General features: G+C 32.1%; 226 protein-coding genes, 8 pseudogenes, 1 riboswitch and 3 other annotated features. Of the genes and pseudogenes, 196 read left to right on the forward strand and 38 right to left on the reverse strand.

Features of this window, described 5'->3' with window-relative positions:
• Positions 1-45 precede the first annotated feature (45 nt).
• The 5 genes from V5E38_RS07265 (at position 46) to V5E38_RS07285 (ending at position 5,143) form a co-directional block, all read left to right on the forward strand.
• Positions 46-1,227 carry a branched-chain amino acid ABC transporter substrate-binding protein gene (locus V5E38_RS07265; protein ID WP_097977807.1) on the forward strand — a complete coding sequence of 394 codons (1,182 nt, stop codon included), beginning with the start codon at positions 46-48 and terminating at the stop codon, positions 1,225-1,227.
• A gap of 141 nt (positions 1,228-1,368) precedes the next feature.
• Positions 1,369-2,352 carry a branched-chain amino acid ABC transporter permease gene (locus V5E38_RS07270; RefSeq protein WP_248266096.1) on the forward strand — a complete coding sequence of 328 codons (984 nt, stop codon included), beginning with the start codon at positions 1,369-1,371 and terminating at the stop codon, positions 2,350-2,352.
• A gap of 9 nt (positions 2,353-2,361) precedes the next feature.
• Positions 2,362-3,630: a branched-chain amino acid ABC transporter permease gene (locus V5E38_RS07275; RefSeq protein ID WP_499212723.1), complete on the forward strand. Its 1,269-nt coding sequence runs from the start codon at positions 2,362-2,364 to the stop codon at positions 3,628-3,630.
• A gap of 16 nt (positions 3,631-3,646) precedes the next feature.
• Entirely contained in the window at positions 3,647-4,417 is a 771-nt protein-coding gene (locus V5E38_RS07280; protein ID WP_499212724.1) for an ABC transporter ATP-binding protein, read from the forward strand.
• Between the two features lie 18 nt (positions 4,418-4,435).
• Positions 4,436-5,143: an ABC transporter ATP-binding protein gene (locus tag V5E38_RS07285; RefSeq protein ID WP_069032386.1), complete on the forward strand. Its 708-nt coding sequence runs from the start codon at positions 4,436-4,438 to the stop codon at positions 5,141-5,143.
• 509 nt (positions 5,144-5,652) lie between these two features.
• On the opposite strand, the gene V5E38_RS07290 is transcribed toward V5E38_RS07285, so the two are convergent.
• Positions 5,653-6,081, reverse strand: coding sequence for a hypothetical protein (locus V5E38_RS07290; RefSeq protein ID WP_499212725.1), 429 nt, complete (start codon positions 6,079-6,081; stop codon positions 5,653-5,655).
• Positions 6,082-6,292: 211 nt separating this feature from the next.
• Positions 6,293-6,472, forward strand: a binding site (T-box leader).
• Positions 6,473-6,552: 80 nt separating this feature from the next.
• Here V5E38_RS07290 and V5E38_RS07295 point away from each other — a divergent pair.
• From V5E38_RS07295 to V5E38_RS07310, 4 genes are all read left to right on the forward strand, one after another.
• Positions 6,553-7,938, forward strand: a complete 1,386-nt coding sequence (locus V5E38_RS07295) for a glycine--tRNA ligase (RefSeq protein WP_097977799.1) — start codon at positions 6,553-6,555, stop codon at positions 7,936-7,938.
• Between the two features lie 127 nt (positions 7,939-8,065).
• Positions 8,066-8,788 carry a Bax inhibitor-1/YccA family protein gene (locus V5E38_RS07300; RefSeq protein WP_499212726.1) on the forward strand — a complete coding sequence of 241 codons (723 nt, stop codon included), beginning with the start codon at positions 8,066-8,068 and terminating at the stop codon, positions 8,786-8,788.
• 115 nt (positions 8,789-8,903) lie between these two features.
• Positions 8,904-9,098, forward strand: a complete 195-nt coding sequence (locus V5E38_RS07305) for an NETI motif-containing protein (protein WP_097977798.1) — start codon at positions 8,904-8,906, stop codon at positions 9,096-9,098.
• 62 nt (positions 9,099-9,160) lie between these two features.
• Positions 9,161-9,406: a DNA alkylation repair protein gene (locus V5E38_RS07310; protein WP_387333039.1), complete on the forward strand. Its 246-nt coding sequence runs from the start codon at positions 9,161-9,163 to the stop codon at positions 9,404-9,406.
• A 114-nt stretch (positions 9,407-9,520) separates the two neighbouring features.
• On the opposite strand, the gene corA is transcribed toward V5E38_RS07310, so the two are convergent.
• Entirely contained in the window at positions 9,521-10,462 is a 942-nt protein-coding gene (gene corA, locus V5E38_RS07315) for a magnesium transporter CorA family protein (protein ID WP_499212727.1), read from the reverse strand.
• Positions 10,463-10,827: 365 nt separating this feature from the next.
• Positions 10,828-11,072 (forward strand) — a binding site (T-box leader).
• Positions 11,073-11,138: 66 nt separating this feature from the next.
• Between corA and ileS the strand changes: the two genes are divergently transcribed.
• Complete coding sequence (ileS, locus tag V5E38_RS07320; protein WP_499213534.1) at positions 11,139-14,219, forward strand: isoleucine--tRNA ligase; 3,081 nt, start codon at positions 11,139-11,141, stop codon at positions 14,217-14,219.
• Positions 14,220-14,967: 748 nt separating this feature from the next.
• On the opposite strand, the pseudogene V5E38_RS07325 reads toward ileS, so the two are convergent.
• Both V5E38_RS07325 and V5E38_RS07330 read right to left on the reverse strand, forming a co-directional pair.
• Positions 14,968-16,319: pseudogene (locus V5E38_RS07325) on the reverse strand (IS3 family transposase).
• Between the two features lie 73 nt (positions 16,320-16,392).
• Positions 16,393-17,772 carry a type 1 glutamine amidotransferase family protein gene (locus V5E38_RS07330; RefSeq protein WP_499212728.1) on the reverse strand — a complete coding sequence of 460 codons (1,380 nt, stop codon included), beginning with the start codon at positions 17,770-17,772 and terminating at the stop codon, positions 16,393-16,395.
• Between the two features lie 436 nt (positions 17,773-18,208).
• Between V5E38_RS07330 and V5E38_RS07335 the strand changes: the two genes are divergently transcribed.
• The 3 genes and pseudogenes from V5E38_RS07335 (at position 18,209) to V5E38_RS07345 (ending at position 19,468) form a co-directional block, all read left to right on the forward strand.
• On the forward strand, positions 18,209-18,442 hold the full coding sequence (locus tag V5E38_RS07335; RefSeq protein WP_499212729.1) for a 3-isopropylmalate dehydrogenase: 234 nt from the start codon (positions 18,209-18,211) through the stop codon (positions 18,440-18,442).
• Positions 18,443-18,871: 429 nt separating this feature from the next.
• A pseudogene (locus tag V5E38_RS07340) lies at positions 18,872-19,138 on the forward strand (FAD-dependent oxidoreductase); the annotation flags it as partial.
• Positions 19,139-19,312: 174 nt separating this feature from the next.
• Positions 19,313-19,468, forward strand: coding sequence for a hypothetical protein (locus tag V5E38_RS07345; protein ID WP_499212730.1), 156 nt, complete (start codon positions 19,313-19,315; stop codon positions 19,466-19,468).
• An 89-nt stretch (positions 19,469-19,557) separates the two neighbouring features.
• On the opposite strand, the gene V5E38_RS07350 is transcribed toward V5E38_RS07345, so the two are convergent.
• Complete coding sequence (locus V5E38_RS07350; RefSeq protein WP_499212731.1) at positions 19,558-20,160, reverse strand: LysE/ArgO family amino acid transporter; 603 nt, start codon at positions 20,158-20,160, stop codon at positions 19,558-19,560.
• Between the two features lie 98 nt (positions 20,161-20,258).
• On the opposite strand from V5E38_RS07350, the gene V5E38_RS07355 reads away from it, so the two are divergent.
• Positions 20,259-21,680 (forward strand): aminotransferase-like domain-containing protein, encoded by a 1,422-nt coding sequence (locus V5E38_RS07355; protein WP_499212732.1) that lies wholly within the window; start codon positions 20,259-20,261, stop codon positions 21,678-21,680.
• Positions 21,681-21,839: 159 nt separating this feature from the next.
• Here the strand turns inward: V5E38_RS07355 and V5E38_RS07360 are convergent, their stop codons facing one another.
• Positions 21,840-23,045, reverse strand: coding sequence for a cytochrome P450 (locus V5E38_RS07360; RefSeq protein ID WP_499212733.1), 1,206 nt, complete (start codon positions 23,043-23,045; stop codon positions 21,840-21,842).
• Positions 23,046-23,305: 260 nt separating this feature from the next.
• Here V5E38_RS07360 and V5E38_RS07365 point away from each other — a divergent pair, with 260 nt between their 5' ends.
• Positions 23,306-23,848: a GNAT family N-acetyltransferase gene (locus V5E38_RS07365; RefSeq protein ID WP_499212734.1), complete on the forward strand. Its 543-nt coding sequence runs from the start codon at positions 23,306-23,308 to the stop codon at positions 23,846-23,848.
• 69 nt (positions 23,849-23,917) lie between these two features.
• Positions 23,918-24,574 carry an HAD family hydrolase gene (locus V5E38_RS07370; RefSeq protein ID WP_499212735.1) on the forward strand — a complete coding sequence of 219 codons (657 nt, stop codon included), beginning with the start codon at positions 23,918-23,920 and terminating at the stop codon, positions 24,572-24,574.
• A 42-nt stretch (positions 24,575-24,616) separates the two neighbouring features.
• Here V5E38_RS07370 and V5E38_RS07375 read toward each other — a convergent pair whose 3' ends face one another.
• Positions 24,617-26,131: an MDR family MFS transporter gene (locus V5E38_RS07375; protein WP_499212736.1), complete on the reverse strand. Its 1,515-nt coding sequence runs from the start codon at positions 26,129-26,131 to the stop codon at positions 24,617-24,619.
• A 416-nt stretch (positions 26,132-26,547) separates the two neighbouring features.
• On the opposite strand from V5E38_RS07375, the gene V5E38_RS07380 reads away from it, so the two are divergent.
• From V5E38_RS07380 to V5E38_RS07390, 3 genes are all read left to right on the forward strand, one after another.
• The gene (locus V5E38_RS07380) at positions 26,548-27,102 is read left to right on the forward strand and encodes a hypothetical protein (RefSeq protein WP_499212737.1); all 555 of its coding nucleotides are present in this window, start codon (positions 26,548-26,550) and stop codon (positions 27,100-27,102) included.
• A 299-nt stretch (positions 27,103-27,401) separates the two neighbouring features.
• Positions 27,402-27,578, forward strand: coding sequence for a hypothetical protein (locus V5E38_RS07385; protein ID WP_499212738.1), 177 nt, complete (start codon positions 27,402-27,404; stop codon positions 27,576-27,578).
• Between the two features lie 171 nt (positions 27,579-27,749).
• A complete protein-coding gene (locus V5E38_RS07390; protein ID WP_069032402.1) occupies positions 27,750-27,950 on the forward strand; it encodes a cold-shock protein in 201 nt (66 codons plus the stop codon).
• 166 nt (positions 27,951-28,116) lie between these two features.
• Here the strand turns inward: V5E38_RS07390 and V5E38_RS07395 are convergent, their stop codons facing one another.
• Positions 28,117-28,284, reverse strand: coding sequence for a DUF3934 domain-containing protein (locus V5E38_RS07395; protein ID WP_097977780.1), 168 nt, complete (start codon positions 28,282-28,284; stop codon positions 28,117-28,119).
• 913 nt (positions 28,285-29,197) lie between these two features.
• On the opposite strand from V5E38_RS07395, the gene V5E38_RS07400 reads away from it, so the two are divergent.
• From V5E38_RS07400 to V5E38_RS07410, 3 genes are all read left to right on the forward strand, one after another.
• Positions 29,198-29,644: an HIT family protein gene (locus V5E38_RS07400; protein WP_499212739.1), complete on the forward strand. Its 447-nt coding sequence runs from the start codon at positions 29,198-29,200 to the stop codon at positions 29,642-29,644.
• A gap of 76 nt (positions 29,645-29,720) precedes the next feature.
• Positions 29,721-30,314: a DUF2441 domain-containing protein gene (locus V5E38_RS07405; RefSeq protein ID WP_499212740.1), complete on the forward strand. Its 594-nt coding sequence runs from the start codon at positions 29,721-29,723 to the stop codon at positions 30,312-30,314.
• Between the two features lie 415 nt (positions 30,315-30,729).
• A complete protein-coding gene (locus V5E38_RS07410) occupies positions 30,730-31,239 on the forward strand; it encodes a DoxX family protein (RefSeq protein ID WP_499212741.1) in 510 nt (169 codons plus the stop codon).
• A gap of 263 nt (positions 31,240-31,502) precedes the next feature.
• Here the strand turns inward: V5E38_RS07410 and V5E38_RS07415 are convergent, their stop codons facing one another.
• Positions 31,503-32,171 carry a DUF421 domain-containing protein gene (locus V5E38_RS07415; protein WP_499212742.1) on the reverse strand — a complete coding sequence of 223 codons (669 nt, stop codon included), beginning with the start codon at positions 32,169-32,171 and terminating at the stop codon, positions 31,503-31,505.
• A gap of 443 nt (positions 32,172-32,614) precedes the next feature.
• On the opposite strand from V5E38_RS07415, the gene V5E38_RS07420 reads away from it, so the two are divergent.
• Positions 32,615-33,199 (forward strand): LysE family translocator, encoded by a 585-nt coding sequence (locus V5E38_RS07420; RefSeq protein ID WP_499212743.1) that lies wholly within the window; start codon positions 32,615-32,617, stop codon positions 33,197-33,199.
• A 25-nt stretch (positions 33,200-33,224) separates the two neighbouring features.
• Positions 33,225-34,001: an AraC family transcriptional regulator gene (locus V5E38_RS07425; protein WP_499213535.1), complete on the forward strand. Its 777-nt coding sequence runs from the start codon at positions 33,225-33,227 to the stop codon at positions 33,999-34,001.
• A 207-nt stretch (positions 34,002-34,208) separates the two neighbouring features.
• On the opposite strand, the gene V5E38_RS07430 is transcribed toward V5E38_RS07425, so the two are convergent.
• The gene (locus tag V5E38_RS07430) at positions 34,209-35,132 is read right to left on the reverse strand and encodes a DMT family transporter (protein ID WP_499212744.1); all 924 of its coding nucleotides are present in this window, start codon (positions 35,130-35,132) and stop codon (positions 34,209-34,211) included.
• A gap of 230 nt (positions 35,133-35,362) precedes the next feature.
• On the opposite strand from V5E38_RS07430, the gene V5E38_RS07435 reads away from it, so the two are divergent.
• The 21 genes from V5E38_RS07435 to V5E38_RS07535 all read left to right on the forward strand — a co-directional run bounded on the left by V5E38_RS07435 (position 35,363) and on the right by V5E38_RS07535 (position 54,662).
• Positions 35,363-35,848, forward strand: coding sequence for an Lrp/AsnC family transcriptional regulator (locus V5E38_RS07435; protein ID WP_499212745.1), 486 nt, complete (start codon positions 35,363-35,365; stop codon positions 35,846-35,848).
• A 179-nt stretch (positions 35,849-36,027) separates the two neighbouring features.
• Positions 36,028-36,264: a helix-turn-helix domain-containing protein gene (locus V5E38_RS07440; protein ID WP_499212746.1), complete on the forward strand. Its 237-nt coding sequence runs from the start codon at positions 36,028-36,030 to the stop codon at positions 36,262-36,264.
• A gap of 327 nt (positions 36,265-36,591) precedes the next feature.
• Positions 36,592-37,857 carry a S1C family serine protease gene (locus V5E38_RS07445; protein WP_499212747.1) on the forward strand — a complete coding sequence of 422 codons (1,266 nt, stop codon included), beginning with the start codon at positions 36,592-36,594 and terminating at the stop codon, positions 37,855-37,857.
• Between the two features lie 514 nt (positions 37,858-38,371).
• The gene (locus V5E38_RS07450) at positions 38,372-39,145 is read left to right on the forward strand and encodes an SDR family oxidoreductase (RefSeq protein WP_499212748.1); all 774 of its coding nucleotides are present in this window, start codon (positions 38,372-38,374) and stop codon (positions 39,143-39,145) included.
• Positions 39,146-39,181: 36 nt separating this feature from the next.
• A complete protein-coding gene (locus V5E38_RS07455) occupies positions 39,182-39,931 on the forward strand; it encodes a 2-phosphosulfolactate phosphatase (RefSeq protein ID WP_499212749.1) in 750 nt (249 codons plus the stop codon).
• A gap of 62 nt (positions 39,932-39,993) precedes the next feature.
• Entirely contained in the window at positions 39,994-41,232 is a 1,239-nt protein-coding gene (locus V5E38_RS07460; protein WP_499212750.1) for an acyl-CoA dehydrogenase family protein, read from the forward strand.
• Positions 41,233-41,267: 35 nt separating this feature from the next.
• On the forward strand, positions 41,268-42,020 hold the full coding sequence (locus tag V5E38_RS07465; RefSeq protein ID WP_499212751.1) for an SDR family NAD(P)-dependent oxidoreductase: 753 nt from the start codon (positions 41,268-41,270) through the stop codon (positions 42,018-42,020).
• Between the two features lie 60 nt (positions 42,021-42,080).
• Positions 42,081-43,700 carry a long-chain-fatty-acid--CoA ligase gene (locus V5E38_RS07470; RefSeq protein ID WP_499212752.1) on the forward strand — a complete coding sequence of 540 codons (1,620 nt, stop codon included), beginning with the start codon at positions 42,081-42,083 and terminating at the stop codon, positions 43,698-43,700.
• 186 nt (positions 43,701-43,886) lie between these two features.
• Complete coding sequence (locus V5E38_RS07475) at positions 43,887-44,456, forward strand: TetR-type transcription factor C-terminal domain-containing protein (RefSeq protein WP_499212753.1); 570 nt, start codon at positions 43,887-43,889, stop codon at positions 44,454-44,456.
• Positions 44,457-44,535: 79 nt separating this feature from the next.
• On the forward strand, positions 44,536-44,937 hold the full coding sequence (locus V5E38_RS07480; protein WP_499212754.1) for an acyl-CoA thioesterase: 402 nt from the start codon (positions 44,536-44,538) through the stop codon (positions 44,935-44,937).
• A gap of 31 nt (positions 44,938-44,968) precedes the next feature.
• Positions 44,969-46,036, forward strand: a complete 1,068-nt coding sequence (locus V5E38_RS07485; RefSeq protein ID WP_097977758.1) for a phosphotransferase family protein — start codon at positions 44,969-44,971, stop codon at positions 46,034-46,036.
• 24 nt (positions 46,037-46,060) lie between these two features.
• Positions 46,061-46,840, forward strand: coding sequence for an enoyl-CoA hydratase/isomerase family protein (locus V5E38_RS07490; protein WP_499212755.1), 780 nt, complete (start codon positions 46,061-46,063; stop codon positions 46,838-46,840).
• Between the two features lie 21 nt (positions 46,841-46,861).
• Positions 46,862-47,842, forward strand: a complete 981-nt coding sequence (locus tag V5E38_RS07495) for a quinone oxidoreductase family protein (RefSeq protein WP_499212756.1) — start codon at positions 46,862-46,864, stop codon at positions 47,840-47,842.
• Positions 47,843-47,891: 49 nt separating this feature from the next.
• Complete coding sequence (locus V5E38_RS07500) at positions 47,892-49,070, forward strand: acyl-CoA dehydrogenase family protein (RefSeq protein WP_499212757.1); 1,179 nt, start codon at positions 47,892-47,894, stop codon at positions 49,068-49,070.
• Positions 49,071-49,088: 18 nt separating this feature from the next.
• Positions 49,089-49,847, forward strand: coding sequence for a Rossmann-fold NAD(P)-binding domain-containing protein (gene fabG / locus V5E38_RS07505; RefSeq protein ID WP_499212758.1), 759 nt, complete (start codon positions 49,089-49,091; stop codon positions 49,845-49,847).
• Between the two features lie 18 nt (positions 49,848-49,865).
• Entirely contained in the window at positions 49,866-50,315 is a 450-nt protein-coding gene (locus V5E38_RS07510; protein ID WP_387332496.1) for a MaoC family dehydratase N-terminal domain-containing protein, read from the forward strand.
• Positions 50,312-50,716 carry a hotdog family protein gene (locus tag V5E38_RS07515; RefSeq protein ID WP_499212759.1) on the forward strand — a complete coding sequence of 135 codons (405 nt, stop codon included), beginning with the start codon at positions 50,312-50,314 and terminating at the stop codon, positions 50,714-50,716. Before V5E38_RS07510 ends, V5E38_RS07515 begins: the two co-directional genes overlap by 4 nt.
• 142 nt (positions 50,717-50,858) lie before the next feature.
• Positions 50,859-51,731 carry a hypothetical protein gene (locus V5E38_RS07520; protein WP_499212760.1) on the forward strand — a complete coding sequence of 291 codons (873 nt, stop codon included), beginning with the start codon at positions 50,859-50,861 and terminating at the stop codon, positions 51,729-51,731.
• A gap of 375 nt (positions 51,732-52,106) precedes the next feature.
• Positions 52,107-53,171, forward strand: coding sequence for an undecaprenyldiphospho-muramoylpentapeptide beta-N-acetylglucosaminyltransferase (gene murG, locus V5E38_RS07525; protein ID WP_499212761.1), 1,065 nt, complete (start codon positions 52,107-52,109; stop codon positions 53,169-53,171).
• 98 nt (positions 53,172-53,269) lie between these two features.
• Positions 53,270-54,094, forward strand: coding sequence for a GNAT family N-acetyltransferase (locus V5E38_RS07530; protein WP_499212762.1), 825 nt, complete (start codon positions 53,270-53,272; stop codon positions 54,092-54,094).
• A 118-nt stretch (positions 54,095-54,212) separates the two neighbouring features.
• Positions 54,213-54,662, forward strand: a complete 450-nt coding sequence (locus tag V5E38_RS07535) for a dCTP deaminase domain-containing protein (RefSeq protein ID WP_069032426.1) — start codon at positions 54,213-54,215, stop codon at positions 54,660-54,662.
• A gap of 55 nt (positions 54,663-54,717) precedes the next feature.
• On the opposite strand, the gene V5E38_RS07540 is transcribed toward V5E38_RS07535, so the two are convergent.
• Positions 54,718-56,112, reverse strand: a complete 1,395-nt coding sequence (locus V5E38_RS07540) for a peptide MFS transporter (RefSeq protein WP_499212763.1) — start codon at positions 56,110-56,112, stop codon at positions 54,718-54,720.
• A gap of 687 nt (positions 56,113-56,799) precedes the next feature.
• Between V5E38_RS07540 and rsgA the strand changes: the two genes are divergently transcribed.
• From rsgA to V5E38_RS07615, 15 genes are all read left to right on the forward strand, one after another.
• Positions 56,800-57,846, forward strand: a complete 1,047-nt coding sequence (rsgA, locus tag V5E38_RS07545; protein ID WP_499212764.1) for a ribosome small subunit-dependent GTPase A — start codon at positions 56,800-56,802, stop codon at positions 57,844-57,846.
• 858 nt (positions 57,847-58,704) lie between these two features.
• Complete coding sequence (gene liaF, locus V5E38_RS07550) at positions 58,705-59,442, forward strand: cell wall-active antibiotics response protein LiaF (RefSeq protein WP_499212765.1); 738 nt, start codon at positions 58,705-58,707, stop codon at positions 59,440-59,442.
• The gene (locus V5E38_RS07555; protein ID WP_499212766.1) at positions 59,439-60,455 is read left to right on the forward strand and encodes a sensor histidine kinase; all 1,017 of its coding nucleotides are present in this window, start codon (positions 59,439-59,441) and stop codon (positions 60,453-60,455) included. The genes liaF and V5E38_RS07555 overlap by 4 nt, the downstream gene beginning before the upstream one ends.
• Before the next feature lie 11 nt (positions 60,456-60,466).
• Complete coding sequence (locus V5E38_RS07560; protein ID WP_056476946.1) at positions 60,467-61,105, forward strand: response regulator transcription factor; 639 nt, start codon at positions 60,467-60,469, stop codon at positions 61,103-61,105.
• Positions 61,106-61,245: 140 nt separating this feature from the next.
• Positions 61,246-64,437 (forward strand): DEAD/DEAH box helicase, encoded by a 3,192-nt coding sequence (locus V5E38_RS07565; protein ID WP_499212767.1) that lies wholly within the window; start codon positions 61,246-61,248, stop codon positions 64,435-64,437.
• Between the two features lie 175 nt (positions 64,438-64,612).
• Positions 64,613-65,977: a PLP-dependent aminotransferase family protein gene (gabT, locus tag V5E38_RS07570; protein ID WP_499212768.1), complete on the forward strand. Its 1,365-nt coding sequence runs from the start codon at positions 64,613-64,615 to the stop codon at positions 65,975-65,977.
• A gap of 1 nt (position 65,978) precedes the next feature.
• Positions 65,979-67,412 carry an aldehyde dehydrogenase family protein gene (locus V5E38_RS07575; RefSeq protein ID WP_499212769.1) on the forward strand — a complete coding sequence of 478 codons (1,434 nt, stop codon included), beginning with the start codon at positions 65,979-65,981 and terminating at the stop codon, positions 67,410-67,412.
• Between the two features lie 191 nt (positions 67,413-67,603).
• A complete protein-coding gene (locus V5E38_RS07580; protein WP_499212770.1) occupies positions 67,604-68,107 on the forward strand; it encodes a GNAT family N-acetyltransferase in 504 nt (167 codons plus the stop codon).
• Positions 68,108-68,354: 247 nt separating this feature from the next.
• Positions 68,355-68,576: an AbrB/MazE/SpoVT family DNA-binding domain-containing protein gene (locus V5E38_RS07585; RefSeq protein WP_335480665.1), complete on the forward strand. Its 222-nt coding sequence runs from the start codon at positions 68,355-68,357 to the stop codon at positions 68,574-68,576.
• A gap of 174 nt (positions 68,577-68,750) precedes the next feature.
• Positions 68,751-68,981 (forward strand): hypothetical protein, encoded by a 231-nt coding sequence (locus tag V5E38_RS07590; protein ID WP_335488536.1) that lies wholly within the window; start codon positions 68,751-68,753, stop codon positions 68,979-68,981.
• Between the two features lie 51 nt (positions 68,982-69,032).
• Positions 69,033-69,272, forward strand: coding sequence for a phosphatase (locus tag V5E38_RS07595; RefSeq protein WP_499212771.1), 240 nt, complete (start codon positions 69,033-69,035; stop codon positions 69,270-69,272).
• A 173-nt stretch (positions 69,273-69,445) separates the two neighbouring features.
• Positions 69,446-69,604: a DUF6199 family natural product biosynthesis protein gene (locus V5E38_RS07600; protein WP_499212772.1), complete on the forward strand. Its 159-nt coding sequence runs from the start codon at positions 69,446-69,448 to the stop codon at positions 69,602-69,604.
• Positions 69,605-70,160: 556 nt separating this feature from the next.
• On the forward strand, positions 70,161-70,511 hold the full coding sequence (locus V5E38_RS07605; protein ID WP_499212773.1) for an Imm32 family immunity protein: 351 nt from the start codon (positions 70,161-70,163) through the stop codon (positions 70,509-70,511).
• Between the two features lie 133 nt (positions 70,512-70,644).
• The gene (locus tag V5E38_RS07610; protein ID WP_499212774.1) at positions 70,645-71,187 is read left to right on the forward strand and encodes a hypothetical protein; all 543 of its coding nucleotides are present in this window, start codon (positions 70,645-70,647) and stop codon (positions 71,185-71,187) included.
• 119 nt (positions 71,188-71,306) lie between these two features.
• Complete coding sequence (locus tag V5E38_RS07615; protein WP_499212775.1) at positions 71,307-71,495, forward strand: hypothetical protein; 189 nt, start codon at positions 71,307-71,309, stop codon at positions 71,493-71,495.
• Positions 71,496-71,974: 479 nt separating this feature from the next.
• On the opposite strand, the gene V5E38_RS07620 is transcribed toward V5E38_RS07615, so the two are convergent.
• Complete coding sequence (locus V5E38_RS07620; protein ID WP_499212776.1) at positions 71,975-72,148, reverse strand: hypothetical protein; 174 nt, start codon at positions 72,146-72,148, stop codon at positions 71,975-71,977.
• A gap of 738 nt (positions 72,149-72,886) precedes the next feature.
• On the opposite strand from V5E38_RS07620, the gene V5E38_RS07625 reads away from it, so the two are divergent.
• Together V5E38_RS07625 and V5E38_RS07630 are read left to right on the forward strand one after the other, a co-directional pair.
• Positions 72,887-73,162, forward strand: coding sequence for a hypothetical protein (locus V5E38_RS07625; RefSeq protein ID WP_499212777.1), 276 nt, complete (start codon positions 72,887-72,889; stop codon positions 73,160-73,162).
• 443 nt (positions 73,163-73,605) lie between these two features.
• The gene (locus V5E38_RS07630; RefSeq protein ID WP_499212778.1) at positions 73,606-75,228 is read left to right on the forward strand and encodes an SH3 domain-containing protein; all 1,623 of its coding nucleotides are present in this window, start codon (positions 73,606-73,608) and stop codon (positions 75,226-75,228) included.
• A gap of 273 nt (positions 75,229-75,501) precedes the next feature.
• On the opposite strand, the gene V5E38_RS07635 is transcribed toward V5E38_RS07630, so the two are convergent.
• Positions 75,502-76,329: an oxidoreductase gene (locus tag V5E38_RS07635; RefSeq protein WP_499212779.1), complete on the reverse strand. Its 828-nt coding sequence runs from the start codon at positions 76,327-76,329 to the stop codon at positions 75,502-75,504.
• A 195-nt stretch (positions 76,330-76,524) separates the two neighbouring features.
• Between V5E38_RS07635 and V5E38_RS07640 the strand changes: the two genes are divergently transcribed.
• From V5E38_RS07640 to V5E38_RS07655, 4 genes are all read left to right on the forward strand, one after another.
• Positions 76,525-77,091, forward strand: a complete 567-nt coding sequence (locus tag V5E38_RS07640) for a TetR/AcrR family transcriptional regulator (protein ID WP_499212780.1) — start codon at positions 76,525-76,527, stop codon at positions 77,089-77,091.
• A gap of 44 nt (positions 77,092-77,135) precedes the next feature.
• Positions 77,136-77,510, forward strand: a complete 375-nt coding sequence (locus V5E38_RS07645; RefSeq protein ID WP_499212781.1) for a Rossmann-fold NAD(P)-binding domain-containing protein — start codon at positions 77,136-77,138, stop codon at positions 77,508-77,510.
• 44 nt (positions 77,511-77,554) lie between these two features.
• Positions 77,555-77,791 (forward strand): hypothetical protein, encoded by a 237-nt coding sequence (locus V5E38_RS07650; protein WP_499212782.1) that lies wholly within the window; start codon positions 77,555-77,557, stop codon positions 77,789-77,791.
• Between the two features lie 275 nt (positions 77,792-78,066).
• Entirely contained in the window at positions 78,067-78,765 is a 699-nt protein-coding gene (locus tag V5E38_RS07655; RefSeq protein ID WP_499212783.1) for a YoaK family protein, read from the forward strand.
• A gap of 40 nt (positions 78,766-78,805) precedes the next feature.
• Here V5E38_RS07655 and V5E38_RS07660 read toward each other — a convergent pair whose 3' ends face one another.
• Entirely contained in the window at positions 78,806-79,510 is a 705-nt protein-coding gene (locus tag V5E38_RS07660) for a DUF554 domain-containing protein (protein WP_097977723.1), read from the reverse strand.
• 26 nt (positions 79,511-79,536) lie between these two features.
• A complete protein-coding gene (locus V5E38_RS07665; RefSeq protein WP_499212784.1) occupies positions 79,537-80,511 on the reverse strand; it encodes an NAD(P)H-quinone oxidoreductase in 975 nt (324 codons plus the stop codon).
• 219 nt (positions 80,512-80,730) lie between these two features.
• Here V5E38_RS07665 and V5E38_RS07670 point away from each other — a divergent pair, with 219 nt between their 5' ends.
• The 3 genes from V5E38_RS07670 (at position 80,731) to V5E38_RS07680 (ending at position 82,307) form a co-directional block, all read left to right on the forward strand.
• Positions 80,731-81,297, forward strand: a complete 567-nt coding sequence (locus V5E38_RS07670; RefSeq protein WP_499212785.1) for an RNA polymerase sigma factor — start codon at positions 80,731-80,733, stop codon at positions 81,295-81,297.
• Positions 81,275-81,775: a hypothetical protein gene (locus V5E38_RS07675; RefSeq protein WP_499212786.1), complete on the forward strand. Its 501-nt coding sequence runs from the start codon at positions 81,275-81,277 to the stop codon at positions 81,773-81,775. The genes V5E38_RS07670 and V5E38_RS07675 overlap by 23 nt, the downstream gene beginning before the upstream one ends.
• 64 nt (positions 81,776-81,839) lie before the next feature.
• On the forward strand, positions 81,840-82,307 hold the full coding sequence (locus V5E38_RS07680; protein ID WP_499212787.1) for a hypothetical protein: 468 nt from the start codon (positions 81,840-81,842) through the stop codon (positions 82,305-82,307).
• Between the two features lie 76 nt (positions 82,308-82,383).
• Here the strand turns inward: V5E38_RS07680 and V5E38_RS07685 are convergent, their stop codons facing one another.
• Positions 82,384-82,896, reverse strand: coding sequence for a GNAT family N-acetyltransferase (locus V5E38_RS07685; protein ID WP_499212788.1), 513 nt, complete (start codon positions 82,894-82,896; stop codon positions 82,384-82,386).
• 512 nt (positions 82,897-83,408) lie between these two features.
• On the opposite strand from V5E38_RS07685, the gene V5E38_RS07690 reads away from it, so the two are divergent.
• The 16 genes from V5E38_RS07690 (at position 83,409) to V5E38_RS07765 (ending at position 100,865) form a co-directional block, all read left to right on the forward strand.
• On the forward strand, positions 83,409-84,239 hold the full coding sequence (locus V5E38_RS07690; protein WP_499212789.1) for an alpha/beta hydrolase: 831 nt from the start codon (positions 83,409-83,411) through the stop codon (positions 84,237-84,239).
• 65 nt (positions 84,240-84,304) lie between these two features.
• The gene (locus V5E38_RS07695; RefSeq protein ID WP_499212790.1) at positions 84,305-85,492 is read left to right on the forward strand and encodes an ATP-grasp domain-containing protein; all 1,188 of its coding nucleotides are present in this window, start codon (positions 84,305-84,307) and stop codon (positions 85,490-85,492) included.
• 17 nt (positions 85,493-85,509) lie between these two features.
• Complete coding sequence (locus V5E38_RS07700) at positions 85,510-86,250, forward strand: esterase family protein (protein ID WP_499212791.1); 741 nt, start codon at positions 85,510-85,512, stop codon at positions 86,248-86,250.
• Positions 86,251-86,547: 297 nt separating this feature from the next.
• A complete protein-coding gene (locus V5E38_RS07705; RefSeq protein ID WP_499212792.1) occupies positions 86,548-86,940 on the forward strand; it encodes a hypothetical protein in 393 nt (130 codons plus the stop codon).
• Positions 86,941-87,293: 353 nt separating this feature from the next.
• On the forward strand, positions 87,294-89,567 hold the full coding sequence (locus tag V5E38_RS07710) for an AAA domain-containing protein (RefSeq protein WP_499212793.1): 2,274 nt from the start codon (positions 87,294-87,296) through the stop codon (positions 89,565-89,567).
• Positions 89,568-89,663: 96 nt separating this feature from the next.
• Positions 89,664-90,839, forward strand: coding sequence for an amino acid deaminase/aldolase (locus tag V5E38_RS07715; protein ID WP_499212794.1), 1,176 nt, complete (start codon positions 89,664-89,666; stop codon positions 90,837-90,839).
• Positions 90,827-92,134, forward strand: a complete 1,308-nt coding sequence (locus V5E38_RS07720) for a D-arabinono-1,4-lactone oxidase (RefSeq protein ID WP_499212795.1) — start codon at positions 90,827-90,829, stop codon at positions 92,132-92,134. The genes V5E38_RS07715 and V5E38_RS07720 overlap by 13 nt, the downstream gene beginning before the upstream one ends.
• 293 nt (positions 92,135-92,427) lie before the next feature.
• Positions 92,428-93,276 (forward strand): EfeM/EfeO family lipoprotein, encoded by an 849-nt coding sequence (gene efeO, locus V5E38_RS07725; protein WP_499212796.1) that lies wholly within the window; start codon positions 92,428-92,430, stop codon positions 93,274-93,276.
• Position 93,277: 1 nt separating this feature from the next.
• Positions 93,278-94,528: a Dyp-type peroxidase gene (gene efeB, locus V5E38_RS07730; protein WP_499212797.1), complete on the forward strand. Its 1,251-nt coding sequence runs from the start codon at positions 93,278-93,280 to the stop codon at positions 94,526-94,528.
• 12 nt (positions 94,529-94,540) lie between these two features.
• Positions 94,541-96,253, forward strand: a complete 1,713-nt coding sequence (locus tag V5E38_RS07735) for an FTR1 family iron permease (protein WP_499212798.1) — start codon at positions 94,541-94,543, stop codon at positions 96,251-96,253.
• Positions 96,254-96,503: 250 nt separating this feature from the next.
• Positions 96,504-97,022 (forward strand): peptide-methionine (S)-S-oxide reductase, encoded by a 519-nt coding sequence (msrA, locus tag V5E38_RS07740; RefSeq protein ID WP_499213536.1) that lies wholly within the window; start codon positions 96,504-96,506, stop codon positions 97,020-97,022.
• Positions 97,023-97,138: 116 nt separating this feature from the next.
• On the forward strand, positions 97,139-98,578 hold the full coding sequence (locus tag V5E38_RS07745; RefSeq protein ID WP_499212799.1) for an MDR family MFS transporter: 1,440 nt from the start codon (positions 97,139-97,141) through the stop codon (positions 98,576-98,578).
• A 25-nt stretch (positions 98,579-98,603) separates the two neighbouring features.
• Positions 98,604-99,539 (forward strand): EamA family transporter, encoded by a 936-nt coding sequence (gene rarD / locus V5E38_RS07750; RefSeq protein WP_499212800.1) that lies wholly within the window; start codon positions 98,604-98,606, stop codon positions 99,537-99,539.
• Positions 99,540-99,575: 36 nt separating this feature from the next.
• The gene (gene ybaK / locus V5E38_RS07755; protein WP_499212801.1) at positions 99,576-100,052 is read left to right on the forward strand and encodes an aminoacyl-tRNA deacylase; all 477 of its coding nucleotides are present in this window, start codon (positions 99,576-99,578) and stop codon (positions 100,050-100,052) included.
• A gap of 22 nt (positions 100,053-100,074) precedes the next feature.
• Positions 100,075-100,335, forward strand: coding sequence for a DUF1294 domain-containing protein (locus tag V5E38_RS07760; protein ID WP_097977681.1), 261 nt, complete (start codon positions 100,075-100,077; stop codon positions 100,333-100,335).
• 230 nt (positions 100,336-100,565) lie between these two features.
• On the forward strand, positions 100,566-100,865 hold the full coding sequence (locus V5E38_RS07765) for an SMI1/KNR4 family protein (protein WP_499212802.1): 300 nt from the start codon (positions 100,566-100,568) through the stop codon (positions 100,863-100,865).
• A 379-nt stretch (positions 100,866-101,244) separates the two neighbouring features.
• Here the strand turns inward: V5E38_RS07765 and V5E38_RS07770 are convergent, their stop codons facing one another.
• Entirely contained in the window at positions 101,245-102,468 is a 1,224-nt protein-coding gene (locus tag V5E38_RS07770; protein ID WP_499212803.1) for an MFS transporter, read from the reverse strand.
• A 228-nt stretch (positions 102,469-102,696) separates the two neighbouring features.
• Here V5E38_RS07770 and V5E38_RS07775 point away from each other — a divergent pair, with 228 nt between their 5' ends.
• From V5E38_RS07775 to V5E38_RS07820, 10 genes are all read left to right on the forward strand, one after another.
• The gene (locus V5E38_RS07775) at positions 102,697-103,044 is read left to right on the forward strand and encodes a hypothetical protein (protein ID WP_499212804.1); all 348 of its coding nucleotides are present in this window, start codon (positions 102,697-102,699) and stop codon (positions 103,042-103,044) included.
• An 89-nt stretch (positions 103,045-103,133) separates the two neighbouring features.
• Positions 103,134-103,553, forward strand: a complete 420-nt coding sequence (locus tag V5E38_RS07780) for a hypothetical protein (protein WP_499212805.1) — start codon at positions 103,134-103,136, stop codon at positions 103,551-103,553.
• Between the two features lie 142 nt (positions 103,554-103,695).
• Positions 103,696-104,172 (forward strand): hypothetical protein, encoded by a 477-nt coding sequence (locus tag V5E38_RS07785; RefSeq protein ID WP_499212806.1) that lies wholly within the window; start codon positions 103,696-103,698, stop codon positions 104,170-104,172.
• Between the two features lie 613 nt (positions 104,173-104,785).
• Positions 104,786-105,049, forward strand: a complete 264-nt coding sequence (locus V5E38_RS07790) for a hypothetical protein (protein ID WP_499212807.1) — start codon at positions 104,786-104,788, stop codon at positions 105,047-105,049.
• Between the two features lie 106 nt (positions 105,050-105,155).
• Positions 105,156-105,407, forward strand: a complete 252-nt coding sequence (locus V5E38_RS07795) for a hypothetical protein (RefSeq protein WP_499212808.1) — start codon at positions 105,156-105,158, stop codon at positions 105,405-105,407.
• 486 nt (positions 105,408-105,893) lie between these two features.
• The gene (locus tag V5E38_RS07800; protein WP_499212809.1) at positions 105,894-106,322 is read left to right on the forward strand and encodes a hypothetical protein; all 429 of its coding nucleotides are present in this window, start codon (positions 105,894-105,896) and stop codon (positions 106,320-106,322) included.
• A gap of 318 nt (positions 106,323-106,640) precedes the next feature.
• Entirely contained in the window at positions 106,641-107,069 is a 429-nt protein-coding gene (locus V5E38_RS07805; protein WP_499212810.1) for a hypothetical protein, read from the forward strand.
• Between the two features lie 200 nt (positions 107,070-107,269).
• On the forward strand, positions 107,270-107,653 hold the full coding sequence (locus tag V5E38_RS07810) for a hypothetical protein (protein WP_499212811.1): 384 nt from the start codon (positions 107,270-107,272) through the stop codon (positions 107,651-107,653).
• Positions 107,654-107,657: 4 nt separating this feature from the next.
• A complete protein-coding gene (locus tag V5E38_RS07815; protein WP_499212812.1) occupies positions 107,658-107,942 on the forward strand; it encodes a hypothetical protein in 285 nt (94 codons plus the stop codon).
• Positions 107,943-108,063: 121 nt separating this feature from the next.
• The gene (locus tag V5E38_RS07820) at positions 108,064-108,561 is read left to right on the forward strand and encodes a hypothetical protein (RefSeq protein WP_499212813.1); all 498 of its coding nucleotides are present in this window, start codon (positions 108,064-108,066) and stop codon (positions 108,559-108,561) included.
• 252 nt (positions 108,562-108,813) lie between these two features.
• Here V5E38_RS07820 and V5E38_RS07825 read toward each other — a convergent pair.
• Positions 108,814-109,092, reverse strand: a pseudogene (locus tag V5E38_RS07825) (hypothetical protein); the annotation flags it as partial.
• A gap of 127 nt (positions 109,093-109,219) precedes the next feature.
• A complete protein-coding gene (locus V5E38_RS07830) occupies positions 109,220-109,459 on the reverse strand; it encodes a hypothetical protein (protein ID WP_499212814.1) in 240 nt (79 codons plus the stop codon).
• Between the two features lie 111 nt (positions 109,460-109,570).
• Here V5E38_RS07830 and V5E38_RS07835 point away from each other — a divergent pair.
• The 3 genes and pseudogenes from V5E38_RS07835 (at position 109,571) to V5E38_RS07845 (ending at position 111,180) form a co-directional block, all read left to right on the forward strand.
• Positions 109,571-110,083, forward strand: a pseudogene (locus V5E38_RS07835) (DoxX family protein).
• A 257-nt stretch (positions 110,084-110,340) separates the two neighbouring features.
• A complete protein-coding gene (locus V5E38_RS07840; protein ID WP_499213537.1) occupies positions 110,341-110,595 on the forward strand; it encodes a hypothetical protein in 255 nt (84 codons plus the stop codon).
• Between the two features lie 27 nt (positions 110,596-110,622).
• A complete protein-coding gene (locus tag V5E38_RS07845; RefSeq protein ID WP_499212815.1) occupies positions 110,623-111,180 on the forward strand; it encodes a hypothetical protein in 558 nt (185 codons plus the stop codon).
• A gap of 272 nt (positions 111,181-111,452) precedes the next feature.
• On the opposite strand, the gene V5E38_RS07850 is transcribed toward V5E38_RS07845, so the two are convergent.
• Positions 111,453-111,836: a hypothetical protein gene (locus V5E38_RS07850; protein ID WP_499212816.1), complete on the reverse strand. Its 384-nt coding sequence runs from the start codon at positions 111,834-111,836 to the stop codon at positions 111,453-111,455.
• Between the two features lie 348 nt (positions 111,837-112,184).
• On the opposite strand from V5E38_RS07850, the gene V5E38_RS07855 reads away from it, so the two are divergent.
• Together V5E38_RS07855 and V5E38_RS07860 are read left to right on the forward strand one after the other, a co-directional pair.
• A complete protein-coding gene (locus V5E38_RS07855) occupies positions 112,185-112,868 on the forward strand; it encodes a hypothetical protein (RefSeq protein ID WP_499213538.1) in 684 nt (227 codons plus the stop codon).
• A 92-nt stretch (positions 112,869-112,960) separates the two neighbouring features.
• A pseudogene (locus tag V5E38_RS07860) lies at positions 112,961-113,098 on the forward strand (SUMF1/EgtB/PvdO family nonheme iron enzyme); the annotation flags it as partial.
• Positions 113,099-113,338: 240 nt separating this feature from the next.
• Here the strand turns inward: V5E38_RS07860 and V5E38_RS07865 are convergent.
• Entirely contained in the window at positions 113,339-113,848 is a 510-nt protein-coding gene (locus V5E38_RS07865) for a DinB family protein (RefSeq protein ID WP_499212817.1), read from the reverse strand.
• Between the two features lie 298 nt (positions 113,849-114,146).
• On the opposite strand from V5E38_RS07865, the gene V5E38_RS07870 reads away from it, so the two are divergent.
• From V5E38_RS07870 to V5E38_RS07900, 7 genes are all read left to right on the forward strand, one after another.
• Positions 114,147-114,395 (forward strand): hypothetical protein, encoded by a 249-nt coding sequence (locus V5E38_RS07870; protein WP_499212818.1) that lies wholly within the window; start codon positions 114,147-114,149, stop codon positions 114,393-114,395.
• Positions 114,396-114,606: 211 nt separating this feature from the next.
• A complete protein-coding gene (locus V5E38_RS07875; RefSeq protein ID WP_499212819.1) occupies positions 114,607-114,894 on the forward strand; it encodes a hypothetical protein in 288 nt (95 codons plus the stop codon).
• A 54-nt stretch (positions 114,895-114,948) separates the two neighbouring features.
• Positions 114,949-115,194 (forward strand): hypothetical protein, encoded by a 246-nt coding sequence (locus V5E38_RS07880; protein ID WP_499212820.1) that lies wholly within the window; start codon positions 114,949-114,951, stop codon positions 115,192-115,194.
• Between the two features lie 60 nt (positions 115,195-115,254).
• Positions 115,255-115,683, forward strand: coding sequence for a hypothetical protein (locus tag V5E38_RS07885; protein ID WP_499212821.1), 429 nt, complete (start codon positions 115,255-115,257; stop codon positions 115,681-115,683).
• Between the two features lie 27 nt (positions 115,684-115,710).
• On the forward strand, positions 115,711-115,881 hold the full coding sequence (locus V5E38_RS07890) for a hypothetical protein (RefSeq protein ID WP_499212822.1): 171 nt from the start codon (positions 115,711-115,713) through the stop codon (positions 115,879-115,881).
• Positions 115,882-116,073: 192 nt separating this feature from the next.
• A complete protein-coding gene (locus V5E38_RS07895; RefSeq protein ID WP_499212823.1) occupies positions 116,074-116,499 on the forward strand; it encodes a hypothetical protein in 426 nt (141 codons plus the stop codon).
• Positions 116,500-116,847: 348 nt separating this feature from the next.
• A complete protein-coding gene (locus V5E38_RS07900) occupies positions 116,848-117,342 on the forward strand; it encodes a GNAT family N-acetyltransferase (protein WP_499212824.1) in 495 nt (164 codons plus the stop codon).
• Positions 117,343-117,466: 124 nt separating this feature from the next.
• Here the strand turns inward: V5E38_RS07900 and V5E38_RS07905 are convergent, their stop codons facing one another.
• Entirely contained in the window at positions 117,467-118,651 is a 1,185-nt protein-coding gene (locus V5E38_RS07905; RefSeq protein WP_499212825.1) for an alanyl-tRNA editing protein, read from the reverse strand.
• 173 nt (positions 118,652-118,824) lie between these two features.
• Between V5E38_RS07905 and V5E38_RS07910 the strand changes: the two genes are divergently transcribed.
• From V5E38_RS07910 to V5E38_RS07925, 4 genes are all read left to right on the forward strand, one after another.
• Positions 118,825-119,082 (forward strand): autorepressor SdpR family transcription factor, encoded by a 258-nt coding sequence (locus V5E38_RS07910; protein WP_499212826.1) that lies wholly within the window; start codon positions 118,825-118,827, stop codon positions 119,080-119,082.
• A 17-nt stretch (positions 119,083-119,099) separates the two neighbouring features.
• Positions 119,100-119,738, forward strand: a complete 639-nt coding sequence (locus V5E38_RS07915; RefSeq protein WP_499212827.1) for an SdpI family protein — start codon at positions 119,100-119,102, stop codon at positions 119,736-119,738.
• Positions 119,739-119,862: 124 nt separating this feature from the next.
• On the forward strand, positions 119,863-121,485 hold the full coding sequence (locus tag V5E38_RS07920) for an ABC-F family ATP-binding cassette domain-containing protein (protein WP_097977662.1): 1,623 nt from the start codon (positions 119,863-119,865) through the stop codon (positions 121,483-121,485).
• Between the two features lie 121 nt (positions 121,486-121,606).
• On the forward strand, positions 121,607-122,065 hold the full coding sequence (locus V5E38_RS07925; protein WP_499212828.1) for a YkvA family protein: 459 nt from the start codon (positions 121,607-121,609) through the stop codon (positions 122,063-122,065).
• A gap of 67 nt (positions 122,066-122,132) precedes the next feature.
• On the opposite strand, the gene V5E38_RS07930 is transcribed toward V5E38_RS07925, so the two are convergent.
• Entirely contained in the window at positions 122,133-122,609 is a 477-nt protein-coding gene (locus tag V5E38_RS07930; RefSeq protein WP_499212829.1) for a nucleoside deaminase, read from the reverse strand.
• 393 nt (positions 122,610-123,002) lie between these two features.
• Between V5E38_RS07930 and V5E38_RS07935 the strand changes: the two genes are divergently transcribed.
• Positions 123,003-124,175: a beta/alpha barrel domain-containing protein gene (locus V5E38_RS07935; RefSeq protein WP_499212830.1), complete on the forward strand. Its 1,173-nt coding sequence runs from the start codon at positions 123,003-123,005 to the stop codon at positions 124,173-124,175.
• Between the two features lie 67 nt (positions 124,176-124,242).
• On the opposite strand, the gene brnQ is transcribed toward V5E38_RS07935, so the two are convergent.
• The gene (gene brnQ / locus V5E38_RS07940) at positions 124,243-125,577 is read right to left on the reverse strand and encodes a branched-chain amino acid transport system II carrier protein (RefSeq protein WP_499212831.1); all 1,335 of its coding nucleotides are present in this window, start codon (positions 125,575-125,577) and stop codon (positions 124,243-124,245) included.
• A gap of 211 nt (positions 125,578-125,788) precedes the next feature.
• On the opposite strand from brnQ, the gene V5E38_RS07945 reads away from it, so the two are divergent.
• Together V5E38_RS07945 and V5E38_RS07950 are read left to right on the forward strand one after the other, a co-directional pair.
• The gene (locus V5E38_RS07945) at positions 125,789-126,541 is read left to right on the forward strand and encodes an ABC transporter ATP-binding protein (protein WP_499212832.1); all 753 of its coding nucleotides are present in this window, start codon (positions 125,789-125,791) and stop codon (positions 126,539-126,541) included.
• 1 nt (position 126,542) lies between these two features.
• Entirely contained in the window at positions 126,543-128,069 is a 1,527-nt protein-coding gene (locus V5E38_RS07950) for an ABC transporter permease/substrate-binding protein (protein WP_499212833.1), read from the forward strand.
• A 561-nt stretch (positions 128,070-128,630) separates the two neighbouring features.
• On the opposite strand, the gene V5E38_RS07955 is transcribed toward V5E38_RS07950, so the two are convergent.
• Entirely contained in the window at positions 128,631-128,819 is a 189-nt protein-coding gene (locus tag V5E38_RS07955; protein WP_056477121.1) for a hypothetical protein, read from the reverse strand.
• Between the two features lie 262 nt (positions 128,820-129,081).
• On the opposite strand from V5E38_RS07955, the gene ilvE reads away from it, so the two are divergent.
• The 15 genes and pseudogenes from ilvE (at position 129,082) to V5E38_RS08030 (ending at position 146,035) form a co-directional block, all read left to right on the forward strand.
• Entirely contained in the window at positions 129,082-129,972 is an 891-nt protein-coding gene (gene ilvE / locus V5E38_RS07960) for a branched-chain-amino-acid transaminase (RefSeq protein ID WP_499212834.1), read from the forward strand.
• A gap of 6 nt (positions 129,973-129,978) precedes the next feature.
• Positions 129,979-131,646, forward strand: a complete 1,668-nt coding sequence (gene ilvD / locus V5E38_RS07965) for a dihydroxy-acid dehydratase (protein WP_499212835.1) — start codon at positions 129,979-129,981, stop codon at positions 131,644-131,646.
• Positions 131,645-131,881: a binding site (T-box leader), on the forward strand. Its footprint overlaps the gene before it by 2 nt.
• 84 nt (positions 131,882-131,965) lie before the next feature.
• Positions 131,966-133,669, forward strand: a complete 1,704-nt coding sequence (gene ilvB, locus V5E38_RS07970; RefSeq protein WP_499212836.1) for an acetolactate synthase large subunit family protein — start codon at positions 131,966-131,968, stop codon at positions 133,667-133,669.
• On the forward strand, positions 133,669-134,184 hold the full coding sequence (gene ilvN / locus V5E38_RS07975; RefSeq protein WP_097977647.1) for an acetolactate synthase small subunit: 516 nt from the start codon (positions 133,669-133,671) through the stop codon (positions 134,182-134,184). The genes ilvB and ilvN overlap by 1 nt, the downstream gene beginning before the upstream one ends.
• A 40-nt stretch (positions 134,185-134,224) precedes the next feature.
• The gene (ilvC, locus tag V5E38_RS07980) at positions 134,225-135,235 is read left to right on the forward strand and encodes a ketol-acid reductoisomerase (RefSeq protein ID WP_097977646.1); all 1,011 of its coding nucleotides are present in this window, start codon (positions 134,225-134,227) and stop codon (positions 135,233-135,235) included.
• 3 nt (positions 135,236-135,238) lie between these two features.
• Positions 135,239-136,360 (forward strand): annotated as a pseudogene (locus V5E38_RS07985) (2-isopropylmalate synthase); the annotation flags it as partial.
• 41 nt (positions 136,361-136,401) lie between these two features.
• On the forward strand, positions 136,402-137,469 hold the full coding sequence (gene leuB, locus V5E38_RS07990; RefSeq protein ID WP_499212837.1) for a 3-isopropylmalate dehydrogenase: 1,068 nt from the start codon (positions 136,402-136,404) through the stop codon (positions 137,467-137,469).
• Positions 137,466-138,860 (forward strand): 3-isopropylmalate dehydratase large subunit, encoded by a 1,395-nt coding sequence (gene leuC / locus V5E38_RS07995; protein WP_499212838.1) that lies wholly within the window; start codon positions 137,466-137,468, stop codon positions 138,858-138,860. Before leuB ends, leuC begins: the two co-directional genes overlap by 4 nt.
• Complete coding sequence (gene leuD, locus V5E38_RS08000) at positions 138,838-139,413, forward strand: 3-isopropylmalate dehydratase small subunit (RefSeq protein WP_499212839.1); 576 nt, start codon at positions 138,838-138,840, stop codon at positions 139,411-139,413. Before leuC ends, leuD begins: the two co-directional genes overlap by 23 nt.
• Before the next feature lie 210 nt (positions 139,414-139,623).
• Positions 139,624-140,472 (forward strand): DegV family protein, encoded by an 849-nt coding sequence (locus V5E38_RS08005; RefSeq protein WP_499212840.1) that lies wholly within the window; start codon positions 139,624-139,626, stop codon positions 140,470-140,472.
• Between the two features lie 946 nt (positions 140,473-141,418).
• The gene (locus V5E38_RS08010) at positions 141,419-142,423 is read left to right on the forward strand and encodes a zinc-dependent alcohol dehydrogenase family protein (protein ID WP_499212841.1); all 1,005 of its coding nucleotides are present in this window, start codon (positions 141,419-141,421) and stop codon (positions 142,421-142,423) included.
• A gap of 186 nt (positions 142,424-142,609) precedes the next feature.
• On the forward strand, positions 142,610-143,758 hold the full coding sequence (locus V5E38_RS08015; protein WP_499212842.1) for an acyl-CoA dehydrogenase family protein: 1,149 nt from the start codon (positions 142,610-142,612) through the stop codon (positions 143,756-143,758).
• A gap of 29 nt (positions 143,759-143,787) precedes the next feature.
• Entirely contained in the window at positions 143,788-144,939 is a 1,152-nt protein-coding gene (locus tag V5E38_RS08020; RefSeq protein ID WP_499212843.1) for a thiolase family protein, read from the forward strand.
• Positions 144,940-144,969: 30 nt separating this feature from the next.
• A complete protein-coding gene (locus tag V5E38_RS08025; protein ID WP_025568444.1) occupies positions 144,970-145,740 on the forward strand; it encodes a 3-hydroxyacyl-CoA dehydrogenase in 771 nt (256 codons plus the stop codon).
• 103 nt (positions 145,741-145,843) lie between these two features.
• Positions 145,844-146,035, forward strand: a complete 192-nt coding sequence (locus tag V5E38_RS08030; protein ID WP_499212844.1) for a hypothetical protein — start codon at positions 145,844-145,846, stop codon at positions 146,033-146,035.
• A 99-nt stretch (positions 146,036-146,134) separates the two neighbouring features.
• Here the strand turns inward: V5E38_RS08030 and V5E38_RS08035 are convergent, their stop codons facing one another.
• Positions 146,135-146,305: a hypothetical protein gene (locus V5E38_RS08035; protein ID WP_499212845.1), complete on the reverse strand. Its 171-nt coding sequence runs from the start codon at positions 146,303-146,305 to the stop codon at positions 146,135-146,137.
• 230 nt (positions 146,306-146,535) lie between these two features.
• Here V5E38_RS08035 and V5E38_RS08040 point away from each other — a divergent pair, with 230 nt between their 5' ends.
• Both V5E38_RS08040 and V5E38_RS08045 read left to right on the forward strand, forming a co-directional pair.
• Entirely contained in the window at positions 146,536-146,961 is a 426-nt protein-coding gene (locus V5E38_RS08040; RefSeq protein WP_499212846.1) for an SRPBCC family protein, read from the forward strand.
• Between the two features lie 268 nt (positions 146,962-147,229).
• Complete coding sequence (locus V5E38_RS08045) at positions 147,230-147,841, forward strand: DUF4085 family protein (protein ID WP_499212847.1); 612 nt, start codon at positions 147,230-147,232, stop codon at positions 147,839-147,841.
• 180 nt (positions 147,842-148,021) lie between these two features.
• Here V5E38_RS08045 and V5E38_RS08050 read toward each other — a convergent pair whose 3' ends face one another.
• A complete protein-coding gene (locus tag V5E38_RS08050; protein WP_499212848.1) occupies positions 148,022-148,864 on the reverse strand; it encodes a hypothetical protein in 843 nt (280 codons plus the stop codon).
• Between the two features lie 414 nt (positions 148,865-149,278).
• Here V5E38_RS08050 and V5E38_RS08055 point away from each other — a divergent pair, with 414 nt between their 5' ends.
• The 12 genes from V5E38_RS08055 to V5E38_RS08110 all read left to right on the forward strand — a co-directional run bounded on the left by V5E38_RS08055 (position 149,279) and on the right by V5E38_RS08110 (position 161,112).
• Positions 149,279-150,310, forward strand: a complete 1,032-nt coding sequence (locus V5E38_RS08055) for an alpha/beta fold hydrolase (RefSeq protein WP_499212849.1) — start codon at positions 149,279-149,281, stop codon at positions 150,308-150,310.
• Between the two features lie 29 nt (positions 150,311-150,339).
• A complete protein-coding gene (locus V5E38_RS08060) occupies positions 150,340-150,918 on the forward strand; it encodes a TetR/AcrR family transcriptional regulator (RefSeq protein WP_499212850.1) in 579 nt (192 codons plus the stop codon).
• A gap of 194 nt (positions 150,919-151,112) precedes the next feature.
• Positions 151,113-152,333, forward strand: a complete 1,221-nt coding sequence (locus V5E38_RS08065) for a phospholipase D-like domain-containing protein (RefSeq protein ID WP_499212851.1) — start codon at positions 151,113-151,115, stop codon at positions 152,331-152,333.
• 179 nt (positions 152,334-152,512) lie between these two features.
• A complete protein-coding gene (argC, locus tag V5E38_RS08070) occupies positions 152,513-153,544 on the forward strand; it encodes an N-acetyl-gamma-glutamyl-phosphate reductase (RefSeq protein WP_499212852.1) in 1,032 nt (343 codons plus the stop codon).
• A 13-nt stretch (positions 153,545-153,557) separates the two neighbouring features.
• Positions 153,558-154,781: a bifunctional ornithine acetyltransferase/N-acetylglutamate synthase gene (gene argJ, locus V5E38_RS08075; protein WP_499212853.1), complete on the forward strand. Its 1,224-nt coding sequence runs from the start codon at positions 153,558-153,560 to the stop codon at positions 154,779-154,781.
• Between the two features lie 14 nt (positions 154,782-154,795).
• Positions 154,796-155,566, forward strand: coding sequence for an acetylglutamate kinase (argB, locus tag V5E38_RS08080; RefSeq protein ID WP_499212854.1), 771 nt, complete (start codon positions 154,796-154,798; stop codon positions 155,564-155,566).
• Entirely contained in the window at positions 155,559-156,722 is a 1,164-nt protein-coding gene (gene argD, locus V5E38_RS08085; RefSeq protein WP_499212855.1) for a PLP-dependent aminotransferase family protein, read from the forward strand. The genes argB and argD overlap by 8 nt, the downstream gene beginning before the upstream one ends.
• A 157-nt stretch (positions 156,723-156,879) precedes the next feature.
• Entirely contained in the window at positions 156,880-157,347 is a 468-nt protein-coding gene (locus V5E38_RS08090; protein WP_499212856.1) for an NUDIX hydrolase, read from the forward strand.
• A gap of 169 nt (positions 157,348-157,516) precedes the next feature.
• On the forward strand, positions 157,517-158,425 hold the full coding sequence (locus V5E38_RS08095; RefSeq protein ID WP_499212857.1) for an aminoglycoside phosphotransferase family protein: 909 nt from the start codon (positions 157,517-157,519) through the stop codon (positions 158,423-158,425).
• Between the two features lie 201 nt (positions 158,426-158,626).
• On the forward strand, positions 158,627-158,917 hold the full coding sequence (locus V5E38_RS08100) for a hypothetical protein (RefSeq protein WP_499212858.1): 291 nt from the start codon (positions 158,627-158,629) through the stop codon (positions 158,915-158,917).
• A gap of 49 nt (positions 158,918-158,966) precedes the next feature.
• Positions 158,967-159,419, forward strand: a complete 453-nt coding sequence (locus V5E38_RS08105) for a hypothetical protein (RefSeq protein WP_499212859.1) — start codon at positions 158,967-158,969, stop codon at positions 159,417-159,419.
• Between the two features lie 469 nt (positions 159,420-159,888).
• Positions 159,889-161,112, forward strand: a complete 1,224-nt coding sequence (locus tag V5E38_RS08110; RefSeq protein WP_499212860.1) for an NAD(P)/FAD-dependent oxidoreductase — start codon at positions 159,889-159,891, stop codon at positions 161,110-161,112.
• A gap of 315 nt (positions 161,113-161,427) precedes the next feature.
• On the opposite strand, the gene V5E38_RS08115 is transcribed toward V5E38_RS08110, so the two are convergent.
• The 3 genes from V5E38_RS08115 to V5E38_RS08125 form a co-directional block, all read right to left on the reverse strand.
• The gene (locus tag V5E38_RS08115; protein ID WP_499212861.1) at positions 161,428-161,913 is read right to left on the reverse strand and encodes a DinB family protein; all 486 of its coding nucleotides are present in this window, start codon (positions 161,911-161,913) and stop codon (positions 161,428-161,430) included.
• Positions 161,914-161,979: 66 nt separating this feature from the next.
• Positions 161,980-162,156, reverse strand: a complete 177-nt coding sequence (locus V5E38_RS08120) for a hypothetical protein (RefSeq protein ID WP_499212862.1) — start codon at positions 162,154-162,156, stop codon at positions 161,980-161,982.
• A 304-nt stretch (positions 162,157-162,460) separates the two neighbouring features.
• The gene (locus V5E38_RS08125; RefSeq protein ID WP_499212863.1) at positions 162,461-163,540 is read right to left on the reverse strand and encodes a site-2 protease family protein; all 1,080 of its coding nucleotides are present in this window, start codon (positions 163,538-163,540) and stop codon (positions 162,461-162,463) included.
• A gap of 266 nt (positions 163,541-163,806) precedes the next feature.
• On the opposite strand from V5E38_RS08125, the gene V5E38_RS08130 reads away from it, so the two are divergent.
• From V5E38_RS08130 to V5E38_RS08145, 4 genes are all read left to right on the forward strand, one after another.
• Positions 163,807-165,276 carry an acyl-CoA synthetase family protein gene (locus V5E38_RS08130; RefSeq protein ID WP_499212864.1) on the forward strand — a complete coding sequence of 490 codons (1,470 nt, stop codon included), beginning with the start codon at positions 163,807-163,809 and terminating at the stop codon, positions 165,274-165,276.
• 215 nt (positions 165,277-165,491) lie between these two features.
• Entirely contained in the window at positions 165,492-165,884 is a 393-nt protein-coding gene (locus V5E38_RS08135; protein ID WP_499212865.1) for a hypothetical protein, read from the forward strand.
• Between the two features lie 52 nt (positions 165,885-165,936).
• Complete coding sequence (locus tag V5E38_RS08140) at positions 165,937-166,284, forward strand: hypothetical protein (protein WP_499212866.1); 348 nt, start codon at positions 165,937-165,939, stop codon at positions 166,282-166,284.
• A 76-nt stretch (positions 166,285-166,360) separates the two neighbouring features.
• On the forward strand, positions 166,361-167,110 hold the full coding sequence (locus V5E38_RS08145) for a hypothetical protein (protein WP_499212867.1): 750 nt from the start codon (positions 166,361-166,363) through the stop codon (positions 167,108-167,110).
• 612 nt (positions 167,111-167,722) lie between these two features.
• On the opposite strand, the gene V5E38_RS08150 is transcribed toward V5E38_RS08145, so the two are convergent.
• A complete protein-coding gene (locus V5E38_RS08150) occupies positions 167,723-168,037 on the reverse strand; it encodes a nuclease-related domain-containing protein (protein ID WP_499213539.1) in 315 nt (104 codons plus the stop codon).
• A gap of 301 nt (positions 168,038-168,338) precedes the next feature.
• Here V5E38_RS08150 and V5E38_RS08155 point away from each other — a divergent pair, with 301 nt between their 5' ends.
• From V5E38_RS08155 to V5E38_RS08200, 10 genes are all read left to right on the forward strand, one after another.
• The gene (locus V5E38_RS08155) at positions 168,339-169,787 is read left to right on the forward strand and encodes a sensor histidine kinase (RefSeq protein WP_499212868.1); all 1,449 of its coding nucleotides are present in this window, start codon (positions 168,339-168,341) and stop codon (positions 169,785-169,787) included.
• A complete protein-coding gene (locus tag V5E38_RS08160; RefSeq protein ID WP_499212869.1) occupies positions 169,784-170,470 on the forward strand; it encodes a response regulator transcription factor in 687 nt (228 codons plus the stop codon). The genes V5E38_RS08155 and V5E38_RS08160 overlap by 4 nt, the downstream gene beginning before the upstream one ends.
• 220 nt (positions 170,471-170,690) lie before the next feature.
• Entirely contained in the window at positions 170,691-171,233 is a 543-nt protein-coding gene (locus V5E38_RS08165) for an RNA 2'-phosphotransferase (RefSeq protein WP_499212870.1), read from the forward strand.
• A gap of 326 nt (positions 171,234-171,559) precedes the next feature.
• Positions 171,560-172,234 carry an ankyrin repeat domain-containing protein gene (locus V5E38_RS08170; RefSeq protein ID WP_499212871.1) on the forward strand — a complete coding sequence of 225 codons (675 nt, stop codon included), beginning with the start codon at positions 171,560-171,562 and terminating at the stop codon, positions 172,232-172,234.
• 75 nt (positions 172,235-172,309) lie between these two features.
• Positions 172,310-173,281, forward strand: a complete 972-nt coding sequence (locus V5E38_RS08175; RefSeq protein ID WP_499212872.1) for a DUF4822 domain-containing protein — start codon at positions 172,310-172,312, stop codon at positions 173,279-173,281.
• A 341-nt stretch (positions 173,282-173,622) separates the two neighbouring features.
• The gene (locus V5E38_RS08180) at positions 173,623-173,787 is read left to right on the forward strand and encodes a hypothetical protein (RefSeq protein WP_499212873.1); all 165 of its coding nucleotides are present in this window, start codon (positions 173,623-173,625) and stop codon (positions 173,785-173,787) included.
• A gap of 182 nt (positions 173,788-173,969) precedes the next feature.
• Positions 173,970-174,704 (forward strand): SIMPL domain-containing protein, encoded by a 735-nt coding sequence (locus V5E38_RS08185; protein ID WP_499212874.1) that lies wholly within the window; start codon positions 173,970-173,972, stop codon positions 174,702-174,704.
• Between the two features lie 605 nt (positions 174,705-175,309).
• A complete protein-coding gene (gene abc-f, locus V5E38_RS08190; RefSeq protein ID WP_499212875.1) occupies positions 175,310-177,229 on the forward strand; it encodes an ABC transporter ATP-binding protein in 1,920 nt (639 codons plus the stop codon).
• Between the two features lie 392 nt (positions 177,230-177,621).
• Positions 177,622-177,966 carry a Na-translocating system protein MpsC family protein gene (locus V5E38_RS08195; RefSeq protein ID WP_097977583.1) on the forward strand — a complete coding sequence of 115 codons (345 nt, stop codon included), beginning with the start codon at positions 177,622-177,624 and terminating at the stop codon, positions 177,964-177,966.
• Positions 177,967-178,039: 73 nt separating this feature from the next.
• Positions 178,040-178,492: a phosphate-starvation-inducible protein PsiE gene (locus V5E38_RS08200; protein ID WP_499212876.1), complete on the forward strand. Its 453-nt coding sequence runs from the start codon at positions 178,040-178,042 to the stop codon at positions 178,490-178,492.
• Between the two features lie 62 nt (positions 178,493-178,554).
• On the opposite strand, the gene V5E38_RS08205 is transcribed toward V5E38_RS08200, so the two are convergent.
• Positions 178,555-179,502, reverse strand: coding sequence for a glycine-rich domain-containing protein (locus V5E38_RS08205; protein ID WP_499212877.1), 948 nt, complete (start codon positions 179,500-179,502; stop codon positions 178,555-178,557).
• Between the two features lie 325 nt (positions 179,503-179,827).
• Between V5E38_RS08205 and V5E38_RS08210 the strand changes: the two genes are divergently transcribed.
• From V5E38_RS08210 to V5E38_RS08255, 10 genes are all read left to right on the forward strand, one after another.
• On the forward strand, positions 179,828-180,262 hold the full coding sequence (locus V5E38_RS08210; protein ID WP_499212878.1) for a VOC family protein: 435 nt from the start codon (positions 179,828-179,830) through the stop codon (positions 180,260-180,262).
• 239 nt (positions 180,263-180,501) lie between these two features.
• On the forward strand, positions 180,502-180,933 hold the full coding sequence (gene hutP, locus V5E38_RS08215) for a histidine utilization transcription antiterminator HutP (RefSeq protein WP_098859545.1): 432 nt from the start codon (positions 180,502-180,504) through the stop codon (positions 180,931-180,933).
• A gap of 106 nt (positions 180,934-181,039) precedes the next feature.
• Positions 181,040-182,548, forward strand: coding sequence for a histidine ammonia-lyase (gene hutH, locus V5E38_RS08220; protein WP_335478338.1), 1,509 nt, complete (start codon positions 181,040-181,042; stop codon positions 182,546-182,548).
• 17 nt (positions 182,549-182,565) lie between these two features.
• Positions 182,566-184,224 (forward strand): urocanate hydratase, encoded by a 1,659-nt coding sequence (gene hutU, locus V5E38_RS08225; RefSeq protein WP_097977572.1) that lies wholly within the window; start codon positions 182,566-182,568, stop codon positions 184,222-184,224.
• A 54-nt stretch (positions 184,225-184,278) separates the two neighbouring features.
• Complete coding sequence (hutI, locus tag V5E38_RS08230) at positions 184,279-185,502, forward strand: imidazolonepropionase (RefSeq protein WP_499213540.1); 1,224 nt, start codon at positions 184,279-184,281, stop codon at positions 185,500-185,502.
• Complete coding sequence (hutG, locus tag V5E38_RS08235; RefSeq protein ID WP_499212879.1) at positions 185,483-186,442, forward strand: agmatinase family protein; 960 nt, start codon at positions 185,483-185,485, stop codon at positions 186,440-186,442. Before hutI ends, hutG begins: the two co-directional genes overlap by 20 nt.
• Positions 186,443-187,045: 603 nt before the next feature.
• Positions 187,046-187,615: a dihydrofolate reductase family protein gene (locus V5E38_RS08240; protein WP_499212880.1), complete on the forward strand. Its 570-nt coding sequence runs from the start codon at positions 187,046-187,048 to the stop codon at positions 187,613-187,615.
• A gap of 566 nt (positions 187,616-188,181) precedes the next feature.
• Complete coding sequence (locus tag V5E38_RS08245) at positions 188,182-188,886, forward strand: HAD family hydrolase (protein WP_499212881.1); 705 nt, start codon at positions 188,182-188,184, stop codon at positions 188,884-188,886.
• Between the two features lie 338 nt (positions 188,887-189,224).
• Positions 189,225-190,127, forward strand: coding sequence for a LysR family transcriptional regulator (locus V5E38_RS08250; protein ID WP_499212882.1), 903 nt, complete (start codon positions 189,225-189,227; stop codon positions 190,125-190,127).
• Positions 190,128-190,570: 443 nt separating this feature from the next.
• Positions 190,571-190,819: a DUF3892 domain-containing protein gene (locus tag V5E38_RS08255; RefSeq protein ID WP_499213541.1), complete on the forward strand. Its 249-nt coding sequence runs from the start codon at positions 190,571-190,573 to the stop codon at positions 190,817-190,819.
• 212 nt (positions 190,820-191,031) lie between these two features.
• Here the strand turns inward: V5E38_RS08255 and V5E38_RS08260 are convergent, their stop codons facing one another.
• Positions 191,032-191,481: a hypothetical protein gene (locus tag V5E38_RS08260; RefSeq protein ID WP_499212883.1), complete on the reverse strand. Its 450-nt coding sequence runs from the start codon at positions 191,479-191,481 to the stop codon at positions 191,032-191,034.
• A gap of 214 nt (positions 191,482-191,695) precedes the next feature.
• Here V5E38_RS08260 and V5E38_RS08265 point away from each other — a divergent pair, with 214 nt between their 5' ends.
• The 8 genes from V5E38_RS08265 to thrB all read left to right on the forward strand — a co-directional run bounded on the left by V5E38_RS08265 (position 191,696) and on the right by thrB (position 203,792).
• Positions 191,696-191,992, forward strand: coding sequence for a hypothetical protein (locus tag V5E38_RS08265; protein WP_499212884.1), 297 nt, complete (start codon positions 191,696-191,698; stop codon positions 191,990-191,992).
• 14 nt (positions 191,993-192,006) lie between these two features.
• A complete protein-coding gene (locus V5E38_RS08270; RefSeq protein ID WP_499212885.1) occupies positions 192,007-193,872 on the forward strand; it encodes a terpene cyclase/mutase family protein in 1,866 nt (621 codons plus the stop codon).
• A gap of 112 nt (positions 193,873-193,984) precedes the next feature.
• A riboswitch (SAM riboswitch) is annotated at positions 193,985-194,088 on the forward strand.
• Positions 194,089-194,168: 80 nt separating this feature from the next.
• Positions 194,169-195,995 carry a bifunctional homocysteine S-methyltransferase/methylenetetrahydrofolate reductase gene (locus tag V5E38_RS08275; RefSeq protein WP_499212886.1) on the forward strand — a complete coding sequence of 609 codons (1,827 nt, stop codon included), beginning with the start codon at positions 194,169-194,171 and terminating at the stop codon, positions 195,993-195,995.
• Positions 195,992-199,369, forward strand: a complete 3,378-nt coding sequence (gene metH / locus V5E38_RS08280) for a methionine synthase (protein ID WP_499212887.1) — start codon at positions 195,992-195,994, stop codon at positions 199,367-199,369. Before V5E38_RS08275 ends, metH begins: the two co-directional genes overlap by 4 nt.
• A gap of 124 nt (positions 199,370-199,493) precedes the next feature.
• The gene (metA, locus tag V5E38_RS08285; RefSeq protein WP_499212888.1) at positions 199,494-200,399 is read left to right on the forward strand and encodes a homoserine O-succinyltransferase; all 906 of its coding nucleotides are present in this window, start codon (positions 199,494-199,496) and stop codon (positions 200,397-200,399) included.
• Positions 200,400-200,531: 132 nt separating this feature from the next.
• Positions 200,532-201,836 (forward strand): homoserine dehydrogenase, encoded by a 1,305-nt coding sequence (locus V5E38_RS08290; protein WP_499212889.1) that lies wholly within the window; start codon positions 200,532-200,534, stop codon positions 201,834-201,836.
• Entirely contained in the window at positions 201,829-202,887 is a 1,059-nt protein-coding gene (thrC, locus tag V5E38_RS08295) for a threonine synthase (protein WP_499212890.1), read from the forward strand. The genes V5E38_RS08290 and thrC overlap by 8 nt, the downstream gene beginning before the upstream one ends.
• Complete coding sequence (thrB, locus tag V5E38_RS08300) at positions 202,884-203,792, forward strand: homoserine kinase (protein WP_499212891.1); 909 nt, start codon at positions 202,884-202,886, stop codon at positions 203,790-203,792. The genes thrC and thrB overlap by 4 nt, the downstream gene beginning before the upstream one ends.
• Before the next feature lie 306 nt (positions 203,793-204,098).
• On the opposite strand, the gene V5E38_RS08305 is transcribed toward thrB, so the two are convergent.
• Positions 204,099-204,233: a hypothetical protein gene (locus V5E38_RS08305; protein WP_025671362.1), complete on the reverse strand. Its 135-nt coding sequence runs from the start codon at positions 204,231-204,233 to the stop codon at positions 204,099-204,101.
• 151 nt (positions 204,234-204,384) lie between these two features.
• Here V5E38_RS08305 and V5E38_RS08310 point away from each other — a divergent pair, with 151 nt between their 5' ends.
• Positions 204,385-204,759: a hypothetical protein gene (locus V5E38_RS08310; RefSeq protein WP_499212892.1), complete on the forward strand. Its 375-nt coding sequence runs from the start codon at positions 204,385-204,387 to the stop codon at positions 204,757-204,759.
• Positions 204,760-204,771: 12 nt separating this feature from the next.
• On the opposite strand, the gene V5E38_RS08315 is transcribed toward V5E38_RS08310, so the two are convergent.
• Positions 204,772-205,332, reverse strand: coding sequence for a 3D domain-containing protein (locus V5E38_RS08315; RefSeq protein ID WP_025671360.1), 561 nt, complete (start codon positions 205,330-205,332; stop codon positions 204,772-204,774).
• 627 nt (positions 205,333-205,959) lie between these two features.
• Here V5E38_RS08315 and V5E38_RS08320 point away from each other — a divergent pair.
• From V5E38_RS08320 to V5E38_RS08340, 5 genes and pseudogenes are all read left to right on the forward strand, one after another.
• A complete protein-coding gene (locus V5E38_RS08320; RefSeq protein ID WP_499212893.1) occupies positions 205,960-207,741 on the forward strand; it encodes a M3 family oligoendopeptidase in 1,782 nt (593 codons plus the stop codon).
• A 148-nt stretch (positions 207,742-207,889) separates the two neighbouring features.
• Positions 207,890-209,629 (forward strand): annotated as a pseudogene (locus V5E38_RS08325) (ABC transporter ATP-binding protein).
• Positions 209,610-211,451, forward strand: a complete 1,842-nt coding sequence (locus tag V5E38_RS08330; protein WP_499212894.1) for an ABC transporter ATP-binding protein — start codon at positions 209,610-209,612, stop codon at positions 211,449-211,451. The pseudogene V5E38_RS08325 and the gene V5E38_RS08330 overlap by 20 nt, the downstream one beginning before the upstream one ends.
• Before the next feature lie 11 nt (positions 211,452-211,462).
• Complete coding sequence (locus tag V5E38_RS08335) at positions 211,463-212,110, forward strand: nitroreductase family protein (RefSeq protein WP_499212895.1); 648 nt, start codon at positions 211,463-211,465, stop codon at positions 212,108-212,110.
• Positions 212,111-212,363: 253 nt separating this feature from the next.
• Positions 212,364-213,752, forward strand: a complete 1,389-nt coding sequence (locus V5E38_RS08340; protein ID WP_499212896.1) for an APC family permease — start codon at positions 212,364-212,366, stop codon at positions 213,750-213,752.
• Between the two features lie 52 nt (positions 213,753-213,804).
• Here the strand turns inward: V5E38_RS08340 and pepF are convergent, their stop codons facing one another.
• The gene (gene pepF, locus V5E38_RS08345; protein WP_499212897.1) at positions 213,805-215,616 is read right to left on the reverse strand and encodes a M3 family oligoendopeptidase; all 1,812 of its coding nucleotides are present in this window, start codon (positions 215,614-215,616) and stop codon (positions 213,805-213,807) included.
• Between the two features lie 219 nt (positions 215,617-215,835).
• Here pepF and V5E38_RS08350 point away from each other — a divergent pair, with 219 nt between their 5' ends.
• The 4 genes from V5E38_RS08350 to V5E38_RS08365 all read left to right on the forward strand — a co-directional run bounded on the left by V5E38_RS08350 (position 215,836) and on the right by V5E38_RS08365 (position 219,291).
• Positions 215,836-216,357 carry a hypothetical protein gene (locus V5E38_RS08350; RefSeq protein WP_499212898.1) on the forward strand — a complete coding sequence of 174 codons (522 nt, stop codon included), beginning with the start codon at positions 215,836-215,838 and terminating at the stop codon, positions 216,355-216,357.
• Between the two features lie 151 nt (positions 216,358-216,508).
• Positions 216,509-217,270, forward strand: coding sequence for an ABC transporter permease family protein (locus V5E38_RS08355; RefSeq protein WP_499212899.1), 762 nt, complete (start codon positions 216,509-216,511; stop codon positions 217,268-217,270).
• The gene (locus V5E38_RS08360; protein ID WP_499212900.1) at positions 217,267-218,322 is read left to right on the forward strand and encodes an ABC transporter permease; all 1,056 of its coding nucleotides are present in this window, start codon (positions 217,267-217,269) and stop codon (positions 218,320-218,322) included. The genes V5E38_RS08355 and V5E38_RS08360 overlap by 4 nt, the downstream gene beginning before the upstream one ends.
• A gap of 120 nt (positions 218,323-218,442) precedes the next feature.
• Positions 218,443-219,291 carry an alpha/beta fold hydrolase gene (locus V5E38_RS08365; protein ID WP_499212901.1) on the forward strand — a complete coding sequence of 283 codons (849 nt, stop codon included), beginning with the start codon at positions 218,443-218,445 and terminating at the stop codon, positions 219,289-219,291.
• A gap of 317 nt (positions 219,292-219,608) precedes the next feature.
• Here V5E38_RS08365 and V5E38_RS08370 read toward each other — a convergent pair whose 3' ends face one another.
• Positions 219,609-219,929 carry an NUDIX hydrolase gene (locus V5E38_RS08370; RefSeq protein ID WP_499212902.1) on the reverse strand — a complete coding sequence of 107 codons (321 nt, stop codon included), beginning with the start codon at positions 219,927-219,929 and terminating at the stop codon, positions 219,609-219,611.
• A gap of 433 nt (positions 219,930-220,362) precedes the next feature.
• On the opposite strand from V5E38_RS08370, the gene V5E38_RS08375 reads away from it, so the two are divergent.
• Entirely contained in the window at positions 220,363-220,794 is a 432-nt protein-coding gene (locus tag V5E38_RS08375; protein WP_499212903.1) for an NUDIX hydrolase, read from the forward strand.
• Between the two features lie 66 nt (positions 220,795-220,860).
• Positions 220,861-221,364: a CcdC protein domain-containing protein gene (locus tag V5E38_RS08380; RefSeq protein ID WP_499212904.1), complete on the forward strand. Its 504-nt coding sequence runs from the start codon at positions 220,861-220,863 to the stop codon at positions 221,362-221,364.
• A gap of 58 nt (positions 221,365-221,422) precedes the next feature.
• On the opposite strand, the gene V5E38_RS08385 is transcribed toward V5E38_RS08380, so the two are convergent.
• Entirely contained in the window at positions 221,423-222,193 is a 771-nt protein-coding gene (locus tag V5E38_RS08385) for a HipA family kinase (protein ID WP_499212905.1), read from the reverse strand.
• A gap of 180 nt (positions 222,194-222,373) precedes the next feature.
• Here V5E38_RS08385 and V5E38_RS08390 point away from each other — a divergent pair.
• The 9 genes and pseudogenes from V5E38_RS08390 to V5E38_RS08430 all read left to right on the forward strand — a co-directional run.
• Positions 222,374-222,838, forward strand: a pseudogene (locus tag V5E38_RS08390) (AraC family transcriptional regulator); the annotation flags it as partial.
• A gap of 435 nt (positions 222,839-223,273) precedes the next feature.
• The gene (locus tag V5E38_RS08395; protein ID WP_499212906.1) at positions 223,274-223,957 is read left to right on the forward strand and encodes a hypothetical protein; all 684 of its coding nucleotides are present in this window, start codon (positions 223,274-223,276) and stop codon (positions 223,955-223,957) included.
• A gap of 228 nt (positions 223,958-224,185) precedes the next feature.
• On the forward strand, positions 224,186-224,560 hold the full coding sequence (locus tag V5E38_RS08400) for a DnaJ family domain-containing protein (RefSeq protein ID WP_499212907.1): 375 nt from the start codon (positions 224,186-224,188) through the stop codon (positions 224,558-224,560).
• A 172-nt stretch (positions 224,561-224,732) separates the two neighbouring features.
• Positions 224,733-225,596 carry an AraC family transcriptional regulator gene (locus V5E38_RS08405; protein ID WP_499212908.1) on the forward strand — a complete coding sequence of 288 codons (864 nt, stop codon included), beginning with the start codon at positions 224,733-224,735 and terminating at the stop codon, positions 225,594-225,596.
• 75 nt (positions 225,597-225,671) lie between these two features.
• A complete protein-coding gene (locus tag V5E38_RS08410) occupies positions 225,672-226,748 on the forward strand; it encodes a Gfo/Idh/MocA family protein (RefSeq protein WP_499212909.1) in 1,077 nt (358 codons plus the stop codon).
• Between the two features lie 17 nt (positions 226,749-226,765).
• Complete coding sequence (locus V5E38_RS08415; RefSeq protein ID WP_499212910.1) at positions 226,766-227,512, forward strand: sugar phosphate isomerase/epimerase family protein; 747 nt, start codon at positions 226,766-226,768, stop codon at positions 227,510-227,512.
• Between the two features lie 43 nt (positions 227,513-227,555).
• Entirely contained in the window at positions 227,556-228,272 is a 717-nt protein-coding gene (locus V5E38_RS08420) for a ThuA domain-containing protein (RefSeq protein WP_499212911.1), read from the forward strand.
• Between the two features lie 24 nt (positions 228,273-228,296).
• Positions 228,297-229,265 (forward strand): sugar phosphate isomerase/epimerase family protein, encoded by a 969-nt coding sequence (locus V5E38_RS08425; protein WP_499212912.1) that lies wholly within the window; start codon positions 228,297-228,299, stop codon positions 229,263-229,265.
• 32 nt (positions 229,266-229,297) lie between these two features.
• Positions 229,298-230,326: a Gfo/Idh/MocA family protein gene (locus tag V5E38_RS08430; protein WP_499212913.1), complete on the forward strand. Its 1,029-nt coding sequence runs from the start codon at positions 229,298-229,300 to the stop codon at positions 230,324-230,326.
• The last annotated feature ends 360 nt before the right edge of the window (positions 230,327-230,686 follow it).

The following is a 230,686-nucleotide window of genomic DNA, read 5'->3' on the forward strand; positions in this document are numbered from 1 at the left end:
GAATTTTAAATTTTCAAAAAAATAGGTTTTTAAGGGGGCGTACATATGGTTTTTAAGAAGGGGTTTGCAATTTTAGCATCAGTATCGTTAACTGCGGGTATTTTAGCAGGCTGTGGTAGTAATAGTTCAAAGGATGGGAACCAAGTCATTAAAATTGCAACAAATACACCATTATCTGGTAATAATGCAATTTTAGGTGAGTCCATTAAACTTGGAGCACAGCTTGCATTAGAAGATCAAAAAGCAGCATTCAAAAAATTAGGCTTTGATTTAAAGATAGTGCCTTATGATGACCAAGGGGATCCAAAAAAAGGTGTAGCAAATGCTGAGCAGTTAGCTGCAGACAATAAAATCCTTGGTGTTGTTGGACACTTAAACTCTGGTGTAGCAATTCCTTCTTCTGTAAAGTATGAGAAAGACCATATCGTAATGGTATCTCCTTCAAATACTGCAAATGAAGTAACTGATCGTGGATTAGGAGTAGTTAACCGAATTTGTGCTCGTGATGACTTCCAGGGTCCTGCAGGTGCAAATTTCGCTGTTAATACTTTAAAAGCTAAAAATATTTTTATCATTCAAGATAAAACACCTTACGGAACTGGTTTAGCAAATGAATTCAAAGCTGCTGCAGAGAAATTAGGCGCTAAAATTTTAGGTGAAGAAGGGATCTCAATCGGAGATAAAGACTTTAACGGAGTACTAAACAATGCAATTGCGAAAAAGCCTGATTTAGTATTCTTCGGTGGACTTTATGCTGAAGGTGGAATTTTATTAAAACAAGCTCGTGAAAAAGGATTAAACATCCCATTCATGGGTGGAGATGGAATGGACTCTTCAGGTTTAGTTGATATTGCTGGAGATGCTGTTAAAAACTTCTATTATACTTCGGTAGCTGGTGATACGTTAAAAACAGATAAAGGTAAAGCTTTTGCTGACGCTTATAAATCTAAATTTAATAAAAACATTGAATCGTTCTCATCTTACGGATATGATTCTGCTGGTGTTTTATTAGAAGGATTAAAAAATGCGATCAATGATAATAAAGGAAAAACGCCAACTCGTGAACAAGTTGAAAAAGCAGTACGTGCAATCCAAGATTATGATGGTGTAGTAACGAAGGTGGGCTTCGACGATAAAGGGGACAACAAATACGCGAAAGTATTTATTTATACGTTTAAAGAAGCTAAATACCCTGGTACTCAAGAAGGCGAAGTTACTAAACCATAATTAGAAACAAACCCTACCAGTCTTAAAGAAAAGAGTATCCTGTAAAATGTGATACTCTTTTTCTCTCAATAAGATGAGAAAATTGTAAAATCTTGGAAATTAATAGGAAATAAACTACATTATTTATAGGAGGTCTTATACATGAATGAAGTAATCCAAACACTACCTCAAGTTCTAATAGACGGTCTTGTTTTAGGAGCAGTATATGCAATCGTAGCACTCGGTTACACGATGGTTTATGGGATATTGGAACTAATCAATTTTGCACATGGTGAAATATTTATGGTGGGTGCGTTTATTGGTACTGCGGTATTAATTACATTTACTGGTTTAGGTTTATTAAGTAGTTTACCTGCAATTATCGTGTTAGCAATTGTTTTAATAGTAGCTTCATTAGCAACTGGTTTCCTAGGAATGGGGATCGAAAGAGTTGCGTATCGTCCATTGCGAAAAGCACCAAAGTTAATTACATTAATTACAGCAATCGGTATTTCATTTTTACTACAAGATATCGTACGTTTTATTGCTGAATTAAAAGAAGGAAATTACATTATTACTGGCCCATCACTATTTTCTGGACAACACCAAATTAAAACTAGCTCAATTCTTTCTTCATTTGGAAATGCACAAATTAAATCAGCATCAATCATTATTTTAGTCGTTGCAGTTGTAATGATGATTTCATTAGATTACTTCATCAATAAAACAAAATGGGGTACAGCAATGCGTGCAGTTGCACAGGATCGTGAAACGGCATCATTAATGTCTGTAAACGTTAATAAAGTCATCTCTTTAACATTCTTTTTAGGTTCTGGATTAGGTGGTGCAACTGGCGTACTATTTGCATTACAGTACAGCACTATTGATCCGTATATCGGTTTTATTTTAGGCTTAAAAGCATTTACAGCTGCAGTATTAGGTGGAATCGGAAATATCCGTGGTGCAATGTTTGGCGGTTTATTAATCGGTGTAATCGAAGTATTTGCAGCAACAAATTTATCAACTTTAACTCATGGCATTTTCCCATCAGAATATAAAGATGTTGTTGCATTTGGAATTTTAATTCTAGTTCTAATATTCAAGCCAGAAGGTTTATTAGGTAAACCTGTAGCTGAGAAAGTGTAGGTGAATTAGATGAAGAGCTTATTAAATGGGTTAAAACAATCAAATAAACTACAAGGTATGTTCTTAGGAGCTTATATCGTTGTTACATCATTAGGATTATACTTTTTGCAAGAATCGGTTACGGCATTTCTATTAATCTTGTTCTCACTTTACTTATTATATAAAACTAATTTTCCTGTCAAATTAAAATGGAGCATTGGAATCTTAGTTTTAACCGTGATCATGCCTTATGTTGCATCACAAGGTACAGCATTTGAATCATATATGGGTGTAGCGACTTTAGTTGGAATCTATGTTGCAATGGCACTTGGATTAAACGTAGTAGTAGGTTTAGCTGGTCTATTAGATTTAGGATTCGTTGCCTTCTTTGCAATTGGTTCATATACTTATGCAATTTTTTCGACTAAACAAGTTACGAATTTCTTACATTTTGATTTCCTTCCGTTTTCAGGAAACTCATTTTGGGTATTTATAATAATCGGTGGAATTATCGCTGCAATTGCAGGTGTATTATTAGGTATTCCAGTACTTCGTGTAAAAGGTGATTATTTAGCAATTGTAACACTAGGCTTTGGTGAAATTATTCGAATTGTATTTAATAACTTAGATAAACCAATAAATATTACTGGAGGAGCACAAGGTATTTCTTCGATTCCAGCTCCTACTATTTTTGGATTAGAGATTGATAATTCTGGGCAATTTTATTATGTCGTGTTAATTGTTTTAGCAATCGTCATTTTAGCTGTTACTAGATTACAAGATTCTAAGCTTGGACGTTCTTGGAAGGCGGTACGTGAGAATGAAATCGCTGCACAAGCATCAGGTATTCACTTAGTACGTACGAAATTAATAGCATTTGCAATCGGTGCATCTTTCTCAGGAATGATGGGAGTAGTTTTCTCTGCAAAGCAAATGTTTATTGACCCAACAAGCTTTACATTACTTGAATCGATTACGATCTTAGTAATGGTTATTTTAGGCGGAATGGGTAGTGTTCCAGGTGTTATCCTTGGAGCAGCACTTGTAACAATCTTAAATCTACAAGTTTTAACAGAAGTAACAAACTATTTAAACCAATTAACATTAGATGGAGTTATTAACTTACCACCAGCTCTATCGCCTTCTAAAATGCAACGTATGATTTTCGGACTTATTTTAGTACTTGCAGCAATTTTCAGGCCAAAAGGATTATTGCCTGCCAAAAATAAGGTTGTTCCAAAAGAAGACGTCGTAGATCAAACTGTCGTCGAAGAAAAAACACGCACAGTTTCATTTTAAGAGAGGAGGTTATCAAATGTTAAAAACAACGAATTTAACGAAAAGCTTTGGCGGTTTAACAGCTGTTAATAATGTAAATATTGATATTAAAGAAGGCTCAATTACAGCGGTAATTGGACCAAATGGGGCTGGAAAAACAACATTCTTTAATATGATTACAGGTGTGTACACTCCTAGTAGTGGAGAAATTATGTTAGGGAATGAGAGTTTAGTAGGGTTAAAACCACATACTGTTAATAAAAAAGGGATCGCGCGTACATTCCAAAATATTCGTCTATTTAATAGTATGACTGCTTTAGAAAATGTCATGGTAGGAATGCATCAGCATTTAAAGTATGGTGTTTTTTCAACAATTTTCCATTTACCTAAATTTAAAAAAGCAGAAAAAACGGCAATGAAAGAAGCATATAAATGGTTAGAATACGTCGGATTGGCTGAATTTTATAATGAGGAAGCATCGAGTCTATCATACGGTGCACAAAGACGGCTTGAAATCGCTCGTGCATTAGCATCTCAACCAAGAATCTTACTTTTAGATGAGCCAGCTGCGGGGATGAATCCGAAAGAAACGAAAGAATTGACTGATTTAATCTATCAAATGAGAGATGACCTTAACTTAACAATCGTCTTAATCGAGCATGATATGAAGCTTGTTATGGAAATATCCGAGTATCTATTTGTACTTGATCATGGCGAAAAAATTGCAGAAGGAAAACCACTTGAAATTCGAAATAATCAAAAAGTAATTGAAGCATATTTAGGAAAAAGTGCAGTGACTACTGCATAGTGAAAGGAGTACGAAAAGATGACGCTATTACAATTAAAAGATATTAACTCTTTTTACGGTGGTATTCAAGCACTGAAAAATATTAACATTGAAGTAAATGAAGGTGAAATTGTAACGTTAATTGGAAGTAACGGTGCTGGAAAATCTACTACTCTAAAAACGATTTGTGGCCAAGTTAAACCAAAATCTGGAACGCTGATTTATAAAGGTGAAGAAATAATAAAGCTACAATCTCATGAAATTGCCTTAAAAGGAATCGCCCATGTACCAGAAGGAAGAAGAATATTTTCTAAATTAAGTGTAAAAGAAAATTTAGAGATGGGTGCTTTCTCAGTTAAAGATAAAAAACTAATCGCTGCCCGCATGGAAATGGTATTTGATTATTTTCCAAGACTGAAAGAGCGTTTAAGCCAAAAAGGTGGTACGATGAGTGGAGGAGAACAACAAATGCTAGCGATTGGTAGAGGACTGATGATGGGACCATCCTTGCTAATGCTAGATGAGCCATCAATGGGTCTTGCTCCAATTATCGTTGAACAAATATTTGAAATCATTGAGCAATTAAATAAACAAGGAATGACAATCTTATTAGTCGAACAAAACGCTTACCAAGCATTACAAATTGCTCACCGCGGGTATGTAATTCAAACTGGTGAGATCCAAATGGTTGGTGAAGGAAAGACATTAATGAATAATGAAGAAGTGAAAAAAGCCTATTTAGCTTAATGAATCTGCAAATCAAAAATAGATAAAGGAAAAGGGATGTATCATGAGTCGGGTCAACTGACATATGAACATCTCTTTTTTGATGTGAATAAGTGTGAAAATTAATATAAAGAGTAGATATCTTGAGGCAATGATCATTTTAAGTCTATTTCCAGACTTATATAAAGATAAATGGCAGATTTGAATTAGTATTTTAGGGTTTAAGAAGAAATATGCTTGATTTACATTCGATCGTATCCACGATGAGCTAATAATTCAGTCGAGATACCTTTACGGGTATTTGTATTTTTTTACTTTATTTGCAGATTTGGTGATTTTAATTGCAGATACACTGATTTTATTTACAGTCCGCTATTCATTTGCAAGTTTCCAACGTTTATTTGCACTATTAAGTTTCTTATTTGCTGCTCTTTAAGGTTTATTTGCAGTTCAATTGGTCGGTACCTTACTAAGAATTTCCTAATAATATAAAAGAGGGAACCCCTTAAGGATTCCCTCATTAATAATGATTATTTATTAGAAATAAATTCCGAAACTTTTAATTGTTCTTCACTTGACGCATTGTTAATTGAAGATTGAAGTGATTCCTCTAGTAAACTACGATTCTTGTAAAAATCTTCATGTTTACTATTATAATAGTACTTCACTGCTTCTAAATCTGAGAAAAACTCTTTTCCAAGCTTTAGAAGAAATGTTACTGGAAGTCCTTCGATCACTACTGTATTTACATTTTTAGAAATTTCATTTACCGTACTGTTTGAAGTTGAAATCATTTCCTCGTTTAATTCTTTAACAAGTAATTGTTCGAACCCTTTTATTTTATTGTTTCTTTTGTTCACGATTCGCTTTTTGTTTGTCTTTAATAAACGAATGGAATGATGTTTATCAAGCAATACTGCTGAACGTTTCTTTTTCTTTAAAAAAATGCTGCTACTCAAAACTAGCACTCCCTTCTGATAGTATTGGTATATAAATAAAACAACTTTTCTATCATACCAATTAATGCTCATACTGTAAAGGTTTTATCTTTACATGAAGTATCCCTTGAAATATTCATAAAATTCACGGTATTTTTTTATCAAAATTGTTCATAATAATATTTGACTTAATCATTGTCACTTTGTTAAAATAACAACATATTATTTATTACATATAACGTTGACGGAAAGAAGTACCTAAAGATTATTTTGACTAGCGAATTGAGGATGGTGTGAGCTCAATCAAAACCTTTAGCGAAAGGCATTCCTGAGTTAATTCTTAAAGTGGACAATTTTTTTAATTGTCAACTAGGGTGGAACCGCGGGTGCATATACAGCTCTCGTCCCTAGGCAGAAAATGCCTAAGGATGGGAGCTTTTTTATTTCATTCTTGCATTTTCAAAAAACAATTGAAAATTGGAGGCAGATGAAATGTCAGAAAAAACAATGGATGTCGTAGTAAGTCATGCTAAACACAGAGGATTTGTATTTCCAGGATCTGAAATTTACGGTGGTTTAGCAAATACGTGGGATTATGGTCCACTTGGTGTTGAATTAAAAAATAATGTGAAAAAAGCTTGGTGGAAAAAGTTTGTTCAACAAAGTCCATATAATGTTGGATTAGATGCTGCAATCTTAATGAATCCACGTACTTGGGAAGCTTCAGGTCATATTGGTAACTTTAATGATCCAATGATCGATTGCAAAAATTGTAAAGCTCGTCATCGTGCTGATAAATTAATCGAAAATGCACTTGAAGAAAAAGGAATGGAAATAATCGTTGATGGTCTTCCATTTTCAGAAATGGCTAAATTGATTGAGGAACATAAAATTGCTTGTCCTGATTGTGGTAGCCATGATTTTACAGATATTCGTCAATTTAACCTAATGTTTAAAACATTCCAAGGTGTTACTGAGTCAAGTACGAATGAAATTTTCTTACGTCCAGAAACAGCTCAAGGTATTTTCGTAAACTTCAAAAATGTTCAACGTACAATGAGAAAGAAAGTACCATTTGGTATTGCTCAAATTGGTAAAAGCTTCCGTAACGAAATTACACCAGGAAATTTCACGTTCCGTACTCGTGAATTTGAACAAATGGAGCTGGAATTCTTCTGTAAACCGGGCGAAGAATTAGAGTGGTATTCTTATTGGAAAGAAACTGCTAATAAATGGCTATTAGCTTTAGGTATGAATGAAGAAAATCTTCGTTTACGTGAACATAGTGCAGATGAATTATCACACTATAGTAACGCGACAACTGACTTTGAATATAAATTCCCATTTGGTTGGGGCGAATTATGGGGCATTGCTTCTCGTACAGATTATGATTTAAAACAACATATGGAATATTCAACAGAAGATTTCACATATCATGATCCAATTACAAATGAAAAATACGTTCCATATTGTATCGAGCCATCATTAGGTGCAGATCGTGTGACATTAGCATTTTTAATTGATGCTTATGAAGAAGAGGCATTAGAAGATGGTACATCTCGTACAGTAATGCGTTTACATCCTGCATTAGCACCATATAAGGCAGCGATTTTACCATTATCTAAAAAATTATCAGAAAATGCACAAGAAGTATTTGCTTCTTTAGCAGAAGATTTCAATGTTGATTTTGATGAAACTGGTTCAATTGGTAAACGTTACAGACGTCAAGATGAAATCGGTACTCCTTTCTGTATTACTTACGACTTCGAATCAATTGAAGACGGAAAAGTAACAGTTCGTGACCGTGACACTATGGAGCAAACTCGTGTTGCAATAAGTGAATTACAATCATTTTTAGCAAATAAAATTAAATTTTAATTTAGTTTTTTGAAAAAAGGTGTCCTTTTGGACATCTTTTTTCATATATTTTACTAAAGCTTGTTTAAAGTTTAAGAAATTTACTAAAAATGGTAAAATAAAGGTATAAAATAAAGGAGGAGTTTAAATGAGGAGTTCAAATCCTATCTTAAATTCTGAACGATTAACGAAATCAAGACATGCTGCTAAAGCGATGACGATCGGTGGGACAATTGGTAAAACAATTATCGCATTAATCTTACTAATTGCAACAGCAGGATACTCATTTTATCTAACGGCTACTGGAACACTGAATTCTAAAGTGTTTATAGGATGTTTAATCGTTGCATTCATAATTGGGTTAGTAACATCTTTTTCTCCTAGAATTGCGCCAATTACTACACCTATTTATGCAGCAGTTGAAGGGATTCTAATTGGTAATATTTCAGCTGTTTACGAAGCAACATATGGGATGATTGTCCTACAAGCGGTTCTATTAACAATAGCAATTATAGCAGGAACATTAATTTGTTATGCTACTGGACTAGTTAAAGTAACCCACCGTTTTAGATCAAGTGTTTTCGGATTAACAATCGGAGTGTTTATCTTTTATTTACTAACGATGGTCCTTCAACTATTCCATGTTCCAATTCCATATATCCATCAATCTGGTCCAATCGGAATATTAGTTAGTTTAGCGATACTTGTGATTGCTTCATTAAATCTATTCTTGGATTTTGATCTAATTACGACAAGTGTTAGACAAGGTGCACCAAAAGAGTTCGAGTGGTATTGTGCTTTTGGTTTATTAGTAACAGTCATTTGGGTTTATATTGAAGCACTTCGATTCCTATCGAGGCTTCGCGATTAAATAATTTTAGTCAGTCAGACCTTACTCTCAAATGAAAGTAAGGTTTTTTACTATAGTTTGATTTGAATTCAATTATGATTAGATAGAATTACAATAGTGGAAAGTAGGGAAATAGATGAGTAAGAAAAAATTTGAAGTCTTTGAAAATGAAACAATTAATGATTGCTTAGAGAGAATGGAAAGAGAAGGCTATACACCAGTTAAAAGAATGGAAGTACCAATATTTTCAGAACAAATGATTAATGGAAAGGTAGAAATTGAACCGACTGGAAGAAAGATTGTATTTGAAGGCAAATTAAATACGAATTAATATGAATAAATATAATAATTTAATGGAATAGTAACCTTATATGAATAAAATGAGGTGAAAATATGCATAAATTAGCATGTCCACGCTGTAAAACAAACAAAAGTAGATTTTATTTAATCGAACAAAACCCAAAAGCAGTTAAATTAAATGCTCAAAGCGGAGATGTTGAATCAGAAGAATACGTTTCAAGTGGGCTAGATCCATTTTTTGTTCCATATAAAGGTCCAGAATATTTAGTTCAATGTGGAACTTGTGGTTTAATTGATCAAAGTGTAATGTTTGAAAAAACAGCAGATTCATTGAAATAATAAAATAAAAAAACTAAGTACAAAGGTATAAATAGAATAAAAATAAGATGACCTCTACAAAGATCATCTTATTTTTGTTGGATAGTTTTAGTTTTTCTTATTATAACGAGTATTTTAGAACCAATCTTTTTTCTTGAACCAGATCACTAATCCAATCACGATGATTAGCATGATCACCCAACAGTAATAATAACCATATTTTAATTGAAGCTCAGGGATGTGAACAAAATTCATTCCATATACACCGACGATGAATGTTAGTGGCATGAACACAATCGAGACCGATGTTAACATTTTCATCGTTTTATTCATTTTGTGTGAGTTTGTTGAAATATAACTTTCTCTAATGTCATTTGCCATTTCCCTGTTATCTGCAATGTCATCTAATAGTTTTAATAAATGATCGTAGACGATTCGCAATTTCTTTGTCGTTTCTTTGTCAATTTCAACGTGGGTTGAATTTAATATACGATAAATTAAATCTTTTGTAGGTTTAACTGTTTTTCTTACTTTTGATAACTTGCTTAATTGTGTTTTAATTCCATCGATCATGCTTAAATCGGAATTTGTTCCTAATTCATCAATCTCTTCGATGTCATCTTCAATTTTTTGGACGATTGGAAAGAATTTATCAACAATTTCATCAGAAATGTGATACAGGATTCGTTCTGGTTTTATTCCTTTTGTACTCTTTAATCCTTTTAGTTTGTTCCACACAATTTGTATCGCATTTGACTCCTCCCAGCAAAATGAGACGATGTACTTGTGGGACAAAAAGAGATCGATTTCAGCTTGTTCCATGTTCTCCTGCAATGATTGTAGAATGATAAAACGATAGCCATCGTAATAATCCATTTTCGGTCTTTCTTTATAACTTACACAATGCTTAATTGCTATTTCATCGAATTGGAATTGAGTTCGCAATAAGTCAATTTCTTCTTTTTCAGGTTTTCCAAAATCGACCCAAACCCAATCAATTTGTTCGGAATTTAATTCTTCAATTGATACATCAAACGCATGGGTTCCGTCCTTGTATACAGCCATCGTTTTGATCATTTCGGCACCCCTTTTTCTATTTAATTTTCTCCAAAATCAGTTTAACACAATATTCTCCATTAGTTTTTAAAAAAATTATGAGAAAGGATTAACGATTCACAAAAGATTGTTTCGTTTAAAATTGTAAAATTAGATTAGAATTGAAAAAGGTAGAGAAATAATAGCTGCTTTTCTTTCCTTAGTGGCGTAAAATAGTGAAAAGTGATAAAAAGTTATTTTGCGATCAAAAGGATCATTAACTTTGACATTTAGAAGTTTCTTTTGCAATTGGAGTACGGAATTTAAATTAAGTAAAAAATAAATTTAAGAAAACTTTGACTTTTTAGTAGTCGATGGATATAATAAATAACAATTAAAGCACACAAATGAATTCAATGACGAGAAAAGTAATTTTCGTTACTGTTCTACAGAGAGCCGGGGAAGCTGAAATCCGGTGAATAGTACTTAAATGAAGATCCTCTCCGAGAAGTCAAACTGAAAACATAAGTAGGTTTGAACGGGTGTCTACCGTTAAAAGGAACGCGTATGATTGTACGTGACTGAGTGCTATTGAAGAGCGGAATGTTTTCAATAGAATTAGGGTGGTATCGCGGTTAAACCCGTCCCTTATTATAGGGGCGGGTTTTTGTGTGCTTTAAAAAAAGAAGAGAGGCGATATCATATGAAAAAAGAAAACATAAAAGAATCTGTTCAAAATCGTGAAAAAAGGATTAGTGAACTTTGGTCTAAAGAAAATACTTTTATTAAATCAGTTGAACAAAGAGAACATAATCAATCTTTTGTTTTTTATGAAGGTCCCCCAACTGCAAATGGACTACCACACGTTGGTCACGCATTAGGTCGTACGATAAAAGATGTGGTAGCTAGATATAAAACTATGGCTGGTTTCCAAGTTGTTCGTAAAGCTGGATGGGATACGCATGGTTTACCAGTTGAACTCGGTGTTGAAAAGATGTTAGGCATTTCAGGTAAGGCAGAAATTGAACGTTATGGTGTAAAAGCTTTTCTAGATAAATGTAAAGAAAGTGTTTTTACTTACGAGAAACAATGGCGAGACTTTACTGAGCAGTTAGGTTATTGGGTGGATATGGATGATCCATATGTAACACTGGACAATTCTTATATCGAAAGTGTATGGAATATCCTTGGGACAATTCATGAAAAAGGTTTACTAATAAAAGGTCATCGTGTTTCACCTTATTGCCCTAGCTGTCAAACATCACTAAGCTCACATGAGGTAGCGCAAGGATATAAGGACGTTAAGGATTTATCTGCAACCGTTAAGTTTAAATTGCAAGATGAAGAAAATGTCTATTTCCTTGGATGGACGACAACTCCGTGGACACTTCCAGCTAATGTAGCCTTAGCTGTAAATCCAACAATGGAATATGTTCGTGCTAAAAAAGGTGAGGAAGTATATATTCTTGCTAAGGCATTAGTAGATAAAGTGCTAAAAGCTGATTACGTCATTTTATCTGAATTTCTTGGGGCAGATCTAATCGGTATTAGTTATTCACCTCCATTTAATTTCGTAAAGGTTGAAGTTGGTCATAAAGTTGTGAAAGCAGATTTTGTAACTGAAGGTAGTGGTACTGGAATTGTTCATATCGCACCTGCATACGGTGAAGATGACTACAAGGTTGTACAAGAAAATGGGTTATCTTTTGTAAATGTAGTGAATGAAAAGGGCCAATATACTGAAGAAGTACCTAATTTTCAAGGTCGTTTTGTTAAAGAGTGTGATGTAGATATAGTGAGGTATTTAGCCGAAAACGATTTATTATTTAGTAAAGAAAAATATGAGCACAGCTATCCGCATTGTTGGCGTTGTGATTCACCTTTACTCTATTATGCGAATGAAAGTTGGTTTATTAAAACGACCGCATTAAAGGATGAGTTTATTAAAAATAATAAAGAAGTAACTTGGCATCCAGATCATATAAAATACGGCCGATTCGGTAATTTTTTAGAACAAATGGTAGATTGGAATATTAGCCGAAAAAGATATTGGGGCACCCCATTAAATGTTTGGGAATGTGTTTCATGTAATCATCAATTAGCACCAAAAAGTATAAATGAATTATGTAACCATTCGGTTGAAGAAATTGACAGCTCAATTGAACTGCACAAACCTTTTGTTGATGAAGTTACTCTTAATTGTCCAAATTGTAAAGGGAATATGAAAAGAACACCTGAAGTAATTGATGTCTGGTTCGATAGTGGTTCGATGCCATTTGCCCAGTATCATTATCCTTTTGAAAATAAAGAGAAATTTACAAAACAATTCCCAGCTGATGTTGTCATTGAAGGGATTGATCAAACAAGAGGCTGGTTCTATAGTTTACTTGCAGTATCTACTTTATTTACCGGGAAAGTACCGTATAAACGAGTATTATCTCTAGGCCATGTTTTAGATGAAAATGGACAAAAAATGTCTAAAAGTAAAGGGAATGCACTAGATCCAGTAGAATTAATTCAAAAATATGGTGCTGATTCATTAAGATGGGCTTTATTGGTAGACAGTGCGCCTTGGAATCCGAAGCGTTTTTCTGAAAGAGTCGTTCAAGAGGCGAAATCGAAACTCATCGATACAATCGACAATGTTCATAGTTTTTACAGTTTATATGCAAATTTAGATGGATTTAATACAACAGAACAATATGAGTATCAATCAAGTACGTTGGATAAATGGATCATTTCACGTTTGCATAGCACAGTCAAAAATGTAACTAAAAACTTAGAGGATTATCAATTTACAAATGCTGCAAGAGACATCGCTAAATTAGTAGATGAAGTAAGCAATTGGTATGTAAGAAGATCAAGAGAACGATTTTGGTCAAATGGAATGAATAAAAAGAAGGCAGCGGCTTACTATACACTGTTTGAAGTATTAACAAAAGTAAGTCAATTAGTAGCACCGTTTACACCATTCTTAGCGGAAGATGTTTATTTTAATTTAACAAAACAAAGCGTCCATTTATCTGATTTCCCAGTTTGCGATGAAACATTAATCGACGTTCAGCTTGAAAAGGAAATGGATGCAGTTCTAAAAGTTGTGGAACTTGGAAGAAGCATCCGAAATGCAAATTCATTAAAGATTAAACAGCCACTAGCTAGTTTAACTTTAGTTAGTAACAATGTGGAGTTTGATTGGGATTTATATAAAGAAATAGTTTTAGATGAGTTAAACGTAAAAAAATTCCAACAAGTAAACAACGAAAATGAGTTTTCAATCTTAAAATTGAAATTAGATTTTAAAAAATCAGGAGCAAAATTTGGAAAGCTTTCAAATTTAGTCAATCAATCACTTCAAACATTAACAAATGAAGAAGCAAAAAGAGTGATTGAGAGCGGGTACGCTAATGTATTAGTTGAGACAGGAGAAACTGTTAAAGTCGACACAGAAGATATTTTAGTTGAAAAAAGCGCAAGAGAAGGTTTTGCCTCAGCGACAAATGGCGAATATACAGTGACACTCGACACGTTACTAACAGAAGATCTTATCCAAGAAGGTTCTGTAAGAGAATTAATCAGGTCTATTCAAGAATACCGAAAAGAATTGGATCTACCAATTAATATGCGCGTAGACATTAAAATAACAGCTAATCTAGAGTTTATTGAAATCATAGAAAAGTTTAAAGGAATGCTTGAGGAAAACTTATTAATGAGAAAACTAGTTGTGAAAAATCAAGTGAATGGAAAAGAAATTAAAGTTGGTGATTATCAGTCCCAAATAGAATTAGTTGCTTCTAATTAATTGAATAGTTAAAGTGAAATGGCAGACTAATAACAAAATTTTAGTCTGTCATTTTTTTAGGCAATAATACAAAAAATTTTTGACTAAAGATTATAAGAATTTTATTGGAAATTCAATAGATGGATATGTAGATACAAAAAGAAACTTATGATCTTAACAATCATTAAATGCTTTAATTTTTAGAAAGGTTGTAATATTTACATCATACTTTTACTTGCTTGTATTAATTTTTAGATGAAGCTTAAATCATATTGTACAAGGGGTGATTAATATTGAAAGAAAATCGCCAAATCAATAGTATATATACGGCAACATGGAATGAAGTTCAAAAAGACTAAAATATCATGGTGTGTTAGATGCATTATTGTTAGTTGAATCACTTGTTGCAACAGGTATCTCATTCGAATTTGTGATACGGATGATTAATAAAACGAACATGTTTCTTATTATTCTGTCGTTAGTTATCGTTCTTAGTAGGACCGCAAAAGCAAAAGTCTCAGCTAGATTACCACTAAGTAATAAATTTGAAATTTATCTAAGAAGAGTAATAACAATAATTTTTCATTTAAATCCATCTAATTACCCCCTTACTTTATAAAGTAAACTATTCAAAAGACATTAAAAAGTGAGTGGTTGCAGAATAGTATATTCGCATGTTCAGCTTAGTGGGAGACATTATAGGTTTTATGAAAAATAAAAAACCGCCCGTAAGTGTAGTGACCCCATAAAGTTAGACTGGTTACTTCAATTAGGCAGCCTGTTGGGCATGAACTCGGTATTTTACTGGGCTCATGCCTTTTAATTTTGCCTTAATTCGTTTGTTATTGTAGTAATCTATATATTTAGCTAGTTCTTGTTTAAAGTGTTCGACACTGTTAAATTCTTTAAGATAGAGTAGTTCAGATTTCATGATACTAAAGAAACTTTCAATTACTGCGTTATCGTAACAGTTTCCTTTTCGTGACATACTCTGAGTGATTCCACGTTTAATAAGAGCACTACGATATTTTTTCATTTGATAGTGCCACCCTTGGTCTGAATGAATTAGTAGTGTATCGGAATCTGTTAAACGTTCAAGAGATTGTTCTAACATATTTGATACAAGTGAATAAGTTGGACGTGAACCAATTGTATAAGCAATTATTTCTCCATTATATAAGTCCAACATAGGTGAAAAGTATAGCTTTTCTCCAAATAATTTAAATTCAGTTATATCTGTAACCTATTTCTCATTTGGTTTTTCAGCTTGAAAATTTCGATTTAAAATATTGGGTGCAATCTTACCTACTTCACCTTTGTAAGAGCGATATTTCTTTACCTTCACAAGTGATTTTATCCCTAGTTCTTTCATAAGTCGTTGAACTTTTTTATGATTTACTTTATAACCACGATTCGTAAGCTCGTCTCGAATTTTACGATAGCCATAACGAAATTCGTGTTCCTCATAAATTTCTTTTATCAGCACTTTTAACTCTGCGTCTGGATCAGGACGTTCTAGATTTTTCATCCAATAATAAAACGTACTACGCGAAATACTGGCTAGCAGTAGAAGTTCTTTTAACGAAAACTCATGCCTTAATTCATAGACAACTTTTACTTTGTCTTGTTTCGTGATTTTTCCTTGTTTTGAACTAAGGCATTCAACTTTTTTAGATATGCATTTTCCATGCGTAAACGTTCTATCTCAGCTTGAAGTTCTTCAATTGATTCTACAACAGGTGTAGTTTTCTTTGTTTCTTTTTTCATGGAAAGTCGCCCCTTTTTCTTTGATTCTAGGGCGTCTTGTCCTTGTGTTTCAAATTGAGTCCTCCATTTTCGAATCGTTCTAGGGGAAGGAATACTGAAAATTGCAGCTGCTTCATTAGGTGACGTCCCGTGGTCATTCATATACTTTAATACGTTTAGTTTAAACTGTACCGAATAACTTGTATATGACTTTTTAAGCAATCCATTAATCCCATTTTCCTTATATTGAGCTACCCAGTTTCTCACTTCAGCATGGGACGTTCCAAATAACTTACCAATAGAACGAAAACTTTCCTTACCTTCTAAATAACGCATAACTACCGCTAATTTATGTTCAGTAGTAAATTTAGTCATAAAAAATGCACCTCCAAATGTTAGTCGTGTCTAACATTTGGGGTGCACTTCAAAGCGGTAATGGTTAATTGGATTATTTATACGATTTGAAAATTGGTTTTTTCATAATGAATCTTCTGTCAATACAGAAAGCTACCAACAATGATAGAAGAATGGTTAGAAGTAAATAGACGTAAGTTTCAAGAGGAAATGGATTGCCCTCAAGATGGATACCATTCGCACGATATTCGAAACGTTTAACAGCATGTTTTGCAGTTAGTAGATCTTCTTGTTTAGCTAAGTCTTCTAATGGCGCTTCGAATACATATCTGTTTGGTGAATCACTATGGATCAGGAGGGTCTCTTTAGTATTACCTTTTTCATCCCAGAGCTTTATATCTGCCGCCGCTAGTGATTTTGCATCGCCACCTGGAATGATCATTTTGTCTAATTTTGGAGCATTAGATATTTGATGCCTTGCCAGAATATTAAGATGATGTTTCGTAGTTATTGGAGCATCCGAACTAGACACAGTCAAGATTTGTGTAGTTCCGGTGTCTCCATAAGAATCAAATATAGAAGATAAAGCTATTTCATCCATATCTTTATACAGAAGAACCCCATTTTGTTTCTTATTCCAATTGAATCCAAGATTTAGTAAATATGTTGCAAATTTTATATTCATGTTCTTAGGTTCCACTTTCGGATTTTGAACGAATTGGTACGAAGGATAACTAATTTCCTTAGCTATTTTTGCAGCCATGGGTTCTCCTAATTTCTGAGAAATCAAATGAAGTACTCCATCGATACCTGCGCTTTGACCGGCTGTAGTTAAGGTGTTTCCGTCTTGAACATACCGCACATCCTCTTTCCAATTTGTTTCAGTATATTTCTTGATTAAAAGAGGTAAAGCTTGCCAGTGTGAGGTGGCGGATTTTCCTTTTAATAAACCTGCATCAGCAAGATTCTCTGATCCACCACAAATACTTAAAAAAGTCGTCGTTTTACTGCTGGAATGTTTTTGAATCCATTCGCGAGTTGGTTTGTATTTATCTTCATTTATTATCTTCATATAAGGAACAACAATTATATCTGGACTTTTATTTAATAAGTAATCCAGTTCTTTATATGAGTAATGAGGAATCACATCCAAACCGCCTGATAAAGACTTGATGTTTTTGTCAGGTGCAACAGCATATACATTATACGCATCCGTCATAGAAAAAAGTGTGTATGGAATGAGAAAGTCGAAATCTTCAGTTGGTATTGATGAATCCGCCATCACAACTGCCACAGTCGGTTTATTTGGATCAAACAGGGGGACTTTTACTCCTTGTAGTGAAGGAACAGGCTCATGGCGGACGTTTAAGTAAAAATCTTTTTGATGACGATTAAAGCCATAGAACTCGGTCCCCCCGACAAACACAACCAAAATTAGCAAATAAACTGCTAACCGTAAGACTAATCTTTTCATTTTATAATCCTCCTTTTGGAAACAAATGTTGTTATTGTTTATGAATACCATTGCCTTTGATAATAAGGCTCCCTATTTGGGTATTAATAAAAAAAATTTCGAAGTACCCCCGCAGGGTATTTGTTTTTATCTTGATTTCATATTACGTTTTATCTAAACCTTTGGTAATCGTACTTGAGCTTGATTTTTATTTCAGACTTCAGACTTAACTGGTTTCAGACCACTGAAAAGACAGAGACTGAAATAGACTGTAATTTAAACATTAAATAGATGAAGATTAAATAAAGGGACTGCTGACAAATTTTTTTCTAATTTGTCGACAGCCCCTTTGGCCAAAAAATAATTATTAAAAAATCTTTTTGAAACATATGGTAAAATATGGAAATATTTTTCAATTGATTACTATTAATAAAAATTATGTTCACAAGGAGGGTACATGGCGAAACAGCTTCTAATGTTTTTACTGATAATTTCAATAGTATCTGTCAATGTAATCGCATTTTTTTATTATCGAAAAACGAAAAATATATACTTCTCGGCATTTATTATCCTTATCTCTGCTGGAGTTTTAGCAATTGTTGAGGGGTTCATCGCTATGATTATTCTTAATGATGCTTTTGGATTCTTTTTCGGATTAAATCTTGTGGGTTACCTATCTAATAATAAATAGTAATAGTTTTCCTGATTGCAATGGTTGTAAGTATAATAAAGCTTTCAAACACTCTCAAAAATAAAGAGGCAGATTGACGTTTTGAGAGGTTTATGAACGGACCTTTTTTGTGTGTTAATTTTTGACGTATAACATGGAATACTACACTAGTGATAAAAAATTACGATAAATTCAACGGTAAAATAACCCGCCTTAAAATCAGGAGTTAATAATTAGAAATTAACTTCATTAAAATTGGAGATAAACTTGGGATATTTGAAAGAAAAATTTTATATTTTGTTCGATTAACATGAATTAGAACAAATTAAAGAAGTGATTGCTTTATTAGAAAATTAATATAACGAATTGACGAAAGTATGTACTAGTTGATTAAAAGAAATATAGATTTACATAACTTTATAACAAAAAAGGCTGAGATAGGAGGTAAATATGTCAAGTTACATCACTCCTGAGTTATCTAACGAACAAACGATTTCAATTATAAGAAATGGACTAAATCAAACTAATGCTCCTAAAAATATCATCATTGTTGGTGCTGGTATGGCTGGACTAGTCTCTGCCTCATTACTTAAACAAGCTGGACATATTGTTACAATTCTTGAGGCCTCTGAAAGAGTGGGAGGACGCGTCTACACTAAGCGATCCGAGTTTAAGGATGATCAGTTCTTTGAAGCCGGAGCCATGCGTATTCAGCATAACTGAAAATAGTTTAAGAAAAATGACAGACTAATAACCAAGATTTTAGTCTGTCATTTTTCTTCTTAAATTCAATAGTTTAAAGGTTTATTAAAATAGCTGTTGAATTAATTAATCAGTTCTGGATGATTTAAGGAGGATTAGATGATTTCTAAAAAGAGCATTTATGTATAATTGATATACGCATTTTCTTTTGCCATATCGTATTTTTTAGTTAGAGTATTCTTATTTGATGGCGAAATTAACTCAGCATTTGCCGGTTCTATTGGCGGTGGATTTATTGGATTTTTAATATCAATTATTTTCGCTAAACCGATTGAAAAAAGATAATTTTAAAAACGGTTATCAATTACTCTATATTTAAGTTGAACTATTAATAAAGGATGATCATTATTCAATCGATCATCCTCTACTCTACATTAAGTTAATCCAATTAAAAGATAAATGCTAGTTCCCCAAATAAATAAGGCGGAGAATTTGTTGAATATGTTCATTAAACCTCCTGTACTGTCTACCTTCTTCATGATTGAGCCTGCGACCGTTAAACCAATAAACCAAATCCAAGATACTGTAATACATGCAATCGTAAAGAAAACTTGTTCCTTTCCAACATATTTTAATGCACTTGTTCCAATTACACCCACTGTATCTAAGATTGCATGAGGGTTTAATAAGGAAACTGATAAAGCAAAAATGATCTGCTGTCGGCTAGGTAATGCACTGTTTGATTCGTTTGCTGCAGGTTTAGATCTCCAAATAACATACCCCATGTATATTAAAAACAAAATACCCGCAATCATCAGGCTAATTCTTAGCCATTCAAATTGTAGAACGATAGTGGAAAGTCCGAAAACAGCTAATAGAATTAAAAAAGTATCGCACACAGCAGCAGTAAAAGTCGCAGGAAGCGCTCGAATTAGTTTTGGCTGTGTGGCACCTTGTGAAAATACAAATACATTCTGTACCCCTAAAGGTAAAATAAGTCCGAATGCTAAGACTAGACCATGAATAATAGCTTCCATCAAATCAACTCCCTTTCAATTACTATCGTACTATGATAAAACTAAAAGAAAACAACCAATTGGATGGTTTTATATCCACCCAATTTAGGGGGAGTTAGATGAAATGGAAACCAAATCGTGATTCTCATTTGACTATGCAAGAGCAAATTGTAGATTGGATAAAATCTCGAATTGAACGAGGTGATTGGTCTGTTGGCACAAAGATTCCAACACAGCGGCAACTAGCAACGCAATTTAATGTGAACCGTAGTACCGTACAACTTGCACTTGATGAATTAAGGGCAGATGGATTGATTGAATCAAAAATGGGTTCAGGGGTATATGTGGCTAACAATTCTTGGAACGTACTTTTGAGCAAAAATCAACCAAATTGGCAGAGACATATAGAATCAAGTATTCATAAACCAAACTACCATACGATTCAGCTCATAAATGAATATGAGCAAATGGATCATATCATCCGTCTTGGAACAGGTGAATTATCACCTGAATTATTACCAACTAAACAAATAGAAGATTCGTTAAGAAAGATTTCACTTGATTCCAAAGCAATTGGTTATTCATCTCCGCAAGGAAGTGAAAAGCTCCGAGGAATTTTAAGTAATTATTTAAAAAAACGCGGTTTTGAATTAGCACCAGAGAACATTTTAATTGTTTCGGGTGCACTTCAAGCGCTTCAATTAATTGCAGTTGGATTATTGGAAGAGGGATCCATTTTATTTCAAGAACAATTTTCGTATTTAAATTCAGTACATCCATTTCAATCTAATGGTATGCGAATGATTTCAGTTTCAAGAGAACATCAATTAAAAGATAATTTACGGGCACATAAAGGAAAGAGGCAATCTTTATTCTACTGTGTTCCAACACTAAACAATCCAACGGGCTATAATTGGTCGTTGGAAGAAAAGCAAAATCTATTTGATACATGCAAAGAGCTACAAATTCCGATTATTGAAGATGATGTGTATCACGAATTGCTTTTTGAATCATCTTCTCCTGCTATAAAATCGTTTGACACATCAGGACAAGTTCTATATATCGGGAGTGTATCCAAAACACTAAGTCCAGGATTAAGAATTGGTTGGGTTGTTGCACCTTCGCCTGTAATTGAACGATTAGCTGATATTAAAATGCAAACAGATTACGGTTCAAGTGCCTTTTCGCAAGAAATCGTATCACACTGGATCGCAAACGGTCTATACGAAAAGCATCTTGTAAACCTTCGCGAACAATTGCAAAAAAGAGCTAAATACGTAGAAGAAATTTTAGAAAAGGACTTTAAAAAAATAGCTTCATGGAAAAAGCCTGAAGGTGGTTTCTACATATGGCTCAGATTTCATAATCCAATTATAAATAAGACTTTATTTTTAAAATTACTTAAAGAAGATATATTAATCAATCCAGGTTATATTTACGAATCAAGAGATTTACACCATATTCGTCTTTCTTATGCCTACGCGTCATTTGAAGATTTAAAAAAGGGATTAAATATTTTACTACAAATAAGCCAACAGTGATTTCACTTAGAACTTTATTTGTACCTTTTAATGAAGATTTTGCACAGTAAAAAAGAGCAACGAGATTTCGATGCTCTTTTTTATGTTATATATTGTTCTACAACATAGTAAATTAAAATTTATTTTCTGTCTGGAAAAGTACACAATTTGCTAGAAACATCACTGGATACTTGCCTGAATCTTTAAGCTTTCAAACCCTCGAAATGCAACATTTTTACGGCGAGTTGGCTCCTCTATTAGAACTGGATTCACTAAATGTCTAATCAGTTTTTCAATTGCAATTTGTCCTTCTAATCTAGCAAGTGGGGCACCTAAGCAGAAATGCGGGCCGGATGAAAAGGATAAATGTTTTATATTTTTTCGAGTGATATCAAATGTTTCAGGATTAGTTGTGACTGTTGGATCGTAATTGGCTCCACCTAATGAAACCATAAAGTAATCGCCTTTTTTAATCGAATTTCCAGCGAACTCAAAGTCTTCTCTTGCCCACCTAGAAGTAAAAATAACGGGTGATTCGTATCTTAATATTTCTTCAATAGCCGAAGGAATTAACGTTAAATCATTTTTTAATAGCTCAAATTGCTCAGGATGTTTTAATAATAAATAATATCCATTCGTGATTAAATTAACAGTAGTTTCATGACCCGCTATTAATAAAAGAAGACAACTTGCGATCATTTCATCTTCACTTAATTTATCACCAGATTCCTCCGCTACGATTAAATTACTAATTAAATCCTCTTTAGGTTCAATTCTTCTTTTAGATATAAGATTTCTGAAATAATTAGAAGCATCAAGAATATCCTTTGATACTAACTCTAAATCCTCCATAGTCGTATTAAAATCAATAAATTTAATAAATGCATCAGACCAATTGCGAAATAAATCTCGATCTTCTTTCGGAACACCTAATAGATCAGTTATGACAAATACAGGTAATAAATATGAAAAATCACGGATTAGTTCGTGGGTAAATTTTCCCTTCATATTTGCTATCAAATAATCAGCAATTTCATTTACCGAAGTTCGTAAATTTTCAACCATTCTTGGAGAAAAGGCTTTGTTCACGAGATTCCTCAATCTTGTATGATCAGGAGCATCTCTAAATAACATCATTTTTCGATTTATTGCAATTGCAGGCATAACACTTTCAGGTATTTGTTCAGTTGGAGTGACTTTGGTTGCTTCTTTTATAAAACGGGGGTCTTTTAGTATGATTTCGGCTTCTCTATAACCTGTTACCAGCCATCCAGTTCTCTGAAATAGCTCGGTATAAAGCATAGGACTTATTTGTCGAGCGTTACAAAAATACGAATATGGGTCTTTGTAAAATTGCTGTGGATTCACTTTTAATTGATTGTTCATACAACTGTTCTCCCTTATGAATGAAATGAGTCTATTTATTTCTATTTCTGTGAAAATGGATTATTCCCAAATTTTGGATAACACAAAAAAAGGATACTTTTGTACAGAATGATTTTCATGAGGAAATAGTTATAAATGAATAAGAAATAAATCAAATAAAAATTAAGAAAATTAAATCATGATATATGGTAAAATAAGGTACTTCAAGTAAACAAACTGAGTTTATGAGATTATTCAACGTATTAGAAGGGGGTAACATGATGGATTTTCCAGTTTTAGAAACAGAAAGATTATCTTTAGTGCAAATTACACAAAAAAATGTTGATGAGATTTTTTCCATCTTTTCAAATAAAGAGGTAATTAAATACTATGGTATGGACCCCTTTACTGAAAAAAATCAAGCGGTTAAAATGATAGTTTCCTTTCAAACTAGATTTGAAAATCAACAAGGAATGCGGTGGGGAATAGTTGAAAAAGAATCAAAAAAATTAATCGGGACAATTGGTTTAAATAATTTAGTCTTACACGCTAGTAGAACTGAAATTGGATATGATTTATTACCTGAATATTGGAGAAAAGGATTTATGTCCGAAGCGATTAAGGAAATCTCATCTTATTGCTTTAATAAACTAGGAATCTATCGAATTGGAGCTAATATTTTTCCAGATAATACAGCCTCATCTACTTTAGTTGAGAAGTTAGGGTTTCAAAAAGAAGGATTACTGAGAGGTTATTTAGTTCAAGGGAATCAGTCTCATGATTTAAACGTATTTTCTCTCATTAAACCTGATTGGCAAAAATAAAAAAACAATATTAAACTGAAATAACCATAATATAGTAAAATTGTCTAATTAAAGAAAAGGAGAAATGGAATGATTAAAGCTGTAATATTTGATTTTGATGGTCTAATTGTCGATACTGAGTCTGTATGGTTCGAAGCATATAAGGAAGTACTACAACGGTATGAAGTGGAATTAACTCTTCAAAAGTTTTCAGAAGTTGTCGGAACAAGTGATGAAATTTTATTCGATTTTATTAATTCAAATTTAAAAGAGCCAATTGAAAAAGAGCTGATCGAACAAATGGCTAAAGGGTTAGTTGATGAGAAGCTACTCGAGCCGGCACTAAGAGAAAACGTAGAGGACTATTTAATCTCAGCAAAAAATGCTGGATTACAAATAGCTTTGGCTTCTAGCTCCTCAAGAGAGTGGGTAGAAAGCTTCTTAAAAAAATTAAATATTTATGAATACTTTTCAGTAATTAAGACGAAAGATGATGTAAAGAAAGTTAAACCAGATCCGGAGCTATATTTAAAAGCAATTGAGGAAATTGGAGTTCAAGCATCAGAGGCTGTCGCATTTGAAGATTCGTTGAATGGACTTATTGCGGCAACGAAAGCAGGGTTACACTGTGTAATTCTTCCGAATCAAGTTACCTCACATTTAAAATTTGAGAACCATAGTTTAAGATTATCATCGATGGCAGAAAAATCTTTAGAAGATGTAATTAAGCATATAACAAACAAATAAATAGATAAAAAACCATTCCAAAAAATTGGAATGGTTCTTTTGTTAAAAAGAATTCACTTCTTTTACTTCACTTGCTTCATCTTTCTTTATTAGAATTTCCTTTTTCAGACCCCAACAAATTAGAAATGTTAAAATGGCAAGCACGAAAGATACCCAATATAAATCCTGGAATGCATGACTAAAGACTGTTTTTACTTTTTCAAGTAGGTTTTGATCAAGATTAGAGGGAATCATACCATTTTGTACATTTTTTAATTGTAGCAATTGATCCACAGTAAGACTACCAGCTAGTGATTTCATCCCTGATGTAATTTTAGAGGCTAATAGAGAACCAAATAAACTAAAGCCAATCGTCATACCAATGGATTGAAATAACATAACGGCAGATTGTGCAATCCCTACATTTTCCTTTTCAACTGATTCTTGAACAATTAATGCATTGTTAAACAGAGCACCGAATCCAAGTCCAAGAATAATGAAATAAATAACGAAAGTAATAATTGAAGTGTGAGCCGTAATACCTGTAAGTAAATAGAAACCGATCATTGGTATAATAAATGAAACACCGTAAATATTTCGATAAGAGAATTTATTCATTACTCGACCAGCAACTACACTTGCACCCATCGCACCAACCATAATTGGTAAATTTAAATAGCCAGATTCAGTAGGTGTTAAACCGAGTACATTTTGCGAGAAGAATGGGAAGGATGAAAGTGACCCCATGATCGCAAGAACAAATACAAAAACAAGAGCCGAAATGACAACAAAGTTTCTATTTTTAAATAAGTGCAATGGGATAATTGGTTCTTTTGCTTTTGACTCTACCAATATAAATAATCCAAGTAAAATAGTTCCTAAAATAAGTAAACCGATCATTTTAGGATCACTCCATGCATATCCTTCTGTTTGATGAAGTACAGGAGTAAGTAGATAACTGATTAACGTGGTAACTAGTAAAATCCCACCAAACCAGTCGATATTAATTTTTTTGTCTACTTTCGATTCGTTTAATCCTAAAGCTAATAAAATTGCAGCTAAAACTCCTACTGGAATATTTACTAAGAAGATCCAGTGCCATGATATATGCTGTACAAAATATCCTCCAATGAGCGGTCCAAGTAGTTGAGGTATAAACATGACAGCTCCGAAAATACCTTGTAGCTTTGCACGTTGTTCAACTGGGAAACTGTCTCCGAAAATGACCATCGCAAGTGGCATTAACCCACCGGCACCAATACCTTGAATTCCACGACCAATTAAAAGGACTTCCATAGAATGAGCCGTACCACTAATAATTGAGCCAGCCATAAATAAACCCATACTAAATAAATATATTTTTTTTCGACCATACAAATCCGCAAGTTTACCGAGTATTGCCATAAAGGAGGTCATCGAAAGCATGTAAACTCCACCAACCCAACCGTAAAGCGCTAACCCTCCTAAATCTCTAATAATTGTTGGCATAGCTGTTGAAACGACTGTCTCATCAAGCTCTGAGAAGATGACTCCAATCATTAGTCCTATTAAAATAAGAGTCTTGTTATTTTCTTTCATCTTTTTCCTCCTTATGACCTTTCAATATTATTCAATTGATTCATTGAATACTTAAAAAAGAAGAACTTGTAGTAGTTTAAAACTAATGGGAATGAAGCTTTTCTAGAAAAATCCAAGCATAGTGATTTTATCTATGATTTACGTGTCATCGTTTTAAATCTTTTTGATTCTTTATACCTAAATTAAAAGAGGAAATTCAAATTTCAAGTAAAAATGTCAATTCTATCATTTTCTTCTACATTTATTTATTCTTTACTTCGTTTAAAAATCCTTTAGGTAGTAACTCTTATCTTTGTGGTTGTTTGAAATATATAAATAATGGTGCAGGCTCCGATCTTTTTCAACATAATGGCAATTTAGTTGAATAAGGAATGTTATAATTGGTTTCAAAATAGATTAGAAGGGTGTTTGAAATTATGAAGTTTGAATATAAATTACGAGGGGCTGGTTGGGCAAATTTTAATATACAAATTAATTCCCAAAGTTTTAGTTTTAGTCCTGGTTATCATACAGATGCATTAGGTGGACTTTTAAATGCAATAAAAGAAATACATCCTTTATTTGATCCAGTTGGCGATTTTAAAGAAAATGGTTCATATTATATGTGGGATGCCGAGCCTGATATTTTAGAATGGAACTTAAAATATTTAGATAACGAAAATATACTTATTAATCTTATTTACTGTGAAGATGATGAAGATGAAACAGTAGTATTAAATGAAGAATGTCCTTATGATGTTTTCTTAAAAGAAGTTTTAAAAGAAGTTGAAATGATTCTCATGGAGTACGGAATTGTTGGATATAAAGAAATGTGGCAGGCACACGAATTTCCATTAAGTACATTTTTAGAGTTAAAATTTTACTTAGAAAATAAGCAACGCTTTCCATTAGCGACAAATAAAATAGGAAATAAAAAAGGAAAAAATAGTGATTTGAAATTTGAAATAGATTATATCAATAAATTAAACTAGTTCATTTAACGCATGCTTAGGTGAAAATCATATACTGCTAAATTGCAGTTTTTTTATTTTCAGTAAATGGAAGGATCGTTTAATAAATAAAGGATTTTATAATCTTAAATGGAATTATTAAAATTAATTAATTACGTCTCGCTGGAAAAAATTGAAATATCTCTAACACACTTTTGTTACAGCAGTGGGCAAGTTGTTTGGATGAACAAGACTGGTTTCCACCACTTGAAAAAGTGTTTAAGGATGTCGCTTTTGAACATGCAATTTTAATGTACTTATGTTGAAAAGGAGTATGCAAAATGGATAATTTTAGTTTACTCATTACGTTACTACAATTGATCATTCTAATTGTAGTAGTATATATCGTGATGATTATTATTAAAAAAGTAAGATTAATTGCAGCAAATAATTTGTTTATTTCAAATAAAAAAATAGAAGTATTAGAGCAAAGAATAAGTAATTTAGAGAAGAAATAAGGATACTCTCTTAATCAATATAGCAAGAGTTAGTTATACAATAATCAACTTTAAATCAGCTATATTACTCGGTTATTTTATTTTTTTTTTATGGAAATTTGATAATTCATAACTAAATTGTTAAAATTAGGCTATTACATTGTGTGTAAGCCACACTGGGAGGTTACAAAAATGGAACATGGTAAAGTAAAATGGTTTAATGCAGAAAAAGGATTTGGATTTATTGAGCGTGAAAATGGTGATGATGTATTCGTACATTTCTCAGCAATTCAAACTGATGGATTTAAATCATTAGATGAAGGTCAAGCCGTTACGTTCGAAGTAGAACAAGGTCAACGCGGACCACAAGCAACTAATGTTAAAAAGGCTTAATTGAAAAAAAGAGTCGGAATCTATAAAGTAGAATCCGACTCTTTTTATGTCTTTTAAATTTAAAAACCCTTATTCCAAAAAGAATAAGGAGAATATCTTAGTAAAGAAATGGTTTAAAGTATTATAGACCATATAAAATGAAGTTACTAATAATTATCGAATATAATTAGCCATTTGAATTATTATTAGTTGTTTTGGAATTGGCCTTATTTTTAGTTCCTTTGCTAACATAGGGCTTCGCGTTCTTTGCTTTTTTTGCACTAGCTTGCCACCTATTCCAACCCTTCTTATCTGTACCTCTACCTGTACCGCCTTTAGCTTTAGCTTTACTCATATAAACACCTCATACCTATTATACACTAATTACTTTACAGTTTTTTAGTAATTTCCAATTAACTTATTAAAAAAGAATTGAGCAATAAATATATTCAAAAAAAGAGCACATTTATATATAATTTTATTGTTATTGAACTAAAGCATACGTCTGTTCCATAAAATGATCTGCATTAGCGATCCATGATAGAGGTGAATAAGGTCTCTTTAAATCTTATAATTTTTAGTTTGATAGTTTTTAAGTAGCATGCTTTAGTGGAATAAGAAATTCAAAAAAATAAATATAAATATAAATATTTCAAAATATGGTAAAGTAGTTTATGAACACTAACTGCTTAATTGCAATTTTTTATAAAAGTATTTCCGAGTAAAGTACTTTAAAATTAATATAAATAGAAAGATATATGATATTATTCATTTAAAATAGTAAATAAGGAATTGATGATCGTGTATTATAAATTGGTTTTAAGAATTATTAAATATTCAATATTTTGGGCTATCCTTTTTTTAATAACTGCAATGTATTTACCAGATTCGTTAAATATAAGTGAACAAGTTTCTAGATGGATATTAGAATTAGTATCCATAATAGTATTTATTCTTAATTATGAAAAGTGGAAGCAATTGTTAATTTCGCTACCTATTGGAATGGTATTAGTAATACTATTGATAATATTATTCGATTCGTAAGTTGCCTCAATCTTAATTGTTATTGATACTAATACAGCATTAATCGAATTTATTTACAAAGTTATACCAAGTATGCAACTAATGCTAGCAATAGTTGAAGAACACGAGCTGCTTATATGCGGCTTTTTTTATTAAATAAAATGGAAGTTTAGTTGAATAAGGAGTATTAAGTAAGTGGATATTTTTGGTAAAATATTTATTAATAATTACCAAAGGAGATACTTATGATTTTAAACTCAGAATGTTTAGGTTGCAGACTATCTAACCAACTTGAATCAGTAAATATTGTATTTGAAAATGAGTATGTTTGTTGCATTTTGGATATCGAACCTTTTAATGAGGGACATACTTTAATTCTTCCGAAAAAGCATTATTTAGATACCGAAGAGTTAGATGTTGAAACAGCAAATGCTATTATGATAGCATCTATGACCATTTCAAAGGCACTAAAAAAATTATTTCAACCTGATGGTATTACTATTTGCCAAAACGGTGGAAAATTCAACGACTTGACGCATTATCATATGCACGTCATACCGAGGTTTGAAGGAGAACCATTTTACTATGAGGAACAAAAGGATAATATCGAAGAAAAAGCTAATTTTATAGAAACGAAAAATAGGTTAAAAGATATGATCGAAGAGATTATCGATAGGCAAAGTGAATTTTAGAACTTATGTAACTATCGTATGCTTAGTTCAAAAAAAAAAATGTTAAATAATGATGTATTCGAGTAGGAGACGAACCATGAAAGATAACGAAATATATGTTTATCACATTGTTACTAGGAAAAAAATGAACCTTGGGCAGATAATTGACTTCGACAGTGATCAAAAAAACACCTTATATAGCTTCTTTTTTGAAATGGAGCAATTGAATTCTAAAGGTGAAGATTTTATTCGGATTTTTTACAAACATTATACAGAAGCAGGTTTGAAACTGGATGCAGAAAATACTGAAGTCGTTAAGAAATATGTAGGTCAAACAACAAGAGCAATTAGAGAAGTAATTTTGGAAATGGTTAGACTACAAGAATATCCAGAATATCCGTCTAGATTGTCTTGTTTATATGCTGCTAAAAGTTATGAGGATGCTTTGAAATGGAAGGAAATATTCGATTCGTTCAATAGGAATATTTTGCAAATCGTTAAACTAAGAGTTAAGGGGAGTTCATTTGAAGGGGATGGAAATCTTTTACCAAAGGAGGATGGAGTTCCATTTGCTCGGAAAATTGAACAAGCTAGAAAGTATTGGCTAGGTAATGTTACAAATGATCTTCCTGAACTTTTAATTAATGGGAAAATTGAAGTAGTAGAAATTATTGATGACTTCGCGGTTTAATTTCACCATTTTTTAAATTTATTTCTTATTCAACTAACGCATTGCTTTTGTTGAACAACACGATCGACGTAAAGTCGATTTAGTAAATAAGGTCATTTGTAGAAAAAGAAGGATAGAAAAGCAGATACTACTTCTGCTTTTCTATCCTTCTTTTTCATCTGTAAAATGTGTGACTTAAATAAAAATCCTTATATATAATATTTTTATTCATTTGCTAGACTGTGCTAAAGTTCTTTTACAAAAGTTTTATTAATCCACTTCATAAAAAAAATGTAGCTTAGTTATTACAATTTTTACCATTTATATCATTTATGTAACAAAAAATTAACATTAATGATATTGAATATCATTATCAATTGATTTATTATATTCCTTGGTAATAGAAATTATTATGTTAATTCCTAGGGGGAGAGTTATGTTTATCGATATTTTAAGGCAAAACAAAAATGTCTCTATACTATTGGCTGTGTTACGTGTATATCTTGGATACACGTGGGTTATGGCTGGTTGGGGGAAAGTAGTAAACGGTAAATTTGATGCATCTGGTTTTTTACAGGGTGCACTAGCAAATGCCACTGGAGAGCACCCTGCTGTCCAAGGATGGTGGGTTGCATTGTTGAAAAACTTGATTATTCCTAATATAGAAGTATTCAATGTTTTAGTTTCTTTTGGAGAATTACTGGTCGGGATTGGTTTATTGATTGGATGTTTCACAAAAACAGCTGTTTTTTTCGGTTTGATGATGAATTTTTCTTATATGTTTAGCGGCACGACAAGTACAAATCCGCAAATGGTTTTAATATCCATGTTCATCTTAGTATCTGCAATGAATGCAGGGCGATATGGGGTAGATGGTATGGTTATGCCAACCATTAAAAATAAACTATTAGCACAGAAAACAAAAAAAGTAATAGATGTTGCTTAAGCTTTAATACATATTCTATAAAGATCGCTCACTGATTTGTGAGTGGTCTTTTTTGATATTCCGAGAAAACTATCAACAGCATTCCTATTTGGATTTTACTTTTAGAATAAATTAAGTATCAGTGCAAAGGTGTAGATCTTGAAAATACAATAAAAGTTCAAAATGGTTCTAATAGAAATTTACTCGCTTATTGAACTAAAGCATGCGTTAGTTGCATAAGATTAGGTAGAAATTTTTTCGAAATCTGTGTTCATTTTTTATTTTTAATAAGTATGTAAGTGTAATTTCTTCGAATCCCACTCTGCATAACAAACTTGTATTAACGATAGGTTTGCCTCGGAAAGCAAATTATGTACCCAATTTTCATCTTTATTTAAATCTAAAAGAGCTCGTATTCGAATCTGGCCATCACTTATTATGATTAAAGGAAGGAACTCTTCTTCTAATTTAATTTTTAAATCTTGCTTCGTAGGATTTAAAAAATTTGATTTTTTAAGTACGCTGACGGTACCATCATTTTCTAATATTGCATAGGCTGCTTCATTTACCGAAAAAGTTTTCTTAGCCCTAAGTAATTGGAGAAGTTGATCAATATCTAAGCGATTTCTTTTTAGCTCCTCCCATTGTATATGTCCTTTTTTTATGAGGATAGAAGCATCTCCTTCAAAAACTTTTCTAGCAAGTATCGATTTTTGTGTAATCAATAATGTTACAAAGTTTAAAGCACCCCAAGTAAAGATGGCAAAAAGTATTTTAGGCACAGTTGCTTCTCTATTAAAAATTCCACCAATTAATATATTCCCTAGGACAAGTGAACAAACCAAATAAAATGGGGTAATCATAGTAATTTGCATTTTACCTAATACTTTAATGACAATATAAATAGCAATATACCCAAATATTAATTCAAGAAAAATTTCTTTGTAAATCATATAATATGACTCCTCATTTTTTATTACTTATTAAATTTTCTTACAATCGTATTTATTTTATTCAATTATTTAGTAATCTCAATGTTTCTTAGTTTTTTTATTTGCATTATTTTTTACAACCATTTCAATTTTAATGTTTGTTGAAAATTAAAATACCTTATCCAACTACCATGGGAGTACGATATAAACTTCCATTCACTGTTGTGAATCTGAGGATTCATGGATGGCTTACGCATGCTTTAGTTGAAGAACACGAGCTGCTTATATGCGGCTTTTTTTATTTAACAAAATGGCAGTTTAGTTCAATAGTAAATCAGGGGTTTAAGGGATTAGCACCTAAAATATATGGTTTTAATTTATAGAATAAACCTGCAATAATATACTATAAGCTATTAAATTTAAAATGTAAGATGAAATGAGAATAACTTGAAAGGAGTTACCTCATGAATTTTACATCTTTTGTATTATATTGTTTTATTGTTACTTTTACACCAGGTCCTACTAATATCGTAATATTATCGACAGTGCATAATAATGGGACAAAGAAGGCATTGGAATATTCGTATGGTGCAACGCTTGCTTTTGGTATATTGCTATTAATTTCTGCAATGTTAAACACTTTGCTGATAGGGATTATCCCCAAAATTTTACATCTTATGCAGGTTATAGGAAGTGTTTATATGATCTATCTTGCTGTTCAGATTTATAAAATGGATTCATCCAATTCATCCAATTCATCCAAAAAGCAAACAGGTACCTTTAAGTCAGGCTTTCTTATGCAGTTTTTAAATCCAAAGGTAGTACTGTTTACAATGACAGTTATTCCTAGCTATATATTACCCTATTATGTCGCAATGCCTGCAGTTACAATTAGTGTTATGGTGATCACAATCATCGGATTCTTAGCATTTATTACATGGGTTCTTTTCGGTTCAATCTTCAAGGTGTTTTTACAGAAACACAAAAAGACTGTAAATATCGTGCTGGCTTTATTCTTAGTTTATGCTGCAGTCATGATATGGATGTAAGTAAGCTGTTAAAGAGGTGAGTTCACTGGAGAAATTTATCTATAAAAAATCATCAGGTATTACGGCACTATCAGCAAGTATTACTGATTTTAAGTATAAAAAACACTCTCACAAGGAGTATGCAATAGGTGTTACATTACGTGGTATTCAACAGTATAATCTGGATGGAATTTTACAGTTATCACATCAAAATGGTGTCATGCTTTTTAATCCAGAACAAGCACATGACGGAATGGCACATGATGAGTCTGGCCTTGATTATGTCATGCTATATATCGATCCACAATTGCTATTGGAAGTGAATGAAAACAAGGACTTAGTTCGTTTTTCAAACCCCATAGTGTATGATCGAATTCTTGAACAAAAAATATTAAATCTTTCTAATGGTATTTTAAGTGGTAAGGATGAGGCATTTTGTAGTGAATTATTAGTATCTCTCACAGATCGTCTTATAGGAACTAATCTTTCATCAGCGTATAAGAAAGATAACGCACTAATGAAAAAAGCGAAGAATTTGATTCATACCAATTTGGAAAATGTTCTTAAGCTTGATGAAATATGTAACGAACTTAATTTATCGAAATTCAAGTTTATTAGATTCTTTAAGACTCATACCGGAATATCACCGTATCAATACTTTCTTAACTGTAAGATCGAACGGGCAAAGCAGTTGATCGAAAAAAATAGAGATATTTATTCAGCGGTATCGGAATGTGGCTTTGTAGATTTAACTCATTTAAATAAACATTTCAAGAGAGTATATGGAACAACTGCATATGAGTATATGTCATATTTAGATTAAGGAGAATTTTTGATTGTCCTTGGGGAGTTATTTTAAGTAGGAGTAGTTGTTCTATTAAAATTATGGAATCAGAAAAAGAATTAATAATAAACGAGCTTTAAGAAAACAAGAAAAATATAAAAATCCTGTATCTAAGATTACCAAGTAATCTTAGATACAGGATTTTTTAATAGTTGTTAAATCAACTAACCTACAGCTAATAAAACTTTACGCTGGAGATTTCATTGCTTTCTTTACAATCCGTTTGCTTTTAGATATTCTATTTGTTTTAAAGTAAGTAAACAAGAAACTACCTAGTATAACGATTATGCTCCCAAGTCCTTGAATCCATGTCATTTTTTCATTTAATAAGAAAAACGCTAAAATGGCTGTGAAAATTGGATTGAAGTTTAGGAAAATACCTGCTGAAGTTGCGCCAATTTTTTGGACACCAATATTCCAAAAGAGCATACATAAAACTGTTGAAATAATCCCAGTATATAATATTGAAATAATAAATGAGCCATTCATTTTTACAAGCGTAAAATCTGTCAGATTAAAAGGGAGGATTACAACGAGTCCAAATATCCCTGAGTATAGTGTAGACATCATAGGTGATATATGCCTTGTTGACCATCTACTACAAACCGAATAGATTCCCCATATGCATACGGCAATGACCATCCATAAATCTCCTAAATTTAATTTCATTGAGAATAGTAGATTCATATCTCCTTTTGAAAGCACAAGAATAACGCCAAAGAACGATATAATCATCGAAAATATTTGTAAAAAGTTCAGTCTTTCTTTTAAAAATAAAGATGAAAATAAAGCAATGGAAATTGTATTTAAGGTCGAAATTAACCCAACATTCGTTGCAGATGTCTTTTCTAATGCCATAAATTGAAAAAGATTAAAAAGAACAACACCTGTTACTCCCATCATGATTAATGGAAGAATAGCTTTACGTGGTGGTAAAATCTTTTTTTCTTTCCACCATACTATTGGTAATAATACGATAATTGCTATTCCCCATCTTAGAGTCGTCAAGGTCATTGGAGAAGCATGACCAACAAGGGATTTTCCAACGACAAAATTTCCTCCCCATAAAAAACTTGTTAATAATAACAACAGTATATATAAGATTGGCATATGTAAACCCCCTATTTCACTGTTCTTAAGGTTTAAAAAAGACTTTACACAGTGATTTCTTACTATTTTTTAAATAGTTTAACATAATTGTGTATTTTACCGTAGAATATTTTGTATAATGGTATAAATACGAAATAATATTAATTAAATATATCGTTTTAAAGAATAAAATTCGTTTTATTTGTTGGATTCAGACTGTTTTCCGAATAATTGAAAGGGAGTAGATATTAGTGGAATATCAAGGAAATAAAGTGTTAGATGAAGTAGATGTTAAAATTTTAGATAAGCTACAAAAAGAAAGCCAAATAAGCAATACAGAACTAGCGCGACATGTGAATTTGTCACCACCTGCTACACATGCGAGAGTCAAACGATTGGAAATTGAAGGATACATCGATCGGCAAGTTGCAATCTTAAATCAAGAAAAGCTAGGATTTGACTTACTTTGTTTTATTTTTATCAATACAAATATCCATCAAGCCGATAAATTAGAAGTATTAGAGAAACAATTAAAATCCATGACTCAAGTTTTAGAGTGTCACTTATTAACAGGCGAGTATGACTATCTATTAAAAGTTGCGAACAGAGAACGAAAAGAATTAGAGAGCTTTATTCGGAAGTTAAATCAACTCGGGATTACAAGAATTCAAACAAGTTTAGCTTTAAGAGAAATCAAGAATTCTACTGTTTTGCCTTTATGTGAAAAAGAAGAATAATATTTTTAAAACTTAGACCTTTGGTTTACAATACGGAATCACTTAATAAAAAAGGTTAATGTGTGCCTAAGTTGAATAAAATGAACTGAGGTGAACAAATTAAAAATTATATTATAGCTATATCAATCTTTCTTTTAGGAGTATGTATCGTAATTGGAAGTTGGATGATTTCAAATGGAATGGGAAAAAAAACTACAACGAGTCGTCCTGTACAGCATCAACTGTTAAAAGAGACGGAATTAGTTAATTATTTAGGTTTAAGTAAAGAAGAAATTCAAAAACTAACAGAGTTAGATGATGGAGACGGTAGTTATTCTAGTGAACTTCCTCATATAAAAATAGGATCTGAGTTTTACGATCCTAAATCAGCAATCGATAACTGGTTAATAAATGTGGATTTAATAACGATTCCTTAATTTTTTTAACAATAACATTTGAATAAACGTATTTTTACAAAAGAAGAAGTTATGATTGATTAGCGAAGAAATTTTCAATAATTAAATCTTTTTTATATTTAATGACCATACAATAGTAAAATAGAATAAGCTGCATTAATGCGGCTTTTTCTATTGCATTAAAGTAAAGATACTAATTTAGTTTATTTTTAGCATGAATCTAATGGAAAAAAATAATTTATTTTATACTGCAAATATGAGTAAGGGTGTTTTGTCATTTTTTTGCTTTAGTGTATGTACTCCTAATGGGAGATGATCGTAAGCAAAACAAATGAAAGGGTGTTTGGAATGAAAAAAAAGGCATTCGTGACCATTCCATTTTGTATTGTATTGGCGATCTTAATCGCTACATCGTTTGTGCTCACTTCAACGAAACCATCTGCCCCTTACATACTCAAACCTCAACAATTAGCTGAAACGACAAAGCCAGCGGTTGTTCGAATTGTTGATTATGCGATTGTGAAATGGACGATTACATTAGATGATAAACGAGTAACGAGTGTGTTGAAGAAATGGGATTATAAAACTGAACTGGACGGTTTTGGATCAGGCGCTATCATTAATTCGGACGGCTATATTGTGACAAACGCTCATGTTCTCGTTTATTCTCATCAATTGTCCGATCATGATATAGTTTCTGAGGCATTTTCAATTCTTGTGGATGATGTTGCAACGGAAAATAATTGGACGCACAAATACACAGATGCTTACTTGAAACAGTATACTAGTTACGAAATCTTCCAAAAAGGCGTCGACGTGTACTTACCGACTGTAGATGAACCTATTAGCGCAGTCGTCAAAAAGTATCAACAACCTACCGATCATGGAAAAGATGTGGCCCTTTTAAAAATCGATGGCTCCAACTATCCAACGATCCCCCTTGGAAACAGTGATTCCATTCAAGATCAAGACAATATTTGGGTAATTGGCTACCCAGCTGCGGCAGATTCAGAATTGCTATCCATGCATAGTTATGTTATCCCAACGATGAATAAAGGGCAAATCTCAGCGATCTCAAAAACTACATTAGCAGGTAGCCCGGTCCTTCAAATCAACGCAGCATCTACTCATGGGAATAGTGGAGGACCGATCATCAACAACAAAGGACAATTGATTGGCTTACTCACCTTCCGAGGAGATACAGTGAATGATCAAGAAGTACAAGGATTTCATTTTGCTGTACCTGTGAACACGTTGAAAAAAGTTGTCTATAAATCGGAAGTACATGACACAAAAAGCCAAACTGATAAATTGTTCAAAGAAGGGTTAACTTTCTACTGGGCCGGCTATTACAAAGATGCACTGTCAAAATTCGAAGCAGTCCAACAAATCTATCCGAATCATCCAGAAGTAGAACGATATATTCATGAATCGAAACAAAAAATGAGTTCAAGCAAAACACTTTGGGCAAATCATAAAACGAGTTTTTTCATTCAAGATATTGTCGCATGTATACTAATTCTCATTCTCCTTCTTTACACGTTCACGTATAACAGCAATTCAAAATCAAATACCAAAACCAATCCACCATCAACCGATAATGAATCCGGTTAAACTTTAGTATGATCCTGCCCTTAACCAGCAAAGGAAACATCATAAATAATGAAATATTTATTAAATATAGTGCTTCATAATGCACAAAACGGCTCCATTTTGCTGATCGTAGGTTGCAATTGGAACTAATAAGTGGGATAAAAAATCCTACCCAAGCCAATTGTAGAGCTACAAACAAAAGGAGCCGTATAAATGAAGGATGGTCAATAATTTATTAGTTTAAACATTTCAAAAGTTTTTTTGTTGTTAGATTTACCTAGAAAAAGTAGTTTTAAAAAATGTCATTTCAAAATATGTATCTTAAATATAAATTCTAGTAAATATGAATATGGATAAAAAGTAACATAAAAATTTTAAACAACATTTAATATTGAATATTCAGAATTTTTCTTGTATTATTTAATTAACAAACATACCGACTGGTTAGTATCTAACGTTTGTTTAAAATGAAGCGAAAGTTTAGAGCAAAAATAGGGGCTTTATGAAATAAATACTAATTTTAGGAGGATTTGAAATGCACGTAAAAGAGTTATTTGATTTAACTGGTAAAGTAGCAATTGTAACTGGTGGTGGGCGAGGTCTAGGTGAACAAATCGCGAAAGGATTTGCTGAAGCAGGTGCGAATGTAGTACTTTGCTCTCGAAATGTAGAAGCATGCCAGGAAATTAGTGAAGAATTGAAAAGTTTAGGTGTAGAATCTTTCGCATTGAAGTGTGATGTATCAAACAAAGAGGATGTGCAAAGAGTAGTTGACGAAACGAAGGGAAAATTTGGCCGAGTTGATATTTTAGTAAACAATAGTGGTGCTTCTTGGGGGGCACCAGCTGAAGAAATGCCATTAGAGGCATGGAATAAAGTAATGAATGTTAATGTAACCGGTACGTTTTTAATGTCTCAAGCAGTAGGGAAAATCATGTTAGCACAAAAATCCGGAAAAATTATTAATATTGCTTCGATTGCTGGCTTAGTGGGAACGAATCCAAACGTAATGAATGCTGTTGGTTATAGTGCAAGTAAAGGTGCAGTGATCAGTTTTACAAAAGATTTAGCTGCGAAATGGGGTCCAAGTGGCATTTATGTAAATGCAATAGCTCCTGGATTTTTCCCGACAAAAATGTCTAAAGATGTTATTTCCCACGGAACAGATGAAATATTAGAATCAATACCACTTAAGAAATTTGGAAATGAAGACGAGTTAAAAGGTGCGGCTTTATTTTTAGCAGCGCCAGCTTCGAATTATGTGACTGGGTCTGTTCTAGTTGTTGATGGTGGAACATCAATCGTTTAATGTTTGAAACATCATAATCAAAAAGGAGTTTTGTAAATGGGCAAACTTCATCTTTTGATGAAAAAAGAAGAAATTGATGATCAAAAACTTAACGATGAAAAGATAGTAGTCGTTTTTGATGTATTGCTTGCTACTTCAACCATTACAGCGGCATTAGCCTTTGGTGCTAAAGAGGTCATACCTGTTATGAATGGACAAGAGGCAGTTCTTTTCACAAATAAAAATTTGGACAAAGAATATCTATTAATAGGGGAATATGAAGGGAATACAATTGAAGGTTTTCTATCTCCTAATCCATTAACATTAAAGAAAATTGTTACTGATCAGTCAATCGTTTTATCAACAACGAATGGAACAGTGGCGTTAAAAAATTCCCAAAATGCAAAGAGAGTGTACGCGGCATCGATTATGAATGCAAATGCAGTTGCAAATCACTTAAGACAATCCTACAAAGATGAGTCTGTTATTTTAGTATGTTCGGGGTCGTCAGGACAATTTAATATGGAAGACTTTTATGGAGCAGGTTATTTTATTGATTGCTTAGTAAATGAATCATGTCCTTTCGATTTAACCGATGCAGCTAAGTCTGCCCATTATTTTTACTTAGGTTTGAAAGAAAAATGTAATGAGATTTTAGCGAAATCGAATGTTGGTAAAATGTTATTTCGCTATGGATTTGAAGAGGAATTAAAATTTGTCTCTAGTAAAAGTATTTTTAATGTTGTACCGATATTTGCAGATGGTAAAAGCGTTATTAATGTCAACTTTTCAAAGGAAACTATTTAAATATTGTTCTATTAAACGCTGTAATATGTTAGGCAAACACTAGTTGTGAAAGGGATGATTGAATGGATTTTTTATATTCGCAAAAAAGTAAGGAGCTTCAATTAAAATTAACAAAATTTATGGAAACTTATGTTTATCCTAATGAGCGAATATATGAGCAACAGTTAAATGCTCAAGAAACTCGGTGGAGTGATGTACCCCCGATTATGGAAGAATTAAAACAAAAAGCAAAACAAGCAGGATTATGGAATTTATTTTTACCTGAAAGTGACCTAGGAGCAGGATTAACGAATTTAGAATACGCTCCATTATGCGAAATTATGGGGCGATCAATGATTGGACCGGAAGTGTTTAATTGTAGTGCACCAGATACAGGAAATATGGAAGTTTTAGAAAGATATGGTACGAAAGAGCAAAAGGAAAAATGGTTAGTACCACTTTTAAATGGTGAAATTCGCTCTTGCTTTTCAATGACCGAGCCTGAGGTCGCTTCTTCTGATGCAACAAATATTGAAGCGAGTATCAAAAAAGAAGGCGATTATTATATTATCAATGGTCGAAAATGGTGGTCATCAGGAGCGGGGGATCCTAGATGTAAAATTGCAATATTTATGGGCAAAACGAACCCGCATGCACCTAAGTATGAACAGCAATCTATGATTCTAGTCCCGTTAAATACACCAGGTGTAAAAATCGAAAGGATATTACCAGTATTCGGTTATGATCATGCACCACATGGACATGCAGAAATTACGTTTACAAATGTAAAAGTTCCTGAAAGCAATATTTTATGGGGAGAAGGGAAAGGATTTGCGATTGCACAAGGTAGACTTGGTCCAGGTCGCATCCACCATTGTATGAGATTAATTGGTGCTGCCGAACGTGCACTCGAAGAAATGTGTAAGCGTGTTCAAAATCGAGTAACATTTGGTAAGCCAATTGCAAATCAAGGCGTTATTCAAGAGTGGATTGCTAATTCAAGAATCGAAATTGAGCAAGCTAGATTACTAACCTTAAAGGCCGCATATATGATGGACACTGTTGGTAATAAAGAGGCGAAAGCAGAAATTGCAATGATAAAAGTCGTCGCACCTTCAATGGCTTTACGAGTAATTGACCGCGCTATTCAAGCCTTTGGAGCTGCAGGTGTGTCTGATGATTATACGTTAGCTGCTCAATGGGCAAATGCGAGAACGTTAAGATTAGCTGATGGACCAGATGAAGTACATCGAGCGCAGTTAGCAAGATTAGAATTAAAAAAACATACTACTGAAAAAAACTTCTCTACAATAAAAAGTTAATTCAAAATAAATTACAAGATTAAGAGAGGATCAATATGAGATTAAAAGATAAAGTCGCAGTTATTACAGGCGGAGGTAGTGGAATCGGGCGTGCTACTGCTATCCGCTTCGCAAAAGAGGGAGCAAAAATTGTTATAGCAGACATAAATGAAGTTACTGGCGAAGAAACGCTAGGTGAAATAAAAGAACAAAATCAAGAAGCTATTTTCGTTAAAACGAATGTAGCCGAAAGCAAAAGCATTCAAAATTTAATGAAGAGAGCCGTTGAACATTTTGGTAGAATTGATATTTTGTTTAACAATGCTGGAATAGGAAACTCCGAAGTAAGAAGTGTAGACTTAGCAGAAGACGAATGGGACCAAGTAATCGATATTAATCTAAAAAGTGTATTTTTAGGCATTAAATATGCAATTCCTGAGTTGAAAAAATCAGGCAATGGTGTGATTATCAATACAGCTAGTTTACTAGGCTTAAAAGGAAGGAAATATGTAAGTGCTTACAATGCTTCGAAAGGAGGAGTGGTTTTATTAACGCAAAATGCAGCATTAGAATACGGAAAATATAATATTCGAGTAAATGCCATTGCTCCAGGAATAATTGATACAAATATTATAAAGGAATGGAAAAATGATGAAAGAAAGTGGCCGATTTTATCCCGTGCAAATGCTCTTGGTAGAATAGGGACTCCAGATGAAATCGCATCAGCTGCACTATTTTTAGCATCTGATGAAGCATCATTCGTGACTGGAGCAACGTTATCAGTTGATGGTGGAGGATTAATATTCTAATCTATTAGGTTTGAAAAGTTGTTTAAAATAATATTCATGATCAGAAATGGAGAGTTATGTATGTCAACAAATAAAGTATGGTTAGCTCACTATCCTGAATATATTGCAAAAGAACTATCAATTCCGACAAAGTCAATTCCAGAAATGTTTAACGAAGTTGCCGAAAACTACCCTAATCATTCTTGTCTATCATTTTATGGTAAAAAAGATACGTATAAAGAAGTACAATCGGCAGTAAAGAGATTTGCTTCTGCTTTACAAAAAGATGGCATTCAAAAAGGTGACCGAATAGCAATCATGCTTCCAAATTGTCCACAATATGTTATTTCATATTATGGAATTCTAACTGTAGGTGGTATTGTAACCCAAATAAATCCAATGTCTGTTGAAAGGGAACTAAAGGAAGTATTAAATGACTCAGGAACTGAAACGATTGTTGTATTAAATAGTTTGTACCCAAAAGTCAAACCGTTAATTGAAGAAACGAACCTACGGAAAATTATAGTAGTAAATTTAACTGGTACAGAAGAGAATGATGAAGAAGCAATATCATTTGGAAGTTTTTTGCAAAGAGGAAATCAAGAATTGAAACCTGTTTCGATTGATTCTCATGAAGATGTTGCAATTCTTCAATACACAGGTGGTACAACTGGACGTTCTAAAGGAGTAATGCTAACCCACCGAAATCTATATGCAAATATAATGCAGCAAAGTGAATTTTTTAAAGGCGCATTTGATCCAGGTTGTGAGCGGATCTTATCGATCATACCGTTTTTTCATGTTTATGGAATGACAGTCTGTATTAATTTAAGTGTTTTTATGGCAAACGAAATGATCATCCTACCACGTTTTGAAATTGAAGAAGTTTTAAATACGATAAAAAATGAACAACCTACACTATTTCCAGGTGTGCCTACAATGTATATTGCCTTAATAAATCATCCTGAGTCTGAAAAATATGGGATTGATGCAATTAAGCTTTGCAATAGTGGTAGTGCACCGATGCCAGTAGAACTCATGAAGCAATTTGAAAAAAAGACAGGTGCTACTATTTTAGAAGGCTATGGATTATCTGAAGCATCCCCAACTACTCATAGTAATCCTGCATTTGCTAAAAGAAAGCCTGGCACCGTGGGCATCCCTTATCCATCTACTGATTCAAAAATCGTTGACATAGCTAGCGGATTAGAAGAAGTTCCAGTAGGTGAAATTGGTGAATTAATTATTAAAGGACCTCAAGTAATGAAAGGCTATTGGAATTTGCCAGAAGAAACGGCAAATACAATTAGAGATGGTTGGTTATATACCGGTGATATCGCGAGCGTTGATGAAGATGGATACGTCTCAATTTTAGATCGAAAAAAGGATATGATTATAGCAAGTGGCTTTAACGTGTATCCTCGTGAAATCGAAGAAGTAATTTATGAGCATCCCTACGTTAAAGAGGCTGTTGTAATAGGTGTACCCGACTCCTATAGAGGTGAAACAGTTAAAGCAGTGATTGTCCTTAAAAAAGATAAACATCTTCCCATTGAAGAAATGAAGGAATACTGCAAAAATCATTTAGCGACATATAAAGTTCCACGAATAATCGAATTCCGAAACGAACTTCCTAAAACGAATGTTGGCAAAATATTAAGAAGAGCTATTAGAGAAGAAGATAGCTCTATCTATCAATGATAATGGAAGATAGGGTATTGTTAATATTCTTTAATACTGCAACTACCCAAGCTTAAAAGTGAGCATCCTGCAGTGGAAATCAACCACACTTACTTATTTATCAACATATAAAAATTAGATTATGATAAAACCTTCCTTGTACTATGATATAATTCTATTGAATTTTTAAGATTGCGAGGACATCTAATGAAACAAAAAATAAAGGAACACTCTATACAGCTATTTGATAAAAAAGGATTTACGAGTACATCCATTCAAGATATCGTCGAATCGATCGGAGTGACAAAAGGAACTTTTTATTACTATTATACAAGCAAAGAACAGCTTCTTATGGAAATTCACCTTCAATTTATTGATGAAGTATTAAATGAGCAGGAAGAAGTTATTAATGACTCAAAGAAAAGCTTTTCAGATAAGCTATTTGAAGTCATTTATTTAAGCTTAATGGATATTAAAAAGCAAGGTCCAAGTGCAAAAGTATTTTATCGTGAAATGAGACATTTAAATCCTGAAAGTTTAACAGAAATTAAAGCAAAAAGAGATTTATACAGATTTAATATTGAGAAACTTCTTAATGAAGGAATTAAAAATGGTGATTTAAGATCAGATTTAGACGTACCAATTGTTTCATTCGGTATTTTGGGTGTTATGAACTGGAGTTATGAATGGTATAACGCAGAAGGACAAAAAAATGCATTTGAAATAGCGAAGTCATTCCAAGAAATGATCTTAAAAGGGATTAAAGTAAGGGAGTAATCTATTGTCTCCTTCTCCTTTACATACCGACCAGTTAGTATTGATAAATACGAAATAATTGATAAAGGTAGGTTGTTTTATGGAAAAATTCACCGTTACACCCAGATTTTGTGAAACCGATGCATTAGGTCATATTAACAATACTAGTTACTTTATTTATTTAGAAGAAGCGCGAATTAAATTCTTCCAATCGCTTGGCTATTCAATGAATCTAGATGATTGGAAATTTATTCTAGCGTCTACAAAATGTGATTTTGTGAATCAAGGTCACTTTAATCAAAAATTATCAGTATCGACCTATATTTCAAAAATAGGAAACAAAAGCTTTCATCTAGAACATGAAATTTGTTGTGAAGAGACAAATCAGATGATTGCCACAGGTAATGCAATCATCGTATTTTTTAATTTTAAAGAACAGCGTAGTGAAGTACTTCCTGAGTTATTTAGAGAACAGCTAGAAAGGCATTTAGTTGTAAAATAAACTGAATTTTCTAAAGATAAGGAGGGGGAACATGGCTGAAAAGGTAGAAATAGAAACGATTCAAGTTCGCAAAGGTGAAGAGTTAAATCCTCAAGTTTTACATAAATTTTTAGCAAAAAATATTGATGATCTTCCAGATGGAGAATTAGCGATTCGTCAGTTCTCAGCAGGGCACTCAAATTTAACCTATTTACTAAAAATTGGGGAATGGGAAGTTGTGTTAAGACGTCCGCCACTTGGCCCAGTTGCTCCAAAAGCACACGATATGAAAAGAGAATTTCGTATTTTATCAGAAATACATCCACACTTTTCGGCTGCACCTAAGCCGATTTTATATTCTGAAAATGAAGAAATTGTAGGTAGTCCATTTTTCATTATGGAAAGAAAAAATGGTGAAGTATTTGACTCATCATTTCCACCACATTTAAACGTAACAATTGAAGATCGTAAAAGATTATCTACTGTAATGGTAAATAAGTTGGTTGAGTTACACTCCATTGATTATACAAAAACAAAACTCCTAGAAATAACGAAACCTGAGAATTTTATGGAAAGACAGGTTAACGGCTGGATTGGACGTTATAACAGGGCAAAGACTAGTGAAATTGCCGAGGTTGATCGACTAATGAGTTGGTTAATCAATAATGTACCAAAAAATCATCACTCATCAATTATTCATTATGATTTTAAATTAAATAATTCCATGTTTAGTCACGATTTAAAAGAAATGATCGGACTGTTTGATTGGGAAATGGCAACAATTGGTGATCCATTAGCTGATTTAGGTGTCGCTTTATGCTATTGGATTCAAAATGATGATCCAGATTTATTAAAATTTGGATTAGGTAAACCACCTGTTACGATTCAAGAGGGATTTATTACAAGAAATCAATTTATTGAGGCATATGCAAAAAAAAGTGGCAGAGATTTATCAAACATTCATTACTACATGGCTTTTGCTTATTTTAAATTAGCAGTAATTGTTCAACAAATTTTCTATCGATTTAAAGCAGGTCAAACAAGTGATCAGCGTTTTGCAAAGTTTGATCAATTCGCAGAAAATCTGATTAGGATTGCTAATGATCTAGCAGTTAAATAGATTCATATAAAAGGAGTGAAATAAATGAGTAATCAACATTTATTAGTAGAAGTTAAAGAGCGGATATTAACTTTAACGCTAAATAGACCAGAAAGTCTAAATTCTTTTAGTTATGAAATGTTAAATGGTATTACTGAAGCGCTTAATGAAGCAAAACTGAATCCAGAAATAAAAGCAATTGTACTAAATGGTGCAGGTCGTTCATTTTCAGCAGGTGGAGATGTTAAAACGATGGGAAACGTCACGCCAAATGCAGTATATGAGCATATAGGAATCCTAAATACTGTTATTAAAACGATTCTTGAAATCGAAAAGCCTGTAATTGCTTCAGTACATGGTTTTGCAGCTGGTGCTGGTTTTAACTTGGCTTTAGCTTGTGATTTAATCATCGCAACAGACGATAGTAAATTTGCATTAAGCTTCTCTCAAGTGGGATTAATCTCAGATGGAGGGGGTTCTTATTTCCTACCAAGGTTAATCGGTCCATATTTAGCAAAACAGTTTTTCTTTACTGCAGAGCCAGTTCCTGCTGAAAGAATGTATCAACTAGGTATGATTAACAAACTCGTACCACCTGAAAACTTAGTTGAAGAAACAGTAAAATTTGCAAATATTATAGCCGCAGGTCCTGGAAAAGCAAATGGTATGATGAAAAAATTAATTAATCAATCTTTTACATCAACTTTAGATGAAATGCTAGAACTTGAAAGAATTACTCAGCCATTAATGGTAGCAACTGAAGACCATCAAGAAGGCGTTGCTGCATTTAAAGAAAAAAGAAAAGCGATTTTTACTAGTAAATAAAAAACTGAAAGGAAGTTTACAATGCAATCAATTCAATTTAAACAATTTGGTGGTCCTGAGGTATTAGAAAAGGTCGAACTTGAAAGACCAGTACCAAAGGGGAAAGAAGTATTAATTGAAGTGCATGCAGCAGGTGTCAATTATGCTGATACTGCGCGAAGGGAAAATCAATATGTAGTCAAAACTACTTTGCCGTATGTACCTGGTGCTGAAGTTGCTGGAGTCGTAGTGGAAATTGGTGACGAGGTTACTTCAGTAAAAATTGGTGATCGAGTTGTTTCCATGTTGGAATGTGGTGGATACTCAGACTTTGCTTTGACAGATGAGCGGTCAATTATTCCTTTACCGAACGAGATGGATTTTAAAATAGCCGCTGCATTACCTGTCCAAGGATTAAGTGCTTACCATATCTTAAAAACGATGGGTATGTTAGAACCAGGAGAAACCGTTTTAGTTCATGCGGCAGCTGGTGGTCTAGGTACGTTAGCAGTACAATTAGCGAAGCTTTTTGGAGCCGGCAAAGTAATCGCAACAGCAAGTACAGACGAAAAATTACAGCTAGCAAAAGAAATGGGCGCAGATGTATTAATCAATTATACAGAAGAAGGCTGGGAACAAAAAGTACTTGAAGCTACAAATGGAAATGGTGTAGATGTTGCCTTAGAGATGGCAGGTGGCGATGTTTTTTATAAAACGTTAGAATGTTTAGCTTATTTCGGAAGATTAGTTATTTATGGTGTAGCAAGTGGCCAGCAAAGTAAATTTTACCCATCTTCATTAATGGCAAAAAATCAATCAGTAATTGGGTTTTTCCTACCACCTCTTTTGAGAAAAAAGGCATTAATTAAACAAAGCTTAGAAGAATTATTTACTTATTTAGCTGAAGGGAAATTAAAAATCACGATTGGAGAAGTATTTCCATTAAGTGAAGCATCAAATGTCCATACGATCTTGCAATCAAGAAAAACTGTTGGAAAAGTGATTTTAGAGCCGAGAAAATAATGAATTTTTGATATGAAAACTTTGATCAGATGAAACGGGGGAAATTTAAATGCATTTACGCCTGACTGACGAACAAAAAATGATTCAAAAAACAATTCGAAAATTTGTTGAAAAAGAATTAATTCCTTTAGAAAATGAAGTACTTAGAAATGAGCGTGAAGGAAGACCAAGCTTAGATCCCGAAATTGAAAAGGAACTTCAATTAAAAGCCAAAAAAGCTGGTTTCTGGGGAATTAATACACCTACTGAACATGGCGGTGCTGATTTAGGCCAAATGATGTTAGCAATAATTTATATGGAAATTTCAAAAACATTCGTTCCTTTTAAATTTGGTGGTTATGCGGATAATATTTTATTTTATTGTAACGAAGAACAGAAAAAGAAATATCTTATTCCTACAATCACTGGTGAGAAAAAATCATGCTTTGCAATGACGGAGCCTAATGCGGGCTCTGATACTCAAAACATTAAAATGACCGCTGTAAAGGATGGGAATGATTGGGTATTAAACGGTGAGAAAACATTTATTACAGGCGGAAATGAAGCAGATTTTGTAATGGTCATTGCAATTACGGATAAAGAAAGACATCAAAAAACTGGTGGAAGAGATGGTGTAACTTGTTTTATAGTCGACCGAGAAATGGGTTGGAAATCTGAATTTATCCATACAATGGGCGAATGGGGACCAGCTGGTTTAGTATTTGATAATGTCCGTGTGCCTGAAGAAAATATTCTAGGTGAATTAAATGGTGGCTATAATTTAGGACTTGAATGGATCGGATTTGCAAGATGGATTGTAGGTGCCACAGCAGTTGGAGCAGCTGAACGGTTATTACAAATGGCCATTGATTATTCAAAAGAAAGGGAAACATTTGGAAAGCCAATTGCCGAACGACAAGCTATACAGTGGCAAATAGCGGATTCTGCTGTTGAAATAGAAGCAGCCAAATGGCTCGTGTTAAATGCAGCATATACACTCGATCAAGGAGAAGACAATAGACATTTAGCATCAATGGCGAAACTTTATGGTTCGAATATGGGAAATCGAGTTGTTGACCGTGTACTTCAAATTCATGGTGGAATCGGATATACGAAAGAACTTCCGATTGAAAGATGGTACCGTGAAGCAAGATTATGGAGAATATACGACGGTACTGATGAAATTCAACGCTTAATCATTTCACGTAATTTACTAAAAGGACATGTTAAATTAGGACAATACGTTTAAAAGATGGGAGAGAGGAATATGGCAGGAAGATTTGAAGGTAGAGTAGCCTTTGTAACAGGTGGTAGTCGAGGAATTGGAAAGGGAATTGTCGAATTATTTGCAAATGAAGGAGCAAAAGTAGCCATTATTGATGTGAATGAAGAAGCACTTTCACAAACTGCTTCAGAATTTAAGCAGTATGAAATATACACTAAAGTTGCAAACGTTACTAAAGCCAATGAAGTTGAAACTGCTATGAAAGAGGTACATGATACGTTTGGTTCAATAGATATTGTAGTCAATAACGCCGGTGTTATTCGTGATAATTTAATATTTAAAATGACAGACTCAGATTGGGATACTGTTATGGATGTTCACTTGAAAGGTTCTTTTAATGTTGCACGTGTTGCACAAGCCTATATGGTTAAACAAAAATATGGAAGAATCATTAATATTTCTTCAACATCTGCACTTGGGAACCGTGGCCAATCTAACTATGCAACTGCAAAGGCTGGATTACAAGGTCTAACGAAAACCCTTGCAATTGAACTTGGTAAATATGGAATCACTTCTAATGCTGTAGCGCCAGGGTTTATTGAAACTGAAATGACGAAAGAAACAGCAAATCGAATCGGTATTACGTTTGAACAGCTTGTTGAAGCAAGCTTAAGCCAAATACCAGCCGGAAGAACAGGTAAACCAGAGGATATTGCAAATGCTGTTGCATTCTTTGCCGAAGAAAAGTCTTCCTATGTAAATGGGCAAGTTTTATATGTTGCAGGTGGACCTAAAGCTTAAAAAAATGAGGTGAATTTAATGTTTAAATCGTTTATTGGTAAACGCTCTAAATCAGTCAAAAATACTGTAGAACGTGGTGCTGTGAAAAAATTTGCTGAAGCAATTGGGGATTTACATCCAATTTATGTTGATGAGGAATTCGGAAAACAAACTAGATATGGACAAAATATTGCTCCAACAACATTTCCTAGAGTATTTGAGTATGGAAAAATAGAGAATTTTAACTTACCTAATGTTGGGCTAATTCATGGTGAGCAAACATTTGAATATAAAAGGCCACTTTTAGTTGGAGAAACCATTAATTGTTATACAGAGATAAAGGACTATTATGAAAAACGCGGTGGGCATGGATTTATGGGCTTTCTAGTACTGTCAGATAACGGAGAAGATCAAGCAGGCAATATTATTTTTACTACTAAATCAGTTGTTATTATAACTGAAGAGGTTAGGAAGGTGTTAACGGTATGACGGTTTTATTAGATTTACATATTGGCGACTCGTTAAAACCAGTCATACTTGAACCAGTAACTCGAATTGATTTAATAAAATACGCGGGAGCATCAGGTGATTACAATCCTATTCATACAATTGATGAAGAAGCAAAGAAAGCTGGTTTACCTGGGATTATTGCACATGGCATGTGGACAATGGGGAATTTAGCGAAGCTTTTTTCAGATTATTTAGAAGTCGGATTTATTGAGAATTACTCAATAAGATTTAAAAATATGGTATTTCTAAATGATGTCATCACATTAAATTCTACACTTGATAAAGTGGATGAAAACAACCTACATTTTAAAGTAAACGCAAAGAACCAGAACGATGTAACAGTTATTACTGGTAAAATTTTATTTAAATTATATGAATGATACTGATTCTAATTGGGACTTCTAAAAGGAGTCCCTTTTGTATTTTACAATTTCAACTTGTATAAATGTTAATTTTACATTAAATAGGATTTGGATACAGTAGATTTACACATAATATTAAAAAACGAAATAGGTGAGAAAAATGGATCTTTCATTTGATAAATTATTAGAGCAATTTGATTTGAAAAAAAATGAACACCAAAAAAATTTGCATAAGGTTAACAAAAGAATAGATGAAATAGAATCTCATATGGAAGAAATTAAAAAGCAATTACATAATTTTGACCATCAAATTGTTAATATAGAAAAAGAATTAAAAACTACACTATCAATGATTAGCAGTGAAACTGAATCAAGCTCACATTACAATATAGATCATAATAATGGACATCACGAGCAAAACGAGCATCATGAACAACATGAGCAAAACAGACATCAAAAGCATCACAAAGGTCATGAACACCATCCTGATCATCCTAATTGGGCTGAAAATTTAATGCATAATGTGGAAGAATTTTCAGCAAGTATATTTGAACCAAAGCATGAAGGTCATAAAGAGCATCATGAACATCATGAACAGAAAGAACATCATGAGTATGAACACTATCAACAACAACACCATCAACAACAACAAGAGCAACAAGAACATGAACATTTCGAGGAAAAGCAACATAACTCTAGAGTAGCTAATAGGAAAAAGTATAATAATCAAAATACAGAAAATATAAACCAGTATTCTGCAAGTACAATGGACGAAAGTCTATTGAGCGGCATAGCAACTGGATTAACGAGTTTTAATGAAAAAAATTATTCGGAATTAACATCTGATTTCACAAATCATAATGAAGAACAACACCAACATAACAACCATGGTAACGTCTCTAATGAAAAGAAGACATCTGAACAATTATTAGAAACGGATTTTTCTGATTTATCAATTGATGATTGGGAGGACTCTACTACCAACTTATCGATGTCAGAATGGTTTGAAGTTGATCCTAATGAAAAAAGATAGTATTAGTTGTTTAACTCTTGAAAATGGGAGCGCTAAGTCTTAATCTATTCGATACATTAGGTAAATAGATGATATTCAACAAAATGGAGTTATTTGAAAAAAATATTTGCAACTGGGCAAATGCATTACTTCAAAAAAGTGAAGTAATGCATTTTTGCTTTTTAGAGGAAATACACTCTGATTTGGTGAATTTATCAAGAAAATACAACTAATTATGTATTTTTGAGCTATGATGGTACATAAAGATATAAAATTGAGAATATATAGAGAGTTAATATAGTGGGGGCGATAAAGTTATTCTAGTAGGCTATTTTGGTCCCAGTATAAGCTTTGTGAAAATTTGTGATTTGAATAAGAAAATAGATAGGAGTTAATATGTCTAAGAAAACAATAGTATTTACAGGTGGTGGCTCTGCGGGGCATGTAACACCAAATATCGCAATTATTAATGAGTTAAATAAAAATGATTGGGATATCCATTATATTGGATCTAAAAAAGGAATTGAAAAGGAACTAATAAATAAAATTGAATTACCTTATTACGGGATTTCGAGCGGAAAATTAAGACGATATATAGATTTTGAAAATATTATTGATATGTTTCGAGTAATAAAAGGATGTCTTGACGCTAGAAGAGCATTAAAAAAAATTAAGCCGAGTTTAGTTTTTTCAAAGGGTGGCTTTGTTTCTGTACCAGTAATCATTGCCGCTAGCACATTGAAAATTCCAATTTTTATACATGAAAGTGATATGACACCAGGACTTGCAAATAAAATTTCCCAGCGATTTGCTACAAAAATTTTCACTTCTTTTGAAGAAGCAAAAAATTATTTTCCAAAAAATAAAACAACGGTAATTGGTTCACCTATAAGAAAGGAATTATTAAATGGCTCAAGACAAAAGGGCATAGAATTTCTTAATTTTAAAAGTTATATACCAATATTAACAATTATGGGTGGAAGTTTAGGTGCAAAGAAAATCAATGAAACTGTTAGAGAATCATTACAGGATCTAACGAAAAAGTATCAGATTGTCCATCTATGTGGTAAAGGAAATATTGATGAAAATTTTAAAAATATTCAAGGATATAAGCAATTTGAATATGTTCATAACGAACTAGCAGACGTACTGGCCGCATCTCAAATGATTATCACTAGAGGTGGCTCAAATGCAATATTTGAATTTTTAGCATTACATAAACCGATGTTAATCATCCCACTTACGAAAAATCAAAGTAGGGGAGACCAAATATTAAATGCAAATTCTTTTAAAGATAAAGGCTTTGCATTAATGATGGAAGAAGAGGATTTAACGACTAAATCACTCCAAGAATCGATTGAAGAACTTCAAACTAAAAAGGACTTTTTCATTACTAATATGAAATCATCGAATCAAAGTGAAGCACTTGATCTACTACTCGAGGAAATAAATAGTAATTAATTCGATTAAAGCATTCTTCTAAATAAAGGAAGAAATGCTTTTTTGTTGAATAACTCAAATGGGACTAAGAGAAATATTGTAAGAAGAAGGTGGAAAATTTGATTACAGAAAAACAATTAAACGAAATTAGCATTTTACAAGATACATGCGAAAAATTTGATGAAATAACGTTAAAGTTAAACTTGGAAATGTTAAGAAATCGAAGAAAAGATGTAAAAGAAGATTTCTTTCACTATAAAGAAAATCAATTAGTTGGATTTTTAGCGACTTACTATTTTGGAGAAAAAGTTGAAATCTGTGGTATGGTTCATCCGGATTTTCGACGAAAAGGAATTTTTTCTAGTTTGTTAAATGAAGCACTGAATTCAATAGCTCCAGCCACTACCATTTTATTAAATGCTCCTGAAGCTTCAGCATCAGCGAAAGCATTTATTCGAAATCAAAAAAATTGTACCTATTCTTTTTCTGAATATCAAATGGCATGGAAAAACCAAGAGGTAAAAGAATTTACACCAATCGTTAAATTCACGAAAGCAGAGCAAGTAGATTTCGCATTTATTTCAAATTTAGATGTTGTATGTTTTGGATTTGAAAATAGTGATGCAGAGAAATACAACCAACGCATTTTAAATGAACCAGATCGTGATTTATTTATAATAGAAGTAAATGATGAAAAAATTGGTAAAATGAGCTTGCTTCGAGAAAAAAATGAGAGTTGGATTTTTGGCTTTGCAATACTTCCAAAATACCAAGGTAGGGGATATGGAAAAAATGCATTACTCCAAACCATTCAAAAAGAAAACGAGATTGGAAACGAAATTCATTTAGAAGTTGCTCTAGAAAATAGTAACGCGAAGAAATTATATATCGATTGTGGGTTTAGACAATATAACACTCAAGATTATTATAGAATTAGTCAATAATTAGTAAGAGGCTCTCTTTTTTTTAGATAGTCTCTTTTTTATGGACTATAATAATTTTATCATTATGAAAATATCTATGTTACACTATAAATGGATTAAATGGTAAAGGGTGAAAGTTTTGGAAAAAATAAGAGGATTTGAAGTAGCAAAAGGATTCGAAAATTGTGGAGTGAATCTACCAAAAAGAGCAACAACTCATGCAGCTGGATATGATATCGAATGTATTGAAGAAACAATTATAAATCCAAACGAGATCAAACTTGTTGGTACAGGTTTAAAAGCGTATATGCAAAAAGACGAATTTTTAGCATTATTTGTACGTTCGTCTACACCACTAAAAAAAGGCTTAATGAAAGGCAATGGGGTAGGGGTTATTGATTCAGACTACTACAGCAATCCTTCAAACGATGGCCATATCATGATGCAATTAATAAATGTATCAAAGGAGCCTGTTATCATTCAAAAAGGTGAGAGAATTGGACAAGCTGTTTTCCAAAAGTTCTTATTAGCTGATGATGATTTCGCAGGAGAAGAACGAGTAAGTGGTTTTGGAAGTACTGGCAAATAAAAATACAGAAATAAAAAAAAGAACTCGATATGCTCGAGTTCTTTTAATTTTGTAATTAGTCTAACATTTTTGCAAGTTTTGGTGATAATGCAAGTAAGATTAATCCCGCAACGATTGCTGCTCCACCCACTACTAAGAATACTTGTAACATACCAAGTGTTGTTGTAAATGCAGCTAATTGACCTCCAACTAAGTTTGCAATGAAACTTGATGATAACCATACACCCATTAATAATGAAGCAAGTTTAGCAGGTGCATAACGAGATACAGCTGATAATCCAACTGGTGAAAGTACTAATTCAGCAATTGTATGGAAGAAATATGTCATAACCATGAATAACATGTTTGCTTTTACAGTAATATGATTTGGATCAGAACCTGTTTTCATAACTGCCATAATTGTGAATGCGAAACCAACACCTAATAGGATAAGACCCATTGCCATTTTTGCAGGAACGCTAATGTTTTTACCATTTCTTGCCATTTTAATCCAGATCATAGAAAGAACTGGAGCGAAAAGCATAATGAATAATGGGTTAACAGATTGGAACCATGCAGATGGTACATTGAAGCTTCCAACTTTAAGATCTAAGAAACGCTCAGTATAAAGCGTTAATGATGAACCAGCTTGTTCAAATCCAGCCCAGAAAAATACTACGAATGCAGCTAAGATAAAGATAACAGTAGTACGTTGTTTTTCTTTTTTCGTAAGAGGAATATCCTTAACTGAAGCGCTGTTACCCTCTTTCACAACTTTTGCATTAGGTTTTGTACCTAAATCACCAAGATATTTTGATGCTAATAAGTTGAAAATAATTTGACCAATAATCATACCGATCGCAGCTGCTAAGAAACCATAACGGTAACCAAATAAATCATCGCCAGCAGCATTTTTAGACATAAATAAAGTTTGTGCTAAATAACCAGTAACAAGTGGAGCAAAGAATGCACCTAAGTTGATACCCATGTAGAAGATTGTGAATGCACCATCACGACGTGGGTCATCTCCTTCATAAAGTTCACCAACAATTGTTGAAATGTTTGGCTTGAAGAAACCATTACCGATAATCATTAAAATTAATCCAAGATATAAACCAGTTGAAGAATGAATACCGAATAATGCGATATTACCAGCTGCCATAATAATACCACCAATTGTTATAGCAGCACGCTTCGCAAGGAAATTATCTGTAATCCAACCACCAATGATTGGAGTGAAATATACAAGTCCAGTAAATAATCCATAAAGTTGTAGTGCCCAAGCATCTTTAAATCCAAGTCCACCTTGAACTACTGAAGTTGTTAAATAAAGAACTAAAAGTGCACGCATTCCATAATAACTAAAGCGCTCCCAAGCCTCAGTTGCAAAAAGTAAGTAAAGGCCAGGTGGGTGTTTCGTTTTTTGATTTTGCTCGTTTGATGAAACGTTTTGTTTTGCTGCTACGCTCATTCAAATTCCTCCCTCATAAGTGCTATTCTGTGTATTTTTCTGTATGAATATTTATTGTCGTCAATTCATGTACTATTCTGTCAATTTATTGTAAAAAATAATTTCCGAATTCAACAAATTTCGACAATTTGAGTTAAAAAAAATTTCTAACTATTTTCATCAGAGCAATGCTACTAAATTTTTATCTAGATCCGCAAAAAATAACTTGGGACCAATTTGCTATTTTAGTATAACACACAATAGCTTATTTCTGTAAAGTTTTTTATATTGTCAGACAAATCTAGCAATACTGATTTTTCACATTAAAATAGTATTTTTAGACTTTGTCGATTGACCTGTATTAGTACAGCCTAAACAAAAAGACCTATATCTAAATAATAATAAGTTTTTGAAATATTTCAAGGGTTTTTATTATTTTTTACTTTAATATTATAAAAGTTTAATTAAACAAAAGAATGAGAATTGTCAAAATATGTCGAAATTAAAATAGAATGTTTTGTCCTTTTTTAATATTCAATCAATTCATATGGACGATTTTCTAAAATTTGGATATACTAAAAGTACTATATATGAAACGGAGTGATGAATATGGGAAAGTTAATTAATTTAGTTCAGAAGAAGGTAAATAGTAGAGGACAAAAAATGGAGTAAATCTTCATTATTGTCCTTAAATAATTGGAGGACAAAATGAATTTAAAACAATTAGGTTGGAACGAAGCGTTCGGAGAAAAGGATCAAAATACTGTAGTTGCAAGAGTTATATCTGAACAAAGACAAATTTATAAATTGCATGATGGAGAAAATGAACTAACTGGTGAAGTTTCTGGGAAATATCAATTCCAAGCAAAAGTAAAAAGTGATTATCCATCTGTTGGAGATTGGGTTGTAATTGAACCGTTAAAAGGTGAAAACAAAGCAATTATTCAAAAGGTATTGCCGAGAATAAGTCAATTCTCAAGGCAATCTGCAGGAGAAAAAACTGAAGAACAAATAGTAGCTGCTAATATAGATTATGTGTTTTTAGTAATGGCATTAAATAACGATTTTAATATAAGAAGATTAGAACGTTATTTACTTGTTGCTTATGATAGTGGAGCAAATCCAATTATTGTTTTAACAAAAAAGGATTTATGCACTGACCTACCATCCAAAATTGCAGAAGTTGAAGAAATTGCATTTGGTGTACCTATTTATTCAGTAAATAGTACAAATGGAGAAGGTATTGAAGAACTGAAACAGCTCATAACATCCGGGAAGACTGTTTCCTTACTTGGTTCTTCAGGTGTCGGTAAATCTACATTATTAAACGCGTTAATCGGTGAAGTAATTCAAATAACACAGGACGTACGTGAAGGTGACGATCGCGGAAAACATACAACTACAAACCGCGAATTATTTTTCCTACCATCTGGCGGAATGGTCATCGATACACCAGGTATGAGAGAATTACAGCTTTGGGGTGGAGAAGAACATATAAGCTCGACATTTTCAGATGTCGAAGAATTAGCTAAATCATGTAAATTCTCTGACTGTACACATGCAAACGAACCAGGATGTGCAGTTAATCGAGCAATCGAAAACGGCGACCTAGATCAACAAAGACTCACAAGCTATCGTAAATTAATGAGAGAACTAGCGTATGCAGAACGTAAACAAGACGCATCACTAGCTAGACAAGAAAGAGATAAGTGGAAAAAAATTAGTAAAATGATGAATACTAAGTCTTATAAGTAAGGGAGAAGAGTATTTATACTCTTCTTTTTCTTTTGAGATTTAGTGACTTTTATTTGGTTGTTCATGAGTAAGTAAAAATGCATGAATGTACGAGCTAGTAACTTATAAGGGTTTCATGAGGAAGTACAAAGGCAAGAAACCGGGATATAGTGCCTCATAAGGGGTTCATGAGGAAGTACAAAGGCAAAAAACCGGGATATTGCCTCATAAGGGGTTCATGAGGAAGTACAAAGGCAAAAATCCGCGATTTAGTGCCTCATAGAAGGTTCATGAGTAAGTACAAAGGCAAGAAACCGGGATATAGTGCCTCATAAGGGGTTCATCAGGAAGTACAAAGGCAAAAAACCGGGATATAGTGCCTCATAAGGGTTTCATGAGGAAGTACAAAGGCAAAAATCCACGATTTAGTGCCTCATAAGAGGTTCATGAGGAAGTACAAAGGCAAGAAACCGGGATATAATGACTCATAAGGGGTTCATGAGGAAGTACAAAGGCAAAAAACCGCGATTTAGTCCTTCATAAAAGGTTCATGAGGAACTACAAAGGCAAAAAACCGCGATTTAGTACCTCATAAAAGGTTCATGAGGAAGTACAAAGGCAAAAATCCGCGATTTAGTGCCTCATAGAAGGTTCATAAGTATGTAAAGAGGCAAAAAATCGCGTTTACCTTACTCATAATGAGTCCAAGGGTACTTACATAATTCTTCAAAAAAATCTCAGTCTTAAGACCGAGATAAGACAATACTTAAGTTTGTATCAAAACGAGCAAAAAATAGATAAACTACATAGTAGAATAGTTAATAACAAAAGCTTTCGATTGCTATTAACAAGCTAGTTTAGTGAATAGAGGAGAGCTATATGAAGCGATTTAGACGATTGTCTAGCAATGAATTAACTGGATTATTATTCATAATTGCAGGCATAGGATTATTATTTGATCTATTTTTAAATCCTTTTGCAATAATCGCAGCTGGGGTAGGTATTTATTTATTTCAGTATGGGGCAAAAAAACGTAAAGTTTACCCTTCTACATCTGCGAATATCGCGTTTTTCGGAGGAATCATTTTATTTATCAGTAATGTATTTCAATTGAAATCAATCTTAGGGGTATTATCCTTTATTGTGATTTATGTTGGATATTTAATATTCGTTAATTCTAAATTTAACGCAAAGGTCATTGTTCCAAACATAGTTGAAACAACGAATACAGGAGTCTTTGAAACAAATTCTCTCATTTCAAATCGATTTTTCACGAATATCCATCTAAAGAATGATTCATTTGAATTAGATGATGTAGATTATTATTTTGGAATTGCTGATGTCATAATCGATCTTTCAGAATCGTTTATTCCTGAAGGAGAGACAGTGCTGGTATTAAATGGAATCATCGGTAATATTACTTTGTATGTGCCATATGATTTAGAAGTCTCGATCCAGCATTCTACTTTATTTGGGAAAATTAATATCCTTAAAAATAAATTGAACGGATTTAACAAGAATTGTAAGTTCACTTCTAATGATTATAAAGAAGCTTCAAGAAAGTTAAAAATTGTCACTTCTTTAGCGATCGGAAATATTGAGGTGACAAATAAATGAAAATTGACAAAGGTATCTTTTTATCAATCTGTCTTGCTGCATTTACATCAAGTATTTTAATCTGTGGCGTTGTTTATTATTTCATTGATCATACTTTTCTTGATAAATTGCTTTTGTATAAAATTGGAAATTTTTCTTTACTATTAATAGTATTTGTAGCAATCATAATCATATCAATTGTTTATAGTACAGCTGTTTTGAGCACGATTCGTCATAATGAAAAAGCATTATTAGAAGGTATAGCAAAGGCAGAAAATGGAATTTATCATAAAGAATCAGAGCATTCAATTCGGTCAATTGATAACGAAATCGAAATAAAACTTCAAAAAATATCTAAACAAATTGAAGATTCAAGGAAGACTGTTCAAAAATTAGTAGATGAAAAGAAATTAATTGAATCTCAGACAATTGAAGATGTCGTAACAAAAGAGCGACATAGACTAGCGAGGGAATTACATGACTCAGTTAGCCAACAATTATTTGCGATTTCGATGATGATTTCTGCGATCAATGAACTTGGTGAAACTACATTTAAAGAACAATTACAATATATTGAAAAAATGGCGATTAATGCTCAATCAGAAATGCGTGCACTTTTATTACATTTAAGACCAGTTCAGTTAGAAGGTAAAAGCTTAAAAGAAGGCGTAGAAAAGCTTCTAACTGAATTAACAAATCGTCAAGCTCTTCAATTAAAATGGAAAATCGATGATATTTCACTCTCAAAAGGTGTAGAGGATCATTTATTTAGGATTATTCAAGAAGCATTATCGAATACTTTAAGGCATGCAAATGCAAAAACTTTTGAAATACGAATTAGAAAAATTGAAGATTTTGTATTAGTTCGAATGATTGATGATGGAATTGGGTTTGATACCGAGAACCGAAAAACTGGTTCGTATGGATTGCAATCAATTAGTGAACGTTCTTCTGAAATTGGTGGAACGGCAAAAATAGTAAGTATACCAAAAAGAGGAACCCAGATTGAAGTAAAAGTTCCAGTAATTGAATAGAGGTGGGAAATTTGATCAAAGTCGTGTTAGTTGATGATCATGAGATGGTAAGAATGGGTGTTTCTACATATTTAAGTACTCAATCTGATATTGAAGTGGTTGGTCAAGCAAGTAATGGAAAAGAAGGCGTAGAACTTGTATTAGAAAAACGTCCTGATATTGTATTAATGGACTTAATTATGGAAGTTATGGATGGAATTGAAGCGACGAAACAAATAATTTCAAAATGGCCAGAAGCAAAAATCATCATTGTTACAAGTTTTATTGATGATGAAAATGTTTATCCTGCCATTGATGCTGGTGCAATTAGTTATATGTTAAAAACATCTAGAGCTAGTGATATCGCAAATGCAATACGAACGACACATAAAGGTGGCTCAGTTTTAGAACCAGTTGTTACTGGGAAAATGATGAATAGAATGAGAAAATCTACCCAACGCGAATTACATGATGATTTAACGGCTAGAGAACAAGAAGTGCTTCATTTAATGACTGAAGGTAAGTCAAATCAAGAAATCGCCGATACTTTGTTTGTTTCATTAAAAACGGTAAAAACGCATGTAAGTAATATTTTAACGAAATTAGAAGTGGTCGATCGAACTCAGGCCGTAATTTATGCTTTTAGACATGGAATTGTTGAACAAAAATAGATTTATATAACAAAAAGAAGTCAAAAATGGCTTCTTTTTTTCTATTTTTATAAGAAGATTTGATGCAATATTTTAGATAAATAAATAATTAATGGTAAGATAGTTATATTCGTTTTATTTATTTTGGAAGGAGCAGTTAATTGAAGATAAAATTGAATCATAAAATCATAAAAGAACGCTGCGGTACAGTCTCCTTCAAAAGGGGTGAATCTTTTTATCGCGCAAATAAAGTACAAATCGAAAAAGTTAATGAAGATTCTTGTACAGCAACAGTTATAGGAAATGAAGATTTTACCGTTCATGTTATAAAAGAAGGAAATGGTGATTTTTATAGTAAGTGCACATGTCCTAAACTAGCTTCAATTAAAACAGATTGTCAACACATAGCTGCAGTTTTGATTTCGATTTTTGAACGTCAGAAAAATGAGGGAAATCCTTCAGAAATTGATGTTTTTATGGAAAACTCCGATAGATCGAATGGTATTTTAGAACTTTTTCATGATAAAACGTTTCGTAAAAGCGGACAATTAAAGCATTTTGACGATCGGCAAATAATTGATTTTGAGTTTATTTGTGAAGTCGTTGAAATGAGTGAAGGCTATAAAATCCTTGGAATTGCTATGACATTTAGAAAAAAGAAAGTAGAAAACCTACGAAATTTTTTAAAGGATGTTAAAGAAGGGAAAACAAGTAAAATTTCGGATGATATTATTTTTGACCCTAATTTACATTGTGTACAAAATGAAGTTAATCGAATTTGGGAACTTTTAATAAAGCTGTTAGATGATGAAAAAATGTTTAATGATCATTTGACTAAGAAAAATGAATATATGTTCATTTCTCCGACAATTTGGAGCCAATTCATTAATTTATTAACTGTTACAGAAAACGTAAAAATAATTGAAAATGGAAAACCATTTTATGGAATTTCATTTACCGAAGATAAATTACCTTTGGAATTTGAAATTGAGCATGTAAGTGATCAATACTTTTTAACTGCAAAAGGAATTGAGCAATTAACAATAATGGAAGCTTATTCAACAGTCTTATATCGTGGAAGAATATATAATCTTAAAGTTGAGGAATTTAATCGACTTGTTGAGTTAAAACAAATATTTAAAAATACAGCACATGAAAAAATAAATATTCCAACAGACCAAATCCATCTTTATGTTGAGAAAGTCATTCCAGGGCTTATAAAGCTTGGTAAAGTACAAATTCCTACTGCATTATCAAACCAATATTCAGAAACTCCGTTAAGAGCAAAGCTATATTTAGATCGTATTAAAAATAAATTACTTGCAGGGCTTGAATTTCATTATGATCGCATCGTGATAAATCCGCTAGATAAAAGAGAAATTCAACTGAGTAAAACGTTAATTAGAGATGAAGAAAAAGAATTAGAAATATTACAATTAATGGAAGATAGTTCATTTTCAAAAACTGAAGGTGGCTATTTCTTACAAAATGAAGAACTTGAATACGATTTTTTAAGAAACATAGTACCTAAGCTTGAAAAACTAACTGAAATTTATGCAACGACCGCTGTTCGGAATCGAATTTTTAAAGAAAATAAGAAACCTCAAATACGAGTCAATTTAAAAAGAGAACGAACGAATTGGTTGGAATTTAAATTTGAATTAGACATTCCTGAGAAACAAATCAAAGAAGTTTTATTAGCACTAAAAGAGAAACGGAAATATTATCGGTTACATGATGGAACTTTGTACTCGCTTGAAACGAGAGAATTACAAGAGATAAAGCGATTTTTAAATGCAGTACCTGAGCAAGAGTTTGATTATGAAAGTGTTTTAAACATACCGATAAAAAATGGTCTATATTTATTAGATTCTGCAGAAGAAACTAGTTTGTTTAAAATTGAAGATCGATTGAATCAGTTTTATGAGAGTTTAATAAATCCAAATGAAATAGTAGAAGAAGTACCTATCACAATGAAAAATCTGTTAAGAGATTATCAAATTTTTGGATACAAGTGGATGAAGAACTTAGCAAAGTTCGGTTTTGGAGGAATTTTAGCGGATGATATGGGATTAGGTAAAACAATTCAAAGCCTTGCTTATATACAATCCGTTTTAAACGAAATCCGTTCATTTAATGCACCGATTCTAATTGTTTGTCCTACTGCATTAACGTATAACTGGTTAAGCGAAGTATTCAAATTTGCACCTGAAATTCAAGCGCTTGTCATTGATGGAAATAAAAATGAGAGATTGAAAATACAAAAGGAACTAGTCAATATCGACGTATTAATTACCTCTTATTCGATGTTAAGAAACGATATAAAGTGGTACGAAAAGCAAAAGTTTCATACAGTATTTTTTGATGAGGCACAAAATTTTAAGAATCCTTTTACCCAAACAGCTAAAGTCGTAAAAAAGCTAAATGCTGATCAACGGTTTGCATTAACAGGTACGCCAATTGAAAATTCACTTGAAGAACTTTGGGCAATTTATCATGTAGTTTTTCCAGAATTATTTGGAGGGTTAAAGGAATTTAGCAATTTGACTAGAAAAACAATCTCTAAAAGAGTTCGTCCTTTCTTATTAAGAAGATTAAAAGAGGATGTACTTAAGGAGCTTCCAGAGAAAATCGAATCGAAGGAATCCGTCGAATTGTTACCAGAACAAAAAAAATTATATGCAGCATATTTAGCAAAACTACGACACGACACACTAAAGCACTTAGCAGTGGATAAATTTACATTAGGCAAAAATCATATCAAAATTTTAGCTGGTTTAACCCGTTTAAGACAAATTTGTTGCCATCCAGCTTTGTTTATAGATGGTTATGAAGGTAGTTCAGCTAAGTTTGAACAGCTATTTCAACTAATTGAGGCATCAAAAATTGCCGGTAGAAGAGTTTTGATATTCTCTCAATTTACGAAAATGTTAGATTTAATCGGTAGAGAACTATCAGTCATGGGAGAACAATTTTTTTATCTAGATGGACAAACTCCTTCAGAAGAACGGCTATCGATATGCAATCGATTTAACGCTGGTGAACATAACTTCTTTCTAATTTCATTAAAGGCAGGAGGAGTGGGGCTCAATTTAACTGGAGCTGATACAGTTATTCTTTATGATAATTGGTGGAATCCTGCGGTTGAAAACCAGGCAACAGATCGAGCATATCGTTTTGGTCAAATAAATGATGTTCAAGTGATCAAGCTAGTCGCTAAAGGTACGATTGAAGATAAAATGAATGAACTACAAGAGAAGAAAAAACAATTAATAGGAGAAATTATTGAAACGAATGGAAAACCTTCATTTAATTTAACAGAAGAAGACATTCGCGAATTATTAATGTTCTAAAATATTTGCCGCTCACCTGAGTGGCTTTTCCCTTTCCCCTTTCCCTCAAAAATGCCCTTGGCTTAGTTTTATTTCATTCTTAAATGTTTGTAAGCGAGTATATTAATAATGAAGCTAATAATTTAATAATTTTATAGAGTGAAATGAAATTAATTTTATGAGAGGGAGAGTTAGCATGAGCAATAATCGAAAATTTGTTAATGTCTCAGCAGGAGTTCCAGGGCCAAAGGGAAAAGAGCTCATAGAATTACGTAATGAGTTTGTTCCAAATGGAGTTGGAAATAATACACCTGTTTTTGTAGAAAAAGCAAACGGTACAATCGTTGAGGATGTTGATGGAAATAAATTTTTAGATTTTGCTGGAGCGATTGGTACGTTAAATGTAGGACATACCCCAAAGAATGTTGTACAAGCGATTAAAAATCAATCAGAGCGATTAATCCACTCTTGCTTTCATGTAGGAATGTATAAGTCTTATATTGATTTAGCTAAAAAATTAACTGAAATAACGCCTGGGGATTTTTCTAAAAAAACAATTCTATTAAATAGCGGTGCTGAAGCAGTTGAAAATGCTGTTAAAATTGCAAGGAAGTACACTGGCCGTTCAGGCATTATTTCGTTTACACGAGGATTTCATGGGCGGACTTTATTAGGAATGTCTTTAACAAGTAAAGTAAAACCATATAAATATAAAATGGGACCATTTGCTCCAGCTACATATAAAGCTAAATTCCCTTATTTATCAAATAGACCAAAAGAGTTATCTGAAGAAGAATATATTAATTTTTGTATTTCTCAATTTAAGGATTTTCTTTTAACAGATGTATCACCGGAAGAAGTGGCTGCGGTTATTATGGAACCCGTCCAAGGAGAAGGAGGATTTATTGTTCCTCCAAAGAAATTTGTAAAGGAAGTATATTCTATTTGTAAGTCACATGGAATTTTGTTCATAGCGGATGAAATTCAAACAGGATTTGGGCGAACAGGTGAATTATTTGCATCAACGATTTTTGAAATTGAACCTGATTTAATCACAATGTCAAAATCAATCGCAGCTGGTGTACCAATTAGTGCGGTGACAGGGCGTACTGAATTAATGGATGCGGCATCACCCGGTGAATTAGGTGGAACATATGGCGGAAGTCCTTTAGGTTGTGTAGCAGCGCTCGAAGTGATTGAAAAAATTGAAGGTGAAAAATTATGGATTCGAGCTAGATCGATTGGGGAAAAAATCAAATCATTTTTTGGTCAATTGAAAAATGATTTTCCAATAATTTATGATATTAGGGGACTAGGAGCAATGGTAGGTATCGAATTTATAGATCCTACTTCTGGTCAACCAGCAAAAGAGTTTGTTGCAGCGTTAACAAAAAAATGTTGTGAAAATGGAGTCATTATTCTTAGCGCGGGTGTTCATAGTAATATTCTACGTTTCTTAACGCCTTTAATTATTTCTGACGAGGAATTAGATGAAGGACTGGATATTATCAAACAATCAATATATCAAGTTGCTAGTCAGCTTGTAACTGAGGTGAAATAGAATGAAAAAGCAATTTTATATAGATGGAAGTTGGGTTGAAGGGGTTAAACATGAAAATCTTGTTGCCCCTCATTCTGGTGAGGTGTTAGCCGATATTCCAATCGCAACGATCGAGAATTTAGAAGAGGCGATCAGAGCGGCTAATAACGCGAAAACTCATATGGAAAAACTCAGCTCATATGAAAGAAGTGTCATTTTAGAGCAATTAGTTGAACAATTTAAAGAAAATCGTTCAAAACTTGCTGACATTTTAGCATTAGAGGCATCCAAACCTCTAAAGGCTGCTTTAGGTGAAATTGATCGAACGATTGCAACTTATAAAATAGCCGCTGAAGAAGCAAAAAGAATATATGGAGAAACAATCCCTCTTGATGCAGTAGCAGGTGGTGAAGGTCGAGTCACTTATACAGTCAGAGAGCCAGTTGGTGTAATTGGTGCAATTACACCGTTTAATTTCCCATTTAATTTAGTCGCACATAAGGTTGGTCCAGCAATTGCTGCAGGAAATACAATTGTTTTAAAACCAGCTAGTCAGACTCCACTTTCTGCCATTGCATTAGCTGAAATGATTGATAAAACGGATTTACCTAAGGGTGCGTTTAACCTGATTACCGGAAAGGGATCGGAAATCGGTGATGCTTTAGTAAAACATCCTGACGTGAACGCAATTACATTTACCGGCAGTCCTGAAGTCGGCATCTCACTAAAAAACAAAGCAGGATTAAAAAAAGTAACGTTAGAACTAGGGTCAAACTCAGCATTGATCATCGATGAAGATGTCCAGTTAACTGATGAATTAATTAATCGTTGTGTATGGGGAGCCTTTATTTATAACGGCCAAGTTTGCATTTCATTACAAAGAATTTTTGTACATCATACACTTTATAATGAATTCCTATTGAAGATGAAAAATGCTACTAAAATGTTAAATATAGGTTCGCCATTAGACCTTCAAACAGATATTAGTGCATTAATTTCTAAAAAAGATGTTGCTAGAATAGATGAATGGGTAAAGCAATCTATTAAAGATGGAGCCGATCTAGTAACTGGTGGGGATATAATAGATGAACGTCTTTATAAGCCAACTATATTAACAAATGTAAAGAAAAGTAGTGATGTATCCTGTAAGGAAATTTTTGGTCCAGTTGTCGTCATCAATTCATATGAACAGTTTGATGAAGCAATAAATGAAGTAAACAATAGTCGATTTGGATTACAAGCTGGTGTTTATACAAACAACTTACAAAGAGCATTATATGCTACTAAAAAATTACATGTAGGTGGCGTGCTAGTAAACGATGTTCCTACATTTAGAGTTGATTTAATGCCTTATGGTGGCGTAAAAGAAAGTGGTTATGGAAGAGAAGGCATAAAATATGCAATACAAGAGATGACTGAATTGAAACTAGTCTCTATTAAACTTTCAGACTGTTGAAAAGGGCTTGCAATCAGTCTGATAATCATTGGTATTGGAATTTGTCTTACAATGCAAGAGCTGATCATGTATTAATTTGATCAGTCTTTTTTTTATTCTAAAACTTCAGAATTATATGTTATATTTGAATGATACGAAGTGAATTGATAATGTTTTAAGTGAATTGTAAAAGCTTCGAAGGGGGATTAAGTATGGAAATTCGAAAATTAACAATTGAAGATTTACCTGAGTTTATTCGATTAAGAAGTGAAGGATTAACATTATCACCGGAAGCATTCGGAGAAAGTTTAACTGAATATGAGAAAAAATCAATCGAACAGCACACAAATAATTTCCCTAAGACTTTCGATAATTTTATTATTGGTGCTTTCGACAAAGGCGTACTTGTTGGTGTTGCTGGCTTCTACCAAAAAAGATCTGAAAAAATGAAACATAAAGGAACAATTTGGGGAATGTATGTTACACCAAATTACCGAGGTAAAGGTGTAGGGAAAAAAGTTTTAAGTCAAGCGATCCAAGATGCTATGGAAATTGAAGAAATTTTACAAATTGAATTGGCAGTCATCTCATCTAATCAATCTGCAAAAAGACTTTATGAAGCAGTAGGCTTTGAAAGCTTTGGAACAGAAAAAAGAGCATTATTTGTTAATGGTGAGTTTTACGATGAAGACCATATGGTTAAGATTATTAAATAAGTAGAAAGAGATGATCAAATAAATGTTTTGATCGTCTTTTTTTATTTTAAAAGCTTTTTTATATTAGATTGTTGATTTCTTATTCAACTGAATGCTAGTTAGATAAAGAAGGATTAATTTTACAATTTCGGTTGTGTTTAATGAAGGAAGTGCATTAAAAGGCGAAAAATATCTAATCAAATTTTAATAAAAAATGGTAAAATATAGTAAATAGCATAAGGCATTTAATAAAAGGTAGGTGGAATCTATGGAAAGAAAGATAATAAAAATTGGAAACTCATTAGGTATAATTCTTCCTGCTACATTCTTAGAGGAGCTAGGTGTTTCACATAAGGATACTGTTGAAGTTGAATATAATTCGGAGTTAAAAACTCTTACTATAAGTAGTAGTAACTCAGTAGCACCCATTTACTTTGAGCAAGTAATTAAGAATACTGTCGATCGTTATCTTAAAGAAAAGGGGGATTAAAATAACATTGAGTATTATTTTGTCTCTTATTACGATAGTTCTTGTAATTTGGTTACTATTTATGGTGTTTTCTACTAAAAAAGAGATTCACAAATTACAAAAAATAGTAAATACGCATATGGTTGAGTTAAAGAAAAGTATTAATGAAAAATTCTAAAAAAGTAGGTGGAATATATGGAAAGAACACACGAATCAGAAATGACTGAAAGCAAAGTTTACTTGGATGATCAGAAAGTATTTTCACCAATAGAGGATCTACAAAAAATGGAAGGTGTTATTCCTTTAAAAAGAAAAAGCTTCGAATTAGGGAAAAAGCCAAAGCTAATAAGATATTTGGGATATTTCTTTATTACATTTATCGTATTAACAATGTTATTTGGGTTAGTTGCAAGCTTCTTAGACTAATAGAATATTAAATCCGGAAAAAACTATTTAACAAACCAGGGAGAGAAAATTATGAAGAATCTAATTGTTGGAGGAATTGGAGTTTTAGCAAGTATTTTATTATTTGGAGAAACACTTATTTCGGCATCAATCTATTCTTTGAATCTATCTCGACCAGCTGGAGGTGGATGGGACTCAAATTTAGGTATTTTCGGAACAGCGTTGTTTAATATTGGAACAATTCCATTGTTATTAAGTTTAGTATTCTTTATCATTGGTGCTCGGTATGTATATAAGGGAATCAAGGAATAACTTATTAAAGGGAGGGTTCATTTGGAAAACCTAATGTTAATTATCCCAATTATTGTATGGCTTCTAATCTTTGCTGCTATTGCCTTTGGAATTATCTTTTTTATAAAAAAAATATTAAGAAAATAAGAAAATGAGCGAGTAAAGATCACAAAATATTTTGGAGGTCTTCTTATATGCTTATAGGAATAATACTCATTTTATTTGGATTTTTACTAATAGTGAGTCCTGGAGCTTTTTGGGTTGAAACAGAAAGTTGGAAAACCGATGGTGCAACAGAACCATCTTCTTATTATAAGTGGAGTACACGTTTTGAGGAACTATGTGTGTTTTAGTTAGTTCTGCTAGTATCATCGCGTCAACGGTATAATATAAGTAGTACAGATCACAATTAATGTGGTCTTTTTTTGTGTGAAAAAAGCAGTTTATAGTTGAACAAAGAAAATGTAAATTAAATTGCGAATTTATTTAAATCTAATCAAAAATTAATTTACATCCAGGGGAAGATTTTTACAATGTTTGAAGTATTTCTGATTGCATCTTTACCATTTTTGGTGATAATTGGTAGGTCATATGGTCTATATTTTGGTTACAAACACCAGAAATATGAACGTTGGGTATGGATAGTGGGAACAATTTTAGTTGTTTTAATTTGCAGCTATCCTGAATATCAAATCTTTTCTTTAATTTTTGAAATAATAAAAAATGTAAATAATAATTAATAGACATTTAAAAATGTTTTTTTTATGCACAAAGCTTATAGAACTAACGCAGTGAATGAGGTGAATAGGAGCTGCCAATTCAGGTGGCTTTTTCTTATTCAACAAAATGGCAGTTTAGTTGAATAACGTATGGTAAAATAATACAAAAAATGTATGTGCGAGGTGTGTTATGTCTTTTTATAATATTAGTTTGATAAATGATTCTGATGAAGAAGAAGTATTTGAAATTGAAGGAAATAATATTGCTGAAGTAACGGTTCTTGATAATAACGGAAATAATATAACAAATGGTTGTAGAGTAATGATTTCTCTAAGTCAAAATGCTTTAATTGGATTGGGTACTGAGTTAATTCGTCTAGCTCATAATTATAAAGATGGTAAACATTTTCATATTGAGCCAATAGAAAAAGAATATGTAGTTCAGTCTCTGGGTGTAATGCTTCACCCTGATAGTTGCGAACTAATAGTGGGTTGTGGAGATTACAAACCATTCAATGATTATATAAATGAAGATGAATAGTTATTCAACTAACTGATGCGATAATTGAAGATCACGAGTCAAAAGTGGCTCGTTTTTTATTGAACAAAATGGCAGTTTAGTTCAAAAAGGATATACAAAATTATGCTATTATTAGTATGTTAGGGGAGATAGTATGAAGGAAAAAAAGGGTATCAAGAAAATATTATTTGGAGACTCTCCAATCTTATATTTTCTTGATATAAATTCAAAATTAAATGCTTTTGACAAAGTCATTAATATAATTTGGTTTAGTTTCTTTATAATTTCATTAATTTTAACTTTTATTAGTGTTCCAGTTTCTAGTTTTATGTACTTATTAATTACGATACCAATAATGATAATGGTATCTCTTTGCATATTTATTCTTTTTCGAAAAGATTTCGGATTACAACGTTTCATTTATATAGGTTGTACAGTTTTGATAATGTTCTTATCAAATCAATGGATTGACTTATATCCCTTTGTTAAAAAGGATTTTATAGTGAGTGAAGGAGTTCCTAGTAAAATTGAAAGACAAGAATCTAGATATGGAAAAAGAGGTTGGGAGATAATTATTAACGACGACAATCTTTTACTTCCTTCAAAACTAAAAACCGAAGAGATTAAAAAGGGGGTAGAGATACATTATCTACCGCATTCTAAATTTATTCTTAAATATAAGGTTAAAGATAAATAATAATGAATTTCTTAATAGCTTTTGTTATTCAACTAATGCATTGCGATAGTTCAAGTAGAATATCAAGTATCTTGGGATCTTTTAAGAAAATATAAAAAATATATAAGCGAGTGGTTAGATTGAACGCTAAAACATTAATGGAATGGGAACAAAAGCACGATGCAAAAAATAGAACTATAAAGGGATTTTGGGAAAGTTTTAGGAAATGGCGTGAAGAAGAAAAATACGACTACTTGGACACATTTAAAGGAAAGTTGTACGAAGAATTCATTCAAGTTAAAGAACGATCTCTTGTTATTAAAGCATAGTTTTTCAAGTATTGGAGCATTTGTGCTTTTTACAGTAGATATTTATTACTTTGATAAAGAGATTGGTACATATTCTGCTAGAAAAATTGTACAAGAATGGTTTTACTTTTTGCAAAGTATAAAAAAGAGTTGACTGTATCTGACCTTCCTGTTTAAAGATTACTAAGGTAATAAGGTAATATACTTGTATCCATCATAAACTCATTTAATATACTTCCTTTATGAATGAGTATTTTCTTTAGAGGAAGTGTTAGTAAAGATTGATATTTTAGGGGTGTCAAACTTTAGTTGATTATTCTCATTTCCGAACTGATTCAATGAGTATTCTATTACGTTGCAATTACAAAAGTATGATTGAAGGTTGCCAAGACCATGATTAAAATAGGTGGGTTATAACTAGAAGAGGACAAATATTATTGCAATAAATGGCAGATTAGTTGAATAAGGAATGGTATAATTATGCTAGATTATTTACGTATTTAGGAGGCCATAAAGATAAAAGTCATAGCTATTATAATCATTGCTATCGGAAAATTTGGGGGATTATTTTCATTATTCGCTCCTAAAGAAAAAATAGATTCATCTATATCCGAAGGTGGAACAACACTTGTAGAAGCTATATTAAGTTCTATTTTAGTAAAATCACCAACCATATAAAAAAGAATCGTCCTACTGATATTTTCATTGTTATTTATAACTCTTTCAATTTTGTTTTTTGTTGAAAATTAATAAACCTTATTAAGCTAAATCATGCGATTCTTCAATAGAAGATCGCTTTTTTTATTTAACAAAGTGGCAGGATAGTTGAATAAGGATTGCCTTATAAATGAGAAAATTTACTATGAAAATTCGGTTCAAATTTCCGTTGAAAATATTAATTATGTGCGTCAAAATGTAGAAATGAAATATATGAATTTATAAAAATGGTGTAATGGAACTGGGGTTTTAAATTTGAAAAAGTTAAAGTCAATAATTTTGTGGATTCTTTCAATTATCTTTATAGTCATATTAACTATTGGAATTATGTTTTTAATAAGTGTTACTCAAGAAAAGTTATTCGTACCGAAAGATTATATAATGTGGATTTTTAAATATCCTGTTTCAAGGCTAGTTTTTATTTATGAGTTGTATATAATTTTGGGATTTCTATATATTTTGAGTAAGAATTTTAGGGAATCCTTAGGAATAGAGAAAACGAATAAAAAAAGTAGTTTTTTGAAGAGAAATAAAAAATTAGTTTTCATTTCTTTCTTGCTTTCAATATATTACTGCTGTATACCATTATTACTGCTGTTAGTGTAATCACAAATAATAAAATAATAAACTATTCATTTCTTCATCCTAACGGTAAGGAATATAGTTACAATGATATTTCAAAGATTAATACAGGAGTGTACGGGAAGAAACGAAATATCCTGTTTAGACATACGAAAGGTGAATTTTTTTACATTTTTGAATTAAAAAATGGAACTAAAATAGATTTAACAGAAGTTGGTGGAGTGAAAAATGAAATTGACGAGCGTTTTATTATTGAGAAAATTGATATTAAATTGGTGCACATAGGTATTCCTAAAGAATCAAGCATGCAAAACTTTAAATACTGCACTGAAGATTTAGATAAAATATATACAGATAAAATTAGAAACATATTAAAAAATACTAGATAAAAGATTTGAAGAACAATATGGAAATTTATGAAATAAGAATAAGGTTTACTAATTTAATAGAACTTCTTATTCAACTAACGCAGTCTGATAGTTGAAGAGCACGGAAGGCTGTTATACAGCCTTTTTATTTTGCTATTTATCAGGATAGTCCAACAAGAAAAGGAGAATATAAACCGAATGTGGAATAATTAATGCCGAAGAGGTGCTATAAGATGAAAGTAAATAAATTAGATGTGAAACAGATGAAGAGTAAATATAGTAATGCTAAATGCGAAACAGTACAGTAAAATAGGAGAAATGAAGAAGCTGATTTCTATTAAAATAATTAGAAATCAGCTTTTTTATGCAAAAAGTGTTCCATATTTTTCCGCTATATCCAAGAGATTCTTTCTATTAAAATAAATTTTGGTATTCTATTTGTTTTAATATAGGGAGGATTTATTTTGTTGAGTTTAAATATTAAATTGAGGACAACCTTCTGCATTCTTGTTTGTTTTTTGGTTGGATTATTTGGTTTATATTTTCCAAAAGAAGTTTATGCAACATCTACGGATAATATCGAGATTACAAAAACCGAACATGATATTTCGTTTAATTGGCTAGAGAAACCTAATCAAGAAGGATTAAGTTATGAATTGCAACGTGATAATGAAGTAATTGCTACAATAGATTATGGAGTGTCTTTTAAAGTGGATGACAGACGCTTAGATTCTAATACAACTTATAACTATAAAATTTATGAAATAACTGCAGATGGAAGAAGTCTTATCTATAATACTGACATTTCAACAGTAAAAGACACTACGCCACCAACAATAACATTAGAATCAACAGTTAACCCTTCTGTACTAAATTTTGATGGAAACGGTTTATTATATAAAGATGGTGTAGCTAAGCAAGTTTTCACAAATGATTCAATTAATGAAGATGGATTGTATACTTTAGTTGTAAGAGATGATAATGGTGAAGAAGTAAGTAAAAGTTTTATTATTGATCATACGCCTCCCGGACACGCTGAACTCATTAAAGTTAATGAAAAGGGGGATTATGCTTACTTAACAGTCAAGCGTCCAAATGACCCTGATTTTGAAAAAATGGAGATCTATAGCGGTGGTATAAAAACAATACCAAATCTTTTGAAGGTAATTACAAAAGATGAGTTTAATCCAGACGGAACTTATATGTACCTCCAGAATTTTTACAACCTTACAAAAGGACCAGAAACATTGAATATAATGTCATACGACACTTATGGAAATCGTGATTTTTCAAGCGTACCAAATTGGCAATCAGGGGATCCAGAAAATCTTCCTGGAGCTTTTTTTGAAATCAAACAAAGCAGTCCTATTTTTTTTACAAGCCCTAGAATAAAATCTGTACAGCAAGTAGAAGGTGGATTTTCAATTACACTTGAAATTCCTGCAGGTACAAGTTGGGGCTATCTAAGAAGTAACAAAGGATATTCAGATTTTACATTTAATAAGATACCAACTACAACAATTACTCAGGTTGTGAAGTTTCCAATAAAAAATCCAGAAACAAATAGGATCACTCCAATCGGTGAGAAAGAAAATGTAAAATATGAGGTTGCATTAAGCGGATTTGTTAATGAACCCGTTAAAACTCAAGTGAAATCAAAAACAATATATGGATCTTTTAACTATATTGAAAATAACTACCGTTTAATATCACCAAAGTTTTTAGATATAACCAAAACAAGTGGAGCAGTCCTTTATAGTGACAAATATTTGAAGAAGTATGTAAAAAAAGCACCTAAAAATATGCGTTTTATAGTAATTCGTGAAGATAAAACTTATGTAAAGATTGCCAACCGAACAAATGTATATTATGTGAAGAAGTCAGATGTAAAGATTACAAGCGGTATTAATCAGAAAAAAACTACTACTGCTGCAATTCCATTAAAATTAACGAAAAGTACATCGTCTCGTTCAATAAAAGTTATAAGTAAAAACAAGCAGGTCATTGTACTTCAGAAATTTACTGGATGGAATTATGTGAATGTTGATGGGAATTTAGGTTATGTGGAAAGTAAGTACTTGAAATAAATTAGTAATAATTTAATTTTGAACCTATCCATTTGGATAGGTTTTTTATATCCTTTTGTAACTACTATGGAAGTGAGACATAAACTTTCATTCATTGTGGTGAATTTTAGATTCAAAGTTGGCTAACGCATGTAATAGTTGAAGAACACTAACTGCTTAAATGCGGCTTTTTTTATTCAACAAAATGGCAGTTTAGTTTAAGTACATTTCTTCACTAAGTAAAAAAACACGTGCTCCTTTTCAAAAGGTCACGTGTTTTTAAGTAATTAAACTTTATTTCATTTTAAACATTGTATAGAGAATACGATCGAACATTCGATCAGAGACTAATTTTCTTAATAGCATCATTGGTTTTGCAAATTGACCAGCTACATATCGAGTTTTTGGTTTCTTAGATTCAATCGCCTTTAAAACAATTTTAGATATGACTTTAGGAGAAGTTGGTTTTGGTGCGTTTTTAGACATTTCTATAAAGGCTTTTGTCATGTTAGCATATGCTGTATGTGCAGAAGTTTTCTGAAGGTTATTTAAAGTAATATCGTTCCATTCACTTTCAATTGATCCTGGCTCAATTACGATTACATCAATATTAAATTGAGCAACTTCAAATCGCAGGCAATCAGAATAACCTTCAAGTGCGTGTTTTGTAGCATGATACCATGCACCTAATGGTGTATATACTTTCCCACCCATTGATGAATTATTAATAATTTTCCCAGATTTTTGTTTTCTCATATGTGGTATAACTAATTGAGTTAAACGACTTAGACCAAAAAGATTCACTTCAAATTGTCTTCTTGCTTCTTCTAAAGGAACATCTTCTACAGAACCATAAGAGCCATATCCTGCATTATTAAATAATACGTCGATTTTCCCTTGTTCTTTAATAATACGGTTTACACCATTAATCATGGATTGTTCATCTGTAACATCCATGGCTAAAATTTTTGCTCCCTTTAATTCTAGGTCTTTCATATTTTCTATGCGTCTTGCTGCTCCATAAACCACATAACCTTTTTCTAGTAGTAGTTCTGCTGTGGCTTTACCCATCCCCGCAGATGCTCCAGTTATTAGAACGACGCCTTTATCCAAACTATTCATATTCTACACTCCTTATTTATGATCTATATTTTGATAGTACCATTTGTATCTGATTATACACTTGTGTCTAAATACACACTTGTGTCACTAGTTCAACTGAATTATAATGATAAATAGGAATTTAAGTCAATAAGTTGAGTGTAAGTGATACAGATATGAGAAAAAGGGACATTTGTTAAAAAGGAGTTACATTTTATGCAATTTGAAAAAAGCAATAATCCGATATCAATTCGTTCGAGACAATGGATTATTCAATCACTGCTAAAACTAATGGATGAAAAACCATTTCAAAAGATAGCAATTAAGGATATTACGGACGATGCAGGATTGGTACGAAAAACATTTTATCGTAATTTCCAATCTAAAGAAGAAGTTCTGTATGAATATATTAGTGAATTAATGCAGGAGGCTGAAAAAAAATTTGAAGCTTTAGAATCGCTTTCACCATATTCAATGACATTAATATATTTCGATTTTTGGAAAGAACATGTTCCATTTTTGAATTTGGTTCATAAAAATGATCTTTTTATAATCTTGCTAAAACATCTGCAAGAATACGCACCTACCATTTTTGTAAAATTCAAAGCCGATATAATGAAAAATTTCGATGAAACCTTTTTAAAGTATTATACTGAATTTCATTCTGCTGGAATATGGCACATGCTTGAAAAGTGGATTGATAGTGGTACAAAAGAAACCCCTGAACAATTAGCTAGAATTTATGCCGATATTTCTTTAAACAAACCACATTTAAAGAGTTAAATAAGATTTAAGAGAGACTATAAAGAATATGTGAGGGGAAGAAAATGCACGCATTAGTTATTGGAGCAACAGGCGCCACAGGTAAAGACTTACTGGAATTATTATTAAAAGACGATTCTTTTCATCAGGTAGACATTTTTGTTAGGCGTAATCTGGTTGTCAAGGATAGTAAATTAAAGGTCCATGTAATTGACTTTGATAAACCAGAACAATGGAAACATTTAGTTAAGGGAGATGTTTTGTTTTCATGTTTAGGTACTACACTTAAATTGGCAGGGAGTAAAGAAGCTCAATGGAAAGTTGATTATGAATATCAATACCAGTTTGCTAAATTTGCTAGAAAAAATGGTGTTGATAATTATGTATTAGTATCTTCTGGTTATTCTTCAGCAAATTCTCGATTCTTTATACAAGGATGAAGGGACAATTAGAGGAAGCTGTAAAAGCATTGAGATTTTCAAAGTTGACAATCTTTAACCCACCTTTATTAATACGACAAAATACCGATAGACCAATGGAAGCTGTTAGTTTTAAAGTAATACAGTTGGTAGATAAAATAGGAATTTTTCGTTCTCAAAAACCTCTACCGACAGAGGTATTGGCTCAAGCTATGATAAATTCTGCTAAAACTAAAGACAGTGGAGTTTTAAAACTTGAGGGTAAAGCAATTTGGGAATGCGCTGAAGTTAATTACAAATAAAGATTTTAATTAGAAATCTTAGGTGAAATAATTTTATCTATGCAACTAAAGCAGTGCATTTGTTCAATAAGAGTCCTAAAGGCTGTCTAATTTACAGCCTCTTTTTATTTCCAAAATTAACATTTTAATTTAACAAAGCCATTAAAAAATAACAATTAACCCAAGTGAAAAATCGTTTATTTTTTATGTAATTGTTGGATTATTGTTCACATTTATTTACATAATAAGTGTGTTATGATTGTGCTAAGTTTAGTAATAGAAGTAGGAGAATTAGTTTGAAACCTAAACAAAAAATCATTCCATCATTATCCTCGAATTCGGTCTATCTTGGTTTATTGTTAGCTTTAGTTGGTGGTTTTTTAGATGGGTATACTTTTATAAGTAGAGATGGTGTATTTGCTAATGCACAAACGGGAAATGTTGTACTTTTGGCAATAAATCTATCATTTGGAAATTGGAAAAACTCTGTGGATTATATTCTACCTATAATAGCCTTTATTTTAGGGGTATTAGTTGCTGAATCCGTTAAACATCCACGTTTAAGAGAACTATTATACAGCTATAGACGTTCAATTCTTTTGTTAGAATGTAGTGTTTTATTGATTGTAGGATTATTACCTAGTAGTGTACCTAATATAGTTGTAACAGTTTGCCTCTCCTTTGTTTCATCATTACAAATTTCAACCTTCACTCATTTAGATAAATGGACGTACAATTCTACGATGACAACTGGTAATATTAGAATTGCTTCACAGGCAGCATATACAGCTTTTGTAAATCATGACAAAGAAGCAAAAACAAAATTTAAAGAGTTTCTCGTTATTATCCTTTCCTTTTCATTTGGCGCATTGTTTGGGAGTCTATCCACAAAGTATATTGGGAATCAGGCTGTTTGGATTGCTGCAGGAGTATTAATAGTAGCGTTAATCTTATATCATAAAGACAAAGGTTATTTTAGAAGGAAACTCCATTAATTTAAAAAATGAGCCCTTTTCGGGGCTCATTTTAGTAATCTTATTTAAAAAACTGAATGAAACAAACAATAATAAGTGCAAATAAAATAGAAGGTAACATATTTCCAATTTTTATTTTTACTAAACCTAATGAATTCAAACCAAGAGCAATTAATAAAATTCCTCCTGTACCTGAGATCTCAGCAATTATTGAATCTAATAAATGCTGTGTTACTAGATTCGGTACAAATGAGGCAAAAATGGCAATGAATCCTTGATAGATTAAAACTGGGACAGCGGAGAATAACACACCAATGCCGAGAGTCGAAGTTAAAATGATTGATAAAAATCCGTCCATCATTGATTTTGTATATAATATTTCATGATTATGACGTAGTCCGCTATCTAGTGCTCCGAGAATAGCCATCGCGCCAACACAGAATAATAAAGTCGATGTAACAAATCCTTTAGAAATAGAGCCTTCGCTTTTAGATTGAAATTTACTTTCGATAAATAGTCCTAATTTATCTAATTTACTTTCGATATCTAACCATTCTCCTACAACCGCACCTAGCGATAAACTGAAAACGACGATCAGAACTTGATTTGTTTTCATAGCTAAAGTAAATCCTATAACTATAATTACGAGAGAAATTGACTGAGTTACTAGGTTTTTCATTCGATCTGGAATTCTTTTAATAAACAAACCTAGTAAAGAGCCAAAAATAATAGCTGCTGCATTAACAATTGAACCGAGTAGTACCATGATGATCCCCTTTAACTTCCATATAATTAATCTATTTTTAAGACTATTTTTCCGGTATTTAAATTGTTCTCCATTCGAGTATGCGCTTCATTCACTTCATGCCAATTATATACTGAATCGATAATCGGTTTTATTTTCTTATTCGTAAAAAGTGGTAAGACATCTTTTTTGAATTGATTTGTTAAATAGATTTTTTGCTCAAGTGTTTGTGAACGTAAAGTACTTCCTATAATGGAAATTCTCTTTGTCAAAAGTGGTAATAAGTTCACATCGCTCACTTTAACTCCACCCATTGTTCCAATCAAAATAAGCCTACCATTAGTATTTAATGATTGTAAGTTTTGATGAAAATAGGATGCACCAATAAAATCTAAAATGACGTCTACACCTACATGATCAGTAACTTTTTCGACGACAGTTTTAAAATCTTCATTTTTATAGTTAATCACATAATTTGCACCTAAATCAGTACAAGCTGCAAGTTTCGTTTCACTCCCAGCAGTAACGATTGAACTTGCACCAAATTCTCTTGCGAGCTGAATTGCAGCGGTCCCAACACCACTAGCTCCAGCATGAATTAATACTGTTTCGCTTTCTTTTAATCTACCTAATTCAAATAAATTTAAGTAAGCTGTCAAAAACACTTCGGGTATAGCCGCAGCCTCTTCGAGCGAAAAATGATTTGGAATAGAAATTGCCAAATCTGAAGGAATGGAAACATACTGCGCATAACCTCCGCCTGGCAATAAGCTACAAACACGATCTCCAACTTTCCAATTTGTAACATTAGCCCCAACCTGTTCAACAATCCCGGACATCTCTAAACCTAAAATCGGTGATGCGCCATTAGGTACGGGGTACTTACCATGTTTTTGAAGTAAGTCAGCTCGATTAATAGCCGTAGCATGAACTTTAACAAGTAGTTCATTCTCACCTAAAACAGGCATCTGATAATCGTCAATAAATAAATGCTTTGATTCATCAATTTGAACTGCCTTCATTCTAAAAACCTACCTTTAATTAAGTTAATTCTTATCATACTATATAACTAATCGAAAGAATATTTTAAAAACTCGGATTGATGAAATTTGTAGATTTTCTTAATATAATTCCTTACTTATTTTTTAAAAATTAATTGTAGAGAAAATAATTTTAAAAAACTCCGAACTATAATCTGTTTTTAAGTGTATATAGAGTAAGTGGTAAAAGGAGGAGAACTAGTGCCTGAAAGAATTGACAAAGATTGTTTAGAAGAATTGTTTAAAAATCACTCGTCATTGGTGTATCGTACTGCTTTCTTTTTAACCAAATCAAAAGTAATGGCAGATGATATTACCCAAGAGACGTTCATTCGTATCATAAAAAAATTCCATCTGTTTGATCAAACAAAACCAATTGTGCCTTGGATTTATCGAATGACAGTAAATATCACCCGCAATATGATACGTAAACAAAAAATTAAGAAACTTTTCGGCATTAAGTATGATGTACTAACTGAAAATGAAGTTGAACTATCGATTTTACAAAATGAAATGGAAGATCATTTATGGAAAGAGATAAATTTATTACCGCAGAAGAGTAAGGAAGTGATTGTTCTTCATTATTATTTAGAACTTAAATTAGATGAAGTGGCGGACTCTTTAAATATTCCAATCGGTACATGTAAATCAAGGCTTAATTACGCGTTGACAAAATTAAGAAATCGTTTATCGAAAAACGAACTGTTTAAAGTAGAACAAAAACTGAAAGGGGGAGAACTTAAAGGTGGAAAACAATCCTATTTCTGAAATTAAACACACACTCCAGCAGAAATTAGATCAACATAATCCTTCCGCCACATATGATCAAATATGGAATAAAGCGAATTCCAATCGAGGGTATAATCGAATTCGAATACCGTTTGTTTCAGTTGGGATTCTTTTGTTTCTGACTATTACCATTTTTATTAATTCTCCTATTAAAAACGAGGAAGACCTAGGTATTACAAAAGAATATACTTCTGCGGATTCCAGTATTGGACTATTAATTGTAAACGGGGCTCAATATCAGTTTGAAGGTATTTTACATAATAATGAATTTATACTGAAAGACCAAATTGGTGAAGTCAAAGAAGTGATTAAAAATAATACGATTCCGAAAGCCAATTTTTACTCTAATATGTTAAAGGTTGGAGATAAAATTTATTTAACAAATGAAGACCCAAAAGTCATGATTGTAAAACAAGAAGACGGAACAATCTTAAAGTTTTTAAAAACTGAAAAATGATTGAAATTGAATTCATAAATAAAGAAAAATTTAAAGTCCAATTTGAATATAGGGAGTGTCTAAAATGTCAAGATGGATATGTGCAACTGTATTTTTTTTCTATCTTATTCTCACTGGATGTTCAGCAAATAATGGATTGAAAGGTAATGAGCCTCCAAAAACAATGGTTCAAGTGGAAAATCAAATATATGCTACGAAGTTAGGTACTTATTGTTGGCAATTAAAAGGACAGGGGGAATGCGTTGATACGGCTGGACCGGCCGAGCTGCTAAAGGATAAAAAGCCCATTGAAGTAAAACCAGGCGAAAACGTTAAATTTATAATGAATTATAAACCTAAACCAAATGAAATCCACTTAACTCAAATTAATAATGGTAAGGAAAGTGAAATTTTATTAGTGAAGAATCAATTTTCAGCACCTATTAATAAAGGAGTATATTATTACTCATATGGAGTACATTGGATGGATAAAAAAGATGAGCACTTATCAAATGGGGATGCCTCTTATGCTTTTGCTTTAGAAGTAAAATAGAACGTTTTTCATTAGAATAAGAAAGGGTATGATTTGAAAAATATTGTTCAAAACATACCCTTAATAGATTACTATTTTATTCTTCTGTAGGATTATTTGGTCCATCAAGATCTAATTGATAAAAGGACAAGTCAAGCCATCTATTAAATTTATAACCTGCCTTTTTAATTGTGCCTGAATAAACAAATCCGAAGTTTTTGTGCATGGCAATACTGTTTTCATTATCTGCATCAATTCCAGCAATTAAAGTCATATACTCTCTTTCTTTGGCAATAGAGATTAGTTCTTTCATTAATGAAGTGGCAATACCCTTTTTCCTGTATTCACTATTTACATAAACTGAATGCTCAATCGAATATTTATAGGCCGGCCAAGCTCTAAAAGGACCGAATGTAGCAAATCCAACGACTTTTTGATCAAGTTCGAAGACTAGAATTGGAAACCCTTCATCCATTTTTTGTTCAAACCAAATTTGTCTGCTTTCAAGCGTTTGTGGTTTATATGTGTAAACTGCAGTTGTATTAAGAATGGCATCGTTATAAATCTCTAAAATGTCCATTAAATCCTTTTGAGTAGCTTCCCTAATCATTTTTTCTTTCCCCCAAATTTAATTTGTTATCTCTTCTTATTTTAGAACTTTTTATACAAATCGTAAAATTGAAATTTATATTTGTTTGCTTAGATTGGTTTTTCATATTTTAATATACCAATTTATAATTGTTCATAGCTTGTAATATATATACCGTTTCCTTAATAAACTATCTTTCCATAGTGTGAAATAGAGGATATTCATTATCGAATATCTTCTATTTCATTATTTGACATGATTGTTCAAGAAGGAATCTAATCTATTTTCGTTGAATTAGTTACAAATGATTTTTCAGACGCTATGGAAACTGCTGGGGAAAGAATTATGTAGGCAGTTGGTTCAAAGTTTAATAGATTTAGATTTAAATAAAGAAATTAGTACATAGGAGTAAATTAAGTTATTGAATGTTCTCTTCCAAGTGTGAATTTATATTTATCAAACACTTATTCATTAGAAGAACTTAAACAGTTGAATTTTTCTAAAGGTAAGTTTAAAGGAGCGAGGAAGTTAAAATGAATCAATCCTATTTTTATTTAAAATTAGAAACACATCAATTACATATGTCTTATAAAAATGAAAAACGTCGCGTGCGTGTTTTATTGCCGAAAAATTATGAAGAAGACCAGGATATAAATTATCCAGTTGTCTATATGCATGATGGTCAAAATATTTTCTATAGTAGTGAATCTTATAGTGGGTATTCATGGAAAGTGATTCCGGCAATTAAACAAAACCAAGATTTACCGAGGATGATTGTTGTTGGAATTGATAACGGTGGACAAGATCGAATTAATGAATATACGCCTTGGAAAATTACTGAAAGCCCACTTCCTGAAGATTTTGAGCTAGGCGGGAAAGGCGTGGATTTTGCTAATTTTGTCATGACAGTCGTAAAGCCTTTTATCGATAATCAATATCGAACTAAATCAGATAAATATCATACAGCAGTGATTGGTAGTTCACTTGGAGGGAATATTTCGGCATTTATGGGTGTTGAATATAAAGATCAAATAGGTGGATTAGGTATTTTTTCTTTAGCCAATTGGATTACAAGTAAAGCATTTGATCAGTATATTGCTAGTCAAGAGTTGGATCCTGAACAACGAGTGTATATTCAAGTTGGTACTCAGGAAGGCGATGATACCGATCGTCAATTCATGTATGGAAATATGAAGCAGGCATATATCGATTGCTCGCTTAAGTATTATAAACAACTGATAAAAGGCTCTGTTTCAATTGATAGCATTAGTTTAAATATTTATGCAGATGAGGTACATGATGAAAAGGCTTGGGCAAAACACTTACCAGAATGTTTACTTTTCTTAAGTGAGAAATGGTCTTAAATGAACTGAATAATGATATTTGACTTAAATTAGATAACTATTACTTTTTATAAAGGAGCAATTTTATGAATTATATTTTGATCTCTCCATATTATCCAGAGAATTTTCAGGCATTTGCTCATCGTTTGAAAGCTGCAGGTGTTAATGTACTAGGTATTGGTGAAGAGCCATATGACCAATTAGGGTCCAAATTACAAAACTCTTTAACAGAATATTATCGTGTGAATAATTTAGAAGATCTAGATGAAGTGAAACGTGCTGTTGCATTTTTATTTTATAAACATGGTCCGATTGAGCGTATTGAATCTAATAACGAATACTGGTTAGAACTTGATGCGCAGTTGCGTGAACAATTTAATGTATATGGAAATAAACCGAGTGACTTGAAAAAAGTTAAATATAAATCTGAAATGAAAAAGCTGTTTAAAAAAGCAGGTGTGCCTGTTGTAGATGGAAAAGTCGTTAAAACTAAAAAAGAGTTAACTAAATCCATTGATGAATTAGGACTGCCAGTTATTGCTAAACCAGATAATGGTGTTGGTTCAGCTGCAACCTTTAAATTATGTTCAAAAGAGGCTGTACGCCATTTTGAAGAAGAGTGGGATGAAGCACAAGTGTACTTCATTGAACCATATGTCGAAGGAGGCGTGCTTTGTACATTTGATGGTTTAGTTGATCAAAAAGGGAATATTGTTTTCCAAACAAGCTTTACATATAATGTGCCTACTCTGGAACTTGTTAAAGGTCAGTTGGATTTAGCTTATATTATTCAAAAAGAAGTTGATCCTAAGCTTGAATACTATGGTAAATCAATTGTAAAAGCTTTTGGAATGAAGGAACGCTTTTTCCATATTGAGTTTTTTAAATTAGAAGATGGGGATTATGTTGCACTTGAATATAATAACCGCTTAGCTGGTGGCTTCACGATCGATATGTACAATTTCGCATACTCTATTGATTTATTTGATCAGTATGCTTCTATTGTAACAGGTGGAGAAATTAAGGAACCCGATGCAAAAAACCAGTATTGTGTCGGTATAACACAGCGTGATGCGTATGAGTATAACCACAATACGAATGATATTTATGAACGATTTGGCGACCGTGTGAAGTTTGATAAGCGTATTCCAGAAGCGTTTGCGGAACTACAAGGGAATCAATTTTATGCGATTAATGCCGATTCACAGGAAGAAGTCGAAGATATCATTAGTTTTGTACATGAACGAAAAAATTGCAGCGTTGTAAACGTATAGGGATAGGAGATTTTTCTATGAATAAAGAACATTTAAGTCATTGGAGCGGGGAATTAGGACGCGAAATGCAGTTGAACAGATATGGACACAGTGGCATGCCAATCCTAGTTTTTCCTTCATCTGGGGGGACGCATTTTGAATACAATAATTTTGGAATGATTGATGTGTGTCATGACTTTATAGAATCTGGAAAAGTTCAGTTTTTTACACTGTCTACCATAGATAGCGAAAGTTGGCTACACGACTCAAAATCGGTACATGACCGTGCATTAGCTCATGAAGCATATGATCGTTATGTAATTTCAGAAGCTATTCCATTTATTAAACATAAAACAGGTTGGTTTGATCCAATGATGACAACAGGTTGTAGTATGGGTGCGTATCATGCATTGAACTTTTTCCTAAGACATCCGGATGTCTTCCAAACAACCGTTGCTCTTAGCGGTGTTTACGATGTCCGTTTCTTTTTTGGAGATTATGGAAATGATCCTCTTGTATACGAAAATTCACCAAGCGATTACATATGGAATCAAAATGACGGCTGGTTTATAGATCGATACCGTTCAGCAGATATCATAATTTGTACCGGGCTAGGTGATTGGGAACAAGACGGACTGCCATCATACTTTACATTAAAAGAAGCATTTGAAGAAAAACAAATTAAAGCATGGTTTGATGAGTGGGGCGAAGATGCTTCACATGATTGGGTTTGGTGGCGAAAACAAATGCCGTATTATTTAGGGGAATTATTTAAATAAAATGTCAGAAATATGATTGTCATTTTATTCTTATGCAGTGAATCTTATTAAACTGGCAATTCCTAGATTAAAAAAAGAGCTGTCAATCCAGCTCAAGTAGTACAACAAAAAGAGGATGATTATCGTTCATCCTCTTTTTTCATTATGGAAAAGTATTAGAATAAAGAGGTAACCAATATTTTATGTCAAATAATATTTGATGCTAAACTTGATTATGACTTACAGCAAGTTTTTTACTATTTATAATAGGTGTATAATAGTGTGAAGAAATTGTATTTTAACGGGGTGGTAATGAAAATGAAGATTTTGTTTGATGAAACTTATACTTCAAATGAAGGAAAGAGAACAAGCAGGAATATATGGTATGGGGATGCCGATCTAACTATTGAAAGTGAATATGGAAAAATCATTAATCTTAATGAAGATTTTATGGATAATTTATGTGAAATAATAAAAAAAGACTTATCTAAAAATGCAGCAAATAAGGCTACTGAAACTAACTGGTATTTTTATGGAAGTGGTGTAACTCAGGACGCTATTGGAGACAATATTCGTCCGACAATTATGGTTCGTGAGAGGTCAGACGAATTTATCACTAATTTTAATATAAGTGACCACGATTTTGCTTTAAATATCGATGCAATTCTGCTGTTTAAGGCGGAGTTTGAAAAACGTTTAGCTAGTTATTGAGGAGTAATATCACTATATTAATTTTTATACTATTCGAAGGAGAATGATTTCATAATGACATCATTCTCCTTTTTCATCTGATAGGAGTCTTTTTTTGTAAGGAATAGAACATTTAATAGGTAAAGATTATAAATAATTACACTTAAATTTAACGGACTAATAGATAGGTTGTAATAATTTAATAAACTGTATGAACTAGTGTATGATAAGTAAATTACTATAAATGTTTAAACTTTCTATCGTTATAGTTAAGGAGCGTTTGTTTGCTATAATGATTGGAACCCATTAAAGCAAAATAGGTGACTAAAGAAAAATCTATAAATATCAATTTCAAAATTAATAAGGTGAAATAAATGATTGTAAATACACTAAATGATGTAAATAAGTTAATCACAGAATGGCAAACTGCAATTGAAGCGGAACGCAATTATTTGAAATTTCACGGTGGTAGAAGTTATACCCTTTCTACGGGGACACCACTATACCAAATTGGACAAAGTACGGTTATCTTGTTTACGATTTATGCAGAAATTTTTGTCCCAGAAGGAACGCCGGTTCGAATAAAAATAGAAAATCAAGAATATCAAGGTGAATTGTTGTCATTTAAAGGTTCTCAAGTTGAAATAAAAATAAATGAAAGAATTACTTCGACGATTCCATATGCAGAACTTTTTAATGAACCATGGGAGTTACTAGATCAATTAATTGAAAGACTTGAGGAAATAAAAGACTATCGGAGTAAACAAAAAAGAATTATGAAGGTAATGAATGCTGATTCTACTGCTAAACATTTAAGTAAAATGAAAAAAGAAGTTTCAACAAAGCAGGAGCTAATTTATCGTTCGTTTTATAATGCGACAACATATATTTGGGGGCCACCGGGTACAGGAAAATCTTATAATTTAACTAATATTATTTTAAAACATTACGAAAAAAATAAGTCAGTTTTAGTAATAGCTCATTCTAATGCTGCAGTAGATGTGTTAATGAAAAATGTCATTCATGAATTAGAAATGAAAGATAAATGGAAAAGTGGCGAGATTGTCCGCTATGGTTATACAAAAGATGAAGTGTTATTACAACACGAAGATGTTCTTTCATCAAAGCTTGTTGAAGTAAATGGAAGTATAAATCAATTTGAGTTAGAAAATTTAGATGAACGAAAGCATTCGATGCTAAGGAAAGCTAGAAGAGGGGCAGCCTCAAAAAAAGAATTAGATGATTTAAGTAAAATTCAAAATAAGTTAAATAAAATTCGAGGGGAAATTCGTGAAAAGGAAAAAGAATTGATTGATCAAGCAAAAGTGATTGGCACTACACTATCCAAATGTTCAATTGATCCTTTAGTCTATTTACGCCAGTTCGATTTAGTTATTGTTGATGAAATTAGTATGGCGTATACACCACAAATCGCCTTTGCTTCAACATTAGGGAAACGAATTGTTGTTTGTGGAGATTTTAAACAATTACCGCCAATTGCATCATGTTTTCATAATGAAAATGTGAAAAAGTGGCTACAGGAAGATTTATTTCATCATACTGGTATTGTCCAAAAGATAGAGAATGGTGAACCATTAATTAATTTAGTTTTATTGAATCAACAAAGGAGAATGCATCCGGCCATATCTGGGTTTACAAATAATGAAATCTATCATTCATTGGTGTTTGATCATCCATCTGTTAAAAAAAGACAGGAAATCGCAAAACATAAACCATTTCCAATGCAAGCAAATAGTTTAATAAATTCTCAATTTCTTAAAACCTATGCTTTAAAAGATTCAAATACGAATTCTAGATATAATTTAGGATCTGCGATTATTGCAATTCAATGTATTCTTTCAAGTATAGTAGATGGGGTCAAGTCAATTGGAATTGTTACGCCATATAGAGCACAGGCAAAGTTACTTACCGCACTCCATAAAGAAATTATCGGGAAAACAAAATATCGAGAATTACCAATACAAATCGCAACAGTTCACCGATTTCAAGGAGCGGAGTGTGACGTAATCATTTTTGATTCAGTTGATACGAAACCACAATATTCTCCTGGATTACTGCTTACAGATCAAAACAGTGAAAGATTAATTAATGTTGCTTTGACTAGAGCTCGTGGCAAATTTATTCATATTGCAGATATTCCATTTATAAAAAGTAAAACAAATTCAAAAAAGACGATTAATAAGTTAATTCATTTCCAAATGGAAAATGAATACAAGGTGAGTAAAGAAGAGTTTGAAAAGGTTTTTTCAAAGAGTATATCAAAGAGGTTAAGACTGTTTTCGGATCATTCAATGGACATGAAAAATGAATTAGTAAATGATCTAAAAAATGCAAAGAAAAAAATAATTGTCTCCATGCCTAATTTATCTAAAATGTCTTTGGAAATTCGAAAACTGATCAATGAAGTTGAGATACCAATTCTATTTATAAGTGAATCTCATTTTGATAATCAAAAAAATAGAAGCTTTATTAAAAAAGATCAAGTTCAACCATTCATTATGATTGATAATGAACTTTTATGGTATGGAATTCCTTTGTCACAAGTTAGTTTAAACCAATCAAATTACTCAGCGAGATTGAATTGTCCTTTAACGTGTCAAGTATTAAAAGGATTTATAGACTATTAAAAGTTACATAGAAAGTATTCTATGTAATTTTTTTTATTCTTATTAATTAATTTTGAGCATAAATTAAAAATAAAATGCTACGGGATAGGTGAATAAATGGTCGATCGATCGGTATTTTCTAAATTGTCTATGCCTTGTGCTTTTTTAGATTGGGATGCTTTTGTTCAAAATGTGGATGATATTGCAGCTAAATCAAACGGTAAGAAAATACGAATTGCTACAAAATCAATTCGTAGTGTACAAGTTTTAAAATATATTTTAGAGAGCAATGATTGTTATGAGGGGCTAATGTGCTATAACCCCCATGAAGCAGATTTTCTTGCTGAAAATGGATTTGATAATTTATTAATCGGCTATCCAACAGTTGATGTAATAGGATTAAATAAAATTGCATGTCAAATAAAAAAGGGTAAAAAAATCATTTGTATGGTGGATCAGACTGAACAAATTACTATGATTGAAAAGATTGCAGCAAAAAATGAGATTGTTATTCCACTTTGTATCGACATAGACATGAGTACATCATATTTTGGTTTTCATTTTGGAGTTAGAAGGTCTCCAATAAAAGAACCTAAAGATTTAGTACCGCTACTAACACATATATTACAATCCTTGAATGTGCGCTTGGAAGGAATTATGGGATATGAGGCACAAATTGCAGGGGTTGGGGATGCTGCAAAAAATAGGGTATTGAAAAATAAAATAATCCAGTTTTTAAAGAAGAAATCATTAGGTGAAATAGCGAAAAAAAGAAGAGAAATTGTTAAATACATTGAAAAAGATGGCTACCATCTTGAATTTGTAAATGGTGGAGGTACTGGAAGTCTTCACTCGACGGCAAAGGAAAAAGTGGTTACTGAAGTAACAGTAGGCTCAGGATTTTACGCTCCAACATTATTTGATGAATACAGAAGTTTTCAATATCAGCCAGCAATTGGCTTTGCTTTACCAATCATTCGAAAATCATCGGAGAAGATTTTCACATGCACAAGTGGAGGATTTATCGCATCAGGTGCTGTAGGAAAAGAAAAATTACCAACTCCATATTCCCCAGATCATTGTACTTTATTGCCACTAGAAGGTGCTGGTGAAGTTCAAACCCCAGTTTTTTATTCAGGACATGAAGATTTAAAAATAGGAGAAGCAATTTTATTTAGACCAAGTAAGTCTGGTGAAATTGCTGAGCGTTTTTCTCATTTATATGTAGTAAGTAAAAATAAGATCATCGACCGGTTCACAACATACAGAGGAGATAGGGGGTGTTTCCTATGAAAAGTATGTTATGGAAAAACTGGTCTGGAAGTGTAAAGTTTAAACCAATTCAAGTACTGTATCCTTCATCGATTGAAGAAGTTGTAAACCTCGTTAAAAAAGCTAACTCGGAAAATAAGAAAATAAGAGTAGTAGGTTCAAGTCACTCATTTACTCCACTAATTTCAACAAACGACTATTTAATGTCACTAGATAATTTAAATGGCGTTATTTCAATCAACAAAGAGGAAGAAATTGCCGAAGTCTGGGCTGGAACTAAGCTTGAGCAATTAGGAAATGAATTATACGAATCAGGTTATTCACAAGAAAACTTAGGTGATATTAATGTTCAATCGATTGCAGGAGCATTTTTAACGGGTACACACGGCACAGGAATTGATCACGGAATTTTATCTACACAAATCGAAGAGATGACAGTAGTATTACCATCAGGTGATCTATTAGATTGTTCAAAGACAAAAAATACAGATATATATAGGGCATTTGGCGTGTCCTTAGGTTTACTTGGCATAGTTGTTAAATTTAAAATTAGAATAAAGCCTGCTAAAACGTATCGTTATGAGAGTAAAAAAATAATGATTGATGAAGTTTATAGTAATCTACTAAATTTGAAAAAAGAAAATGAACATTTTGAGTTTTACTTATTCCCATATTCTGATCATGTTCAAGTAAAGATAATGAATGAAACTAGAACGAAGAAGCATTCATTTAAATTAGAAAAATGGAAGGTAGCAACCATTGAAAATAAAGCATTCTGGTTATTAAGTGAATTTAGTAGAAACTTCCCAAAAAGTAGTTCTCAAATTAGTAAAATAAGTGGTAGCAGTGTTCCAAATACAAGGATGGTCGGACCGAGCCATGAATTATTTGCAACAACTCGAAATGTAAAATTTAACGAAATGGAATACAGTATTCCAGCTGAATATATGAATGAAGCGACGTTAGAAATACAAGAAGAAATAAAAAATAAACGATTTAACGTCCATTTCCCAATCGAATGTCGATTTGTAAAAGGAGATAATTTTTTAATAAGTCCTGCTTCGATGCGTGATTCAGGGTATATCGCAATCCATATGTATAAAGGAATGGATCATCAAGACTATTTTAATAGAATAGAAGAAATTCTTCAAAGCTATAACGGCAGACCACATTGGGGAAAAATGCATTCGATGAATATAGACAAACTAAATCACTCGTATCCATCATTATCTAACTTTCTTACTATACGAAGACTATTAGATAAGAATAATATTTTTGTGAATGCTTATTTAGCGAAATTATTTAAGATTGAATAATAGTTGTTTGTAATAAGTCTTGCAGTTAAATGATTTAATAGTTTTCAGCTGTAATATCTTAATTATATAAGTGGAAATAGATAAAAGTACGAACATTAAGTGAAATTAATTAGAAAACTTGGCCTAATTAATAAGTACTATTCTAAACAGCGTGAAAATGACTGAACAAGCTTCAGTCATTTTTTTATGAAAATCTAATTGAAAATATTTATCAATTGTATTATGATAAGTAATGAGAAAAGTTATCAATATCTATTACATATATTTAATTTAGATTTTTCGGGGGTATTTTCATGAAGAAGCAAACTACAATGATCGCAATTTCGCTTGCTACAAGTTTAATGATGGCAGGTTGTGCACAAAAAAGTGAAGAAGCTAGTAATGTAAAAAAAGAAACAAAAGTAGAAGCAAAAATAAATTTAGATTCAGAGATTAATAATTATAGAGATTTCGTAGTATCTCAAACGGAAGAGTTCGTATCAAATACACAGAAGTTCGTTGATGCAATTAATGCAGGAAACATGGAAGAAGCAAAACGTTTATATCCAATTAGTCGTTCATATTACGAAAGAATTGAACCAGTAGCAGAATCATTTGGCGATTTAGATCCAAAAATCGATGCACGTGAAGGTGATGTACCTGCTAACGAGTGGACTGGCTTCCATAAAATTGAGCAAGTTCTTTGGGTTCAAAATACAACAAAAGGTCTTGAAAAATATACAGAACAACTTATGAAAGATGCTAACTACTTAAGAGCAAAAGTAGAAACAGCTGAAATAGATCCTGTATTATTTGTAACTGGTCCAGTGGAATTATTAAATGAAGTATCATCTTCTAAGGTTACTGGTGAAGAAGAGCGATATTCTCATACTGATTTAGCTGATTTTGCAGCTAACGTAGAAGGTTCAGATAAAATCGTTCAATTACTATCTGAAAAATTAAAATCAAAAGATGCTGATTTAGCTTCAACAATTGAAACAAGATTCAGTGAATTAATGACAACATTAAATACTTATAAAAAAGGTGATCAATACGTTGATTACAAACAGTTAAAAGAAGATGAAGTAAAAAAATTAGCTCAACAAGTAGATGCATTAGCAGAACCGATTTCTCAAGTTGGGTCAACATTAGGGGTTAAATAATATGAAAAAATTAGAAACAAATAAAGTTTCTAGAAGAGATGCATTAAAACTTATTGGAGTTGGTGGAGCTGGTATACTTATTGGTGCAACTGGAATTGAAGCAGCTACTGATAAGGTAACTAATTTCTTTTCACCAGCTAAAGCGGATGCAAGAGAGATTCTTCCGTTTTATGGTAAACAACAACAAGGTATTACTACTCCTGCTCAAGATTTTATGTATTTGGCGTCATTTAAACTAGAAACTACTTCAAAAGCAGATGTCAAAACATTGTTTAAAAAATGGACGGAAGCATCAGCTTTAATGAGTGAAGGTAAGGAACTAGGTGATTCTGAATTTCCTTCATCACCACCAATAGATACGGGTGAAGCAACTGGTTTACAACCAATGAAGCTTACGTTTACATTTGGAGTTGGACCTTCGTTTTTTGATCGATTATCAATTCAATCAAGTAAACCATCGGGGTTAAAAGATTTACCTCATTTCCCTGGTGATGATTTAAGAGAAGAATGGAACGGTGGAGACATCGTAGTTCAAGTTTGTGCAAACGATCAACAAGTTGCTTTTCATGGTATAAGAAACTTGATTCGAATTGGACGCGGAACGGTTAGTTTAAAATGGATGCAGCACGGCTTCCAACGTTCATCTGGAGCGGATCCATCTAGTAGTACACCTAGGAACCTAATGGGCTTTAAAGACGGTACTGGAAATCCAGATACTAAAGATGAAAAAGAAATGAACACACATATTTGGGTGCAAAATGGTGATGGTCCAGCTTGGCTAACAGGTGGTTCTTATCTAGTTGCAAGACGTATTCGTATCCGTGTTGAGGAATGGGATCGTAGTTCATTACAAGATCAAGAACAAACATTTGGACGTCACAGAGCATCTGGTGCACCAATAGGTGAAAATAGTGAATTTGCTAAAATCGATTTAAAGAAAACAGATGATAATGGGAAATTAATGATTCCTGCAAATTCACATGTGGCTTTAGCAAAAGGAAACGGAAAAATTAAAATTTTAAGAAGATCTTATTCATATACTGACGGACTTGATATCCAAACAGGAAAATTAGATGCAGGCTTACTATTTGTTAGTTTCCAAAGAGACTTAGAAAAACAATTTATTCCTTTACAAGATAAATTAGCGAAAATGGATTTATTGAACGAATACATTGAGCATAATGGTAGTGCAGTATTTGCATGCTTCCCAGGGGTTAAGAACGGAAGCTATATTGGTGAAGGATTACTTTAGTAGGTGAATTGCATGAAAAAAAATATACTTATAATAGCTAGTTTACTATTTTTTAGTTTAATAATTAGTCCGTTTCATAAAATATTTGCTGAAACTGATCTTCAAGAACAAGTACTTTCACATATTGGTAACTCTTTAACAGAAGTTAAAAATGGTGAAAAAGAAAAAGTAAAAACAGATTTATTAGCGATTAAAGATTTAATTAAAAATGGGAAGAAAACTTCAAAATTAAATAAACTAGTTGACCAAGCGATTAAAGATATTGATCAAAATGAACTTTCAACAGTAAAAGATGATATTCGCGGGATAGCTTTTGAAACAGAAAAGTGGATCGAAAATACGAATGATAAAAAAGATCTTTCTCAAATTAATCTTACTAAACTAGTATCTCATTTAAATAATGTTAAAACTTTATCAAATGAATCGAATTGGGAAAAAGCACAATCAGAGTATAAGCTTTTTGAAATTGAATGGTCGAAGGTAGAAAATGATATAAGAAAAGCAAACAGTGGTTTTTATGGTTCAATCGAAGCAAATATGATTACTTCAAGGTCAACATTGTTTACTGAAAATCCTTCAATTACTAAAATAAATGATTCTTTTACTAAATTAATTGATGTATTGAATAATCCAAGTAGTGACTCAACAAAAGAAGTAAGTATTGAGAAAGCAATTAAACTACTCGATCAAACAATCAATGATGTAGAATCAAATGATACAGAGAAAGCACAATCAACATTTAATGAATTTATACAAGATTGGCCATATGTTGAAGTAATGGTTCAAGCAAATTCAATGGAATTATATAAGAAGATTGAAAATGATACATCCATTGCATTAACTCAGTTAACTGAAAAGCCAAAATCTGCAACAACGATGAAAACATTAAAACAAATTCAAAACAATTTAAACTTAGCTACGAAGAAAACATCTTATACGATGTTTGATGCAGGAACTATTGTATTTCGTGAGGGTTTAGAGGCTTTAATTATTATTTCTGCTTTACTAGCATTAGTGTCAAAAGGTAAACAAGAATCAGCACGTAAGTGGATTTTCGTTGGTGGTGCTTTTGGTATTCTAGCTAGTTTAGTAGCCGGTTTATTATTCCAGTTTTTATTATCAAAAATCTCAGCAGGAATTAGTAATCAATTAATTGAAGGGATCTCTGGTCTAATTGCAGTTGTTTTCATGTTAACAGTTGGGTTATGGTTGCATAAACAATCTCGTCAACAAGAATATGGTAGTAAGATGAAAGAAAAAGCAAAAGCAGCTATCGCAGGCGGAGGAATTCTTTCATTAAGTTTACTTTCATTTTTCGCAGTATTTAGAGAAGGTGCCGAAACTGTCGTATTCTATATCGGTATGAGTTCTTCAATTACAGCGAAAGAATTGATTACTGGTTTTGCAGGTGGAATTATATTACTTGTTATAATTGGAATTTTCATCTTAAAAGGAAGCAAATTTATTCCTTTAAAGCCCTTTTTTACAATCGCAAGTTTATGTATTTATTACTTAACGTTTAAATTCATTGGTCAAAGTATTCATGCATTACAAGGAATTGGCTATATGCCAGACCATATGAGTACTATTTTTCCAACAATACCTAAATTAGGGATTTATCCATCCCTTGAAAGTATCATTCCACAACTAATTTTATTACTATTTGTGATTTGGTTGTTCGTTGGAACAAGAATCAAAAACAATAATAAGTCAATTGCTGCTTAAAACAGTATAAGTATAAGAAAACAGACATAATTGTCATTCAAATAGACAATTGATGTCTGTTTTTTATCGTCTTTTCAGTTTTTAAAGGTCCAATCAGGCTAGCGGAATTCATTTTATAAAAAATTGGAAAATTATGAGCTAAAATATTTAAAAATTCTTTTAAAAGAGATAAGATAAGATTAAAGAAATATACAGGTTTGTCATAATAATATTATGTAAACTAGGTGATGTAAGGAGGATATTTAAAATGATTCAAAAAGCTACATTTGCAGGTGGTTGTTTTTGGTGTATGGTAACACCGTTTGAGGATTTACCTGGTATACATGGTATTGTTTCAGGTTATATGGGTGGAGTATTAGAAAACCCTACGTATGAAGAGGTTAAAAAGGGGACTACTGGTCATTATGAAGTAGTTCAAATTACATTTGACGATGAATTATTCTCATACAAAAAACTATTAGAATTATTTTGGCCACAAATTGACCCAACAGATCCAGACGGTCAATTCCAAGATAGAGGTTCACAATACCGAGCTGCAATCTTTGTTCATAATGATTCACAACTTAAGGAAGCAATGGAATCAAAAGAAAAATTAATTGAAAGTAATATTTTTAAGAAACCGATCGTAACTGAAATATTACAGGCAACTACTTTTTATGAGGCTGAAGAGTATCACCAAGACTATCATAAAAAAAATCCAAAACACTATAAAGAAGATAGAGCGATGTCTGGAAGAGACGAATTTATTGAATCAAATTGGAAAAAGTAGGCAATGAAACAATAGAAGCTCCATTAGAGCTTCTATTATTTTTAAGGGTGCATAGGAATATTTGTCTATTCTAAAAAAATACAATCCTTATATCTGCTCTCGGATGGAGGTATACTATGGAAACAAATCGAAGGCTAGTGACGATCGGGTTGTTGGTAGCTGTTACATTGTCTGCGATTGAAGGGACGATTATTACAACTGCCACACCTACTATCACTACAGAATTATCTGGTGTTAAGTTGATGAGTTGGATTTTTGCAGCTTATATGTTAGCAATGACTGTAACAACACCGATTTATGGGAAACTATCGGATTTATATGGTCGCAAAAACTTATTAATGTTTGGTATCATTTTATTTATTTTAGGTTCAGTTTTATGTGGTTTTTCACAAAATATGGGTCAATTAATATTATTTCGTACAATTCAAGGACTAGGTGCTGGAGCTGCATTACCTTTAACGATGACGGTAATAAGTGATTTGTATCCATTCCAAGAAAGGGCTAAGGTGCAAGGATATATTAGTGCAGTATGGGCAGTTTCAAGTGTAATCGGTCCATTAGTTGGAGGATTTTTTGTAGACTTCATTTCTTGGCGTTATATCTTTTTTATTAATTTTCCATTCGGAATCATTTCTATTATTCTATTTTGGAAATACTATCACCAAAAAATTGACCGCAAAAATAATATTTCAATTGATTATTTAGGGTCCATTCTTTTTATATTAAGTACTTTATCAGCTTTATATGCTTTAGTTGTAGGGGGAGAACAACATAACTGGACTTCTCCGAATTTACTTTTCCTTTTTGCATTTGCAATTATTTTATTTGCGTTATTTCTTTTTGTTGAAACAAGAGCAAAGGAACCATTATTACCACTTTCTTTATTCAAAATCCGTCATTTAGTTGTAACATATGCAGCAATGTTTATTGCACATGCACTTCTAATCTCGATCGAGGTGTATTTACCAGTTTATAATCAAAGTGTGTTTGGATTAAGTGCGACACAGTCAGGTTTAATGTTAATTCCACTTTCATTTGCTTGGACATTAGGTTCATTTTTATCTGGTCGTTTCATTAAGAAAATGAAGGCAAGAAATATTATCCTATTAGGTGCTTTCTTATGTATTATAGGTGCCTTAGGGATGAACTTTTTCCATGATTCAAAAATATTAATTTATCCATTTAATGCATTTTTAGGACTTGGCTTCGGATTATCTTTTCCAATTTATATGATCCTAATTTCATCAGCTGTAGGTATGAACCAAAGGGGTATTGCAATTGCCGCAAATTCCTTTTTAAATACTTTTTCGCAAACAATTACGGTTGCTGTGTTAGGAACCATTTTTACGATAAAGGCATCTGAAGTATTGAATGGTCAAAAATTAGTACTTAATGCTCATAATCAAATCAATCATCTATCGACAGTAAAAGCTGTAACTGCTGGTTTTGAAATCATTACTTTATTTATGGCGATATTTAGTATTATTACGTTTATTTTCGTCTTATTTTTACCGTCTGAACAATCTGAAGAAAAAAAGGTTGAAACAGCACACTAATATAGAAAAAGAAAGCTGGGAGAGAATGAACAACACACTTAAAGGGATTTTGTACGGTGTACTTGCATATGTGGTTTGGGGTGTCTTACCAATTTATTGGAAACTAATTCAAGATATTTCACCTTTTGAAATATTAACACATCGTATTATATGGTCTTTTGTAACGTTAATACTTTTCATTCTTCTTACAAAAAAATTAAAGCAATTCAAAATTACTTGGAAGCAAATTGTAAGTAATAAAAAAGTATTAGTTTCAATGATTGCTATTTCACTATTAATTAGTACCAATTGGCTAATCTATATTTGGGCGGTCAATTCAAATCATATTCTTGATGCAAGCTTAGGCTATTATATTAATCCATTAGTTAGTATTATACTTGGTGTAATCGTATTGAAAGAGTCACTGTCAATTTGGCAAATCGTTTCAGTTTGTTTAGCAACAATAGGGGTAGGATATTTAACAATCATGTCAGGTACGTTACCGATCGTCGCAATACTTTTATCTTTAACATTTGCCTTTTATGGATTATTGAAAAAGATTTTAAATATCGACTCTTTTTTAAGCCTTACAATAGAGACTTTATTAATTTTTCCAGTGGCCTTACTATACTTTGGATTCCTAGCTTTTAAAGGCCAAGCAGGACTTGTACAAAGTGCACCAAATGAGCAATTATTAATAGTAGGTGCTGGTTTAGTAACAATTATTCCTTTATTGTTTTTCGGTAAAGCAGCACAATTAATTCCGTATACTTATGTTGGATTTTTGCAATTTATATCACCGACTATTAGTTTATTAATTGGGATTTTATTATACGATGAAAGTTTTTCAAAAAAAGACTTCATCTCATTTTCATTTATTTGGTTAGCTTGTATCGTATTTGCGATTTCAGCTACACCGTTTATGAAATCCATTGAACAAAAACTTAAAAATCGAAATAAAAAACAATCAATTTCTGCCTAAAAATACATTATGTTTGTAGCATTGAAAGGAGTAAAAATGGCTGTAAGTAAAACGAATGCAATGAGAATGTTAGATTCAAAAAAAGTTAACTATACAACCTTAAATTATGACTCGAATGATGGAAAGATTGATGGGGTTTCTGTAGCAAATAAAATTAATAAAGATCCTGAATTAGTTTATAAAACACTTGTATCAATCAGTCAATCTAGGGCGATTTATGTTTTTGTTATACCAGTCGAAAAAGAATTAGACTTAAAATTAGCAGCAAAGGCTGCTGGAGAAAAGAAAGTAGAATTATTGCCAGTGAAAGACCTTTTAGCAAGCACAGGATATGTTCGAGGTGGCTGTTCACCAATAGGTATGAAAAAGCAATACCCTACTTTTATTGAAAAATCTGTTAATAATATAGAAGAGATTATTATTAGCGGTGGAAAAATAGGTATACAACTTCAGTTGAATGCAAAAGATTTAATACAAACAACTCGTAGCAAAATAGCAAAAATTTCAAAATAAACGAGTCTTATGAGGGATCAAAATGGTAGGGTATTTTATGTTTTATTTAGTAATCGTAAACATTGTTTCATTTGCAATTATGGGAATTGATAAGTCTCGGGCAAAAAGAAAAGCATGGAGAATTCCAGAACGCATCTTATTTTTATTTGCAATTATCGGAGGTTCGATTGGTTCAATTTTAGGAATGTATTATTTTAAACATAAAACAAAGCATCCAAAATTTGTTTTTGGTTATTGGATCATCCTTTTTATCCAATTTGTTATCTATTTTTTCTTCCTGTAATTTAATGGGATAGTCTTACCTTAATTGTATAAAATATTTTTATGACAATTTAAGGAGGCGAAAGAAATGGGACGTGGAAATGGTGGAAGAAAAAATAACGCCGGTCAAAAACAACCAAACTACGAAGATAAATCAAATTTATCTGAATCAAAAAAAGCACAAAAGTAAAAAAGTTAGCCTGTGATCACTTGGTTGATACAGGCTTTCTTATTGGAAGTGGAGAATAAAAAATGAAAAACGAATGGTTTTCAAGAATTAAAGGAATAGATATAGAAGAAGTCTCAAATGAAAATATGACGATCTATTTTATAAAAGAAGAAGATTTAAATGAGGCTAAAAAGGACTTAAGTAAAAAAATACAATGGCCAGAAAATTGGTTAATAATTGGCTTCGATGACGAAACGGATGATGTTATTTTCATCAACGAGGAATCAGGGGAAGTATGTACTGCCTATGAATTTGAACGAAAATGGGAAGTCGTTACTCTGTATTCAAGTTTGAATGAATTTTTAGCTGCTTATGGATATTGAATTTTAATAAAATTAGGGTGTTCCAAAAGTGAAATGGGACACCTATTTTTATGGGGAGTTATGCGTGGCAAATAAAAATAACAAAACTGCAATTAAATCTATGATAATCGCGAATAAAATTTATAATTACCTGTACGGGTTAGGGGATTATGACTTTAAAATTGTAAGATTTGTTGATACTTTTATATTATTTACTAGTAAATATGTTCTAATTAATAGTAAATTCATTAAAAATCTATCCATTACTTAAAAACGAGATCGCTTAGATCACCTACATATGAAGAGCGCTGTTGTAATACCCCCGATTACTCCAATTAAAATAATGAAAAAGAGGCACCTCTGTGTCAGTCAACCTGACTTTTGAGACAGCCTCTTTTAATTACATTGATAAGTTTTGGGACTCATTTACTAAATCGGTTTTAGATTTTTTGTCCTTATATAATAATCTAGCAAGAATTAAGAGAGAAACCGTTCCGAAAATTAAAACCATATATTGTAAACCAATAGTATCTAAAAATAGTCCTGTACTTAAAAGGACAATCTGGAATGTTACTCGGTCATACATACTTCTAAATGAGAAAAGTCGACCATGATATGATCTATCAATTGAAGTTTGGAAAACAGTTGAACAAACAGGAAAGAAGCAACCAACTGAAAATCCGAAAATGGCAAATGAGATAAGTGTCAACCAATGGTGATCTGCAAAGAAAAGTGATAGCTGAGCAAAAGCTACTAAAAAAGTTGAAAAGTATAATAATTGGTTATTCGTATATCTTTTTGTTAATCGTTTAATAACAAATGCTCCAATCATGAATGAGATACCTTCACTTGTATAAATAAGGCCTTTAACTGAAAGATCATGTTGAAGATCACTTATTTCGATTACCATTAAATTAAATCCGCCAAGAAAAAGTACCGGAATCAGGTTTAAGATAAATAAATTTAAGATTGTTGGACTTTTTCTTATGAGTGCAAATATTTCAGCGAATCCTTTATCAGATTTAGATTTATTTGTTTTTTCTACATTAATTGGTTTAATCATAGGTTCTTCAATTCGTAAAAAGAACGTCATTAAAAACAAAAATGCATATGCCAGCATACTCATTCCATAAACATTTGTGAGACTAGTTGATACAACTAAAATACCACCAATTGAAGTTCCGGCAATTCTTGATATTGTAGAAATATTCATATGAATGCCATTTAAAGTTAATAACTGTTCGTTTTTCACAATCATTGGTATAACAGCTTGAAGCGCTGGAAAGTAGAATGCAGCAGAAATTTGCAGCATAACTAAAAATAAGACCATGAAAATAATACTTTCGTATTGTATTGCAAAAAACATAAGAATTACACTTAAAGTCCGACCTAAACCACTAATTAATAATATCCTTTTCTTTGAATATTGATCAATTAACCTTCCAGCCAACGGACCAACAAAAACTCCTGCTAATAAACCGAAAAAAAGAATTAACGATTTAAAGAAATCAGAAGGTACATGTTTTTGCATAAATTCCAAATTTCCGATAATTCCGAACCAAAGACCTATACCAGCTCCAAACTCACCGAACAACACGATCCAAACGTTTCGGTTTTTCCACATAAAAAGTTCTCCTCATTTACCCTTAATATTATTCGACAAAATCTATTATCTCATCAATAGTAAAAAAAGACTATGTAATATCGAAATAAAATAGAAAAAGTAGAATATGGGTTTTGATTAATTTGGTTGTTGAAGTGGTGCTTGTTTAACTAAATGGCAGTTTAGTTGAATAAGGAATGATATAATAATGCCTAAAAAGATTAGTATTTTTCATAAGGAGAAAATAAAATGGATACTAATAATTTAAGAAAATGGTCAGTAGAAAATAGTGTGGAGCAGAGGACAATTAAAGGATTCTGGGAAAATATTAATTCATACAAAGAAGAAGATGAAGAAGAATTTCAAGAAAATTTCGGAACTCATTTTGATGAACATCAATTAACAGTTGATTTAAAAGGGATATCTTTGCATATAGACCAATGGGATAATACAAAAGTTTATGAAACAATCTCATATGGTTTTGATTTCGTTGTGTCACTTATTCCAATTGTTTACAAAAATAAACATTTAGGTGATTATAAGATGCTGTTTACTCTAAAAGGAGAAATATTTGATGACTTCTTTATTATTTTTTAGATATTTTCTATATTTTTTTATTCAAATAACTATGAAGTGAAGCTTATGTTTAAGGTTAAAATTATTATTTTTAGAAAGGTTCTAACTAAATGGATAAAGCAAGGTTTAGGGATAATGGAGAATGGATTGGTGATTTTTATAATCATATTCTGGTCGAATGTCCACAATGTAAAAAGGGCACAAAAATAACCTGGGTGGCAGATAAAACGAAATTAAAGTTAGTTTGTCAAAAGTGTGGAATTGTTTCAGGAACGAACTTTATTAATAGCATCGGTGGAGAAGAAAGTTTGTGGTTACAGACACTTTGTTGCGGCAAAACACTATGGGCATATAATGAAGAACATCTAGATTTTTTAGAGAACTATGTTAGTGCAAGTTTAAGAGAGCGTGTACCAAACATTAATAAAAGTTTAGCGAGTAGATTGCCTAATTGGATTAAAAGCGCTAAAAATAGAGAAGAGGTTTTAAAAGGTATTAATAAACTAAGAAAAAAATTGAACGAAATATAAATAAATATTTCAAATCTATGCAACTAACGCATGCTTTAGTTGCATTAAATTAAAGTAGTTATTACGCCATTTTTTTTAAATAATTGGTGTTTTGGTTCAATAAGTTATCGGTATAATTAGAGAATAAAGTGAGGTGTATTCTATGGATCAAGAGGAAAGACAATTTGCAATGAATACACTAAGGAAAATGTTTATTGGAAGCCAATTAGACGGGATTAAATTTGGTTTAAGTCCTGCCACTACATATGTCTTCTTTATGCATTACAACGATCATGAACCAGACCAAGTATGGTTAAATATTGAGTCTAAATGGAGTGTCTATCCTCGCAACACTACTTTATTTCCAAACTCAGAAGAAGATATTGAAGATATGACAGAAGATGAACTGTTCAAGTTATTATACGAATTAAGAAGAGAAGAAGTAATTGATATTTGTATAGGCAATGATTCTCCGCACCTTTACATAACATTTAAATCGGGAAAAATTTTATTTCTTAATGGCTTTCATGAACAATATGAATGTTGGCAAGCTGGTGATGGTCAAGCATTCGGTGGAGAAGAATGTTTAGTCGTAGCAACACCAGGAAACGGAATTTCAACTTGGTTTCCCGATAAATAATAAAACCTTATTGAACTAACGCAATGCTTTAGTTGTACAGGATCAAACTTTTTAAAGGTGAGAAAAAATATGAAAGTACTTAAACATTATTACCAATGGCTCTTTAAGAGGAAATCGAATCGTGATTTAAGTGACTTAATAACAACTTCTTTAGGACTGTTTTTATTAATGGTAAACGATTTTTTTAGCATTTCTTCTGATAATATTGTAATTCCTATAATTCTTATTTTTGTAACGTTTAATACTATTTTTTTACTAGAAGACATTTTTCAAATTTGCTAGGTTCAAAAAATAGAGATATCCCTTTAATTATATTTGGAATAATATTAGTTTTAATTTTGATATTATCAATTGTAATTAGAGATTTCATCGAAGGAGCTCTTTAGAATACCTGCTTATGCAACTAACGCAGTGCTTTAGTTGAAAATCACGAGTTGCTTGAAGCTCGTTTTTTTATTGATGTAAATGGCAGTTTAGTTGCGTAAGAAAAGGACTTCGTGAATATTTAATAGAACTTATTTAGTATATTGTAAAAAGTAGAAGTATTATTTAATGTAATGTCTATATTTAATGAAAGGAACTGATTTCATTGACCAAAAAAGTAAGAGACATTATGAAATATCGAAAAATCTCATTAGCCTGTTTATTCAGTGCAATGTTTATTTTTGTATTAGATTTTGTAATAAACAGCATGTTCTTGGTGAAACTTGCTTGGTTACTTATCTTCCTATTTGTAGCAATAACAATCATATTCTGGAGATGTCCACAATGTAGAAAGAGACTGCCACTTCGATTTAATATCAATAAAGACGTACATGATTATTACCGTTGCCCTTATTGCGAGAGAAAGTTTTTAGACGGTGAAATCGTTGAGTAATTTCAATGAAGTTGATGTTAGCTTATTCAACTAATGCGTTAGTTGGGATTGTTGAACAAGGGCATATAATTTATAGATAAACAGTAAGTAGACAAGGAGCTAACAAATGGAACAAGCAGGTTTCTATTGGGTTGGTCTCATCTTCTGGGGATTAATTGGTTCTGGATTGTTTCTTTTGGCATGGGGTCTTTGGAAAAAATCTTGGAAGTCTTTTCTATTGAGTGGAATGGCGTTATTTCTTCCCATGTTATATTTCGGTGGTGCAAATAATTGGTTTAGATTACTTGCCCTTCTCCCTTTATTTCCTTTTGCACTAGCTTTTTACACAAAAAAAAGATTTAAAAATACAAAATATTGAGTGGAGTGTTGTTGAACTAACGCATGCGATAGTTGAAGATCATGACCTGCTAATTTGCGGCTTTTTTTATTCAACAAAATGGCAGATTAGTTGAATAAATAGAGGACTTCGTAAGTAATTAATAGAACTATGTCGATTCAATCACATATACATTCGTAATGTTATTTCTTCCAGCTTGTTTAATGATTTATTCTTCATTAAATTCTAAGAAAAGGTTAATGTTATTTGCTTTTATTTGGTCGATTCCTTTTAGTATTTATTTTGCTTTGACACCTGGAATTTTTGCTATATTTGGAATTACCAGCATTTGTTATTATGCAAGTTATATTTTTAGCGGAATAGAAAAGAAAAGAACTATTGAAGATTAATTTTATTGAACTAACGGGTGCGTTAGTGAACTAAAGGACTTAATCGTTAAACACGGAATAAAATTACTAACAAATACAATTTACGAATTTACCTTATTTAATTGGGAGGAGAATCCTCTTGAAAAAAACTGGTCGAATCTTTATGGCTTTTACATTAATTTTCGTTTTACTGGGGTGCAGTAAAGAAAAATCAACTAACGATCTAAATCAGAATGATCAAACAACGGTACCCGAAAGATGGGATGGACCGACGGATACAAGTGTAACATCAAGGGATCTTGGACTTTGTGGAAAGTCAAGAGTAGCAAAAGAAATTAATTTACCTGGTTTCATAACAACAAATTTTACTGGTGAACATATTACGTATCGTTCAAGTGATGAGGTAGTCCAGTTTTCACCTGAACTTATGGTGGTTTCTGACTATAAATTAGAACATCTGTTACTTTTGAGAAAAAAAGATTCAATAGATGAAATATATATAGGTCAACTTAATAATAAGAATAAAGTAACAACGGTAGTTGTATATAAAAAGGGAGCTTGTAGTTAGATGTAGACTTTATAAACTTTCCTTGTACAACTACCATGGGAGTACGATATAATAAGCTTCCATTCACTGTTGTGAATCCGAGGATTCATGGATGGCTAACGCATGCTTTAGTGTAACAAGAAACGGCTACTTCGGTAGTCTTTTTTATTCCACTAAATGGCAGTTTAGTTGCATAAGAAACGAAGAAATATCTTTCTAGTGCAAGCAAAATATTCGTTGATTAATAAAGTTTGAATTGATGTTTTTCTACAAAATAAAAACCATGTCAAATATCCATATAATAGAAAGTAGCTTACATCAAAAACTACTGAGTCAGGAGTGAGACATATTAATAAGTACATAAAAATTATTATGATTTTTATTCTAGCTATTACTTTATCAGCTTGTAATGCAAAAGAAGCTGTGAGTGTAAAGTTAGGAAAAACAAAATTAACAATTATCAAATATGTTGAGACTGGAAAGACCTCCAAATTAGCTGATAAGAAAGATACTAAAAAGGTCTATGAAATCATAGAGGATTTAGATGAACCTTTAAAAAAGAATAATTCAGGTTTTCAACAAATGGAAACAACTCATGCTCTAGTATTTGTTTATGGTAAGGATAATACCGATAATTATAATATGTGGATTGTTCCACCAGATAATAAAAGGAAAAAACTATCTGTAATTGTCCAAAAACAAGATTACAAATACTATAAATTATCTCATAAAGATGCAAAAACGATGTTTGATATAGTTAGTAAATAATAAAGATTGACAAAGATGATATGCAACTAACGCATGCGTTAGTTGAACAACATGAGTTGCTTTGGCAGCTCATTTTTTTATTTAACAATATGGCAGTTTAGTTAAATAAGAATTAATTAAATAACTTTGAGAGTGTTAATGATGGGATTATCATTTCAGTTCAATAAATTACATATAATGGAAAATGAAGGAGATGGATTATGAGAAAAATTTACTTGTTGTTTTCATTTACCTTATTAATGTTAGTTGGTTGTTCAAATGATTCCCTTCATTTTAAAGGTGAAAGCACAAATTGGATTGGCACGTACAAATCGACAATAGATGGGGATAACGAAGATGGAGCTTATGTAATAAAGTACAAGGGGGAAAATCCAGAAAAAATAAAAGTTTTAAATATCGTTATTAATGGGGGAGAAATCGACTTTAATGGTGATGGGAAGGCACTAGACCAACACAAAGAAATATCTTTACCCAATAGATGTACAGATTGTTTAACAACTAGAGATGATAAAAAAATGAAAATTGACATAAAGTGGGACGGTAAAGAGGAAACTATTACGTTAAAAAAAATGACTAAAGAGTGAACCTATGGAGAATATAATATGGGTTAATGCTAGCTACAAAGAGGATAATTATATTTTTGAAACGCATCGACAAGCAGAAATGTGGGCGGATGCATTATACCCAGATTTTGGTCTATATTTATGTTCTAATACAAATGTTGGATACGCTACTCCTGATGAAAAAGTAATAAAATGTTTGGCAGAACTTTTACCCGAATGGATAAATTACAATAATACGAATGGTAGTATTTGTAAAGCTGAAGAAAAAATAGATGGAAAAATCCTATATAAAATTTGGGTGAAAAAATAAATGTATCTATTGAACTAACGCATGCGTTAGTTTTAATTGAAGATCACTAGAGGCTGCTTAGCAGTCTTTTTATTGTGCTATAAGGGAATTGAATTGTTACATAAGGGGAGGGGAAATCAAATTGACCGTTTTCAAAAAAATAGTGATTTTTTTAGCAATAGTTATTTTAATAATTTTAATTGGATTCAAACCTTTTATAAAGCGAAACCCACCATTAGAAATTGGTATTATTGGTTGGACAGAAAAGAAACATGGAGTAGTTATTCAAATAGGTAATAAAGGTTGGAAAAAAGTTTATATTACAGATATATTAGTAAATTCCAATGAACGTCCATTAAATGTAAAAATTCAAGTAAGTAATCCACTAAAACCACTGATTATAACAGATTCATTCACGGATAAAGAGGCGAAGAATTATGTGTATAAGAATATAAACTCAATTAGTATTGAACCGAATACGTCACCTTCTTATATTTTAGAAAAAGAAAACAATGGTACTGCAACAGAAAAAGATAAAGTTTATGGTATTAGTGTATTAGATGATAAATCGATAAATAAAATAATTATTAAATATCATTATATGAGTATTCCATTTGTAAAAAAAATTTCTGTTAGATGACATATAAAAATATACATTTCCTTATGTAACTAACGCATACGTTAGTTATATAGGATTCTAAAAATGTTGTTATAGTAAATGAGATCATCTGAGGTACAAAAATAGGATAGAAATTGCAGATATCACTTCTGCTTTTCTATCCTTCGTTTTTTTTCATATAATGTGTGACTTTAAATAAAAACACTTAAATATACATAATTTTTCTCACTTACTTGACTTTCAATAAAATATTTTCCAAAGTTTTTAGTTTTACTAAAATCCTTCATCTTGAGATGAAAAAGGTATATGAAGTCTTTGCTCAACCACACGAAGTCGCTGATTTAATCTATTTAAGCGTCTAGTATGACGTTCTGAAGTTTGTTGAAGTTGATTTACTTCCCTGTTTAGCTGATTTACTCGTCTTTCTAACTCAGTTATACGTCTAGAAAAAGATTGAAATTGTCCTTGCTGTCTATCTACGTCATACTCATCTTGATAGGTTGGTTGATTATATTGATGTTGAAAGTATGAAGATTGAGGTGGATAAGAGTAATAATTACCCTAGTAATACAAAGATATCGCTCCTTCCATATATGATAACAAGATAAAATATGTAGGCATATGAAGGATGGAAACGGCTCTAGCCTAATTTACTTAATGAAAATTTAATGTTATGAGGTTAGGTTAAAAAATGGACATTATGAAGAATTAATAAAAATAGAAAAGAATTGGTTTTATGAGTATGCTTTTCTACTTCAACAATTAGTGCAATTAAAGAATCTAATTGATGAAGAATGTCATCTTGATCAAAAGTATTTTTCTCATACTCTTCATTTTCTTCATAATCACCTTCAACGTACATACCTGTAGGTGTAATTGTATTTGGAAAAAGCAAGTTATTTGCAAGTGGTAAGAACATTTAACGATACAAAAAAAATATTCGTTACCTTTTTCTTATTGATTATAACACTAAAAAATGATAATGATAATCGATGTCATTTAATGTTATCTTTATTGAGGAGGTATTATCGTGTTTATCCAATTTTTTAGGGGAAATCGTTTTGTATCACTGCTTCTAACTGTATTTCGAGTCTATCTTGGATGGGAATGGCTTAATGCTGGTTGGGGAAAAATCTCCAGTGGCAAATTCGATGCTAGTGGTTTTTTAAATGGGGCAGTAAACCAGGTATCTGGTGAACACCCTGCTGTTCAACCCTGGTGGGGAAATTTTTTAAAAGAAGTTGCATTACCATACGTTGATCTTTTTAATGTTCTAGTTCCTTGGAGAGAATTTTTAGTGGGTCTCGGATTAATATTAGGTATTTTCACATCATTTTAAATACTTATGAGTCTTACAATGAACTTTGCTTATATGTTTTCAGGAACAACAAGTACAAATCCCCAAATGGTTTTTCTAGGAATATTTATTCTTGTGTCAGGAATGAATCCAGGAAAAATTGGATTAGATTGTTGGTTAATGCCAGTACTAGGAAAATTGATATATAAAAGAGATGGTAATGAAAAAATTTCCCAAAGTGCATAATGACAATAGCCCTTCTCATAATTCGAGAGGTGCATTTCGCTTATTAGTTTCATTTTCACATAATTAATAAAGTACCGATGAAATTCATTGTTTTAAGGTCGCAGATTGGAATAATTCATTATATTTTCAATATATTTGGAATGGTAAATGGGATTACGCCAGATCCAAATGTTACAATGTTATCCCAATTGATACAGGTATATTTTGGACATGGAATACTTTATCAAATCATTATTTGATTTACTTTTATCATTCTAATCTTAGCAGTTAATTCGACATTTACAGGATTTTCACAGTTAGCAGCAATTGTAGCAGCTGATGGATATTTACCTAGAGGATTAACGAACCGTGGAGATCGTTTAAGTTATTCAAATGGAATTATTGCACTTGCAGAAGCAGCAAGCATGCTAATAATCGCTTTCCAAGCACATACAAATGCATTAATTCCATTATATGCCATAGGTGTATTCCTATCATTTACAATTGCGCAATTGGGTTTAACGAGAAGATAGAAGATTGTCAAAGGTCCAAATTGGCAAGTGAAATTAGCAATTAATACGATCGGTTTAATTGGTACATCCGTTGTTACGATTATTTTTGCTATTACAAAATTTGTAGATGGAGCATGGGTTGTACTAGTCGTTATTCTAGCTATTATACTATTCTCTTTAGCAATTTATAAGCATTATCAAAATGTTGCAGAGGAATTACGTATCGGTCTAGATACTTTTAAACCCAAAGTAAATAAAGTCATAACAATTATATTAGTATCTGGTACACATCGCGTTGTTCATAATACACTTTCATTTGCCAAAGGGATTTCTAATGATCTTCTTGCTGTTTATGTTGGTTTCGATGATGAGGCTACCAATAAGATGGAAGAAAAATGGGGAAATCCTTGCAGATTAGTTGTTCTAAAAAGCCAATATCGATCCGTACTAGAGCCTCTTTCTAGATTCATTAAATTAGTGGAAGCAAAAGAGGAAAATAGTCAAATTCAAATAGTCATACCACAATTTATTCCTACGAAGTGGTGGCATAATATAATTACACAATTAAACAGCATTATTGCTTCGTTTATGGCTAATCAGAAATAAAGATGTGGTCATAACTACAGTTCCATATCACTTAAAAAAATTATTAAAGAAAAGCATGAAATTTTTAGGGTTTCATGCTTTTTTTGTGTGATTACTGGCATATTGTTATATATCAATTAGAAAACTACTCGACTAATTCAGCTAACGCATTGCGTTAGTTGAACAGAGATGGACTGTGTCGGAGTTGAATTATTTTATTAAATTTATAAAAGACACTCCTGGAGTGTCTTTTCAAATAGTTTAATAGCTTAAGTCATAATATAGTTTTTATATTATTCTCTTGCATCAATAACTGTACAACGCATTGCGCCTCTTCTTAATGCGCGTTCTGCTTCTTCTAATGAAATTCGTACAAAAACAGCTCGATCCATATCATTTTCCACATCAAAAAGAGCAAAAGCCTGACGGTTCGTTATAAAGATACACTTGAATTCTGCTGTTACGTCATCTTCTCTAGGAGCAGTGTTTCTTATTTCACAAAAATGAAGTCCTGCATTTTTAAGTCTTTTTGCTGTTTCCATATTAATACGAATGATAACAAATACCTCTAAATCTACTCCAGGAACTTCTGATTCTATTTCGACAACTGCAAAAAAACGGTTCCCTACCCTTAGAAGACAATTGGCACCAATTTCGAAAATTTCTTTTTCATTCATATAACCACGACCTTTTTTAAAGTTTTATCTACAAATACTCTTCTCTTCATTACTAAAAACTGGTGGAATTTATTCAATGAGATTCACTAGTTCTTATATCTGTTGAGAGGAATAACTAGGTAACTAGTCTCTTTCATCATATTCTATAGTGGACAGATGGTTACCGATAGACAAACTATGAAAATACCCAATTTTATACAAGTAATGATAAGTCCAATGCTTTAAGAAAATGACTTATTGAGCTAACTGGCAGGATAGTGCAAGAAGCAGCGAGGGATTTTAAACTCTTTTCCATAGACATTTCCATATATATACTGATAGAATAATCAGAAATATATTAGAGGTGGAATACAATTGAAAAAAAGATTAGGATGTCTACACGCCCATTATTCAAATATTGAGTATATCGAAAACGCACTCTCTTCTTATGACATTGAATTAATACATTTTGTTGACCCCGCATTAATGTATCGAGTTACATCAGGCGAGAATTTTAAAGTAGCAGATGCTCAAAACAAAGTTAAAGAGCAAATAGAGTGGATTGCCCAATGTTATGTTGATGCTATTCTCATTACTTGCACAAACTATATTGCAATTTTAAAGGAAGAACAACTCTCAATATCAGTGCCAATTATAAAAATTGATGAGCCATACTTTGAATATATTTGTAATATAAAGCAACCTCAGACAATCCTATTTACAAATCCTGCAACTGTTAATGGGACTATGGTGCGTCTCAATCAATATGCTTTTAATCATCAGAAATCTTTAGATATAGAGGTAATTGTCATTAACAATACTTTTGAATTGATAATGCAAGGTCTAAAACACGAATATAATCAAGAAATTTCCAATTTCCTAAACCAAATTATTAAAGAAGATAAAATTATCTCCGTTGCTCAATTATCTATGGTTGATGCATCCCAAGAGGTTGAAAATAAGACATCTAAGCATATTATTAATCCTTTGGATAAATTAATTTCTTCCATTGTTAATCAGTTAAAAATAGACAAGAAATCTGTAGTAATCTGATTTTTCTTATTCAACTAAAGGGTGCGTGTGAGGCCGAGCATAGGTCGTATCATATAGCGGGTGGGATTCCCGTCGAGAAAGAACTAGCCATTCTCTATGGGTCCTACCGAATATTTCGAGGTGGAAGCTGGGCAGAAGTAGCTAGAGGTTGTGGCGCATCATGTCGTCGTCGTAGCCATCCGTCATTTTACATAGACGATCTTGGATTCCGTCTTGCCCGGTCTTTTTAAATTCCTCAATGGATGGGACAGATATTAGTCAATGCTTAAACTTTCTTTATTCAACTAAATAATGCTTTAGTTGAACAAGAACCACTTCAATTTCGCTTGAGTATTGTATGTAAATCTAGTTTACCAATACCGTTATCGGCAATAAAAAAAAGACCTTCCAGGAAGATCCTTTTTATTGCTGCTTCTTTAACTAACGCACCCTAAATGAGAAATTAGATTTATTCATTAATATAAAAAGACTTATAAGTATCTATCACTAATCACTTTCATATGGTGTAACTCGTGCCCGGCAATGCCATATGCAATGGTACCTATCGAAACTGGACTGTTCATTACAGTTCCATTTCGATCCCACGCTGCAGCATCAATAGTTGAAATAAGACTTAACGTGTTAGAGCGTACCGTGTCTAAACCAGATAGTAGCTGCTCCCAGGATAATTTGTTAAAGTTTGCCGCAGAAACGTATTGATCCTGATCCATTGCTGGGAGTGGTGCACTTTCATTTCGTGCAATGGCAAGCATTCGATACGACATCACACGTTCCGAGTCGGTCATATGCCCAATCACTTCTTTTAAAGTCCATTTCCCTGGTGCGTACGCCTTCCTTGCTGACTCCTCTGATAAGCTGCTTAAGAGGGTAATGGTATTAGTTCTTTGCTTACTAAGTATTTCTATAATATCTCCATCTGGCACAAGACTTACATACCTATAATGCTCTGGATTTTCAATAGATAATGGTCGTGGACGCACAAGAATCCTCCTCATCGGAATAGTTAATTATGGTTCTAGGCAAATATTCGACTGTCAGGAAGATATTTCCTTTATTTTTGATATTTTTTTTCATTACCGCAAAATAATTGCAAATTAAACAACTTTTTTGATACATATATTTTGAATTTCTTATGCAACTAACGCTACCGATAGTTGGAGATCACGAGTCACAAAAATGGCTCGTTTTTTATTGAACAAAATGGCAGTTTAGTTGAACAAGAATAACAAGGTTTTTATGCTATATTAGTAAGTAGGCATTTGTCTTAGAGGAAAATCGATGACATTTAAACTAGATATAGAATTTAAAAAGTTTGTACTTTTTGAGGATAAACTTGAAGAGTTATTCGAACACTTTGAGACCTCAATTAATATTATTAATAATCAAAAATCTTTCTTCATAAATTTTTCACCTGTAACAAAAAGTAGTGAATTAGCAAAATATATTCAATCAGGTGAATGGGAGGGTAATATATTTACTTATGAACATAAACATGCGAATTATCCTTTATTCGGAATGTTATTTTAAATGAATCTTGATTTAAAAGACATTATTCCTACTGAGGAAGTATGTTTGACTCATGATGCATATTAAACTCAATTAGTCTTTAAAAGATTTGAAGATGAAATTCACGTTTTTTTACCATTATAAACAGAATGATCTATGGTATGACGGATATAAAATTGTAAACTCCACTCATATACCTGGAAAATCTTGTTTCATTGTGAATAGGTCCGAATTGAAACAAGCGATTGAATTATTCAATGTCCAGTTTCAAGACTATTTAGGGAAAAATCCACCAGAAATAATGAAACATCCTTTAGTTTTAAGAAGTTTTGGAATGGATCAAGCATTTAATGATTTTAATAAAGATCATAAAAAAAAGCTAAAAAATAGAAAAGCTTCTGAAACGAAAGAGATTCAGAAGCTAATAGATCTATTAGAAAATCGTGAAATGGATGATGAAACGAAAAGTGAACAAGCTACCTTGTTATTCAATAAAATTATTGAAAAGTCGATCGATTAGCTTTTTGAACTAACACATGCATTTGTTGAATAACATGAAAGGAAAAAAGCATAAATGAGTATTGATTTCTGTATAGCAGATACAATTAATGAAGCAGCAAAATCTAATAGATATGTAGCTTTTGAAGAAGAAGTACACGAATTCCTAATTAAAGTAGAAAAGTTTTATGTTAGACAGAAGAATAAGGAATCTAAAAATATAGACTTGCTTCTTGGATTAGATCTTTATGGAGATAAAATATTTAATGATCAAGAAATCAAAGAACTGATAAGGATAAAGGATTTTGTTATGAATCTATAATAAAGGAAAATAATGGGTTTTCATAGAAACTCCTATATATGGATATAGGAGGATTTTTTTATGGCTGAATTCAAAGGTATTAATGTTGAAAATATAAATATTGTCGATAAAGATGGAACTGTAAGAATGAGAATTTTTAAAAATGAAAACATTCCACCTGCAATTATGGATGGAAAAGATTTTCTTCCAGGTCACAGGCAGAAAGATCCTATTGCTGGATTAATGTTTTATAACGGAGAAGGTGATGAGTGTGGAGGACTTATATTTGGAAGTAAAAAAGATGAACTAGGAAACTATGAATCATACGCCTCTTTAACCTTTGATCAGTATAAACAAGATCAAGTTGTACAAATGCATTATATTGATGAGAATGAGCAAAGAAATTATGGAATTTCAATTTATGATAGACCGAATATACCTTTACCAGATCTTGTAGAAAGAACACATAAAATACAAAACTCTAAATTAACAGATGGGGAAATTGATTGAGAGTTAGAAAATATTTGGGAAGGAAATATGCCTCGGGCCTTTGTGGGGAAGAATTCTAAGGGTGAAATAACAGTACAACTATCAGATAGCAAAGGAAAACCTAGAATCAGAATGGTAGTAGACGAATATGATATTCCTCGTATGGAATTTTTAGACGGAGAAGGGAAAGTTACATATAAAATTCCTCCTGAAATGTAAATTTTCATCTATTATTATCCCTTCACTTATGCTACTAAGGCACTGAGATTAAATAGAACTCGGAACTGTTAATTGGTTGCCTATTTAACAGTTTTTTTGGATAAGTAAATAAGTTTTACTCAAAAAAAAGATTAATTAACCGTATCATTTAATAACATCTAATTAGAATTAATCTTTTTAGGAGTGATATGTGTGGCAGAAGTTAGAAGAAAAAAGGTTATTGATAGAGGAATAATTCTATTTTTAATTTTATTGTTGATTTTTTTAGCCCTAAATGCTCCTAAAATACAAAATTCATTTAAACCAACACTAGAAGGAACTTATCGATGTGAAGAGCTTCCTTTTGGGTCGTTCGTATTTGATAAAGAGAATGATTATGCTTTTATTTTTGATAATTTTATACTTTCGGAATCAGGAAAGTTTTCACGAGAATTAGACAAAGGTTTCTACGTAAAAAAAACTGATACACTGTATGTAATCAATAGTCCTAAATTTAACAATGTAGAAATTAAATATAATTTAAAAAATCAATCTATAAAAATCAATTCTGACGATGGCACTTACACGTGTAAACAAATTAGCACAAATCCGATGATTAATATCTCTAATTACGAATGATTAAATTTCAAGAAACATTCGTGTTCAGGGAATGCTTAAAATCCAACCATTTGTAGACTCATTATTGGAAGATGATGAACGATGTAAAGAACAATTTCTAAGAAAAATAGAGGAAGCATCAGAAAAGTTTTTTTATAGATATTTTTAGTAATATTATGTGCTTCCTTACTTAAACGAACGCATTTTGTTAGATAAACATCACAAGTTGCTTAATTGCAGCATTTTAAATTGTACAATTTAAAAATTTAGTAAAATATGAAAAAAGGACATCTCGATCTCTATATTGAATAAAGAGATAACAGTGATAGTAAAGAAGTGGTTAAATTATTTTAGAGGCGGTGCAAATATATGAACAGCAGTCCTATTGTGAAAGAATACTCTATAGATTATCAAGCTCAAGTAGTAGATTTAATTCTTGATATTCAGCAACAAGAATACAAAATCAAGATCACCAAGGATGACCAGCCTGATTTGTTTACAATAGAAGAATTTTATCAGAATGGAAAAGGGAATTTTTGGGTTGCTCTTGATGGCGATAAAGTAGTTGGTACAATCAGTCTTTTAGACATAGGGAATCAGGAAGTTGCATTAAGAAAGATGTTTGTAGACAAAGAATATAGAGGTGCAAAATATAAAACTGCAAGTCTTTTATTAAATAATGCCATTAAATGGGCGAAAGAAATGTCAATAAATGCAATTTATCTTGGAACAACTCCTCAATTTTTAGCAGCTCATAGATTTTATGAGAAAAATGGTTTTACAAGTGTAGAAGTTACCGAGTTACCTGAGAATTTTCCAGTAATGAAGGTCGATAAAAAATTCTATAAGTATTCGGTTGAATAGACTGAAATGAATACATAAAAATAAAAGAACAACTGTGGACTTGAGCAGTCCGTCGTTGTTCTTTTTAGAATGATTGTCTAACTAGACAATCTTTTTTTATGAGAAAATTGTTTTTTCTATTGAATTACACATTTACCTGACTAAGAAGAATACATTTAAGAGTATTTTCAGCTTCATTTAATTTGATTGAAGTTTCGAATGTCGCTTGTGCTTGCCCTGCACCGCCTCCACCTTTTCCTTCAACCTGTTTTAGTAAATTTTTAATTAGTTCTCCACAGTGCACATCATTTTTAAGTTGATTAATTAGCAATATTTTTTGCTCTTTTACACTTGAAAAAACAAGTAATGAAGGTTTTTTCGATTGGATTGTCTTTGCGAGTAATTGTAAGTCTTTTACTGATTCTTCTTCAAATGTTTTAATAATGATATCATTCGTTGCGTTTAATAGTAACTCGTTAGAGATTGAGTTAAAGATTGTTTCTTTCATTTTCTCGATTTCTTTTTGCGCTTCTTTGAATTCATTAATCGTCGTTTCGACTTTATCCTTAACTTGATCAGTATGTGTATTAAATAATTGATTAATATTTGATAATGTTTTACTAGTTTTTTGAACTTCTTCTAGTGCTCTATAGCCACATTTAAAATGAAGTCGAGTAGTTTGTCTTACTTTTTCAGTTTTGATTAATTTAATTAATCCAATTTCACCTGTTTGTTTTACATGAGTACCACAACAAGCAGATAAATCTGTATGTAAAATCTCAACAATTCGTATGTTATCTTCAACTTTTGGTAATTTGCGTAGTTGAAGTGCATTTAAGTCTTCTTTATTTACGAAGTAAGTTTTAATTTCGATATTAGCAAGAATCTTTTCATAAACTGCTCTTTCAATTTGATTTAATTGTTCAGCAGAAAGAGTAGGTGTATCTAAGTCAATCGTAACTGTCTCTTTTCCTAAATGAAAACTTACAGTAGGAATATCAAATAGTTCAATAATTGTTGCTGAAAGTAAGTGTTGTCCACTATGATGCTGCATATGATCAATTCTTTGATCCCAATTTATTTCACATGTTGCTTCATTTGTATCTGGTTTTGCATTTAAGACATGGATCACTTCTTCATCATATTCTAATAAATCAACAATTTCGATTCCATTAATTGTACCGAAGTCAGATGGTTGCCCGCCACCCTCAGGATAAAATGATGAATCCTCAAGTTTGATATGAAATAAAGAGTCAACTTCTTTAATTTCAGTAATTTTAGTAAACCATTTTTTTAATGAGGGGTGTTCAAAATATAGTTTGTTTGCCATGATCATACCTCTAATCTTTTTATTTCCAAAATTTGTTGTTTAATTTAAATTATATAGAAACGGAATAAAAACTTAAAATATTCTGTTTCTAATTTTAGCATAATTGACAATTAGAAAAATAAATTTTAGTATTTAGTTAATTAACTAAATACTAAATCTTAGAGGTGTGAAATGTGAACGAATTATTTAAAGCATTATCGGATCCAACTCGAAGGAAAATTTTAGATTTATTAAAAGAGAAGGATTTAACTGCTGGAGAAATTTCAGAACAATTCAATATGTCAAAACCTAGTATTTCGCAGCATCTTAAAATATTAAAATCAGCCCAGTTAATTCAAGATGAAAAGAAGGGGCAATTTATTATTTATTCTCTAAATATGACGGTTTTCCAAGAAATTATAAGTTGGGCATATAGTTTTAAAGAAAAATAATTGAGAGGTGACATATTTTGAAGAAGCATATCATAGCAATTTTACTATTTATTTGTTCACTCCTATTATGGATTATTAACTTTCATGATTTACCAAGTCAACTACCAGTTCACTGGGATTTTTCAGGAAATGTTAATAATTACGATTCAAAAATGCAAACATTTATCGAGCTTCATGCGCTCATGCTTTTCGTTTATTTATTACCAATTGTTACTCCGAAGATTGATCCAAGGAAAGAGAATTATAGGTTATTCCAAAGAAGCTTGTACTTTATGGCAACAGGGATTTTATTTATTTTCTTTTTAATTAATATGAGTGTTTTATTTTATGGTTTAGGTTATAACGTTCATATTGGTTCAATTAGCTTTCTCTTTATTGGTCTTTTGTTTATGTTTCTTGGAAATTATATGCCCCATGTTCGTTCGAATTATTTTATTGGCGTCCGTACACCATGGACATTAAGTAGTGAAAATGTTTGGAAAAAAACACATCGTGTTAGCGGTAGATTATTTATGATCATTGGTTTATGTTTTATATTGCTTTATTTTATACCAGTTAGTAATAAAGGAATAATTGTCATTCCATTAATCATATTTTTAGTTGGGTTCACAACTATATACTCATATATTGCCTTTAAAAAGGAAATGAAAAACTAAATAAAGCTGTTTTTTTACAAAATATGGTGAATGTTTATGAATTTATTTTAGAAAAAATTTAATTTCCCTTTAAAGTATGGTATTGTAAAGAGTAGAGCAAAAGAGTTGGAGGAATAAAATTAATATGATTACAGTAAGCAATGTTAGTTTGCGTTTTGCGGACAGAAAATTATTTGATGATGTTAATATAAAATTTACACCAGGTAACTGTTACGGTTTAATTGGTGCTAATGGTGCGGGTAAATCTACTTTTATTAAAATTTTATCTGGTGATATCGAGCCTTCTACAGGTGATGTTATTGTAACGCCAGGTGAGCGCCTTGCAGTATTAAAACAAAACCAGTTTGAATATGAAGAGTTTGAAGTTCTTCAAACAGTTATTATGGGTCATACACGTCTTTATGAAGTAATGAAAGAAAAAGATGCAATCTACATGAAAGAAGATTTCACTGAAGAAGATGGTATGAAAGCTGCAGAACTTGAAGGTGAGTTTGCAGAGTTAAATGGTTGGGAAGCAGAATCAGAAGCTGCGATTTTATTAAAAGGTCTTGGCATTACTGAAGACTTACATGATAAAAAAATGGCTGAATTACAAGCTGGCGAGAAAGTAAAAGTTTTACTTGCTCAAGCACTATTTGGTCAACCAGATATTCTTTTACTAGATGAGCCAACGAATAACTTAGATCTTAAAGCTGTTCAATGGTTAGAAAACTTCTTAATTAACTTTGAAAACACAGTTATTGTTGTATCACATGACCGTCACTTCTTAAATCAAGTATGTACGCATATGGCTGATTTAGATTTTGGTAAAATTCAACTTTATGTTGGTAACTATGATTTCTGGTATGAATCAAGTCAATTAGCTCAAAGATTAATGTCGGATGCTAATAAGAAAAAAGAAGAGAAAATTAAAGAACTACAAGGATTTATTGCTCGATTTAGCTCTAATGCATCAAAAGCAAAACAAGCTACTTCACGTAAAAAACTATTAGATAAAATTACGCTTGATGATATTAGACCATCTTCTCGTCGTTATCCATTCGTTGGATTTACGCCAGAGCGAGAAGTTGGGAATGATTTATTAACTGTTGACGGAATTTCAAAAACAATCGATGGTGAAAAAGTATTAGATAATGTACGTTTTACTGTAAATAAAGGAGATAAAATTGCGTTTGTTGGTAAAAATGACGTTGCAATTTCAACTTTATTTAAAATCTTAATGGGTGAAATGGAGCCAGATACTGGTTCATTTAAATGGGGTGTAACAACTTCTCAAGCATTTTTCCCTAAAGATAACTCTGAGTTCTTCGAAAAAAGTGATATGAACTTAATCGAATGGTTACGTCAGTTCTCTCCACAAGATGAGTCTGAAAGCTTCCTACGTGGTTTCTTAGGACGTATGTTATTCTCAGGAGAGGAAGTAATGAAAAAAGCTTCTGTTTTATCTGGGGGAGAAAAAGTTCGTTGTATGCTTTCAAAAATGATGTTAAGTGGAGCAAACGTATTAGTATTAGATGATCCTACTAACCACTTAGACTTAGAGTCAATTACGGCATTAAATAATGGTTTAATTGCCTTCAAAGGTACTGCATTATTTACATCTCATGACCATCAATTCATACAAACAATTGCAAACCGTATTATTGAAGTAACACCAAACGGTTTAGTTGATAAAGAATGTACTTATGATGAGTTCTTAGAGAATAAGGATTTACAAAAGCAAGTAGAAGAACTATATAATAAGTAATTCCATATACAAAGACCTTTCACAGTGAAAGGAGTGAAACCACTAATCAATTGATTAGTGGTTTTTCATACTTTCATCTTGTTTTTATATTTGTTAAACTATAAAAAAGGGAGGAGAAAAAATGTCTGAGTTAAATGAAAATAAGTTTTTTAAAAAGTATTTAAAGAAAGCTTCTTCCTATTTAGGAAATAAAGAAAAATCAACGGATTTATTGAAAAAAGCAGCTAAGCTGGCTCCGGATAAAAAAGGTGCGTTAGGTGAAGCTTGGGAAAAAGTAAATTTATTTATTGATTTATTTAAATCATATATTAATGGCAGTTATAGAGATATTTCCACAAAATCAATTTTGACAGTAATTGGAGCATTAATTTATTTTGTCAGTCCAATTGACGCAATACCTGATTTTATCGTCGGTTTAGGCTTTTTAGATGATACAACGATTTTAGCGTATACATTTAAACAAATTAACAAAGATATTGAAAAGTATAAAATATGGAAAGAAAATAATAACGAAAAAGAAGATGCAACAAATTTAGTGGTAATTGAAGAGTCTGTGCAAGATCATGAGCTAAAAGATTAAAATTTATAAATCAAAATTAAAATAAGGTTGCCCATTATTATTAATGAGCAACCTTTTCTTATACCGTTTAATAATGTACATGACTTTCATCTTTTGACCAAACAATGAAAGGGTTTTCAATATCTTTGACCTTAATCATAATTTGTTCACTAGGGATTGTTCGATCTTCATATGGCAATGAAAGTTCATCATAAATATGTGCATCATCAAATCCAATTTTTGCAGCATCATCTTTTGTGAAAAAATAATATATTTTAGAAATTCTAGACCAATAGGCGGCACTTAGACACATCGGGCATGGTTCACAGCTAGTATATAAAACGGCATCCTTTAATAAATAGGTACCTAAATTTTGACATGCGTTTCGAATTGCTTGGACCTCTGCATGTGCAGTTGGATCATTTAAAGTTGTGACTCCATTTACGCCGGCACCAATTACTTTTCCATCTTGGACAATAACAGCTCCAAATGGCCCACCATTCTTATTTAATAAGTTTTCGTAAGCAAGTCTTACACTTAATTTAATCCAATCAGAGTGATTCAAACTAACACCACCTTTATAGTAATAAGGGCGAAAGGTATTTACATTTATCTAATCTCTTTAATTAATATAAATAACTAGTCAATCAAATTGGTTAAACGATTTATAATCCTTAAATTAACCATAAATATTAAAAAGGGTATCTTACTTATTTGTACACTCTGTTAGAGTATTTAAGAACCTATTTAATCAATCTAAAGTAAGAAAATTCATTTTTTATAAGAAAAATAATAATAGAGTAATATGATTCAAACAAATATTTTTAAAGTACTAATCGGGATAAGAATTCTAATAAATATTCAAAATGTCGAATGATTTATTAAGAAAATTAAAGGAGTTAGTTAAATCAAATTAGAATATGTAAACGGTTACAACTTTTTGAAGGATGTGTTTCGAATGAAGAATTTCGGAAATAATATTCAATTGCAAGTGTATAGTGCTGGGAAAAAAAGTGAGATTCCTGTTAGATTTGAGGATTTAGAAAAGTTAGCTCAACATCAATTAGAGGAAGGCCCTTTTTATTATATAGCTGGGGGCGCAGGTAGTGAGCGCTCAATGAACGAAAATCGATTAGTATTTGATAAGTGGAAAATTGTACCGCGAATGTTACTTAATGTGGCTGAACGTGATATTAGTATACATTTATTTGGCAAAACATATAATTCGCCAATTTTATTTGCTCCAATCGGTGTCCAGTCGATTGCGCATCCAGAAGGGGAACTTGAAGCTGCTCGAGCAGCTGCGGAATTGAATATTCCATACATTACTAGTACTGCATCTACTTACTCATTAGAAAAGGTTTCAACTGTTCTAGGTAATTCTCCTAAATGGTATCAATTATATTGTAGTAGTGATATGGAAATAGCAGCAAGTATGATTAAACGTGCAGAAGACAATGGTTACGAAGCAATTGTTATTACGCTTGATACCTCGATTATGGGTTGGAGAGAAAAAGATATTGAAAATGCATATTTACCATTTTTACAAGGGCAAGGTATTGGTAACTATTTAGAGGATCCTGTGTTTCGCTCACGATTAAATAAATCACCTGAAGAAGATCCACAGTCAGCAATTCTATTGTGGACAAGACTCTTTGGTAATCCTGCATTAACATGGGGAGATTTAGCATTTTTGCGAAAACAAACTAAATTACCAATTTTATTAAAGGGAATTTTACATAAGGACGATGCGATGCTTGCTCTTGAATATGGTTTGGATGGCATTATCGTTTCGAATCATGGTGGAAGACAAGTTGATGGAACAATTAGTACTTTAGATGCATTAGAGAGTATTTGTAGTGAATTAAAAGGTAGATTACCAATCTTAATGGATAGCGGTATTAGAAGGGGATCAGATGTATATAAAGCATTAGCAATCGGTGCTGATGCAGTATTAATTGGTCGACCGTATATGTATGGCCTAGCTCTTGCTGGTAAAAACGGGGTTGTCCAAGTAATGAAAAATATTTTAGCTGATTTCGATTTAACGATGGCTTTATCGGGACAAAAAAGTATCAGTGAATTAAAGCCATCCTTGTTAGTGAAAGAAAACCTTAGTAAACATTTTTAAAAATTAAAAAGAGCGATCTCAGTGAGTGCTTAGACTAATGAGTCGCTCTTTATTTTTGACAATTTAATTAAGCTGCATTCTTTACTTCGGTATATTCTTTAACGAAAAACTTCTGCATCACACAGCCAATTACAAAACCGATTAAACCAGGTATGACCCAACCGAATCCTTTACTTTGCATTGGAACAATCGATAATAATTCATTTAGTCTGTTATTTAAAAATGATGAATTGATAATCTCGATTAAGCTATAAATTCCAACAAACAAAATTGTTAATAAATAAACGGGTCTCCCTTTAAATGGTAATTGATCGTGTAAAAGTGCTAGAACAATCAGAGCAATTGCCATTGGATATAAAAGGCCCAATATTGGAACGGATACTTTTAATATTTGTGTAAGTCCTAAATTTGCTACGAATCCACTTACAAAACATAATACGATTGCCCATTTTTTATAAGATAATTTAGGGAAAATACTATTAAAATACTGAGAACAGGATGTAATTAAACCAATACAAACACTTAAACATGCAAGTGTAAAAATAAGCCCTAAAACAATCGTTCCACCATTTCCAAATAATTGATTCATTACTGTTGTTAAGACGACTGCTCCATTGTCAATTTGTTCGGTAATCGTCGCTGAAGCACCTAAATAGCCAATTATAAAATAAGTCATCGATAATAATAATGCACAAATTAAACCGAAAATTATTAAATACTTAATTTGTAATTTTTGACTTGTCACATTTAATCTTTGAAAAATATTGATAAAAACAATTCCGTAGATTAATGCGCAAATCCCATCCATTGTTTGATAGCCATCTAAAATTCCTTGCGAAATAGGATTAGATTTGTATGTTAAGGATGCATCCTTAAAACTCGATAAGTCTGTAAACATGGCTTTAATAAAAACAATTAAAATTAAGATTAGTAAAGCTGGAGTTAAAATTTTACCGAATCTGTCAACTAATTTTGAAGGTGATTTAGCAAACCAATAAACGATACTAAAAAACACAATTGTATAAACTAATAGCCCTATTGGTGAGACAGCCAAACCTTCTGATAAAAATGGTTTAACACCCATTTCATATGCGAGACTACTAGCTCGTGGAATTGCAAGTCCAGGTCCGATCGACAAGTAGATTGCCATCGGGAAGAGAAGTGCAAAAATAGGATGTACTCTCCTTACAAGCGTATCAAAATCACCGGATTTTGCTATTGCTATAAATGCTAAAATCGCAATACCTGCATCCGAAATAATAAATCCAATAATTGCTTGCCATACATTCTCTCCGGCTGCTTGTCCGATATATGCTGGGAAAATTAAATTTCCAGCACCAAATAACATAGAAAATAACATAAATCCAATAAACAGTATTTCTTTTTTTGTTAAAGTATTCAAATAATTCACCTCAAACATAGTTGTTTTTTAAAAATGATTTTCTCATTCTATCAAAAAATAATCCTATTTACTACAAAATCTTCTAAAATTCTTACAATTTTCATATAGAATGAAAAAAAATTTCTTTTGTCCTAATTTTTATTACTTGAAGCATAAGAAGTCTTGTCCTCTAACTATATATACTTATAGGCTTTATTAAGGGAGGACTAGAATGATCCAATTTCAAGATATATCTTTTAAGTTTTCAAATGGAAAAAGTGCAGTTCAGGATTTATCTTTTTCAATTCATTCAAGTGAATGCTTTGTTTTAATTGGCCCAAGTGGCTGTGGAAAAACAACAACAATTAAATTAATAAATAGATTAATTAAACCAACTGACGGTGAAATTTTTTATAATGATAAAAACATTAAAGATTATGACGAACATAAGCTGAGGAGAGAGTTTGGATATGTACTACAACAGATTGCACTATTTCCCCATTTGAATGTTGAAGAAAATATTTCGATTGTACCTGAATTAAAAAAATGGAACAAAGCACAAATAAAAGAGCGCACTCGAGAATTATTAGAATTAGTAAAATTAAATCCTTTGGAATTTAGTAAAAGATCAGTCTCAGAGTTATCTGGGGGTCAACAACAGCGGATAGGTGTAGCGAGGGCATTAGCAGGGGATCCAAATTTATTATTAATGGACGAACCGTTTAGTGCATTAGATCCGATTACAAGATTACAATTACAAAAGGACCTGAAGCAATTAAAAACTAAGATTAATAAAACGATCCTTTTCGTTACTCATGATTTAGACGAGGCATTTTATTTAGGAGACCGAATCGGGATCATGCACGATGGTGAACTAGTTCAAGTTGGTTCGAAGGATGAAATTTTAAATAATCCAGTCAATCCTTTTGTTGAACAATTTATAGACAATTATCGAGGTAAAGCTGTTGTAAAGGAGGGAATATAAGATGATTCTCACTTCATTTACAACGACTCTTGCAAATAGAAAAGAGCAATTATTAACAGCATTGTTAGAGCATATTCAAATTTCAGTATTTGCACTAATTATTGCAATAATAATAGCTGTTCCGGTTGGAATTTACTTAACGAGGAAGAAAGTTCTCTCTGAATTTGTAATTGGAACTACAGCAGTTATTCAAACTATTCCTTCTTTGGCACTGTTAGGGATTTTAATACCATTAGTGGGAATAGGAAAGATTCCAGCGGTAATTGCATTAAGTGTTTATGCATTATTACCGATCTTGCGAAATACATATACCGGAATTAAGGAGATTGATCCAATCCTATTAGAAGCAGCAACTGGGTTAGGGATGAACGGTAGACAAAGACTTTTTAAGGTTGAATTACCATTAGCATTACCAGTTATAATGGCGGGAATCCGAACAGCAATGGTCATAATTGTTGGAACGGCAACAATCGCTGCATTAATAGGAGCTGGAGGTTTAGGTAGTTTAATATTATTAGGAATCGACCGAAACGATATGAATTTAATCATTATTGGGGCAATTCCTTCAGCACTTTTAGCAATTATATTTGATTTTATTTTAAGATTAATAGAGAAGAGGAGTTTTAAGAGTTTTTCATTAAGAATAATAACTGCTAGTTTTATTTTATTAGCATTATTATTTTCTCCACTAACAATTAAATCTTGGAATAAAACGGACTTAGTAATCGCTGGAAAACTAGGTGCTGAACCAGAAATAATAATGAATATGTATAAATTATTGATTGAGGATGAAACGCATCTAAACGTTGAAGTTAAGCCCAATTTTGGTAAAACTACATTTGTGTTTAATGCATTAAAAAAAGGTGATATTGATATTTATCCAGAATATACAGGAACAGTCATTTCTACTTTTTTGAAAGAAAAGGCTGTTAGTAAAGATGCAAAAGCAGTATATGAACAAGCTGCTGAAGGTTTAGCAAAAAAGTATAATTTGAGCTATTTGGAACCTATGAAATTTAATGACACGTATGCATTAGCTGTTCCGGATCACATTTCGAAACAATTTGGAATCGAAACAATTTCAGATGCAACCAAAGTAGAAAATCAGTTAAAAGCAGGTTTCACTTTAGAATTTACGGATCGTGAAGACGGATATTTAGGATTACAAAAACTATATGGATTAAAATTCCGAAACCTAAAAACAATGGAGCCCAAATTGCGATATGACGCAATTCAATCGGGCGATCTCTCAATAATCGATGCATATTCAACTGATAGTGAGCTCCAAAGTTATAACATGAAAGTGCTAGTCGATGATAAAAATTTATTCCCACCCTATCAATGCGCACCACTTCTGAGAAAAGAAACACTTAAAAAATATCCAGAAGTCGAAAGTATATTAAATAAATTAAAAAATAAAATAACGGATGATGAAATGCGAGAAATGAATTATAAAGTAAATGTTGGTGGAAAATCTGCCGAAAGTGTTGCTAAAGAGTTTTTGAAAGAAGAGGGTTTACTAAAATAAACGAAATGGACTGTCTTATTGGTCAGGGGAACTGAGCAAAGCGGTCCTTTTTTGTTGTATCACACTTGAATGTATAGCTCTGTTCTATCACAATTCAATTTTTTAGAAGATTAGTAGCGATTTTTAATTCGAGATAGATAAAAATTAAGTGGGAAATTGCTGGTTTTCTTTAAAGAGTATGAATTGATGAACAGTTTTTGGGGTGAAATACCTGAACTAGTAGGGGTAATTTTGTATCTTAATTGCACTTCTGCTAGATTTAATTGCAGATTTGAAATTTAATTGCAGATTTGAAAATTTTAATTGCGGTTTTAACAAATTTAATTGCAGTTTCACTAAATATAATTGCAGATTTGCTAATTTTAATTGCAGTCGGCCGTTTATTGCAGCTTTCCGCTGTTTATTTGCAGATTTTCATTTCATTCTTTATTTGCACTGGCCAATCCTTACTTGCACAACCCTAAGACTTATTCAAACCACCTAAGACCAATCAATAAAAAGAGGGTTGCCTAAATAATCGGCTACCCTCTTTTAGTTATCATACGATAAGAATTTCAATGTTTAATCATTATAGGCTCCAGTTAACATCTCACTTACAAAAGAATCATTTTCCCATTCTTCATAAGAGAAATCTACTGAATACTCCTGATCGGATTTTTCGTCTTTAATCTGAATGTCAAAATGATTACTCATTACTTTCAACACTTCATTGATTTCGTTAACAGTCCCATTAATTTGTAAAGTAGCCATTTTTACTCGCCTCCGATTTTAATTTACAGAAAATTCTGTATAAAGTAATCATATGATAATCCTTTTAAAAACATTTTTCAAGGGTAGAATTTTGTCGAAAAAATATTTTAAAAAAATGTAAAGGTTTTCATTGTTGATTTACCAATATTTGTACGACATTTGAATAAATTGTGAATTTTAAATTTTCTAAAAACTTGTTGATTTATTTAGTAGATTGGAATAAAGTAAGTACAAATATTTTAACTCTTGAGGAGGATTAACCGTGACAGAGCAACAGATTTTTTTAAATGGTGAATTCGTTCAAAAACAAGATGCTAAAGTTTCTGTATATGATCATGGATATCTATATGGAGATGGAGTGTTCGAAGGGATTCGCGTATATGATGGCAATGTATTTCGCTTAAAAGAACATCTCATTCGATTATATGAATCAGCAAAATCAATTTTATTAACGATTCCTTATTCTTTAGAAGAGTTAACACAAATTGTTGTTGATACAATAAATCGAAATAATTTACATAGTGGTTATATTCGACTCGTCGTTTCAAGAGGTGAAGGGAATCTTGGATTAGATCCAACATCTTGTCCAAGAGCAAATGTAGTTGTCATAGCTGAACAACTAGCACTGTTTCCACAAGAACTATACGAAAATGGTATGGAAATTGTAACAGTAGCAACAAGAAGAAATCGAAGTGATGTATTAAATCCACAAATTAAATCTTTAAATTACTTAAATAACATATTAGTAAAAATTGAAGCGAAACTAGCTGGTGTTCAAGAAGCATTAATGCTAAACGATCAAGGCTTTGTAGCTGAAGGTTCAGGAGATAATGTCTTTTTAGTAAAAGGGAATAAGTTAATTACTCCACCAAGTTCAGCAGGTGCATTAGAAGGAATTACTCGAAATGCAATTATGGAATTAGGTGACACATTAGGTTACGAAGTTGTGGAAAAATTGTTCACTAGACATGATGTTTATATTGCCGATGAGGTTTTCTTAACAGGAACAGCAGCTGAAGTAATTGGCGTATCTAAGGTAGATGGACGAGTGATTGGTGATGGAAAACCAGGACCAAATACACAAAGATTATTAAAAGCATTTCGTCAATTAGTAGTTGAAGATGGAGAAAAAATTTACGTAAAACAAGGGTGATAAATTGTGCGAAGTGACATGATCAAAAAAGGAATCGACCGTGCGCCGCATCGTAGCTTATTATTAGCGGCAGGTGTAAAAGAGGAAGATTTTAATAAACCATTTATAGCGATTTGTAATTCATATATTGATATTGTTCCAGGTCATATTCATTTAAGGGAAATGGCTGATGTTGTAAAACAAGCGATTCGCGATGCTGGCGGAGTTCCATTTGAGTTTAATACGATTGGTGTCGATGATGGAATCGCAATGGGGCATATCGGAATGAGGTATTCTTTGCCAAGTAGGGAAATCATTGCCGATGCAGCCGAAACAGTCATTAATGCTCATTGGTTTGATGGAGTATTTTATATGCCAAACTGCGATAAAATCACACCTGGAATGCTAATGGCAGCTGTCCGTACAAATGTACCAGCAGTTTTTGTATCAGGTGGACCAATGGCAGGTGGGCTATCTAAAGATGGAAAGGCTCTATCTCTTGCTTCAGTATTTGAAGGTGTAGGTGCTTTTAAATCAGGAAAAATGAGTGTAGAAGAATTACTCGATATTGAAAAGTCAGCATGTCCTACATGTGGATCATGTTCAGGAATGTTCACAGCAAATTCAATGAATTGCATTATGGAGATGCTTGGTGTAGCACTACCATATAACGGAACAATACTTGCAACTAGTAAAGACAGACATCAATTAATCCGTGATGCAGCTTATCATCTAATGGATTGCATTGAAAATGATATTAAACCAAGAGATATTATTACAAAAGAAGCAATTGATGATGCGTTTGCACTAGATATGGCAATGGGTGGATCGACAAATACTGTTTTACACTTAATGGCCATCGCAAATGAAGCTGGAGTTGAATACGATTTAAAGGATATAAATGACGTAGCTAGAAGAGTACCTTATTTATCTAAAATTAGTCCCGCTTCTCACTATTCAATGCATGATGTTCATTTAGCAGGTGGTGTGCCAGCAATTATTAAAGAACTTACAACCATTCCTGGAGCAATCAATAGTGACCGCATTACAATTACCGGAAAAACTTTATTCGAGAATGTGCAAGAAGCTACAATCACCGATAGTGAAGTGATTCGTAAAAAAGAAAATCCTTACTCACAAACAGGCGGATTATCGATCTTACATGGGAATCTAGCCCCAGACGGAGCAGTTATTAAAGTAGGTGGTGTTGACCCTTCAATCCAAACATTTATTGGTGAAGCAATTTGTTTTGACTCACACGATGAAGCTGTTGAAGCGATTGACAAAGGTCTCGTTAAAGAGGGGCATGTCGTTGTCATTCGATATGAGGGTCCAAAAGGTGGACCAGGAATGCCTGAAATGCTTGCACCAACTTCATCAATTGTTGGAAGAGGTTTAGGAACAAAAGTTGCGTTAATTACAGATGGTCGTTTTTCAGGTGCTACTAGAGGAATTGCAATCGGTCATATTTCTCCAGAAGCGGCTGAAGGTGGACCAATTGCATATATTGAAGACGGCGATGAAATCATAATCGATCTTTTATCAAGAAGTATTACATTATCAATTTCAAACGAAACATTAGAATCTCGTAAAACATCATATAAATTACATGAACCAAAAGTTAAAACGGGTTATTTAGCAAGATATGCAAAGTTAGTGACTTCTGCTAATACAGGCGGAATATTAAAAATATGAAAAAGCAATGAAAGAGAAAAGTAGTTATGAAAAGGTTCTTCAGAGAGTCGGTGGGTGGTGTGAACCGATGACCTTGATTAATGAAACTCACTCTTGAGTGTCAAGCTGAATTCATTTGTAAGGTAAGCTTGAACGTTGGCCACGTTATCGCTAGATTTTGGTTAGCCAAAATCCCAAAGTTAGGTTATTAACCTAAGAAGAAGGGTGGTACCGCGAAAAGTCTTTCGCCCCTTCAGCATCTGCTGAAGTGTGGAGTTATGGCTTTTTTTATTGCGAATAAATGGGTAAATTTTATCCAAAAATGGAGGGAAATGTAGAAATGAGTCATCATTCGATAAGAACTCTGTCAAAAGAATTGTCAGGTGCAAATTTACTAATTGATGCTTTGAAAAATGAAAATGTTGAAATGATTTTTGGTTACCCTGGAGGGGCAGTATTACCATTATATGATGCACTTTATGATGCTGATATTCCTCACATTCTAGCAAGACATGAACAAGGGGCCATCCACGCTGCAGAAGGATATGCACGAGTGACTGGTCGACCAGGGGTTGTAATCGCAACAAGTGGTCCAGGGGCAACAAATGTAGTGACTGGTTTAGCAGATGCGATGATGGATTCATTACCATTAGTTGTTTTTACTGGTCAGGTTGCAACAAATGTTATCGGAACAGATGCCTTCCAAGAAGCAGATGTGATCGGAATTACAATGCCAGTTACAAAACATAACTACCAAGTGCGTAATGTAGAAGATGTCCCACAAATCGTTAAAGAAGCATTCCATATTGCTTCAACAGGCCGTCCAGGTCCAGTTGTCATCGATCTACCAAAAAACATGATGGTTGAAAAAGGAGTGAAAAAGGACGAAGTAGAAATACAATTACCAGGTTATCAACCGACTTATGAACCAAATTATCTTCAAATTACAAAGTTAATAGGAGCAATTGAAAAAGCTAAAAAGCCAGTCGTATTAGCTGGAGCAGGAATATTACATGCAAAAGCAGCTGATGAGTTTACTGAATTTATAAAAAAGTTCAATATCCCAGTTGTTAATACGCTTTTAGGACTAGGTGGATTTCCAGCAAATGAGGAATTATTCCTAGGAATGGGGGGCATGCACGGAACCTATACAGCCAATATGGCAATGTATGAAAGTGATTTGCTTATTAACATCGGAGCAAGATTTGATGATAGGTTAACGGGTAATTTAGCACATTTTGCTAAAAATGCGATTGTAGCACATATCGATATAGATCCTGCAGAAATAAACAAAGTTATTCCGACAAATATTCCAATCGTTGGATGTGCTAAGGAAGTTCTGAAAGTTCTATTAAAACAAAAAGTAGATAAACAAAATCATGGTGAATGGTTAGAGCTTCTTAAAAGTCGTAAAGAGGCCTTTCCTTTACAGTATGAACCGAGTAGGGAAGTCATTAAACCACAAACTGTTTTAACTTTACTTCATTCGATTACAAATGGGATAGCGACGATTTCCACGGATGTAGGTCAACATCAAATGTGGGCAGCTCAGTATTATCCTTTTGACAAACCACATAAATGGATCACTTCAGGTGGACTCGGAACGATGGGTTTTGGTTTACCAGCTGCAATCGGAGCACAATTTGCAAAGCCTGATGAATTAGTTGTAGCGATTGTAGGAGATGCCGGATTCCAAATGACATTGCAAGAATTGAGCATGATCAAGGAACATAATTTACAAGTTAAAATTTTAATTTTAAATAATGCAGCTTTAGGAATGGTAAGACAGTGGCAATCAGCTTTTTATAATGACCGCTTCTCTAGTTCTCTATTAGACTGCCAACCTAGTTTCACAAAACTTGCTGAAGCTTACGGTATAAAAGGGATGACAATTTCAGATCCAAATTTAGTTGAAAGTCAGTTAAGAGAAGCAATTGAATTTGATGGACCAGTTTTAATTGATTGTCGAGTTCATCAAGCTGAAATCGTTACACCAATGGTTCCACCTGGTAAAGGAATTCATGAAATGGAAGGGGTGAAATAATGAAACGGGTCATTACATCAACTGTGTTAAATAACAGTGGCGTACTTAACCGAATTACAGGAGTGATCTCCAGAAGACGTTTTAATATTGAAAGTATTTCTGTAGGACATACTGAACTAGATCATATTTCAAGAATTACGTTTGTCGTACATGTAGAGGATTTACAACAGGTCGAACAATTGATTAAACAGCTTCACAAGCAAATTGATGTGATAAAAGTAGCAGATATAACAGAAGAATCAGTTATTGCTAGAGAACTAGCCTTAATAAAGGTTAGTACAAATGCAGCTACAAGAAATGAAATTTATAGTCTAATTGAACCATTTAGAGCCTCGGTTATTGATGTAAGCCGTGATCAGATTGTCGTTCAAGTAACTGGTACTTCTGATAAGGTAGAGGCTTTGATTGAATTATTAAGACCTTTCGAACTAAAAGAAATAGCTCGAACAGGTGTAACCGCATTTACTAGATCTGCTAAACATAAGGAGCATGCTCAAAAGCTACTCTCTTATTAAATAAAAATATAAAACATAAAAAAATTGGAGGAATTTGAAAATGGCTAAAGTATATTATGGTACAGACGTGAAGGAAAATGTATTAGTAGGAAAAACGATTGCAGTAATTGGTTATGGATCACAAGGTCACGCACATGCTTTAAATTTACATGATAATGGTCATAAAGTAGTAGTTGGTTGTCGCCCTGGTAAATCATGGGACGCTGCAGCAAATGACGGATTACATGTAACTACAGTTGCAGAGGCTTCAAAGGCAGCAGACGTAGTAATGATTCTATTACCTGATGAGCATCAACCAACTGTTTATAAAAATGAAATTGAACCGTATCTTGAAAATGGAAATGCGCTTGCGTTTGCACACGGATTCAATGTTCACTTTGATCAAATTGTTCCTCCTGCAAATGTTGATGTATTTTTAGTAGCTCCAAAAGGTCCAGGACATCTAGTTCGACGTACTTTTGTCGATGGAGCAGCGGTACCAGCATTATTCGCTGTTTACCAAGATGTAACAGGTGAAGCAAAAAATGTAGCACTTTCTTACGCTGAAGGAATTGGTTCTACTAGAGCAGGTGTTCTTGAAACTACATTTAAAGAGGAAACTGAAACAGATCTATTCGGAGAACAAGCGGTACTATGTGGTGGTGTAACTTCTTTAGTAAAATCAGGATTTGAAACATTAGTAGAAGCAGGTTATCAGCCAGAAGTAGCATACTTTGAATGTTTACATGAGTTGAAGCTAATCGTTGATTTAATGTACGAAGGCGGAATGAGCTATATGAGATACTCAATCTCTGATACTGCACAATGGGGGGATTTCGTATCTGGTCCTAGAGTAGTAGCGAATGAGTCAAAATTAGCGATGAAAGATATTTTAGCAGAAATTCAAGATGGTACGTTTGCTAAAGGCTGGATTAACGAAAATAAAAATGGTCGTCCAGTATTCAATGAAATTAATGAAAGTGAAAAACAACATCAGCTTGAAGAGGTTGGAGAAAAACTTCGTGCAATGATGCCATTTATCCAAAGAAAAGAAAAGGTCGAGGTGAAATAAAAAATGAGTAAAATTCAGTTTCTTGATACAACATTACGTGATGGCGAACAATCTCCTGGGGTTAATTTAAATCGATTTGAAAAGCTTGAAATTGCAAGACAACTAGAAGCTTTAGGTGTTGATATCATTGAGGCTGGTTTTGCCGCTTCCTCAGAAGGTGATTTTTTAGGAGTTCAAGAGATTGCGAGACAGATTCGTTTTGTCTCCGTCTCAAGCCTTTCTCGAGCAAAAGATTCAGATATTAAAACAGCATGGGATGCGTTAAAACATGCTGCTGAACCGAGACTTCATATATTTCTAGCAACGAGTGACATTCATATGAAATATAAATTAAACATGACGAGATTAGAAGTTTTGGAAACTGCTAAACATTGTGTGCAGCTTGCAAAATCCTTTTTTCCAAAAGTCCAAATTTCAGCTGAAGATGCCTGTCGTACTGATCGAGCATTTCTTGCCGAATTCGCAGAGACTGCAATTAGAGCAGGGGCAGATGTGATTAATATTCCAGATACTGTCGGTTACACGAGTCCTTCAGAATATTACGATCTATTTAAATACTTACAAGAAAATGTACCGTCCTATCATAAAGCTATTTTTTCTTGTCACTGTCATGATGACCTAGGAATGGCAGTAGCGAATTCTTTAGCTGCTATACAGGCTGGCGCAACCCAAGTTGAATGCACCGTAAATGGAATTGGGGAAAGAGCAGGAAATGCAGCACTAGAAGAAATAGCCGTTGCACTACATATTAGAGAAGATGTTTACCGGAAAAATAGTAATTTACGATTACAAGAAATTACGAAGACAAGTGAACTTGTTAGTCGTCTTACAGGTATGGTTGTCCAGAAGAATAAAGCAATTGTTGGTACAAATGCATTTGCTCATGAATCAGGTATTCACCAAGATGGCGTACTAAAAGAGCCAACAACATATGAAATTATACCCCCATCATTAATTGGGCTTTCTACAAATTCATTAGTATTAGGGAAACATTCAGGGCGTCATGCTTTTACTGATCGATTAAAAGAACTTGGATTCAACTTTTCAACAGAAATTATAAACGAAGCGTTTATTCAATTTAAAGCTTTGACAGATTCGAAAAAAGAAATTACAGATGCAGATTTATTAAACATTATTAGTAAATGGAGCAAAAAGGAGATTCTAAAATGAAATTAAACATCGCATGTCTTCCAGGAGACGGAATCGGACCTGAAATTATGAGTTCAGCAGTAAAGGTTTTAGAACAGATTGCACAATCTTATCAACATGACTTTACTTTTTCCACAAATTTATTCGGCGGTCACGCGATCGATGAAACAGGCACTTCATTACCGAAAGAAACATTAGATAATTGTTTAAATTCGGATGCCGTATTACTGGCGGCAGTAGGTGGACCAAAATGGGATCAAGGTGTTGAACGACCAGAAAGTGGCTTATTAAGGTTAAGAAAATCACTTAATTTATACGCAAACATTCGACCAGTCGATGTTTATGATGAACTTGTGAATCATTCTCCTTTAAAATCTGAACAAGTAAAAAATGTAAGCTTTGTTGTCGTTCGAGAATTAACAGGTGGAATTTATTTTTCTGAACCTCGTTTCCATAATGAAAATGAAGCAACCGATACACTTTCCTATACTAGAGAAGAAATTGAACGAATTGTAAAGTATGGATTTGAGCTAGCAAAAACTAGAAAAGGAAAACTTACATCAGTTGATAAAGCAAATGTATTAGAATCTAGTAAACTTTGGCGGAAAATTGTAAATGAATTAAGTTCAAACTATCCAGAAGTAGAAGTTGAACATATTCTTGTTGATGCAGCTGCGATGGAGTTAATTCGAAACCCACGAAGGTTTGATGTAATCGTTACTGAAAATTTATTTGGGGATATTTTAAGCGATGAAGCTTCGATGATTACTGGTTCATTAGGCATGCTACCTTCTGCAAGTAGATCTGGAAAGGGTCCTTCATTATATGAGCCAATTCACGGTTCAGCGCCAGACATCGCTGGACAAAATAAGGCAAACCCTATTGCAATATTAAGGTCTGTTGCAATGATGCTTCGGGATTTTAACTTAGTTGATGAAGCAAACTCGATTGAAAATGCGATTGTTAATTCAATAAATAATGGCTATTTAACTGGTGACCTAGGTGGAAAAAGTTCAACGATTGAATTTACAGAACAAGTAGTAAAGGAATTACAATTTCAAACAGTTGGAGGGAGTATTCGATGAAACAAACATTGTTTGATAAACTTTGGCAAAATCATGTTGTAACTGGTGAAGTAGGTAAACCCCAGCTTTTGTATATCGATTTACACTTAGTCCATGAGGTAACCTCTCCGCAAGCTTTCGAAGGATTGAGATTATCCAATCGAAAAGTAAGAAGACCAGAATTAACCTTTGCAACGATGGATCATAATGTACCAACAGAAAATCAATTAGTCATCACTGACTTAATTGCGAAACAACAAATGGATACGTTACGAAATAATTGTCAGGAGTTCAATATACCTTTAGCCGATATTACGGATGAGGACCAAGGTATTGTCCACGTAATTGGGCCAGAACTTGGGTTAACTCAGCCAGGAAAAACAATCGTCTGTGGAGATAGTCATACATCTACCCACGGTGCATTTGGTGCTTTAGCTTTTGGAATTGGTACAAGTGAAGTTGAACATGTTTTAGCAACTCAAACTTTATGGCAAGTTAAGCCGAAATCAATGGGTGTGAAACTTGATGGTAAGCTTCCAAAAGGTGTATATGCGAAAGATATCATTCTTCATTTACTAGCAACTTATGGTGTATCAATGGGAACTGGATATGTCATTGAGTTTTATGGTGAAGCAATTGCAAATATGTCAATGGAAGAGCGTATGACTTTATGTAATATGGCGATTGAAGGAGGAGCAAAAGCAGGATTAGTTGCTCCTGATCAAAAAACTTTCGATTATCTAAAAGGTCGAAAATATACGGTAAATTCATATGATGAAAAATTAGTAGAATGGAAGAAATTATATACAGAAGAGGGAGCGACATTTGATAAAACAATCGAAGTGGATGTAGCAACCCTTGCACCTTACGTAACGTGGGGAACAAATCCTGGAATGGGCGTAAGAATTGATGAAGCCCTTCCAAAAGCCAAGGATGAGAACTACGAACGAGCTTATGAATATATGGGATTAAAGCCAGAAATCACACCTAATGAGATTCCGGTTCAACATGTATTCATCGGTTCATGTACAAATTCTAGATTATCTGATTTAGAGGAAGCGGCAAATTATCTAAAAGGAAAGAAAGTAAAATCTGACGTGCGCGCATTAGTTGTTCCAGGATCAAAAAAGGTACGAAATGCAGCGATGGCAAAAGGACTACATAAAGTCTTTATCGAAGCAGGATTTGAATGGAGGGAAGCTGGTTGTTCGATGTGTCTAGCAATGAATCCAGACCAAGTACCAGCTGGAGAACATTGTGCATCTACTTCAAACCGAAACTTTGAAGGAAGACAAGGTAAAGGAGCAAGAACACATTTAGTTAGTCCGGTAATGGCAGCGGCTGCTGCAGTACATGGTCATTTTATTGATATTCGAAAGGAGCAAGCAAATGAAACCGTTACGTACGCATAAAGGCACAACTGTATCAATTATGTTAGATAATATCGACACAGATCAAATTATTCCAAAACAATATTTAAAACGAATAGAACGAACTGGCTTTGGAGAATTTTTATTCGATGAATGGCGATATCATGATGATCGCTCACCTAATCAATCTTTTGCATTAAATAATGAGGATCGAAAAAATGCTTCAATCTTAATAAGTGGTCATAATTTTGGTTGCGGTTCATCTAGAGAACACGCACCTTGGGCGTTAAATGATTTTGGATTTACAATTATCATTGCTGGTAGCTTCGCAGATATTTTCTATAATAACTGTATAAAAAATGGCATGCTCCCGATTGTCTTAAATGATGAGATTCGCTCACAACTATCTACATTAAGTGGGAACCAAGAAATTGAAGTGGATTTAGAAAAACAAGTCGTTAAAACAGTATTTGGAAACTTTGATTTTTCAATCGATCCTGTTTGGAAAGAAAAGTTACTAAATGGCCTAGATGATATTGCGATTACGATGAAATATGAAAATGACATTGAGCAATATGAAAAATTACACTCATAATTAAAATAGGAAGTGTCTTATAAGTTAATTTACTTATGAGATACTTCTTTTTAATTGCAAACATAAAGATTATGGAAAATAAGTAAGATTCTCCCTATTTAATGCAAATTTGTCGATAAAATTAACTTAAATGAAAAATAGTTGTTTGAATATTTGGGTTATTGTTTAATAAGATTAAATACATTATTAATCTAGAGAGAGGTGATTAAATTGAACCTAAAAATAATTGTAGATAGCTCTTCTGATCTTCCAACTGATATATTGAAGAAATACGATATTTCAGTCATTCCATTAAGAGTTTATGACCAATTAGAAAAAGAGTATCTTGATGGAGTAAATTTACAATCACATGAGTTAATGCAAAGAATGAAAAATGGAGAGAACTTTACTTCATCTTTACCTTCCTATGATGCAATTTATCAAACTTTAGTCTCATGTAGTACAGATCAAAATTGTGTCTATCTTACTTGTTCTGGCGATTTATCTGGTACGTATAACTTTGCACAATTAGTAAAACTAGATATTTTAGAAAACAATCCAAATGCCTCTATTCATATTATTGATACTAGATCAGTATCACTTGGAATTTGCGTATTAGTAATGGAGTTAATAGAAGACTTAAATAATAATGAATCATTTGAGAATCTAATGAAGCAATTAAATCACAATATAAATAAGATCCAACATATTTTTACGATAGAAGACCTCCAATATTTAATACGTGGTGGACGTGTTGGTAAGTTTGCTGGATTTTTAGGTGGCATGCTAAATATAAATCCTATTATGGAAGTAAGCGAAGGGAAATTTAAACCACTTGAAAAAGTACGAGGTCGAAAAAAAGCATTAAATCGAATGTTAGAATTAATGAAGATCCGAAAAGCTGAAATTAGTAAAAATGTTGGAGTTGTATATGGAGTAAAAGATGATTCCACCGAACAATTTATTAAACAATTAAAGGATCTGATTGGTAGTGAACAAATAATAGAAAACTCAGTTGGTTCAGCAGTCGGCGTTCACACTGGCCCTAGTGCAATAGGAATCTTTTTTCTAGCTAATTAAGAAAATTTATTCAACTCTCAAAGTGGTGAGAGTTTTTTTGATTAGTAAAACTTTTAAATAAAAAATATATAGATATAATAAAAAAAGTTTAATAGGAAATAAGAATATATTTCTGCTACTTATAAAGAGACGTGTTTATTGATGATAAAACAACTTTTGACAATGTGAAATGTAGAAATATCAGAAAATTTGTAATTTTAAAATAAAAAATCACGACTATTTTGAACGCAGTAGATTATTCCTGTGGAAATTAATTTTGGTAGGATAGAAGTTTAAGGTGCCACTATTTCAATAGGAAAGAACGTTCGAAAAACTAGGATGATAATTTTCTGGAATTAAGGACTATTGTTGGATTGCCGTTTTTTTCAACTGTAAATAAAAACATCAAAAGTGCAAACAAAATACCCAAAACTTCAATTTAATTATTTGAACTGCAATTAAAATCAACAAATGTGCAAATAAAAATATTAAAATTGCAAATAAAACCTCCGAAACTGCAAATAAGATGATCCAATCTGTGTGAAAACTATCAAATAAGCTTAAAATCTAGAGAATCTTTTAAAAATATTTTTAATTAGTCCTAAAATAAAAGTACTTTGCAAATAATATCCCGCTTTTTATGAAAATCGAACCAATCTGTTTCCGCACTCCAACCAGGGCACATCTATAAGGAATTTCACGTACCGAATTTGATTTAAAAAATATAAAAACACATAACTACGTTAAAGTAAAACAAAAACTCATTAAAATCCAAAATTCTAACATTAAACTCATAAACTATATCACATAAATCCCAGAATCCACCACCTATTTTCCCCCACAATATTAACTACCTAAATCATTTTACTAAACCGTGTTAAACTTTTTTGGTAAAATAAAAATTGAGTAAGATTTATTAATCGTCTTTTTACATATTTAAATTCTTTCATGAATAGGAGTGATGTAATTGAAAGCTTATATTTTAAGAGACACTAAAGGGCCAGAGTCACTAAAATTTGAAAATGTTGAGATTGGTACTGTTCATCCGAATGAAGTAGTCATTAAGTTAAAGGCAGCATCATTAAATAGACGTGACTTTTTTATAACGCACGGTATGTATCCGGGGATGAAGTTAGATGGAATTTTAGGATCTGACGGTGCCGGAGTTATTGATGCTATTGGAGATGAAGTAACGGGGTTTTCTGTAGGTGATGAAGTGATCATGAACCCGAGCTTAAACTGGGGAGATCGTGACGATATCAATTCTGATGAATTCACTGTACTTGGAATGCCTTCTAATGGTACATTTGCTGAATTTATTAAACTACCAGTTGATAATGTTTATAAAAAACCTGCGTACTTGTCATGGGAAGAGGCTGCAGCAATTCCATTAGCTGCACTTACTGCATATAGAGCATTAATTACACGGGGGCAATTACAAAAAAATGATACAGTATTGATTCCAGGTATTGGTAGTGGGGTTGCATTGTATGCATTACAAATTGCTGTTGCATTCGGGTCAAAAGTACTAGTTACATCTAGTAGCAATGAAAAAATTGAAAAGGCAGTTGAAATAGGTGCTGCTGCTGGTTTTAATTACCGAGAAAATGATTGGTATAAAAAACTCCGTAAAGATTTTGGATTTGTAAATCTTACAATCGATGGAGTAGGTGGAGAATCATTTAATAGATTAATTGATTTGACTGCTCAAGGTGGAAGAATCGTATCATTCGGTGCGACAAATGGACCAGTTCCTCAAACAGTATTGCCAAAAGTATTCTTTAAAAATATGGATATTAGAGGGACTACAATGGGAAGTCCAAGAGAATTTGAACAAATGTTGGTATTTTTTGAAGAACATAAAATTAAACCAATTATCGATCAATCATTTGAATTTACGGATGTCATTAGTGCATTAAAACGTATGGGTGAAGGAAATAATTTTGGTAAGATTACCGTTAAAATTGGTTAATTTGGATTGTTTTTACAAGTTTGTCTTCAATCAAAAGAACTGAATTATTCAGTTCTTTTTTTTTTGCTCCTTGATAAATTACAATTAACATCATATGATTATTACAAATGTAATATTTAAAAAATTTAGTATTTTGAGTATTGTAAGCGTTTTATTGAAGTGATTAAATATTTTGGGGGGCTTATTATGAAACATTCTTACTTAACTAGAGAACATGAAATTTTCCGCACGGCTCTTAGAAAGTTCTTACAAAAAGAAGCTGTACCATTCTATGATGAGTGGGAACAAAACAAAATGATCCCTAGAAAATTCTGGGATAAATTAGGAAATGAAGGATTTTTGTGTCCTTATGTTGACGAAAAGTATGGCGGGTTAGGTGTAGATTTTGGCTATTCAGTCATTATTATAGAGGAACTTGAGAAAGTTGGTTCAAGTTTAGTTGGTGTAGCATTACACAATGATATTGTTGTACCTTATTTGACTGCTTATGCAAATGAAGAGCAAAAAATGGAATGGTTACCTAAATGTATTTCAGGCGAATATATTAGTGCAGTTGCTATGACTGAACCAGGTGCTGGTTCAGATTTAGCAAATATTAAAACAACTGCGGTAAAAGAAGGGGATTACTATATCGTTAATGGTGAGAAAACGTTTATTACGAATGGTATTCATTCAGACTTAATTATTATTGCAGTTAAAACGGATACGACAATTCGACCTGCTCATAAAGGAATAAGCTTGCTAGTTGTCGAAAAGGATACAGTTGGGTTTTCTAGAGGAAAGAAATTGAATAAAGTAGGACTTCATAGCCAAGATACAGCTGAATTAATTTTCCAAGATGCTAAAGTACCTGTAAAGAATTTATTAGGAGAAGAAGGAAAAGGCTTCTATTACTTAATGGAAAAATTACAGCAAGAAAGATTAGTAGTTGCTTTAGAAGCATTAGTTTCAGCTGAAGAAATGTTGAAAGTGACAACTGAGTATGTAAAAAGTAGAAAAGCATTTGGAAAATCAATTGCTGGTTTCCAAAATACTCAATTTAAACTTGTAGAATTGGCTACTGAAATTGAGATTGGTCGTACTTTCATTGAGGACTTAATTTATAAGCATATGGAAGGCGTAAATGTTGTTAAGCAAGTATCAATGGCAAAATGGTGGATTACAGATTTAGGTAAAAAAGTAGCTTCAGAGTGTCTTCAATTACATGGTGGATATGGATATATGGAAGAATACGAGATTGCTAGACGTTTCAGAGATATTCAAATCATGTCAATTTACGCCGGTACAAATGAAATCATGAAGACAATTATCGCAAAACAAATGGGATTAAATTAAAACAGACTTAAAATTGGAGGATCAAATTTATGAGAGAAGTAGTTATTGTTGATGCTTTAAGAACACCTATTGGTAAAAGAGGCGGCAGCTTTAGCGAAACAAGACCTGATGACTTAGCTGCAATTGTACTAAAGGAATTAGTAAGTCGAAATGAATTTGATCCAAAAGAAATAGATGATGTGATTATGGGCTGTGTTACTCAAATTGGTGAACAGGCTGGTGATATTGGTAGAGTTGCTGCTTTATTAGCAGGTCTACCAATTGAAGTGCCTGGTGTTACAATTGACCGTCAATGCGGATCAAGTCAACAATCTGTCCATTTTGCATCACAAGCCATTTTAAGTGGAGATATGGACATTGTCATTGCAGCTGGTGTTGAAAGTATGACACGTGTACCAATGTTTTCGAATTTAAAAGGATCAAAATGGAATGAAAAACTAACGAATATGTTTGGTGACTTTAACCAAGGGATCTCAGCAGAACGCATAAATGAAAAGTGGAATATTAGTCGAAGTGAGCAAGATGAATTTGCTTATAATAGCCATCAAAAAGCATTAAAAGCAATGAAACAAGGCTATTTTGAAGACGAAATTGTTGCTGTTTCTGTTACCAATCAAGAAGGTGAGCTTGTTAAAGTTACGAAAGATGAAGGACCAAGAGAAAACTCTTCGATTGAGAAATTATCTACTTTAAGACCAGCTTTTTCTGAAAATGGTTCAGTTACTGCTGGAAATGCAAGTCAAATTAGTGATGGTGCTGCAGGACTACTTTTAATGAGCAAAGAAAAAGCTCATCAATTAGGATTTAAGCCAAAGTTTCGAATTATTGGGAGAACGGTAGTAGGATCTGACCCTCAATTAATGTTAACTGGGCCAATTCAAGCAACTCAAAAAGTTCTACATAAATGTGGTTTAACAATCGATCAAATCGATTTGTTTGAAATAAATGAAGCATTTGCTGCAGTTCCTTTAGCATGGCAAAAAGAATTAAATGTACCATTTGAAAAATTAAATATATTCGGTGGAGCGATCGCATTAGGTCACCCACTTGGTGCTAGTGGTGCAAGGGTTATGGTTACTTTGTGTAATGCTTTAGAGAAAACTGGTGGCCGTTTTGGACTACAAGCGATCTGCGAAGGTCATGGTATGGCAAATGCAACGATTATTGAGAGATTAAATTAATAACCAACAACAAACTGGGGGATTAAAAAAATGAATATTCGTGATAGTATAGCAATCGTTACAGGTGGAGCTTCAGGTTTAGGTGCAGGTACAGTTAGAATGATCGTAGAAAATGGTGGGAAAGCTGCTATTTTCGATTTAAATGAAGAAAGAGCTGCTAGTTTAATTTCTGAATTAGGAGAAGAAAATGTTTGTTTTGAAAAAACAGATGTATCTTCAGAAGAGAGCGTAAAAAATTCAATTAGTAATGTTTTAACTAAATATGGTTCATTTAATACAGTAGTAAACTGTGCAGGAATTGTATTAGCTGAAAAAGTAATTAAAAGAGACGGAATTCATTCATTAGAATCTTTCCAAAAAATCATCAATGTAAACCTAGTTGGTACATTTAACGTTATTCGTTTAGCAGCTGAACAAATGATTAACAATGAACCAAATGAATTTGGTGAAAGAGGTGTTATTATTAACACCGCTTCAGTAGCAGCATTTGATGGCCAAATGGGGCAAGCAGCTTACGGTGCATCAAAAAGTGCAGTAGCTGGAATGACACTACCAATTGCTAGAGATTTATCAAGATACGGCATAAGAGTGATGAGTATTGCTCCTGGAATATTTGAAACACCAATGTTTGATGTATTACCAGAAAAAGCTAGAGAATCTTTAGGAAATATGGTTCCATTCCCATCACGTCTTGGTAAGCCATCTGAATACGCACACCTAGCGAAAAGCATTGTTGAAAATCCAATGTTAAATGGTGAAGTAATCCGTTTAGACGGTGCAATTCGTATGCAGCCAAAATAATAGTTATATCAGAGGCAGGAAGAGCAGGTTAACTTGTTCTCCTGCTTTTTTTGTTTATGTTTGGGATTAGTAGTTGTTTTAAACTACCACTCCAGTCAGTGCAATGTACATAATATTTGGTCTATTAATTGTAACGCTAACTTATTTTACTAATTTTGTTGGACCTGTTTTACTGAGAGGCTTTGGTTGGATCTTATTCGTAGTAGGGATTCTTAATATGTTTTCAACATATTTCAGTTCAATCCCAAATCCTTTAGCAGATTTATTTAATACTGAAGAAAATGAAAAAAATTAAAAAAATTAATACTAGACTTAAATAATTTCTAGATTCTCTTATACAACTAACACAGTGCATTAGTGTTGGAAAAACGACTCATAAGAGTCGTTTTTAAAATTACTTTTTATTATAAAAAAGGTCTGGTTTTCCACAATTTGGGCACTCATATAAATAATGTTCTTGAATTTCGTCACTAATATTTCCATTATCGTCATTATTGGAAACGTTTGAAGTACAGTTTGGACAATTAATGCTCGTTTTAGGGGAGTTTTTTTCTAAATTCTCCATCTTCATCCATCCTTTCTTTGCATTTCTCTGATAAACCCTTTATATTTTACCCATTAAATTATATATTTTATTAAATAAATTAACATGTTCTGGTAGTCTAAAAACATTGATAAAAACGAAAACGAAAAAAATGAATACATAGAATAATTTTTTGAAATCGTATACAATATAGTTAGCCACAATTATTGATTAACATAATAAATATTGGAATCAAGAGAGGCGGTATTGAAATGGAAACATCTAAAAAAGTAACAGTAAAAGCAACGATTAAAGCATCAATCGAAAAAGTATGGGAATTTTGGACAGAACCTGAACATATTAAAAAATGGAACAGTGCTTCAGATGACTGGCACACACCTATTGCAGAAAATGACTTACGTGTTGGTGGGGAATTCCGTTCAAGAATGGAAGCAAAAGATGGCAGCTTCGGTTTCGACTTTGGTGGAATTTATGATGAAGTAAAAAAATATGAGGTAATTGCATATACTCTAGGTGATGGAAGAAAGGTTAATATCACATTTAGTGGTAAAGGAAACGAAACGGAAGTAATTGAAACATTCGATCCTGAGACAACTAATCCTGTTGATTTTCAACAACAAGGTTGGCAAGCAATTCTAGACAATTTTAAAAAATATGCAGAACAAACAAATATGTAGGTAGAAACACAGAGAATGGTTTTTGAGAATCATTCTCTTTTTTTGGCTTATCAGAATTATAAATAGAAAGATTTAAAAAAAGAAACTATGGAATCATGCGACTTCAAATTCAATAGTTGAAGATTATGAGCTACAATATGTGGCTTTTTTTAGTATCTGAAATTCTATGTAAAAAAGCAAAAATCCCCCAAATTACAAAGCTAGAAATATTAGATACAATAAACTTAATATTTTAATTAGGCTTATCAGCGAAATGGGGGTTAATTAAATGAAGTATTACTCAAAAGACTGGTACAACAAAATGCAGGTATATGGTTTCTTGTTGTCCTTTCCAGAAACAAAAGAAGAATGGGATGAATCCATTAAGAATTTTGAATTAAATGGAAGAGATTATATTAAAAACCGTAAAGAAGACTTAGAAATTTTAAAAAATGATTTACTAAAATTCCTTCCTGAGCCGTTCCATCAATATATTAATGATGGGTCACTGAATACATCTTATCCATCAGAAAAACTTAGAAATATGATAAATAATTGGAAGGACGAATACAACCAGCAAATGGAGGAACTTGATAAGGAGTATCTATCAAATTATAACTCGAGTAAAGATTTACATCCATTAAGCACTGTAAAATTAAATGAAATTTCATTACATGATTCAAATGTAAAATCTATTGAAAATCCTACAAACGATACATTTGTTATCAATTTAGATTGCGAGGGCGGATTTAATGATTTTTCTGAAATCAAACTCACTTTTATGGGAGTTAAAGAAATAAGTATGCCTGAGAATATTAAAGGTGGTTTTTGGCTTTATGATGAAGTTTATCCATCAAAATTAGGTTTTGAACTTCATGTCCTTTTTTACATCCCGTTATGAAATTTAAGATTGTAGCTGAAGATATAGTAGTCGAAGGAAAGAATCTTTAGAAAATAATGGTATAATCGAAGTACAGAAAATATGTAATATTAAAGAAATTCCTTATTGAAATAACACAAAGGGAGAAAAATTGTACTAAATTAAAAAGGCTACTATGGTAGCCCTTTTAATTATCTTGACCTAGTTAATGCTTGAAAACAAAGGATCGATATTCACTTTCCATGGAGAGATAGGTGACGTTCTCACAAAGGTAAAAGAAAGTTTGGTCCTTATTCGACCCTTATCTTTTATAAAGAGATTAACCTCAACTGGGATTTCAGTTTCTAAAGAAGATGACTCTGTCTCCTTTGGTTGGGGCAAAGTCCACTGTATTGCTTCTATTTTTTTTATTTTCTTTAGATCTTTTTTAATATTTTTTTGATTACTTATGGCAATTTTTTTAACCAAGCCTTTATCTTGGTTTTTAATAGAAACGAATAATACATTTAGCAGTTGGGAAGGTGGTTGGTTGTTCATATATTCATTAATCTTTCCAGCAGCTTTAAGGATCATCACATAATGAGATAAATCTGCTTTACCTGTCCGATGTGTCGTGCTTCCCATAAAATGAATGCAAAAATGACCACAGAAACCATTTGGAAGTGAACCTGCACCATGTGGCATACCGTGCATGGAGGCAGGGATTAGGTTTTCATCAGCTAAAATTAATACAGCTCTTCTTCGCCAACTCCAGTTCCCATCGTATATTTCCTTCATTATCCTTGTATCTTCTCTCGTTAATGGCTGAACATCTGCATGCCTACTACCAGCTCTTCGTTGTACATTAAAGCTCTTACCACTTTCTACATCGATTACAGTGAACAACGAGTATTTTGGGATTATTTTGTTAACAGCTTCCCAATCCTGAATTTCTATTTGAAAGCTAATTGGGGGGAGTACTGGTTTGTCTGTCTTAGCGTAAGTAAAATCTGCAAAGCAAATTAATGAAAGTGACATAATAACAATAAAAAAAACTTTTTTCACAGCTAAAAATCAACTCCGATGTTTAGTAATTGATAACATCTATTTTGTGTTATTTTTTAGAAAAAAAAGCTAATAAAAATTTGGAAATAAAAGAGAATTAGTTTTTTTAGTGCATTACTCATACTTAACTAGATACTTCTTATTAAATTCTTATTGAACTAACGAATAATTAGTTGCACAACTTGACCGACTTAAGTCGATTTTTTTGGAACTAACAATCAGTTAAAGTGAATAATCAAACATAATTGAATTAACTAATAAATATCTTATGGTAGAAATGGGATTAAATGTAAAATTGATCTTTTCCGCCCTTTTTATATCCCCTAAGTGGAATTGACAGAGGAAGATGCATAATATATTATAAGTGAGTAACTCACTTACCAAATAAAAGATATTAGAAAGGAATAACTCAAAATGACAAAATCCAATATTTTACCCGATATCTTTTTTCGTAAATTTAATCAATGGAAAAATGAAAAGAAGTTAGAAATTAATACTGAATATATGATCAATGAAGAAAAGTATGTAACAATTGGGGGGATTGATCAATGGATTACAATTCGAGGGGAAGATAAAAGAAACCCTGTTCTTTTATTGATTCATGGTGGTCCCGCCTCAACTTATACAATTTTTAGTTCTTTAATACGTCCTTGGGAAAAGGATTTTACAATTGTTCAATGGGATCAGCGAGGTGCAGGAAAAACTTTTAAAAGAAATGGGAAAGAAGGCTGTGGTAAAATTACATTACACCAGTTGGCAGAAGATGGAATTGAATTAAGTTATCTTATTTGCAATGAACTTGAGAAAGAAAAAATTATTTTGGTTGGAAGTTCCGTCGGTAGTCTTATAGCTACATTAATGATAAAGGAAAGGCCAAATCTCTTTTATGCGTATGTGGGGACTGATCAAAACTGTTTTGATTATGAAAATAGTGCATATCAATTGGCCATTGATGCCTTGTCTGATGCAGGGAATACGAGGGGACTAAAGAAATTTTCAGAACTAGGACCAGATCAAACAAAATGGACAAAAAAAGATTATGATAAAAGAAATCAGATATTAGTAAAATCTATAAAAAATGTGCCTAATATGGTAATGGACCTTATTTTACCTTCTATGCTTTCATCACCACAACATAATATTAACGATCTTTTCGATTTTTTTAAAGGGATGAAATTTTCGGGGGAACAATTGTTTAACGAACTAATGAATTTTAATTATGGACGGTTAGGAACAGTATTTTCAATTCCTTTCTTTATTTTTCAAGGAGATAATGATATTATAACTCCTACCAAAAATGCAGAACGATTTTTGCAAGAAATCGAAGCACCTTTAAAAGAATTTATTTATATAAAAAACGCTGGACATTTAGCATGCTTTACTAGACCTGAGCAGTTTTTACAAGAATTAATAAAAAGAGTAAGACCATTAGCAATTATAAATTAAGTAAGAATGTATAAATTGGAGTGAGTAAGTTGTTACCAAAAGATAATAATCAACAAACTGATCGAAAGGTGCTAATAAAACAATCTGCATTGAAAATTTTTGCATTGAATGGTTATAAAAATACGAAAACAAGTGTAATTGCATCTGAAGCAAATGTTAGTGAAGGTTTAATTTTTCGCCATTTTCAATCTAAGGCAGAGTTGTTTTTTCAACTTATTGAAGGATTAATGATTGAGTCTCAAAGTGAGCTAAGTTCATTGCAGTTTTTCCAGGGAACGCCTTACCAACTATTAGAATTATTAACTGAAAAAATGTTAGACGAAAATCATAAGTATGCATTTATGATTATTCAACAAGCAAGGAAAAACACCGAAGTACCAGAAAAAGTGACTGAATTATTATCAAAATATTCACCTGATTATTTAATTGATTTACTAATTCCAATATTTATAAAAGGACAAGAAATTGGTGAATTCATAAAGGAAGATCCACGAAAAATATTAGTATGGTATTTCAATGTGATAAATAGTTTAACGATTCAAGATCTAGTTGATAATAAATTTGGTTTACCTACTACTGATTTTTTGATGAAAATGTTAAAGGCTTAATTGGTGAACTAAAAATTCTCAGTAATAAGAATACTTTAAGGTTGTCTAATTAGGCAGCCTTTTTTTAGTCCAAACACAACTTTTTATTTAAAGAGTTTCTAAATGAAAAAAAATACCATAATTGAAATAAATATGGATATTTAAGTCAATTTATTCAAAAAATACTCTTATGCCAAACCTAGTAAGAGGAATCTATGAAAAAAATCTTAAAATTCATATTTAAAACTTTAGTACTCCTATTTTCACTATTGGTCATCTTATTTGCTTTAAATGAGATTGAAATGGAGAAAGCTCAAAAAAAGAATATTTTTGCTGAAAAGCCAATAACTTATCCAATGGGACATAGTGATTTGTCGATTTATACGAACGGAAGGAAGTTAAATAACCAATTATTTCATGATATTCGGAATGCAAAAAAGGAAGTGCATATCTACTTTTTTTCAGTTTCGAATGACCGTGTTTCACATGAATTTTTAGATGTCTTAAAAAAGAAGAGTGATGAAGGAATTCCAGTTTATTATGCTGTTGATCGTCTTGGTGGAATTTTATTAGAACGGAAAGAAAGAAAATCTTTAATCGATCATGGGGTACATTTTACCTATTTTAATAAACCGCAATTATCCTATTTTTTTGCATCGATAAATAACAGAAATCATCGTCGGATGACGATTATCGATGGGGAAATTGGCTATATTGGTGGATTCAATATAGGTAAAAAGTATATAGATGAAAAAAAAGGATTAAAACCGTGGGAAGATGTTCAGCTTAGATTAGTAGGTAGCGGTGTTGAAGGCTTAGAAAAACAATTTGTACATGATTGGAGAAAAAATTCAGACCAAAAAATTACTCAAATGGAGATCAGTAAAAAAATTGGGAGAAGCCAGCATCAATTTGTTTCTTATACTAAAATAGGAATTGAGCAAGAATATAGTAAATTGTTTAAACAAGCAAAGCAGTCTATCACAATTTATTCTCCTTATTTTATACCGAATAATAAAGTGATTTGGGATTCTTTATTAGATGCAGCAAATAGAGGGATTGAAGTAAAAATACTATATTCGCATAAGTCAGATGCACTTCTAGTACAACAAGCAGCATTTCCATATATTAAGCAATCTTGGAAAAATAATATAAAAGTATATGGGTTTAAAAAAGGTATTTTTCACGGTAAAGTAATTAAAATTGATGATCAAGTTCTTATGATTGGCACTACAAATTTTGATTCCAGGTCATTTCATTTAACGGATGAAATGAATTGTTATATATATGATCAACAATTTATCAAGCAGGTAGAACCAGAATTAGACGATGTATTTAATCATGCATTTGAAATTACGCCAACTTATATTAAAAATTTACCTTTTAAAGAAAAAATAAAAGAAAAAATAGCGAAAGTATTTGAGTTTTATTTATAGGGCAAAAAACTAGTTGTACTGTATTTTTATTTAAAGAATACAATAAAAAAATAATGAAAGGTTAATCAAGAAAATTGGTTAATCTTTTTTTATTTTTGAAAATTTATAAAAATACAATTGATTTTATAATTATTCATAATTATAATGAAGAATATAATTTTATAAAAGGGGATCTTAAAATGAAAGTCGGTATTATGGGGGCAACCGGATATGGTGGTCTTGAACTCGTAAGATTACTATCAATGCATCCGGAAATAAGCGGTATGAATTTTTATTCAACATCAGATTATACGGAAGATTTGTCTACGTATTATCCACATTTAGCTACTAGTACTAGTGGGGCAATAAAAAAGTGGAATAAAAATAAATCTGTTTCAGAAAATGATATTTTGTTCTTTGCTACACCACATGGAGTTAGCAGTGAACTAATGGAAGAAATCGATTTTTCGAAAACAAAATTGATTGATCTATCTGGAGATTTTCGATTAAAAAAAGAAGAAACATACCAAAAATGGTATAAACATACACATCCTTGTTTTTCAAAAACGAATCAATTTACCTACGGACTATCTGAACTTAATCGAGAAGCGATCAAACAATCCAATAATATTGCTAATCCAGGATGTTATCCAACAGCAACGCTGCTCGGAGTCGCGCCATTATTAAAGGCAGGAATTGTAGCGAAAAATTCAATTATAGTAGATGCTAAATCTGGAATTTCTGGTGCTGGAAAAACGGCTAATCAAACGACTCAATTTATGAATCGAAATGAAAATTTAACAGCCTATAAAATTACTGAACATCAACATATACCTGAAATTGAACAATTTATCGGATCAATTGATTCAACACAGGATTTTATAACTTTTACACCACATTTAATTCCAATGACAAGAGGAATTTTGTCAACAATTTATGTTACTTCAACACGTGAAATTAGTAACGAAGAATTAAAAGAAATCTATAACCAAAGTTATGAAGATTCCTATTTTGTGAGAGTAAGAGACAAAGTACCTTGTACAAAAGATGTTTATGGTTCAAATTTTTGTGATTTATACGCTACTTACGACAAACGCACAAATCGAATCACGATCGTTTCTGTCATTGATAACCTTGTTAAGGGAGCGGCTGGGCAAGCAATTCAAAATATGAATTTAATGTTAGGTTTGCCAGATGAAACAGGTTTACAATTTACACCAATATTTCCATAAGGAGAGATAAAAGTTGATAACTAAAGAAAAGAATATAAAAAAAATAAATGGAACAATTACATCACCAAATGGTTTTTATGCTAGTGGAGTTCATGCTGGACTACGTTATAAACGTAAAGATTTAGGATTAATTTATTCCGAGAAACCAGCATCAGTTGCGGCAGTTTATACATTAAATTTATTTCCAGCTGCACCAATTGCGATTACAAAAAAGAGTATTGCATATAGTAATCAGCTACAAGCAGTTGTAGTAAATAGTGGTTGTGCAAATGCATGTACAGGTAAAAAAGGAGAAGATGATGCCTACTTAATGAGAGCATGGTGTGCTGATCACCTTAATTTACCAGAGCATTTAGTCGCAATCGCATCGACTGGTGTAATCGGTGAATATTTAAAAATGGATCGTTTAAAGAGCGGCATTGACAAGTTAACGGTCGGTAATAAGTTGGAAGATGGAGAAGATTTTGGTCAGGCAATCTTAACGACAGATACTGTAATAAAAACGACTTGTTATGAAGTATTGATTAATGGAAAGATTGTAACGATTGCTGGGTCTGCAAAAGGTTCTGGAATGATTCATCCAAATATGGCAACTATGCTTGGTTTTGTGACAACTGATGCTACGATTAGTTCTGGTCAGTTACAGACCTTATTAAAAGAAGTGACAGATAAGACATTTAACCAAATTACAGTTGATGGAGATACTTCAACAAATGATATGGTATTAGTTATGGCAAATGGAGCAATTGAACATGAGGAATTAACTGAAAGTCATCCAGATTGGGCAAATTTTGTAGCTGCATTTCAATTAGTTTGTGAAGACTTGGCTAAAAAGATTGCTAGAGATGGTGAAGGGGCAACTAAGTTAATTGAAGTAAATGTAAATGGAGCCTCAAGTCTAAAAAATGCAAATCTAATTGCTAAAACAATTGTCGGATCAAATCTAGTAAAAACAGCTGTTTATGGTGAAGACGCTAACTGGGGAAGAATTATTGGTGCCATTGGATATAGCGGGGTCGAAGGGGAATTTAATCAAATCGATATTTCCATTAATGGTGTAACAGTATTATTTGGTAGTAAACCAGTTGAGTTTAATGAAGAAGAGGCTAAAATTGCTTTGAAAAATGAGATTATTTATATCGATGTCCATTTACATGAAGGAGATGCACTTGGTACTGCATGGGGCTGCGATTTAACTTATGATTATGTGAAAATAAATGCAAGCTATCGCACATAAGGGGGAAATAAACATTGGAAACAGTAGTTATTAAACTTGGTGGCAGTTTAATCCATAACTTATCTAATACATTCTTTGAAAATATAAATCAATTAAAAATGGGTGGTAAAAAAGTCATCCTTGTTCATGGAGGGGGGCCACTTATAAATAACTTATTATTAAAGTTTTCAATTCCAGTTGAAATGGAAGACGGCATTCGTAAAACTTCATCCGAAGTTTTAGAAATTGTCGAATATGTGCTAAATGGAAAAATTAATAAAGATTTAACGATTATTTGTAATCAATATAATATTAAAGCGATTGGTCTATCAGGATGTGACAATCTATTACTGGAAGCTTCACTTTATAATAAGGGAAAATTAGGTTGGGTTGGAGAAATTGAGGATGTAAATACGAATCTATTAAATTTACTACTTAATAATGATTATGTACCAGTTATTTCGCCTGTTGGAGTGGATAAAATTGGCCAAAAATATAATATTAACGCAGATGAAGCGGCAAAAAGTATTGCCAAGGCAATGAATGCGGAACTACTCTGCTTTATTACAAATACAAATGGTGTTTTAGATCTAGAACAGAAATTGATTGAAAAGATTACGCCTAGTGAAGTTGATAAATTAATTGATGAAAAAACAATTTATGGTGGAATGATTCCTAAAGTTACAAGTGCCTTAAATGCATTAAATGTAGTAAATTCAGTGGCAATTGTTGGTGAGAATTTCTTTAATGAAAATGGAACGATTAACGGTACAGTATTTACAAAAGGAGTTGTGTTAAGTGAGTAATTTATTCCCAACTTATAATAAAAAAACAATTAATTTTCAAACTGGAAAAGGTACTTACCTATATGATGACGAAAATAACAAGTACCTAGATTTTTTAAGTGGAATTGCTGTTTGTAACCTAGGTCATTGTCATCCAAAAGTTGTAAATGCATTAAAAGAACAAGCAGAATCGATTTGGCACGTATCAAATTTATTTACAATTAAAAAACAAGAAGACCTAGCTAAAATGTTAGTAAAAAGCTTTAAGGATGGATTAGTATTTTTCTGTAATAGCGGTACAGAAGCAAATGAGGCAGCTATAAAATTAGCAAGAAAACATTCAGGTAAATCTCATATAATTAGTTTTAAACAAAGCTTTCATGGACGTACGTTTGGATCAATGGCTGCTACAGGTCAGTCTAAAATTCATGAAGGATACGGTGAAATGTTAAGTGGCTTTACATATGTACCATATAATGATTTGAATGCTTTACAAAATGAAATTAATGAAAATACTGGAGCAATTATTTTGGAAGTAATCCAAGGTGAAGGTGGTGTAATCGTTGGTAATAATGACTTTTTTGAAGGGGTTCAAGCTCTTTGTAAAAAACATGAATTATTACTCATTGTTGATGAAGTACAAACCGGAGTGGGCAGAACAGGAACAATGTTTGCCTATGAACAAACTGCACTAAATCCAGATATTATTACGCTAGCCAAAGGTTTAGGGAATGGTTTTCCTGTTGGGGCAATGCTCGGTAAAAATAATCTAGCTAATACTTTCTCGTTAGGAGCGCATGGTTCAACTTTTGGCGGAAATTATTTAGCAATGGCGGCTGCTTTTGAAACAATCAATATAATTAATGATTTGCAATTTTTAAATAGTGTAAAAGATAAAGGACAGTATTTATTTGATAAATTGGCTGAAATAAAAGAAGAGTTTCCACAAATAGTAGAAATACGCGGTAAAGGATTAATGGTTGGTATTGAATTAAATCAATCTGTGGATCAACTAGTGGAGCATTTTTTAAAGAATGGTTTAATCGTTGGAACTGCAGGACCTAATGTATTAAGATTATTACCGCCAATTAATTTATCATACGAAGAAATAGATGAAGCAAATCAAATAATGAAACAAGTTCTTTCTTCTTATTTTTTAGATAGCCAAGTTAAATGATGGATAGTATTTTTTGACTAGAAGGCATTCATGGACTCATACCATGATGCCTTTTTATTATTTAGGTCTTTCTGCTTGATTCGTAAAAATAGATTGAAAGTTGAATTTATTTTTTAGATAATGGACTAATCACTTTTATTGGGGGAGGAGTTAGGCTATGTATCATATTCGTGTAAGAGCATGTGCTTTAATTGTTGAAAATGATTCAGTATTATTAATTCAATTTACAGATGAGGACGGAATTCACTATAATTTACCAGCTGGCGGTACCGAACCCGGTGAGACAATAATTGAGGCTGTAAAAAGAGAAGCATTTGAAGAAGCTGGTGTAGAAGTTGAGGTTGGAGATCTAGTATTTGTTTCAGAAAATGCACCTCATATGACCGGACATAGAATACATGGATTAAGTTTAATGTTCCGCTGTTATATTAAAGAAAACTCAATTCCTAAAATGCCACCAAATCCAGACCCAAATCAAACTGCCGTAAAGTGGATACCAATTAATGAATTAGACAATATCATCTTATATCCAAATATTAAAGATCAAATTATTCAATATGCAAAAGGAGAGTACCAAAATAATCAATTAATTGAAGAATACAAATTGAAAGAACAACTAATTTGATTACTCTCCCCATCTTTCATCCAACGGAAGTTGAGTTTCTCCATGTTTTTTTAAAAAGTGAGGTACTCAATTTTTCTACTTTTACAAAAAACAATTGTACTTCAGTTCTACTCATAATTTTATAAATTACAATCATTAAAAACGATTCTTTATAGAAAGGGATGATTAAATGATAACCCTTCCAGATCAGTTTATAAAAACGATTAAAGATATCCATAAAGAAAAAGGGGAAATATGGCTCGAGAATTTTGAAGACTTATTTAATAGATGTGAAATTCGATGGAATATGAAAATATTATCTCCATTTGAATTATCATATAATTTTGTAGCGCCAATTTTAATTGATGGTCAAAAAAACGCAGTGATTAAATTAGCCGTACCTAACGAGGAATTTAATAGTGAGGTTGAAGCTTTAAGGGATTTTAAAGATAAAGATTTTGTTAAAGTTATAGATTACGATCTAAATGAAGGAATCCTAATTTTAGACCAACTATTGCCTGGTGATACTCTTGCTACAATTAAAAATGAAGAAGAGGCAATGGATATTACTGTCAAAGTATTGAAAAATTTATGGAAAGCTGCACCTAAATCAACTAAAATACCTTCCATATTAAGTAGAGAAAAAAGCTTAAGTCGAATTGTTGAAAAATTCCCTAATGGCTTAGGCCCTATATCAAAAGAAATGCTATTAAATGCGTTTACTATTTTTAAAGAAATGAATCGTACACAATCTACAAAATACTTACTTCACGGTGATTTACACCATTATAATATTTTAAAAGCTGGAGAAAACTCATGGAAAGTTATTGACCCAAAAGGATTGATAGGCGAAAGAGAATATGACATTATCCAGTTCCTTTTGAACAAATTAGAGGGGAAAGATATTTCTAAGACTCTAGAAAATCGAATTGATCTACTAGTACAAGAATTGAATCTAAATAAAGAAAGAGTACTGCTGTGGGGTTATTCGCATGCTGTGTTATCAACATGTTGGAGTTTAGAAGATGAAGGAACTTATAATGAATATTTTTTTCAGGCTATAAGTATTTTTAAGGATTTACATACAAAATTTTGTTAGTTTATTGAGTTGCTTTAAGGATCTGATAAAAAGATTTTTGATTTTCCTATACTGCTATGTGGCAGATTATTTCATAAGAATATTTTTGTGACAAAAAAGCGAAATTACCCCAAATTACAGTAGTAGTTCTTTACTGTATAATCATCTTTATGGGAGTAACTGGAAATTTGTTAAACAAAAATATTAATAGTAGTACATAGTATGAAAAATAAGAAACGATATTTTTCTCTTTTTATCGTAATAGTTGTTGTATCTTCAATTCTATTGTATAAGCACCAAACTGATGCTGAAACTGTAAAGGTAAAAATAGGACAATCAAATCAGATCACTAAGGACGAAATAAAAGCAGCAGTAAGTATTGTAAACGAAAAATTCAAAGGTTATAAAGGGTGCACACTGACGGATCTATGGTATTCAGAAAAAGCTTCTCTTGCCGTCAGCAAAGAAGATATGAATTATGGTGAAAGTTATGAAAGAGTTGTAGGCGAATAAAATGTAATTGTTTTGCTTTATCGATTCTTCCGGTGGTGATGGAAGTTGGATGCCAAATTCAACTCAGACTAGATATACTTGGATTTTAATAAGAAATAATGAAAAGGGTAAATGGAGAGTTATTCAAACAGAAGATACTTATACAGATGCTGATCATGTAAAAGTAAGAATAGGACAATCTAAAAAGTTAACGAAGAACGATATAAAGACAGCATTCGATACCGTCAAGAAAGATTCTAGGAAAGATAAAAATAATGAAGGGTGCACAATTACTGAATTACATTATTTAGAGAATCAAGCGATAGAAGCAAAAACAGTTCAAACTTATATGGAAGATCAGAATGCCATTGTTGTCTTTTCTACCATTAAAACCGCTCCTACAGTTGTAGTTGGTTGGGATGCAAATCAAACGATGGATAATTTTAGTTGGACGCTGGTTAGAGATAGTAAAAAAGGAAAATGGAGAGTCAAAGATGCTGGATATGCATTTAATATAAATTAATTCTTTTTAACTAATGCAATGCTTTAGTTTAACAATAAACGACTACTTATTAGAAGTTGTATTATAGGTAGTAAAAAGCAAAAGAAAATAGATGCGATTAATAAATTGGACTTATTTATTATAGTCGTTATTGATTTTTGTAAGGTAAGCCCGATCAACGCAGTGCACTACTTGTACAACATTAGCTGCTTATATGCAGCTTTTTTTATTGCAGTTATAATTGTATAAGAAATTAGAGAACGCAAAAAATTCTTATGATATGGTTCACCCCAAAGCAACCAAATGTTTTTTTTAATACTTTAGTATAGTGATTTACTTTTGTTGCCGTATCTATTTTAAATTTCACTCCAGTTACGTTGTTTCTTTGACATTTGCTTTATATTTCACTGTTCAATCTGAGTAGAATATTTTGCATATACAAAATGAGGTTGGAAATAGTAACATTATACTTTATAACTGGAGGATATAGATGAATTTACAATCTGGAACCTATTATTGGCCGACTACTTTTCCCGATGCTCCATCATATCCAGCATTGGAAGCAGATTTATCTTGTGATGTATTAATCATTGGAGGTGGGAGCTCAGGAGCACAATGTGCATATTATCTTTCTGATACTAATTTAGATGTAGCTATAATTGAAAAATCAACCATTGGCAGCGGCAGTACTAGTACGAATACGGCCCTCCTTCAATATTCCGGTGAAAAAATGTTTACAGATATGATCAACACCTTTGGAGAAGGCTATATAAAAAGGCATTTACAACTACTGAAGGAGGCCATAAATGAAATTGAAGTAGCCTCAAAGAAAGTCAGCATTAATTGTGAATTCAACAGAAGAGATACTCTCTATTCAGCAAGCTGTGTAGACGACGTTGAAAGTCTTAAAAAGGAATTTGAGTTCTTAAAACAGCATAACTGTGAACTTACTTTTTTAACAAAGGAAGATATTGAAGCAAAATATCCTTTTAGCAGGGATGCCGCTATTTATTCATATAATGATGCAGAAATCAATCCTTTCAGATACACACATGCACTTTTGGATCACGCCGCAAGCAAAGGAATCCGTATATTTGAACATACGGAAATGAACGGTCGCCATTATGATAGAGAACGAGATAAGATGATTGTGTCTACAAAGAATGGTCATTCTATCAAAGCACGCTATATTATTTATGCAGCAGGTTATGAAGGAATTGAGATTAAAAAGGAGAAAAAAGCTTCCTTTGTAAGTACATATACTGTAACTACCCATCCAGTCAAGGATCTATCTGAATGGTATAACAGAACACTCATTTGGGAAACCGCTCGTCCCTATTTATTTATGCGTACAACTAAAGATAACCGGATTATCATAGGCGGACTTGATGATAATACTTCGTACCCAGAAGATCGTGATAGTAAATTGATTCACAAAAAGAAGAAACTGATTGAAGAGTTTAATAAAATGTTTCCAACTATTCAAGTACAGCCAGAATATTACTTAGCTGCATTTTATGGAGGGACATTCGATGGCATTCCGATTATCGGAAAATATGAAGAATTTCCAAATAGTTATTTTCTATTTGCCTTTGGTGATAACGGAACAGTTTACAGCCAGCTACTCTCGAAGCTTATTGCAAAGGAAATTGTTGAAGGGAACTGTCCAGATATCGATCTTTACTTGCAAGAGCGACCTTTAATAAACAATTGATTTTTTATTTCTTCCAATTGATTCTATTTAACAAATAGGCTCTGTTAAACTTTAATGTTGATAATTGCAGAAAAATAGAGAAAACCCCATATGAGGGTTTTCTTGATATTGAATAGCCCATAACTCATACAATTAGAATAATTATATTTTTGTATTTTCTTCATAAATTTCACTTAACAACAACTTTTAAACAGCTTTAATGAGTTTAGCACGAGACTTATAACATTCCTTAAACTATGTTCAAAAAAACTACCGCCGCTGGTAGCTAGAACATTAAACTTAAAACAGATTCAATTAAACTATTTTTATTGAAAATTATTTATTCGAATGAGTGGCAAGACCCCGTCCAATTAAATTTGCAGAAACAGGTTTTTTCCCGATTTCCCTTGCCCAAATTGATAATTGTCCTATGTGGTGAATTTCATGAGCAATGGTATGTCTAATGATTTCACCCCAAGTATCCGTCACATTTCTTCCATCTGGTAAGGTATCGTAAAATAAACGGTTTTCCATTTCATCATTCCAGTTGTCTACAAAATTTTTCACTTCAATATGAAATTTAGCATCCAATTCTCGGACTTTATCTAAGCTTTTATAAGCATTGAAACTCTCTTGAAAATCAGATTTTCCTTGTAGGACTCGAATCCAGCTCCACTCTACATCAACTATATGAAAAAGTGTATGTAAAATACTTCCCATTCCACCAGAGCGGGTCAACAATAATTCTTCTTCACTTAACTCTTCACACCACTTATACCATTCTTCTCTTACCGACCAGTTATATCGAAAAAACATTAGCATTTATAACCCCTCCTCATGGGTAGCCTCATAATTACCTATAAATCCTCCTATTTAACGAAGAACTTCTTAATTTGGTCCATTAATATGATTCGAATTAGTAGGATTGGTTGTATTTCTCCCAATTTCTTCATTCAATGTTTGATTATCACTTTTATTTGGAGCGCCAGTACCAAACTTCTTTTCCATAAAAAAACCAAATGCAATCATTATAATAACAAATCCCAAAATAACAATTACAAACATTGTGGTATACCTCCTGACATTTTTAATTGAAAACTACACAAAACTCAAATTTACACAAAATGTATGTAAAATAAAAAGCTCGTTTTAGTTCTACCTTTAAGATATTCCATTTTTTTCCACTAATTCCTCTTCCTTGGTGAACTAAACTACCATCTAGCTCTAACATTAGCATATTATTTACTATGTACTATACTTCAAATCCCAATAGGGAAATGGAAAAGGTCACGAATAACAAAAGAGCATTTATAATTAAAATAAAAGAACCTATCTTGAATTATTTTTTTCAAAATAGGTTCTTTTTCTTTTATTTACCTAAAACATGTTCAATTAACCCATAGCTCCAAAATCCAAGTAAAGCTAAACTACTCGCTAAGATGATATAGGCAAGAAAAATTTGCCATTTTTTACGATTACTAGAAACATAGTAAGTTTCTAACGTTTCTTGTTGTTTCAGTAAAGGTGCAATTCTTTTATGCTTAATTTCTTGAATCTTTTCATCAATATAAGTTCGCCAGTCTAAGTCTTGTTCATGTAAACGTGCTCGAACGGAACGAATTAGATAGTTAATTTCAAGACGTTCCTTATGAATTTCTAAATCTAACTTCTTATTATCCTCAAAAAATGGGAAAAAGAACCGTTTTACAATCGTACGATCAGAGTAGACATTAAAAATCCCAAATTGAAATTGTTTAATAGTATGTTCGTATAGTTTTATTTTTTCTTTAATTACCTTTAGCTGGTAAGCTTCTCGAATTCGTTTAATAAATGTCGTAATACCTAAAATAATAATATAAAACGCGATAAAATTAGGTTGATAAAATAAATACACTAGCATCATCATAATTCCGATAAACCAAAAAATTGGAGGTAATACACTTAAAATTCTCCCGCCATCTAGAGGAGAAATAGGAATTAAATTAAACAAATTAAGTATACAGCCTAAAGCAATGACTAATCCGAAGAATTCATTATGTGTATAATGATAGAGCGGAATTGCTGGTAGAACCGAAATTAAGCCTAAAAACGGACCACCAAACGCTACATAAGATTCAGTTACAGCATCTTTTGGCATTTCTTTAAGTGATATAACTGCCCCGACAAAAGGAATAAAAAATGCTGGTGAAGTTGGTAGACCCTTTTGTTTCGCAGCAATTAAATGCCCGCCTTCATGACAAATTAATAAGTAAACAAGTGCGAAAGCAAAATACCATCCAAAAGTAAATCCGTATACAAATAAATACAAGATCATGCTTAAAAAAGATAAAAATTTTGCTGCTTTTAAAAGCGGTAAAAGGAGCTTTAATTTAGTACTTATTAGTGCGATTACAACACCAATTCTTGTTAATGATTTTTTCGTTTTGTTATTGATCATTGGTTGTGCCATTCATTTCACCTTCTCGCTAATTATGATATGATTATGTAGTATTAAAATTATATCATTAAAGATTATTTGTTTGATAGAATAATAAAGAAATAGGGACTAAAGTCTGCCGTTTTACTGAGATAAAAAGAAAAAATTTAAGATGAAAATAACAAAATAGATGAGTTTAAGTAAATGTTAGAAAGTTATCTTTCTAACTTTTGCATTTTTCTAGAATATTTTATTATATGAAATAGTAATAATGAAATTAACTAAGGATTGATAAAGAAATGAATATATATGGGATGATTAAAGAGGTAGCAGATAAAAAAGGTAAAAACATAGCTTTTAGTTACGATGGAAACAAAATAAATTATGAAGAACTCATTTCTTCGTGTGAAAACATAGCACAACTATTAGTTCAAAATAAGATTGAAAAGGGAGACAAAATTGCGATTTTATTAGGAAATTCTCCTGAGTTTGTACAAGCTTATTTAGCAATATTAAGATTAGGTGCAATCGTCATTCCATTAAATCCAGCTTTTACGGAAAGTGAACTCAGCTATATTTTAAAGGATTCTTCTACAAAACTTGTTATTTCAACTAGTGAACAGGAGAAAAAACTTAAAAGTGTTAAAAATCAGTGTCCTACATTATTAAATATTATTTTAATAGATGAAATACAACCGACAGTAAAAATAATAAATCAATTAGAAGAAATTGAAACTCTACAAGATGATACGGCTGTTATTCTATATACATCAGGAACAACCGGTAACCCTAAAGGGGCAATGTTGTCTCATTTTAATTTAATTGAAAATGCAAATGATTTTTCCAAGTTAATCGAATTAAGTGAAAATGATCAAATGATCGCCGTCCTTCCAATGTTTCATTCATTTTGCTTAACATTATGTGTAAATATGATTTTGTTAAATGGCGCATCAACAATCATCATTCCTAAATTTAACCCAGGTGAATTAGTTGAGGTAATCAAAAAAGAAAAAGCTACTTTAATCGCGGCAGTACCGACAATTTATAATTTTTTATATCAATTAAATAGTGCGACAGCAAACGATTTTAGTAGTTTGAGAGCCTGTATTTCAGGCGGGGCATCTATACCAATCGAATTATTAGAGTCAATTCAAGAAAAATACAATGTTTTAATTGTAGAAGGCTATGGACTATCTGAAACAGCTCCAGTTCTTACTTTCAATCCATATCGTGGAATTTGTAAACCAGGATCAGTTGGTCTCGATCTACCTAGTGTTACGACAAGAATAGTAAATGAAAATGGCGAAGAAGTTCCAACTGGTAAAGTAGGAGAAGTTGTTGCGATTGGACCCAACGTGATGAGTGGTTATTTAAATAATATAGAAGAAACTGAAAAAGCATTTTTTAACGGATGGTTTAAAACGGGTGATCTCGGTAAAAAAGATGAAGATGGATATTTATTTTTATTAGATCGAAAAAAAGATGTAATTATAACGAACGGATATAATGTTTACCCGAGAGAAATAGAAGAGAGACTTTATCAACATCCTACTATTATTGAAGCAGCGGTAGTCGGAAAACCTAATCAATTAATAGGTGAAAGCGTGTGTGCTTATTTAGTCGTTTCAAATGATTCACTTTCAGAAAGTGAGATCATTGATTTTTGCAAAAAAGCACTTATTTATTATAAAGTTCCTAAGGAAATTTATTTTGTAAAAGAACTGCCTAAAAATAGTACAGGGAAAATTTTAAAAAGAAATCTTAAGTAATTTTAGAGACCAATCATTTGAATGGTCTTTTTTTTATGCAAATTTGGGCCATTGTCTTACTCTGTACAAAATTAGTTAAATAGACCTGCTAAAATATGCGGATGATATAGTCTAAATTTTGTATATTTGACACATTAATTCAAACTAAATACTACTAATTTTTGGTAAGATTTAGTAGAAATTATTTTTCTGTCGAATATAACGGAGGATTAAAAATGTATAGGAAGATGAAATCACTATTTTTTATTATTTTATCGCTTTCCTTTTTAACTGCATGTAATGTTCAAACTCAAAGTAAGAAAAAAGAACCTTCTACTTCAGTAGCAGAAGACATTAAGACCGAAAATTCTACAAATAAAGAACTTGTTAATGAGAAGGATCCAAACTTTACGGACAATGCAAAAGTTGTAAATACAGAACTTGCTTTTGCTGTTACCTACAATGATGTTAAGCAATTAATGAAGGACTCTGAATTAGCTGTTGAAGGTGAAGTTTTGTCTACTGAGAATTATGTTTACATGGATAAAACTACTGGAATCGGTAAACCATTAACGAAATTATCCTTTAGAGTTAATAATGTATTAAAGGGAGCCATCTTTAAAGTGTAAGAAAATAACAATATTGGAGCAGGGTGGATATATTTCTGCAAAACAAAGTGGAATGAAAGATAAATTTCCAAATTTAACAGAAAAGAATTTAGATGAAACCTTTTTGGTGATCCCAGACGGTCATAGACCATCCGTAAAAGGTGCTGAATTTGTTGCCTTTTTATCTAGTGACTCATATTTTATAACGGGGTTTGATTTTTACGAATTTATAGCAGTTTACCAATCAAAATTTGAATATAATAAAAGCAGTGAAGAATATATAAGACCCTCTGATGATTATGCTGAAATGTTAAAAGAAGCAGATACAATTGATGAAAAAAAGGTAATTGAAGAGGAGATAAAAATTGAAAGAGAAATTAATGATAGTGTAACTGAATTAGTGGAAGAAACGGTGAAATAGTTTATAATAATTTTGCTTTCCAACTCTTTGTGTATATGTGACTATTAAGTTAGTCATTAAACAAAGGGGATCGAAAATGAGAAAGAAAATGTTTATGGTGTGTGTAAGTTTAATATGTGTATTATTGTCGAGTTGTGCCATGAAATCATCTAATGGCAACTCTTTTGAATTGGATGATTATGATAAATTAACTTCTTTTAGTGCACATAAAGGAGACGTTTACTATGTTGATTATTCATTTGTTGTCAATAAAGGATATGTAGATTTAATTGTCTATAATAAAAAAACGAAAGATATTGTTTTCGAAACATCAATTAAAAAGAAGGCAAAATATCGAGGTTCTTTTACTATACCAAGAAGCGGAATTTATATTGTCGAAATGGATGGTTATAAAGCATCTGGTGAATATAAATTCAAACTTGATAATGAAGCAATTGTAAAAAAAGATTCAACTATTGAACCAATGGATGAAATGTTGCTAACGAATACAAAAAATCACGATTTTGAAATAGAGAGATGGAAAGATAAGAAAAATACTTATTACAATGTAACATTTAAAACAGATTATACTGGAGTAGAGCTTTGTACGTTTGATGGAATAAAGAATGAAAACAGTGGAATCATAGCAGGAAATTACGATCGGCAGGATGATCTTGTTGCATTACCTACAACAATTGATGTTTGGAAAAGCGCAAAAACGATGATTCATTTTAATATTCCAAATGAAAAAACAATAGGTGGTATGGTAATTTGCTATATTCCTATTGAAAAAGATGGGGAAACACTTAGTAAGGAAATCAAATATGATCGAATCCTCTTTCATTAATAATTGATAGAAATTATAAGTGTATTAAACAGTTTTTAGAGAGTTTAATTATAATAATCTAATATATTGCAGCAAATCTATGAAGCTATACTTCAAAAAGAAGTATAGCTTTTTTTGTAATATTTTAATAAAAAAATCCTGTATATTGAAATGAATTCCTACAAATCCCACAAATTTTAGCTGAAAAAATCTTACAAAAAACAACAAAAACCATCTTTTTGTAATTTTTTCCCTTTTTATTTTTATAAAAAAGCCAATACAGGCTTGACAGATCAGTTTACTTTTTAACCTCGTTAATATACGCATTACAGTTAACACAAATGATTCCCTTTACTAGTTGGTCATAGTGATACATTGGATATTGAGAGTATTTTGACTCTGTTTTATGAAGTGATAAAAATGCTTTGGTGAGTTTGAAATGATTAACATTTAATTTGAAATGTTGCATGTTTAATTCGTTTTTTAAGCGATTTAATTGTGATGGGAAAATAATGGGTAGGTTCATAGGGGCATTGTATAAAAAAATTCGGAGTTTACAAAAACTAAATGTGGTTTTATTTTGAAATGAATCTTATGTTCAATAAGTAATTTTCGTAGCATGGATTCGGTTCTTTAAAGTTGTTCGTAAGGATTTTTTATTTCGGTTTTTGGGGTTTTATACCATCGATCTCCTTTTATATAATAATCTCCTTCAAAATTTTTCACTTCAAATAAATAGATAGTTTCTCCGTTGATACCAATCGAATCAATTTGGAATTCGGATTTGTTACATTCGAACAATAAATCGTTAAGGAAAAGCCAATTATCTGAAAGTGTTGCAGTCCATTCATCAAATTTCTTTTCACCTTTGAACCCTTTTTCTAGATAGGAAAAGTATGCTGAATCCTCATCAGCTAGTTCGCTCCTTGCATTTAATATTTGGTAAATCCTTAAATCCTTTGATTCAAATCGTTCTTTTTGATTTTATATATTTCACATCCTTTCAATCTAACTTACATTCAAATTCAACTACATAATTGATGATTTTTTTACTATTTTTTGAAATGTTTGTTGTTTAGACTTATTTCACAAAAATTTTACACTTTTTTAAGATTTTTATGATATAGTTCACTTAATTTCAATTGAAAATAACACTTTAATTTTTAGAGTATGTAGTTTACGAAAGTAGCTAGCATGCTAAGAATAAAGATTATCTAAATAAAATTTTATAACCGAGTGAGTGAAACAAATGTCAATTAAAATGAGATTTCTGTTGTCTTATATTGGGGTGATTCTTTTTTCAATCACATTATTATTGGCAGCAGGTTTTTTAATAATTTTTGCAATAACAGGAGATGTAAAGTCTGTAGAAAATCTTTACAAAAAGACTTATGTACAAAAGCCTTTGACTACAGTTGAAGAAAGTGTGTTTCTTGATTTGAAGCTACTTGCTAAACATAATCCTAAGCAGTTACTTAATAAGAAGGAACTCAAAAGTATTGAACATAAGAATATCGGAATTGTCGTTCGAAAGGGAGAACAGATCGAGTACGCTTCCCCGTCGTTAGACAAAAAAGTGTTGGAACAAGCGCTTCCCGGGTTTGAGGAAACGAATATTAATACTCGCGATACGATTAAAATTAATGATTTGTTTTTTACGTATGTGAAATTTGATTTTTATTTTCCAGATCAAAGCCAAGGGAGTATTTTTGTCTTAAAGAAGGCAAGCTCATATACCGAGGTTATTCGTAATCTTTTTCCCATTTTACTAGGTTTATTGCTATTTTTATTTATTATGATAATCGGAATGCTAAACTATTTAGTTTCCCGAAGCATTATTAGGCCAATCTCAAAACTTAAAAATGGTGCAGAAAAAATTAAAGTTGGAGATTTGAATTTTGTAATTGATACGAGTTCGAATGATGAAATCGGTGTATTAAATAAAGCGTTTGAGGAAATGAGAATTAAATTAAAAGAGTCGATCAATCTTCAAATACAATATGAAGAAAATCGTAAAGAACTATTGTCCAATATTTCACATGATTTGAAAACACCAATTACTTCAATAATTGGATATGTGGAAGGGATAAAAGATGGTGTAGCAAATACTCCGGAGAAAATGGAAAAATATTTATCAACAGTTTACTCAAAAGCAAAGGATATGGATTCATTAATCGATGAATTGTTCTTGTTTTCTAAACTGGATTTAAAAAAAGAACCCTTTCACTTTGAAAATGTCGAAATGAATAAATATATTGGAAGCTATATAGAGGAAATTTATTTAGACTTACTGCAGCAAGGCATCAAGATAGAATTTAATCAGTCAAATGAATCAATCAAAGTTACAGCGGATCGAGAGAAATTAAAAAGAGTATTGTCGAACTTAGTAAGCAATTGTGTGAAATATATGAACAAAGAAGAGAAGAAAATTTCATTTTCATTAAATGAACAGTTAAATGAAGTAATTGTTAAAGTAACAGATAATGGTCAAGGGATTGATCCCGCTGCGTTACCATTTATTTTTGAACGTTTTTACCGTGCAGAACAATCAAGAAATTCACAAACTGGCGGTAGTGGTTTAGGACTAGCAATCGCAAAACAAATTGTTGAAGAGCACGGAGGGGAAATCTGGGCAAATAGTGAGATTGGTAAGGGGACAAGTATATTCTTTTCCTTAAAGAAAGGTGAGAGAAATTGAAAGAAATATTACTGATTGAAGATGATATAAGCATTGCAGAATTACAAAGAGATTATTTAGAAATAAATGATTTTCGTGTAGATATTCAACATAATGGTGATGAAGGCCTTCAACATGCACTAAAAGGAAATTATGATTTAATCATATTGGATATCATGCTGCCAGGAAAAAATGGTTTTGAAATTTGTAAAGAAATACGTGCGGTAAAAAACATTCCTATTTTATTTGTATCTGCTAAAAAAGAAGATATCGATAAAATTAGAGGCCTCGGTTTAGGTGCGGACGATTACATTACAAAGCCATTTAGTCCTAGTGAACTAGTTGCAAGAGTAAAGGCACATTTATCCCGATATGAAAGGCTAGCTGGTAACAATACGGTTTCAAAAACAATTTTCGTTCATGGAATATCAATCGATCGTTCAGCTCGTAAAGTTTTTATTAACGAAAAAGAAGTACCCTTTACGACAAAAGAATTTGATTTAATGGTGTTTTTTGTAATGAATCCGAACCAAGTTTTAAGTAAAGAACAGCTCTATGAAAAGGTTTGGGGCCTCGAATCAGCGGCAGACGTTTCAACTGTAACTGTCCATATTAGTAGATTACGTGAAAAAATAGAAAGAGATCCTACAAACCCTAAGTTCTTGGAAACAGTTTGGGGAGCGGGGTATCGATTTAATGTTTAAATTATGTTTTTTAACCGTCACATAGTGGCGGTTTTTTCTTTATTTTGACATTTTACTTGCAAGATTAACTATATAGTAGTTTGTTTGAACAAGGAATGAAGTAATTATAGTAGAATTTTATAGATAAATATGGGATTTAGATAATAAACAAATGTAATTGTTGAAAAACTTGCATTTCAAACCATTAAAAAATTGAAAAAAAAAGGGTGGAATTTAAAAAATGAATCAAAAAGACGAAGAAAAACTAAGTAAATTTATGAGTAAAATTTTAAGACATGACCCATTAAAATTTGGAGTGAATTTAAAAGAAGATGGGTCATGTTCCATATCAGAATTAGTTGATGCAATAAATAGTCAAAGAAATTGGAGCGGTGTCACTGTTGAAAACATTACTCAGGTTGTAAAGAATTGTCCAAAACAACGGTATGCAATAAATAGTGGTAGAATTAAAGCGAATTATGGGCACTCGAAAACTAAAATACAATATCAGCCAAAAAAACCTCCTGAGATTCTTTTTCATGGTACAAATAAAAAAGTTGAAGAACTAATTCTAAAAGAAGGGATAAAACCAATGGGACGTAATTATGTTCATTTATCTGAAGGGGTTGAATTCGCGACATTGGCTGGAAAACGTAGGGGAGAATTAGTAATTTTGAAAGTAGATTCTAAAAATGCCTACGAGAATGGTGTTAAATTTTTTTATGCAGACAATGAAGTGTGGTTGACTGATTATATTTCACCTAAATATATAATTAAAAATTGAAAGTTTTTAGCATTGTAATAATTGAACTAGTAATAGTTTTTTATATGATCCGAACAAAAATTTAGTAAATCAAGTATTTGTGTATGACTGTCTAATTGGACAGTCATTTTTTGTTCAAAAAACATTAGAGGCAATCCATAAATAAATATTATTAAAAATTTTATACTTTTTTAATAATTTGTTTAGAAGGAGTTTTCATTTAAGGATTAACATAGATTTCAGACGAACAATGGTCTAACTTATGAAAAAGATTGGAGGAAAATTTCCTAGGAATAATACGATATTTTTATGGTGATTTGTAATGAAAAAGGAGGCTGTTGTACTTTATGTGGAAGTTACTTGCAGTAATAACGAGCTGCATACTTTTGCTAAATGGATGTGCCTCATTTGCTAAGGGGGAAGAAAAAGTGAACGAACAGTTATTTCAAGCAGCTAAACAAGGAGAAACTGATCTCGTTAAGAAGTTGATAGAGAATGGTGCGGATATGAATGCACAGAATTCTAATGGACAAACTGCCACAATGATTGCAACTTATCATAATGATTTTAAAACCGCAAAAGTACTAATTGATGCAGGCGCAGATGTCAATATTCGAGATCATATGAAAAACAATCCCTTTTTATATGCTGGTGCTGAAGGCTTTATTGATATTCTAAAACTTTCTATAAAAGCTGGTGCTGATCCAACAATTACGAATCGATATGGTGGAACAGCATTGATTCCCGCTTCAGAACATGGATATATAGATGTGGTCAATGAACTTCTTACTAATACTAAGATTGATGTTAATCATGTTAATAATTTAGGTTGGACGGCACTTTTGGAAGCAATTATTTTGAACGATGGAAGTGAAAATCAACAGCAAACAGTACAATTGCTTATAGATCATGGAGCAGATGTTAATATGTCTGATCGTGAGAATGTTAGCCCTTTACAGCATGCACGTGAGAGAGGTTTTAAAGAGATAGAAGAGATTTTGCTAAAAGCAGGTGCTAGATAATCAAAGTTCATGACCAATTGTAAGAATAATTGGAGATTATATAAATAACGATAAAAATATGAGGAGATCATTAAAATGATTAAAAAAACAAAAACAATTTCATCAATATTACTCGGAGTATCTCTAGTAGTAACCGGTTATAATACTGCTGCTAACGCACAAGTAGAGCATGGTAAACATAAGCAAGAAAGAGTATATAAAGCTCCAAAAAAAGTAAAGAACAAATTAACAAAAGGTCAGGTAATGGCTAATATTTTAAGTAGTACAAACTGGCAAGGTACAAGAGTGTATGATAAAAATCATCATGACTTAACAAAAGAGAACGCAAATTTTATTGGTCTTGCTAAATATGATGCAAAATCAGGTAGATACGAATTTTTTGATGCAAAAACGGGTCAAAGTCGTGGGGATAAAGGAACATTCTTTATTACAAATGATGGTAAAAAACGAATTTTAATTTCTGAATCAATGAATTACCAAGCTATAGTCGATATGACAAAACTAAATAAAAACGTATTTACTTATAAAAGAATGGGGAAAGATGCAAACGGTAACGATGTAGAAGTATATGTTGAACATGTTCCTTATAAAGAAAAACAGCTTTCTTTTACAGATCCTGATAAAAAATTAGATTCTAAAACAGGCGAGATTGTAAAAAAAGTTGATGGTGATAGAATTTTAGGTAGAACACTTTGGAATGGTACAAAAGTACTAGATGAACAAGGGAATGATGTAACGAAATATAATACGAATTTTATTAGTCTTGCAAAATTTGATGGATACACGAATAAATATGAGTTTTTCAATCTTGAAACAGGTAAAAGCCGAGGTGACTATGGATATTTCGATATTGCCCACGAAAATAAAATCAGAGCACATGTTTCAATAGGAACAAATAAGTATGGTGCTGTTCTTGAATTGACTGAGCTTAATAATAATAAATTTACTTACAAAAGAACAGGTAAAGACAAAGACGGTAAGGATATAACTGTATTTGTTGAGCATGAACCTTATAAAGGTGATTTTAAACCAGTATTTAGTTTCTAAAAAAAGTGGAATGGAGAAATCCATTCCTTTTTTGAGTAGGACTTTTGAATAATCTTAGTAATATTAAAAATGTTAGACAATTATTTGTTATTTTAATAACGTTTTTTTGTGTTTTTTTTAAAATTCCCCCAATAAAGTATTGTTGAATTTATTGGGCTTCCAATCTAAAAGTAACTAAAAATTGGTTATTTTAGAATTTTTTTCAAGATAAAAGTGGTTAAATTCCCCCAATAGTAATTATAGATATATTCTTGTTTAATTAAAGTGTGGATAGATTTAAGCATAATACATAAATAAGTCTGACTAACTTCGAATCTATTATTTGAAAAAGGGGAATTAAAATGGAAAACAATTCTACATATTACGATGGCAGCGTGCCGGTATATGAAGTACCACTAGAAATTGGTAAACCAAAAGATCAAACTGATGATGAATTGGGTGAAGAAGAACTGAAAATAACTGATGAGATGAGAAAAAACATCAGTGGTAATCCATATTTTTTCTAATGAAAATAAATTGTTAAAGCCTGTAGACGAGAGGGAATTTCCTAAAGTTTATTGGCTTTTTTTGTCCGTTTGAAATCTATATTTCAAGCTGAATATTCTCTTGATTCACTTAATCACAGAAAATCCCCTCATTACATAAAATAAATGGGCACAAAAAACAATATTTTTCATCTTAAAAGGATGTGAAGAAGATTTATCCATTAAATAATTATAACTTAACAGGTATGCGATATGATTATTCAACCCCTCAATATCAAAGTGCTTTCCGATCAGGCAATTTGAATAGTAATTATACGATAAAAGCAACAGGAAAAGGTGAAGTATCAGTAAAGCCCGACCAGTCGTTTGTATTATTAGGATCAGTAGTAGAAGATATGAAAGTACAAACGGCTCAAACAGAGAATGCAATCATTTCGAATAAAATTATAGAAGCATTAAAAGGGATAGGAATTAAACAAGACGAAATTGAAACGAATTCATATACAATCGATCGAATTGTTGATTACCAAGATTCACAGCAAATTTTTAAGGGATATCGAGTGAGTCATATTTTCAAAGTAATCGTGAAGGATCTTGCAAATGTTGGGAAAGTGATTGACGTTGCAGTTGAAAATGGAGCAAATGAAGTAAGGAATCTTACATTCGAAGTATCAAATCCCGAACCGTATTATGGAGAAGCACTACAAAAGGCTACTTTAAATGCAAAAATGAATGCAGAAAACATCGCGAAATCCCTAGGGTTATCGATAAATAACATACCGATTTGGCTGGCTGAAGAAGGAATTCAAGTTGTACGTCCTATGTCCTCCCTAACAATGACTGCAGCAGCATTCAGCGGTCCAACAACACCAATTCAAGAGGGGCAAATTAAAATAACTGCTTCAGTGCAGGCAATGTTTAATTATGTAAATTATTAATGTATAAGCTATGGAAAGAAAGTAAAAGTATAATATATGGCAAGATTAAATGAGTTTTTTTGAAATAATTAGTAAAAGATTAAATTTAATAGAACCATTTACAAAAAAACGAAAAAATGGGATAATATAGAAAATTTCGAAGGAGGAAAGTAAGTTTATGATGCCAACTAATTGCTGATATTAATTTAATTTAAATTAATATGTTTTCCAAATGGGAGTTGAAAAAATTGCCTAATATATAGGCTTATTTGTTATGCTCTTATGGAATTTAGGCAATCTAGAAGGTAACTTACTTTACTGATAACGAGATGATTATTTATTGAATACTAACTATTTTTCGTAGTATTCCATCAGATTTTTGTATTAGCTGATGGGGCTTATATAAGATTTACATGATTATATAGCTCAAGATAAATGAAATCACTAAGTTTATTAGACTGTGAGAAGATACTTTCTTCTTATAGTCTTTTTTATTTGGTCTGTAAATCTTAGCCAACTTAAAAATAAATGAGTCGTAATTAAATAATTAAATCGTATCAAAGTTCACTTCTTTACCTTGTCCATATAATGCATAACGAAATTTATGGATGAAAGAAGGAAATTTTATGTTCGAATTAAAAATAAATGGCCTTAAAAAATATATGGATGCAACTTTAGTGCTTAATAATATAACATTTGAAGCTTATGAAGGTGATAAAATTGGTATTATTGGAATCAATGGGAGTGGTAAAAGTACCATTCTTAAGATCATAGCTGGAATTGTGCCGATCCATTATTATCCTGGCTATCCTCAAACTTCTAGTTATGGTTATGATGAAGGTTTAATTAGTTTCATTCCGAAAGGACTCACTACTGCATATTTGGAACAAACGCCAGTTTATCCAAAAGGCTTAAAAGTAATTGATGTTTTAAATATGGCTTTTGATGAAGTTATTCAATTAGAAAATCAAATGCGTGAGTTAGAAGATCAAATGAAAGTTTTAGAAAATAAAGACTTAGAAAGAGCAATGAAAAAGTATAGTGATTTAGTTCAATTATTTGAAGTAAATAGCGGCTATGAACGGGATGAAAAGTTAGGAAAGATATGTACCGGACTTAAATTTGAAGAAAGTTTTTTAAACAGTGACTTTGATTTATTAAGTGGTGGTGAAAAAACGACTGTATTACTTGGTAAACTTTTAATCAATAGCCCCGATATATTATTGCTCGATGAACCTACAAATCATCTAGATATGGACTCAGTAGAATGGTTAGAAGACTTTCTAAAAAATTATAAAGGAATTGTATTGATTGTTTCCCATGATCGATATTTTTTAGATAATGTTGTAACAAAAATTGTAGAAATTGAAGAAATGGAATCAATTACGTATAAGGGCAACTATTCATCGTTTGTTGAAAAAAAAGAAAAAAACATACAGATCCAATTTGAGCATTTTAAAGAACAACAAAAAAAGATAAAAGCGATGGAAAATACCGTAACTAATTTAAGAGATTGGGCGATGCGTGCTGATAATAACAAATTTTTTAAAAGAGCTTCAAGTATACAAAAAAAACTTGATAAGCTGAATAGAATTGAAAAACCAGTTTTTGAAAAAGAAAATATGAAATTAGATTTAAAGGGATCCAAACGATCAGGAAATGAAACAATTAAAGCAATTGGGCTTTCGAAATCTTATGAAGAAAAAGTACTATTTAAAGATACGAATTTATTGATTAATTATGGAGAAAGAGTGGGGCTTGTCGGTCCTAATGGAAGCGGAAAAACTACATTCTTAAAGATGCTTTTAGGTGAAGAAAATTCAGATAATGGTGTGGCACAACTAGGTGCAAATGTGATGACCGCATATTTACCTCAGAAAATAATTTTTAATAACGAAGAACTGACAGTACTTGAATGTTTTAGAGAGGATCTCTCAATAACAGAAGGGAAGGCAAGGGAATATCTATCAAAATTTATGTTTTATAAACAAAGTGTTTTTAAGAAAGTTAAATTCTTGTCAGGTGGAGAGAGAATTAGGCTGAAATTAGGTATGTTATTATTCAATGATATCAATTTGTTAATCCTTGATGAACCGACAAATCATCTTGATATTGATTCAATTGAAACGCTTGAAGAAGCACTTGATGAATTTAAAGGGACAATTTTCTTTATTTCACACGACAGATATTTTATTAATAAAATGAGTCAACGAGTGATCGCAATTGAGGATTATAAATTAACAAGCTATCCTGGCAACTATGATGATTATAAAAGCATAAAAGAAAAAATTAGTTTTAAGGAAACAAAGGAAACTGTTGAAAAAAAAGCCGTTCGAAAAAAAGTTAATAATAAAGATGATCATAAGCAAGAAAAAATTAAAGCTGAAGCTCTAGTTAAAATTGAACGATTTGAAAAAGAAATAAATGAGATTGATCTAGCGATGAATAGGGAGCAAGATTATAATAAGCTCAATGATTTATATTGTAGGAAAATCGAATTAAGTAAAGACTTAGAAACGGCAATGGAAATGTGGTTAGCATTATAAAATCTCAAGAAAATCATCAATAGTTAGAAATATATAAAATTAACAATATGATTGTTAATTTATAAAGATAGAGATATAATAAATTCGGATGAAATGGAAACATGATAATGCATTTGTTATGGATCTATTAAATTCATTTAACTTAAATTGGATTGGTATTTTAGTAAATTTTTTTGCTAATTAACTATTCCACCAAGTAGACTGCAAGCCTATGAATCGGCTAATTGTCTACTTGGTGGAATTTTTTTTTTCAATAAAGTGGGAAGTGAAGTGATTTTGTGAAAAATGTAATAGAAACTAACATTTATTCCTCGTCTTAGTAAATAGGTTAAAGAATACTGTGCAAAGATAAGCTATAACATTTAAAAAATTGAAATTGAGGCGAAAAAGTAATGTCAAAAAAAATACACGAATTTAATGATATGATGAGAAAACTTCGGAAAGATTTGTTTGGAAAAGGACCAGAGCGGATTCATACGGTATTTGTTGAAAACATGGCTGTTTCAACATTATATGGTAATTTGACTCCAACTGAAAAATTTATTTCTGGAACAATGAACGGGGCAGAAATGGTTCATACTGCACGAACAAAAATGATTCAAGAATTGTACTTAAATAATCCACCAGAAGGTTTAGAGGAACTTGTAGGTGCAAAATTAGTCCATCTTTTTTCAGATATGAAAGTTGAAGAAAACATAGGCATTTCGGTTTTTGTGTTCGATCGCAATATTATATAGAAGAAACGATAATGATTAGTGGTTATCATTTGTAAATAAATTTTTATAAGGGTCAAAAAATCGGGGGAGACAAATGATTGGAATGAGTTGGTTTAAATATCGAAAATTTTTGATCAAGCTTTATCAAACTTTATTAAATATATCTTTATTAATACTGAGCTTGATTTTTGCGTATTTCCTTTTCAGAGAACTTTATTATATTTTTAACGATATTTTACTAGGTAATAAAAATGTTCATCAGATTTTTGGCAAAGTTTTAATATTTTTCTTATATTTTGGATTTATATCAATTATTGTTCAATATTTCAAAGAAAATTATCATTTTCCAATACGCTATCTTCTATATATCGGAATTACAGCTACTATTCGTTTTATTATTGTAAATAATGGAGAATCGGCCCATAATTTTTGGTTAGCAATTATTATTTTAATGCTAACAATTAGCTATATTATTTTACCTTTGGGGATACGAGAAATGGTTAAATTGCCCCTAAATAAAAGCATTAAAAGCTTACTAAAAATATAGCAATTTAACCCAACCTTAAGGTTGAGTTAATGTAAATATACTTGGATGACAGTATTAATAGATCAACTTGAACAACCAGAACTTGAGCAACTTGAACTAGAACACGAAGAGTGAGAACTAGAACAAGAGGAATGTGATGAACTAGAGCATGAAGAGTGCGAGCTATGATGATGACTATCATTCTTGCTAGTACAATCATTTGAACTTTCATTTAATGCAAAAAAAGTATTTGTAGCTAAAAATGTTGAATTAATATGCCCATCATCTGATTTTTTGTTAGAAGATGAACGATTAGCTGAACTTGGGTAAGATTTTGGTGATTGGTGTTTAGTTCTTGCTTCTTCTTTTTCTTTTTCTACTAATATTTTTTGAATTCTAGCAAACTCGTTTAAAAAATTATGTTTAGTTTGTGAGTTTAAATGTGAAACGAAACTTTTTGTTTGTATTGTTTTACTCGATAAATATTCTTGAACTTTAGTATTTTTATCATTAACAACTAAATTTCCTAAGACATAGGTATTTACAGATGTCGTTTCAAACAAAGTATTATATAACAAATTGTAAACAGCTCTAGCATCAGCTCTATCGGTTATAGTTACATCATTTTTATGGACATTTGGTTCATGGTGGATCATTTCACCAGAAAAAGACTTGCAGAAGTTTTGATAACTTTTCGTAAATAAAATCATTTCGTGCCAGATTTTATCAACTTCTTGACTATACATTGGAATGTTTTCAAAGATTGCTGCCATTAAGAAAAAGCGCTTTAATTCCCTTTCAATAAAGGAATATTTTTCATTGCTCCAACCTTCTTTTTCTATAACTCTTTCTTTAACATTAGCCAGGAAATCCATTTTCCATGCGTTTTCTAGTTTAGAAACTAACGATAAATTAGCAAAGTTGGAATTTAGATTTAAGTCGTTTGTTATAAACTGCTTATAAAGATCGTTATAGTATGCATTATCATTTTTTAAATTCTTTTTAAAAATTCTTCCAAAAAATTTTTTCATATAAACCTCCTTTTATACAATTATATAATTAAAAAATTAACAAAAGAAGAAAATTGTTAAGATTAGGAAATACTTGAATTGAGGATTAACATATCTATATGTTTCTTGGAGAAAGAGGAAAGATTGCTGGTTATATTATTAATTGTCAGCTCATTCTTTATTTACTCTCATATACTTGTGAAGTTTTTTGATATGTAAAAATATGGTACAATCTATTTATATTTAGATTTATTAAAGGCTAAATCTCAAGCGGAAATAGATGAATTACAGCTGTTTCTTTAGTTCTAAAACGAGGTAATTACAAATTGTTTGGAGGGTTTCAAAGATGACACAAGAACAAGTAATACCGGTTGTATCAGGGCAAAGGATTACTCCATTTCTTACGTTTAGTGGTAATGCGGAGGAAGCAATGAACTATTATGTTCGTATTTTTCCGAATTCAAAACTCGTTTCTCTTCGAAGATATACGAAAGATGACCGAGGAGTAGAAGGGAAAATTCTAAATGGCATCATTGAAATTTTAGGACAGTCTTTTATGGTTTTGGATATGGATAAAGAATCTTGTCCTGATTTTACTTGGGCTGTTTCCTTTTATTTAGAATGCAAAGACGATCAAGAGTTTGAAGTAATTTTTGGTGGCTTGAAGAGTGATGGGAATGTACTTATGGGGCCAGTAGAAATGAATGATTTTAGTAAGGTTACATGGGTGACTGATTGTTTTGGTGTTACTTGGCAGCTAGTGTTAAGAAAAAAAGCTTAATAATCGGCGAATCATTCCTTTTTTCTGTTATTCATCAAATTATTATTAAAAGACGATAAATGGACAAGTTTTTTTAAATAATAATTTACTGATGAATATTTTGAATATTGAAACAAGTTTTAATAAAAAAATATTTTTTAAAAATAATAATCTGAAAATATTGAAGTTTATTAATTGTTGGCATATAATGTAATCAGATACTAGTTTATTAGAGAAAGTAAGTAAGAGGTATTAGCGATATGGCAGAGCAAAGTCAACGAATTGGTCGAACAGCTATGATGCTTGCTTTGACTGATCATGAAGAAGAATTAATGAAAAATGAAAACGTTGTATGGTGTGTAGGTAAAGTCGGTACAATGGATTCTCAAAAGGTCGTTGCTGCGATTGAAACCGCTGCCAAACAAAATGGTGTAATCAATGGAGCTCTTTATAGAGAAGTTCATTCATTATATCATGCAACACTTGAAGCAATTCAAGGCGTAACAAGAGGTCATGTTCAATTAGGTGATGTTCTTAGAACAGTAGGACTTAGATTTGCTGTTGTTAGAGGAAAGCCTTATAAAAACGTGAACGAAGGTGACTGGATAGCAGTTGCACTATACGGAACGATTGGTGCTCCAATTAAAGGATCGGAGCATGAATCAGCAGGACTCGGCATTAATCACATATAATCGCCCATAGTTTATTAGATGATAGGGGGCTATGATTCGTAAGTTACTATTTACGTCTCATAGCCTCTTTCTGTGTTTTTTTTGACAAAATTCGGAGGTGTTTTTAATGGTAACTTTAACTGGTAATAGCTTAACAATGGAACAAATGAAAAGTATTTTATTCGATAAGGCATATGTAAAAGCAAGTGAAGAGAGCTTAGTTGCGGTAAAAGCATGTAGAGAAAAAGTAGAAGAAATCGTAAATAATGGCAAAGTCGTTTATGGTATCACAACTGGTTTTGGAAAATTTAGTGATGTATTAATTGAAAAAGAAAATGTTTCAACACTTCAATATAACTTAATCGCTTCACATGCATGTGGTGTTGGTGAACCGTTCCCTGAATTAGTTTCAAGAGCGATGTTAGTACTTCGTGCAAATACAATGTTAAAAGGTCACTCTGGTGTGCGTTTAGTAGTTGTTGAAAAATTACTTTCATTAATTAATGCTCAAATTCACCCAGTTATCCCTTCACAAGGATCATTAGGTGCAAGCGGAGACTTAGCTCCTTTATCTCATTTAGCGCTAGTTTTACTTGGTGAAGGTGAAGTTTTCTATAAAGGAAAACGTATGGAAACAGCAGAAGCTTTAGCAAAAGAAGGAATTTTACCAATTACGCTACAAGCTAAAGAAGGTTTAGCTCTAATAAATGGTACTCAAGCAATGACAGCAATGGGCATTCTTACTTATCTTGAAGGTGAAGAATTAGCTTATCAAAGTGAATTAATTTCTTCTATTACATTTGAAGCATTAAATGGTATTACAGATGTTTTTGATGAAAGAATTCATATTGCTCGTGGATATAAAGAACAAATTGAAGTAGCAGAACGTTACCGCAATATTTTAGCAACAAGCCAATTAACGACTAGACAAGGTGAAATCCGAGTTCAAGACGCTTATACATTAAGATGTATCCCTCAAGTTCATGGAGCAAGCTGGCAAGTTCTGAACTATGCAAAAGAAAAACTAGAAATCGAAATGAATGCAGCGACTGATAATCCATTATTATTCGGTGATGATGTATTCTCTGGTGGGAATTTCCATGGTCAACCTATCGCATTTGCAATGGACTTCTTTAAATTAGGTGTTGCTGAGTTAGCGAATATTTCAGAAAGACGTATCGAGCGTTTAGTTAACCCACAATTAAATGATTTACCACCATTTTTAAGTCCAGAACCAGGATTACAATCTGGTGCAATGATTATGCAATACGTGGCAGCTGCTTTAGTTTCTGAAAATAAAACATTAGCGCATCCAGCAAGTGTTGACTCAATTCCTTCTTCAGCAAACCAAGAAGACCATGTAAGTATGGGTACAATCGGTGCACGTCATGCTTACCAAATTCTACAAAACGCTAGAAGAGTTTTAGCAATCGAATGTATTTGTGCAATGCAAGGTGTTGAATATAAAGGAATTGAAAAAATGTCTGAAACAACTAGAAAGTTTATGGAAGATGCTCGTAAAACTGTTCCATCAATTACTAGAGATCGCGTGTTCTCAAAAGATATTGAAAAATTAACAACTTATTTAAAAGAAAATTTCATAGCAAAAAACTATACAAAACAAACACAAATATAAGAAGAGGTGGAAATAAAATGGAAATCACAAAAGGATCTTTAAAAGCGCCAAGAGGTACTGAATTAAACACTAAAGGTTGGGTTCAAGAAGCAGCACTTCGTATGTTATTAAACAACTTAGACGAAGAAGTAGCAGAAAGACCAGAAGATTTAGTTGTATACGGTGGAATCGGTAAAGCAGCAAGAAACTGGGAAAGCTTTGATGCAATTATTGAATCATTAAAGAAATTAGAGAGCGATGAAACTTTATTAGTTCAATCAGGTAAACCAGTTGCAGTATTTAAATCACACGAAGATGCACCACGAGTTTTATTAGCAAACTCAAACTTAGTTCCAAAATGGGCAACTTGGGAACACTTCCGTGAATTAGATGAAAAGGGCTTAATGATGTACGGTCAAATGACTGCTGGTAGCTGGATTTACATTGGTACTCAAGGGATCTTACAAGGTACTTATGAAACATTTGGTGAAGCTGCTAAACAACATTTCGGTGGCAGCTTAAAAGGTACAATTACAATTACTGCAGGTCTTGGTGGTATGGGTGGAGCTCAACCTCTGGCTGTAACAATGAATGGTGGAGTTGTAATCGGTATTGATGTTGATGAAACTAGAATTCAACGTCGTATTGACACTAGATATTGTGATGTATTAACTCACGATTTAGAGGAAGCTTTACAACTTGCTACTGAAGCTAAAAACGAAGGAAGAGCTTTAGCAATCGGTTTAGTAGGTAATGCTGCTGAAATTTTACCTCAATTAGTTGAACGAAATTTTGTACCAGATTTAATTACTGACCAAACTTCAGCACATGATCCATTAAATGGTTATTTACCAATCGGAATGACAATGGAAGAAGGAAAGAAACTTCGTGTAGAAAATCCAGATGAAGTAATTAAACGTGCAAAACATAGTATGGCAGTTCATGTTGAAGCAATTTTAGCGATGCAACAACGTGGAGCACTCGCATTTGATTACGGTAATAACATTCGTCAAGTTGCATTAGATGAAGGCGTTAAAAATGCATTTGATTTCCCTGGTTTCGTACCTGCATTTATTCGTCCATTATTCTGTGAAGGGAAAGGTCCTTTCCGTTGGGTAGCACTTTCTGGTGATCCAGAAGATATTTACAAAACAGACGAAGTAATCTTACGTGAATTTGCTGATAACGAGCATTTATGTAACTGGATTCGTATGGCTCGTGAAAAGGTTGCATTCCAAGGTTTACCATCACGTATTTGTTGGTTAGGCTACGGTGAGCGTGCAAAATTCGGTAAAATCATTAACGAAATGGTTAAAAATGGCGAATTAAAAGCTCCAATCGTAATCGGTCGTGACCACTTAGATTGTGGATCAGTAGCATCTCCAAATCGTGAAACAGAAAGCATGAAAGATGGTAGTGATGCAGTAGCTGACTGGCCAATCCTAAATGCACTTATTAATGGTGTAAATGGCGCAAGCTGGGTAAGTGTACACCACGGTGGTGGAGTAGGTATGGGTTACTCTTTACATGCTGGTATGGTAATCGTTGCTGACGGTACTGATGCAGCTGCAAAACGTATCGAAAGAGTATTAACTTCAGATCCAGGAATGGGTGTAGTTCGTCACGTTGATGCAGGTTATGATTTAGCTGTTGAAACTGCGAAAGCAAAAGGCGTAAACATCCCAATGATGAAGTAGGTGTTAGAATTGAAAGCAGATATTCTATTAACAAATATTGGTCAATTATTAACGATGGATCATGGTGATGGTCCAATTCATGGAAAAGACATGAGTAATCTACCTGTACTAGAAAATGCAGAAATTGCATGGAAAGATGGGCAAATTATTTATATCGGACAAATGAACGAACAGAAAATTGATGCAAAAGAAGTAATTGATTGCCAGGGAAAACTAGTCACTCCAGGATTAGTTGACCCTCATACTCACGTGGTCTTTGGAGGATCACGTGAGCATGAAGTTAGTTTGAAATTACAAGGTGCTTCTTATTTAGAAATATTAGAAATGGGCGGCGGGATCCATTCTACTGTAGGTCAAACTAAATTAGCTTCTCATGAAGATTTAAAAAAGAAAACGATTCATCACTTAAACAGAATGCTTTCATTCGGTGTAACAACAGTTGAAGCAAAAAGTGGTTATGGACTTGATGAAGAAACTGAATTAAAACAACTTCGAGTTGCTAAGGAGTTACAAGCTGAGCATGATATTGATTTAGTTTCAACTTTCTTAGGTGCGCATGCAGTACCAAAGGAGTATAAAGGAAATGAAGAAGCTTTCTTAGAAAAAATGCTTTCTTTATTAGATGTTATTAAAGAAGAAGAACTTGCTGAATTTGTAGATGTATTCGCTGAAACAGGTGTCTTTTCAGTTGAACAATCAAGAGAATTTTTATTAAAAGCAAAAGAAGAAGGATTTCATGTTAAAATTCACGCAGATGAAATCGATCCTCTAGGTGGCACTGAAATGGCAGCTGAAATTGGGGCTATTTCTGCTGATCATCTATGTGGAGCATCTGAAAAAGGTGTAGAAATGCTTGGTAAGAGCAACACAATTGGTGTCATTTTACCGGGAACTACTTTCTATTTAAATAAACCTGAATTTGCACCTGCACGAGAGATGATTGAAAATAACGTAGCAGTTTCATTAGCAACTGATTTCAATCCAGGAAGCTGCCCAACTGAAAATTTACAATTAATCATGACAATCGCAATGCTTAAACTAAAAATGACACCTGAAGAAATTTGGAATGCCGTAACGATTAACTCATCATTCGCGATTAATCGTGGAGATCAAGCTGGTAAATTACTAATTGGTCGTAGGGCAGATGTCGTAATTTGGAATGTACCAAACTATACTTATGTACCTTACCATTTTGGTGTAAATCATGTAGAATCAGTATTTAAGAATGGTAAATTAGTAGTAAGTAGGGGTGAACACGATGTCGCTATCACATCTTAAAAAAGCAGGAGATGCCATTTTCATTGATTCAAAAGTAACAAAAGCAAATGAAATCATCTCTACATGGAATGGAACAGAAGCATCAAATTTCTCAATTATCGGTGTACCATTATCTAAAACATCAATTAGTCATTCAGGTGCAAGCTTTGCACCTGCTTCAATTCGAAAAATGCTAAGTAGCTACAGTACTTATCATATCGAAGACCAAATTGATTTAAAAGATTACAAGGTTACAGATTTTGGTGATATTACGATGCATGTGACTGATTTTGAAGAGTCTAGAAATCGTATTAAATCGACAATCTCTGAATTGCTAGGCCAATACAAAGAAACGATGCCAATTATTTTAGGTGGGGATCACGGAATTAGCTTTCCAAGCATTTCAGCTTTTGCAAAAGAACGCGGAACAGTAGGAGTTATCCAATTTGATGCTCATCATGACTTAAGAAATACTGAAGATGGTGGCCGTTCAAACGGTACCCCTTTCCGTAGCTTAATTGACGAAGGCATTCTAAAAGGTGAACACTTAGTTCAAATTGGAATCAGAAATTTTTCAAATAGTGCACCGTACACTGAATTCGGTGTTAATAACGGAGTAACAATCTATTCAATGCGTGATGTTCGCGAATTAGGAATCTCAAACATTATTAAAGAGAGCATCAACCATTTAGTAGACAAAGTAGATGCAATTTACATTAGCCTAGATATGGACGTACTAGACCAAGCCTATGCTCCTGGTTGCCCTGCAATTGGACCTGGAGGAATGGACAGTCAAACTCTATTAGATGGCATCTGTTATTTAGCATCACATCCTAAAGTTTATGGAATGGACATCGTTGAACTTGACCCAACAATCGACTTCCGTGATATGACAAGTAGAATCGCTGCACATGTTATTTTAAACTTTCTTGTTGAGAAGGTTAAGTTGTTAAAAATGTAAAATGTGAAACTCGTAAACTTTGTTGTTTGCGAGTTTTTTTGTTTTTTTATGGGCAGGGTGTAGATAAAGGTTGATTTGCAAATAAGAGAGCCTGAGCTGCAAAAAAGGTCGAGGTGCAATAAGAGATGTGAGACTGCAAATACAATTTGTAATATTGCAAATAAGGGCTCACGCGCTGCAAATAAAGGTCGAAGTGCAAATAAGAGATGTAAGACTGCAAATAAAACTTGTGACAGTTCAAATAAGGCTTCCATACTGCAAATAAGAGCTCCCGGGGTGCAAATAAAGGTCGAAGTGCAATTAAAAATATAGAAACTGCAATTTAATCTGGCAAAAGTGCAATTAAAAATCACAAAACTACAATTAAAATTGTGGCAACTGCAAATAAAAATTTCGAAACTGCAAATAAAAAAACAAAGTGCAAATAAACTTAGAATACACATTCTAAAATTAAAAATCATGAGGTTTTTAGTCTGTTTAAACCAAAATACCGAAATTTGATAGCACCAAGCATGCTTGCTATAATCAAAACAAGAACAAATATTCGTTAATAGTGAGAAGTACTGTTTAATAAAATGTCTAAACGAATTAGGAGGAACAGTTTTGTCAAATAGCATAAAACAAAGAAAAATAATTTTAGATTTAGCGGTTACATTAGATGGTTTTATAGAAGGGAAAAACGGAGAAATTGATTGGTGCATAATGGATCCTGAAATGGAATTCACAAATTTCTTGAATCAAATTGATACGATTTTATATGGCCGAAAAAGCTATGATTTGTGGGGAAATTATATTCCAAATATAGACGACTCTGAATCTGATAAAGAAATGTGGAATTTAGTACATAGCAAGGAAAAATATGTGTTTTCCCGAACTCAATCAACAGATGAAAATAATGCAACATTTATAAATGAAAATATAATTGAAGAAGTAAATAAATTGAAGGAAAAACCAGGCAAAGACATCTGGTTGTATGGAGGATCAAGCCTTATTACATCATTTATAAATTTAGGGCTAGTTGATGAATTTAGATTATCAATTCATCCCGTTATATTGGGTGAAGGAAAACCTTTGTTTGTTGACATAAAAGAGAGAAAGAATTTAATCATGATGAATACAAAAACGTTTTCTTCTGGGGTTGTGCAGGTAACTTATCATTTGAATGAGGAATGAGTTTGGTATAACTGGCTTCTATAAAAAACAAAATGAACCTCCCAAAACTGATGGTAAGCAATTTAAAAGAGTGTGATTCAGTGTTCCTCAAATAAAAGAAGAGTTTAGTCCATTTTATATAATGTTGAGTACAAGTGAGCTGAATGAACCGCTCTTACTATAAAGCGAGAATGAATTGAATAGTGCAGAATTAAATCAAATAGCTTACTGGAACCTTAAAACAATAATTGAAGTCATATTTAATGATTGGGACTAGTTCTAAAATACATAATATTACAATGAATGTATTTTACTTTGTTATTAATTATTTATATTAATAGAGTAACAAACAGAGGATGATCTAAGGATCTTCCTCTTTTTTACTAAAAAGAATAATAGCTAAAAGAATCTAAATAAATTTTTACAGTATATTAGCAAAACAAACTTAAGGTTTACTTTTATATTATTTTAAGAATAAATTAAGGACACTTTGCAAATTAGCATATATAATTAGAAAAGCCGAATCAATAGGCGTATGTGAAAATTAATAACAATATGGTTCAGTTGGAAAGTGAGATAAATTAATTATGAAATATGATTTAGTTTTTGATTTAGACGATACATTAATTCAAACCCAAGCCGCATTTCGGCATAATGTAGATTTATGTGCGAATCTAGTATATCAAGCGCTAGATGAAAAAGTAGTAATAAATGACATTAAAGAAGTTTTTAATAAAATTGATTTGGAACTAATAAAAGATATGGGTTTCAGTAAAGCTCGATATCCTTATGCGTGGGAATCTACTTTAGATTTATTGGCAACACGATTTAATATAGAGATCTCAAGTATTGTTAATGATCAATTACAATCATTAGCAAAAACGATATTTAAAGTAAATATTCCACTGCAAAGTGACACATTTATAATAGAAGAATTATCAAATCATAAAGATGTAGCAAGTATGACTATATTGACTTTAGGTGAAAAAGACGTTCAAACTAAGCGAGTAATGGAGACTGGCTTAGTACAACATTTTGACAACGTATTTATTACAAGTAAAAAAGATATAAATACCTATCTCGAGTTAAATGAAAAATTAAGTAATCCAGTAATGATAGGGAACTCTCTTAGAAGTGATATTGTACCTGCTTTAGATACGGGTATGAAAGCAATTCATATTATAAGAGATTCATGGTCATATGATGAAATTGAACATAATCATAGAATAGATAGTATTAAGTCATTAGTCGAGATTAAATTACTTTTATTTGGTAATTTGGTAAAACTTTGAGGATTGTTTTTAGTCCATGTTATTTATCGATAGTTCAATTAACATCTCTTTCGAATATTTAATCATGTCGTTGAACTTATTCTTGCATTAGTTCAACAACAAATGGAGGATGATCTTTAATGGATCATCCTCTATTTTACTTATGGTTGATAATTGAACTAGCAGTTGGATAATATGATATCCTAATAATAAATAAACATCTTTGGGGAATTCAAATATGAATAACTTTAGTGTCAACATAGATTACGATGATGATCCGGATTTATTATCAGAAAAAGAAAGAAAAGTGCAGATACCTACATATTGAACTTTTAAAAAATTATTTGCGGAGGATAAATATGAATTTTGAACAAATGGAGCATATTGTCACTGTCGAAATTGAAAAGTCGATTACAAAAGCAGCAGAAAAACTATTTATATCTACTCCAGGTTTGAGTCAGTCTATTACCCAACTTGAAAACGAGCTTGGAATAAAAATTTTTAATCGATCCAAAAAAAGTATTACGCCAACTTTTGAAGGTGAAATAGTGATTTCAACAGCAAATTCAGTTCTAAAAACTATAAATGAAATGAATAAAAAACTGAGCATATATAAAAACAGTTATCAAAGGCATTTAAAAGTAAAAATTGCACCTGCTTTTTTTTATATACTTCAAGATTCTTTGGTAAAGCTTAATCTAGAAAATAAAGATTTAACCTTTGAATTAGTCGAACAAAATCCTACAAAGATTATTGAGAATTTTAATCAGGAAGATTATGATTTTGCGCTTATCTCTGCATCTGTTGATGAATTGAAAAAAGCTAATAATATTTCTTATAAGCACATTTACAAAGGACATATATGTATAGCAGTTGGGAAAAACTCACCCTTTTATACATCAGACTTTGTAACTCCAAGTGATCTAAAAAATACTAAATTAGTAACTTATGAAACATCTGACTATAACCAGATTTTAAAATTTACGAAAATAAATCCAGAGCAAGTGATAATAAGTTCAAATAGGACTAGCATGCTTTTTAAGCTAGTAAAAGAAAGTGATGCAATTATATATCTTCACGACTTTACACTAAAGAATTCTCCAATGGTATTAAATGGGGATTTGAAAATAATCCCACTGAAGGATAAACAGATGCAATTGTTTGAACTTGATTTTTGGCTAATCTATTTAGAAACAAGAGGTTTATCGAATTTGTATAATGAGTTTCTTGAAGATTTTATAGAACATTTTAAAAAACTATAATTAATAAAAGATAGTAATCGCTGGGTGCACTCATAAGGAAGGTTATACATTACTGAATTATAAAAATAAAAATATGAAACAGTACATAGATACAACTATATATATTCCATCTAAAAAAGATTTTTATGAGGCTTTGTTAATAAGTGTAAATAATAGAATCTTTGGTGATAAATAGATTCTATTAAAAAATTATGATGACGACAATAATAATTGCACTGTTTTCTGCTACAATTGCATTTTTTTTCAAAATCGATTAAGTAAAAAGTAAGTTAAAACTAATTAATGCTTTATAAGTTGAAGTAGTTTATCCTTCATCTGGGACTAATTAGTTTTACATCCTCTTACATTGGCAAAACTAATGATAAAAGGAGGATGCAAAAGTGACGCAAGATCGATTTGAAGAAGCATATGAAATGTATAGAAATCAAAGTGATGACGAACAAATGATGGTAGAGGAATCAGTAAATCAGGACAAGGAACATATTGTTGCTGTTCGTAAAAATGAAGATGGTGATTTAATTGGTTTTAGAACAAGTTTGAATCGTGAACTAAATTATCTTCAAGCTTTACAGGAAGCAAAAAATGGAAATTTAGCACATGTAGATGTAATCCATAAGTATGGTCGTGATATCCTCAGAAGTGAACCGGATGGTATAGCAGAGAATAATTTGAGTAATTTACCGGAGTTTTAAGTCAAAAATGAAGTGAACCCACTAGGAATTTTCCTCGTGGGTTTTTTATTAGATCTACTCATTTTTCGTCAAGTTAAAATGAACTAGAGTGAACATAATTGCAAATAGATTTCAAGATCAACATTCTCAATCATGATGAGGCATCTTCTATTTAAATCTTAGCATAGCTTGTCCACGCTTTAAAAATATGAGTCTGTAAGTGGGTAAGTCATTTATTCTGTTCTATTCAGTCTATTTAATCTTGGCAATTGGAATTGTTCGCCGTTTGCTTCTTCAGTCCCAGCGCTTTCGTTGTGTTCGGAATCTGTTCTGATTTTGCTTCTTTTGATTTTGCTGTCTCTGATTTTAATTCCTTGCTGTCCGCCTAATTCATCGTTATTTCTTCCAGCAATACCGCTTCGACCATTTCCATCTGCAAATTGCGAACGTTCATTTGCTGTTTGGCTATTGTCTCTAGCATTTTGTCCGCCTTGATTTGCGTTCATTCCAACATTTCGATTAATTTGTCCTCCGCCTTCAGCTCTTTGTTCGACTTGGATGCGATTCTCTTTAATTTCAATGTTGAAAAAATTAAAATTGATTGGACCATCTTGATTAGCTGCCGCAAGCACCTCTTGAATTTCTTCTTTTAAAGCTTTGAAATCTTCAAATTCTACTGCCATACTAAAAACCCTCCTTACTATCAATACACTCACTATATTCAGTTTTAATAGTTTCTGATTAGACATTTAATAGATTTTCAATTTAAATACTTTAGAATAAAAGTTTGAAATTCCCACTAAAATTTGTTGTTTTTCCAATTAACAGGTACTAATTACACAGAATAATTCATTATTTCACATTTAAATCATAGATTAGTAATGGAGTGTGATCTAGTTGAATCCTTTTTTAATAAAAATAGTAAAATCATTTTGCGGTGTTATTGTTATCGACCTGTTATTACTCATTTATTGCTTGTTACTAGGTAGCTATTTTCATATTTTACATTCATTTACTTGGTTTGGGTTTAAAATAATTGTTTTACCTTTTAGCCTTTTAGCTTTTATAATTTCAATTGTTTATTTTAGTAAAAAAATAGAAATCGAGGAATCAGAAGAAATTGATGAACTTGAAGAAATTGAAATTGAGCATTCAACAAGAATGGAAAAATACCATCAGGATGAAAAAAATTGAACTGAGGTGGTAAAATGGACCTCGAAAATATTGTTTTACGAAATATTGAAGAGCGGATCAAACGTCTTAGAGCAAAACAAGATGAAAATGGTTCTTGGGAATATTGTTTTGAAGGTTCATTAATAACGGATAGTTTTATGATTTTATTAATGAATGATCTTGAATACAAAAATCAAAAGGTCATTGATGGGATTATTGATCGGATTATCAATCTTCAACATCCGAATGGAGCATGGAAATTATACGAGGATGAAAAAGATGGAAACTTAAATGCTACAGTACAAGCTTACATAGCTTTATTACTCTCAAAAAAGTATACAAAAGAACATTCAAGTATGAAGAAAGCTGAAAAATTTATTCGTGAAAACGGTGGTATTAAAAAAACGCATTTTATGTTAAAAATGATTCTAGCCACTCATGGTTTAATTGAGTATCCTAAATTATTTTACTTTCCAATGAGTTATTTTTTGCTACCAGATAAAATGCCGTTAAGTTTATTTGATTTAAGTAATTATGCTAGAGTTCATTTAGTTCCAATGATTCTTTGTATAAATAAGCGATTTAAAGTGAAATTGGATGATGATCTAACTATCGATCATCTTTTGGAAACTAGTGAGGTAGAATGGTTTTACGAGGAGCGAGGGAGTTTTTATCAATTTTTACTTGAGGAAGGTAAGAAGCTAGCTTCGTATCCTCTCTATTTTCACCAGAAAGGATATGAAAAGGCTGAGAGATTTATTCTGGATCGTATTGAAACTAATGGAACTTTTTACAGCTATGCTACTTCTACGTTTTATATGATTTATGCTTTAATGGCTTTAGGCTATGAATCTACTTCATCTGTCATTCAAAATGCGCTACAAGGACTTCTTTCATATGCAGCCGATACTGAAGCAGGTCTTCATATTGAAAATTCGCCATCAAAAGTTTGGGATACTGCATTATTGTCATATGCAATTCAAGAAGCTGGTTACCACGTAAGTGATCCGATTGTTTCGAAATCCACAAACTACCTAATTAAGAAACAGCAAAATATGTATGGTGACTGGAAGGTTCATGCTAAAAATTTAAGTCCTGGTGGTTGGGGCTTCTCTGATGTTAATTCTTTTATCCCAGATAATGATGATACTGGTGCAGTTTTAAGGGCGTTAACTAGAAGTTCTTTGGATCAGTCCACAATTCATGAAAGTTGGTTAAGGGGAGTTCATTTTTTACTTGGACTTCAAAATGATGATGGTGGTTGGGGAGCTTTCGAAAAAAATGTTACAAATAAATGGTTAACATTTTTACCAATTGAAAATGCAAAAGATGCAATCATCGATCCTTCAACTGCAGATTTAACTGGACGTATTTTAGAATTTATTGGAAACTATACGACGATTTCAAACGATGATCCGATTGTGAAAAAGTCGGTTAATTGGCTTTTAAAAAATCAAAAATCAAATGGTAGTTGGTATGGTAGATGGGGGATTTGTTATATTTATGGGACTTGGGCAGCGATTACTGGGCTCAGAGCCGTTGGAATACCTAAAAATCATGAGGCAATTAAAAAAGCTGAGGAATGGTTAGTTAGTATTCAAAATGAAGACGGAGGTTGGGGAGAATCGGGTCTTTCACCTGTTAAAAATAAATATGTTGCTTTAAAATTTAGCACTCCTAGTCAAACAGCGTGGGCAGTCGATACTTTACTTTCAATTCGTAATAAAGAAGATGAAATAATTAGAAAAGGGATTAAATTTTTAACTACTCAAAGTGAATTATCAAATAAAGCATTAACTTATCCAACTGGATTAGGATTACCTGGTCAGTTTTATATTCACTATCATAGCTATAATGAAATTTATCCGCTATTAGCACTAGCACACTATAAAAATAGTTAAATAATACTATTATGTAAACAAAATAAATTTATTTTTGGAAATCTTTCCATAAATGTCTTTTCTTTATCATATAAATATAGTAAACTGTTTTATATTGAACATAACTAAATAATCCTTATCGAGAGTGGTGGAGGGACTGGCCCTTTGAAACCCGGCAACTTTAGCGAAAGCTAAAAAGTGCTAAATCCAGCATGTTTAAAACATGAGAGATAAGGCGTAATCTGTACTTAAACGTCATTCTCTCATTTTTTTGAGAGAATGACGTTTTTTATTTTATCTAAACGGGAAGTGATTGAATGGGCTTATTGGAAAAGTTAAAAGATGGAATTGTTTTAGGTGACGGTGCAATGGGAACACTTTTGTATTCTGGTGGACTTCACAGCTGTTTTGAAGAACTTAATATTACTGAGCGTGATCGAATCATTCATATACATGAACAATATATAGATGCTGGCGCAGAAGTGATTCAAACAAATTCGTACGGTGCTAATGCTGGAAAACTGAGACAATATGGTTTGGAAAAGCTGGTTAAGCAAATTAATCAAATGGCTGTTAGAAATGCTAGAGCGGCATCAAAAGGAAGAGCTTTAGTAATCGGTGGTATAGGTGGAATGAAATATGTAGGTTCAACTTTTACGACACCTTTAGAACGTGAAATGATGCTGCTTGAGCAAGCTTCAGCGTTACTAGAAGAAGGCGTAGATGGGATCATGCTTGAAACATTTTATGATGAAAATGAATTATATGATGCTTTAAATCTATTAAGAGGAAGAACAGATTTACCAATTATTGCACAAGTAACACTACAAGAAATTGGCGTCATGCAAAGTGGCCAATATATCGAAAAAATACTTCCTAATTTAATCGATTTGGGTGCAGATGTAGTCGGAATCAATTGTCATCTAGGACCACTACATATGTTGGAGTCATTAAATACTGTTTCATTACCAACGAATGGTTACTTATCGGCATTTCCTAATTCAGGATTACCTCTATACAATGAGGGAAAATACGTATACAAATCGAATCCAGAATATTTTGAAGATATGGCAAAACCATTTATTGAACAAGGTGTAAGACTAATCGGTGGATGTTGTGGTACAACACCAGCGCATATCGCTGCTTTACGAAGTAAGATTGATACTTTACAGCCTGTTACAAAAAAAGAAGTGAAAAACAGAACAATTAAAATTACAATCCCTAAGCAAGAAGAACAAAAGAATGAAACTATTGCAGAAAAGGCAAAAAAGAGAACGACGATCATTGCAGAACTAGATCCACCAAAAACATTACAAACTAGAAAGTTTTTTGAGGGAGCGAAAGCATTACATAGCGCAGGGGTTGACGCAATTACGCTAGCAGATAATCCACTAGCTTCACCTAGAATTTCGAATGTGGCAATGGCATCACTACTTCAAAGATTGGATGTACCAGTCTTGACGCATTTAACTTGTAGAGATCGTAATATGATTGGACTTCAATCTCATTTAATGGGGCTATCCACTTTAGGATTAAATGAAGTTCTTGCTATTACAGGCGATCCAGCAAGGGTAGGAGATTTTCCAGGTGCAACTTCAGTATATGATGTAGCATCACTTGAACTAATTCGAATGATTAAAGAAATGAATGAAGGTAGACTTTATTCCGGTAAAAGCTTAGGAAATGGAACGAGATTTTCTGTCGCTGCAGCTTTTAACCCGAATGTTCGAAAATTTGATGCGGCAATTAAAAGACTTGAAAAAAAGGTCGAGGCGGGAGCGGATTATTTTTTAACGCAGCCTATTTATGATTTTGAAACGATTGATAAGTTATATGAGGCAACTCGTCATATTAAACAGCCAATTTTTATCGGAATTATGCCATTAGTTAGTAAGAAGAATGCTGATTTTATCCATTACGAAGTTCCAGGAATTACTTTATCTGAAGAGGTAAGAAACAGAATTTCATCAGTGGAACCAGAGAGAGCAGTTGATGAAGGGAAAAAAATTGCAAAAGAGCTTATTGATTATGTTAAGGATAAATTTAACGGCATTTATTTTATCACTCCATTTTTGAAGTATGAAATAACAGAGGACTTAATTCAATTTACTAAAAGCAGCAATAAAGAGGAGATTCAACTATGAAAACTTTAGATGTAGCATTAAAAGAAAAAATATTACTTCTTGATGGAGCAATGGGAACGATGATCCAGCAAAGAAATTTAACAGCAGAAGACTTTGGGGGTGAAGAATACGAAGGTTGTAATGAATATTTAGTTGTTACAAGACCGGATGTTATTCAAGAAATTCACGAGGAATATATATTTGCTGGGTCTGACATTATCGAAACGAACACATTTGGAGCAACGAATATTGTTTTATCCGATTATAATTTACAGCATTTAGATATTGAATTAAATGAAATTGCAACAAGGATTGCAAAGCAAGCAGTTGTGGCATCGGGTAAAGATGTATACGTAGCAGGAGCGATGGGTCCAACAACAAAAGCAATCAGTGTTACAGGTGGTGTGACTTTTGAAGAATTAATTACTGCATATAATCGACAAGCAACTGGCTTAATTAATGGTGGAGTAGATGTTTTATTAGTTGAAACTTGTCAAGATATGAGAAATGTTAAAGCTGCTTGTATTGGGATTAGTAATGCATTTAACGAATTAAATAAAAAATTACCAGTTATGATTTCCGGAACGATTGAACCAATGGGAACCACATTAGCAGGTCAAACAATTGATGCTTTTTATTTAGCCATTGAACATATTTCTCCTATTTCAGTTGGCTTAAACTGTGCAACAGGACCTGAGTTTATGAGAGATCATGTTCGTTCATTGTCAGATCTATCTGAGACATTTGTTTCATGTTATCCAAATGCTGGTTTACCAGATGAAGATGGACATTATCATGAGTCACCAGAATCTTTAGCGCACAAAGTACGCGATTTTGCTGAACAAGGATGGATCAATATTATAGGTGGTTGTTGTGGAACAACTCCGGAACATATTAGAGCAATGAAAGAAGCTGTAAGTGGAATATCTCCTCGTCAACCTAAAAAAAGAGAGGATCATGCGGTTAGTGGGTTAGAATCACTTCGCTATGATGATAGTATGAGACCACTTTTTGTCGGTGAAAGAACAAACGTTATTGGATCGCGTAAATTTAAAAATTTAATCGCTGACGGAAAATTTGAAGAAGCTTCAGAAATTGCGAGAGCTCAAGTGAAAAAAGGTGCTCATGTCATCGACGTATGTATGGCAGATCCTGATCGTGATGAAGTTGAAGATATGGAAAATTTCGTAAAGCAATTAGTTAATAAAGTAAAAGTACCAATCATGATTGATTCAACTGATGAAAAAGTAATTGAATTAGCACTGACATATATTCAAGGTAAAGCGATTATTAATTCGATTAATCTTGAAGATGGGGAGGAGCGATTTGAGAAAATTTTACCTTTCATTCATAAATATGGTGCTGCCGTTGTAGTGGGTACGATTGATGAAGATGGGATGGCAGTATCGGCAGAAAGAAAATTAGAAATTGCAAAAAGAAGTTATCAACTATTAACTGAAAAATATAAAATTCGTGCGACAGACATCATTTTTGATCCGCTTGTTTTCCCTGTTGGAACAGGTGATACACAATATATCGGTTCTGCAAAAGCAACAATTGATGGCATTAAATTAATAAAAGATCAATTTCCGCAGTGTTTAACGATTTTAGGTTTAAGTAATATTTCATTCGGTTTACCAAACGCTGGTCGTGAAGTGTTAAATGCCGTTTTCTTATATCATTCTACAAAGGCTGGACTTGATTACGCGATTGTAAATACTGAGAAACTAGAACGATTTGCTTCAATTCCTGCAGAAGAACGTGAGCTTGCTGAGAATTTATTATTCCATACGTCTCAAGAAACATTAGATAAATTTGTTGAGCATTTTAGAAATTCAGTAAAGAAAGAAGAAAAACCGAAAGAACAGCTTCCAATTGAAGAAAGATTAGCTGCGTGTGTAATTGAAGGTTCAAAACAAGGATTAATAGAAGATCTACAAGCTTGTCTCGACCGTGGTGACACACCGTTAAATATTATTAATGGTCCACTAATGAGTGGGATGGATGAAGTTGGAAGACTTTTCAATAATAATGAGCTAATCGTAGCTGAAGTATTACAAAGTGCAGAAGTAATGAAGGCATCTGTAAACTTTTTGGAGCAATTTATGGAGAAAACTGAAAGCTCTAGAAAAGGAAAAGTCATTTTAGCAACTGTTAAAGGTGATGTTCATGATATCGGAAAGAATTTAGTCGATATTATTTTGACGAATAATGGCTTTGATGTTGTCAATTTAGGTATTAATATTCGACCAGATGATTTAATTACAAAGATTCGTGAGAACAAACCCGACATAATTGGTTTATCAGGCTTATTAGTAAAATCTGCTCAACAAATGGTTATTACAGCTGGTGACTTAAAAAGTGCAGGAATTGACACACCAATATTAGTTGGTGGCGCTGCATTAACTAGAAAATTTACTGAAAATCGAATTCAGCCAATTTACGATGGATTAGTTGTTTATTCAAATGACGCGATGACTGGTTTAGACTTAGCAAATAAAATTGTTAATCCAAATGAATTAAAAGCATTAGAAGAAAAGAAAAAGGCAATTAAAAAAATAGACAATGTGATTGAATTGCCAGTTCCTGAAGTTAGTACAAAGAGATCAGCAATACAAAAGTCAGATTGCCTAGTTCCTTCATCTTTAAGTAAAACGGTCATTAAAAATATTCCAGTAGCTCAAGTGGCACCTTTTATTAATTACCAAATGCTAATAGGACATCATTTGGGGGTAAAAGGTAAATGGGAAAATCAAGAACGTGGCCAAGAGTTATACGAGTTAGTTCAAGAATTCTTAAAAGATGGAAATGAATATTTTGACTGCCAAGTAATCTATCAATTTTTCCCGGCTCAAAGTGATGGCAATGATGTCATTATCTATGACTCTGAAACGAAAAAACCGATTGAACGTTTTCAATTTCCAAGACAAAGAAAAGAACCAAATCTTTGTATAAGCGACTTTTTAAATCCTGTTGGTGATGAGATGGATTATGTTGGATTCTTCTCTGTAACATCAGGCCCACGAGTAAAAAATATTGCCGAAAGATTGAAACAAGAAGGGGAGTATTTAAAGAGTCACGTTTTATTCTCATTAGCCCTAGAATTAGCAGAAGGTCTAGCTGAAAAAACGCATATGCTAATGAGAGAAAAATGGGGATTCCCAGATCGTCCAGATTTCACAATGTCTGAGCGTTTTAAAGCAAGATATCAAGGAATCAGGGTTTCATTTGGTTATCCTGCTTGTCCAAATCTTGAGGATCAAGAAAAGCTATTTAAGTTAATTAATCCAAATGAAATTGGAATTAATTTGACAGAAGGATTCATGATGCTACCAGAAGCATCTGTAACTGCAATGGTATTCTCGCATAAGGATGGAAGATATTTTTCAGTTTAAAAAGTGAGAATAATTATTCATTTGATTCAATAAAACTATAATTTCGTTATTTCAAATAGGTAGTAGAAATAGTTGATGCATCAATCTACTACCTTTTTCTTAAGAAAAAAGAGGAGTGGAAAAAATGCCTGTAATTATCAACAAAGATCTACCTGCAACGGAAATACTAACGAAAGAAAATGTTTTCTATATGACGAAAGAGCGAGCGGAGTCACAAGATATAAGACCGCTTCAAATAGGCATTTTAAACTTAATGCCAACTAAAATTGAAACCGAAACGCAATTATTACGTTTAATTGCAAATTCACCTCTACAAGTAGATATCGATTTAATCGGTACTGAATCATACAAGCCCAAGAATGTTTCAGAAGAGCATGTTTCAAGCTTTTATAAAACAATTTCACAAATTCAAAATACAAAATATGATGGATTTATTATTACCGGTGCTCCAGTTGAGACATTGGACTTTGAAGAAGTTGAATATTGGTCGGAACTTAAAGAAATCATGGATTTCACAAAAGAAAATGTAACATCTACATTGCATATATGTTGGGGTGCACAAGCAGGTCTTTATCATCACTACGGTGTTCCTAAATACACATTAGATAAAAAAATGTTTGGCGTTTTCCCACACTCAGTAGAGGATCGCTTTGTGAAACTAGTATGTGGCTTTGATGACGAGTATTATGTACCGCATTCAAGACACACTGAAGTTAAGAAGGAAGATATCGATCAAATAGGAGAATTAAAGATTTTAAGTCTATCGGATGATGCAGGTGTCCACCTTGTTACTAGTGAGGACGGAAAGCAAATTTTTGCAACTGGACATCATGAATATTGTATTAATACTTTAAAATCAGAATATGAGAGAGATGTTCAAAGAGGAGCGGAAATTGCTATACCAAAAAACTATTTCCGGAATGATAATCCTGAAAAACAACCGATTGTACGTTGGAGAAGTCATGCTAATCTACTTTTCTCAAATTGGTTAAATTATTACGTTTATCAAGAAACCCCTTACAATTTATAATTTTATATTTTTAGTTTCATAATTTTGTCAAATACTAAATAAAAATAATTGGAAAATTTTAAAAAATGTTTGCTATTTTCATAAAACATTCCCATAATGGAAATAATATCAAATTTTAACGGAGGAGATCATATGAAAGACTGTATATCTATCGGCCTATTAGGACTTGGAACTGTTGGAAGTGGTGTTGTAAAAATTGTTGAAGATCATCAGGATAGATTAGCCCATCAAATCGGTTGTTCTGTTCAAGTAAAGAAGGTTCTTGTTAAGGATCTTGAAAAGGAACGCTCAATTTCAATTCAAAAGGATGTATTAACAACAGATGCATATGAAATTTTAGATGATGCAGAAGTAGATGTTGTAGTAGAGGTAATGGGTGGAATTGAAGATGCAAGACAATACATACTCCATGCTCTTCGTAATAAAAAGCATGTAGTCACAGCTAATAAAGATTTAATGGCTTTATATGGTACTGAATTACTCCGTGTAGCAAATGAGAATAAATGCGATTTATTCTATGAAGCTAGTGTTGCTGGTGGTATTCCGATTATTCGTAGTTTAGTAGATGGTTTAGCTGCAGACCGTGTAACTAAGCTAATGGGAATTGTAAATGGAACGACAAACTTTATTCTTACAAAGATGAGCAATGAAGGAAAAGCATATGAGGATGTGTTAAAAGAGGCTCAGGAACTCGGCTTTGCAGAAGCAGATCCAACATCTGATGTTGAAGGACTAGATGCTGCGAGAAAAATGACAATTTTAGCTAAATTAGGTTTTTCAATGGATGTTGAACTAGAAGATGTGCAAGTACGAGGAATTAGTTCAGTATCTTCAGAAGACATCGATTTTGCTAAATACTTTGGTTATACAATGAAATTAATCGGTTACGCGAAGAGAAACGATAATCGAATTGAAGTTAGTGTTGGACCAACTTTAATTGCACATAATCATCCATTAGCATCTGTTAGCAATGAATTTAATGCAGTTTATGTATATGGGGAAGCTGTAGGAGAAACGATGTTCTATGGACCAGGTGCTGGTAGTTTACCAACTGCAACTGCAATCGTATCAGACTTAGTTGCAGTAATGAAAAATATGCGACTTGGTGTAAACGGTACAAGTGCTGTGTTACCACAATATCCAAAAGAAATTAAAGAAGATCATGAAATTTATTTTAAATCTTTCTTCCGTTTTACAGTAAAAGATCAATTAGGCTCGTTCGCAGAAATTACTTCAATTTTTACAGAATCTGATATAAGCTTTGAGAAAATTATTCAAGTTCCATTAAAGCATAAAGGTCTTGCTGAAATCATCTTAGTAACACACCATGCTTCATATTCAGCATACAAAAAAGTATTGGAAAATTTAGAAACATCTGATGTTGTCGATGAAGTACGAAGCTATTATCGAATTGCAGGTGAAGATCTTGATGTATAAAGGATTAATCGAAAAATATTCAAATTTCTTACCGATCAATGAAGAAACACCAAAATTAACTTTAAATGAAGGAAATACGCCATTACTATTTTTACCTCACTTATCAAAGGAGTGGGGAATTGAATTATATGTTAAGTTAGAAGGGCTAAACCCAACAGGTTCATTTAAAGATCGTGGGATGGTAATGGCAGTTGCAAAGGCAAAGGAAGCAGGAAGTTCAGCAATTATTTGTGCATCGACAGGTAATACATCTGCTGCCGCTGCTGCTTATGCTGCAAGAGCTGGTATGAAATGTTTTGTTATTATCCCTAATGGCAAAATTGCATATGGTAAACTTGCGCAGGCAGTCATGTATGGAGCACATATCATTAGTATCGATGGGAATTTTGATCATGCATTACAAATGGTAAGAAAAATTAGTGAGTCTGAACCAATCACACTAGTAAATTCCGTTAACCCATATCGAATCGAAGGTCAGAAAACAGCTGCATTCGAAATTTGTGAGCAATTGGAAGAAGCCCCAGCTATATTAGCAATTCCAGTTGGAAATGCAGGGAATATTACAGCTTATTGGAAAGGATTTAATGAATACAATCTATCAAAAGGTTATCAATTACCTAAAATGCATGGTTTTCAAGCTGAAGGTGCAGCACCAATTGTCCAAAATAAAAAGATTGAAAATCCCGAAACAATTGCGACAGCTATTCGAATTGGGAACCCAGCAAGCTGGGAGCATGCAGTAAATGCAATCGGACAGTCAAACGGTGCAATTGATAGTGTATCAGATGAAGAAATCCTACAAGCGTATAAATGGATTGCATCAAAAGAAGGCGTATTTGCAGAACCAGGTTCATGTGCAAGTATTGCTGGAGTATTTAAACAAGTACAATCTGATGTAATCAAAAAAGGCTCAAAAGTAGTAGCCATCCTAACAGGTAATGGATTAAAGGATCCAGATATCGCAATTCAATCAAGTAAAATTGAGCCAATATTGTTACCGAATGAAGAAAAAATTGTATTAGAACATTTACAAGGTGTGGTTTCGATATGAAAAAACTTTTTCAAATAACCGTTCCTGCAAGCACTGCAAATGTGGGACCTGGTTTTGATTCAATTGGTATCGCATTAAATCGATACTTAACTATTGAAGTATATGATCATGATCAATATAGCTGTGAGGGATTTAGTGAATATTTGAAAGATATACCTCTTGATCAGACAAATTTAATCTTAAAAACAGCAATTGATGTTGCAAAAGCAAATCATAAATCTTTGCCGACATGTCATTTAAAGCTTGAAAGTAATATTCCGTTAACAAGAGGTTTAGGAAGTAGTGCCTCAGCAATAGTAGGTGGCATTATTCTAGCAAATGAACTTTGTAATCTTCAATTATCTCTAGAAGAACAGCTTAGAATCGCAACTTCAATTGAAGGTCATATGGATAATGTCGGAGCTTCACTTTATGGCGGCTTAGTTATTGGGACTTTTATAGATGGAAAAGCATATATCCAACACTCGACATTAAATAAAGTGTCAGTAGTAGCAATTATACCAAAATACGAATTAGAAACTGTACACGCAAGAAATATTTTACCTTCAACGATTCCTTATAAAGATGCTATCCAATCTAGCAGCTATAGTAATCTATTAGTTTTAGCATTATTAAAGGAAAATTGGGCATTAGCAGGCGATATGATGAAACGAGATCTGTTTCACGAACCATATCGATGCAAAATTGTAAAAGAGCTAGATACCCTAAAACAAATCGAATTACCTGAATATGTACATGGATTTGTATTAAGTGGTGCCGGTCCGACAGTATTAGCATTTGTTTCGATCGAAGGTTGCACTGAAGCAATTGACTACTTTACACGTTTATTTCCAAATTGTGATGTAAGTGAAATAAAAATAGAAAACAAAGGTGCAACAGTTAAACATTCAATCCACTCGAATTAAAAGAAACCACTCAACAATGGATCGTTGAGTGGTTTTGTATTTTATGAGATAAATCTGAAGTGCAAATAAAAAGATTGAAACTGAAATAAAAATCTGTGAAAGTGTAAAAAAAGTAGGGTACTGCAATTAAATCTGAAGTGCAAATAAAAAAGGTGGAACTGCAATAAAAAATTACGAAATTACAATTAAAAAAGTAGAATCTGCAAATAAAATCACTAAAACAGCAAATAAAAGCATCATCTACGTATAAATTAAGAGAAAATCACGAGTTACAACAATAAATTAGAACAAGGAATCAATCATTCTTTATTTTTCTCGTTCTTTCATATATTTTTCTGCAAGTAATTGTTTAACTTGATTATATGTTAAACCAGAATTTGCATTTTTTCTTTTCACTTCGTTAATGTCGGTTCCAGTTATTGTAAAACGTTTATCTTCCAATTAGTTTCATCTCCAAAACAAATATTTAATTTTATTATTTATTTCTAAAACGAAAAATATGCTTTTAAAAATTATGTGATTAAATCGTTATTTTTATTGTACGAAAGAAATGATAAAATAATTAGTAATATAAGGAATCGGGGATAAAACGATGCACGAGGTTGTATTGAAAATTTTATTTTTTATTTTTCGAATATTGTTTCAATTAATCATGCAAATAGTTGTTGAATCGATAATTGATTATTTGCCAAAAAAGTTTTTTGGTTATCCTTTCAATGAGAAAGATGATGAATTAATTGAAGGGAAAATTTACTTATTAAAAAATGAACCTTGGTTTGAGCCATACAAAATCTATACTTTGGAAATGTCTCAAAGAAAAAGTATACGAAAATTATTCGTAAAATTAGAGATGTTAGAGATTCAATCAAATGAGGAAAAGCGAAATGAATTCTTATATGAATTAGAACGGCGATTATTTGACTTAAATCCGAATGGAATTAGAAATAGAAAAACGAGCCCGAATTAAGGGCTCGTTTTCTTATTTTTTATAAACTTTTACAGTAACTGTTTTAACTCCCCATTTTTGGGCATTTTTCTGACTTGGGATAAATACATCAATTTTATTTCCTTTTAGTGAACCGCCAGTATCTCCAGCAATTGCATAGCCGTAGCCTTCTACATATACTTTAGAACCTAGTGGAATTACTTTTGGATCCACAGAAATAACTTTTGCTTTTGGATTCTTTTTTAAATCTATACCAGTAGCTGTTTTACCACTACATCCTTTACAGCTACCAGTGTAAGCTGTAGCTTTCATTTTAATTACTTTATAAGGTGTAGCAGCTTTAGCTGTTGTTTTTTTAGTCGTTGTCGTTTTTTTCTTTGTTGCAGGTTTAATTTGCAAAACTTGATTTACTTTAATTAGGTCTGATTTTAAATGATTCCAAGATTTAATCTGAGAAACTGTTACTTTTTGCTTTTTTGCGATAGCAGATAAAGTATCTCCAGATTTAACTTTGTAAGTTGCTGCGTATGTATTTGTCGTAAATCCCATTGTTAGAATAACAGTAGTAACAAAACATGTCATTAATTTTTTCATATTTCCCGCTCCTGTCCATCTTCTATGTATAATACTTTACCATGGGAATGTGACAGTAAGATTTCAGTAGTTTTATTTTATATTACAAATATATTACCTTTTTTTATAATTTTCTATAAATTCTGCATAATAGTTACAGCTTGTTTCGACATAGTACCAATTTAAGATTATGTGTCGTCTAATAATAAGCCAAAATGCTTGATTTTAAAGGGCTGAAGAGGTGAGTTGAAAAGTTAATAGGGAGACAGTTAAACAGTAAAAACTTTTCAATAAGATCATAAATATTCTAGAAAAACATACTTTTTTAGGACGTTTGAGATGGTTTTTATTAATTTAGAATTAAAAACTATGTAACAATTAGTGAAGTTTTGTAATATTTCCTTCATATTTAAGGTTTAACAGATCCTGAATTTAAGTTCTAAAAACTACTAAAATTTATTAAAAACACTCTTTAATAAATCAAGCTATACATTTCATACTTGCATAAATAGACAAAATTTACGATTACACTAAAATTCAACAAGCTTGTGTAAGAGTTACAAATGGTAAAAAGTAGTATGATTAGACTAAATATTTTGAATAATGTATAATAACAAATGTAATTATAAAACCAAAAGGTGGGGTCGTATGTCAACAAATACATATTCACTTACATGGGATTTAGATGTTTTCTTTAAAGGAGGCAGTGAATCTCCTGCATTCGCATCATACATAAAAGAAATTACTAATTTAGTAGAAAGAATAGAAAGACAGGTTTCTTTGTTTTCTGCTCCTAAAAGTAGTGATGAAGTTGAAGAGTTAGCTGATATCATAAGTAATATTGAAGTAATAGGTAAGAAATTATCGCAAGCTAGTGGTTTTGTTAGCTGTTTACAAGCTCAAAATATGGCTGATCAAAAAGCTAATTTATTAAGAGGAGCTTTAACGCAGCTATATGCAACATTTTCTACGTCTTTAACAAAATTCCATAGTCAATTAACTAAAATTGAAGATTCTGTTTGGAAAGATATTTTAGAAACTAATGAGTTTAAGGAAATTTCTTTTGCATTAAATGAGCGTCGTCAAAGTGCTAGTGAATTATTATCAGTAGAGCAAGAGGCATTAATTACTGCCCTTTCGGTTGACGGATATCATGGTTGGGGCCAAATGTACGATACTGTTGTTGGAAAAATGCAGATCGAACATGATGGTAAACTTTTATCAGTTGGTCAAGCATCAAATCTATTTTCTTCTAAGGAACGCAATGTGCGTAAAGAGATTTTTGAAAAATGGGAAGAAACATGGGGAGAAGAGTCAGATTATTTCGCTAAAATATTAAACCATCTTGCAGGTTTCCGTTTAAGTGTATATGGACAACGTGGATGGAATAATGTATTAAAAGAACCATTATCAATCAATCGTATGAGTCAAGAAACACTTGATTCAATGTGGGGTGCGATAATCGACAATAAAGCTCCATTTGTTGAATATTTAGAAAGAAAAGCTAAATTACTAGGCGTAGAGAAATTAAGTTGGTATGATTTAGATGCGCCTGTGGCTGATATTGATTCTACTGTTTCATATTCTGAAGGTGCAGAATTTATATTAGATCAATTTGGTAAATTTGGTGATGAATTAACTAGTTTTATAAAGATGGCATTTGAGGACTCTTGGATTGAAGCAGAGGATCGCGCAGGTAAACGTCCAGGTGGTTTCTGTACAGGATTTCCTGAAAGCGGTCAATCTCGTATTTTCATGACATATTCAGGTACACCTTCGAATGTTTCAACATTAGCACATGAATTAGGTCATGCTTTCCATTCGTTTGCAATGAAAGATGTTCATACACTTAATAAATATTATGCAATGAATGTTGCTGAAACAGCTTCTACATTTGCAGAAATGATTGTAGCTGATGCAGCGGTTAAAAATGCTAGTTCCGATCAGGAGCGTTTAGCTCTTTTAGAAGACAAAATTCAACGTAGTGTAGCATTTTATATGAATATTCATGCTCGCTTCTTATTTGAAACGCGTTTTTACGAAGAGCGTAAAAATGGTGTTGTAAGTAAAAATAAAATAAATGAACTAATGGAAGAAGCTCAAAAAGAAGCGTATTGTGGGTCTTTAGAAGAGTATCATCCACATTTCTGGGCATCAAAACTACATTTTTATATTACAGGTGTGCCGTTCTATAACTTCCCATACACTTTTGGGTACTTATTCTCATTAGGAATTTATGCAAAAGCATTGGAAGAAGGAAAGAGCTATGAACAGAAATATATTGCTCTTTTAAAAGATACAGCTTCTATGACAGTTGAAGAATTAGCTCAAAAACATTTAGGTGTAGATTTAACAAAACGTGATTTCTGGGAGAAGGCAGTAAAACTATCTCTTAAAGACGTTGAAGAATTTTTATCGATCACTGAATGATAACTTTTTATGAGGAGGACTCGTTTAATTACGAGTTCTTTTCCTGTTTTAAATGCCTTTATTAAGATTTTTGTATATTTATTAAAAAGAGATAAGAAAATACGGAGGGGTTTTTAATCATTACCTCTTTAGTAGGGGAGTGACTAAAGTGAATAGTTTTAAATTTTTAAAACCATATAAAATATCTATATTTGCAGCAATCGTCTTTTTATTTTTAGAGTTAGTAGTTGAATTATTTCAACCATATATATTATCTAATATCATTAACAATGGAATAGTTCAGAAAGACATGGCTTATGTTACAAAATGGGGAATCGTCATGATCGTGTTATCGATTGTTGCTTTTATTGGAGGAGTATTAAATACATTTTATGCTACTCATGTTGCTCAAAGCTATTCATTTACGTTAAGGAAAACATTATTTGAGTAAGTACAAACCTTTTCATTTACGACGTTTAGTTATTTACCAACTTCATCAATCATTACTAGATTGACAAATGACGTATCACAATTACAAAGTGCAGTATTTATGGGCTTAAGAATTATTTTGAGAGCTCCATTAATCGTAACTGGTAGTGTCGTAATGGCATTAATTTTGAATTGGAAGCTTTCATTTATTCTATTTTTAATTTTACCTTTCTTATTTATCTTCCTAAATTGGATGGTTAAAAAAGGGAGAAGGCTATTTAAGAATGTTCAAGATAATGTGGATATTGTAAATAGTGTGCTAAGAGAAAATTTAGTTGGAATGAAATTAATTAAAGCCTTTGTACGAAGTGACCATGAAAATAATCGATTTCAACATATAAATCAAAATTTAAAACAAAAAACATCTGTTGCATTACGAACAATGGAAATTACGATGCCAGTCATGCTTCTATTTATGAATGCTTCCATTTTAATTGTATTGTGGTTTGGAAATAGTAAAGTTCATTCACACGAAACGAATATTGGAGATATTGTTGCAATCGTAAACTATATTTCCCGTATTACTTCATCATTTACTGTCTTTTCATTTATTATTAGTGCGTTTTCAAGAATGAGAGCTTCTTCTGAACGAATCGATGAAATATTAACGATTGAAGAAGACTTTGTAGAAAAGAATGAAGGAAACCAACTAGCAAATCGATTAGAAGGAAAAATTCAATTCCATCAAGTTTCTTTTAGTTATCCAAATTCTGAAAAAGAAGTGCTAAAAAATATTTCATTTGTTGCATACCCCGAACAAACAATTGCAATATTGGGTTCAACAGGTTCTAGAAAAACATCTTTATTCCAATTAATCCCTCGCTTATACGATGTTAATTCTGGAACAATTTTAATTGATGATCAAGATATACGTAAAATAAACAGTAAGCAATTAAGAGGTCAAATTGGATACGTTCCACAAGAAGCTCTACTATTTACAGGAACAATCAAAGAAAATTTACTAATGGGTAGAGAAAGTGCATCAGATGAGGAAGTTTATTTAGCTGCTATACATGCGCAAATTCACGATTCAATTTTGGCTTTTCCAAATGGATATGAAAGTTTAATTGGTCAAAAAGGAGTTAACCTTTCAGGTGGGCAAAAACAAAGACTTTCGATTGCAAGAGCAATTCTTCGTAAACCTAGTATCTTATTACTTGATGATAGTACTAGTGCATTAGATTTAAAAACCGAAGCTAGCTTGATTGAAGCTTTAAAAAATTACGAGTGTACGACATTAATCATCACTCAAAAAATCAGTACAGCAAAAAATGCAGATAAAATATTAATTATAGACGAAGGTGAACTTGTAGAAGAGGGTACTCACGAATCTTTATTAAAAAGTTCAAAATTATATAAAGCAATCTACTATTCGCAATATGGAAAGGAGGAAATTCATAATGTTAAAGGAGTTAACTAAACCTTTCCAATATAAACACTTACAATTATCAAAGGAAAAGAAGAAAAAGGAAGCTTCTCGAGCAGATAAAGTTTCCTCAACATTGAAAAGAATATGGTCTTACCTAGCATTAATGAAAGGTAAATTAATGGTCGTACTTTTGATGGTTTTAGTAAGCTCTGTACTTGGTTTATTAGGACCTGTATTAGTTGGCTATTCAATCGACCATTATATTCTAAAAAATAATTTAAGTGGTTTAAGTTGGTTAATCGTTGCTTTAGTGTTTATTTACTTAGGTTATTCAGCATCTTTGTTTTTACAAAATTTTTGGATGATTGATATTGCTCAAAACACTGTAACAAAAATGAGAACAGAACTATTTAATATGTTTCATAAATTACCAATGTCATTTTTTGAAAAAAGACAACACGGAGAGTTAATGAGCCGTGTAACGAATGACTTGGAAAATGTTAGTTCGACTTTAAATACTTCCGTAATCCAAGTCTTTTCAAGTGTTTTAACTTTAGTCGGTACTGTTTCAGTTATGCTTTGGTATAGTCCAATCTTAACTTTATTGACTTTATCAATTGTTCCTATTTTAATAATTGGTATTAAATGGATTACACACCGTACCGGCCAACTTTATAAAATCCAGCAACGTAACTTAGGTGAGTTAAATGGATTTATTGAAGAAACAGTTTCCGGACAAAGAATCATCAAGACTTTTTCTCAAGAAGATAAAATGATTCGAGATTTTTTAACTAAAAATGAAAAATTGAAAAACTCAGGATTTTGGGCATTTATCTTTGCCGGATTTATTCCTAAATTCATGAATGTATTAAACAATGTAAGCTTTGCAATCATTGCAGGTATTGGTGGCTACTTTGCCTATAAAGGACATATTTCGATTGGTACAATTGTTGTATTTACTGAGTATTCAAGACAATTTACTCGTCCACTAAACGATTTATCAAATCAGTTTAATACATTACTTTCTGCGATCGCTGGAGCTGAGAGGGTATTCTCCATCATCGATGAGGATATTGAAGCGATTGATGAATCACACATTATTAATGACCAAAAGGTTATTCAAGGTAAAGTTGAATATAAAAATGTTAATTTTTCTTATGGGAAGGATTCGGATTCAAATACATTAACAGATGTTTCATTCAAAGTATCACAAGGTGAGACAATCGCTTTAATCGGACCAACAGGTGCAGGTAAAACTACAGTAGTAAATTTACTTTCACGCTTTTATCAAATCAATAGTGGTGATATACTCATAGATGGTGTAAGTATTGGTCAATATTCTAGAAAAAACTTGAGACAACAAATGGCATTTGTTTTACAAGATTCATTTTTATTTAAAGGAACAATTCGAGAAAATATTCGATATGGTCGTTTAGATGCAACAGATGAAGAAGTAGAAGAGGCTGCAAAGCTTGCGAATGCACATAGTTTTATTATGAAATCTTCAAAAGGATATGATACAATTTTACAACAAGATGATCAGCAAATTAGTCAAGGTCAAAAGCAACTTCTCTCAATTGCTCGAGCTATTCTAGCAAATCCTGCAATTTTAATTTTAGATGAAGCAACAAGTAGTATTGATACAATTACTGAAATTAAAATTCAAGAAGCTTTACAAAGACTAATGCAAGGCCGAACAAGCTTTGTCATTGCTCATCGACTAAATACAATTAAAAATGCTAATCAAATACTTGTTTTGAAAAATGGAATGTGTATAGAGAGAGGTTCACATGAAGAACTAATTGATAAACAAGGTTTTTACTATGAATTAGTAAAACATCAAGGGATGAATGAAGATCAGCATATACAATAAAGGGTGGAAGCATGGATTACAATTCGTTTAAAGAAATTATTCACGGAAGAAGAAGTATTCGAAAATTTACTGATCAGGCAGTATCAAATGAAATAATTGAAGAAATTATTGACTGCGCACGTTATGCTCCAAGTGATACAAACTCACAAACTTGGGAATTTATTATTATTAAAAACACTGACAAAATTAAAAAAATTGAAGAGATGACATGGGATTCTCTACATGAAGTTGCTGAAAAAGCAAAAGAAAAAGGATTAGAAAAAGAAGGGAAACTATTAGTTCGTTCTTTTGGTCCTTATGCAACAGCATTTAGAGAAGCACCAGTTTTAATAATTTGTTTAGCAACACCTTATGAATCAAAATTCAGAACAAAAATATTTGATCCAATCGGCTTTGTTGAAAATGAAGTTTGGAAAGAAGAAGGAATTAAAAGTAGCTGCTTAGCATCACAAAACTTAATGTTAGCAGCACATACCTTAGGCTTAGGAACATGTCCAATGACAGGTCCTGTCCTTTTAGCTCAAGATAAACTTAGAACGTATTTAGAGATCGAGGAAAACCGCGAAATTAACATGGTCATTTCACTTGGATATCCATCAGAACCTGCAAAAAAACTTGCTCGTAAAGAAGTTGCAGAAATTATTCGTTACGTTGATTAATAAATTAAGTAGCCCACGAGGAAATTACTCGTGGGTTTTTTGTGTTTTTATAGAAGAATAAATTAGATATTGACTTTATTAACGAAGTTCAAAACTTTATCAATAACCCATCATTTAAAGATGAAATTTTACATCAATTCAAAATGCTATACTAGTATAAGATAATGTTTGAATTTATATTAATATATCTATATAATTACTCAAGTGATTAATAAGTAGAAGATTTTTTTATATTGAAAGGTGCAGTATCATCATGGATTCGACTAAAAAATTAGGTGTAATGGGTTTATCATTTTTAAGTATAAATGCAATATTAGGATTACGTAATATTGCTTTTGCTTCAACAATTGGTCCTTCAGCTTTATTTTATTGGATTGTTTCAGCATTAATCTATTTTATTCCAATTGGATTAATTGTAGCTGAGTTATCTACTACCTATCCAAATCAAGGCGGTATGGGTGTTTGGGTTCGAAAAGCTTTTGGAGAAAAAGCTTCATTTTTATGTTCGTGGTTTTTTTGGATTGCTAATTTTACATATTATCCGTCACTTTTATTAACAACTACAATTGCAATTGCATATGGAATTAAACAGCCACAAATGGCAAGCCATCCTATGAAAACAGCTATTATATCTAGTGTTATATTTTGGATTGTTACATTACTTACATTAAAAGGGACTAAAATGAGCGGAAGACTTGCGTCGATCGGCGCACCGCTTGGCGTATTAGTTCCAGCAATATTAATATTTGGTTTCGGATTTTATAGTATGTTTAGCGGTGAACCAAGCGCTACTCACTTTACACAAAGTACAATCATGCCAAATAATTTATCTTTTGGAACGATAATGTTTTTATCAACATTAATGTTTGGTTTTTCAGGGGCAGAAATGCTAGGAACGATTGCGGGGAATGTAAGAAATCCCCAAAAAACATTTCCGAGAGCAATTTTTATTACATCAATTATTATTGCATTAGTCTATATACTTGCAACAGTTGCTTTCCAGTTTGTCATTACAATTTCATCTGACCAAACTGCGACTGCACTATATTTATTTGCGGATAAAATAACTTCACAATTTGGACTGAATTTTTCACTTTCTCAATTTTTAGGAATCTGCTTTGTATTAGCATTTGTAGGTTCTCTTTCATTTTTAATCTTAAATCCTAGTGTGATGATTGCTGAGAGTGCAAAGGATGTACTTCCTCAAAACTTATTAAAAGAAAATAAAGATGGTATGCCATCAATATTAATATTAGGACAAGCAGTTGCAGTTACATTCATTTTAATTCTTTCTGCTTTTGTACCAAGTGTTTCAAAGGCATTAAATATGCTAGTTTTAATGTCGACATTGGCATTTTTTATTCCTTATGTATTTTTAATTAGTGCATATCTTAAACTTCGTATGACTGATAAAAAAATAAACAGACCGTTTAAAATTAAAAGTAATTCACTAGCTATTTTCGTTGCACTTATTGGAATGATATCAGTAGTTGGAACAATCGGTTTAACACTTATTCCAGCTCCAGATACTACATTATTAGAATATTTACCAATCGTACTTGGACCGATTTTATTCGGATGTATTGGATTTATTCTTTACAGTAATGGAACAAAAGGTAAAAAGAAACAAATGAAAAACTAATAAAAAAACCTAAATTATTTATATTAAAATAATTTAGGTTTTTTTGATATTTTTAGAAAAGAGACTCTAATTCAGTCACTAAAGAACCAACATACTCAACAGCTTCTTTGATTGGTGCACTTGTTGTTAGATCAACGCCAGCCATTTTTAAAAGTTCAACAGGTTTTTTCGATCCACCTGTTTTTAATACTTCAATCCATGAATCAATAACAGGTTGACCCTCTGATTCTATTCTTCGTGAAATAGCAGTAGATGCAGTCAATCCAGCAGAATAAGTATATGGATAAAGTCCCATATAATAATGAGGCTGGCGCATCCAAGTTAAACTTGCACCTTCATCTATTTCAACTGAATCACCCCAAAATTCCTTCAGAACATTACCTTTAACTTCACAGAATGTTGTCGCTGTAAGAGGCGTACCTTTTTCAGCAAGTTCATAAACTCTTCTTTGGAACTCACCTTCAAGTAAATGAGTCACAAAATTATGATAATAAGTACCTAATAATTGAAGGATGACCCAACGCTTCATTTTTGGATCATTCGTTTGTTTTAATAAATATTGACCTAATAACATCTCGTTAAAAGTTGATGGTGCTTCAACGAAATACATAGAAGGACGAGTATTTACTACACGTTGATATTTGTTTGCATAATAGAAATGACCAGCATGTCCAAGCTCATGAGCAAGTACAAATGCATTTCTCATATTATCCTGCCAGCTAATTAAAATATATGGATGCACTCCATACGGACTAGAGCAAAATGCACCTGTTGATTTTCCAACATTATCGGAATAATCGATCCAGCGCTCATCAAACGCTTTTTCCATAATTGAAACATAGTCAGGTCCCATAATTTCTAGTGATTTTAAAATCGTTTCTTTTGCTTCTTCATAAGTAGTACTTGGGTTGAAATCTGGATCTAATGGTGCTTTTAAGTCATAGAAATGAATCGTATCAAGTCCAAGTTGTTTTTTCTTTAAGTTAGCTAGTCTACGCATATGTGGGGCTAATTCTTTAAAGATGATATTTAATTGATTATGATACATTTCTAAAGTTACTTTATGATCTTCAAGGAGCATTTGCGTAACTGAATCATAATTACGTAATTTACTTAAAGCGACTTCTTTTTTTACTTGAGTAGCGTAGGTCGAAGCATATGTATTTTTGTATTGGGTAAGAGTTTTAGTAAAAGATTCATACGCCTGTTTACGCACTGTATGATTTGGAGAGAATTCATATAAGTTTTCAAACATGGCAAACGAATTTTCTAATTCTTTTCCATTTTCATCTTCAAAGGAATCGAATTTTAAATCAGCGGCCTTACTAGTTTGGTAAATTCGATATGGGGCAGAAGTAACTTCACCAAGCGCAGCTAAAGCCTCTTCAGTTTCAGGGAGTAATCTATGTTTTTTAGATGCAATAATTTCTTCTAATAATAATTTAAAAACCTCAATTTCATTTTCTTCCTTAATAAATGCCTCTAACATGTCATTATTTAAATGTAAAAGCTCCGACTGAATAAACGTTAAAGTTGTATTTGCTTTTGTACTTAAGCTAGAAAATTGTAAACTATCAGATTGATTTTGAGAATCTGAACCATCTCCAGACTGAAGTAAGCTTACATATGTACCACAACGAATTAATTGAAGCATAATAGATTCATAAGTTAATAATGCCTTTTTTAAAGATTCAGCAGACTTAAGAACAGAACCTTTTAACGACTTCGCCTCTACTAAATCATTTTCAATTAGTTCTAAAGCAACTAGCCACTCTGCACGAGTCGGATATAAATCCTCTAATTTCCATGTCATTTCTGTTGGAACCTCTGCACGTGTTAAACGTTTTACTAACATTTTTTCCATCAAATTGCCTCCTTTAGTAGTAGTTGGTACGAGTCTATTATACTGTATAAAAACATTTTAATGGTGAAATTATTCGATAAAATTGAAAATTATAACAATTTTACTGCACAAGCCGTCATTATTTTGATAAAATTAATTGAATTTGGTTAAAAATTTCAACTTTCAGAAATAATTATGGAAATAAATTTTATTACCTAGAAAGGAGTTTTTTAAGAACGAATGAAAAAATTTAAAATGATCTGTTTACTAACTTTGACAACTGTTGCACTTTCAGCATGTACAATTAAAAAACCTCCACAAAATTTAGCTATTAAACCACAAGGTACTTATGATTTAAAAACTGTTGGGATTAAAGTGGAATCATCACTTCCTAAAAATGCTAAATTTAATCTTCTGTTAAAAGATGATGATACAAAGAAAGTAATCTATGAAACTACTATTAAAACAGATGGAAATGGTACTGCAAATAAGAAAATTTTATTAGATACAAAAAATAAAAACTTAACCGGTATATTATTTTTTAAGCCTGATGAGCAACCAAAAAACATTCAAGACAAATTCGGCAAATATGGTGAAAACATTCGATCAACTACAGTAGGTTATAGAGTAGGGAAAATGCATAACCAAAAATATATGTATATTAAACAGTACGGGACATTTTGGAAATTCGGTAAATTAAGTGATGGAGGTTTTCTAGTATTTGGTAAAGATAAGATAAAGCAAGAAAAGGAGGGGAAATAATACACAATTAGACGAACTAGATTGTGTATGTAACATGATACAAACAAGTAGAATTATATCTAAATATCTTCTTCAGTTTTGTTTAACTATATTTGGAATTGGTTTAATTACGGCTACTTCTTTTACTCTATTTTTACCAAAAGGAGAGAGATTGATTGAGTTTTGGAATCAACTACAAATCTTTTTTTGGAGTTTTTTTTACTTTGATAATTTAGAAGTATACTTAAAAGAATTTCAATATGTTCCTTTTTCTTCTGTATTTTTAGAGCCATACGTTTATTCTTTTACGATTCTTTTTTCAGCGTTTTTACTTTCAATTTTCGTCGCATTATTGATTGCTTATATAGTAAATATAGGTCCAAAATCATTTAGAAAAATAATGAATAGTATCCTATTTTTCTTACAATCTATACCAGACGTAGTAATGATTTGCGCATTTCAAATTTTCTTTTTATGGATTTTTAATAAAACCGGTGTTAAAATTGTCGATCCAATAAGTGGCTTTGAATCCAAAGCTTACGCATTACCAATCATCCTTGTATCGATTATACCTACGATCCAACTTTTCCAGATGTTATTTCTGGCAATACAGGAAGAAAAAATTAGAGACTATGTAGAGTATGCAAAAGCAAAGGGACTTTCTAATTCTTGGATTATTATCCGTCATATATTCAGTAATGTTGCGATTACTTTATTAAGTAATAGTAAGTTAATATTTTGGATGATGATTTCAAATCTATTAATAGTAGAAAAGTTCTTTAATATGAAGGGCTATTTTTCATTTCTATTTAATAACAGCAGATCGCCTGAAATCTTTTTTATGGCGCTAGTTTTACTATTTATCCCATTCTTTTTGCTAGAAATTATATTTAAACAAATTGTCATTAGAATGAAAGGGGGACAAGCAGTATGATAAAAATTAAAAAATATTTACCAATTATAATAGGATGCTTTATCATACTTGGCTTAATCACCTTTAGTTTTATTTATACTTACTTTATTAAGGATACGATCAAACCAGCCCCAGCTTTGTTATATAATGCAGAAGGTAAATTAGTCGATACATATGGTTATCCTCCAAGTTGGAAATATCTTTTTGGTGTAGACCGATTTGGAAGAGATGTATTTTGGATGGTAATTGATGGTGCTAAATACACTTTATCCATTGCCATTGTTGTAGGTCTAATGAGAGTTATATTTGGCGGTTTATTTGGCACATTTTTCGGATTCATGAATCAAAGATTATTAAAAATTATTGAACCAATTTTGAATGCATTTCGGTTTGTCCCAGCTGTTATCATTATATTTCCATTTTTTGAGAGATTAAATGACGTCCCAGAAGTTGCTAAAGAAAAAACGATTGCAATTCAAATATCATTACTAATCATTATATCGATTCCAGTATTGATGAATTCTATCGGTGAAGAAGTAAGAGATTTTTTAAAAAATGATTTCATTACTAGCTCTAAACTCATAGGTGCACGAAATGGCTGGATCCGCCGTAAGCATGTAATACCTTATTTACGAAGCCGTATTCTTTTATTATTTGTACAACAAACTATACAAACTTTATTTTTACTAACCCAATTAGGTGTTTTTAAACTATTTATTGGTGGCGTTAAAGTTCTTTACTTAGATCTTGGAGTCGACCGACCGATGTCACAAGCTAATGAATGGTCTGCAATGATTGGTGCAAATTACATCGAGTTATCGATTGATTCATGGGTAATCATTGGACCAAGTATGGCTTTTATTGTTTCGATTTTTGCTTTTAATCTTATTAAATTGGGGATTGAGCGTTTAATGGAAAACCAAACAGTGCAAAAAAAGAAGCAACCTATTAATAATGAAGATTTATATAATGGATTAAATGATTTTGAATTTGTGAATAAGGAAAAATTAAATGAAGTTAGTAGGATCATAGATAACGAACCTAAATCGAGTAGACAGCTTGTAACAAGATAATAAAGTAATTGAAAACTTATGTTCTAAATAGAGAATATAGGTTTTTATTTTTGTATATAGAGGAAAACTCAAAAATCGTATAGAGGTTTAATTTTATTTATTTCATTGGGGGTTCGAGCATTGCAAAATGTTATCTTAAGCATAGAAAATAAAAAAGTGAGTTATTACGAATATGGTAATAAAGAAAATCCAACTATCGTTTGTTTTCACGGTCTTGCTGGAAATGCAATTTATAGTTTTGAAGAATTAACAAAAATTCTAGTAAATAAATTTCATTTGATTGTTTTCGATCATCCTGGACATGGCAAAACGACAGCCTTTGATAATGAGGAGGATTATTTATTTTCTAATTTGTCAAATTGGTATAACAAAGTGTTTGAGCAAGTAATCACTAAACCATTTTTTCTAATGGGCCACTCTTGGGGGGCAGATATAGTTCTCCATTTTACAATGACGCATCCTAAAAATGTACTAGGAATAATATTACTAGATGGCGGATTTACATTTCCAGAAAATCAAACTGATATGACATTTGAAAATGCATATTCTGGCTGGAGTGAATACATGGATAAATCAATTTATAAGAATTGGGAGGAGGTTATAGAAGAATATAAAAATTATACAAAAAGATGGAGCAGAGACATTGAACAGTATGTAGCTTCGCTTTTTAAAAAAAATAACCAAAATCAGTTTGAACTCGTCACTTCAAAATTTACGGTTTTATCAATTATAAAAGCATTTTTTAAAGAACCCTTTTCAAAAACATATCCATTTATAAAGGTTCCAGTAATATTAATTCATGCAACATTACCGACTAATCTTGATCTTGCGAGAGAGGTTGGAATTTCACAGTTAAATCGTAATATAAAAGATCTAAATGTTATTGGAATTAATGATGCTAACCATATGATTCAATGGGACGAACCCGATAAAGTATCTAATATAATAATTAACTGGTTAGAAAAATAAATGAATCTATAAAATGCTTTGTTTTAACAAGTAACAAGGTATTATGGACTATACAATGACAAAGTAAACGATCTTAACATTAAGGATGTATATACACGAATTTTTAACACAATTGAATCTGATAAATGCTTCAATGAATAAGAAATATAATTTGTGAGTTTGTAGGTGTTGTGTGAAATAGCTGCAATGAAAGTGAATGTAAAGTGAAATATGCATTTAGCATTATACTAAAAAAGTGAAAGAACCAGATCCTAATTCTTGGTTCTTTCACTCTTTATGAATTTCTTATTCCAAAAAGCCTCTGTTAAGTTTTGAAATTATTTAATAATGGGATGTCTTTTATCTTCTGCCCAATCCATTATAAATGGTTTTTGGCGTGGATTTAAGTTAGCAGGAAGGTCTGTCTTACTGAAAAATCGATGTTCTCTGCTTTCAATATCCTTTTGTTTTAATTCTCCGGTAAATTGTTTGGATAGAAAAATTATTTGAACACTGAATGTTTTATCTCCATTAGGGTACTGAACAAAGCATTTTTCACCTGAATAAATACCAAACAACTCTAAGTCCGTTACAGAAAGTCCCGTTTCTTCAGGAGATTCCCTTTTTGCTGCCTCCTCAAAAGTTTCTCCAATTTCCATCATTCCACCGGTATGCACCAATTGTCTTCGTCTGTTCGGTGTTGCAACAATATATGTTCATGATCCTCTATAATTATCCCACAACCTACAGTGAATAGGGTTTCGTTACCAAGGGATCTGTGGTCCAGGGTTCTAGCAGAAATAGAAAAAAAATAAGTAAACCAAGCTTTGAAAATATTTCCTCATATTTTTAATATAATCCATGTAAGAATCTCCTTCATTGTACTAATCCTTCAAAATTCGACAAAAAGGATAAATTATCCTTCTTTTTAGCTAACTTCACTTTGAACGGAATAATTGATCATTTCATCCATAGATATATAGTTACTATTAAAAGATGCGTTTAGTTCAATTAGAGAGGTCTCTTTAAGTTTTAATAGAATATATAAAAAGAATTATTTATGAGTTAGAAGTAGAAAGGGGGATTCTTTTAATGGATAAAAAGTCAGAAAATAATTATTCACCACCCAAACATATTATTTCAGCCGCGACAATTGTCATTAATGAACATAATGAAATTTTATTAATTAAGGGTCCGCAAAGAGGGTGGGAAATGCCAGGTGGTCAAGTTGAAGAGGGGGAATCATTGAAAGAAGGTGCAATTAGGGAAACAAAAGAGGAAAGTGGAATTGATATTGAAGTTTTGAAATTTTGTGGAGTATTTCAAAATGTTAGTGGTTCTATTTGTAATACGTTGTTTTTAGCTAAACCAATCGGCGGAAAGTTGACAACTTCTTCAGAAAGTTTAGAAGTGGGATATTTTCCTATTGAGGAAGCTTTAGCAATGGTAACCTGGAAAAATTTCAAACAAAGAATTGAATATTGTTTGAATGAAAACAGCCATCCCTTTTATATAGAGTTTTAGTTTCCTTGTTCAACTAACGCAAATATAAAATCTCAATAGTTAAAATAGATCCTTATGGGGGAATTTATGAACGTTTCATCTTTTTACATGATCGTTATTGTGATTGCTGCATTGGTATTATGGAGAAGAACGAGAGCTATGTATCGCCCAATTAAAGGAAGCGGAGTTCGCCTTCTCCTTCCAATACTGTTTTTGCTTTTACCTAGCATTTCCATTATTTTGAATCCGAAGGCTCATGCTGCTAGCTGGGAATGGATTTGCGCACTTTTCTTTGGATTTATTTTATCTATTCCACTTATTTGGACCACTAACTATGAGCTCCAATCAGATCAACAAATCTATGCTACAAAGAACAGAAGTTTCATCGTCGTCTTTGTTATTATCTTTATTATCCGATTTGTACTTCGCGATTATTTAAAGTGGCTCGGTAATGAGACCGAGGCAGCACTGTTTATGACCGTTGCAATCGGATATATTTGCCCTTGGAGAATTGTTTCATTTCTCAAGTTTCGTAGAGTCTATAAGAAGAAAAATTATAAAAATAAAGAATCCCTTCAGAATAATATCTGAAGGGTATTTTATAGTTAAATGGATAAAGCCAAGTAAAATTAATAATGGTAATTTAATTTTAATGATTCAAATATCTTTTTACAAATGTATAAACTGAATCAGCAAGTGTTTTTTTGCGTTCTTTCAGATAGATAAAAAGTGCTTCTTTATCTTCGTGAGAAACATTCCAGTCTACAGGGATCTCCTGAAGTACTTCTTGAATTGATGCTTCTGATAATTCCAGGATTTTTTCAATATAAGACGTTATGATGTTTAAGTCATTTAATATGTTTACCGTCCAAATATGAACGACTGAATCCTTTTTAAACTTTTTAGATTTTTGAAGCGTTTCTGCATTCCATTTGTATCCTCCGGGAAAACATTTTCCATGATCAATCATAAAAATATCATACTGTCCATCTGTGAGTTGTTTCAAAAGTATATTGCTTTTAGTACGGTCTGCATCGTGCACCCAAAAATCGAAAACAAGAATTCCAGCCAAAACATTGGGATTATTTATTTCATTTAAAGTCGGGCGAGGAGGTTTTTTCGCAAGACCAGTACAGTTATCTATAAAAAGGCTAGCAAACTGGTTGCCTGATTGGTAATTAGTTGAAAATTTTTTTGGTATTTGCTGGATTTGCTTTTCGGACATATTTACAATTTCAAATGGGACAACAGGCAAATTCAACAACTGACCTAATTTAGCGACTACGTATTCGTTTACGAGCTCCCGTGTTCCATGGAAATTATTTTTACATTTAACTGCATAACGATTACCATCACTAAACAAAAATAAATGTGCAGCCTTACCTTGTAATGTTTCTAAATATTTTATTGGTTCAATCAATGTTTTAACTCATCCTCCTTATTAAGTAGAACATATTAATATATTCTATATAAGGAGAAGGGGATTGGACATAAGAATTAATGAACTAGGAGATTTTGTTGATTTCATATTAGTAATAATGAATAGAGAATAAAGGACTTATTCTAATTAGGAGTTGTGAAAATGAAAATTTTAGTTTAAGAACTACCTGAATATGAAGTAGCGTATTTCAGGCGCTATGGATCATATTTTGAACCAAATGGAGAACATTGGGCTAAGCTATTAAATTGGGCAATAAATAATGGATTTTTTCCACCTCAACAATCTTTCATAGGAATTTCCTTAGATAATCCAGATTTAGTAGAAAGTCAGTATTGTCGTCACGATGCATGTGTTACCATACCCGATGGTTTTGATAAAGAAAAAGATGAAAATATAGAATTTAGGAAATTAGATGGTGGGCAGTACGCTTTGTATCAATATTATGTTTCTCCTAATATGTTAAATAACGGTTATAAATTTATATATGAACAATGGAATGGTTACCAAATAGTGAGTTTGAGCCTGATTACGAGCGTTATAACTTAGAATTTAGTATGAATAATCCAGCCCAAGACCCTGAAGGAAAAGCTAAAGTTCATTTTATTTGTGCCAGTTAAAAAGTGAACATCTTATTAACTTTGTTTTTAAAGTATATTATTAGACAAAATTAGTATTAAATTAAAATGATTATCTACTAACCTAAACATCTTCTTTCATATATGATGTAAGTATTGTTATTTCTTGGAAATAATAATATAATTAAATAGAATTTAAATTAAAATTATATCCTTTGTGAAAGGGTGTTAGACAATGAATTTCACTATTTACTTTGGAAATCATGAAGACAAAGAAGTACATACAATGGATTGCTATGTAGACATTGAGGAAGAAACTGTTTCTTAAGCGATCAATCTTAATAAGAGTTATTTCAAGGATGCGAAAAATTTTCGTATCCTTTTTTCATTTTAAGATTTACATTTAAAAATTTATTGTGTATGATTAAAATATAAAAAGCGAACTAATGTTCTGTATATAGATATTAGAAGGAAAGGAACTTGCATGATGAAAAGAAATGGAGCAACTAAAAGGAATTCAAAAACACCTATTATATCCAATACAGGTTTTATCGGAGCAAGTTTCATTGATATGGAAGAATTGCAAGAAAATCAATATTATTTCACAAGGAAGCATCCTTTAATTATACAAGAAGTATTAAATGGTCTATTACAAGCTGCATGTGCATTATTTCAGAAACAAAATATTCCAGCATATATTGCATGTGAATATTTACGTGATGAAAAGAAAATTGGCTTAATTTTATCAAAAAAGCCATTCGAAAAAGAAGAAGGGATTCGTTATTTTATTGAATATCTTCGTGAGATTGGTCACTTAAATAATGATAAAACAATAAGGGCTGAAATTTCAAATACCGGATTTATAGGTGTAATTTTTGTAGATTTATCCTATATTACAAGGTTTACATTCGATACAGAAATTAAGTTACTTTCTGCTTTTTCTATTAATTTTATGGAACCGTTAAAAGAAATTTATCATCAAAATAAAATTCATTTATATATGTCAGGTGTTGAACTTCAAAAGGAAGATAAGTTAGGGTTTGTACTTTCTAAGAATCCTTATGATGAGCGAAAAGAAGCGAACTTGTATTTTAAGGAATATTTGAGAGAAAGAGGCTTGTTAAAAAATTATAAAGAGAATGTGTTTATTCAAAGACATCGAGCATAACCTTTGTATTAAACATAATTTAACGATGAATTTTGGTTTTAAAAATACATATTAAATCTAAGAGGAACTGGAATGATGAGTTTCTCTTTTTGTTTATTCAAAAAAGTTCATAATTTAGATAAAGTTAGAAATATACTTAATACATTCGTTTGAATAATATAGAAAGGAAAAAGTTAAAAAGTAACGAATAATAATAATATTAGACTAACCAAAAAGGTGGCTAAAACGATGTCGAATAATGGAAATTATGTAGATTGGTTAAGTGAAATCGTAAAGCGTCATGAAAAAGAAGGTGGATTTGAAGATCTACCTGGATTAGGTAAACCATTACCTAAAGAGCTTTTAAAAGATGATCTATTAACAACTGTTATTAAGAAGTCGGGTTTTAAACCAGATTGGGTATTACAACAAAAGAAAATATTTCAAAAGCTTGAAACGATATTGATGAAGTTAAATTCCGATGAAAATAGTAAAGAAATAGATAAAATGATCTCGGAAGTAAATGATGAAATAAAGAAATATAACTTAGGCTGTCCTTTCCCAATGCAAAGAAATTATGTAAATAAGGAAAACCTTGAGAATCAGTTGATTTATTGGAAATAAGTTTGTGAAAAAATGAACGATTTCACTATATAGATGTTTATACTTTTTTAGACGGTATAAGCATCTTTTTATTTTCTAACTCTTTAAAATGGTAATTCTATGAAAAAATCTATATTTAATGTTAATGTAAAACTACATACATAGTAAGAATAGTTGTACAGGGGGAATAGGAATGAGCGCCACTCTTGAAGTAAGAAGACTAGATCGTAATTTTCCATTTTGTTTGTTTTCAAATGATGGATTGACGTTAGTTGGTCATCATTGGCATAAACTCGTAGAAATTATTTATGTACAACAAGGCATTTTAAAGATTGGTGTAAATGATGAGTTAATTCATTTAGAAGAAGGAGAATTTTATATCATTAATAGTGGTGACATTCATTATTTTTTATCTTCACCAAATAGTATGAGATTGGTCGTGCAATTTGATTTTACTATTTTCGAAGATGTGCAGTTTTTGAAAAAAAATAATATGGAACTAATTGAATTGTTTAATTGTATTCAAAAATCTAGTGTTTTTTGGAATGTAGAAGTGAAACAGAAAATGATTACCTATTTGAAAGAGCTTGAAAGTGAATATATTGATAAAAAAGAAGGATACGAATTGGCGATTAGGGCTAGATTATATGATATTTTACTATTAATCTATCGAGATCTACCTCATACAGAAAATAATAAACTTAATTACCCTAATAGGAAGGCCAGTCTTTTAAAATTAGAAAAAATATTTCATTATATAGAAGAAAATTATATGAATGATATTACATTAAATGATGTTGCAAATTATATCGGCTTTACGAATTCATATTTTGCAAAATTTTTTAAAAAATACACTGGTTCTACATTTTGTCATTTTGTAAATCAATACAGAGTAACGAAGGCTCAATGGTATTTATTTAATGAAGATTTACCAATTACAGAAATTGCTTATAATGTTGGATTCATCAATGTGAAAACGTTTAACAGATTATTTAAAAACGAGGTTGGTTTATCTCCAACTCAATATAAAAAAAAGACATTATTTGAGAAGTTTTAGGCAAGGTGTAAGGAAGACTCAAATGAATTATTTCTATAAACTGGAAATGTAAATAACATTTCCGGAGGTTTTCAAATGAAATTAAAAGTAGGAATAATCGGTTGTGGTGGAATAGCTAATGGTAAACATATGCCAAGCTTAGCAGCATTAGAAAATGTAGAAATGGTAGCTTTTTGTGACATTATTGAAGAACGCGCTATTAAATCGAAGGAAAAATTTGGCGTTGAGGAAGCAAAGATCTATACAGATTACAAGGAATTATTAGCAGACGAGTCAATTGATGTAATTCACGTTTGTACACCAAATAAATCACATTCATTTATTACGATTGATTCTTTAGAAGCTGGTAAACACGTTATGTGTGAAAAGCCAATGGCAAAAACTTCAGCAGAAGCAAAAGCGATGGTAGAAGCGTCAAAACGTACGGGCAAAAAATTAACGATTGGCTATCAGAATCGTTTTCGAAACGATTCACAATATTTAAGCCAAGTTTGTAAAAATAATGAACTAGGTGAAATTTATTTTGCAAAGGCTCACGCGATTAGAAGAAGAGCAGTACCTACTTGGGGCGTATTTTTAAATGAAGAAGAGCAAGGTGGCGGACCACTAATTGATATAGGTACACATGCTTTGGATTTAACATTATGGCTGATGGATAATTATAAACCTAATTTTGTAGTTGGAAACGTTTACCACGAATTATCACATAAAGAAAACGCTGCAAATGCTTTTGGACCATGGGATCCAAAGGAATTTAAAGTAGAAGACTCTGCATTTGGTTTTATTACTATGGAAAATGGTGCAACCGTTATCCTAGAAACGAGCTGGGCTTTAAATACTCTAGAAATAGGAGAAGCTCAAACTACACTTTGTGGTACTGAAGGTGGAGCTGATATGAGAGATGGCCTCCGAATTAATGGGGAAGCATATGGGCGACTTTACGATAAAAAAATTGATATAGACACTGGTGGCGTAGCTTTTTATGAAGGTGCAACCGATTCCGCCGAAGTATTAGAAGCGAGACAATGGATCAACAGTATTATTAATGATACCGAACCAACCGTTAAACCTGAGCAAGCACTAGTTGTAACTCAAATTTTAGAGGCAATCTACGAATCTTCAAAATTAAAGAAACCGGTATATTTTAATTAGTATAGGAGATGGAATAAATGACATTACCAATTGCCCTACAATTATGGAGTGTTAAAGAGGATGCAGCAATCGACTTTTTCGGTACATTAGAAAAAGTAGCGCAAATGGGTTATGACGGTGTTGAGTTCGCGGGATACTATGGTAAAATTGCTTCGGAAATAAAGTCTGTTTTAAACAAACTAGGGTTAAAGATAGCAGGAGCCCATGTAAGTGCAGATCAAATTATCCATCACATTGATGAGGTAATTGCTTTCGAAAAAGAATTAGGAAACAAATACGTTGTATGTCCTTGGGCTAATTTTACTAGTTTAGAAGAATGGAAAGAATTTGCAGAACATTTACAACAGTCAGGAAAGAAGCTGGCTGAATCAGGGCTATCTTTAGTCTATCACAATCATGCTCATGAATTAGTTATATTTGAAAATGAATATATTCTCGATATTTTATTAAATTCAGTTCCAACTAATCTCTTAAAAGCAGAGTTGGATACTTATTGGTTAGAATTTGCTGGAGTAGATGCGGTTGAATATATGAGTAAGCATAAAGGAAGAACGCCATTAATTCATGTGAAGGATATGGCTCCATCTAAAGAGGAAAGTACCGAAGTAGGAAATGGAATTATGAATATAAAAGGTATTGTACAACAAGCAAAACTAAATTCCGCCGAATGGTTAATTGTTGAGCAAGAAGCTTTTTCTAAACCACAATTAGAAAGTGTAGAAGTTGGATTGAATAACTTAAAAATGATACTAGCTGAAGCTTAAGAAACTATTAAACTATGTAAAAAAATAGAGATGGGTGAGTCATATGGTAAAAGTAACGATTTGGAATGAAAATCGACATGAACAAATTAATCCTGATGTAAAAAGCATTTATCCAAGCGGAATACACAGAACCATTGCTACTTTCTTAAATGAAGCAGGGTACCATACTATGACGGCTACATTAGAGCAACCTGAGCATGGATTGACGGATGAAGTGCTAGAAAATACTGATGTATTAATTTGGTGGGGACATATTGCTCATAATGATGTGCGGGATCAAATTGTTCAAAAAGTTTATGAAAAAGTATTGCAAGGAATGGGATTAATTGTCCTACATTCTGGACATTTTTCTAAGATTTTTAAAAAATTAATGGGGACTAGCTGCGATTTAAAATGGCGTGAAGCAGCGGAAACGGAAAGACTTTGGGTTGTCGATCCGTCTCATCCAATAGTAGATGGAATTGGCGAATATATTGAGATTGATCAAGAAGAAATGTATGGAGAACATTTTGATATTCCTACCCCAGATGAACTAGTTTTAGTAAGTTGGTTTAAAGGTGGAGAGGTATTTAGAAGTGGATGTACATTTAAAAGAGGGAATGGGAAAATCTTTTATTTCAGACCAGGTCATGAAACTTATCCAACTTATCATCATAAAGAAGTTCAAAAAATTATCATTAATGCAGTAAATTGGGCGAATAAATCAAAAAGAAATTATCCTTCATATGGCCATAAAGAAGCCATTGAGGCATTAACGTAAATAATAGATTGGAGTGAGAAAAAGATGAAATTAGGAGTATTCACGGTATTATTTGCGGATCAATCATTTGAAGAAATGCTTGATAAAGTTGCACTCTCCGGATTAAAGGCTGTTGAAATAGGAACTGGTTGTTACCCTGGGAATGCTCATTGTCCGTTAAATGATTTATTAGAAAGTGAGCAACTAAGAAGAGAGTATATTGAAAAAGTAGAAAAACGTGGATTAACGATTAGCGCTTTTAGTTGTCATGGAAATCCTTTATCACCTGATAAAGAGTTTGCAAAGGAATCCAATAATGTACTTGCTAAAACAATTAAACTGGCTTCGCTATTAAGTGTACCAGTTGTAAATTGCTTTTCTGGAACGAGTGGTGACCATGAAGAAGCAAAGTTTCCAAGTTGGCCTGTAACTGCTTGGCCAAATGAGTATAGGGATGTTCTAAATTGGCAATGGGAAGAAAAGCTAATTCCTTATTGGAAAGAAATGGGCAAATTTGCGGAGGATCATCAAGTGAAAATTGGGCTAGAACTACATGGTGGCTTTTTAGTTCATACTCCATATACATTATTAAAGTTACGTAAAGAAACTAGTGATGCAATTGGTGCTAATTTGGATCCTAGTCATCTTTGGTGGCAAGGGATTGATCCTGTAGCAGCGATTAAAATACTTGGAAAAGAAAATGCGATTCATCATTTCCATGCAAAAGATACTTATATCGATCAAGATAATGTAAATATGTATGGTTTAACTGATATGCAACCTTATGGTGAAGTTCAAACTAGAGCTTGGACATTTAGATCAGTAGGCTGTGGACATAGTTTGAAAGATTGGTCCGATATGATGAGTGCACTACGTACTTTTGGATATGATTATGTCGTTAGTATTGAACATGAAGATCCAATCATGTCGATTGAAGAAGGGTTTTCACGTGCTGTAAAAAACTTACAGTCTGTATTAATAAATGAAGAGCCATCACAAATGTGGTGGACTTGATAAAAGATAAGTAACCAAAAGTTGGTGTAAAAATGGAAAAATTAAGAGTTGCGATTATTGGTTGTGGAAATATTTTTTTAATGCACGCACAACCTGCTTTCATAAGAGAAAATGTTGAATTAGTAGCGGTTTGTGACATTAAGGAAGAGCGAGCAAAAAAGAAAGCTGAACAATTCAAATGTACTTATTACACAAACTATCTGGAGCTTTTTGAGAAAGAAAGTTTAGATGTTATCCATATTTGCTTACCACATTATTTACATGCGCCGGTTGCAATTGAAGCCGCAAAACGAAAAATCCATGTTCTTACTGAAAAGCCTATGTCTATTCATTATTCTGATGCACAGGAAATGGTAGAAACAGCAAAAAATAATGGAGTAACATTAGGTGTCATTTTCCAAAATAGGTATAATCCAGGATCAGTTCTAATTAAAGAAATGTTACAAAATGGTACTTTAGGTAAAATTAAATCTGGAAAACTATCTGTAACTTGGGACCGTACTGATGAGTACTATTTAACTAGTGATTGGAAAGGGACTTGGGAAAAAGAAGGTGGCGGTGTAGTCATTGACCAAGCTATTCATACGATGGATTTAATGCGATGGTTCGTTGATGATGAGATTGAATATGTTGACGCGACTATTAGTAATAGAGCACATGAAATAATTGAAGTTGAAGATTGTGCAGAAGGAGTTATTAAGTATAGAAACGGAGTAGTTACGGCTTTTCATACTATAAACTATTATTCTTATGATGCACCAGTTACAATTGAGCTTCATTGTGAAAACGGACTTGCTAAAATGGTTGCTGACCGTGGAGTAGTCTCTTTAAACGATGGAAGAGAGTTCGTTGCTGATAACAATCCAAATGAAACCTTTGATTATGGCAATGGTGCGAAAGGATATTGGGGCGTAAGTCATGTAAAACAGATTAATAATTTTTATGAATCATTGAATGATCATTCTCAGTTACATATAACTGGTGAAGAAGCGATGAAAACTCAAAAAATGATTTGTGCAATCTATGAATCAGGTAAGAAAAAAGAGAGGATTTATTTATAAACTATTTTAACCACTTAAAATTTAAGCGTTAGACCGAGAAAAAGTAAATGATGTGGACGGTTTCGTTCATGTTATTTGCTTTTTTTATTTTTAAAAAGCATCTTTGAAATTTTAAGGGAATTCTTACTTACTGTGTTCTCTCACCAATATGAAGACGATTTGTACAATGGTTTATGTTTGATAAATATTTTAGTATTCAAGCTGGTGAAAGCAATGGAGATATAATTATTTTGCTATTAAAAGCCTTAAGTAATTACCTTTTAGCAACCAAGGATTTTAGCATATTAGCAAAAAATTTCATTTACCGTAAGTAGTACATTTAAAATAACTACAAGAAAAACAAGCTTACTAGAACATAGT

Source organism: Rossellomorea sp. GAMAL-10_SWC, assembly GCF_049568075.1.
Classification (GTDB): Bacteria; Bacillota; Bacilli; order Bacillales; family Bacillaceae_G; genus Gottfriedia.

Coding starts and splice junctions, on each gene's coding strand:
- V5E38_RS07265 (WP_097977807.1), top strand. CDS start 46: ATGGTTTTTAAGAAGGGGTTTGCAATTTTAGCATCAGTATCGTTAACT.
- V5E38_RS07270 (WP_248266096.1), top strand. CDS start 1,369: ATGAATGAAGTAATCCAAACACTACCTCAAGTTCTAATAGACGGTCTT.
- V5E38_RS07275 (WP_499212723.1), top strand. CDS start 2,362: ATGAAGAGCTTATTAAATGGGTTAAAACAATCAAATAAACTACAAGGT.
- V5E38_RS07280 (WP_499212724.1), top strand. CDS start 3,647: ATGTTAAAAACAACGAATTTAACGAAAAGCTTTGGCGGTTTAACAGCT.
- V5E38_RS07285 (WP_069032386.1), top strand. CDS start 4,436: ATGACGCTATTACAATTAAAAGATATTAACTCTTTTTACGGTGGTATT.
- V5E38_RS07295 (WP_097977799.1), top strand. CDS start 6,553: ATGTCAGAAAAAACAATGGATGTCGTAGTAAGTCATGCTAAACACAGA.
- V5E38_RS07300 (WP_499212726.1), top strand. CDS start 8,066: ATGAGGAGTTCAAATCCTATCTTAAATTCTGAACGATTAACGAAATCA.
- V5E38_RS07305 (WP_097977798.1), top strand. CDS start 8,904: ATGAGTAAGAAAAAATTTGAAGTCTTTGAAAATGAAACAATTAATGAT.
- V5E38_RS07310 (WP_387333039.1), top strand. CDS start 9,161: ATGCATAAATTAGCATGTCCACGCTGTAAAACAAACAAAAGTAGATTT.
- corA (WP_499212727.1), bottom strand. CDS start 10,462: ATGATCAAAACGATGGCTGTATACAAGGACGGAACCCATGCGTTTGAT.
- V5E38_RS07330 (WP_499212728.1), bottom strand. CDS start 17,772: ATGAAAAGATTAGTCTTACGGTTAGCAGTTTATTTGCTAATTTTGGTT.
- V5E38_RS07335 (WP_499212729.1), top strand. CDS start 18,209: ATGGCGAAACAGCTTCTAATGTTTTTACTGATAATTTCAATAGTATCT.
- V5E38_RS07350 (WP_499212731.1), bottom strand. CDS start 20,160: ATGGAAGCTATTATTCATGGTCTAGTCTTAGCATTCGGACTTATTTTA.
- V5E38_RS07355 (WP_499212732.1), top strand. CDS start 20,259: ATGAAATGGAAACCAAATCGTGATTCTCATTTGACTATGCAAGAGCAA.
- V5E38_RS07360 (WP_499212733.1), bottom strand. CDS start 23,045: ATGAACAATCAATTAAAAGTGAATCCACAGCAATTTTACAAAGACCCA.
- V5E38_RS07365 (WP_499212734.1), top strand. CDS start 23,306: ATGGATTTTCCAGTTTTAGAAACAGAAAGATTATCTTTAGTGCAAATT.
- V5E38_RS07370 (WP_499212735.1), top strand. CDS start 23,918: ATGATTAAAGCTGTAATATTTGATTTTGATGGTCTAATTGTCGATACT.
- V5E38_RS07375 (WP_499212736.1), bottom strand. CDS start 26,131: ATGAAAGAAAATAACAAGACTCTTATTTTAATAGGACTAATGATTGGA.
- V5E38_RS07380 (WP_499212737.1), top strand. CDS start 26,548: ATGAAGTTTGAATATAAATTACGAGGGGCTGGTTGGGCAAATTTTAAT.
- V5E38_RS07385 (WP_499212738.1), top strand. CDS start 27,402: ATGGATAATTTTAGTTTACTCATTACGTTACTACAATTGATCATTCTA.
- V5E38_RS07390 (WP_069032402.1), top strand. CDS start 27,750: ATGGAACATGGTAAAGTAAAATGGTTTAATGCAGAAAAAGGATTTGGA.
- V5E38_RS07395 (WP_097977780.1), bottom strand. CDS start 28,284: ATGAGTAAAGCTAAAGCTAAAGGCGGTACAGGTAGAGGTACAGATAAG.
- V5E38_RS07400 (WP_499212739.1), top strand. CDS start 29,198: ATGATTTTAAACTCAGAATGTTTAGGTTGCAGACTATCTAACCAACTT.
- V5E38_RS07405 (WP_499212740.1), top strand. CDS start 29,721: ATGAAAGATAACGAAATATATGTTTATCACATTGTTACTAGGAAAAAA.
- V5E38_RS07410 (WP_499212741.1), top strand. CDS start 30,730: ATGTTTATCGATATTTTAAGGCAAAACAAAAATGTCTCTATACTATTG.
- V5E38_RS07415 (WP_499212742.1), bottom strand. CDS start 32,171: ATGATTTACAAAGAAATTTTTCTTGAATTAATATTTGGGTATATTGCT.
- V5E38_RS07420 (WP_499212743.1), top strand. CDS start 32,615: ATGAATTTTACATCTTTTGTATTATATTGTTTTATTGTTACTTTTACA.
- V5E38_RS07430 (WP_499212744.1), bottom strand. CDS start 35,132: ATGCCAATCTTATATATACTGTTGTTATTATTAACAAGTTTTTTATGG.
- V5E38_RS07440 (WP_499212746.1), top strand. CDS start 36,028: ATGGGAAAAAAAACTACAACGAGTCGTCCTGTACAGCATCAACTGTTA.
- V5E38_RS07445 (WP_499212747.1), top strand. CDS start 36,592: ATGAAAAAAAAGGCATTCGTGACCATTCCATTTTGTATTGTATTGGCG.
- V5E38_RS07450 (WP_499212748.1), top strand. CDS start 38,372: ATGCACGTAAAAGAGTTATTTGATTTAACTGGTAAAGTAGCAATTGTA.
- V5E38_RS07455 (WP_499212749.1), top strand. CDS start 39,182: ATGGGCAAACTTCATCTTTTGATGAAAAAAGAAGAAATTGATGATCAA.
- V5E38_RS07460 (WP_499212750.1), top strand. CDS start 39,994: ATGGATTTTTTATATTCGCAAAAAAGTAAGGAGCTTCAATTAAAATTA.
- V5E38_RS07465 (WP_499212751.1), top strand. CDS start 41,268: ATGAGATTAAAAGATAAAGTCGCAGTTATTACAGGCGGAGGTAGTGGA.
- V5E38_RS07470 (WP_499212752.1), top strand. CDS start 42,081: ATGTCAACAAATAAAGTATGGTTAGCTCACTATCCTGAATATATTGCA.
- V5E38_RS07475 (WP_499212753.1), top strand. CDS start 43,887: ATGAAACAAAAAATAAAGGAACACTCTATACAGCTATTTGATAAAAAA.
- V5E38_RS07480 (WP_499212754.1), top strand. CDS start 44,536: ATGGAAAAATTCACCGTTACACCCAGATTTTGTGAAACCGATGCATTA.
- V5E38_RS07485 (WP_097977758.1), top strand. CDS start 44,969: ATGGCTGAAAAGGTAGAAATAGAAACGATTCAAGTTCGCAAAGGTGAA.
- V5E38_RS07490 (WP_499212755.1), top strand. CDS start 46,061: ATGAGTAATCAACATTTATTAGTAGAAGTTAAAGAGCGGATATTAACT.
- V5E38_RS07495 (WP_499212756.1), top strand. CDS start 46,862: ATGCAATCAATTCAATTTAAACAATTTGGTGGTCCTGAGGTATTAGAA.
- V5E38_RS07500 (WP_499212757.1), top strand. CDS start 47,892: ATGCATTTACGCCTGACTGACGAACAAAAAATGATTCAAAAAACAATT.
- fabG (WP_499212758.1), top strand. CDS start 49,089: ATGGCAGGAAGATTTGAAGGTAGAGTAGCCTTTGTAACAGGTGGTAGT.
- V5E38_RS07510 (WP_387332496.1), top strand. CDS start 49,866: ATGTTTAAATCGTTTATTGGTAAACGCTCTAAATCAGTCAAAAATACT.
- V5E38_RS07515 (WP_499212759.1), top strand. CDS start 50,312: ATGACGGTTTTATTAGATTTACATATTGGCGACTCGTTAAAACCAGTC.
- V5E38_RS07520 (WP_499212760.1), top strand. CDS start 50,859: ATGGATCTTTCATTTGATAAATTATTAGAGCAATTTGATTTGAAAAAA.
- murG (WP_499212761.1), top strand. CDS start 52,107: ATGTCTAAGAAAACAATAGTATTTACAGGTGGTGGCTCTGCGGGGCAT.
- V5E38_RS07540 (WP_499212763.1), bottom strand. CDS start 56,112: ATGAGCGTAGCAGCAAAACAAAACGTTTCATCAAACGAGCAAAATCAA.
- rsgA (WP_499212764.1), top strand. CDS start 56,800: ATGAATTTAAAACAATTAGGTTGGAACGAAGCGTTCGGAGAAAAGGAT.
- liaF (WP_499212765.1), top strand. CDS start 58,705: ATGAAGCGATTTAGACGATTGTCTAGCAATGAATTAACTGGATTATTA.
- V5E38_RS07555 (WP_499212766.1), top strand. CDS start 59,439: ATGAAAATTGACAAAGGTATCTTTTTATCAATCTGTCTTGCTGCATTT.
- gabT (WP_499212768.1), top strand. CDS start 64,613: ATGAGCAATAATCGAAAATTTGTTAATGTCTCAGCAGGAGTTCCAGGG.
- V5E38_RS07575 (WP_499212769.1), top strand. CDS start 65,979: ATGAAAAAGCAATTTTATATAGATGGAAGTTGGGTTGAAGGGGTTAAA.
- V5E38_RS07580 (WP_499212770.1), top strand. CDS start 67,604: ATGGAAATTCGAAAATTAACAATTGAAGATTTACCTGAGTTTATTCGA.
- V5E38_RS07585 (WP_335480665.1), top strand. CDS start 68,355: ATGGAAAGAAAGATAATAAAAATTGGAAACTCATTAGGTATAATTCTT.
- V5E38_RS07590 (WP_335488536.1), top strand. CDS start 68,751: ATGGAAAGAACACACGAATCAGAAATGACTGAAAGCAAAGTTTACTTG.
- V5E38_RS07595 (WP_499212771.1), top strand. CDS start 69,033: ATGAAGAATCTAATTGTTGGAGGAATTGGAGTTTTAGCAAGTATTTTA.
- V5E38_RS07600 (WP_499212772.1), top strand. CDS start 69,446: ATGCTTATAGGAATAATACTCATTTTATTTGGATTTTTACTAATAGTG.
- V5E38_RS07605 (WP_499212773.1), top strand. CDS start 70,161: ATGTCTTTTTATAATATTAGTTTGATAAATGATTCTGATGAAGAAGAA.
- V5E38_RS07610 (WP_499212774.1), top strand. CDS start 70,645: ATGAAGGAAAAAAAGGGTATCAAGAAAATATTATTTGGAGACTCTCCA.
- V5E38_RS07620 (WP_499212776.1), bottom strand. CDS start 72,148: ATGGTTGGTGATTTTACTAAAATAGAACTTAATATAGCTTCTACAAGT.
- V5E38_RS07635 (WP_499212779.1), bottom strand. CDS start 76,329: ATGAATAGTTTGGATAAAGGCGTCGTTCTAATAACTGGAGCATCTGCG.
- V5E38_RS07640 (WP_499212780.1), top strand. CDS start 76,525: ATGCAATTTGAAAAAAGCAATAATCCGATATCAATTCGTTCGAGACAA.
- V5E38_RS07645 (WP_499212781.1), top strand. CDS start 77,136: ATGCACGCATTAGTTATTGGAGCAACAGGCGCCACAGGTAAAGACTTA.
- V5E38_RS07660 (WP_097977723.1), bottom strand. CDS start 79,510: ATGGTACTACTCGGTTCAATTGTTAATGCAGCAGCTATTATTTTTGGC.
- V5E38_RS07665 (WP_499212784.1), bottom strand. CDS start 80,511: ATGAAGGCAGTTCAAATTGATGAATCAAAGCATTTATTTATTGACGAT.
- V5E38_RS07680 (WP_499212787.1), top strand. CDS start 81,840: ATGTCAAGATGGATATGTGCAACTGTATTTTTTTTCTATCTTATTCTC.
- V5E38_RS07685 (WP_499212788.1), bottom strand. CDS start 82,896: ATGATTAGGGAAGCTACTCAAAAGGATTTAATGGACATTTTAGAGATT.
- V5E38_RS07690 (WP_499212789.1), top strand. CDS start 83,409: ATGAATCAATCCTATTTTTATTTAAAATTAGAAACACATCAATTACAT.
- V5E38_RS07695 (WP_499212790.1), top strand. CDS start 84,305: ATGAATTATATTTTGATCTCTCCATATTATCCAGAGAATTTTCAGGCA.
- V5E38_RS07700 (WP_499212791.1), top strand. CDS start 85,510: ATGAATAAAGAACATTTAAGTCATTGGAGCGGGGAATTAGGACGCGAA.
- V5E38_RS07705 (WP_499212792.1), top strand. CDS start 86,548: ATGAAGATTTTGTTTGATGAAACTTATACTTCAAATGAAGGAAAGAGA.
- V5E38_RS07710 (WP_499212793.1), top strand. CDS start 87,294: ATGATTGTAAATACACTAAATGATGTAAATAAGTTAATCACAGAATGG.
- V5E38_RS07715 (WP_499212794.1), top strand. CDS start 89,664: ATGGTCGATCGATCGGTATTTTCTAAATTGTCTATGCCTTGTGCTTTT.
- efeO (WP_499212796.1), top strand. CDS start 92,428: ATGAAGAAGCAAACTACAATGATCGCAATTTCGCTTGCTACAAGTTTA.
- efeB (WP_499212797.1), top strand. CDS start 93,278: ATGAAAAAATTAGAAACAAATAAAGTTTCTAGAAGAGATGCATTAAAA.
- V5E38_RS07735 (WP_499212798.1), top strand. CDS start 94,541: ATGAAAAAAAATATACTTATAATAGCTAGTTTACTATTTTTTAGTTTA.
- V5E38_RS07745 (WP_499212799.1), top strand. CDS start 97,139: ATGGAAACAAATCGAAGGCTAGTGACGATCGGGTTGTTGGTAGCTGTT.
- rarD (WP_499212800.1), top strand. CDS start 98,604: ATGAACAACACACTTAAAGGGATTTTGTACGGTGTACTTGCATATGTG.
- ybaK (WP_499212801.1), top strand. CDS start 99,576: ATGGCTGTAAGTAAAACGAATGCAATGAGAATGTTAGATTCAAAAAAA.
- V5E38_RS07760 (WP_097977681.1), top strand. CDS start 100,075: ATGGTAGGGTATTTTATGTTTTATTTAGTAATCGTAAACATTGTTTCA.
- V5E38_RS07765 (WP_499212802.1), top strand. CDS start 100,566: ATGAAAAACGAATGGTTTTCAAGAATTAAAGGAATAGATATAGAAGAA.
- V5E38_RS07770 (WP_499212803.1), bottom strand. CDS start 102,468: ATGTGGAAAAACCGAAACGTTTGGATCGTGTTGTTCGGTGAGTTTGGA.
- V5E38_RS07775 (WP_499212804.1), top strand. CDS start 102,697: ATGGATACTAATAATTTAAGAAAATGGTCAGTAGAAAATAGTGTGGAG.
- V5E38_RS07780 (WP_499212805.1), top strand. CDS start 103,134: ATGGATAAAGCAAGGTTTAGGGATAATGGAGAATGGATTGGTGATTTT.
- V5E38_RS07785 (WP_499212806.1), top strand. CDS start 103,696: ATGGATCAAGAGGAAAGACAATTTGCAATGAATACACTAAGGAAAATG.
- V5E38_RS07790 (WP_499212807.1), top strand. CDS start 104,786: ATGAAATATCGAAAAATCTCATTAGCCTGTTTATTCAGTGCAATGTTT.
- V5E38_RS07795 (WP_499212808.1), top strand. CDS start 105,156: ATGGAACAAGCAGGTTTCTATTGGGTTGGTCTCATCTTCTGGGGATTA.
- V5E38_RS07810 (WP_499212811.1), top strand. CDS start 107,270: ATGAGAAAAATTTACTTGTTGTTTTCATTTACCTTATTAATGTTAGTT.
- V5E38_RS07815 (WP_499212812.1), top strand. CDS start 107,658: ATGGAGAATATAATATGGGTTAATGCTAGCTACAAAGAGGATAATTAT.
- V5E38_RS07830 (WP_499212814.1), bottom strand. CDS start 109,459: ATGTTCTTACCACTTGCAAATAACTTGCTTTTTCCAAATACAATTACA.
- V5E38_RS07850 (WP_499212816.1), bottom strand. CDS start 111,836: ATGAATGAAAAAGAAATTTTCGAAATTGGTGCCAATTGTCTTCTAAGG.
- V5E38_RS07870 (WP_499212818.1), top strand. CDS start 114,147: ATGACATTTAAACTAGATATAGAATTTAAAAAGTTTGTACTTTTTGAG.
- V5E38_RS07880 (WP_499212820.1), top strand. CDS start 114,949: ATGAGTATTGATTTCTGTATAGCAGATACAATTAATGAAGCAGCAAAA.
- V5E38_RS07885 (WP_499212821.1), top strand. CDS start 115,255: ATGGCTGAATTCAAAGGTATTAATGTTGAAAATATAAATATTGTCGAT.
- V5E38_RS07890 (WP_499212822.1), top strand. CDS start 115,711: ATGCCTCGGGCCTTTGTGGGGAAGAATTCTAAGGGTGAAATAACAGTA.
- V5E38_RS07900 (WP_499212824.1), top strand. CDS start 116,848: ATGAACAGCAGTCCTATTGTGAAAGAATACTCTATAGATTATCAAGCT.
- V5E38_RS07905 (WP_499212825.1), bottom strand. CDS start 118,651: ATGGCAAACAAACTATATTTTGAACACCCCTCATTAAAAAAATGGTTT.
- V5E38_RS07920 (WP_097977662.1), top strand. CDS start 119,863: ATGATTACAGTAAGCAATGTTAGTTTGCGTTTTGCGGACAGAAAATTA.
- V5E38_RS07925 (WP_499212828.1), top strand. CDS start 121,607: ATGTCTGAGTTAAATGAAAATAAGTTTTTTAAAAAGTATTTAAAGAAA.
- V5E38_RS07935 (WP_499212830.1), top strand. CDS start 123,003: ATGAAGAATTTCGGAAATAATATTCAATTGCAAGTGTATAGTGCTGGG.
- V5E38_RS07945 (WP_499212832.1), top strand. CDS start 125,789: ATGATCCAATTTCAAGATATATCTTTTAAGTTTTCAAATGGAAAAAGT.
- V5E38_RS07950 (WP_499212833.1), top strand. CDS start 126,543: ATGATTCTCACTTCATTTACAACGACTCTTGCAAATAGAAAAGAGCAA.
- V5E38_RS07955 (WP_056477121.1), bottom strand. CDS start 128,819: ATGGCTACTTTACAAATTAATGGGACTGTTAACGAAATCAATGAAGTG.
- ilvB (WP_499212836.1), top strand. CDS start 131,966: ATGAGTCATCATTCGATAAGAACTCTGTCAAAAGAATTGTCAGGTGCA.
- ilvN (WP_097977647.1), top strand. CDS start 133,669: ATGAAACGGGTCATTACATCAACTGTGTTAAATAACAGTGGCGTACTT.
- ilvC (WP_097977646.1), top strand. CDS start 134,225: ATGGCTAAAGTATATTATGGTACAGACGTGAAGGAAAATGTATTAGTA.
- leuB (WP_499212837.1), top strand. CDS start 136,402: ATGAAATTAAACATCGCATGTCTTCCAGGAGACGGAATCGGACCTGAA.
- leuC (WP_499212838.1), top strand. CDS start 137,466: ATGAAACAAACATTGTTTGATAAACTTTGGCAAAATCATGTTGTAACT.
- leuD (WP_499212839.1), top strand. CDS start 138,838: ATGAAACCGTTACGTACGCATAAAGGCACAACTGTATCAATTATGTTA.
- V5E38_RS08015 (WP_499212842.1), top strand. CDS start 142,610: ATGAAACATTCTTACTTAACTAGAGAACATGAAATTTTCCGCACGGCT.
- V5E38_RS08020 (WP_499212843.1), top strand. CDS start 143,788: ATGAGAGAAGTAGTTATTGTTGATGCTTTAAGAACACCTATTGGTAAA.
- V5E38_RS08025 (WP_025568444.1), top strand. CDS start 144,970: ATGAATATTCGTGATAGTATAGCAATCGTTACAGGTGGAGCTTCAGGT.
- V5E38_RS08030 (WP_499212844.1), top strand. CDS start 145,844: ATGTACATAATATTTGGTCTATTAATTGTAACGCTAACTTATTTTACT.
- V5E38_RS08035 (WP_499212845.1), bottom strand. CDS start 146,305: ATGGAGAATTTAGAAAAAAACTCCCCTAAAACGAGCATTAATTGTCCA.
- V5E38_RS08040 (WP_499212846.1), top strand. CDS start 146,536: ATGGAAACATCTAAAAAAGTAACAGTAAAAGCAACGATTAAAGCATCA.
- V5E38_RS08045 (WP_499212847.1), top strand. CDS start 147,230: ATGAAGTATTACTCAAAAGACTGGTACAACAAAATGCAGGTATATGGT.
- V5E38_RS08055 (WP_499212849.1), top strand. CDS start 149,279: ATGACAAAATCCAATATTTTACCCGATATCTTTTTTCGTAAATTTAAT.
- V5E38_RS08065 (WP_499212851.1), top strand. CDS start 151,113: ATGAAAAAAATCTTAAAATTCATATTTAAAACTTTAGTACTCCTATTT.
- argC (WP_499212852.1), top strand. CDS start 152,513: ATGAAAGTCGGTATTATGGGGGCAACCGGATATGGTGGTCTTGAACTC.
- V5E38_RS08090 (WP_499212856.1), top strand. CDS start 156,880: ATGTATCATATTCGTGTAAGAGCATGTGCTTTAATTGTTGAAAATGAT.
- V5E38_RS08095 (WP_499212857.1), top strand. CDS start 157,517: ATGATAACCCTTCCAGATCAGTTTATAAAAACGATTAAAGATATCCAT.
- V5E38_RS08100 (WP_499212858.1), top strand. CDS start 158,627: ATGAAAAATAAGAAACGATATTTTTCTCTTTTTATCGTAATAGTTGTT.
- V5E38_RS08105 (WP_499212859.1), top strand. CDS start 158,967: ATGCCAAATTCAACTCAGACTAGATATACTTGGATTTTAATAAGAAAT.
- V5E38_RS08110 (WP_499212860.1), top strand. CDS start 159,889: ATGAATTTACAATCTGGAACCTATTATTGGCCGACTACTTTTCCCGAT.
- V5E38_RS08115 (WP_499212861.1), bottom strand. CDS start 161,913: ATGCTAATGTTTTTTCGATATAACTGGTCGGTAAGAGAAGAATGGTAT.
- V5E38_RS08120 (WP_499212862.1), bottom strand. CDS start 162,156: ATGTTTGTAATTGTTATTTTGGGATTTGTTATTATAATGATTGCATTT.
- V5E38_RS08125 (WP_499212863.1), bottom strand. CDS start 163,540: ATGGCACAACCAATGATCAATAACAAAACGAAAAAATCATTAACAAGA.
- V5E38_RS08130 (WP_499212864.1), top strand. CDS start 163,807: ATGAATATATATGGGATGATTAAAGAGGTAGCAGATAAAAAAGGTAAA.
- V5E38_RS08135 (WP_499212865.1), top strand. CDS start 165,492: ATGTATAGGAAGATGAAATCACTATTTTTTATTATTTTATCGCTTTCC.
- V5E38_RS08140 (WP_499212866.1), top strand. CDS start 165,937: ATGAAAGATAAATTTCCAAATTTAACAGAAAAGAATTTAGATGAAACC.
- V5E38_RS08145 (WP_499212867.1), top strand. CDS start 166,361: ATGAGAAAGAAAATGTTTATGGTGTGTGTAAGTTTAATATGTGTATTA.
- V5E38_RS08155 (WP_499212868.1), top strand. CDS start 168,339: ATGTCAATTAAAATGAGATTTCTGTTGTCTTATATTGGGGTGATTCTT.
- V5E38_RS08165 (WP_499212870.1), top strand. CDS start 170,691: ATGAATCAAAAAGACGAAGAAAAACTAAGTAAATTTATGAGTAAAATT.
- V5E38_RS08170 (WP_499212871.1), top strand. CDS start 171,560: ATGTGGAAGTTACTTGCAGTAATAACGAGCTGCATACTTTTGCTAAAT.
- V5E38_RS08175 (WP_499212872.1), top strand. CDS start 172,310: ATGATTAAAAAAACAAAAACAATTTCATCAATATTACTCGGAGTATCT.
- V5E38_RS08180 (WP_499212873.1), top strand. CDS start 173,623: ATGGAAAACAATTCTACATATTACGATGGCAGCGTGCCGGTATATGAA.
- abc-f (WP_499212875.1), top strand. CDS start 175,310: ATGTTCGAATTAAAAATAAATGGCCTTAAAAAATATATGGATGCAACT.
- V5E38_RS08195 (WP_097977583.1), top strand. CDS start 177,622: ATGTCAAAAAAAATACACGAATTTAATGATATGATGAGAAAACTTCGG.
- V5E38_RS08200 (WP_499212876.1), top strand. CDS start 178,040: ATGATTGGAATGAGTTGGTTTAAATATCGAAAATTTTTGATCAAGCTT.
- V5E38_RS08205 (WP_499212877.1), bottom strand. CDS start 179,502: ATGAAAAAATTTTTTGGAAGAATTTTTAAAAAGAATTTAAAAAATGAT.
- V5E38_RS08210 (WP_499212878.1), top strand. CDS start 179,828: ATGACACAAGAACAAGTAATACCGGTTGTATCAGGGCAAAGGATTACT.
- hutP (WP_098859545.1), top strand. CDS start 180,502: ATGGCAGAGCAAAGTCAACGAATTGGTCGAACAGCTATGATGCTTGCT.
- hutH (WP_335478338.1), top strand. CDS start 181,040: ATGGTAACTTTAACTGGTAATAGCTTAACAATGGAACAAATGAAAAGT.
- hutU (WP_097977572.1), top strand. CDS start 182,566: ATGGAAATCACAAAAGGATCTTTAAAAGCGCCAAGAGGTACTGAATTA.
- hutI (WP_499213540.1), top strand. CDS start 184,279: ATGGATCATGGTGATGGTCCAATTCATGGAAAAGACATGAGTAATCTA.
- hutG (WP_499212879.1), top strand. CDS start 185,483: ATGTCGCTATCACATCTTAAAAAAGCAGGAGATGCCATTTTCATTGAT.
- V5E38_RS08245 (WP_499212881.1), top strand. CDS start 188,182: ATGAAATATGATTTAGTTTTTGATTTAGACGATACATTAATTCAAACC.
- V5E38_RS08250 (WP_499212882.1), top strand. CDS start 189,225: ATGAATTTTGAACAAATGGAGCATATTGTCACTGTCGAAATTGAAAAG.
- V5E38_RS08255 (WP_499213541.1), top strand. CDS start 190,571: ATGATGGTAGAGGAATCAGTAAATCAGGACAAGGAACATATTGTTGCT.
- V5E38_RS08260 (WP_499212883.1), bottom strand. CDS start 191,481: ATGGCAGTAGAATTTGAAGATTTCAAAGCTTTAAAAGAAGAAATTCAA.
- V5E38_RS08270 (WP_499212885.1), top strand. CDS start 192,007: ATGGACCTCGAAAATATTGTTTTACGAAATATTGAAGAGCGGATCAAA.
- V5E38_RS08275 (WP_499212886.1), top strand. CDS start 194,169: ATGGGCTTATTGGAAAAGTTAAAAGATGGAATTGTTTTAGGTGACGGT.
- metH (WP_499212887.1), top strand. CDS start 195,992: ATGAAAACTTTAGATGTAGCATTAAAAGAAAAAATATTACTTCTTGAT.
- metA (WP_499212888.1), top strand. CDS start 199,494: ATGCCTGTAATTATCAACAAAGATCTACCTGCAACGGAAATACTAACG.
- V5E38_RS08290 (WP_499212889.1), top strand. CDS start 200,532: ATGAAAGACTGTATATCTATCGGCCTATTAGGACTTGGAACTGTTGGA.
- thrC (WP_499212890.1), top strand. CDS start 201,829: ATGTATAAAGGATTAATCGAAAAATATTCAAATTTCTTACCGATCAAT.
- thrB (WP_499212891.1), top strand. CDS start 202,884: ATGAAAAAACTTTTTCAAATAACCGTTCCTGCAAGCACTGCAAATGTG.
- V5E38_RS08310 (WP_499212892.1), top strand. CDS start 204,385: ATGCACGAGGTTGTATTGAAAATTTTATTTTTTATTTTTCGAATATTG.
- V5E38_RS08315 (WP_025671360.1), bottom strand. CDS start 205,332: ATGAAAAAATTAATGACATGTTTTGTTACTACTGTTATTCTAACAATG.
- V5E38_RS08320 (WP_499212893.1), top strand. CDS start 205,960: ATGTCAACAAATACATATTCACTTACATGGGATTTAGATGTTTTCTTT.
- V5E38_RS08330 (WP_499212894.1), top strand. CDS start 209,610: ATGTTAAAGGAGTTAACTAAACCTTTCCAATATAAACACTTACAATTA.
- V5E38_RS08335 (WP_499212895.1), top strand. CDS start 211,463: ATGGATTACAATTCGTTTAAAGAAATTATTCACGGAAGAAGAAGTATT.
- V5E38_RS08340 (WP_499212896.1), top strand. CDS start 212,364: ATGGATTCGACTAAAAAATTAGGTGTAATGGGTTTATCATTTTTAAGT.
- pepF (WP_499212897.1), bottom strand. CDS start 215,616: ATGGAAAAAATGTTAGTAAAACGTTTAACACGTGCAGAGGTTCCAACA.
- V5E38_RS08350 (WP_499212898.1), top strand. CDS start 215,836: ATGAAAAAATTTAAAATGATCTGTTTACTAACTTTGACAACTGTTGCA.
- V5E38_RS08360 (WP_499212900.1), top strand. CDS start 217,267: ATGATAAAAATTAAAAAATATTTACCAATTATAATAGGATGCTTTATC.
- V5E38_RS08370 (WP_499212902.1), bottom strand. CDS start 219,929: ATGGAAATTGGAGAAACTTTTGAGGAGGCAGCAAAAAGGGAATCTCCT.
- V5E38_RS08375 (WP_499212903.1), top strand. CDS start 220,363: ATGGATAAAAAGTCAGAAAATAATTATTCACCACCCAAACATATTATT.
- V5E38_RS08380 (WP_499212904.1), top strand. CDS start 220,861: ATGAACGTTTCATCTTTTTACATGATCGTTATTGTGATTGCTGCATTG.
- V5E38_RS08395 (WP_499212906.1), top strand. CDS start 223,274: ATGATGAAAAGAAATGGAGCAACTAAAAGGAATTCAAAAACACCTATT.
- V5E38_RS08400 (WP_499212907.1), top strand. CDS start 224,186: ATGTCGAATAATGGAAATTATGTAGATTGGTTAAGTGAAATCGTAAAG.
- V5E38_RS08405 (WP_499212908.1), top strand. CDS start 224,733: ATGAGCGCCACTCTTGAAGTAAGAAGACTAGATCGTAATTTTCCATTT.
- V5E38_RS08410 (WP_499212909.1), top strand. CDS start 225,672: ATGAAATTAAAAGTAGGAATAATCGGTTGTGGTGGAATAGCTAATGGT.
- V5E38_RS08415 (WP_499212910.1), top strand. CDS start 226,766: ATGACATTACCAATTGCCCTACAATTATGGAGTGTTAAAGAGGATGCA.
- V5E38_RS08420 (WP_499212911.1), top strand. CDS start 227,556: ATGGTAAAAGTAACGATTTGGAATGAAAATCGACATGAACAAATTAAT.
- V5E38_RS08425 (WP_499212912.1), top strand. CDS start 228,297: ATGAAATTAGGAGTATTCACGGTATTATTTGCGGATCAATCATTTGAA.
- V5E38_RS08430 (WP_499212913.1), top strand. CDS start 229,298: ATGGAAAAATTAAGAGTTGCGATTATTGGTTGTGGAAATATTTTTTTA.